At 72.7% G+C, this 224,920-nt stretch carries 208 protein-coding genes, 1 pseudogene and 1 riboswitch (2 of these 210 cut by a window edge); of the genes and pseudogenes, 115 read left to right on the forward strand and 94 right to left on the reverse strand.

All coding sequences use genetic code 11. The features are described 5' to 3' along the window. On the reverse strand, window positions 1-38 hold the 5' end (the start) of the coding sequence (aroQ, locus tag ACZ6YG_RS13990; RefSeq protein ID WP_466018195.1) for a type II 3-dehydroquinate dehydratase. Its footprint begins 418 nt before the window's first position; the window shows 38 of its 456 coding nt (coding positions 1-38); it begins with the start codon at window positions 36-38; its stop codon lies beyond the left edge, outside the window. 14 nt (window positions 39-52) lie between these two features. Continuing rightward, window positions 53-1,207, reverse strand: coding sequence for an RtcB family protein (locus ACZ6YG_RS13995; protein WP_148031371.1), 1,155 nt, complete (start codon window positions 1,205-1,207; stop codon window positions 53-55). A 159-nt stretch (window positions 1,208-1,366) separates the two neighbouring features. On the opposite strand from ACZ6YG_RS13995, the gene ACZ6YG_RS14000 reads away from it, so the two are divergent. From ACZ6YG_RS14000 to ACZ6YG_RS14020, 5 genes are all read left to right on the forward strand, one after another. Further along, entirely contained in the window at window positions 1,367-2,164 is a 798-nt protein-coding gene (locus ACZ6YG_RS14000; protein WP_466018196.1) for a phosphotransferase enzyme family protein, read from the forward strand. Between the two features lie 70 nt (window positions 2,165-2,234). After that, a complete protein-coding gene (gene moaA, locus ACZ6YG_RS14005) occupies window positions 2,235-3,224 on the forward strand; it encodes a GTP 3',8-cyclase MoaA (protein WP_397199049.1) in 990 nt (329 codons plus the stop codon). Beyond that, entirely contained in the window at window positions 3,224-4,234 is a 1,011-nt protein-coding gene (locus ACZ6YG_RS14010; RefSeq protein ID WP_466018197.1) for a P1 family peptidase, read from the forward strand. Before moaA ends, ACZ6YG_RS14010 begins: the two co-directional genes overlap by 1 nt. Beyond that, the gene (gene mobA / locus ACZ6YG_RS14015; RefSeq protein ID WP_271278399.1) at window positions 4,231-4,800 is read left to right on the forward strand and encodes a molybdenum cofactor guanylyltransferase; all 570 of its coding nucleotides are present in this window, start codon (window positions 4,231-4,233) and stop codon (window positions 4,798-4,800) included. The genes ACZ6YG_RS14010 and mobA overlap by 4 nt, the downstream gene beginning before the upstream one ends. Then, window positions 4,784-5,041, forward strand: coding sequence for a DUF6457 domain-containing protein (locus ACZ6YG_RS14020; protein ID WP_148031375.1), 258 nt, complete (start codon window positions 4,784-4,786; stop codon window positions 5,039-5,041). The genes mobA and ACZ6YG_RS14020 overlap by 17 nt, the downstream gene beginning before the upstream one ends. Window positions 5,042-5,356: 315 nt before the next feature. Here ACZ6YG_RS14020 and ACZ6YG_RS14025 read toward each other — a convergent pair whose 3' ends face one another. Continuing rightward, window positions 5,357-5,671: a DUF3099 domain-containing protein gene (locus ACZ6YG_RS14025; protein ID WP_148031376.1), complete on the reverse strand. Its 315-nt coding sequence runs from the start codon at window positions 5,669-5,671 to the stop codon at window positions 5,357-5,359. A 99-nt stretch (window positions 5,672-5,770) separates the two neighbouring features. Here ACZ6YG_RS14025 and ACZ6YG_RS14030 point away from each other — a divergent pair, with 99 nt between their 5' ends. Further along, window positions 5,771-5,983 (forward strand): dodecin, encoded by a 213-nt coding sequence (locus ACZ6YG_RS14030; protein ID WP_148031377.1) that lies wholly within the window; start codon window positions 5,771-5,773, stop codon window positions 5,981-5,983. A 380-nt stretch (window positions 5,984-6,363) separates the two neighbouring features. Here the strand turns inward: ACZ6YG_RS14030 and ACZ6YG_RS14035 are convergent, their stop codons facing one another. Further along, complete coding sequence (locus ACZ6YG_RS14035) at window positions 6,364-7,167, reverse strand: nucleotidyltransferase domain-containing protein (protein WP_397199047.1); 804 nt, start codon at window positions 7,165-7,167, stop codon at window positions 6,364-6,366. 763 nt (window positions 7,168-7,930) lie between these two features. Here ACZ6YG_RS14035 and ACZ6YG_RS14040 point away from each other — a divergent pair. Then, a complete protein-coding gene (locus ACZ6YG_RS14040) occupies window positions 7,931-8,932 on the forward strand; it encodes a linear amide C-N hydrolase (protein ID WP_466018198.1) in 1,002 nt (333 codons plus the stop codon). Here the strand turns inward: ACZ6YG_RS14040 and ACZ6YG_RS14045 are convergent. Both ACZ6YG_RS14045 and ACZ6YG_RS14050 read right to left on the reverse strand, forming a co-directional pair. Next, on the reverse strand, window positions 8,916-10,286 hold the full coding sequence (locus ACZ6YG_RS14045; RefSeq protein ID WP_466018199.1) for a metallopeptidase TldD-related protein: 1,371 nt from the start codon (window positions 10,284-10,286) through the stop codon (window positions 8,916-8,918). The two genes, ACZ6YG_RS14040 and ACZ6YG_RS14045, sit on opposite strands and share 17 nt — an antisense overlap. Further along, window positions 10,283-11,776 (reverse strand): TldD/PmbA family protein, encoded by a 1,494-nt coding sequence (locus ACZ6YG_RS14050; protein ID WP_466018200.1) that lies wholly within the window; start codon window positions 11,774-11,776, stop codon window positions 10,283-10,285. Before ACZ6YG_RS14050 ends, ACZ6YG_RS14045 begins: the two co-directional genes overlap by 4 nt. A gap of 77 nt (window positions 11,777-11,853) precedes the next feature. Between ACZ6YG_RS14050 and fabG the strand changes: the two genes are divergently transcribed. Beyond that, window positions 11,854-12,549, forward strand: a complete 696-nt coding sequence (fabG, locus tag ACZ6YG_RS14055) for a 3-oxoacyl-ACP reductase FabG (protein WP_466018201.1) — start codon at window positions 11,854-11,856, stop codon at window positions 12,547-12,549. Between the two features lies 1 nt (window position 12,550). Continuing rightward, window positions 12,551-13,315, forward strand: coding sequence for an enoyl-ACP reductase FabI (gene fabI / locus ACZ6YG_RS14060; protein WP_466018202.1), 765 nt, complete (start codon window positions 12,551-12,553; stop codon window positions 13,313-13,315). A gap of 3 nt (window positions 13,316-13,318) precedes the next feature. Here the strand turns inward: fabI and ACZ6YG_RS14065 are convergent, their stop codons facing one another. After that, complete coding sequence (locus tag ACZ6YG_RS14065; RefSeq protein WP_466018203.1) at window positions 13,319-14,200, reverse strand: hypothetical protein; 882 nt, start codon at window positions 14,198-14,200, stop codon at window positions 13,319-13,321. A gap of 124 nt (window positions 14,201-14,324) precedes the next feature. Continuing rightward, a complete protein-coding gene (locus tag ACZ6YG_RS14070) occupies window positions 14,325-15,272 on the reverse strand; it encodes an aldo/keto reductase (protein ID WP_148031384.1) in 948 nt (315 codons plus the stop codon). A 65-nt stretch (window positions 15,273-15,337) separates the two neighbouring features. On the opposite strand from ACZ6YG_RS14070, the gene ACZ6YG_RS14075 reads away from it, so the two are divergent. From ACZ6YG_RS14075 to mshC, 5 genes are read left to right on the forward strand one after another with little or no spacing between them, the layout of a single operon-like run. Further along, on the forward strand, window positions 15,338-16,024 hold the full coding sequence (locus ACZ6YG_RS14075; protein WP_148031385.1) for a histidine phosphatase family protein: 687 nt from the start codon (window positions 15,338-15,340) through the stop codon (window positions 16,022-16,024). Window positions 16,025-16,033: 9 nt separating this feature from the next. Further along, complete coding sequence (locus tag ACZ6YG_RS14080) at window positions 16,034-16,582, forward strand: DUF3090 domain-containing protein (protein ID WP_219545751.1); 549 nt, start codon at window positions 16,034-16,036, stop codon at window positions 16,580-16,582. Further along, complete coding sequence (locus tag ACZ6YG_RS14085) at window positions 16,579-17,343, forward strand: SCO1664 family protein (protein WP_148031387.1); 765 nt, start codon at window positions 16,579-16,581, stop codon at window positions 17,341-17,343. Before ACZ6YG_RS14080 ends, ACZ6YG_RS14085 begins: the two co-directional genes overlap by 4 nt. A gap of 23 nt (window positions 17,344-17,366) precedes the next feature. Beyond that, window positions 17,367-18,017 (forward strand): NRDE family protein, encoded by a 651-nt coding sequence (locus ACZ6YG_RS14090; RefSeq protein ID WP_148031388.1) that lies wholly within the window; start codon window positions 17,367-17,369, stop codon window positions 18,015-18,017. 10 nt (window positions 18,018-18,027) lie between these two features. Next, a complete protein-coding gene (mshC, locus tag ACZ6YG_RS14095) occupies window positions 18,028-19,251 on the forward strand; it encodes a cysteine--1-D-myo-inosityl 2-amino-2-deoxy-alpha-D-glucopyranoside ligase (protein WP_466018204.1) in 1,224 nt (407 codons plus the stop codon). Here the strand turns inward: mshC and ACZ6YG_RS14100 are convergent. The 9 genes from ACZ6YG_RS14100 to ACZ6YG_RS14140 form a co-directional block, all read right to left on the reverse strand. Continuing rightward, the gene (locus ACZ6YG_RS14100) at window positions 19,248-20,207 is read right to left on the reverse strand and encodes a UDP-glucuronic acid decarboxylase family protein (protein WP_271278388.1); all 960 of its coding nucleotides are present in this window, start codon (window positions 20,205-20,207) and stop codon (window positions 19,248-19,250) included. The genes mshC and ACZ6YG_RS14100 overlap by 4 nt on opposite strands. Continuing rightward, window positions 20,204-21,079: a glycosyltransferase family 9 protein gene (locus tag ACZ6YG_RS14105; protein WP_466018205.1), complete on the reverse strand. Its 876-nt coding sequence runs from the start codon at window positions 21,077-21,079 to the stop codon at window positions 20,204-20,206. The genes ACZ6YG_RS14100 and ACZ6YG_RS14105 overlap by 4 nt, the downstream gene beginning before the upstream one ends. Beyond that, window positions 21,070-21,744, reverse strand: coding sequence for an SDR family oxidoreductase (locus ACZ6YG_RS14110; protein ID WP_271278386.1), 675 nt, complete (start codon window positions 21,742-21,744; stop codon window positions 21,070-21,072). Before ACZ6YG_RS14110 ends, ACZ6YG_RS14105 begins: the two co-directional genes overlap by 10 nt. Continuing rightward, entirely contained in the window at window positions 21,741-22,697 is a 957-nt protein-coding gene (locus tag ACZ6YG_RS14115) for a PfkB family carbohydrate kinase (RefSeq protein WP_466018206.1), read from the reverse strand. Before ACZ6YG_RS14115 ends, ACZ6YG_RS14110 begins: the two co-directional genes overlap by 4 nt. A 1,154-nt stretch (window positions 22,698-23,851) precedes the next feature. After that, entirely contained in the window at window positions 23,852-24,400 is a 549-nt protein-coding gene (locus tag ACZ6YG_RS14120; RefSeq protein ID WP_148031393.1) for a D-sedoheptulose-7-phosphate isomerase, read from the reverse strand. A gap of 2 nt (window positions 24,401-24,402) precedes the next feature. Next, window positions 24,403-25,590 carry a glycosyltransferase gene (locus ACZ6YG_RS14125; RefSeq protein WP_466018207.1) on the reverse strand — a complete coding sequence of 396 codons (1,188 nt, stop codon included), beginning with the start codon at window positions 25,588-25,590 and terminating at the stop codon, window positions 24,403-24,405. Further along, a complete protein-coding gene (locus ACZ6YG_RS14130) occupies window positions 25,587-26,621 on the reverse strand; it encodes a glycosyltransferase family 9 protein (RefSeq protein WP_466018208.1) in 1,035 nt (344 codons plus the stop codon). Before ACZ6YG_RS14130 ends, ACZ6YG_RS14125 begins: the two co-directional genes overlap by 4 nt. Continuing rightward, window positions 26,618-27,589, reverse strand: coding sequence for a glycosyltransferase family 2 protein (locus tag ACZ6YG_RS14135; protein ID WP_466018209.1), 972 nt, complete (start codon window positions 27,587-27,589; stop codon window positions 26,618-26,620). The genes ACZ6YG_RS14130 and ACZ6YG_RS14135 overlap by 4 nt, the downstream gene beginning before the upstream one ends. Beyond that, entirely contained in the window at window positions 27,586-29,217 is a 1,632-nt protein-coding gene (locus ACZ6YG_RS14140; protein ID WP_364230674.1) for a carbamoyltransferase family protein, read from the reverse strand. The genes ACZ6YG_RS14135 and ACZ6YG_RS14140 overlap by 4 nt, the downstream gene beginning before the upstream one ends. Before the next feature lie 170 nt (window positions 29,218-29,387). On the opposite strand from ACZ6YG_RS14140, the gene ACZ6YG_RS14145 reads away from it, so the two are divergent. The 3 genes from ACZ6YG_RS14145 to ACZ6YG_RS14155 are packed head-to-tail and all read left to right on the forward strand — an operon-like array spanning window position 29,388 to window position 31,222. Continuing rightward, entirely contained in the window at window positions 29,388-29,990 is a 603-nt protein-coding gene (locus tag ACZ6YG_RS14145) for a D-glycero-alpha-D-manno-heptose-1,7-bisphosphate 7-phosphatase (protein WP_246640123.1), read from the forward strand. After that, the gene (locus ACZ6YG_RS14150) at window positions 29,987-30,907 is read left to right on the forward strand and encodes a glycosyltransferase (protein WP_364230677.1); all 921 of its coding nucleotides are present in this window, start codon (window positions 29,987-29,989) and stop codon (window positions 30,905-30,907) included. Before ACZ6YG_RS14145 ends, ACZ6YG_RS14150 begins: the two co-directional genes overlap by 4 nt. A gap of 36 nt (window positions 30,908-30,943) precedes the next feature. Beyond that, a complete protein-coding gene (locus ACZ6YG_RS14155) occupies window positions 30,944-31,222 on the forward strand; it encodes a WhiB family transcriptional regulator (RefSeq protein ID WP_378524897.1) in 279 nt (92 codons plus the stop codon). On the opposite strand, the gene def is transcribed toward ACZ6YG_RS14155, so the two are convergent. After that, a complete protein-coding gene (def, locus tag ACZ6YG_RS14160) occupies window positions 31,158-31,643 on the reverse strand; it encodes a peptide deformylase (protein WP_219545739.1) in 486 nt (161 codons plus the stop codon). The two genes, ACZ6YG_RS14155 and def, sit on opposite strands and share 65 nt — an antisense overlap. A gap of 229 nt (window positions 31,644-31,872) precedes the next feature. On the opposite strand from def, the gene ACZ6YG_RS14165 reads away from it, so the two are divergent. Then, window positions 31,873-33,042, forward strand: coding sequence for a uroporphyrinogen-III synthase (locus ACZ6YG_RS14165; protein WP_219545738.1), 1,170 nt, complete (start codon window positions 31,873-31,875; stop codon window positions 33,040-33,042). Next, a complete protein-coding gene (locus tag ACZ6YG_RS14170; RefSeq protein WP_466018210.1) occupies window positions 33,039-33,740 on the forward strand; it encodes a sirohydrochlorin chelatase in 702 nt (233 codons plus the stop codon). Before ACZ6YG_RS14165 ends, ACZ6YG_RS14170 begins: the two co-directional genes overlap by 4 nt. A gap of 199 nt (window positions 33,741-33,939) precedes the next feature. Here ACZ6YG_RS14170 and ACZ6YG_RS14175 read toward each other — a convergent pair whose 3' ends face one another. Both ACZ6YG_RS14175 and ACZ6YG_RS14180 read right to left on the reverse strand, forming a co-directional pair. Continuing rightward, on the reverse strand, window positions 33,940-34,488 hold the full coding sequence (locus ACZ6YG_RS14175) for a hypothetical protein (protein ID WP_271278801.1): 549 nt from the start codon (window positions 34,486-34,488) through the stop codon (window positions 33,940-33,942). A 149-nt stretch (window positions 34,489-34,637) separates the two neighbouring features. Next, entirely contained in the window at window positions 34,638-35,492 is an 855-nt protein-coding gene (locus ACZ6YG_RS14180) for a PAC2 family protein (protein WP_148031403.1), read from the reverse strand. A gap of 308 nt (window positions 35,493-35,800) precedes the next feature. Here ACZ6YG_RS14180 and metH point away from each other — a divergent pair, with 308 nt between their 5' ends. The 8 genes from metH to ACZ6YG_RS14220 all read left to right on the forward strand — a co-directional run bounded on the left by metH (window position 35,801) and on the right by ACZ6YG_RS14220 (window position 46,794). Beyond that, complete coding sequence (gene metH / locus ACZ6YG_RS14185) at window positions 35,801-39,265, forward strand: methionine synthase (RefSeq protein ID WP_148031404.1); 3,465 nt, start codon at window positions 35,801-35,803, stop codon at window positions 39,263-39,265. A gap of 26 nt (window positions 39,266-39,291) precedes the next feature. Then, a complete protein-coding gene (locus tag ACZ6YG_RS14190; protein ID WP_148031405.1) occupies window positions 39,292-39,936 on the forward strand; it encodes an HAD family hydrolase in 645 nt (214 codons plus the stop codon). A gap of 182 nt (window positions 39,937-40,118) precedes the next feature. Further along, window positions 40,119-40,616 (forward strand): cellulose synthase, encoded by a 498-nt coding sequence (locus ACZ6YG_RS14195; protein WP_466018211.1) that lies wholly within the window; start codon window positions 40,119-40,121, stop codon window positions 40,614-40,616. A 228-nt stretch (window positions 40,617-40,844) separates the two neighbouring features. Next, window positions 40,845-41,837 carry an ABC transporter permease gene (locus ACZ6YG_RS14200; protein ID WP_219545732.1) on the forward strand — a complete coding sequence of 331 codons (993 nt, stop codon included), beginning with the start codon at window positions 40,845-40,847 and terminating at the stop codon, window positions 41,835-41,837. Between the two features lie 45 nt (window positions 41,838-41,882). Continuing rightward, window positions 41,883-43,646 carry an ABC transporter substrate-binding protein gene (locus ACZ6YG_RS14205; RefSeq protein ID WP_219545731.1) on the forward strand — a complete coding sequence of 588 codons (1,764 nt, stop codon included), beginning with the start codon at window positions 41,883-41,885 and terminating at the stop codon, window positions 43,644-43,646. An 84-nt stretch (window positions 43,647-43,730) separates the two neighbouring features. After that, a complete protein-coding gene (locus ACZ6YG_RS14210; RefSeq protein ID WP_219545730.1) occupies window positions 43,731-44,744 on the forward strand; it encodes an ABC transporter permease in 1,014 nt (337 codons plus the stop codon). After that, on the forward strand, window positions 44,741-45,766 hold the full coding sequence (locus ACZ6YG_RS14215; RefSeq protein ID WP_219545729.1) for an ABC transporter ATP-binding protein: 1,026 nt from the start codon (window positions 44,741-44,743) through the stop codon (window positions 45,764-45,766). The genes ACZ6YG_RS14210 and ACZ6YG_RS14215 overlap by 4 nt, the downstream gene beginning before the upstream one ends. A gap of 32 nt (window positions 45,767-45,798) precedes the next feature. Beyond that, window positions 45,799-46,794 carry an ABC transporter ATP-binding protein gene (locus ACZ6YG_RS14220; RefSeq protein WP_148034541.1) on the forward strand — a complete coding sequence of 332 codons (996 nt, stop codon included), beginning with the start codon at window positions 45,799-45,801 and terminating at the stop codon, window positions 46,792-46,794. 27 nt (window positions 46,795-46,821) lie between these two features. Here the strand turns inward: ACZ6YG_RS14220 and ACZ6YG_RS14225 are convergent, their stop codons facing one another. The 3 genes from ACZ6YG_RS14225 to ACZ6YG_RS14235 are packed head-to-tail and all read right to left on the reverse strand — an operon-like array spanning window position 46,822 to window position 49,605. Then, complete coding sequence (locus tag ACZ6YG_RS14225; protein ID WP_148031410.1) at window positions 46,822-47,514, reverse strand: response regulator; 693 nt, start codon at window positions 47,512-47,514, stop codon at window positions 46,822-46,824. Further along, a complete protein-coding gene (locus ACZ6YG_RS14230) occupies window positions 47,511-48,686 on the reverse strand; it encodes a sensor histidine kinase (protein ID WP_466018212.1) in 1,176 nt (391 codons plus the stop codon). Before ACZ6YG_RS14230 ends, ACZ6YG_RS14225 begins: the two co-directional genes overlap by 4 nt. A 58-nt stretch (window positions 48,687-48,744) precedes the next feature. Beyond that, entirely contained in the window at window positions 48,745-49,605 is an 861-nt protein-coding gene (locus ACZ6YG_RS14235) for a RecB family exonuclease (protein ID WP_364230695.1), read from the reverse strand. A gap of 225 nt (window positions 49,606-49,830) precedes the next feature. Here ACZ6YG_RS14235 and ACZ6YG_RS14240 point away from each other — a divergent pair, with 225 nt between their 5' ends. After that, window positions 49,831-50,925 (forward strand): site-2 protease family protein, encoded by a 1,095-nt coding sequence (locus tag ACZ6YG_RS14240; RefSeq protein WP_187281139.1) that lies wholly within the window; start codon window positions 49,831-49,833, stop codon window positions 50,923-50,925. A gap of 294 nt (window positions 50,926-51,219) precedes the next feature. Then, window positions 51,220-52,665 (forward strand): FHA domain-containing protein, encoded by a 1,446-nt coding sequence (locus ACZ6YG_RS14245; protein ID WP_148031414.1) that lies wholly within the window; start codon window positions 51,220-51,222, stop codon window positions 52,663-52,665. 1,077 nt (window positions 52,666-53,742) lie between these two features. Here the strand turns inward: ACZ6YG_RS14245 and ACZ6YG_RS14250 are convergent. Together ACZ6YG_RS14250 and ACZ6YG_RS14255 are read right to left on the reverse strand one after the other, a co-directional pair. Next, window positions 53,743-54,294, reverse strand: a complete 552-nt coding sequence (locus ACZ6YG_RS14250; RefSeq protein ID WP_466018213.1) for a hypothetical protein — start codon at window positions 54,292-54,294, stop codon at window positions 53,743-53,745. Between the two features lie 96 nt (window positions 54,295-54,390). Next, the gene (locus ACZ6YG_RS14255) at window positions 54,391-55,497 is read right to left on the reverse strand and encodes a GNAT family N-acetyltransferase (RefSeq protein WP_466018214.1); all 1,107 of its coding nucleotides are present in this window, start codon (window positions 55,495-55,497) and stop codon (window positions 54,391-54,393) included. Window positions 55,498-55,552: 55 nt separating this feature from the next. Here ACZ6YG_RS14255 and ACZ6YG_RS14260 point away from each other — a divergent pair, with 55 nt between their 5' ends. After that, a complete protein-coding gene (locus ACZ6YG_RS14260; RefSeq protein ID WP_271278806.1) occupies window positions 55,553-56,404 on the forward strand; it encodes a tRNA (adenine-N1)-methyltransferase in 852 nt (283 codons plus the stop codon). 204 nt (window positions 56,405-56,608) lie between these two features. Then, the gene (gene arc / locus ACZ6YG_RS14265) at window positions 56,609-58,372 is read left to right on the forward strand and encodes a proteasome ATPase (RefSeq protein ID WP_148031418.1); all 1,764 of its coding nucleotides are present in this window, start codon (window positions 56,609-56,611) and stop codon (window positions 58,370-58,372) included. A 57-nt stretch (window positions 58,373-58,429) separates the two neighbouring features. Here arc and ACZ6YG_RS14270 read toward each other — a convergent pair whose 3' ends face one another. Continuing rightward, complete coding sequence (locus ACZ6YG_RS14270) at window positions 58,430-59,656, reverse strand: serine hydrolase (protein WP_466018215.1); 1,227 nt, start codon at window positions 59,654-59,656, stop codon at window positions 58,430-58,432. A 504-nt stretch (window positions 59,657-60,160) separates the two neighbouring features. Here ACZ6YG_RS14270 and ACZ6YG_RS14275 point away from each other — a divergent pair. Together ACZ6YG_RS14275 and dop are read left to right on the forward strand one after the other, a co-directional pair. After that, window positions 60,161-61,240: an acyltransferase family protein gene (locus tag ACZ6YG_RS14275; RefSeq protein ID WP_271278153.1), complete on the forward strand. Its 1,080-nt coding sequence runs from the start codon at window positions 60,161-60,163 to the stop codon at window positions 61,238-61,240. An 85-nt stretch (window positions 61,241-61,325) separates the two neighbouring features. After that, complete coding sequence (gene dop, locus ACZ6YG_RS14280) at window positions 61,326-62,840, forward strand: depupylase/deamidase Dop (RefSeq protein WP_148031420.1); 1,515 nt, start codon at window positions 61,326-61,328, stop codon at window positions 62,838-62,840. A 12-nt stretch (window positions 62,841-62,852) separates the two neighbouring features. Here dop and ACZ6YG_RS14285 read toward each other — a convergent pair whose 3' ends face one another. Then, the gene (locus ACZ6YG_RS14285) at window positions 62,853-63,257 is read right to left on the reverse strand and encodes a hypothetical protein (protein ID WP_148031421.1); all 405 of its coding nucleotides are present in this window, start codon (window positions 63,255-63,257) and stop codon (window positions 62,853-62,855) included. 152 nt (window positions 63,258-63,409) lie between these two features. Here ACZ6YG_RS14285 and ACZ6YG_RS14290 point away from each other — a divergent pair, with 152 nt between their 5' ends. Beyond that, on the forward strand, window positions 63,410-63,619 hold the full coding sequence (locus tag ACZ6YG_RS14290; RefSeq protein WP_148031422.1) for a ubiquitin-like protein Pup: 210 nt from the start codon (window positions 63,410-63,412) through the stop codon (window positions 63,617-63,619). 389 nt (window positions 63,620-64,008) lie between these two features. On the opposite strand, the gene ACZ6YG_RS14295 is transcribed toward ACZ6YG_RS14290, so the two are convergent. After that, window positions 64,009-65,061: a DNA polymerase IV gene (locus ACZ6YG_RS14295; RefSeq protein ID WP_466018216.1), complete on the reverse strand. Its 1,053-nt coding sequence runs from the start codon at window positions 65,059-65,061 to the stop codon at window positions 64,009-64,011. Window positions 65,062-65,079: 18 nt separating this feature from the next. Continuing rightward, complete coding sequence (locus ACZ6YG_RS14300; protein WP_466018217.1) at window positions 65,080-66,444, reverse strand: extracellular solute-binding protein; 1,365 nt, start codon at window positions 66,442-66,444, stop codon at window positions 65,080-65,082. Between the two features lie 171 nt (window positions 66,445-66,615). Between ACZ6YG_RS14300 and prcB the strand changes: the two genes are divergently transcribed. The 8 genes from prcB (at window position 66,616) to ACZ6YG_RS14340 (ending at window position 74,317) form a co-directional block, all read left to right on the forward strand. Further along, complete coding sequence (gene prcB / locus ACZ6YG_RS14305; RefSeq protein WP_148031424.1) at window positions 66,616-67,461, forward strand: proteasome subunit beta; 846 nt, start codon at window positions 66,616-66,618, stop codon at window positions 67,459-67,461. 21 nt (window positions 67,462-67,482) lie between these two features. After that, window positions 67,483-68,262 (forward strand): proteasome subunit alpha, encoded by a 780-nt coding sequence (gene prcA, locus ACZ6YG_RS14310; protein ID WP_187281424.1) that lies wholly within the window; start codon window positions 67,483-67,485, stop codon window positions 68,260-68,262. A gap of 88 nt (window positions 68,263-68,350) precedes the next feature. Further along, a complete protein-coding gene (locus tag ACZ6YG_RS14315; protein ID WP_466018218.1) occupies window positions 68,351-68,872 on the forward strand; it encodes a hypothetical protein in 522 nt (173 codons plus the stop codon). Window positions 68,873-68,934: 62 nt separating this feature from the next. Beyond that, on the forward strand, window positions 68,935-70,293 hold the full coding sequence (gene pafA, locus ACZ6YG_RS14320) for a Pup--protein ligase (RefSeq protein WP_148031426.1): 1,359 nt from the start codon (window positions 68,935-68,937) through the stop codon (window positions 70,291-70,293). 79 nt (window positions 70,294-70,372) lie between these two features. Further along, on the forward strand, window positions 70,373-71,302 hold the full coding sequence (locus tag ACZ6YG_RS14325) for an FKBP-type peptidyl-prolyl cis-trans isomerase (protein WP_148031427.1): 930 nt from the start codon (window positions 70,373-70,375) through the stop codon (window positions 71,300-71,302). A gap of 516 nt (window positions 71,303-71,818) precedes the next feature. Beyond that, window positions 71,819-72,973: an FKBP-type peptidyl-prolyl cis-trans isomerase gene (locus ACZ6YG_RS14330; RefSeq protein WP_466018219.1), complete on the forward strand. Its 1,155-nt coding sequence runs from the start codon at window positions 71,819-71,821 to the stop codon at window positions 72,971-72,973. Window positions 72,974-73,159: 186 nt separating this feature from the next. Then, entirely contained in the window at window positions 73,160-73,804 is a 645-nt protein-coding gene (locus ACZ6YG_RS14335; RefSeq protein WP_219545719.1) for a helix-turn-helix transcriptional regulator, read from the forward strand. A 33-nt stretch (window positions 73,805-73,837) separates the two neighbouring features. Continuing rightward, window positions 73,838-74,317, forward strand: a complete 480-nt coding sequence (locus ACZ6YG_RS14340) for a DUF3291 domain-containing protein (RefSeq protein ID WP_219545718.1) — start codon at window positions 73,838-73,840, stop codon at window positions 74,315-74,317. On the opposite strand, the gene ACZ6YG_RS14345 is transcribed toward ACZ6YG_RS14340, so the two are convergent. Then, window positions 74,263-75,363, reverse strand: coding sequence for a DUF3866 family protein (locus ACZ6YG_RS14345; protein WP_466018220.1), 1,101 nt, complete (start codon window positions 75,361-75,363; stop codon window positions 74,263-74,265). The two genes, ACZ6YG_RS14340 and ACZ6YG_RS14345, sit on opposite strands and share 55 nt — an antisense overlap. 37 nt (window positions 75,364-75,400) lie before the next feature. Here ACZ6YG_RS14345 and ACZ6YG_RS14350 point away from each other — a divergent pair, with 37 nt between their 5' ends. The 7 genes from ACZ6YG_RS14350 (at window position 75,401) to ACZ6YG_RS14380 (ending at window position 82,499) form a co-directional block, all read left to right on the forward strand. Next, entirely contained in the window at window positions 75,401-76,375 is a 975-nt protein-coding gene (locus ACZ6YG_RS14350; protein WP_148031431.1) for a helix-turn-helix transcriptional regulator, read from the forward strand. Then, window positions 76,372-77,337, forward strand: coding sequence for a helix-turn-helix transcriptional regulator (locus ACZ6YG_RS14355; RefSeq protein ID WP_148031432.1), 966 nt, complete (start codon window positions 76,372-76,374; stop codon window positions 77,335-77,337). The genes ACZ6YG_RS14350 and ACZ6YG_RS14355 overlap by 4 nt, the downstream gene beginning before the upstream one ends. Beyond that, entirely contained in the window at window positions 77,334-77,489 is a 156-nt protein-coding gene (locus tag ACZ6YG_RS14360) for a hypothetical protein (RefSeq protein ID WP_187281141.1), read from the forward strand. The genes ACZ6YG_RS14355 and ACZ6YG_RS14360 overlap by 4 nt, the downstream gene beginning before the upstream one ends. Window positions 77,490-77,556: 67 nt before the next feature. Further along, the gene (gene tatA / locus ACZ6YG_RS14365) at window positions 77,557-77,877 is read left to right on the forward strand and encodes a Sec-independent protein translocase subunit TatA (protein WP_148031433.1); all 321 of its coding nucleotides are present in this window, start codon (window positions 77,557-77,559) and stop codon (window positions 77,875-77,877) included. A gap of 30 nt (window positions 77,878-77,907) precedes the next feature. Continuing rightward, complete coding sequence (gene tatC, locus ACZ6YG_RS14370) at window positions 77,908-78,783, forward strand: twin-arginine translocase subunit TatC (protein ID WP_261808522.1); 876 nt, start codon at window positions 77,908-77,910, stop codon at window positions 78,781-78,783. A gap of 17 nt (window positions 78,784-78,800) precedes the next feature. After that, window positions 78,801-79,688: a diacylglycerol/lipid kinase family protein gene (locus tag ACZ6YG_RS14375; protein WP_219545716.1), complete on the forward strand. Its 888-nt coding sequence runs from the start codon at window positions 78,801-78,803 to the stop codon at window positions 79,686-79,688. A 75-nt stretch (window positions 79,689-79,763) separates the two neighbouring features. Continuing rightward, window positions 79,764-82,499 carry a DEAD/DEAH box helicase gene (locus ACZ6YG_RS14380; RefSeq protein WP_466018221.1) on the forward strand — a complete coding sequence of 912 codons (2,736 nt, stop codon included), beginning with the start codon at window positions 79,764-79,766 and terminating at the stop codon, window positions 82,497-82,499. A 72-nt stretch (window positions 82,500-82,571) separates the two neighbouring features. On the opposite strand, the gene ACZ6YG_RS14385 is transcribed toward ACZ6YG_RS14380, so the two are convergent. The 3 genes from ACZ6YG_RS14385 to ACZ6YG_RS14395 all read right to left on the reverse strand — a co-directional run bounded on the left by ACZ6YG_RS14385 (window position 82,572) and on the right by ACZ6YG_RS14395 (window position 86,126). Continuing rightward, window positions 82,572-83,996 (reverse strand): RNB domain-containing ribonuclease, encoded by a 1,425-nt coding sequence (locus ACZ6YG_RS14385; protein ID WP_466018222.1) that lies wholly within the window; start codon window positions 83,994-83,996, stop codon window positions 82,572-82,574. Between the two features lie 64 nt (window positions 83,997-84,060). Then, window positions 84,061-84,954 carry a 5'-3' exonuclease gene (locus ACZ6YG_RS14390; RefSeq protein ID WP_148034548.1) on the reverse strand — a complete coding sequence of 298 codons (894 nt, stop codon included), beginning with the start codon at window positions 84,952-84,954 and terminating at the stop codon, window positions 84,061-84,063. Next, window positions 84,954-86,126, reverse strand: coding sequence for a PP2C family protein-serine/threonine phosphatase (locus tag ACZ6YG_RS14395; protein WP_397199027.1), 1,173 nt, complete (start codon window positions 86,124-86,126; stop codon window positions 84,954-84,956). The genes ACZ6YG_RS14390 and ACZ6YG_RS14395 overlap by 1 nt, the downstream gene beginning before the upstream one ends. Before the next feature lie 130 nt (window positions 86,127-86,256). Between ACZ6YG_RS14395 and ACZ6YG_RS14400 the strand changes: the two genes are divergently transcribed. The 4 genes from ACZ6YG_RS14400 to ACZ6YG_RS14415 all read left to right on the forward strand — a co-directional run bounded on the left by ACZ6YG_RS14400 (window position 86,257) and on the right by ACZ6YG_RS14415 (window position 93,807). Beyond that, entirely contained in the window at window positions 86,257-87,366 is a 1,110-nt protein-coding gene (locus ACZ6YG_RS14400; protein ID WP_466018223.1) for a M24 family metallopeptidase, read from the forward strand. A gap of 201 nt (window positions 87,367-87,567) precedes the next feature. Beyond that, on the forward strand, window positions 87,568-90,654 hold the full coding sequence (locus ACZ6YG_RS14405) for a DUF7824 domain-containing protein (protein WP_466018224.1): 3,087 nt from the start codon (window positions 87,568-87,570) through the stop codon (window positions 90,652-90,654). A 75-nt stretch (window positions 90,655-90,729) separates the two neighbouring features. Beyond that, a complete protein-coding gene (locus tag ACZ6YG_RS14410; RefSeq protein ID WP_466018225.1) occupies window positions 90,730-90,909 on the forward strand; it encodes a hypothetical protein in 180 nt (59 codons plus the stop codon). Window positions 90,910-90,987: 78 nt separating this feature from the next. Further along, entirely contained in the window at window positions 90,988-93,807 is a 2,820-nt protein-coding gene (locus ACZ6YG_RS14415; protein ID WP_466018226.1) for an AAA family ATPase, read from the forward strand. Between the two features lie 229 nt (window positions 93,808-94,036). Here ACZ6YG_RS14415 and ACZ6YG_RS14420 read toward each other — a convergent pair whose 3' ends face one another. The 3 genes from ACZ6YG_RS14420 to ACZ6YG_RS14430 all read right to left on the reverse strand — a co-directional run bounded on the left by ACZ6YG_RS14420 (window position 94,037) and on the right by ACZ6YG_RS14430 (window position 96,503). Continuing rightward, the gene (locus ACZ6YG_RS14420; protein WP_187281145.1) at window positions 94,037-94,483 is read right to left on the reverse strand and encodes a hypothetical protein; all 447 of its coding nucleotides are present in this window, start codon (window positions 94,481-94,483) and stop codon (window positions 94,037-94,039) included. Beyond that, complete coding sequence (locus ACZ6YG_RS14425; RefSeq protein ID WP_219545710.1) at window positions 94,480-95,088, reverse strand: RNA polymerase sigma factor; 609 nt, start codon at window positions 95,086-95,088, stop codon at window positions 94,480-94,482. The genes ACZ6YG_RS14420 and ACZ6YG_RS14425 overlap by 4 nt, the downstream gene beginning before the upstream one ends. A 71-nt stretch (window positions 95,089-95,159) precedes the next feature. Then, on the reverse strand, window positions 95,160-96,503 hold the full coding sequence (locus ACZ6YG_RS14430) for a S8/S53 family peptidase (protein ID WP_148031438.1): 1,344 nt from the start codon (window positions 96,501-96,503) through the stop codon (window positions 95,160-95,162). Between the two features lie 137 nt (window positions 96,504-96,640). On the opposite strand from ACZ6YG_RS14430, the gene ACZ6YG_RS14435 reads away from it, so the two are divergent. The 6 genes from ACZ6YG_RS14435 (at window position 96,641) to ACZ6YG_RS14460 (ending at window position 103,455) form a co-directional block, all read left to right on the forward strand. Next, a complete protein-coding gene (locus ACZ6YG_RS14435) occupies window positions 96,641-99,223 on the forward strand; it encodes a CHAT domain-containing protein (RefSeq protein ID WP_364230735.1) in 2,583 nt (860 codons plus the stop codon). A gap of 110 nt (window positions 99,224-99,333) precedes the next feature. Then, window positions 99,334-100,206, forward strand: a complete 873-nt coding sequence (locus ACZ6YG_RS14440) for an isoprenoid biosynthesis enzyme family protein (protein WP_148031440.1) — start codon at window positions 99,334-99,336, stop codon at window positions 100,204-100,206. Between the two features lie 249 nt (window positions 100,207-100,455). Further along, complete coding sequence (locus tag ACZ6YG_RS14445) at window positions 100,456-101,049, forward strand: GTP-binding protein (protein ID WP_148031441.1); 594 nt, start codon at window positions 100,456-100,458, stop codon at window positions 101,047-101,049. Window positions 101,050-101,072: 23 nt separating this feature from the next. Then, entirely contained in the window at window positions 101,073-101,558 is a 486-nt protein-coding gene (locus tag ACZ6YG_RS14450) for an Lrp/AsnC family transcriptional regulator (protein WP_466018227.1), read from the forward strand. 34 nt (window positions 101,559-101,592) lie between these two features. Then, window positions 101,593-103,155, forward strand: coding sequence for a glycerol-3-phosphate dehydrogenase/oxidase (locus tag ACZ6YG_RS14455; protein ID WP_466018228.1), 1,563 nt, complete (start codon window positions 101,593-101,595; stop codon window positions 103,153-103,155). A 117-nt stretch (window positions 103,156-103,272) separates the two neighbouring features. Next, a complete protein-coding gene (locus tag ACZ6YG_RS14460) occupies window positions 103,273-103,455 on the forward strand; it encodes a hypothetical protein (RefSeq protein WP_148031444.1) in 183 nt (60 codons plus the stop codon). A 7-nt stretch (window positions 103,456-103,462) separates the two neighbouring features. Here ACZ6YG_RS14460 and ACZ6YG_RS14465 read toward each other — a convergent pair whose 3' ends face one another. Both ACZ6YG_RS14465 and ACZ6YG_RS14470 read right to left on the reverse strand, forming a co-directional pair. Continuing rightward, the gene (locus tag ACZ6YG_RS14465; RefSeq protein WP_466018229.1) at window positions 103,463-105,679 is read right to left on the reverse strand and encodes a hypothetical protein; all 2,217 of its coding nucleotides are present in this window, start codon (window positions 105,677-105,679) and stop codon (window positions 103,463-103,465) included. 144 nt (window positions 105,680-105,823) lie between these two features. Next, complete coding sequence (locus ACZ6YG_RS14470; protein WP_466018230.1) at window positions 105,824-107,083, reverse strand: ROK family transcriptional regulator; 1,260 nt, start codon at window positions 107,081-107,083, stop codon at window positions 105,824-105,826. 361 nt (window positions 107,084-107,444) lie between these two features. Here ACZ6YG_RS14470 and ACZ6YG_RS14475 point away from each other — a divergent pair, with 361 nt between their 5' ends. From ACZ6YG_RS14475 to ACZ6YG_RS14490, 4 genes are all read left to right on the forward strand, one after another. Next, on the forward strand, window positions 107,445-109,682 hold the full coding sequence (locus ACZ6YG_RS14475) for a HelD family protein (protein WP_466018478.1): 2,238 nt from the start codon (window positions 107,445-107,447) through the stop codon (window positions 109,680-109,682). A 655-nt stretch (window positions 109,683-110,337) separates the two neighbouring features. Next, entirely contained in the window at window positions 110,338-111,858 is a 1,521-nt protein-coding gene (gene lnt, locus ACZ6YG_RS14480; protein ID WP_466018231.1) for an apolipoprotein N-acyltransferase, read from the forward strand. Window positions 111,859-111,860: 2 nt separating this feature from the next. Continuing rightward, window positions 111,861-112,604: a polyprenol monophosphomannose synthase gene (locus ACZ6YG_RS14485; protein ID WP_219545704.1), complete on the forward strand. Its 744-nt coding sequence runs from the start codon at window positions 111,861-111,863 to the stop codon at window positions 112,602-112,604. Between the two features lie 75 nt (window positions 112,605-112,679). Next, window positions 112,680-113,192, forward strand: coding sequence for an FxsA family protein (locus ACZ6YG_RS14490; protein ID WP_148031449.1), 513 nt, complete (start codon window positions 112,680-112,682; stop codon window positions 113,190-113,192). 72 nt (window positions 113,193-113,264) lie between these two features. Here ACZ6YG_RS14490 and ACZ6YG_RS14495 read toward each other — a convergent pair whose 3' ends face one another. From ACZ6YG_RS14495 to ACZ6YG_RS14530, 8 genes are all read right to left on the reverse strand, one after another. Continuing rightward, window positions 113,265-113,609 carry an RNA polymerase-binding protein RbpA gene (locus ACZ6YG_RS14495; RefSeq protein ID WP_043625492.1) on the reverse strand — a complete coding sequence of 115 codons (345 nt, stop codon included), beginning with the start codon at window positions 113,607-113,609 and terminating at the stop codon, window positions 113,265-113,267. 141 nt (window positions 113,610-113,750) lie between these two features. Then, a complete protein-coding gene (locus ACZ6YG_RS14500; protein WP_466018232.1) occupies window positions 113,751-115,193 on the reverse strand; it encodes an MFS transporter in 1,443 nt (480 codons plus the stop codon). Between the two features lie 15 nt (window positions 115,194-115,208). Further along, entirely contained in the window at window positions 115,209-116,009 is an 801-nt protein-coding gene (locus ACZ6YG_RS14505) for a glycerophosphodiester phosphodiesterase family protein (RefSeq protein ID WP_148031451.1), read from the reverse strand. Window positions 116,010-116,045: 36 nt separating this feature from the next. Further along, entirely contained in the window at window positions 116,046-116,585 is a 540-nt protein-coding gene (locus tag ACZ6YG_RS14510) for a TrmH family RNA methyltransferase (RefSeq protein ID WP_148031452.1), read from the reverse strand. Continuing rightward, complete coding sequence (locus ACZ6YG_RS14515; protein WP_148031453.1) at window positions 116,582-117,172, reverse strand: class I SAM-dependent methyltransferase; 591 nt, start codon at window positions 117,170-117,172, stop codon at window positions 116,582-116,584. Before ACZ6YG_RS14515 ends, ACZ6YG_RS14510 begins: the two co-directional genes overlap by 4 nt. Before the next feature lie 11 nt (window positions 117,173-117,183). Beyond that, the gene (locus ACZ6YG_RS14520; protein ID WP_466018233.1) at window positions 117,184-118,131 is read right to left on the reverse strand and encodes a VWA domain-containing protein; all 948 of its coding nucleotides are present in this window, start codon (window positions 118,129-118,131) and stop codon (window positions 117,184-117,186) included. Continuing rightward, window positions 118,128-119,063 (reverse strand): DUF58 domain-containing protein, encoded by a 936-nt coding sequence (locus ACZ6YG_RS14525; protein ID WP_148031455.1) that lies wholly within the window; start codon window positions 119,061-119,063, stop codon window positions 118,128-118,130. The genes ACZ6YG_RS14520 and ACZ6YG_RS14525 overlap by 4 nt, the downstream gene beginning before the upstream one ends. Window positions 119,064-119,090: 27 nt before the next feature. After that, window positions 119,091-120,092: an AAA family ATPase gene (locus ACZ6YG_RS14530; protein ID WP_148031456.1), complete on the reverse strand. Its 1,002-nt coding sequence runs from the start codon at window positions 120,090-120,092 to the stop codon at window positions 119,091-119,093. A gap of 55 nt (window positions 120,093-120,147) precedes the next feature. Between ACZ6YG_RS14530 and ACZ6YG_RS14535 the strand changes: the two genes are divergently transcribed. Both ACZ6YG_RS14535 and ACZ6YG_RS14540 read left to right on the forward strand, forming a co-directional pair. Further along, window positions 120,148-120,924, forward strand: coding sequence for a hypothetical protein (locus tag ACZ6YG_RS14535; RefSeq protein ID WP_187281146.1), 777 nt, complete (start codon window positions 120,148-120,150; stop codon window positions 120,922-120,924). A 34-nt stretch (window positions 120,925-120,958) separates the two neighbouring features. Further along, complete coding sequence (locus ACZ6YG_RS14540; protein WP_466018234.1) at window positions 120,959-121,855, forward strand: DUF2268 domain-containing putative Zn-dependent protease; 897 nt, start codon at window positions 120,959-120,961, stop codon at window positions 121,853-121,855. Here ACZ6YG_RS14540 and ACZ6YG_RS14545 read toward each other — a convergent pair. Beyond that, on the reverse strand, window positions 121,825-122,463 hold the full coding sequence (locus ACZ6YG_RS14545; RefSeq protein ID WP_466018235.1) for a response regulator transcription factor: 639 nt from the start codon (window positions 122,461-122,463) through the stop codon (window positions 121,825-121,827). The two genes, ACZ6YG_RS14540 and ACZ6YG_RS14545, sit on opposite strands and share 31 nt — an antisense overlap. Then, the gene (locus tag ACZ6YG_RS14550) at window positions 122,460-123,659 is read right to left on the reverse strand and encodes a sensor histidine kinase (protein ID WP_466018236.1); all 1,200 of its coding nucleotides are present in this window, start codon (window positions 123,657-123,659) and stop codon (window positions 122,460-122,462) included. Before ACZ6YG_RS14550 ends, ACZ6YG_RS14545 begins: the two co-directional genes overlap by 4 nt. 146 nt (window positions 123,660-123,805) lie before the next feature. Between ACZ6YG_RS14550 and ACZ6YG_RS14555 the strand changes: the two genes are divergently transcribed. The 3 genes from ACZ6YG_RS14555 (at window position 123,806) to ACZ6YG_RS14565 (ending at window position 125,876) form a co-directional block, all read left to right on the forward strand. After that, a complete protein-coding gene (locus tag ACZ6YG_RS14555; protein ID WP_148031459.1) occupies window positions 123,806-124,369 on the forward strand; it encodes a ClpP family protease in 564 nt (187 codons plus the stop codon). A gap of 1 nt (window position 124,370) precedes the next feature. Next, entirely contained in the window at window positions 124,371-124,988 is a 618-nt protein-coding gene (locus tag ACZ6YG_RS14560) for an ATP-dependent Clp protease proteolytic subunit (protein WP_148031460.1), read from the forward strand. A 126-nt stretch (window positions 124,989-125,114) separates the two neighbouring features. After that, window positions 125,115-125,876, forward strand: a complete 762-nt coding sequence (locus ACZ6YG_RS14565; protein ID WP_148031461.1) for a TSUP family transporter — start codon at window positions 125,115-125,117, stop codon at window positions 125,874-125,876. A gap of 30 nt (window positions 125,877-125,906) precedes the next feature. On the opposite strand, the gene ACZ6YG_RS14570 is transcribed toward ACZ6YG_RS14565, so the two are convergent. Beyond that, complete coding sequence (locus tag ACZ6YG_RS14570; RefSeq protein ID WP_466018237.1) at window positions 125,907-127,178, reverse strand: MFS transporter; 1,272 nt, start codon at window positions 127,176-127,178, stop codon at window positions 125,907-125,909. Next, entirely contained in the window at window positions 127,175-127,936 is a 762-nt protein-coding gene (locus ACZ6YG_RS14575; protein WP_219545697.1) for a DeoR/GlpR family DNA-binding transcription regulator, read from the reverse strand. The genes ACZ6YG_RS14570 and ACZ6YG_RS14575 overlap by 4 nt, the downstream gene beginning before the upstream one ends. Window positions 127,937-127,979: 43 nt before the next feature. Here ACZ6YG_RS14575 and ACZ6YG_RS14580 point away from each other — a divergent pair, with 43 nt between their 5' ends. Genes ACZ6YG_RS14580 through ACZ6YG_RS14595 form a run of 4 tightly spaced genes read left to right on the forward strand, consistent with a single transcriptional unit; the run spans window position 127,980 to window position 130,537 of the window. Then, entirely contained in the window at window positions 127,980-128,951 is a 972-nt protein-coding gene (locus ACZ6YG_RS14580; RefSeq protein ID WP_466018238.1) for a helix-turn-helix transcriptional regulator, read from the forward strand. A 30-nt stretch (window positions 128,952-128,981) separates the two neighbouring features. Further along, window positions 128,982-129,596, forward strand: a complete 615-nt coding sequence (locus ACZ6YG_RS14585; RefSeq protein ID WP_148031465.1) for a LysE family translocator — start codon at window positions 128,982-128,984, stop codon at window positions 129,594-129,596. After that, the gene (locus ACZ6YG_RS14590; RefSeq protein WP_466018239.1) at window positions 129,593-130,321 is read left to right on the forward strand and encodes an alpha/beta fold hydrolase; all 729 of its coding nucleotides are present in this window, start codon (window positions 129,593-129,595) and stop codon (window positions 130,319-130,321) included. Before ACZ6YG_RS14585 ends, ACZ6YG_RS14590 begins: the two co-directional genes overlap by 4 nt. A gap of 3 nt (window positions 130,322-130,324) precedes the next feature. Beyond that, window positions 130,325-130,537 (forward strand): hypothetical protein, encoded by a 213-nt coding sequence (locus ACZ6YG_RS14595; protein WP_148031467.1) that lies wholly within the window; start codon window positions 130,325-130,327, stop codon window positions 130,535-130,537. Here ACZ6YG_RS14595 and ACZ6YG_RS14600 read toward each other — a convergent pair. Beyond that, entirely contained in the window at window positions 130,534-130,953 is a 420-nt protein-coding gene (locus tag ACZ6YG_RS14600; RefSeq protein ID WP_271277729.1) for an SRPBCC domain-containing protein, read from the reverse strand. The two genes, ACZ6YG_RS14595 and ACZ6YG_RS14600, sit on opposite strands and share 4 nt — an antisense overlap. After that, window positions 130,950-131,264, reverse strand: coding sequence for an ArsR/SmtB family transcription factor (locus ACZ6YG_RS14605; protein ID WP_246640116.1), 315 nt, complete (start codon window positions 131,262-131,264; stop codon window positions 130,950-130,952). Before ACZ6YG_RS14605 ends, ACZ6YG_RS14600 begins: the two co-directional genes overlap by 4 nt. An 86-nt stretch (window positions 131,265-131,350) precedes the next feature. Here ACZ6YG_RS14605 and ACZ6YG_RS14610 point away from each other — a divergent pair, with 86 nt between their 5' ends. Together ACZ6YG_RS14610 and ACZ6YG_RS14615 are read left to right on the forward strand one after the other, a co-directional pair. Then, window positions 131,351-131,689, forward strand: coding sequence for a VOC family protein (locus tag ACZ6YG_RS14610; RefSeq protein ID WP_148031470.1), 339 nt, complete (start codon window positions 131,351-131,353; stop codon window positions 131,687-131,689). A gap of 135 nt (window positions 131,690-131,824) precedes the next feature. Then, entirely contained in the window at window positions 131,825-132,646 is an 822-nt protein-coding gene (locus tag ACZ6YG_RS14615) for an NmrA family NAD(P)-binding protein (RefSeq protein WP_466018240.1), read from the forward strand. Here ACZ6YG_RS14615 and ACZ6YG_RS14620 read toward each other — a convergent pair whose 3' ends face one another. Together ACZ6YG_RS14620 and ACZ6YG_RS14625 are read right to left on the reverse strand one after the other, a co-directional pair. After that, the gene (locus ACZ6YG_RS14620) at window positions 132,647-133,438 is read right to left on the reverse strand and encodes an SAM-dependent methyltransferase (protein WP_219545693.1); all 792 of its coding nucleotides are present in this window, start codon (window positions 133,436-133,438) and stop codon (window positions 132,647-132,649) included. It lies immediately after the preceding gene. A gap of 172 nt (window positions 133,439-133,610) precedes the next feature. Beyond that, window positions 133,611-134,390, reverse strand: coding sequence for a sigma 54 modulation/S30EA ribosomal C-terminal domain-containing protein (locus tag ACZ6YG_RS14625; protein WP_466018241.1), 780 nt, complete (start codon window positions 134,388-134,390; stop codon window positions 133,611-133,613). Between the two features lie 227 nt (window positions 134,391-134,617). Here ACZ6YG_RS14625 and ACZ6YG_RS14630 point away from each other — a divergent pair, with 227 nt between their 5' ends. From ACZ6YG_RS14630 to ACZ6YG_RS14640, 3 genes are read left to right on the forward strand one after another with little or no spacing between them, the layout of a single operon-like run. Continuing rightward, the gene (locus ACZ6YG_RS14630) at window positions 134,618-135,760 is read left to right on the forward strand and encodes an ABC transporter permease (protein WP_364230768.1); all 1,143 of its coding nucleotides are present in this window, start codon (window positions 134,618-134,620) and stop codon (window positions 135,758-135,760) included. Continuing rightward, the gene (locus tag ACZ6YG_RS14635) at window positions 135,757-136,482 is read left to right on the forward strand and encodes an ABC transporter ATP-binding protein (RefSeq protein WP_466018242.1); all 726 of its coding nucleotides are present in this window, start codon (window positions 135,757-135,759) and stop codon (window positions 136,480-136,482) included. Before ACZ6YG_RS14630 ends, ACZ6YG_RS14635 begins: the two co-directional genes overlap by 4 nt. 24 nt (window positions 136,483-136,506) lie before the next feature. Further along, a complete protein-coding gene (locus ACZ6YG_RS14640; protein WP_466018243.1) occupies window positions 136,507-137,112 on the forward strand; it encodes a TetR/AcrR family transcriptional regulator in 606 nt (201 codons plus the stop codon). A gap of 39 nt (window positions 137,113-137,151) precedes the next feature. Here ACZ6YG_RS14640 and ACZ6YG_RS14645 read toward each other — a convergent pair whose 3' ends face one another. The 5 genes from ACZ6YG_RS14645 to ACZ6YG_RS14665 all read right to left on the reverse strand — a co-directional run bounded on the left by ACZ6YG_RS14645 (window position 137,152) and on the right by ACZ6YG_RS14665 (window position 142,761). Further along, entirely contained in the window at window positions 137,152-137,922 is a 771-nt protein-coding gene (locus ACZ6YG_RS14645) for an ABC transporter ATP-binding protein (protein WP_148031476.1), read from the reverse strand. Continuing rightward, window positions 137,919-138,719: an ABC transporter permease gene (locus ACZ6YG_RS14650; RefSeq protein ID WP_148031477.1), complete on the reverse strand. Its 801-nt coding sequence runs from the start codon at window positions 138,717-138,719 to the stop codon at window positions 137,919-137,921. The genes ACZ6YG_RS14645 and ACZ6YG_RS14650 overlap by 4 nt, the downstream gene beginning before the upstream one ends. A 90-nt stretch (window positions 138,720-138,809) precedes the next feature. Beyond that, complete coding sequence (locus ACZ6YG_RS14655; protein WP_466018244.1) at window positions 138,810-140,177, reverse strand: ROK family protein; 1,368 nt, start codon at window positions 140,175-140,177, stop codon at window positions 138,810-138,812. Between the two features lie 48 nt (window positions 140,178-140,225). Continuing rightward, the gene (locus tag ACZ6YG_RS14660) at window positions 140,226-141,230 is read right to left on the reverse strand and encodes an aliphatic sulfonate ABC transporter substrate-binding protein (protein ID WP_148031478.1); all 1,005 of its coding nucleotides are present in this window, start codon (window positions 141,228-141,230) and stop codon (window positions 140,226-140,228) included. Window positions 141,231-141,273: 43 nt separating this feature from the next. Continuing rightward, a complete protein-coding gene (locus ACZ6YG_RS14665; protein ID WP_261808527.1) occupies window positions 141,274-142,761 on the reverse strand; it encodes a sulfatase family protein in 1,488 nt (495 codons plus the stop codon). A 168-nt stretch (window positions 142,762-142,929) separates the two neighbouring features. On the opposite strand from ACZ6YG_RS14665, the gene ACZ6YG_RS14670 reads away from it, so the two are divergent. Next, window positions 142,930-145,296 carry a family 20 glycosylhydrolase gene (locus ACZ6YG_RS14670; protein ID WP_466018245.1) on the forward strand — a complete coding sequence of 789 codons (2,367 nt, stop codon included), beginning with the start codon at window positions 142,930-142,932 and terminating at the stop codon, window positions 145,294-145,296. Here ACZ6YG_RS14670 and ACZ6YG_RS14675 read toward each other — a convergent pair. Next, window positions 145,286-145,786 carry a class I SAM-dependent methyltransferase gene (locus ACZ6YG_RS14675; protein WP_466018246.1) on the reverse strand — a complete coding sequence of 167 codons (501 nt, stop codon included), beginning with the start codon at window positions 145,784-145,786 and terminating at the stop codon, window positions 145,286-145,288. The genes ACZ6YG_RS14670 and ACZ6YG_RS14675 overlap by 11 nt on opposite strands. Before the next feature lie 115 nt (window positions 145,787-145,901). On the opposite strand from ACZ6YG_RS14675, the gene ACZ6YG_RS14680 reads away from it, so the two are divergent. After that, entirely contained in the window at window positions 145,902-146,282 is a 381-nt protein-coding gene (locus ACZ6YG_RS14680) for a cupin domain-containing protein (protein WP_466018247.1), read from the forward strand. Here ACZ6YG_RS14680 and ACZ6YG_RS14685 read toward each other — a convergent pair. After that, window positions 146,279-146,656 carry a MerR family transcriptional regulator gene (locus tag ACZ6YG_RS14685; RefSeq protein WP_148031482.1) on the reverse strand — a complete coding sequence of 126 codons (378 nt, stop codon included), beginning with the start codon at window positions 146,654-146,656 and terminating at the stop codon, window positions 146,279-146,281. The genes ACZ6YG_RS14680 and ACZ6YG_RS14685 overlap by 4 nt on opposite strands. Before the next feature lie 71 nt (window positions 146,657-146,727). Between ACZ6YG_RS14685 and ACZ6YG_RS14690 the strand changes: the two genes are divergently transcribed. Beyond that, window positions 146,728-147,105, forward strand: coding sequence for a hypothetical protein (locus ACZ6YG_RS14690; RefSeq protein ID WP_148031483.1), 378 nt, complete (start codon window positions 146,728-146,730; stop codon window positions 147,103-147,105). Between the two features lie 43 nt (window positions 147,106-147,148). Here the strand turns inward: ACZ6YG_RS14690 and ACZ6YG_RS14695 are convergent, their stop codons facing one another. The 4 genes from ACZ6YG_RS14695 to ACZ6YG_RS14710 all read right to left on the reverse strand — a co-directional run bounded on the left by ACZ6YG_RS14695 (window position 147,149) and on the right by ACZ6YG_RS14710 (window position 151,479). Further along, window positions 147,149-147,919 carry a glycoside hydrolase family 25 protein gene (locus tag ACZ6YG_RS14695; protein ID WP_466018248.1) on the reverse strand — a complete coding sequence of 257 codons (771 nt, stop codon included), beginning with the start codon at window positions 147,917-147,919 and terminating at the stop codon, window positions 147,149-147,151. 11 nt (window positions 147,920-147,930) lie between these two features. Further along, window positions 147,931-148,064: riboswitch (cyclic di-AMP (ydaO/yuaA leader) on the reverse strand. A gap of 223 nt (window positions 148,065-148,287) precedes the next feature. After that, window positions 148,288-150,381, reverse strand: coding sequence for a bifunctional polysaccharide deacetylase/glycosyltransferase family 2 protein (locus tag ACZ6YG_RS14700; protein ID WP_466018249.1), 2,094 nt, complete (start codon window positions 150,379-150,381; stop codon window positions 148,288-148,290). A gap of 173 nt (window positions 150,382-150,554) precedes the next feature. Next, a complete protein-coding gene (locus ACZ6YG_RS14705; RefSeq protein WP_397199005.1) occupies window positions 150,555-151,151 on the reverse strand; it encodes a hypothetical protein in 597 nt (198 codons plus the stop codon). Between the two features lie 52 nt (window positions 151,152-151,203). Further along, window positions 151,204-151,479 carry a hypothetical protein gene (locus ACZ6YG_RS14710; protein WP_466018250.1) on the reverse strand — a complete coding sequence of 92 codons (276 nt, stop codon included), beginning with the start codon at window positions 151,477-151,479 and terminating at the stop codon, window positions 151,204-151,206. Window positions 151,480-151,522: 43 nt separating this feature from the next. Here ACZ6YG_RS14710 and ACZ6YG_RS14715 point away from each other — a divergent pair, with 43 nt between their 5' ends. The 4 genes from ACZ6YG_RS14715 (at window position 151,523) to ACZ6YG_RS14730 (ending at window position 153,684) form a co-directional block, all read left to right on the forward strand. Further along, window positions 151,523-151,702 (forward strand): hypothetical protein, encoded by a 180-nt coding sequence (locus ACZ6YG_RS14715; protein WP_466018251.1) that lies wholly within the window; start codon window positions 151,523-151,525, stop codon window positions 151,700-151,702. Between the two features lie 135 nt (window positions 151,703-151,837). Beyond that, window positions 151,838-151,963, forward strand: a complete 126-nt coding sequence (locus ACZ6YG_RS14720) for a hypothetical protein (protein ID WP_466018252.1) — start codon at window positions 151,838-151,840, stop codon at window positions 151,961-151,963. A gap of 32 nt (window positions 151,964-151,995) precedes the next feature. After that, a complete protein-coding gene (locus ACZ6YG_RS14725; RefSeq protein ID WP_148031486.1) occupies window positions 151,996-152,664 on the forward strand; it encodes a nitroreductase family protein in 669 nt (222 codons plus the stop codon). Between the two features lie 111 nt (window positions 152,665-152,775). After that, window positions 152,776-153,684 (forward strand): hypothetical protein, encoded by a 909-nt coding sequence (locus tag ACZ6YG_RS14730; protein ID WP_466018253.1) that lies wholly within the window; start codon window positions 152,776-152,778, stop codon window positions 153,682-153,684. Window positions 153,685-153,706: 22 nt separating this feature from the next. On the opposite strand, the gene ACZ6YG_RS14735 is transcribed toward ACZ6YG_RS14730, so the two are convergent. Continuing rightward, window positions 153,707-154,702 carry a sulfotransferase family protein gene (locus ACZ6YG_RS14735; RefSeq protein WP_261808530.1) on the reverse strand — a complete coding sequence of 332 codons (996 nt, stop codon included), beginning with the start codon at window positions 154,700-154,702 and terminating at the stop codon, window positions 153,707-153,709. Between the two features lie 54 nt (window positions 154,703-154,756). Between ACZ6YG_RS14735 and ACZ6YG_RS14740 the strand changes: the two genes are divergently transcribed. The 14 genes from ACZ6YG_RS14740 (at window position 154,757) to ACZ6YG_RS14805 (ending at window position 166,721) form a co-directional block, all read left to right on the forward strand. After that, on the forward strand, window positions 154,757-156,073 hold the full coding sequence (locus ACZ6YG_RS14740; RefSeq protein ID WP_397199002.1) for a lanthionine synthetase LanC family protein: 1,317 nt from the start codon (window positions 154,757-154,759) through the stop codon (window positions 156,071-156,073). 34 nt (window positions 156,074-156,107) lie between these two features. Next, on the forward strand, window positions 156,108-156,233 hold the full coding sequence (locus tag ACZ6YG_RS14745) for a hypothetical protein (protein WP_397199001.1): 126 nt from the start codon (window positions 156,108-156,110) through the stop codon (window positions 156,231-156,233). Continuing rightward, window positions 156,230-156,748, forward strand: a complete 519-nt coding sequence (locus ACZ6YG_RS14750; RefSeq protein ID WP_466018254.1) for an NADPH-dependent FMN reductase — start codon at window positions 156,230-156,232, stop codon at window positions 156,746-156,748. The genes ACZ6YG_RS14745 and ACZ6YG_RS14750 overlap by 4 nt, the downstream gene beginning before the upstream one ends. A 74-nt stretch (window positions 156,749-156,822) precedes the next feature. Next, window positions 156,823-157,752, forward strand: coding sequence for a sulfite exporter TauE/SafE family protein (locus ACZ6YG_RS14755; RefSeq protein WP_148031489.1), 930 nt, complete (start codon window positions 156,823-156,825; stop codon window positions 157,750-157,752). Between the two features lie 72 nt (window positions 157,753-157,824). Continuing rightward, window positions 157,825-158,211: an RrF2 family transcriptional regulator gene (locus tag ACZ6YG_RS14760; protein ID WP_148031490.1), complete on the forward strand. Its 387-nt coding sequence runs from the start codon at window positions 157,825-157,827 to the stop codon at window positions 158,209-158,211. A gap of 108 nt (window positions 158,212-158,319) precedes the next feature. Further along, a complete protein-coding gene (locus tag ACZ6YG_RS14765; RefSeq protein WP_466018255.1) occupies window positions 158,320-159,945 on the forward strand; it encodes a TIGR04028 family ABC transporter substrate-binding protein in 1,626 nt (541 codons plus the stop codon). Next, window positions 159,946-160,878 (forward strand): ABC transporter permease, encoded by a 933-nt coding sequence (locus ACZ6YG_RS14770; RefSeq protein WP_466018256.1) that lies wholly within the window; start codon window positions 159,946-159,948, stop codon window positions 160,876-160,878. Further along, complete coding sequence (locus ACZ6YG_RS14775; RefSeq protein WP_466018257.1) at window positions 160,875-161,672, forward strand: ABC transporter permease; 798 nt, start codon at window positions 160,875-160,877, stop codon at window positions 161,670-161,672. Before ACZ6YG_RS14770 ends, ACZ6YG_RS14775 begins: the two co-directional genes overlap by 4 nt. Continuing rightward, a complete protein-coding gene (locus tag ACZ6YG_RS14780; RefSeq protein WP_466018258.1) occupies window positions 161,669-163,222 on the forward strand; it encodes a dipeptide ABC transporter ATP-binding protein in 1,554 nt (517 codons plus the stop codon). The genes ACZ6YG_RS14775 and ACZ6YG_RS14780 overlap by 4 nt, the downstream gene beginning before the upstream one ends. After that, window positions 163,219-164,211 carry a putative FMN-dependent luciferase-like monooxygenase gene (locus tag ACZ6YG_RS14785; RefSeq protein WP_466018259.1) on the forward strand — a complete coding sequence of 331 codons (993 nt, stop codon included), beginning with the start codon at window positions 163,219-163,221 and terminating at the stop codon, window positions 164,209-164,211. The genes ACZ6YG_RS14780 and ACZ6YG_RS14785 overlap by 4 nt, the downstream gene beginning before the upstream one ends. 122 nt (window positions 164,212-164,333) lie before the next feature. Then, window positions 164,334-164,918, forward strand: a complete 585-nt coding sequence (locus ACZ6YG_RS14790; RefSeq protein ID WP_466018260.1) for a CMD domain protein — start codon at window positions 164,334-164,336, stop codon at window positions 164,916-164,918. Between the two features lie 91 nt (window positions 164,919-165,009). Continuing rightward, window positions 165,010-165,576 carry an alkylhydroperoxidase domain protein gene (locus tag ACZ6YG_RS14795; protein ID WP_397198995.1) on the forward strand — a complete coding sequence of 189 codons (567 nt, stop codon included), beginning with the start codon at window positions 165,010-165,012 and terminating at the stop codon, window positions 165,574-165,576. Beyond that, entirely contained in the window at window positions 165,573-166,187 is a 615-nt protein-coding gene (locus ACZ6YG_RS14800; protein WP_466018261.1) for a VOC family protein, read from the forward strand. The genes ACZ6YG_RS14795 and ACZ6YG_RS14800 overlap by 4 nt, the downstream gene beginning before the upstream one ends. Before the next feature lie 15 nt (window positions 166,188-166,202). Next, window positions 166,203-166,721, forward strand: coding sequence for an OsmC family protein (locus ACZ6YG_RS14805; protein ID WP_466018262.1), 519 nt, complete (start codon window positions 166,203-166,205; stop codon window positions 166,719-166,721). Window positions 166,722-167,387: 666 nt separating this feature from the next. Here the strand turns inward: ACZ6YG_RS14805 and ACZ6YG_RS14810 are convergent. From ACZ6YG_RS14810 to ACZ6YG_RS14825, 4 genes are read right to left on the reverse strand one after another with little or no spacing between them, the layout of a single operon-like run. Further along, complete coding sequence (locus ACZ6YG_RS14810; protein WP_466018263.1) at window positions 167,388-169,832, reverse strand: hypothetical protein; 2,445 nt, start codon at window positions 169,830-169,832, stop codon at window positions 167,388-167,390. Beyond that, window positions 169,829-171,526, reverse strand: coding sequence for an ABC transporter permease subunit (locus ACZ6YG_RS14815; protein ID WP_466018264.1), 1,698 nt, complete (start codon window positions 171,524-171,526; stop codon window positions 169,829-169,831). The genes ACZ6YG_RS14810 and ACZ6YG_RS14815 overlap by 4 nt, the downstream gene beginning before the upstream one ends. Beyond that, window positions 171,523-172,734: a hypothetical protein gene (locus tag ACZ6YG_RS14820; protein ID WP_466018265.1), complete on the reverse strand. Its 1,212-nt coding sequence runs from the start codon at window positions 172,732-172,734 to the stop codon at window positions 171,523-171,525. Before ACZ6YG_RS14820 ends, ACZ6YG_RS14815 begins: the two co-directional genes overlap by 4 nt. Then, window positions 172,721-173,410: an ATP-binding cassette domain-containing protein gene (locus ACZ6YG_RS14825; protein WP_148031502.1), complete on the reverse strand. Its 690-nt coding sequence runs from the start codon at window positions 173,408-173,410 to the stop codon at window positions 172,721-172,723. Before ACZ6YG_RS14825 ends, ACZ6YG_RS14820 begins: the two co-directional genes overlap by 14 nt. 118 nt (window positions 173,411-173,528) lie before the next feature. Here ACZ6YG_RS14825 and ACZ6YG_RS14830 point away from each other — a divergent pair, with 118 nt between their 5' ends. Further along, complete coding sequence (locus ACZ6YG_RS14830; protein WP_466018266.1) at window positions 173,529-175,856, forward strand: rhamnogalacturonan lyase; 2,328 nt, start codon at window positions 173,529-173,531, stop codon at window positions 175,854-175,856. 51 nt (window positions 175,857-175,907) lie between these two features. Here the strand turns inward: ACZ6YG_RS14830 and ACZ6YG_RS14835 are convergent, their stop codons facing one another. The 7 genes from ACZ6YG_RS14835 to ACZ6YG_RS14865 form a co-directional block, all read right to left on the reverse strand. Then, window positions 175,908-178,052 carry a hypothetical protein gene (locus ACZ6YG_RS14835; RefSeq protein ID WP_466018267.1) on the reverse strand — a complete coding sequence of 715 codons (2,145 nt, stop codon included), beginning with the start codon at window positions 178,050-178,052 and terminating at the stop codon, window positions 175,908-175,910. A gap of 565 nt (window positions 178,053-178,617) precedes the next feature. Beyond that, window positions 178,618-179,418, reverse strand: coding sequence for a thioesterase family protein (locus tag ACZ6YG_RS14840; RefSeq protein WP_466018479.1), 801 nt, complete (start codon window positions 179,416-179,418; stop codon window positions 178,618-178,620). A 168-nt stretch (window positions 179,419-179,586) separates the two neighbouring features. Further along, entirely contained in the window at window positions 179,587-180,378 is a 792-nt protein-coding gene (locus tag ACZ6YG_RS14845) for a carboxypeptidase-like regulatory domain-containing protein (RefSeq protein ID WP_466018268.1), read from the reverse strand. An 11-nt stretch (window positions 180,379-180,389) separates the two neighbouring features. Beyond that, entirely contained in the window at window positions 180,390-182,768 is a 2,379-nt protein-coding gene (locus ACZ6YG_RS14850) for an aminotransferase class V-fold PLP-dependent enzyme (RefSeq protein WP_466018269.1), read from the reverse strand. Window positions 182,769-182,820: 52 nt separating this feature from the next. Beyond that, complete coding sequence (locus ACZ6YG_RS14855; protein ID WP_466018270.1) at window positions 182,821-183,834, reverse strand: NAD(P)/FAD-dependent oxidoreductase; 1,014 nt, start codon at window positions 183,832-183,834, stop codon at window positions 182,821-182,823. After that, window positions 183,831-184,358: an isoprenylcysteine carboxyl methyltransferase family protein gene (locus ACZ6YG_RS14860; RefSeq protein ID WP_148031506.1), complete on the reverse strand. Its 528-nt coding sequence runs from the start codon at window positions 184,356-184,358 to the stop codon at window positions 183,831-183,833. Before ACZ6YG_RS14860 ends, ACZ6YG_RS14855 begins: the two co-directional genes overlap by 4 nt. 4 nt (window positions 184,359-184,362) lie before the next feature. Continuing rightward, entirely contained in the window at window positions 184,363-185,436 is a 1,074-nt protein-coding gene (locus ACZ6YG_RS14865; RefSeq protein ID WP_466018271.1) for a type III polyketide synthase, read from the reverse strand. Window positions 185,437-185,609: 173 nt separating this feature from the next. Here ACZ6YG_RS14865 and ACZ6YG_RS14870 point away from each other — a divergent pair, with 173 nt between their 5' ends. After that, on the forward strand, window positions 185,610-186,587 hold the full coding sequence (locus tag ACZ6YG_RS14870; protein ID WP_466018272.1) for a UbiA family prenyltransferase: 978 nt from the start codon (window positions 185,610-185,612) through the stop codon (window positions 186,585-186,587). A 19-nt stretch (window positions 186,588-186,606) separates the two neighbouring features. Here the strand turns inward: ACZ6YG_RS14870 and ACZ6YG_RS14875 are convergent, their stop codons facing one another. Genes ACZ6YG_RS14875 through ACZ6YG_RS14890 form a run of 4 tightly spaced genes read right to left on the reverse strand, consistent with a single transcriptional unit; the run spans window position 186,607 to window position 190,967 of the window. Then, window positions 186,607-187,767, reverse strand: coding sequence for an NAD(P)/FAD-dependent oxidoreductase (locus ACZ6YG_RS14875; protein ID WP_466018273.1), 1,161 nt, complete (start codon window positions 187,765-187,767; stop codon window positions 186,607-186,609). A 32-nt stretch (window positions 187,768-187,799) separates the two neighbouring features. Continuing rightward, window positions 187,800-188,696, reverse strand: a complete 897-nt coding sequence (locus tag ACZ6YG_RS14880) for a carbohydrate ABC transporter permease (RefSeq protein WP_466018274.1) — start codon at window positions 188,694-188,696, stop codon at window positions 187,800-187,802. A 1-nt stretch (window position 188,697) separates the two neighbouring features. After that, window positions 188,698-189,627 (reverse strand): carbohydrate ABC transporter permease, encoded by a 930-nt coding sequence (locus ACZ6YG_RS14885; protein WP_466018275.1) that lies wholly within the window; start codon window positions 189,625-189,627, stop codon window positions 188,698-188,700. After that, complete coding sequence (locus tag ACZ6YG_RS14890) at window positions 189,624-190,967, reverse strand: extracellular solute-binding protein (protein WP_466018276.1); 1,344 nt, start codon at window positions 190,965-190,967, stop codon at window positions 189,624-189,626. The genes ACZ6YG_RS14885 and ACZ6YG_RS14890 overlap by 4 nt, the downstream gene beginning before the upstream one ends. Window positions 190,968-191,253: 286 nt before the next feature. Between ACZ6YG_RS14890 and ACZ6YG_RS14895 the strand changes: the two genes are divergently transcribed. Beyond that, complete coding sequence (locus ACZ6YG_RS14895) at window positions 191,254-193,668, forward strand: beta-xylosidase/alpha-l-arabinosidase (protein WP_466018277.1); 2,415 nt, start codon at window positions 191,254-191,256, stop codon at window positions 193,666-193,668. 2 nt (window positions 193,669-193,670) lie between these two features. Beyond that, window positions 193,671-194,684 (forward strand): LacI family DNA-binding transcriptional regulator, encoded by a 1,014-nt coding sequence (locus ACZ6YG_RS14900; RefSeq protein WP_219546636.1) that lies wholly within the window; start codon window positions 193,671-193,673, stop codon window positions 194,682-194,684. A gap of 3 nt (window positions 194,685-194,687) precedes the next feature. Here ACZ6YG_RS14900 and ACZ6YG_RS14905 read toward each other — a convergent pair whose 3' ends face one another. Beyond that, on the reverse strand, window positions 194,688-197,198 hold the full coding sequence (locus ACZ6YG_RS14905) for an NACHT domain-containing protein (protein ID WP_466018278.1): 2,511 nt from the start codon (window positions 197,196-197,198) through the stop codon (window positions 194,688-194,690). Then, window positions 197,135-197,736 (reverse strand): annotated as a pseudogene (locus tag ACZ6YG_RS14910) (NACHT N-terminal helical domain 7-containing protein). The gene ACZ6YG_RS14905 and the pseudogene ACZ6YG_RS14910 overlap by 64 nt, the downstream one beginning before the upstream one ends. Window positions 197,737-198,075: 339 nt before the next feature. Here ACZ6YG_RS14910 and fxsT point away from each other — a divergent pair. Then, a complete protein-coding gene (gene fxsT, locus ACZ6YG_RS14915; protein WP_466018279.1) occupies window positions 198,076-200,583 on the forward strand; it encodes an FxSxx-COOH system tetratricopeptide repeat protein in 2,508 nt (835 codons plus the stop codon). Window positions 200,584-200,588: 5 nt separating this feature from the next. Here fxsT and ACZ6YG_RS14920 read toward each other — a convergent pair whose 3' ends face one another. After that, window positions 200,589-201,827, reverse strand: a complete 1,239-nt coding sequence (locus tag ACZ6YG_RS14920; RefSeq protein WP_466018280.1) for an FxsB family cyclophane-forming radical SAM/SPASM peptide maturase — start codon at window positions 201,825-201,827, stop codon at window positions 200,589-200,591. 131 nt (window positions 201,828-201,958) lie between these two features. Continuing rightward, complete coding sequence (locus tag ACZ6YG_RS14925; RefSeq protein WP_466018281.1) at window positions 201,959-202,450, reverse strand: GNAT family N-acetyltransferase; 492 nt, start codon at window positions 202,448-202,450, stop codon at window positions 201,959-201,961. Between the two features lie 121 nt (window positions 202,451-202,571). Between ACZ6YG_RS14925 and ACZ6YG_RS14930 the strand changes: the two genes are divergently transcribed. From ACZ6YG_RS14930 to ACZ6YG_RS14950, 5 genes are all read left to right on the forward strand, one after another. Beyond that, window positions 202,572-204,605, forward strand: coding sequence for a M14 family zinc carboxypeptidase (locus ACZ6YG_RS14930; protein WP_466018282.1), 2,034 nt, complete (start codon window positions 202,572-202,574; stop codon window positions 204,603-204,605). A 93-nt stretch (window positions 204,606-204,698) separates the two neighbouring features. Beyond that, window positions 204,699-205,220: a snapalysin family zinc-dependent metalloprotease gene (locus ACZ6YG_RS14935; protein ID WP_466018283.1), complete on the forward strand. Its 522-nt coding sequence runs from the start codon at window positions 204,699-204,701 to the stop codon at window positions 205,218-205,220. 106 nt (window positions 205,221-205,326) lie between these two features. Further along, entirely contained in the window at window positions 205,327-206,484 is a 1,158-nt protein-coding gene (gene manA, locus ACZ6YG_RS14940) for a mannose-6-phosphate isomerase, class I (RefSeq protein ID WP_271278583.1), read from the forward strand. A gap of 87 nt (window positions 206,485-206,571) precedes the next feature. Beyond that, window positions 206,572-207,003, forward strand: coding sequence for an Hsp20/alpha crystallin family protein (locus tag ACZ6YG_RS14945; protein ID WP_148031517.1), 432 nt, complete (start codon window positions 206,572-206,574; stop codon window positions 207,001-207,003). A 50-nt stretch (window positions 207,004-207,053) separates the two neighbouring features. After that, window positions 207,054-207,368 (forward strand): MerR family transcriptional regulator, encoded by a 315-nt coding sequence (locus tag ACZ6YG_RS14950; RefSeq protein ID WP_219546639.1) that lies wholly within the window; start codon window positions 207,054-207,056, stop codon window positions 207,366-207,368. Window positions 207,369-207,382: 14 nt separating this feature from the next. Here ACZ6YG_RS14950 and ACZ6YG_RS14955 read toward each other — a convergent pair whose 3' ends face one another. Then, window positions 207,383-209,509: an alpha-galactosidase gene (locus ACZ6YG_RS14955; RefSeq protein WP_466018284.1), complete on the reverse strand. Its 2,127-nt coding sequence runs from the start codon at window positions 209,507-209,509 to the stop codon at window positions 207,383-207,385. Window positions 209,510-209,630: 121 nt separating this feature from the next. On the opposite strand from ACZ6YG_RS14955, the gene ACZ6YG_RS14960 reads away from it, so the two are divergent. After that, window positions 209,631-210,404 (forward strand): hypothetical protein, encoded by a 774-nt coding sequence (locus ACZ6YG_RS14960; RefSeq protein WP_148031520.1) that lies wholly within the window; start codon window positions 209,631-209,633, stop codon window positions 210,402-210,404. Here ACZ6YG_RS14960 and ACZ6YG_RS14965 read toward each other — a convergent pair. The 7 genes from ACZ6YG_RS14965 to ACZ6YG_RS14995 all read right to left on the reverse strand — a co-directional run bounded on the left by ACZ6YG_RS14965 (window position 210,361) and on the right by ACZ6YG_RS14995 (window position 215,523). Then, complete coding sequence (locus ACZ6YG_RS14965) at window positions 210,361-211,587, reverse strand: FAD-dependent oxidoreductase (protein ID WP_148031521.1); 1,227 nt, start codon at window positions 211,585-211,587, stop codon at window positions 210,361-210,363. The genes ACZ6YG_RS14960 and ACZ6YG_RS14965 overlap by 44 nt on opposite strands. Beyond that, on the reverse strand, window positions 211,584-212,141 hold the full coding sequence (locus ACZ6YG_RS14970; protein ID WP_466018285.1) for a TetR/AcrR family transcriptional regulator: 558 nt from the start codon (window positions 212,139-212,141) through the stop codon (window positions 211,584-211,586). The genes ACZ6YG_RS14965 and ACZ6YG_RS14970 overlap by 4 nt, the downstream gene beginning before the upstream one ends. Window positions 212,142-212,226: 85 nt before the next feature. Further along, window positions 212,227-213,267, reverse strand: a complete 1,041-nt coding sequence (locus tag ACZ6YG_RS14975) for a PP2C family protein-serine/threonine phosphatase (protein WP_466018286.1) — start codon at window positions 213,265-213,267, stop codon at window positions 212,227-212,229. 211 nt (window positions 213,268-213,478) lie between these two features. Continuing rightward, window positions 213,479-213,823 (reverse strand): TraR/DksA family transcriptional regulator, encoded by a 345-nt coding sequence (locus ACZ6YG_RS14980; RefSeq protein ID WP_271278579.1) that lies wholly within the window; start codon window positions 213,821-213,823, stop codon window positions 213,479-213,481. 57 nt (window positions 213,824-213,880) lie between these two features. Next, on the reverse strand, window positions 213,881-214,645 hold the full coding sequence (locus ACZ6YG_RS14985; protein ID WP_466018287.1) for a rod shape-determining protein: 765 nt from the start codon (window positions 214,643-214,645) through the stop codon (window positions 213,881-213,883). Continuing rightward, window positions 214,642-215,082 carry a TraR/DksA family transcriptional regulator gene (locus tag ACZ6YG_RS14990; protein WP_466018288.1) on the reverse strand — a complete coding sequence of 147 codons (441 nt, stop codon included), beginning with the start codon at window positions 215,080-215,082 and terminating at the stop codon, window positions 214,642-214,644. The genes ACZ6YG_RS14985 and ACZ6YG_RS14990 overlap by 4 nt, the downstream gene beginning before the upstream one ends. An 81-nt stretch (window positions 215,083-215,163) precedes the next feature. Next, window positions 215,164-215,523, reverse strand: a complete 360-nt coding sequence (locus tag ACZ6YG_RS14995) for a hypothetical protein (protein WP_148031526.1) — start codon at window positions 215,521-215,523, stop codon at window positions 215,164-215,166. 392 nt (window positions 215,524-215,915) lie between these two features. Here ACZ6YG_RS14995 and ACZ6YG_RS15000 point away from each other — a divergent pair, with 392 nt between their 5' ends. The 4 genes from ACZ6YG_RS15000 (at window position 215,916) to ACZ6YG_RS15015 (ending at window position 220,910) form a co-directional block, all read left to right on the forward strand. Then, complete coding sequence (locus ACZ6YG_RS15000; protein WP_466018289.1) at window positions 215,916-216,263, forward strand: hypothetical protein; 348 nt, start codon at window positions 215,916-215,918, stop codon at window positions 216,261-216,263. 45 nt (window positions 216,264-216,308) lie between these two features. Further along, on the forward strand, window positions 216,309-218,567 hold the full coding sequence (gene secD, locus ACZ6YG_RS15005) for a protein translocase subunit SecD (RefSeq protein ID WP_345483119.1): 2,259 nt from the start codon (window positions 216,309-216,311) through the stop codon (window positions 218,565-218,567). 199 nt (window positions 218,568-218,766) lie between these two features. After that, window positions 218,767-220,002, forward strand: coding sequence for a PP2C family protein-serine/threonine phosphatase (locus tag ACZ6YG_RS15010; protein ID WP_271279755.1), 1,236 nt, complete (start codon window positions 218,767-218,769; stop codon window positions 220,000-220,002). Between the two features lie 50 nt (window positions 220,003-220,052). Continuing rightward, the gene (locus ACZ6YG_RS15015; RefSeq protein ID WP_466018290.1) at window positions 220,053-220,910 is read left to right on the forward strand and encodes an FRG domain-containing protein; all 858 of its coding nucleotides are present in this window, start codon (window positions 220,053-220,055) and stop codon (window positions 220,908-220,910) included. On the opposite strand, the gene ACZ6YG_RS15020 is transcribed toward ACZ6YG_RS15015, so the two are convergent. Then, window positions 220,814-221,641, reverse strand: coding sequence for an alpha/beta fold hydrolase (locus ACZ6YG_RS15020; RefSeq protein ID WP_466018291.1), 828 nt, complete (start codon window positions 221,639-221,641; stop codon window positions 220,814-220,816). The two genes, ACZ6YG_RS15015 and ACZ6YG_RS15020, sit on opposite strands and share 97 nt — an antisense overlap. Before the next feature lie 887 nt (window positions 221,642-222,528). Here ACZ6YG_RS15020 and ACZ6YG_RS15025 point away from each other — a divergent pair. Both ACZ6YG_RS15025 and ACZ6YG_RS15030 read left to right on the forward strand, forming a co-directional pair. After that, window positions 222,529-223,800, forward strand: coding sequence for a thioesterase II family protein (locus ACZ6YG_RS15025; RefSeq protein ID WP_466018292.1), 1,272 nt, complete (start codon window positions 222,529-222,531; stop codon window positions 223,798-223,800). A gap of 4 nt (window positions 223,801-223,804) precedes the next feature. Next, window positions 223,805-224,920, forward strand: partial view of an amino acid adenylation domain-containing protein gene (locus tag ACZ6YG_RS15030; RefSeq protein ID WP_466018293.1) — the start only. It continues 4,566 nt past the right edge of the window; only the first 1,116 of its 5,682 coding nucleotides appear in the window; the start codon lies at window positions 223,805-223,807; its stop codon lies beyond the right edge, outside the window.

Genomic DNA, 224,920 nt, shown 5'->3' on the forward strand with positions numbered 1-224,920 from the left:
TTGAGGTTCGGGCCGTTGAACACGTAGACGGATGTCATCCGACTGATCGTACTCAGCCCTTGTAGTTGAAGACCTGCCGCAGCGTGTGCTGCACGGTGACCAGGTCCTTCTGGTCGTCCATCACCCGGTCGATCGGCTTGTAGGCCTCCGGGTGCTCGTCGACCAGCGCGGCGGCCCGGTCGGCGTTCCAGGTACGGCCGCCCATCGCCGCCTTCAGCGACCTCGCCGACAGCTCGCGCTTGGCCTGGGTGCGCGACATCCGCCGCCCCGCCCCGTGCGCGCACGAGTGGTAGGAGTCGGCGTTCCCGCGCCCGCGCACGATGTACGACTGCGCGCCCATCGAGCCCGGGATGACGCCCTCGTCGCCGGTGTCCGCCTTGATCGCACCCTTCCTGGTGATCCACAGCCGCTTGCCGTGGTGCGTCTCCAGCTGGGTGAAGTTGTGGTGGCAGTTGATGGTCCGCACCCTCCGGCCCGTGCCGACGACCTGGAACAGGGCGTTGACCAGCACCTTGTCCATGCGGGCCCGCGAGGCCATGGCGTAGTGCTGCGACCAGAGCATGTCCTCGATGTAGGCGTCGAACTCCGGCGTGTTCTGCACCAGGTAGGCCAGCGCCGGGTCCTCCAGGCCGATCGCCTGGCGCTTCATCAGGTTCTTCGCGCCGGTGATGTGCATGGTGGCGAGCTGGTTGCCGATGCCGCGCGAACCCGAGTGGAGCACGGTCCACACGCGGTCGCGCTCGTCCAGGCAGACCTCGACGAAGTGGTTGCCCGAGCCGAGGGTGCCGAACTGGCGGGCGACCTTGGTCTCCTGCTCCCGCGTCAGGCTCGTGTGCGGGTGGCCGAGCTCGCTGAGCGCCCGGTCGACCGACGGGTCCTGGTGTCCCTGGCCGACGCCGGCCGGGATGCGGCGCTCGACCAGCGACATCAGAGCGGCGAGCGTGTCGGGCAGGTCGGCGGCGGTCAGCGTGGTCTCCGTGGCGACCATCCCGCAGCCGATGTCGACGCCGACGGCGGCCGGGATGATCGCGCCCTCGGTGGGGATGACCGAGCCGACCGTCGCGCCGATGCCGACGTGCGCGTCGGGCATGAGCGCGACGTGACCGGACACGATCGGCATCCGGGCGGCGCGGGCCGCCTGCTCGATCGTGCGGTCGTCGATCTCGCTGGCCCAGGACAGCAGGTTCGGGGCGGGCTGGTTCGGCATGACGGGAAACTCCTTGATCGTCCTTGATCCAGTCTGCCCTGGAACCGCCGCTCCAGCCCACTCATTTACGCTGGCACGGAATATGGGACGGTTAATTGAGCTTGTTACGATCATCCTGTTACGGCCCTTTGCGGGTGGAGCGTGGGTGGAGCGTGAGCTGTGCTGCCTGACCCGACCGGATCCACGACCGAGGAGATCCTCGCGGGCGGTGGCGTCAACGTGGTCGTCCGCGTCGGCGACACCGTGCGCAGGCCGGCCGGTCCGTGGACGCCCGCCGTGCACGCGCTGCTCGGCCACCTCGCCGCGCGCGGCTTCACGGGCGCGCCCCGCGCCCACGGCCTCGACGGGCGGGGCCGCGAGATCCTCGACTTCGTCCCCGGCACGGCCGCCTGCGACCCGGTGCCCCCGTACGTGCGCGACGACGCCACCCTGCGGGCCGTGGCCGGCCTGCTGCGCGCCTACCACGACGCGACCACCGGCTTCACGCCGCCCGGCGACGCCGCGTGGTACTTCCCGCCGCGCGAGCCCGCCGAGGTCGTCTGCCACGCCGACATCGCCCCGTACAACTGCGTCTTCCGCGACGGCGCGCCCGTCGCGTTCATCGACTTCGACACCGCGCACCCCGGGCCGAGGCTCTGGGACGTCGCGTACGCGGCCTACCGGTTCGTCCCCCTGACCGCCCAGGGCCACGGGGAGGCGCCCACGCCCGTGCCCGAGCAGGCGCGGCGGCTGGGGCTGTTCTGCGACGCGTACGGGCTCGCCGCCGCCGACCGCGCGGCCCTGACGGACGTCGTGGGGGAGCGCCTGCACGGCATGGCGCGGCTGATCCGCGAGAAGGCGGCGGCGGGCGATGCCGCCTTCGCCGCCCACCTGGCCGGCGGCCACGACGCGCTGTATCTCGCCGACGCGGCCCACGTGGCACGCCACGCGCTCGTCCTCCAGGAGGCCGTACGGTGATGCGCCGTTTTGAGACCGGACACAAGGCGGACGTAGGCTGTCCTTTTGGCGACCACGGGAGGTGACGCCCATGCTGCGTGACTCGTTCGGGCGGGTGGCTACCGATCTTCGGGTGTCCCTCACGGACAAATGCAACCTGCGCTGCACCTACTGCATGCCGCCGGAAGGGCTCGACTGGCTGCCCAACGCCCAGCTCCTGACCGCCGACGAGGTGGTCAGGCTCGTCACCATCGGCGTCGAGCGCCTCGGCGTCACCGAGGTCCGCTACACCGGAGGCGAGCCGCTGCTGCGCCGCGAGCTCGCCGACATCGTGGCCCGCACCACCGCGCTGCGGCCCCGGCCGCAGGTGTCGCTCACCACCAACGGTATCGGCCTGGCCCGCATGGCGGACGCGCTCGCCGGCGCCGGGCTGGACCGGGTCAACGTCTCCCTCGACACGCTCGACCGCGACACGTTCAAGCGGCTCGCCCACCGCGACCGGCTGCCCGACGTGCTCGACGGCCTGGCCGCCGCGCACCGCGCCGGGCTGCGCCCGGTCAAGGTCAACGCCGTGCTCATGCGCGACGTCAACCAGCACGAGGCGGTGCCGCTGCTGCGCTGGTGCCTGGAGCAGGGCTACGAGCTGCGCTTCATCGAGCAGATGCCGCTCGACGCGCAACACGGCTGGAGCCGCGCGAACATGGTCACCGCCGACGAGATCCTCGCCCTGCTGTCCGGCTCCTTCGAGCTCACCCCCGACGACGTGGAGGAGCGCGGCAGCGCGCCCGCAGAGCGGTTCCTGATCGGCGGCGGGCCCGCGCGGGTCGGCGTGATCGGGTCGGTCACCAGGCCGTTCTGCGGCGCCTGCGACCGCGTGCGGCTCACCGCCGACGGCCAGATCCGCAACTGCCTGTTCGCCCGCGAGGAGTCCGACCTGAAGTCCGCCATGCGGGCGGGAGCCACCGACGACGAGCTGGCCGAGCGGTGGATCGCCGCCGTCGCGGGCAAGCGCGCCGGCCACGGCATCGACGACCCCTCCTTCCTCCAGCCGGCCCGCCCCATGTCGGCGATCGGCGGCTAGTGCGGGCCCGCGACCTGGGTCTCGCCACCGGTGACAGCGGCCGGCACAACGCGATCACCGACGTGCCCGGCGTGGGCGTCGGGCACGTCACCCTCGTCCGCGACCCCGCCGTCCGCACCGGCGTCACCGCCGTCGTGCCCGGCGGGATCGGCCCGCACGCGCCGCTCCCCGCCGGGTTGTTCACCGGTAACGGCCACGGCAAGCTGGTCGGCGCCACCCAGCTGTCCGAGCTCGGCCTGCTGGAGTCGCCGGTCGTGCTCACGGCGACCCTGTCGGCGTTCCGCGCCGCCGACGCGCTGGTGACCTGGATGCTCGCGCAGCCGGGCTGCGCCGGCGTACGGACCTTCAACCCGGTGGTCGGCGAGTGCAACGACGGCCACCTGTCCGACATCCGCGCCCGCCCCGTCACCGAGGCCCACGTCCTGCGGGCCGTCGCCACGGCCGCCGGCGGTCCCGTCGCCGAGGGCTGCGCCGGCGCCGGCACGGGCACCACCGCCCTGGGCTTCAAGGCCGGCATCGGCACCGCCTCCCGCCTGCTGCATGCCGCGGGCGAGCAGGTCACGCTGGGCGCCCTCGTCCAGGCCAACTTCGGCGGCACCCTCCGCCTCCACGGCCGCCCGATCACCCCCTCCTCCCTGGGGCTCCCCGGCGAGTGCCTCCCTCCAGCCGGGCCGGAGGAGGCGGGCTCCTGCATGATCGTCATCGCCACCGACGCGCCCGTGGACGCCCGGCAGCTCACCCGGCTGGCCAGGCGGGCCGTCTTCGCGCTCGGCCGGGTGGGCGCCGACTACAGCCACGGGAGCGGCGACTACGCCATCGCCTTCACCACCCGCACCGGGCACGCCCCGATGCCCGACCACGAGCTGAACCCGCTGTTCGGCGCGGCCATGGACGCCGTCGAGGAGTCCGTACTGAACTCCCTGCTCGCGGCCGGGACCACCACCGGCGCCGAGGGCCGCACCGCCCACGCGCTCCCCGGGCCGCGTCTTCTGGAGCTCCTGAGGACATGACCGCGTACGGTGGAGACGTGTTCGACGCGGTGATCCTGGCGGGCGGCAGGGCGGAACGGCTGGGCGGGGTGGACAAACCCGGCCTGGAGGTGGGCGGCACGCCGATGGTCGGCAACGTCGCCGCCGCCGCCCGTGAGGCCGGGCGCGTCGTCATCGTGGGACCTGCCAGGGCCATCCCGGGCGCCGTCTTCGTCCGCGAGGACCCGCCGGGCGCCGGGCCGGTGCCCGCGCTCCGGGCGGGGCTCGCCGAGGTCACCGCCCCCTGGGTGGTCCTCCTCGCCGGCGACCTCCCGTTCCTGGCCCCCTCCCACCTCTCCACCCTCCTGGCGCATACCGGCGCAGGGCGTGGGGCGGTCGCCGTGGACGGGGAAGGACGCGAACAGTGGCTGCTCGGCGTCTGGGAGGCCGCCGGGCTGCGGGAGGCGCTGGCGGCCTACGAGGGGCGGTCGCTGCGCGGGCTGCTGGCGCCGCTCGTGGGGCGGCGGGTGCCGCTGCCCCGGCAAGCCTGGTTCGACTGCGACACCAGGGACGACCTGGAGGAGGCTCGGAATGAACGTGCTGGCTGAGTGGACCGCGCTGGCCTGCGAGGAACTGGGCATCGATCCGGCCAGGGTGGACCGCGACCAGATCCTGGAGCTGACGAAGGAGGTCGCGCACGGGGTGGCCAGGCCGGCCGCGCCGCTGACCGCCTACCTGCTGGGGCTGGCCCAGGGCGCCGGGACCGCGCCGGAGGAGGCGGTGGAGCGGCTGACCGCGCTCGCCAGGAATTGGGGCCAGACCACAACCGAGACGCTGACCGACCGCTGACACTGGAACGAACTCGTGCAGTCAAGCCCCGCCCGACCCTGAAGATTCCCTGTGAATTGTGGGGCCGGCGGGGTGTAAACGATTTCGGGAAAGCGGCCCTATCCGACTGCGAAGCCGGCTCGTGAACAGATCATCAGCTTCGAAAGTTTTGCCGGGAAAAGGGCGACGCCGGGTGGTTACGGGGGCAAACCACCCGGCGTCGCTTCATCGGCGTTCCGACGGGGGCCCGGAACGCCGGCACCAGCACTCCGACGGGGGACCGGAGCGCTTGGCTAAAGCGTACACCTACAACCCGTGGGATGCGTCAAGACTTAGTCACGACCCGATCTCGCGTCGGTGCATCGGTATCTCGCTTTGGTTAGCTTCCGGGGTCTGAAAGGTGGGAGGTGGGGCGTCCTTGCCACGCTCATTGGCCCCGATAACCGCTATGTACGGCAAAAAGACCGCACCGGCGATGAACAGCAGCTTGTACGGCCACGGCAGCGGCACCACCACCGCCAGGATCAGGCAGATCGTGCGAATGCCCATCTTGATGAGGTAGCTCCGCTCCCGGCGCCGGATGTCGGTGCTCAGCGAAGGCCTGGCGTCCGTGACCGTGTGGACCGCCTGCTTCCTGCGCCAACTCCTCATACCCCCCACGTTAGACCTCGGACGGGCCGGCGGCGACAGCGCCCCTGGACGGCACTATGGGTCATGCGATCATGGCCTTGGAGTAAGGAGGATTCGGAGATGACGGATCGTACGTACCGCGTGACCGAGATCGTCGGCACCTCGCATGAGAGCGTCGACCAGGCCATCCGCAACGGCATCAGGCGGGCCTCGCAGACCCTGCGCCACCTCGACTGGTTCGAGGTGACCGAGGTGCGCGGCCACATCGACGCGGGGGAGGTGGCCCACTTCCAGGTCGGCATGAAGGTCGGCTTCCGCCTGGAGGACAGCTAACACCGTTAAGCCCCCGCGGCTCGACGGCCGCGGGCGATGCGACGAGACGGCGGACGCCACCCGGCCGGGTAGGACGGGCGAGCCCTCGCGGCTCGACGGCCGAGGGCGATCAGCGACGAGACGGCGGACGCCACCCGCCCGCGGAACCGCTCGTCCTGACTGGCTTACAGATCGAGCGCGCCCCGGGCCTCCACCGCCGGCTCACCGGCGGAGCGCGTCCCGGGTTTCCCGTCAGCTCACCAGCCGAACGCGCCCCGGGTCTCCGCCATCGGCTCACCGGCAGAGCTTGCCCTAGGGTTCCGCCGCCGGCTCATGGAGCGCGTCTGGGGTTCCCGCCGCCGGCTCATGGGCGGAGCGCGTCCTGGGTTTCCGCTATCGACTCACCGGTGGAGCGCGTCCCGCGTCTCCGCCACCAGTTCACGCGCCGCGTCCACCGCCGTGGCCAGCGACTCCGGGGTCTCGCCCAGGCCGCCGAGCAGCGCGCGGGCCCGGCGGCCGAACCCGGCGGGGGCGCCCGGCAGTGTCTCCGCGACCGCCAGTGCGCCCTTCTCGTTGAGGCACCACCGCCGTTCGGCCGCGAACAGCGCCTGCACCAGCACGCCGACCGCCCGCGACAGGCAGAGCGCGACGTAGAGGGTGTCCGCCCTGCCCACGCCCTTGCCCGCCACCTCCACCAGGAACCCGGCCTCCTCGGCCGCCCCCATCAGCGACTCCCGCAACCGCTCCGGGTACACGGCGGCCTCCCGCCGCAGCCGTCCCAGCTCCCCGTGCGGATCGGCGAGGATCGCGCCGAGCGCCACCTCACCCGCGTAACACGGCGACCAGAACCCCAGCGGATGCCCCACCTGGACGCCCACCTCGTAGCGGCCCTCCCGGCAGTCCTCCCACACCCGCCGCACCCGGTCGACGTCGCGCAGGATCCAGTCCACCGCCACGCCGCCGACCTCCAGCCACGCCCCGCCGTCCACCCACGGCCCCCACCCGCCCGGCCCGGCCACCTCGACCCCGGGCCCCGCGAGCTTCCGCAGCCCCTCCACGTCGAGCGGCGCCCGATAGTAGACGCCCAGATCCCAGTCGGACTCCGGCCGGTGCTCCCCACGCGCCCGGCTCCCGCCCAGCAGCACCCCCACCACCCCCGGCACCTCGACCAGCCGCTCCGCCATCTCCGCCACAACGGTCCGCACCGCCCACCCTCCCCATCCGGCATGGTCATCCAAGATCAAATAGTGCCCATCCTACTTCCGCACTGACACCGACCGGCCTTCGACGCCCGCCACCCGCAGGCCGCAATGGAGACCCCACCGTCCCAACCCCGGCGACTACCGCTCTGCCGCCACCGGCAATGGCGGCGATCGGTTTCGGATCCCCGTAGGGACGCGTCGAGGCGGGACGGCGGCGGTCGCCCCTCCGGCGGAAAGGGCGGGCATAAGGTCGGTGACCATCGGGCGTAGCCGGCCGTCGTACCGATGGCGCTGCCTCGGCGGCCACCACCGCGCGGCGGCGCCCAGGCAACCGCGGTGCCGGCGGACACGCCGGTCCCGCGCCACCGGTCTGCCCGCGTGGGCGCTCGACGCGCTGGCGGGTCGGCCGACAGCCACCTCCGTCGGGCGCACCTCCGTCGGCTGTCCGGCCGCCGCGGCACCGGCCGCATCGCGTGCCGACCCGCTACGCGATCGAGGGACCTCGTCGGGCCGGGGGCGGCCCCTCGTCCGCGGTGGGCGTCAGGGGGGGCGGAAGCGGCCTCTCCTCATTCACGGTGGGCGGTCAGGGGGCGGAAGCGGCCTCTCATCCACGGCGGGCGTCGGGGTGGGGATTCACGCGCCTCCACGACCGGGGGCGTCAGGGGGCGGATCCGGTCGCTCCAGCCATGCCTCTCCTCGGCGGCGGGCGATCACCAGAGGCTCGTAGGGGGTGACAGATGGGGGGAGCGGACGGCACACTTCGGTCATGCGCAGCCGTACCGCGGGGGTGTTGACGGCACTGCTCCTCGTCGCTTCCACAGTGGCGTGCGCGGGGGAGCCGGCGGCGCGGCGGCCCGCGGGGGAGAGCCCGGTGTTACGGCAGAACCAGGACCAGGTCGAGCGGACCGCGGGCAGCCTGCGGCGGCTGGACGACCTGCCGATGTACGAGATGACCTACCACGGCGGCTACGACGCCGAGGCGCCGCTCACCGACGAGGAGCTGGCCCGCCCCGACAGCGCCTGGGCGTGCTCGCTGTTCGCCCGCGGCCCCGAGTCGGCAGGCGGCCCGGAGTTCGCCCGCAACTTCGACTGGGACCCGAACGCCGCCATGGTGGTGCACGCCAAGGCCCCCGGCGCGTACGCCTCGATCTCCGTCTCCGACGTCTCGTACGTGCTCGACGGCGGCGGGCCGGACCTGACGGACCCGGGGCACCGGCGGCGGCTCGGCCACGCGGTACTGCTGCCGTTCGACGGCATGAACGAGAAGGGCCTGGCCGTAGGCCTGGCCCAGACGCCCGACGCCGAGCTGCCCGAACGGACGCCGGGCCGCGCGCTGGTGGGCACCACGCGCATCATCCGGCTGATGCTCGACCGCGCCGCCACCGTGGACGAGGCGATCGCGCTGATGCGCCGCTACGACGTCGAGTTCACCGGCGGGCCGCAGGTGCACTACCTGATCGCCGACCGGACCGGCCGCGCCGTCGTCGCCGAGTACGGCGGCGGCGAACTGCACGTCGTCGACGACCGGATCCTCACCAACATCACCATGGCCGGCACCAGCCCGGCCGACCGGCTGTCGGACGCCCGCTACGGCGCCCTGGCCAAGGGCGCAGGCACCGGCGCCGACGCCCTGGACCTGCTGCGCCGGGTGGCGCAGCCGCACACCCGCTGGTCGATCGTCTACGACCTGGACGACCTCACCGCCCGGCTGGTCACCGGGCAGCGGTGGAGCAGGGTGCACGAGCTGGCGATCAGCTCGCCTGGCTGACCGTCGACATGTTGAAGTCCGGCACCCGCACGGCGGGCATGACGGTGCGGGTGAAGTAGTCGCCCCACTCACGCGCCAGCGTCTGCCGGGCGCCGCCCACCTCGCTCAGCCGGCCCAGCAGGTCGACCGGGCTCTCGTTGAACCGGAAGTTGTTGACCTCGCCCACCACCTCGCCGTGCTCGACCAGGTAGACGCCGTCGCGGGTGAGCCCGGTCAGCAGCAGCGTCTGCGGGTCGACCTCGCGGATGTACCACAGGCAGGTCAGCAGCAGCCCGTGCTTGGTGGAGGCGATCATGTCGTCCAGCGAGCGGCCCTCTCCGGGGCCCTTCATGATCAGGTTGTCGATGGCGGGCGTCACCGGCAGCCCGCTCAGCTCGGCCGAGTAGCGGGTCTGCAGCAGCGCCTCCAGCCGCCCCTCACGGATCCAGTCGGTGGACGACAGCGGCAGCCCGTTGTCGAACACCGAGCTCTGCCGGCCGGAGGAGTGCGCCGTCACGAACGGCGAGCAGGCGATGCCAGCGGCCGCGGGGTCGCTGGAGAGCGTCACGGGCACCGTGGCGAGCTGCTCGCCCACCCTGGTGCCGCCGCCCGGCCTGGCGAACACCGAGCGGCCGTCCACGGCGTCCCTGGCGCCCGCGGACCAGAAGAGGTAGACCATCAGGTCGGCCACCGCCGTCGGCGGCAGCAGCGTCTCGTAGCGGCCCGCGGGCAGGTCGACCCGCGTCTTGGCCCAGTCGAGCCGCCGCGCCAGCCCGGAGTCGAGGGCGGCGACGTCCACGTCGGTGAAGTCGCGGGTGGCCACGCCGGTCCACGCCGAGCGCTTGAGGTCCTCGGACTTGGCGTTGAGCTCCAGCCTGCCGGTCGGCTGGTCGTGGCGCAGCCGCAGCCCAGCGGAGCTGCCGAGGAAGGTCGAGGTGAGCGTGTGCTCGGCGAACCCGTACAGCTTCCTGCCGCCCGACGCGGCGGCCGAGAACGCCTCGCCGAGCGCGGGCGCGAAGTCCGCGAACACGTCGATGCCGGTCGGCGGCACCGGCTCGTCCCAGGACGGGCTGGCGGGCACCCCGGACACCAGCTCGCGGGCGTCCTCGGCGGGCCGCGCGTCGCGCGCCGCCGCGTCGGCGGCGGCCACCACGTCGGCGAGCTGGTCAGGGCGGACGGCGGCGCGCGACACCACGCCGACGCCCTGCCCGGCCACCGAGATCACCGTGAGCCGGCTGGAGCGCGCCACCCCGTTGGTGGTCAGCGTGTTGCCGGCGAAACGCAGGTTGGCCGTGGACTGCTCGTCGGCCAGCACCACGCACCCGTCGGCCGTGGAGAGCTCCAGCGCCTTCTCCACCATCTGCTGGGGAGTCACTTTCCGCCCTCCTGAACGGTGTTGAGTATCCGGACGTTCCTGAACAGCGCCGACGGGCAGCCGTGGCTCACCGGCGCGACCTGCCCCGGCTGCCCCTTGCCGCAGTTGAACGCGCCGCCCAGCACGTAGGTCCGGGGCCCGCCGACGGCCTCCATCGACTGCCAGAAGTCGGTCGTGGTGGCCTGGTAGGCGAAGTCGCGGACCTGCCCGGCCAGCTTCCCGTGGGAGATCCGGTACGCGCGCTGACCAGTGAACTGGAAGTTGTAGCGCTGCATGTCGATCGACCAGCTCTTGTCGCCGACGATGAACAGCCCGCGCTCGACGCCGGCGATCAGCTCCTCGGTGTCGGGGCCGTCGGGCGCGGGCTGGAGCGACACGTTGGCCATCCGCTGGATCGGGGTGTGGCCGGGCGAGTCGGCGAACGCGCACCCGTTGGACCGGCCGAGCCCCTTCATCAGCGCCATCCGCCGGTCGAGCTGGTAACCGACCAGGACGCCGTCGCGGACGATGTCGAAGCTCTGCCCCAGCACGCCCTCGTCGTCGTAGCCGACGGTGGCCAGCCCGTGCTCGACCGTGCGGTCGCCGGTGACGTTCATCGACGGCGACCCGTACACCAGCTCGCCGAGCTGGTCGAAGGTGGCGAAGCTGGTGCCGGCGTAGGCGGCCTCGTAGCCGAGCGCCCGGTCGAGCTCGGTGGCGTGGCCGATCGACTCGTGGATGGTCAGCCACAGGTTGGACGGGTCGACCACCAGGTCGTAGTCGCCGGCCTCGACCGACGGCGCCGCCAGCTTCTCCGCCAGGTGCAGCGGCAGCGCCTCCAGCTCCGTCCGCCAGTCCCACCCCGTGCCGGTGAGGTACTCGTAGCCGCGGCCCACCGGGGGCGCGATCGTGGACATGTCGTCGAAGCCGGACTCCGACGCCTTCATCGCGTTCAGGCTCGGATGGATCCGCACCCGCTGCTGCGTGGTCGTGGTGCCGGCCGTGTCGGCGTAGAACTTCTGCTCCTTGACCTGCAGCAGCCGGGCCGAGACGTGGTCGGCGCCCTTGAGCAGCCCCGCCGACCAGTCGGCCAGCAGCGCCACCTTGTCGGCCTGCGGCACCTCGAACGGGTCGACCTCGTAGGACGACACCCACGTGGCGTCGGCGTGCACCGGCTCGGGCGCGAGCTCGATCGGCTCGCGGTTGATCGGCGCGCTCACCTGCGCCACCCGGACCGCCTGCTCGGCCACCAGCGCCGCGGCCTCCGGCGTCAGCTCGATCCCGGCGGCGAAGCCCCAGGTGCCGCCCTTCACCACGCGGACGGCGTAGCCCAGGTCGTCCGCGTCGGAGGCGCCTTCGAGGCGGGCGTCGTAGAGGCTGAGCGTCTCGGCGCGGACGCGTTCCAGCCGGAAGTCGGCGTGTTCGGCGCCCAGGTCGCGGGCGCGCTGCAGGGCGGCGTCCGCGAGCCGCCGCAGCGGCAGCGCGAGGAAATCGGAGTCGATCTGGCGCATGTCCACGATCCTAACCCCGTGATCTTGTGTCCCCCGGATAAGCGGGTACCGGCGGGTAGCCGATAGCGTCTGGTGTCATGGCACGCTCTGTACTCGTCACCGGAGGCAATCGCGGCATAGGCCTCGCGATCGCCCGTGAACTCGCCGCCGCCGGCGACGCCGTCGCCGTCACCTACCGCTCGGGGGAGCCGCCGGAAGGGCTGTTCGGGGTCCGGTGCGACGTGACCAGCATGGCCGAGGTCGAGGCCGCCTTCGACAAGGTCGAGGCGGAGCAGGGCCCGGTCGAGGTCCTCGTCTCCAACGCCGGCATCACCAAGGACACCCTGCTGGCGATGATGAAGGAGGAGACCTTCACCGACGTCATCGACGCCAACCTCACCGGCGCCTACCGCGTCGCCAAGCGGGCCATCCGGCCCATGATGCGGCTCAAGCGCGGCCGCGTCATCCTCGTCTCCTCCGTGATCGGCCTGCTCGGCCAGGCCGGCCAGACCAACTACGCCGCCTCCAAGGCCGGTCTGATCGGCTTCGCCCGCTCCATGGCCCGCGAGTACGGCTCGCGCGGCATCAGGGTCAACGTGGTCTCGCCCGGGTTCGTGGCCACCGACATGACGGCCGAGCTCGACACCGAGGCGATCGTCAAGAACATCCCCCTCGGGCGCCAGGCGTCTCCCGAGGAGGTCGCGCGCGTCGTCCGCTTCGTGGCGAGCGACGACGCCTCCTACATCACCGGGGCCGTGATCCCCGTCGACGGCGGTCTGGGAATGGGGCACTGACGTGGGCATACTCGAAGGCAAGCGGATCCTCGTGACGGGCGTGCTGACCGACGCGTCCATCGCGTTCTCGGTCGCCAAGCTGGCGCAGGAGGAGGGCGCGACCGTCGTCCTCACCGGGTTCGGCCGGCTGAGCCTGGTCGAGCGGATCGCCAAGCGGCTGCCCGATCCCGCTCCGGTCCTGGAGCTCGACGTGCAGGACACCGACCACCTCGACACGCTCGCCGCCCGGGTGGGCGAGCACGTCGAGGGCCTCGACGGGGTGGTCCACTCCATCGGCTTCGCCCCGCAGACGGCGCTCGGCGGCAACTTCCTCAACACCTCGTGGGAGGACGTCGCCACCGCCCTGCACGTGTCGACCTACTCCTACAAGGCGCTCGCGGTGGCCTGCCTGCCGCTGATGAAGGACGGCGGCGCGGTCGTCGGCCTCGACTTCGACGCTTCCAAGGCCTGGCCGGTCTACGACTGGATGGGCGTGGCCAAGGCCGGCCTCGAGTCGTGCAACCGCTACCTCGCCCGCGACCTCGGCAAGCACGGCATCCGCGTCAACCTCGTGGCCGCCGGGCCGCTCCGCACCATGGCCGCCAAGTCGATCCCGGGCTTCAAGGAGTTCGAGGACAGCTGGCCCGACAGGGCCCCGCTCGGCTGGGACCTCGCCGACACGGTGCCGGCCGCCCGCGCCTGCGTGGCGCTGATGTCCGACTGGTTCCCGGCCACCACCGGCGAGATCGTGCACGTCGACGGCGGCGTCCACGCGATCGGCGGCTGACCCTCAGGCGAGCCGGTGCCGCCCCGCCGGCTCGAACGGGATCGACTCGTGCTGCTCGCTCCGGCGCCTGCGCTGCTGCACCACGCGGCTGGCCAGGACCGCCGTGGCGAGCAGCACCACGGTCAGCGTGGTGCCCACCACGTCGGAGGCCTTCGCCGCCGGCCGCACCACGGGCTCCCTGCCCACCTGAAGGGGCAGCTTGTCGGTGAACGGGTCCGGCCACAGCAGGTCGATGCGCAGGTCTTCGGGGTCGGCCGCCGGGTCGTCGGTGACCGGCTCCTCGCTGCCGTCGACGGAGTGCGTCTCGCGCGCGGGCGGCTGCGTCGGCCAGGTGGTGGGCGCCGCGTCCGCCTCCTCCCGGTCGTCCTCGCGGTCCCGGTCGTCCGGGTCGCGGCGGCGCTCCTCGCGCTCCCGCTCGGGCTCGGGCTCGGCAGTCGTACGGCCGGTGGTCTCGGGCGTGGGGCGGAGCGTCTCCTCCAGCAGGCCCTCGCCCTCGCAGGCGAGGCCCGGCAGGCAGACGTCGCTGAGCGGCTCGGGCAGCAGGGTCTTCTTGGGCTTGGCGGAGGGCTTGGCGTCGGAGGAAGGCTCGGCCGACGAACGCGGCGCGGCGGTCGGCACGGCCTCGCCGACGGTGCCGAGCACCTTGTCGGTGGTCTTGCCGAGTCCTTCGGTGAGAGGTTCGGTGAGCCCGCCGGTCAGCTTGTCGACCGTGCCGGTCACGGCGCCCACGGTGTCGCACAGGCCGTCGGTCAGGCCCGAGAGCAGGCCGCCCCCGCCGTGCTCGCAGTCGAGGACCTGGGCCCCCGCCGGGGCGGCGGCGACGACGGGAAGCGTCACCATCGACACCGCGAGGATCCCAGCCGAGATCGCGGTTCTGCTCCCCATCCGTCCCCTCCCGCGTCGCTTCCGAGGAAAATCCTTATGGACACAGGCCAGACGACGCAGGGTTTTTCGGGGTAAAGTTGCGATTCGGTATCGACTAGTAACACGCGAGCGAGGCTCTCGTTCGTCATTCGGGGGACGAGACGTCATCAAGGGCCTCTCGAATCTCGATCGGGAGCTCCAGGTCTTCTGCGAGCAGCGTGCCTTTGAGCTGCGCGAGCGTGCGGGCGCCGACGATCGCCGAGGCGACCCCCGGCTGGTCGCGGACCCACGACAGCGCCACCGCCGTCGCCGAGACGCCCAGCCCCTCGGCCGCCGTCACGACGGACTCGACCACGCTGCGGCTCCTGTCGTCGAGGTACGGGCGGACGAAGTCGGCGAAGTGAGGGGTGGCGGCCCGCGAGTCGGCGGGGATGCCGGTGCGGTACTTGCCGGTCAGCACCCCGCGGCCCAGCGGCGACCAGGCCAGCACGCCCACGCCCATGTGGTGGGCGGCGGGCAGCAGCTCGCGCTCGGCGTCGCGGGCCAGCAGGGAGTATTCGGTCTGCACCGAGGTGATCGGCGCCCGGCCCGGGATCACCCGCTGCGTCACCGAGGCCGCGGCGAGCTGCCAGCCGGTGTAGTCGCACACGCCCGCGTAGAGCGCCCGGCCGGAGGAGACGATGGTGTCGACCGCGGCCAGCGTCTCGTCGAGCGGGACCTCCGCGTCGTAGGTGTGCAGTTGCCACAGGTCGACGTAGTCGACGCCGAGCCGGCTCAGCGAGGCGTCGACCGCGGCGATCAGGTGGCGCCGGGAGGCGTCGCGCTGCCGGTGGCCCATCGGCGTCACCACGGCCTTGGTGGAGATCACCAGCTCCTCGCGCGGCACCTGGTCGCGCAGCAGGCGGCCGAGCACCCGCTCGGCGTCGCCGCCGGTGTAGACGTCGGCCGTGTCGACGAGGGTGCCGCCCGCGTCGAGGAACATCCCGAGCTGGGCCGCCGCGTCGTCGGCGTCGGTGTCACGCCCCCACGTCATCGTGCCGAGGCCCAGCCGGGACACCGACAGGCCGCTGCGGCCGACATAACGCTGCTCCATGATCCCGCCAGATTACCGCTCGGGGCCGTGAAACACCGCGACAGACGCCTGCGACACTTGGGTGGATGACGACGCTGCTATTGGCCCGTCACGGGCTGACCGATCTGACGGGGCCGGTCCTGGCCGGCCGCACACCTGGAGTTCACCTCAGCGACGCCGGCCGGGCGCAGGCCGCCGCGCTGGCCGAGCGGATCGCCGGCGTCCGCCTCGACGCCATCGTCTCCAGCCCGCTGGAGCGCTGCCGCGAGACCGCCGAGGCCGTCGCCGCGGGCCGCGGCCTGCCCGTCGAGACCGACGAGCGGCTGCTGGAGTGCGACTACGGCGACTGGACCGGGCGCGAGCTCAAGGAGCTGGCCAAGGATCCGCTCTGGCCGGTGGTGCAGGCCCACCCGAGCGCGGCGGTCTTCCCCGGCGGGGAGGCGATGACCGCCATGCAACACCGCGCCGTCGCCGCCATCCGGGGCTGGAATCGACGTCTGGGGGAGAAGGCTGTCTACCTGGCGTGCAGTCACGGAGACGTGATCAAGGCGATCGTCGCGGACGCTCTGGGGCTCCACCTCGATCAGTTTCAGCGGATAACCGCTGATCCGGCCGCTCTCACCGTTATTCGCTATGCCCCCTTGCGTCCCTTTGTTCTCAAACTTAACGATATGGGGGAATTGAAGCTTTCTGAGGATTCGGAGGAGAAAGACGGGGGAGAAAACTCCACCGGGAGCGATGCCGCCGTCGGCGGCGGGCCCGGGACCACGTAAGGTCAGGCTATGCCGGTCTTCGACTACGACCCGCCGGAGAGGTTCGTGGCGGGCGCCCTCGGCCAGCCGGGCGCGCGCGCCTTCTTCCTCCAGGCCAGGGCCGAGGGCAGACTGACCACGGTCGCGCTGGAGAAACTGCAGGTGGCCGCGCTCGCGGGCAGGCTCGAAGAGCTGCTCGACGAGGTGCTGCGGCGCAGCGGAGGCACCGCCCAGGTGCCCGCCATCGCTCCCGCCGAGCTGGCCGACGAGGGCCCGCTCGACGTCCCGGTCGCCGAGGACTTCCGGGTCGGCACGATGGCGCTGGCGTGGGACCCCGAGAGGTCGCAGGTGGTCATCGAGGCCCAGGAGATGGTCGACGAGGAAGACCTCGGGGCGCCCGAGCCCGCGGTGCTGCGGGTCCGCATCAGCGCCGGCGCCGCCAGGGCCTTCACCCGGCGGGCGCTGGACATCGTCGCGGCGGGCCGCCCGCCTTGCCCGCTCTGCGGGCAGCCGCTCGACGCCGAGGGGCACGTGTGCGTACGTCTCAACGGCTACCGCGGAGGTGAGGCGGCTTCATGACCGCTCCGGAGAGCGAGCCCGCCGTCAGGCCTGCCCTCCCCTCGGCCATGGACGAGGAGGAGACGCTCAAGCTGCTCCGTGACGGCCGCCTGGAGATGGCCGGGCGCCTCGTCGAAGCCACCAACATGACCCTCTACTGCACGGTCAGGCTGGGCGAGCGCGCGGTCGCGTGCGTCTACAAGCCGGTACGCGGCGAGCGCCCGCTGTGGGACTTCCCCGACGGCACCCTCGCCGCCCGCGAGGTCGCCGCCTACGAGGTCTCCCAGGCGACCGGCTGGCACATCGTGCCGCCCACGGTCTACCGCGAGGGGCCGTTCGGGCCCGGCATGTGCCAGCTGTGGATCGACACCGAGCGCGAGATCGACCTGATGCGGCTGGTGCGCAGCCGCAACCCGGTGGTGCGCCGGATGGCGATCTTCGACGCGGTGGTCAACAACGCCGACCGCAAGGGTGGCCACCTGCTGCCGCTGCCGACCGGCCACGTCTACGGGGTCGACCACGGCGTCTGCTTCGCGGTGGAGGACAAGCTCCGCACGGTCCTGTGGCAGTGGCGGGGCAAGCCGCTGTCGCGCGAGGCGGTGGGCGTGCTGGCCAAGCTGGAGCGCGACCTCGACTCCGGTTCGCTGGGCCGCAAGCTGCGCGACCTGCTGACGACGGCCGAGGTCGAGGCGACCTGGAAGCGGGTGCGGCGGCTGCTCGACACCGGCGTGCACCCGTACCCCTTCGAGGGCTGGCCTGCCATCCCCTGGCCGCCCATCTAGAGCAGTTTTGTACGCTTTGCCGCATGTGCACGGTGATCGTGAGAACGGGTCGGCCCCTGACCCTGATGGGCATCAGGGACGAGTTCGCCGACCGCCCGTGGGAAGGCCCGGCCGAACACTGGCCCGACCATCCCGGTGTCGTCGGCGGGCGCGACCTCAAGGCGGGCGGCACCTGGCTCGCGGTCGACCGGCAGGCCCGCCGCGCCGCCGCCCTGCTGAACGGCCGCGGGCTGCCCGCCCCCGAGATCAGCAAGCTCTCCCGCGGCGACCTGCCGCTGCTCGCGGTCTCCTCCGGCGAGATGCCGGACGTCGACCTGACCCGCTACGACCCGTTCCACCTGGTGCTCGCCGGCCTGTCCGGGGCCCGCGTCTTCAGCTGGGACGGGCACCGGCTGGAAGCCGCCGAGCTGCCCGACGGCACCAGCGTGATCGTCAACACCGGGCTCGACCCCGGCCACGAGCGCGTCACCACCAACCTGCCGAGATTCGCCGGCGACGCCGACTGGCACGAGCCGCTCCGCGACCCGCCCTCCGACGCCCCCGACGCGCTGATCGTCCGGCACGAGCTGCCCGACGGCCGCGTCTTCGCCTCCCTCAGCGTCACCCTCCTGACGCTGGCGCCGGACGGCGTGACGTACGAGTTCACCGACATGACCGCTGATCAGCACGGATAGGCTCGAAGACATGAAATCGTGGTCCGCCCCCAACGTTCCCAGGCTCCCCGGCGCGAGCGTCCCCCTGCGGCTCTACGACACCGCGTCCCGGCAGGTCCGGCAGACCGATCCCGGGCCGACCGCGAGGATGTACGTCTGCGGCATCACCCCCTACGACGCCACCCACCTCGGCCACGCCAACACCTACCTCGCCTTCGACCTGGTCGGCCGGATGTGGCGCGACGCCGGCCACACCGTGCACTACACGCAGAACGCCACCGACGTCGACGATCCGCTGCTGGAGCGGGCCGAGCAGACCGGCGTCGACTGGCAGAGCCTGGCCGAGCGCGAGATCGACCTGTTCCGCGCCGACATGGAGGCGCTGCGCATCCTGCCGCCCCGCGAGTACGTCGCCGTCACCGAGGTCGTCGGCCGGGTGGCGGAGCTGATCGGCGAGCTGGCCGAGCGCGGCGTCACCTACACCCTCGACGGCGACGTCTACTTCGACGCGTCCGCCGCCCCCCGCTACGGCGAGGTCTCCGGCTACTCGCGGGAGCGGATGCTGGAGCTGTCCGCCGAGCGGGGCGGCGACCCGCAGCGGCCCGGCAAGCGAGACCCGCTCGACTGGCTGCTGTGGCGGGCCGAGCGGCCCGGCGAGCCCGCCTGGGACTCGCGGCTGGGCCGCGGCAGGCCCGGCTGGCACGTCGAGTGCACCGCGATCGCCCTCGACAACCTCGGCCCCGGCTTCGACGTGGCCGGCGGCGGCTCCGACCTGATCTTCCCGCACCACGAGTGCGGCGCCTCCGAGGGGTACGCGGCCGCCGGCGAGTGGCCGTTCGCCCGCTTCTACACGCACGCCGGCATGGTCGGCCTCGACGGCGAGAAGATGTCCAAGTCGCGGGGCAACCTGGTGTTCGTCTCCAAGCTGCGGGCCGAGCACGACCCGATGGCGGTCCGGCTCGTCCTGCTGTGCAGGCACTACCGCGCCGACTGGGACTACACCCCTGACCTGCTCGCCGACGCCGAGGCCAGGCTGGAGCGCTGGCGCTCCGCCGTGGCCGTGACCGCCGGGCCGCCCGCGGAGGCGTTGCTGGCCGAGGTGCGCGACCGGCTCGCCGACGACCTCGACGCCCCCGGCGCCGTGGCCGCCGTCGACCGGTGGGCCGGCGAGGCCCTCGACGGCGGCGGGAGCGACCGGGCGGCGCCGGCCCTGGTCCGCGACCTGGCCGACGCCCTGCTCGGCGTGGCGCTCTAGACCGTCATCCGGGCCGGCCGGTGACCGTCCAGCTCGCGGGCGAACCACTCGATGGTGCGCCGCAGCCCTTCACCGGCCGGCACCTTCGCCGTCCATCCGAGCCGCTCGGCGGCCAGCGTGGTGTCCGGCCGGCGCACCTTCGGGTCGTCCTCCGGCCGCTCGACGAACTCGATCGGCGACGCCGACCCGGTCAGCTCCTTGATCATGGTGGCCAGGTCGAGCATGGTCAGCTCGTCCGGGTTGCCGAGGTTCACCGGGCCGTCGAAGTCGCTCTCGGCCATGGCCAGCACACCCGACACCGTGTCGTCCACGTAGCAGATCGACCGGGTCTGCGAGCCGTCGCCGGTGACGGTGATCGGCTCGCCGGTCAGCGCCTGCCGGATGAACGTCGGGATGGCACGGCCGTCGAACGGCCGCATGCGCGGACCGTACGTGTTGAAGATCCGCACGATGCCGGTGTCGGTGCCGCGCGAGTCGCGGTAGGCCGTGGTCAGCGACTCGGCGAAGCGCTTGGCCTCGTCGTAGACGCTGCGCGGCCCCACCGGGTTGACGTTCCCCCAGTACGTCTCGCGCTGCGGGTGCTCCAGCGGGTCGCCGTACACCTCGCTGGTGGACGCCAGCACGAACCTGGCCCCCTTCTCCCTGGCCAGCCCGAGCGCGTGCAGCGTGCCGACGCTGCCGACGCGCAGCGTCTCGATCGGGTAGCGCAGGTAGTCGGCCGGCGAGGCGGCCGAGGCGAAGTGCAGCACCAGATCCACGTGACCGGCGACGTGCACGTAGCCGGTCAGGTCGCACTCGATGATGCGGAACGACGGACGGTCGACCAGGTGTTCCACGTTGCGCGGCCCGCCGGTGAGGAAGCTGTCCATGCACACCACGTCAGCCCCCCGGTCCAGCAGCCGCTCACACAGGTGGGAGCCGAGGAACCCGGCTCCTCCGGTGACCAGCGCCCTCATGACGTGACCTCCATCGCGGCGTCGACGACCTCGGATACCTCGATCTTCAGCAGGCCCGGGTCCGGCTGGTCGCCGTGCGGGTCCCCCCGGCTGCCCGCCCACAGCGCCACGTGCCGCCACCCGGGCGGCGGCCCCCACTGCGCCGGGGAGACCGGCCCGAACAGCACCACCGACGGCACGCAGAACGCGGTCGCCAGATGGCCCACGCCGGTGTCGCCGCACACCACCAGGCGCGCCCTGCTCACCAGCTCGATCAGCTCGGCCAGGTCGGTGCTGCCGGCGAGCACCCGATCCGCCGGCAGCCCGGCCAGCTCGGCCACCCTCCTGGCCAGCCCGGCCTCCTCGGCGCTGCCGGTGACGACCACGTCGTCGTCCAGCAGCGCCGCCACCTTCGCGAACCGCTCCGGCGGCCAGCGCCTGGCCGGGTAGGCGGCGCCGGGATGCACGATCGCCGGCCCCGTACGGTCGGAGACGCCGAGCGTGAGGTCCTGCGGGTCGGCCGGGATGCCGTACCACCTCAGCAGGTCGCACCAGCGCCGCACCTCGTGCACGCCGTCCTGCCACGGCGGGCCGGTCTCGTAGCTGATCAGCCGTCCCGGCTCGGTACGGCGCAGCGCCTCGATGCTCTGCGGGCCCCGGCCGTGCAGGTTGACCGCCAGGTCCGGCCGCTCGAACGGCACCGGGCCGGGCCCGGACACGTCGATCTGCTCGTCCACCGCGCCGGTGAGCGGCAGCAGCGGGCCGAGATAGGCCGGGGTGGCGAGCGTGATCCGGTGCTCCGGATGCGCCTGGCGCAGCGCGCGCAGCGCGGGCACGGCGGTGAGCAGGTCGCCCAGCCCCAGCCCGCGCAGCACCAGGAGTTCTAGGGCCATGATGTCTCCGTGTCCGGGCAGACGACGAGTTCCCTGATCTCGCAGCCGACCGGCCTGCCCAGCGCGAACACGATCGCCTGGGCGACGTCCGCGGGGTCGTTCAGCCCTGCCTCCGGGCCGGGCTTGTACTGCTCGGGCCGGCCGTCGAAGAAGCCCGTCCGCATGCCGCCCGGCACCAGCAGGGTGACCCCCACCTCGCCGCGCAGCTCGACCGCCAGCGCCCGGGTCAGCCCGACCACGCCGAACTTCGACGCGCTGTAGGCCGAGGCGTCGCTCAGCGGGCGCAGCCCGAGCGTGGACGCGCAGGTGACGATCCGGCCGCGCGACCTCTTCAGGTACGGGAGCGCGGCCCGCACGACGGAGGCCGTGCCGAGCAGGTTGACCTTGACCACCTGCTCCCAGTCGTCGGCGGGCACGTCCTCCAGCCGCCCGCACCGGTCGATGCCGGCCGCGGTGACGACCGCGTCCAGCCCGCCGGCCCGCTCGGCCAGCTCGCGGACGGCGCGCTCGGCCTGCTCCCGATCGGCCAGGTCCGCGGTGGCGTGCTCGAAGCGCTGGCTCGGCTCGCGGACGTCGACGACGAACGATCGCCAGCCCTCCTTCTCGACCGCTTCCGCGGTGGCCAGGCCGAGGCCCGAGGCGCCCCCCGTGATCAGTACGTTCATCGGATCTCCTTGATCAGATTGGTTGTCGAACGTCCCGGCAGCAGGTCCAGCACCACCGTCTCGGCGCCGATGCCGGCCAGGACCTCGGATTCGGGCAGCGTGCCGCCCTCGTAGTCGCCGCCCTTCACCCACACGTCGGGGCGGAGCAGCTCGATCGCGCGGACCGGGGTGCCCTCGTCGAACACCAGCACCGCGTCCACGCAGCTCAGCGCGCGCAGGACCTCGACCCGGTCGGTCACGTCCACGATCGGGCGCGACGGGCCCTTGAGCCTGCGCACGGACTCGTCGGAGTTGACGCACACGACCAGCGCGTCGCCGAGCGCGCGGGCCCGCCGCAGCAGGCTGACGTGCCCGGCGTGCAGCAGGTCGAAGCAGCCGCCGGTGGCGATCAGCCGGCCGCCGGACGCCCGGATCAGCTCGGCCACCTCGACGGCGGTGCGGGGCCTGTCGCCCAGCTCCTGCTCCTGGACGCGGACGGCGGCCGCGCCGCCGCCGGCGACGAACCGCGAGGCCTCGCCGACGCCCGTGATCACCGCCTCCGCCACGCCGGCCCCGGCCCGCATCGCGAGCGCCGCGGCGCCGGCCAGCCGGTCGCCCGCGCCGCACGGGTCCTGGCCGCTCGCCCGGACCGGCGCCGGGATCTTGAGCATCGTGCCGTCGGCCAGCGCCAGGGACGCGCCCCCGGCGCCCCGGGTGACCACGACCGCGCCGGCGTCCAGCTCCTCCCGGATGGCGCGTGCCGCCCGGTCGGCGCCCGGGAACTCGCCCGGGCACAGCAACCTGGCCTCGGCCTCGCTCGGCGTGATCAGCGCGCATCCCCGGGGCGGCCGGACGCCTCTCGGGTGCGGATCCCACACCACAGGCGCCGCACAGCCGCGCAACAACTCCCGCGCCACCGCCGTCACCCCCCGTCCGTAATCCGCCACCAGCACCGCCCCCGCTGCGGCAACCACCTCAACCGCCCGCGCATACCCATCCCCAGCGGCCAGATGTCCCCCCACGACGGCCGTATCCACGCCCTCGGCCGTCACGCCCTGGACGCCGGCATCCGGCCCCAACTCCCCCATGTGTCGCTTAGCACCACTGACGCTTCCGCCTGCGGCGGTCACGTCCGTGTCGCGCGTGTTTCCCCTAGCGGCGGTTGGGTCCGATTCCGGCGTGTGTGGGTTGGCGGCACTCCCGCTTCCGCTTGCGGCGGTCATGTCCGCGTTGGGCGTGTTTCCGTTCGCGAGGGTTGGGTCTGGTCCCGGCGTGTGTGGGTTGGCGGCACTCGCGCTTCCGCTTGCGGCGGTCAGTTCGGTGTCGCGCACGCTTCTGTTGGTGGCGGTTGGGCCCCCTTCCCGGGTGTGCCGGTCGGCGATCGTGTTTCCGCCTGTGACGATCACGTCTGCGTCGCGGGCGTTTCCCTTCGCGAGAATTGGGTCCGGCTCCGGGGTGTGTGGGTCGGTGGTTGTGTTTCCGCCTGCGGCGGTTGGATTCGGTTCCAGCGTGTGTGGGTTGGAGGCGGTCACGTTCGCGTGCTGCGGATTTTCGCCTGCGGCGATGGTGTGGCTGTCTGTGTCTTGTGGGGTTTGATCTGTGGCGGGTGTGTGGTCGTCGGCGGGTCGGGCGTGGTGGTCGAAGGGGTCAGAGTGCGCGTCTCTGGTCTCGGGGGCTTCTCGCGGTGGGACTTCGTCCTGGTGGGCGGGTCCGGTCGTGGGCGCGTCTGGGAAGGGTGGGGCGGTTCCGTCGCCGGTGTCCAGGCGCAGGAGTGTCTGGCCTCCGGCTCGTACGCGGGTCTTGCGTACGGTCTCGCCCCGCAGCGGGAGTCGTACCAGCTCCAGTTCGGCCGACAGCAGCCCGCACAGGCGGCGCCCAGCCGGGTCGTCGCCGATCGCGGTGATCAGCACCACGTCGGCGCCGTCACGGGCGGCGAGCAGCGCCGCCAGCCCCGCCCCGCCGGGACGGGCGTGCTCGGCCGTCACGTCGACCACCGGCACCGGCGCGTCCGGGCAGAGCCGCACGGCTTCGCCGTCGACGTCCACGTCCAGCAGCGTGTCGCCGATCACGACCAGCGGACCCGGCGGCGGGGGACCGCGATGGACGTCCCGGCCCCGCCGTGGATCCGTCACAGGGCCTCCTCGGCCGCGTCGCAGAGCATGTGGATCATGGCGAGGTGCACCTCCTGCACCGTGGCCGTCTCGTCGGCGGGCACGGCGACCGCGTCGTCGCACAGGTCGGCGAGCGGGTTCGGCGCGGGCCCGGTCAGCGCCCACGACAGGATTCCGCGCTCCTGGGCGGCCCGCGCCGCGGCCAGCACGTTGGCGCTGCGGCCGCTTGTCGACAGGCAGATCAGCACGTCGCCCGGACGGCCGTGCGCGTGCACCTGGCGGGCGTAGATCTCGTCCGCGCCGAAGTCGTTGGCGATCGCGGTGAGCGACGAGGTGTCGGCGTGCAGCGGGATCGCCGCGTACGGCGACCGGTCGGCGCGGAACCGCCCGACCAGCTCGGCCGTCAGGTGCTGGGCCTCGGCCGCCGACCCGCCGTTGCCGCAGGCCAGCAGCCTGCCCCCGGCCGCGAGCACGCCCCCGAGCTTGCCGCCCCAGGCGCGGATCGTGGTGGCGTGGTCGTCGACCCTGGTCAGGGCCGTGCGGAGCTTCTCCAGATGCGTGTCCATGATTACCCCCCCAGCGCGGCGAGACGGCGCGGCTGTCCGTCGATCACCTGCGTGTACACGGCCTCGGTCTGCTCGGCGATGCGCGGCCAGCCGTACCGTTCCCGGGCCCGGCGTGCGCCGGCCCCGCCGATCTCCCGGCGCATGTCCGGTCTGCCGAGCACCTCCTTCAGCGCCCTGGCGAGCGCCCTCGGCCTTCGCGGCGGCACCAGCAGCCCGCAGCCGGCCACGGTGTCCAGGTGGCCGCCGACCGCCGAGGCCACGACCGGCACGCCGCACGCCATCGCCTCCACAGGCACCAGGCCGAACGGCTCGTACCACGGCACGGTGACCAGCACGTCGGCCGCGCGCATGAGCGCCGGGACGTGCTCGCGCGGCACGCTGCCGATCACGTGCACCCGGTCCGCCAGCCCGTAGCCCTCGGCCAGCTCGCGTAGCCGCACCGCCTCCTCGTCGTCGGTCCGCCCGCCCGCGATGACCAGCTCGGCGCCGGGCAGCCGGCGCAACGCGGCGATCACCGTGTCGACGCCCTTGCGCGGCACCAGCCGGCCGATGCTGAGCACCATGGGCCCCTCCGTGCGCGGCGCCACCGGCCCGTCCGGGCAGAACGTCTCCAGGTCGACACCGCACGGCACGACCGTGATCCGCCGTTCGGGCACGCCAATCGCGACGAGCTCCGTGACCTCGTCGCCGCAGGTCGCCAGCACCGCGTCGGCGCGCCGGCCGATGGCCCGCTCGGTGGCCACGCGGTGCGCGGGGCTGGTGTCGGCGCCGCCCTGCCAGCGCCGCTTCACCGTGCCGAGCGCGTGGAACGTCTGCACCACCGGGAACCCGTCCGCCGCCTGCAGCGCCGCCTGCCCGCTCATCCAGAAGTGCGCGTGCGCCACGTCGGGGGCGCGCAGCGCCCAGCGGTCGGCCAGCCGGTCGGTGAACTCCGGCATGTACGGGGGAAGCTCGTCCTTCGGCACCGGGGCCGCCGGGCCCGCCGGCACGTACTCGACGGCGATGCGGGGGGAGAGCCGCACCGACGAGGGCTGGGCGGCGTGGGAGCGACGGGTGTGCACGACGATCGAGTGGCCGCGCGCGGCCAGCGCGGTGGCCAGCGCGGCCACGTACACGTTCTGACCGCCGGAGTCCACGCCGCCGATCGCGGCGAGCGGGTCGGCGTGCTCCGAGATGAGATCGATCTTCACTGCGTCAGCTCCCTCACTGCCTTGACCACCTGCTCACTCGTCACCTGCGACAGGCACGGGTGCCCGGGGACCAGGCAGACGCGCGCCCTGCTCGCCCGGCAGGGCGCGTGCTGGTCACCGAGCAGCACCGTGGGCACGCCGTACGGGGCCCACCGCTCGGCGGGGACGACAGGGGCGAACAGGCTGACCACCGGCGTGCCGACCGCCGCCGCCAGGTGTGCCGGGCCGGTGTTGCCCGCCACGAGCACCCCGGCACGCTGGAGGACGGCCGCGAGTTCGGCGAACGAAGTCCGCCCGCCGAGGTCCACGGCGTCCTCGCCGGCGACGAAGGCGGTGAGATCGCGTTCCTTGCCGGTGACCACGACCTGGTGCCCGTCGTGGACCAGCTCTCGTACGGTCTGGCGATGCCTCTCTGCGGGCCAGGTCCGGGCGGGAGCGGAGGTCCCAGGGTGCACCACGACATACGCGCCTTTGTCGGCAACGCCGCCGACATTGAGCAATTGCCCTGTTTCTCGGCTGATATCCGGAAGTGGCTGTCGAACTGCGAGTCTGCCGTCGTCGCCGGGCGGCAGCTCGAACCCGGCGGCGCGGGCCAGCGCCAGCATCCGCTCCGCCTCCGGCACGTCGACGCTCTCGTCGACCCGGTGGCGCACGTCGAGCAGCGAGCCCGGGTAGTCGTCGCTGATGGCGGCGATCCGCCGTACCCCTGCCAGCCTCAGCAGCAGGGCCAGCGGCAGCGCCGACTGGTGGAACGAGGTCAGGATCAGCGCCTCTTCGCAGCCTCGTACCTCCCGGACGAGCGCGTCCACCTCGGACCGCGTCACGGGCGGCGGCTCGCTCATGATCCACGGCGCCCGCCACTCCACCACCCGGTCCACCCCGGGCAGCAGCCCGGCGGCCGCGCTGCCATGGGGGCCGGCCAGGAAGACGACCTCGCCCGCCCGCCCGCGCACGGCCCGCACGGCGGGGCCGGCCAGCAGCACGTCCCCGGCGTCGTCGAGCCGCGCCACGAGCACCCGCGGAGCGCTCATCGCCGCACCTCCCATTCCCCCCTGAGCCGGTGCCAGCAGGCCACCGGTGGGATCAGCACGCCGGTGACGGCCATCCGCGCCACCTCGCCGGGGTTCCGCGGCCCCGGCCGCACCCGGGCCCACACGAACTCCCCGGTCATGAGCACCCACCCCGCCCCCGCCAGCCAGGCCCCGGCCTCGACCGGCCCTCTGACGCGCCTCCAACGAGAGAAGGCGGCCTTGTGAGCGGTCAGGCTGTAGGCGGTGCCAAGGGCGAGGCTGGCGGCGGCGAAGGCCGTCGTGAGGGCGTGGCGGCGCAGGCGGCCCCGGACGCCGATCGCCGCGCGCCAGGCCGGCCCGTGCAGGCGGCGCATCAGGGCGTCGTCGGCGTTGCCGCGCTGGAACCTGACGCTGGCCCAGAAACCGTCGTCGCGCACCGGGTGCACCGTCACCCGCGCACCCTTGACCAGCCGGTAACCGGCCCGCCGCACGCGCAGGGCCAGGTCGGCGTCCTCCCGGTAGGCGCGCGGGAACCGCTCGTCGAAACCGCCCACCCGCTCCAGCGCCGAGCGCCGGTAGGCCATGTCGGCCGTCGGCCAGTCGGCGTCCACCAGCCCGGCGGTGTGCCGCTCGCCGTCGGTGGGCCGTCGCCCGGACGGCAGCGGCACCATGATCCGCCCCTGGCTGCCCCCCACGTCCTCCGGCAGGTCCGCCAGGTCCTTCCATGCCGCGCGCGCCCAGCCGGGCGACGGCACCACGTCGTCGTCCAGGAACGCCACCCACGGCGTGTCCGCCGCCCGCCAGCCGGCGTTGCGCGCCGCCGCGGGCCCGCGCCCGCCCGAGCGCACGACCCGTACGCCGCCGGGAACCTCCAGCGGCTCGGCGGCGCCCGGCCGGTCGTCGGCCACCACGACCGGGACGTCCGCCAGCGCGGCCAGCGTGGCGCGCAGGCTCGGCCGCCCGATCGTGGGGATCACCACCGTGATCACGACGCGAACACCTCCCCCCGCCGTATCAGGTAGGGCCCCAGGGCCAGCACCTCCACCGGCGAGGACCCGAAGCACTCCAGCGCGTCACGCGGGTCGTCCACCATGGGCCGCCCGGCGGTGTTGAGGCTCGTGTTGACCACGACGGGCAGCCCCGTCCGCGCCTCGAACTCGGCAAGCACCCGCGCCATCAGCGGATCGGCGGCGGGGGAGACGGTCTGGACCCGGGCGGTCCCGTCCACGTGCACCACGGCGGGGACCCGCTCACGCCAGCCGGGGAGCACGTCGTGCACGAACAGCATGTACGGCGACGGCACCGGCCCCCGGCCGAAGACGGCGGCGGCCCGGTCCTCCAGCACCATGGGCGCGATCGGCCGGAACTGCTCGCGCCCCTTGACGTCGTTGAGCCGCTCGGTGTTGGCCGCGTGCCCCGGGTGGGCCAGCAGCGAGCGGTGGCCGAGCGCCCGCGGCCCGTACTCCGACCGCCCCTGGAACCAGGCGACGAGCCGGTCGGCGGCCAGCTCGTCCGCCACCGCCGCCGCCAGGTCGGCGGGCCGCGTGTACGGGACGCGGGCCACGTCCAGCCACGCCCCGAGCTCCTCGTCGGTGAAGCCGCGGCCGAGGGCCGCGGTGCTCATCGGGGCGGCCGGCTCCCCGTGCACCTGGGCCAGGTGCAGCGCCCCGCCCAGCGCGGTGCCGGAGTCGCCGGCGGCCGGCTGCACCCACACCTCGTCGAACGGCCCCTCGGCCAGCAGCCGGGTGTTGGCCACGCAGTTCAGCGCGACCCCGCCGGCCAGGGCCAGCCGCCGCTCGCCGGTCCGCTCGTGCAGCCAGCGGGCCAGGTCCAGCAGCACCTCTTCGAGCCGGGCCTGCACGCTGGCCGCCAGGTCGGCGTGGTCGTCCGTCCACTGCTCGCCCTTGCGCAGCGCCTTGGCGTACCCGCCCCACTCGATCGGCGTCACGTGGAAACCGCCGTCACCCGTCGCGTAGACGAGCTCGCGCAGTTCCTCCAGGAACCGCGGCCGCCCGTACGAGGCGAGCGCCATCACTTTGTACTCGTCGCAGGAGCGCAGGAATCCCAGGTGCTCGGTCACGTCCTCGTACATCAGCCCGAGCGAGTGCGGCAGCGGCTGGGCGGCCAGCACCTCCAGCTCGCCGCCGGTGTAGCGGCCGGCCAGGTGGGAGACGTTCTCGCCGCGGCCGTCGCACACCAGCACCGCGCAGTCGCGCCAGGGCGAGGCCAGCCCCGCCGAGGCGGCGTGCGCGATGTGGTGCGGCACGAACCGCACCCGCGCCGCGTCCAGCCCCGGCAGCGCCGTGGACAGGAACAGCGGAGCGCGTACCGCGTAGCGGGTGCGCAGGTCCTCCCAGTCGCCGTCCGGGCGCTGCTCGACCAGGGCGGGATCGTAGGAGTAGGCCACCGCGTCGACGTCCTCGGGGCCGATGCCCGCCTCCCGCAGGCACCAGGCGGCCGCCTGCTCCGGCAGCTCCCACGCGGAGAACGGAAGCGGGCGCTTGCCGTGCTTGCGCCGGCTGAACCGCTCCTCCTCCGCGGCGGCGACCACCCTCCCGTCCACGACCAGGGCCGCCGCGGGGTCATGGAAGATCGCGTTGATGCCGAGAAATCTCATCGGTTCCCTTCCTGCGAAGATTAGGAGAACGGCTACCGAGAGGAGCGCTCCTCAAACGCACCCCCCTCGCTGAAATGGGCAAACACTCCCGAACTCTGGCGTCTGGTCACCCTAAGTAGTTGTTTGCCCGATATGGCGCCGGGTAGCTGTGGGCCACGCGACGGAGGTGGATGGTGTTCGAACAACGACGTCCCGGGGCGGTGCTCTTCGACAGGGATGGAACCCTGATCAGGGATGTCCCGTACAACGGCGACCCGGCCCGGGTCCGGCCCATGCCGGGCGCGCTGGAGGCGCTGAGCAGGCTGCGCCGCGCCGACCTGCCGGTGGCGGTGGTGACCAACCAGTCGGGCGTGGCCAAGGGCCTGATCACCGCGGACGAGATGGAACAGGTGAACGCCCGGGTCGAGGAGCTGCTCGGGCCGTTCGACGCGTGGGCGATCTGCGTGCACGACGACGGCGACGGCTGCACCTGCCGCAAACCCGCGCCCGGCCTGCTCATCAGGGCCGCCGCGGTGCTGGACGTGAGCCCGCGCGAGTGTGTCATGGTCGGCGACATCGGCCGCGACATGGAGGCGGCCAGGGCCGCCGGGGCGCGCGGCATCCTGGTGCCGACCGTGGAGACGCGGCGCGAGGAGATCGAGCACGCTCCCGAGGTCGCCGACGACCTCACCGACGTGGCCGAACGGCTGCTGCGCGAGGCGGACGCCGCGCCGGCCCCCGTCGCCGCCGGCGGCTCCGCCTGGTCGCGGGCGCTCGGCTGGAGCCGCTGGTGAGGATCCTCCTCTGGCACGTCCACGGCTCGTGGACCACCTCGTTCGTGCACGGCCGCCACGAGTACGTCCTGCCGCTCGTCCCCGGCCGCGGCCCCGACGGCAGGGGACGGGCCGACACCTATCCGTGGCCCGGGAGCGCCCGGGAAGTGCCGTGGGACCGGCTCCGCGACGAGCCGGTCGACGTGGTCGTCTACCAGCGCCCGCACGAGCTCGACCTGGCCCGCGAGTGGCTCGGCCGCGACCTGCCCGGCGTCTACGTCGAGCACAACACGCCGGTCGGCGACGTGCCCCGCACCCGCCACCCGCTGGCGGACCGCTCCGACATCACGCTCGTGCACGTCACCCACTTCAACGAGCTGTTCTGGGACAACGGCCGGGCTCCCACCAGGGTCGTCGAGCACGGCGTCGTGGACCCCGGCCACCTCTACACCGGCGAGCTGCCCAGGGCGGGCGTCGTGGTCAACGAGCCCGTCCGGCGCACCCGGGTGGCCGGCACCGACCTGCTGCCGCGCTTCGCCGCCGAGGTGCCGCTCGACCTGTTCGGCATGAAGGTGGAAGGTCTCCCGTACGGGACGTACGAGGACCTGCCGCAGGCCCGCATGCACGCCGAGCTCGCCAGACGGCGGGTCTACCTGCACCCCTACCGGTGGACCTCGCTCGGGCTCGCCCTCATCGAGGCGATGACCCTGGGCATGCCCGTGGTCGCGCTGGCCGCCACCGAGGCCGTCGAGGCGGTGCCGCCCGAGGCGGGCGTCGTCTCCACCCGGGTGGACGTGCTGGCCCAGGCGCTCAGGGAGTTCGCCGCGGACCCGGAGCGGGCCGCCCAGGCAGGCAAGGCCGCGCGGACGGCCGCGCTGGCGCGCTACGGGCTCGACAGGTTCCTGCTCGACTGGGACCGCCTGCTCGAAGAGGTATGACCCCTAAGGCGCTGGGTAGGCGCGATGAGCATGATGATGCTCGACTGGTCACGCAGGGCCGCCTGCTCTGACCTGGACCCTGAGCTGTTCTTCCCGATCTCGCTCCAGGGTCCGGGCCAGTCGCAGGTGGAACGCGCCAAGACGATCTGCCACACGTGCCCCGTACGGGAGCCGTGCCTCGACTACGCGATCAGCAGCGGCCAGACGCACGGCGTCTGGGGCGGCCTGGATCCGGAACAGCGCCGCGCGCTCATCCCGAGGGCAGCGCCGCGGCCAGAAAGCGTTCGCGCTCGTCCGCTGACAGGTGGTCGCTGAACAGCACCCCGTCCAGATGATCGGACTCGTGCTGCAGCACCCTCGCCAGCACGCCCAGCGCCCGCACCGTGACGGGCTTGCCGAACATGTCGCGGCCACGCGCGACGACCATGAAAGCGCGCCGCAGCGGCCACCACACGCCCGGGGCCGACAGACACGCCTCGTCCGCCGTGATCCGCCGCTCCGACAGCTCCAGCCGCGGATTGACGAGATGGCCTGACGCGCCCTCGTAGGCGTAGACGAGCACCCGCAGCGGCACCCCCACCTGAGGAGCGGCCAGCCCGGCCCGGCCGGCGCCCGCCCGCAACGTCGCCGTCATGGACTTGACCAGCCCGCGCAGCTCCTTGTCGTAGTCCTTGACCGGCTCCGCGACCGAGCGGAGCGCCGGATCGTCGAAAGCCAGGATCGGCCGCACCGTCACCCGCGCCTCCCCGAATAGCCGCGTCGCACACCGACGGGTTTCCCTCCCCGGTCCGCCGCCAACCGCGCGGGCTGTCGCTTGTAGCACAGCGGTAACAGAAGAGACCCAGCGCGGAAACCCTCCGAATCCACGATGAAGGCGTGATCTCACTTCCGGTTCACGTACGTGTGATGCCCGGCCGGGTGCTCGGGGCCCGGCCGGGTGTCCCGATCCACGACGAGGTTCTCGCATGAGCGGGTCATCCATCGGGGACGCCGTCCTTTCGCCCGAGACGGCGCCCGACGCGCTGGCGGGCTTCACCGTCGGCGTCACGGCCACCCGCCGGCGCGAGGAGTTCGGGGCGCTGCTCGAACGGCGCGGCGCCCGGGTGCTGAGCGCCCCCGCCATCAGGCTCGTCCCGCTCGCCGAGGACGCCGACCTGCTCGCCGCCACCCGGCGGAGCCTGGAGAGGCCCGTCGACGACGTGGTCGTCACCACCGGCGTCGGCTTCCGCGGCTGGATGGCCGCGGCGGAGGGCTGGGGCCTCTCCTCCGACCTGGGCGACCACCTCGCCGGGGCACGCCTGCTCACCCGCGGGCCCAAGGCCAGAGGCGCGGTCCGCGCCGCCGGGCTCAACGACCACTGGACCCCCGCCACCGAATCCTGCGCCGAGGTCAAGGACTACCTGCTCGCCCAGGACCTGCGCGGCCGCCGCATCGCCGTCCAGCAGCACGGCGAGCCGCTGACCGACTTCGTCGCCGACCTGCGCGGGGCCGGCGCCGAGGTGATCGTGATCCCCGTCTACCGGTGGCTGCCGTACCGCGACCCGTCGCCGCTGCGGCGCCTGATCACCCAGACGGTCTCGGGCTCCGTCGACGCCGTCGCCTTCACCAGCGCGCCCGCCGTGCACGCCATGCTCAACGCCGCCCGCGCGGAGGGGGCCGAGGACGCCCTGCTGGCCGCGTTCGCCGGCCCCGTCGTGGCCGCCTGCGTCGGCCCGGTCACCGCGGGCCCGCTCGCCGACCGCGGCGTGCCCACCCTGCAGCCCGACCGGGCCCGGCTCGGCGCGCTCGCCCGCGTCCTGGCCCGCCACCTGCCCGCCCAGTCCGTCACCCGGCTCGAAGCGGGCGGGCACCGCCTGGAGATCCGCGGCCACGCCGTGGTCGTCGACGGCGAACTGCGGCCGCTGCCGCCCGCCCCGATGGCCGTGCTCAAGCGCCTGGCCGACAAGCCCGGCCACGTCGTCTCCCGCGCCGACCTGCGCACCGTCCTGCCCGGCAGCGCCGTCAGGGACTCGGCCGAGCACGCGGTCGAGATGGCCGTCACCCGCCTGCGCCGCGCGCTCGGGCCGGCCGGGATCGTCGAGACCGTGGTCAAGCGCGGCTACCGGCTCGCCTGCCGGTACGAGGGCGCGCGGTGACCCCGACGCTCGTCCTGGCCGCTCACGGCACCCGCAGCGAGGAGGGGGAGCGCACCCTGTCCGCGCTGGCCGGAGCCGTCCGCGCGGCCCGGCCCCGCCGCCGCGTCGAGCTCGCCTACCTGGAGATCAGCGCGCCGCTGCTGCGTGACGTGCTGCCGGCCGTCCCCGGGCCGGTGGTCGTGGTCCCGCTGCTGCTCGCCGGCGGTTACCACGTGCACGTCGACCTGCCTGCGGTGCTCGCCGAGCACCGGCCAGGCGCTCTCGTCGCCCCGCCGCTCGGCCCGCACCGGCTGCTGACAGCCACGCTCGCCCGTCGCCTCAACAGGGCCGGGCTGCGCGCCACGGACGCGGTCGTGCTGGGCGCGGCCGGGTCCTCCGACCCGTCCGCGCTGGCCGGCGTGCGCGCCGCCGCCCACCAGCTCGCCGTCCGCCTGTCCCGCCCGGTCACCGCCGCCTTCGTCTCCTCCGGCTCGCCGGGGCTGGCGGAGACGATGGAACGGCTCCGCTCCGGCCCGGCGGCCCGGGTGGCGCTCGCCTCCTACCTGCTGGCGCCCGGCTTCTTCCACGCCCGCCTGGCGGCCGCCGGCGCCGACCTCGTCACCCCGCCGCTGGGCGCCGACCCCGACCTGGCCGCCCTGGTCTGGCACCGCCACGACCAGGCCCTGCGCCACCACACGGCCACCTCGGCAGCCGGCTGACACCCCACCGCCGTGCGGCCTCCCCGCATCCCCGTGCGGCCTTCGTGCATCCCCGTGCGGCCTTCGTGCATCCCCGTGCGGCCTTCGTGCACCGCCGGGCGGTCTCCCCGCACCGCCGGGCGGCCTCCGCGCGTCAGCCTGTGGCTCTGGCCGCGTCCGGAGGACGGCCCCGGGGGTCCGCTCAGCCCGTTTTCCAGTCTCACCGGGGTTCCAGCCGTAGTTCGCGGACGATCTCCTCGGCGGCGGTTTCGCGTGACGGTCCGGCGTCGGCGCCGACGAAGAGCTCGACGAAGGCGTGGCGGAGGCAGCCGGCGAGCAGGAGCCGGGCGCTGGCCTCCGGGTCGACCTCCCCGGCCACCCGGCCGAGCAGTCGTTCCTCCCGCAGGTACGAGGCGAGCGGGGTCACCTCGGCGGGCGGTCCCAGCCCGTTCGCCTTGAGCGCGTGCCGGAAGCGCACGGTGACCGCGGGGGAGGAGAACACCGGCAGCGCGGCCGACTGCACGTCCGCGTAGTAGCCGATGCCGGCCCGCGCCACCACGACGAGGTTGTCGCGCACCTGACCCCGGCCCGCGCGGTGCTCCAGGTCGCGCAGGACGCCCAGCCAGAGGGGGAGACGGTCCTGGAGCAGGGCCAGGAAGTGGGTCACCTGACCGCCGGGACCGTCCTCACGCAGGGGCGCGGCCATCTGCAGGACCAGACGCCTGGTGTCCTGGCTGGTCAGGTGCGGGCTTCCGGACGGAATCGCCATGATCGGCCTCACGTGGACGGTCAGCGGAAACCCGATTATGAACCGGCGTACGGAAAAAGTCCGGCGTTTAGGTTTTTAGTCGCAAATGTCCGCCGGCGTCCAAGGCGCCCATGGCCGCGGCCGCTCGGCGGGAGAGTGAACGCCGGACGTCAGCCGTCGGTGTCGCGGTCGCGGCGCCTCAGGTAGCGCTCGAACTCGGCCGCGATCGCGTCGCCGCTCGCCTCGGGCAGCTCCGCCGCGTCCTTGCGCTCCTCCAGCTCCTTGACGTATTCGGCCACCTCGCTGTCCTGCGAGGCCAGCTCGTCGACGCCGTGCTCCCACGCCCGGGCCTCCTCGTCGAGGTCGCCCAGCGGCATCGGGATCTCCAGCACGTCCTCCAACCGGCGCAGCAGCGCCAGCGTGGCCTTCGGGTTGGGCGGCTGGGCCACGTAGTGAGGCACCGACGCCCACAGCGTGACGGCGCTCAGGCCGGCGCGGCCGAACGCGTGCTGCAGGACGCCGACGATGCCCGTCGGGCCCTCGTAGCGGCTCAGCTCCAGGTTGATCGAGCGCGCCAGGCCGTCGTCGGTGGCCGAGCCGAGGACCGGCACCGGACGGGTGTGCGGCGAGTCGTTGAGCAGCGCGCCCAGCATGACAGCCATGTCGACGCCCAGCTCCCGGCAGACGTCGATGATGTCGGCGCAGAACGACCGCCAGCGCATGTTGGGCTCGATGCCGCGCAGCAGCACCACGTCGCGCTCGCTGCCCGGCGGCCGGGCCCGCAGCAGCCTCGTCGTCGGCCAGATGATCGACCGGGTCAGCCCGTCGCCCATCTCCACGACGGGGCGGGTGACCTGGAAGTCGTAGTAGTCGTCAGGGTCCAGCTCGGCCAGCGGCTCGGCCTTCCAGGCGGACTCGAGATGGGCGATCACACCGCTCGAGGCCTCGCCCGCGTCGTTCCACCCTTCGAACGCGGCAATGAGCACCGGGTCGACGAGCTCGGGGAGCCCTTCGAGCTCGATCACGTGTCGCCTCCTGTCTGCACCATCGCGCTAAGCCTATGCGGTGAGGAGGTACTCCTGTCACGTGGTAAGCGCGATCAGTGGCTCCCGCCGTACAGCCTGTGATGGAACGCCAGGTCAGGCGAGGGACGGGGCGGAGCGGCGTACGCTGCGAGCTGAGCCCGCGGGCCCTGCCGGAGGACGGTTCTTCGCCGCCTTGTCCTGGTGTGTCCCCTTCCGGAGGGGAGGGCGTCGCACCAGGCGCTGGACGTGCGAGGCGGGGCCCGGCGGGCGGGGGATCCCGGTGTGGCGCAGCCGATAAGCTGGAGCGCATGAGCATCGCCCGGTCATTTCGAGAAGTGCTGTCCCAGCGAGTCGTCGTCGCCGACGGCGCCATGGGAACGATGCTCCAGGCCCACGACCCGACCCTCGACGACTTCCAGGGCCACGAGGGCTGCAACGAGGTGCTCAACGTCACCCGCCCCGACATCGTCGCGGGCGTCCACGACGCCTACTTCGCCGTCGGCGTCGACTGCGTGGAGACCAACACCTTCGGCGCCAACCTCGCCGCGCTCGGCGAGTACGACATCGGCGACCGCGTCTACGAATACTCCGAGGCCGGCGCCAGGATCGCCAGGGAGCGCGCCGACCACTGGTCCACGCCCGACCGGCCGCGTTTCGTGCTCGGCTCGATGGGTCCCGGCACGAAGCTGCCCACGCTCGGCCACCTGCCGTTCGCCGTCCTGCGCGACGCCTACCGCGACAACGCGGCCGGCCTGATCGCCGGCGGCGCCGACGCGCTCATCGTCGAGACCTCCCAGGACCTGCTGCAGGTCAAGGCCGCCGTGCTCGGCGCGAAGCGGGCGATCGACGCGGCCGGGCGCGACGTGCCGATCATCGCCCAGGTGACGATCGAGACCAACGGCGCCATGCTGCTCGGCTCCGAGATCGGCGCCGCCCTCACCGCGATCGAGCCGCTCGGCGTCGACGTGATCGGCCTCAACTGCGCCACCGGCCCCGCCGAGATGAGCGAGCACCTGCGCTACCTCGCCCGCCACTCGCGGCTGCGGCTGTCGTGCATGCCCAACGCCGGCCTGCCCGTGCTCACCTCCGACGGCGCCTACTACCCGCTGAGCGCCGAGGAGCTGACGACCGCCCACGAGACCTTCGTCCGCGACTACGGCCTGTCCATCGTCGGCGGCTGCTGCGGCACCACCCCGGAGCACCTGCGCCAGGTGGTCGAGCGGGTGCACGGCCGGGAGGTCGTCCGCCGCCGCCCGCACCCCGAGCCCGGCGTCTCCTCCCTCTACCAGACGATCCCGTTCCGCCAGGACACCTCCTTCCTGGCCATCGGCGAGCGGTGCAACACCAACGGCTCCAGGGCCTTCCGCGAGGCCATGCTGGAAGGCCGCTGGGACGACTGCGTGGAGACGGCCCGCGACCAGGCGCGCGGCGGCGCCCACATGCTCGACCTGTGCGTCGACTACGTGGGCCGCGACGGCGTGGCCGACATGAAGGAGCTGGCGTTCCGGCTGGCCACCGCCTCCACCCTGCCGATCATGCTCGACTCCACCGAGCCGGAGGTGCTGCGCGCCGGGCTGGAGATGCTCGGCGGACGCGCCGCGGTCAACTCCGTCAACTACGAGGACGGCACCGGCCCCGACTCCCGCTTCCAGCGGATCATGCGGCTGGTGCGCGAGCACGGCGCCGCCGTGGTGGCGCTCACCATCGACGAGGAGGGCCAGGCCCGCACCGCCGACCACAAGGTGCGCGTGGCCAGCCGCCTCGTCGACGACCTGACGGGCAACTGGGGCATGCGGGTCGACGACATCATCGTCGACTGCCTCACCTTCCCCATCGCCACCGGCCAGGAGGAGACCAGGCGCGACGGCCTGGAGACCATCGAGGCCATCCGCGAGCTCAAGCGCCGCTACCCCGGCGTGCAGACCACGCTCGGCGTCTCCAACATCAGCTTCGGCCTCAACCCGGCCGCCCGCATGGTGCTCAACTCGGTCTTCCTCAACGAGTGCGTCAACGCCGGCCTCGACTCCGCCATCGTCCACGCGTCCAAGATCGTGCCGATGGCGCGCATCCCCGACGAGCAGCGCCAGGTCGCCCTCGACATGGTCTACGACCGGCGGCGCGAGGGCTACGACCCGCTGCAGCGGTTCATGGACCTGTTCGAGGGCGTCGACGCGGCGGCCCTGCGCGCAGGCAAGGCCGAGGAACTGGCCGCGCTGCCGCTGTGGGAGCGGCTCAAGCGGCGCATCATCGACGGCGAGCGCAAGGGCCTGGAGACCGACCTCGACGACGCGCTGACCCAGCGGCCCGCCCTGGAGATCATCAACGACGTGCTGCTCGACGGCATGAAGACGGTCGGCGAGCTGTTCGGCTCCGGCCAGATGCAGCTGCCGTTCGTGCTGCAGTCGGCCGAGGTGATGAAGGCCGCCGTCGCCCAGCTGGAGCCGCACATGGAGCGGGTCGAGGGCGAGACGAAGGGCCGCATCGTGCTGGCCACCGTCAAGGGCGACGTGCACGACATCGGCAAGAACCTCGTCGACATCATCCTGTCCAACAACGGCTACGAGGTCGTCAACCTCGGCATCAAGCAGCCCGTCTCGGCCATCCTGGAGGCCGCCGACGAGCAGAAGGCCGACGTCATCGGCATGTCCGGCCTGCTGGTCAAGTCGACCGTGGTCATGAAGGAGAACCTCGAGGAGCTCAACTCCAGGGGCCTGGCCGAGAAGTACCCCGTGCTGCTCGGCGGCGCCGCGCTCACCCGCGCCTACGTCGAGCAGGACCTCGCCGAGCTGTTCGCGGGCGAGGTCCGCTACGCCCGCGACGCCTTCGAGGGCCTGCGCCTGATGGACGCCATCATGGCGGTCAAGCGCGGCGTGGCCGGCGCCCAGCTGCCGCCGCTGCGCCAGCGGCGGGTCAAGACCGGCGCCAAGCTCGACCGCACCCCCGTCGAGGAGCTGCCGTCCCGCTCCGACGTGGCCGCCGACAACCCGGTGCCGAAGCCGCCGTTCCACGGCGACCGCATCGTCAAGGGCATCCCGCTGGCCGACTACGCGGCCTTCCTCGACGAGCGGGCGCTGTTCCTCGGCCAGTGGGGGCTCAAGCCGACCAGGGGCGGCGACGGCCCCGGCTACGAAGAGCTGGTCGAGGCCGAGGGCCGGCCGAGGCTGCGCATGTGGCTGGAGCGGCTGCAGACCGAGGGCCTGCTGGAGGCGGCCGTCGTCTACGGCTACTTCCCGTGCGTCAGCGACGGCGACTCGCTGATCATCCTCGACGAGTCGGGCGGCGAGCGCACCCGCTTCACGTTCCCGCGCCAGCGCCGCGACCGCCACCTGTGCCTGTCCGACTTCTTCCGGGGCAAGGACTCGGGGGAGACCGACGTGGTCGGCCTGCAGGTCGTCACCATGGGCAGCAAGATCTCCCAGGCCACGGCCGAGCTGTTCGCCAAGGACGCCTACCGCGACTACCTGGAGCTCCACGGCCTGTCGGTGCAGCTCACCGAGGCGCTGGCCGAATACTGGCACGCCCGCACCCGGTCGGAGTGGGGCATCGGCGGCGACGAGTCGCTCGACGACATGCTCAAGGTCAACATCCAGGGCTGCCGCTACTCGTTCGGCTACCCCGCCTGCCCCAACCTCGAGGACCAGGTGCAGCTGTTCCAGCTGCTCGACCCGGAGCGCATCGGGGTCACGCTGTCGGAGGAGTTCCAGCTCCACCCGGAGCAGGCCACCTCCGCCCTCGTCGCGCACCATCCCGAGGCCAAATACTTCAACGTCTGACGGTCCGTCGGTCCCAGGGAGCACGGGTGGAAGCGGTTTTCTTCGACATGGACGGCCTCCTGGTCGACACGGAGACGGTGTGGCTGGAGGTCGAGACCGAGGTGATGGAGCAGCTCGGCGCCCAGTGGACCCCCGGGCACCAGGCCCACCTCGTCGGCGGCTCCATGGAGCGCACCGTCGACTACATGCTGGCCGTGTCGGAGTCGACGGTGCCCGCGTGGACGGTCCGGGAGTGGATGGCGACCGGCATGGTGGCCCGCCTGGCGGGCGGCGTGCGGGTCATGCCGGGCGCCTCCGAGCTGCTCGACGCGCTGCGTGACGAAGGGGTGCCGGTGGCGCTGGTGACCGCCTCGCTCAAGGAGATCGCGGACGCGGTGCTGAAGGAAGTGGGGCGCGACCGGTTCGACGCCGTCGTCACCGCCGACGACGTCCTCCGCACCAAACCCGACCCGGAGCCCTATCTGACGGCGGCCCAGCTGCTGGGCGTCGAGCCGGTGCGCTGCGTGGTGCTGGAGGACTCGCCCAACGGGGTGGCCGCGGCGACTGCCGCGGGCTGCGCGGTGGTCGCGGTGCCCAGCCTGCTGCCGGTGGAGCCGGCGCCGGGCCGCTTGGTGGTCTCGTCTCTCGCGGAGGTCGGCCCCTCCGACCTGCGCGCCCTCCTGGCCGCCTGACGCCCTCACGCTCCCGTACGGGCGCGAGAAGGCGCACGGGTGAGCCCTCGGGGGCGAACCCGGAGATCCTGTAGGTCGGGAGCCGGGTCCCCCTAAGGGATCGGTGGTTCTCCCGGAGGAGGGGCAGACGCCGGATCGCGTGCCAGGATGGAGAGAAACGCGCATACCGAGGGGTGTCCCGAATGGGTTTCGAACAGATCGCATGGTTCCCGCTCTGCATCGGCCTGACCGCCGCGGGGCTGGTGCTGAGCTTCCTGGCGTTCCGGCGCAGGGGAGCGGCCTCGGGGCTGCGGATGCTCGCCTGGGCGCTGCTGCCGCTGGCCGCCTACCTGACCGACGCCCTGCGCGCGATCTGGACCATCGGCTCCACCGCCGTGGGGTTCGTGGCCAACCTGGTGTTCAACCCGGTGGTGTGGTCGGGCGTGGCCGTGGCCGGGCTCTCGGTGGTGCTGTTCGTCGTCTCCGGCGTGCTGCGCGGCCGTAAGCTCCGCAAGGCCGAGTCCGGGGCGCCCGCCGCCGAGGCCCCGGCGAAGCCCTCCGCGAAGCCCTCCGCTCAGGCGCCCGCCGCAGGCCGGCCGCAGGCGGCCGCCAAGCCCGCCGTCGAGAACAAGAAGGCCTCGAAGGGCGATGACGATTTCTCGGACATCGAGGATCTTCTCCGGCGACGTGGCATCAGCTAGATCCGCGTATGTCACGGATCTGAGACGCAACCAGGACTGGCCGTGGACAATCCCACCAAGATCGATACGAATGCGTTTCGCGTCAATCACAGTTGAGCCACATAGCGGTCTGAGGGGCTAGTCAGCGCAGCTCAGGCCATACATTCTGCCTCCTGAAGGTCGCGACGAAGCGGTCTGAAAGACGAAACTCCAGACAACGTCGTCTGAGAATTCAGGGGGCTATCCGGCATGACCGCACCGCTCGACGTTTCCGGTGCTTCGGCGCAGGTGCCGCCGGAGCCCACGCTTTCCGGAGCGGACAGAGCCGTCCAGGGCCGGTCCCTCACCCGGATCGCCTGGATGCGGCTGCGGCGCGACAAGATCGCGCTCGCCGGCGGCATCACCGTGCTCCTGCTGATCCTCATGGCGATCTTCGCCACGCCCATCATCAACCTGTTCGGTCAGGACCCCCTGGAGTTCAACCAGGACGCGATCGACCCGAACACCCTGCTGCCCCTGGGCGCCTACGGCGGCATGGGCGCCGAGCACCTGCTCGGCGTCGAGCCGGTCAACGGCCGCGACATCTTCAGCCGGATCGTCGCCGGGGCCGGCATCTCGCTGCTGATCGGCTTCCTGGCCACGATCGTGTCGGTGCTGATCGGCACCGTCATGGGCGTCGTCGCCGGCTACTTCGGCGGCTGGGTCGACCAGATCATCGGCCGCATCATGGACGTGTTCCTGGCCTTCCCGCTGCTCGTCTTCGCGATCGCGCTGGTCGGCGTGATGCCGAACGAGGGGTTCGGGCTGGAGGGCAACGGGCTGCGGATCGCCATGCTGATCTTCATCATCGGCTTCTTCAGCTGGCCCAGCATCGGGCGCATCGTCCGCGGCCAGACGCTGTCGCTGCGTGAGCGCGAGTTCGTCGACGCCGCCAGGAGCCTGGGCGCACGCAACGGCTACATCCTGTTCCGGGAGATCCTGCCCAACCTGATGGCGCCGATCCTGGTCTACGCGACCCTGCTCATCCCGGCCAACATCCTGTTCGAGGCCGCGCTGTCCTTCCTCGGCGTCGGCATCAACCCGCCCACCCCCACGTGGGGCGGCATGCTCTCGGAAGCGGTGCGGTTCTACACGCTGCCGCACTTCGTGATCTTCCCCGGTCTGGCGATCTTCATCACCGTGCTGGCCTTCAACCTGTTCGGCGACGGGTTGAGGGACGCCTTCGACCCCCGGGCTCACTGACATTCGCCAACGCTCCATCCCCATCTCCACTAACAAGGGGTATCAATGAGAAGGAAATCCGCACTGGCAGGGGCCGCGACAGCGGCGCTCGCCCTGGTGCTCTCCGCCTGCGGCGGCGGAGGGGGCGGTACGCAGCAGCCGGCGCAGTCGGCTTCGGGCGCGGCCGCGCAACCCGCGGCCGATGCCGCCCTCACCCAGGTCTACAACCCTTCCACCAAGAAGGGCGGGACCCTCAAGGCCGCGCACTCCTCCGACTGGGACAGCCTCGACCCCGGCGACACCTACTACGGCTACTCGTTCAACTTCGGCCGGTTCTACTGGCGGACGCTGACGATGTACAAGCCCGGACCGGGCGCCGAGGGCAACACCGTCATCCCGGACCTCGCCGAGTCCCTCGGTGAGCCGAGCGCCGACGGCAAGACCTGGACGTACAAGATCAAGTCGGGTCTCAAGTTCGAGGACGGCACCCCGATCACCTCGAAGGACGTCGCCTACGCGGTGGCCCGCTCCTTCGACAAGGAGACCTTCCCGCACGGCCCGTCGTACCTCAACGAGCTGCTCGACTGGCCGAAGGACTTCAAGGGCGTCTACAAGACCCCGGACGCCGACTACAGCTCCGCCATCGAGACCCCTGACGACCAGACCATCGTCTTCCACCTGAAGAACCCGTTCGCGTCGATGGACTACGTGGTCCAGATGCCGATGACGGCTCCGGTGCCGAAGGACAAGGACACCGGTGCGAAGTACCGGGAGAAGGTCGTCTCGTCCGGTCCGTACAAGTTCGAGACCAACGAGATCGGCAAGCGCTTCACCCTGGTCCGCAACGACCAGTGGGACCCGGCGACGGACCCGAACCGTCCCGCGCTGCCCGACCGCATCGAGGTCCAGCTCAACGTCAACGCCGACGACCTCGACAACCAGCTCATCGCCGGTGACATCCACCTGGACATCCCCGGCACCGGTCTCCAGCCGGCCGCGCTCGGCAAGGTGCTCCCTGACCCGGCGATGAAGGCCCGCACGGACAACCCGGTGATCCCGAGGCTCTGGTACATCTCGGTGATCCCGGACAACCCGCCGCTGGACAACGTCGAGTGCCGCAAGGCCGTCATGTTCGCCGCCGACCGCGTGGCCAACCAGACCGCCTACGGAGGCCCGGTCGCCGGTGGCGACATCGCGACCAACGTCATGCCGCCGCCCATCGTCGGCCAGGAGAAGTTCGACCTCTACCAGACGCCGGAGAACAAGGGCGACGTCGAGAAGGCCAAGCAGGCCCTCACCGCCTGCGGCCAGGCTGACGGCTTCGAGACCACGATGGTCTACCGGGCCGACCGCCCGCGCGAGAAGGCGCTGGCCGAGGCCATGCAGCAGGCGCTGGCCAAGGCCAACATCAAGCTCAACCTCAAGGGCTTCCCGGCCTCCAGCTACTTCTCCGACTACGCCGGCAACGTCGAGTACGTCAAGAAGAACAACATCGGCCTGGCCGGTCACGGCTGGGGCTCCGACTGGCCCGACGGCTACGGCTTCATGCAGGCCATCGTCGACAGCCGCACCATCCGCGACGCCGGCAACTACAACCTGAGCGTCAAGAGCGACAAGGTCGACGGTCTGATCGACCAGGCTTCGGCCGAGCTCGACGCGACGGCCCGCGCCAAGCTGTGGGTGGAAGTCGACAAGGCGGTCATGGAGGACGCCTCCCTGCTGCCCGTGGTCTGGGCCAAGGCCCTGCTCATGCGCGGCCAGGGCGTCACCAACATCGCCTACAACGAAGGCCAGAGCATGTACGACTACATCTTGCTCGGCGTCGAATAGCAGGCGAGGTACGGGGATCTAGCGAAGGCAGGTGAAGGCAGGGATGGCCTGCCCGGCGACGGGCAGGCCATCCGGCCGGTAGCGGTGCTCACATACATCATCAGACGATTCATCGGCGCGATCGCCATGTTGATCGTGATCAGCATGGTCACCTTCGGCATCTTCTTCGTCGTGCCGCAGTGGGCCGGGTCCACCCCCGAGTCCCTCGCCTCGCGGTACGTCGGCCGCGCGGCCACGGAGGAGACGGTGGCCCTGGTCGCCGAGCGGCTGGGATTCAACGATCCCGTGATCGTGCAGTACGGCCGGTTCCTCAAAGGCATCTTCCTCGGTGCCGAGTACGACTACGGCGCGGGTGTGGAGCACTGCCCGGCGCCCTGCCTCGGCTACTCCTTCATCAGCGGCCAGCCCGTCTGGCCTGACCTGATCGACCGCATGCCGGTGACGTTCTCCCTCGCCATCGGCGCCGCGATCCTCTGGGTGGTCGCCGGCGTCTCCGTAGGAGTCATCTCCGCGCTGCGGCGCGGCAGCTTCTTCGACCGCCTGTCGATGGGCACCGCCCTGGCCGGCGTGTCGCTGCCCATCTTCTTCACCGGCATGGTCTCGCTCGTCGTCTTCTCCTACGGACTCGGCTGGACACCGCCGGGCGGCTCGTGGACGGACTTCACAGAGAATCCGGCGCAGTGGGCCTACAACCTGCTGCTGCCATGGATCACGCTCGCGTTCCTGTTCGCCGCCACCTATGCGCGGCTCACCCGCGCGGGCATGCTGGACACCATGGGGGAGGACTACATCCGCACCGCCAGAGCCAAGGGCCTGCGAGAACGGGATGTGGTGGTCAAACACGGCCTGCGGGCCGCGCTCACCCCCATCCTGACCCTCTTCGGCATCGACTTCGGCCTGCTGATCGGTGGCGCCATCCTCACCGAGACCACCTATACTCTGCCCGGCCTCGGTCAGTTCGCCATCCTGGCCATCAGAAACCAGGATCTGCCGCAGGTCATGGGAGTGGTCCTGTTCGCCGCGAGCTTCGTGGTCGTCGCGAGCCTGATCGTCGACCTGCTCTACGCCTGGGTCGACCCGAGGGTGAGGTTGTCGTGAGCTTTCTTGACGTCAAGGACCTGAAGATCCATTTCCCCACCGACGACGGCCTCGTCAGGTCGGTCGACGGTCTCACCTTCTCCCTCGAACGCGGCCGTACCCTCGGCATCGTGGGCGAGTCCGGCTCCGGCAAGAGCGTGACCAGCCTCGGCATCCTCGGCCTGCACAAGGGCGGCCGGGCCCAGATCTCCGGCGAGATCTGGCTCGACGACGAGGAGCTCGTCGCCATGTCCGCCGAGCAGGTACGCCGCCTGCGGGGCAAGAAGATGGCGATGATCTTCCAGGACCCGCTCTCGTCGATGCACCCGTACTACAGCGTCGGCCACCAGATCATCGAGGCCTACCGGATCCACCACGACGTCAGCAAGCAGGTCGCCCGCAAGCACGCCATCGACCTGCTCGGCCGCGTCGGCATCCCGGAGCCGGCCAGGCGCGTCGACAGCTACCCGCACGAGTTCTCCGGCGGCATGCGCCAGCGCGCGATGATCGCCATGGCGCTCTCCTGCGACCCCGAGCTGCTCATCGCCGACGAGCCGACCACCGCGCTCGACGTGACCGTGCAGGCGCAGATCCTCGACCTGATGCGCGACCTGCAGCGCGAGTTCAACTCCGCGCTCATCATCATCACGCACGACCTCGGCGTGGTGGCCGAGCTGTCCGACGACATCCTCGTCATGTACGCGGGCAAATGCGTCGAGTACGGCAAGGCCGACGACATCTTCTACCAGCCCGAGCACCCCTACACCTGGGGGCTGCTCGGCTCGATGCCCCGGCTCGACCGCGAGCCGACCGAACGGCTGCTGCCGATCAAGGGCTCCCCGCCGTCCCTCATCAACGTGCCGCCGGGCTGCGCCTTCCACCCCCGCTGCCCGTACGCCGAGCGCACCGAGGGGCGCGCGTCCACCGAGGTCCCCGACCTGGCCCCGACCGAGCGCGGCCACCTGGTGCGCTGTCACATGCCCAGGACGGAACGGCGGGCGCTGTGGGAGAACGAGATCAAGCCAGTCCTGGAGACCCAGTGAGCGAGAACGAGCCGCTTCTTTCCGTGCACAACATGGAGAAGCACTTCCCTGTGACCGCGGGCCTGTTCAGAAGGCAGGTCGGCGCCGTCAAGGCGGTCGACGGGATCAGTTTCGAGGTGTTCAAGGGCGAGACCCTCGGCCTGGTGGGCGAGTCCGGCTGCGGCAAGTCCACCACCGGGCGGCTGGTCACCCGCCTCCTGGAGCCCACCGGCGGCAAGGTGGTCTTCGAGGGCCAGGACATCACCCACCTGAGCCAGGGCAAGCTCCGGCCGCTCCGCCGCGACATGCAGATGATCTTCCAGGATCCGTACTCGTCGCTCAACCCCCGGCACACGGTCGGCGCCATCGTCGGCGCGCCCTTCCGCATCCAGGGCATCAAGACCGAGCAGGGCACCAAGAAGGCCGTCCAGGACATCCTGGAGCTGGTCGGGCTCAACCCCGAGCACTACAACCGCTACCCGCACGAGTTCTCCGGCGGCCAGCGCCAGCGCATCGGCATCGCCCGCACGCTCGCGCTCAAGCCCAAGCTGATCATCGCCGACGAGCCCGTCTCCGCCCTCGACGTGTCCATCCAGGCCCAGGTGGTCAACCTGCTGGAGGACCTGCAGAGCGAGCTCGACCTCACCTACGTGGTCATCGCCCACGACCTGTCGGTGGTGCGGCACATCAGCGACCGGGTCGCGGTCATGTACCTCGGCAAGATCGTCGAGATCGCCGACCGCAAGAGCCTGTACGCGACGCCCATGCACCCCTACACCAACGCGCTGCTGTCGGCGGTGCCGGTGCCCGACCCGAAGGCGCGCAGGGACCGCGAGCGCATCCGCCTCACCGGCGACGTGCCCAGCCCGCTCAACCCGCCGCCCGCCTGCCGCTTCCACACCCGCTGCTGGAAGGCGCAGGAGATCTGCAAGAAGGTCGAGCCGCCGCTGGAGAAGCTGGCCGACGGCCACCAGGTGGCCTGCCACTTCCCGGAGAACGCCCCGGTCGCCACCGCGGGAGCCGCCGCGGACGACACCGCCCAGGCCTGATCGCCTGATCGCCGCCCCGGGCGTCCGCTACGACAGGGCGCCCGGGGTGATCAGCCCCGTCTCGTAGGCCAGCACCACCGCCTGGACGCGGTCGCGCAGCCCCAGCTTCGTCAGCACGTTGCCGACGTGGGTCTTGACCGTCGTCTCGCTGACCACCAGCTTGGCCGCGATCTCCGCGTTGGACATGCCTTTGGCGATCAGCCGCAGCACCTCCAGCTCCCGCTCGGTCAGCCGGTCGAGCCGCGCGGGCGCGGGCTGCTCGTGAGCCGCCGGCAGCCGGGCCGCGAACCGGTCGAGCAGCCTGCGCGTGACGCTCGGCGCCACGATCGCGTCGCCCGCCGCCACCACCCGGATCGCCTGCACCAGCTCGTCCGGCGGCACGTCCTTCAGCAGGAACCCCGACGCCCCCGACCGCAGCGCCTCCACGATGTACTCGTCCAGGTCGAAGGTCGTCAGCACCAGCACCTTCGGCACGTGCGCCGACGGCACCGCCCGGGGCGCGTCGCGGACGATCCGGCGGGTCGCCTCGATCCCGTCGACCCCCGGCATGCGGATGTCCATCAGCACCACGTCCGGCAGCAGCGCCCTCGTCTGCTCCTGCGCGGCCTTGCCGTCGCCCGCCTGACCGACCACCGTGATGTCGGGCTCTGCCTCGAGGATCAGGCGGAAACCGGTGCGCAGCAGCGGCTGGTCGTCCACCAGCAGCACCCTGATCGTCATGATCCGTCCTTCAACGGGAACCTCGCCCGCACCTCGAAACCGCCCCCCGATTTCGGGCCGATGTTCAGAATTCCACCACAGAGGGCCACCCGCTCGCGAATTCCGACCAGACCGTGACCCGCCTCCTCCGGCCGCGCCGCCTCGCCGCGCCCGTCGTCCACCACCCGCACGTCCAGCTCGCACCGGCCGTGACGCACGGTCACCACCGCCTTCGCGCCCGGCCCCGCGTGGCGCAGGCTGTTGGTCAGCGCCTCCTGGACCGTGCGGTAGGCGGCCAGGTCGACGCCCGCCGGCAGCGGGACCGCCTCGCCCTCGACCGACAGCCGCGCCGGCAGGCCCGCCTCCGTCATCTGCTCCACCAGCGCGGGCAGATCGCGCACCCCCGGCTGCGGCCCGAGCTCCACGCCCGCGTCGGTGCGCAGCACGCCCACGATGTCGCGCATCTCGGACATCGCCAGCCGGCCGGTGTGCTCGATCGCGGTCAGCGCCTCCCGCGCCACGTCGGGATCCGACGCCAGCACCTTGCGCGCCGCGGCCGCCTGCACCGTCATCACCGACACGTGATGCGCCACCACGTCGTGCAGCTCCCTCGCGATCCTGGAGCGCTCCTCCGCCCGCGCCGCCCGCGTGTCGGCCGCGTGCGCCCGCTCCAGCCGCGCCGCCCGGTCCTTCAGCTCCTCCAGGTACGCCCTGCGCAGCCGCATGCTCCGGCCCGTGCCCCAGACCGCCACCAGCACCACGGCCATCATCAGATGGTCGCTCCAGTGGGCCGTGCGGACCGGCCCGGCCGCCGCCCCCACCGAGTAGACCGCCAGCGACACCAGCAGCCCGCCCAGCGCCGCGGCCAGCCCCCGGTTGGCGGCCACCGAATAGAGCATCACCAGCGCCCCCACCCCGGCGAGGCCGTAGCCATAGCCGAAGGCCGCCAGCAGGGTCTCGGGCACCAGGCTCGCGCACAGCCCCGCCAGCGGCCAGCGCCTGCGCGCCGCCACCGGAGCGCAGCTCGACAGCACCAGGAAGGCGCCCAGGGAGTCGGGGCCGCGCAGCCCGTCGACCACCAGCCCCTGCGCCTCCAGCCGGCCGACGTTCTCGGTCAGGAACAGCGACAGCGACACCACGGCCGCCAGCACCACCAGGACCGAGTCATGGAACGTCGTTCGGTCTGCGCGCACCGCTTCACTGTAAGCCCAGGTGAGCCGGGGCTCCTCCTCCTGCAGGAGGAGAAGGCGACTACAGCTCGTCGGTGGCGGCGCGGCGGCTGCCGCGCACCGTGTCGCCCGGCTGCCGGTCGGGCACCGGCGGGGGAGTGCCGCCGAACTCGGGGCACAACGCCTGGTGATCGCACCAGTCGCACAGCCGGCTGCGCCGCGCCCGCCACTCGCCGGTGTCGAGCGCCCGCGCGATCGCCTTCCACAGCGCCTTGACCTTGCGCTCGGTGGCCAGCAGATCGGCCTCGTCGGGCGCGTACCGCAGCACCTCGCCCCGGCCGCCCAGATAGACCAGCTGCAGCAGCCGCGGCACCTCGCGGCGCAGGCGCCACAGCACCAGCGCGTAGAACTTCATCTGGAACAGCGCCTTGGCCTCGAACTCCGGCCCCGGGGCGCTGCCCGTCTTGTAGTCGACCACCCGGACCTCGCCGGTCGGCGCGACGTCCAGCCGGTCGACGTAGCCCCGCAGCATCAGCCCGCCGTCGAGCACCGCCTCCACGTAGAGCTCGCGCTCGGCCGGCTCCAGCCGGGTGGGATCCTCCAGCGTGAAGTAGCGCTCCAGCATCTCGCGCGCCTGGGCCAGCCACGCCGCCTGCTCGCCTTCGCCGGTGAACATCTCCGCCAGCTGCGGGTCCTCCTCCAGCAGCCGCAGCCACTGCGGCTCCAGCAGCTCCAGGGCGGCGCGTACCGACCGCTCCGGCGCCGGCAGGTCGTAGAGCCGCTCCAGCACCGCGTGCACGACCGTGCCGCGCACCGCCGCCTGCGACGGCTTCTCCGGCAACTGGTCGACCACCCGGAAGCGATAGAGCAGCGGGCAGGTCATGAAGTCGCCCGCCCGGGACGGGGAGAGGGCTCCGATGATCTCCGGCTCGGTCAACGTCATGACCCGCACTCTAGGCCACCCCTCCGACACAATGCCCCGGCACAAAAGGGACACGCGCGTCCTGGATCACCCTGCGCGGCGCGTAGCATCAAGGCAGGCACAGCCCGTGGCCGAGGGCGCTTTCGACGGCGCGTTCGACGGCTCCGACGGCATGTGGACGGCGCTTGGACGGCAAGGAGTGCGGTGAGCGAGCAGAGCCCGCGACAGGAATCCTCCGGAATTCTGATGGGAAAGCCGTTCGGCATCCCGGTCTACGTGTCGTGGACGTGGTTCATCGTCGCGGCCTTCATCACCTGGCTCTTCGGTGACACCTTCCGCTACATGATCCCCGGCGTGAGCGCCGCCGGGGCCTACGGCGTCGCGTTCGCCTTCGCGGTGCTGCTGTACGTGTCGGTGCTGCTGCACGAGCTGGCCCACAGCGTCCTGGCCAAGTGGTACGGCCTGCCCGTCCGCCGCATCACCCTCTACCTGCTCGGCGGCGTCTCCGAGATCGAGAAGGAGCCGCCGACCCCCGGCAAGGAGTTCATGGTCGCCGCCGCCGGGCCCGCGCTCTCCCTCGGTCTGGCCGGCGTCGGCTGGCTGGCCGACGTCTTCCTGGTCGAAGGCGACGGGATCCCGCAGGTGCTCATCTGGCAGCTGTGGGTGGCCAACCTCATCGTCGGCGTCTTCAACCTGCTGCCCGGCCTGCCGCTCGACGGCGGCCGCATGCTCCGCGCGGGGATCTGGAAGATCGCCCGCGATCCCGGCACCGGCACCGTCGCCGCGGCCTGGGGCGGCCGGATCCTCGCCGCGCTGCTCGTCGCCGCACCCTTCGCGCTGGCGACGGCCACCGGGCAGGAGATCGACTTCCGCGACCTCATCTGGCCGCTCGTGCTGGCCTCCTTCATCTGGATGGGCGCCTCCCAGTCGCTGCGCGCGGCCCGCATCCGCGCCCGCATCCCCCAGGTCAACGCCCGCACCCTGGCCCGCAGGGCGATCCCCGTCACGGCCGAGACGCCGCTCGCCGAGGCGCTGCGCCGGGCCTCGGAGGAGCACGCCGGCGCGCTCGTCGTGGTCGACCACGACGGCCGCCCGCTCGCCATCGTCAACGAGTCGGCCGTGCAGGCGACGCCCGAGCACCGGCGCCCCTGGGTGAACGTCGGCTCCATGGCCAAGTCCCTGGAGCCGTCCCTGGTCCTCGCCGCCGACCTGGTGGGTGAGCCGCTCATCGAAGCCATGCGCGAAACCCCCGCGGGCGAGTACCTCCTCGTCGAGCGGGGCGGCGAGATCTACGGCGTGCTGTCCACCGCCGACGTCAACCGGGTCTTCACCGGCGTCTGATTTGTCCCACTCGAATAAGCGGCCGGCCACGACTAGTGTCTTTCCCGGTGATCTAGCCGGCCCTGCGATTCGAAGGCACGACGTCTGGCCCGATAGTGTGCTGTTTGGCCAAACTTGCACAGTTGACGGGTTCACCGCGTCCCACGGTTCACCGAATCGAGACGCGACGCGGCCCTGTTGCCTGGGTATGCGTATGGCTGGTGGCCAGCACGGTGATGCGCGCACCACGGCATCGCCTGCTTCCGGGAAGGACAGTTGAGTGACCGAGCGCAGCACGGTCATGTGGGAGGACTCATGACGGACCAGGGCTTCGGGACGGTGCGGCCGCTTCCCGGCAACGGGCTCGTCGCGTACGAGAGCGGCCTGCTCCTGGTGTGCGACGTCGACGAGGACTCCGGCACCCGCCTGATCGACGCGCTGCGCCAGACGGCCGCATCCGGGGGCGACGGCAGGGCGCTCGCGCGGCGCGCAGCCCAGGTGCTCGCCGCCACCATGACCAGCGACCCCGGCACCTGCGCGGTCGCCGGCCGCGTCGGCGACGGCGTGGCCGTCCTGGTCAGCGGCGCCGCCTCCGCCCACGTCACCGGCCCGGCCGGCGAGACGCGCCTGTCCGGCAGCGACTCGCTCACCTGGGCCGACCGGCTCATCGGCGGCCCCGTCGAACGCGTCGAGCTGGTCCTGCCCGGCGCCGGCCGCCCCCACCCCGCCGTCCGCTTCGAGAGCGGCGTCGTCCACGGCGGCGGCATCGTCGGCGAGCTCACCGCCCAGAGCCCGGCTCCCTCCAGGCCGCTCACCAGCGAGATGCCCAACACGGCGCTCCACTTCGAGCCCGACCTGATGCCGCGACAGGAGCCGCCCGCGCCCGCCCAGGCGCCGCCCTACCCCATGTCGGGCACCGACCAGCCGCCGCCGCTCCCTCCCCAGCCGCCCTCCGGCCCGCAGCCGCAGCCCCACTCCCAGCCGCAGATGGGCCCGCCGGTCATCGACCAGCCGCCCGCCAGGCCCGAGCCGGCGCCGTTCCCCTCCTACGACGAGCCCGCGCCCGCCGCGCCGTCCTCCGGCAACGGCACCATGCCGGAGTACGAACAGCAGCCCGCCCCCATGGGCCCGCCCCCGCAGGACCACTACGACCCGGGCCCGCCCCTCATGGGCCCGCCCCAGGACCTGCAGCCGCCGATGGGCCCGCCCCACGACCTGCACCCGCCCATGGGCCCGCCGTCGCAGGAGCAGCAGGCCGCGCCCGTCCAGGAGCAGGACCACGGCGACCGGCCGCTCGTCTACGGCGTCGACTGCAAGAACGACCACTTCAACGACCCGCGCGCGCCCTACTGCGCGGTGTGCGGCATCGCGCTCGTGCAGCGCGCGCTCGTCCCCTACAAGGGCCCGCGCCCCGCGCTGGGCGTCCTCGTCCTCGACGACGGCACCGCCCTGCCGCTGGAGACCGACTACCTGCTGGGCCGCGATCCCGAGCGGGCGCCCGAGGTCGCCGGCGGCAGCGCCCGCCCGGCCAAGGTGACCAGCCCCGACGGATCGGTCTCCCGCCGCCACCTGCGCGTGGCGCTCGACGGCTGGGACGTCAACCTGGTCGACCTCGGCTCGGTCAACGGCACCCAGATCCAGCCGCCCGGCGACCCCAACTTCTACGACATCCCGCCGAACGAGCCCGTCACCATCGCCCCCGGCACCACCGTCCGCGTCGGCGTCTCCCGCACCCTCCGCTTCGAACCCCACCGCGGCTGACACCCCACCCCCGCGCCTTCCCCGAAGGCGCGGGCATCCATCGACGCCCAGCCCCTCTCAGGCTGGACCACGTCGACGTCCTCCCCGTACACAACCCCTTCACCGTACGGACCTAGTCACCGTACGGACGCAGACCGCGGATAGCCTCAGCCTCCCGCCCGACCCTCGCCGTCCCCATCGGCCCTGGGGTCCCACCGGACTTGGCGCCCCGTACGACGGTGTGTACGGCCCTCACGCCCCGTACACACCGTTGGCTGACGAGCCGCAGATCGCCGGGATCGGGCCGACCGCTCCCGCCGCGACTTGCCCTTCAAGCCCCAACCAGCCCTATCGCCCTGCGGTCTCAGCCTCTCGAACGAACCTCTCCGTCCTAGTCCGCCCTTGTGTCCCACTCTGCGGCCCGTACACGCCGTGCTGACGGGCAGCTGGTCGCCGGGATCGGGCCGACAGCCTTCGCCCCGACTGCCCCTTGAGTCCCAAGCGGCCCTATCGCCTTAGTGGGCTCACCACCCCGAACCGGCCCCTGCCCCAAAGGGCTTTGCCGCCGTAGTCGTCCTGCCGCAAGGAGTCCTGGCGCGCAATCGACCCTCCGATCCACCAGGCGCCGCACTTGTCCTGCCCTAAGGGCCCTTGCCGCCGCACTCGTCCTGCCCCAAGGGGCCTCTCTCGCCGCAATCGGCCCTCCGACCCCAAACGGCCCTCATGCCGCAGCCGGCCCTGGGTCCGAAATCCAGCCCTTTCCGCTTCCTCTCGTACGGTGCGACTGCGCTCCGTGCCGTGCATATGCGTGCCGTGCCATGCCGTGCCGCAGGCTCCGTGCTGAGCCTTTTCTCTATCCACCTGTCATCGCACGGGGGAGGCGGATGTTCCCGCCGACGCTGGGGACTTCCGGGGTGCCGGTCTTCCCGCGTATCCAACTGCCTGTCTGCGAAGGGCGCGGGTCCGTACGGGGAGCCGTTCCCCCACGTTGGCAGGACGGGCGGGGGCGCTCGGGCGGCTGCGACTGGAGGGCCGGTGTTCCGTCCGAAGCTGGATGCGTACGGGGGATTCCGCTGGGTGACGCCAGACCCCGTACGGTCAGCGGGGGTCAGGGTGGGGGGAGAGGCGGCGGGGGGCCGGGAGGCAGGGTTTGGGGGAGAGAGGGAGGGACTGGACGCCACGGAGCAGGCGCGCCGCGGCCTCCAGCCCGTTGGACGCCTCCAGCGCCCGCCCGGCCGCGATCGCGAAGCGGCCGAGGAGGTGCTCGTCGCGGTCGTCGAAGGCCCGCCCCGCCGCCCACAGGAACGCGTGGTCGCAGGTGACCGTGGCCAGCGGCGTCGCCAGGAACCCCGGTGTCCCCACCGACCTGTCGCAGGCCAGCAGCACCGGCCCGCGCGACACCGCCAGCTCCTTCAGCACCCCGCACTCCGCGAGCCAGAGCCGGACCCGCAGCGGGTCTCCCGGCGGCACGTGGGTGACCACGGCACACGCCTCCTCCCGGAGCGGGTCCACCCGCACGAAACCGGCATAACCCACCCGGACGACGGCGGCGGCGGCCCGGGCCAGGCTGTCCATCAGCCGGGACGACTCCAGGCAGGTGAAGGAGGAGACCAGCTCACGCATGGCGACTTCGGCACGGTCGAGCGGCATCGCGGCACTCCCTCGACAGGGTCGCGCAGCCCGATCACGCGACACTCAGGGGCGGTGACCCGGAGTATCACCCCGCACGGGCCCCTTGGCCATACCTCAAGAGGAAATCTGTCTTCCCGGGCGCAGCCGCAGCCACGAGACCTCGTCCGTACGGCTCCCGTCAGGCTGCGGGAAGAACTCCGGCCGCACCCCCTCACGCACGAACCCGGCACGTTCGAGCACCGCCTGCGACTCCAGGTTGGCCGCGTCGGTCCCGGCCACGAGCCGGTGCAGCGACGTGTGCGCGAACGCCCAGTCGGACAGCAGCCGCACCGCCCGCGTCATCAGCCCCCTGCCCCGGAACTCCGGCAGCAGCGAGTAGCCGATCATGCTCTCCCCGAACGCCGGCATGCTGTGCAGGAGCTGGATGTGACCGGCGAACGCCCCGCTGACGGCGTCCCTGACCGCCAGCTCGATCCGCTGCCCCGACAGCCACAGGTAGCCCGTGGCCCGGCAGCGCCGCTCGTCCTCCTCCAGCGAGCTGCCCGGCCCCATGTTGTATTTGGACACGCTCGGGTCGCCCAGCATCCGGTGGAAGTCGGCGGCGTCCTCCACCACCATCCGCGTCAGCCGCACCACCCCGTCGCCCAGCTCGCCGCCCTCGAAGAACGGCAGCGCCTGCTCAACCGGCTCGCCGCGGTCGCGGGCGATCCGGGCGAACGACACCAGGTCCACCCGCCGGCCGTCGCGCAGCGCCTTCGCGTCGCGCCGCCGTCCCTCCTCGGTGAACCCGGCGCGGTAGGCGGCCCGCAGGGACGGGAGGTTCTCCACCTCGGTCTCCAGCTCGACCCGCTCCACCCCGTGGTCGAGCAGCCACTCCGTCAGCCCGCGCGCCACCGCCCCGGCCACGCCCCGCCCGCGCGCCCACGGCGCCACCACGAGCTCCACCGTCGCCGACCCGTACGGGGTGAGCGGCGTCACCCCCGCCGAGCCGACGTAACGCCCCTCCTCGGTGATCGAGAACTCCGCTCCGCCCGACTCCCACACGGTCTTGGCCCGGCGCACGTGCTCGTGCGCGTCCTCCATCGTGTACGGGGACGAGATCAGCGGCAGATAGCGGGCCGTCAGCGAATCGTCGCAGGTGGCACGTATCGCCGCCGCGTCCTCGTCCACCGGGGCGCGCAGCACCAGGGGGCCGACGGCGATCACTTCACGCGGGAGCATCCCTCATAGATATCGCGCGTCAGGAGCCCGCCGAAAGCCCTATAACCTTGCCGCCATGGGTTTCCGCAGGCATGGGCCGTTCCGGCCCGGGGATCAGGTGCAGCTCACCGACCCCAAGAACAAGCGCCACACCATCACGCTCAAGGAGGACGGCGTCTTCCACACCCACAAGGGCGCCATCCCGCACAGTGAGCTGATCGGGCAGCCCGAGGGCTCCGTGGTGCGCTCCTCCGGCGGCACCCAGTATCTCGCCTTCCGCCACCTGCTGCAGGACTACACGCTCGCCATGCCGCGCGGCGCCGCCGTCATCTACCCCAAGGACGCCTCCATGATCGTCGGCATGGCCGACGTCTTCCCGGGCGCGCGGGTGGTCGAGGCGGGCGTCGGCTCCGGCGCCCTGACCTGCTTCCTGCTCCGCGCGGTCGGCCCGGAAGGGCACGTGACCTCGTACGAGCGCCGCCAGGAGTTCGCCGACGTGGCCGCCAAGAACGTGGAGAAGTTCTACGGCGGCCCGATGGACGACAACTGGCGGCTCGTCGTCGGCGACCTCGTCTCGTCCATCGACGAGTCCGACGTCGACCGGGTGATCCTGGACATGCTCGCCCCCTGGGAGTGCGTCGACGCCGCCGCCAAGGCGCTCACCCCCGGAGGCGTCATCTGCTGTTACGTGGCCACCACCACCCAGATGTCCAAGACGGTCGAGGCCATTCGCGATCACGGGAGTTTCACCGAGCCCCACGCGTGGGAGACCCTGGTTCGCGACTGGCATGTCGAAGGACTCGCCGTGCGGCCCGATCACCGGATGATCGGCCACACCGGGTTCCTCGTCTCCGCCAGGCGCATGGCCGACGGCGTGACCCCGCCGCCGCGCCGCCGGAGACCGAAGGGAACCACCGAAGAACTATGACAATTTGGCCACGAGGCTGCGCCGATGCGTGACACGGGAACAGATCACCGTGTTCATATGCTGGGAGTATTAAACACCCCATTGGGGATTATTCACCGAATACAGATAGTCACTGTACGAACACTGCCCGGCCAGGTTACGGAGGGGCCCGAGATAGGTAAGGTCCTTAGTAGTCGCCCTCGACTGGGAAGGAGGTGACGGGGCGTGGCAGCTCGCGATGATGCTGAGGCTCGAGCCGCGCAGCGCGAACGGGAGGTCGCTGATCTTTCAACACAGGTCTCCTTCCTCCAAGAGGAGATCACCGCGCTGAGGCGGAAGCTGGCCGAGTCACCCCGTCAGGCCAGGGTCCTCGAAGAGCGTCTCCATGAGGCACAGGCGAACCTCGCGGCCGTTACCGGCCAGAACGAACGCCTGGTGGCAACCCTCAAGGAGGCCCGGGACCAGATCGTCGCCCTCAAGGAGGAGGTCGACCGGCTGGCGCAGCCGCCATCCGGCTTCGGCACCTTCCTGGAGGCCAGAGACGACGGGACGATCGAGGTGTTCACCGGCGGCCGCAAGCTGCGGGTGAACGTCAGCCCGTCCGTCGACGTCGACTCGCTCAAGCGTGGCCAGGAGGTCATGCTCAACGAGGCGCTCAACGTGGTCGAGGCGCTCGGCTACGAAGAGGTCGGCGAGATCGTGATGCTCAAGGAGCTCCTCGACGAGGGCAAGCGCGCCCTGGTCATCTCACACGCCGACGAGGAGCGCGTCGTCCGCCTGGCCGACTCGCTGCTCGGCCAGCCCATCAGGGCCGGCGACTCGCTCCTGCTCGAAGCCCGCTCCGGCTACGTGTACGAGCGCATCCCGAAGTCCGAAGTCGAAGAGCTCGTCCTGGAAGAAGTGCCCGACATCTCCTACCACGAGATCGGCGGCCTCTCCCGGCAGATCGAGCAGATCAGGGACGCCATCGAGCTGCCCTACCTGCACTCCGACCTGTTCCGCGAGCACCAGCTCCGTCCGCCCAAAGGCGTGCTGCTCTACGGCCCGCCCGGTTGCGGCAAGACGCTCATCGCCAAGGCCGTCGCCAACTCCCTGGCCAAGCAGGTGGCCGAGCGCACCGGCCAGGAAGGCAAGAGCTTCTTCCTCAACATCAAGGGTCCGGAGCTGCTCAACAAGTACGTCGGCGAGACCGAGCGGCACATCCGCCTGGTCTTCCAGCGCGCCCGTGAGAAGGCCTCCGAGGGCACCCCGGTGATCGTGTTCTTCGACGAGATGGACTCGATCTTCCGCACCCGCGGGTCCGGCGTGTCGTCCGACGTCGAGAACACCATCGTGCCCCAGCTGCTGTCGGAGATCGACGGAGTCGAGGGCCTGGAGAACGTCATCGTCATCGGCGCCTCCAACCGCGAGGACATGATCGACCCGGCGATCCTGCGGCCCGGCCGCCTGGACGTCAAGATCAAGATCGAGCGGCCGGACGCCGAGGCGGCCAAGGACATCTTCTCCAAGTACCTGGTCACCGACCTCCCGCTCCACCCCGACGACCTGACCGAGCACGGCGGCTCCCGAGAAGCCACCATCCAGGGCATGATCCAGAGCGTCGTCGAGCGCATGTACACCGAGAGCGAAGAGAACCGCTTCCTCGAGGTCACCTACGCCAACGGCGACAAGGAAGTGCTCTACTTCAAGGACTTCAACTCCGGCGCGATGATCCAGAACATCGTCGACCGGGGCAAGAAGATGGCCATCAAGCAGTTCCTGGAGACCAAGCAGAAGGGCCTGCGGGTGCAACACCTCCTCACGGCCTGCGTGGACGAGTTCTCCGAGAACGAAGACCTGCCCAACACCACCAACCCCGACGACTGGGCCCGCATCTCCGGCAAGAAGGGCGAGCGGATCGTCTACATCCGCACGCTCGTCTCCGGCAAGCAGGGCGCCGAGGCCGGCCGTTCGATCGACACGGTCGCCAACACCGGTCAGTACCTCTAGATCACGACCAGGAGCCGCCGCCGCGTCGAAACGCCGGTCGGCGGCTCCTGTCGTGGGCTAGCCCCTTTCCGGACCGGCGGGCCAGGGGAGCGTACGGGACGCCGCGGTGATGAGGGCGCCCGCCTGGCGGACGGCCCGCACGAGGCCGTGGTCGGAGCCCGGCGGGCCGGATGCCAGGACCGCGTAGGCGACAGGGCCCAGGATGCCCACGTCGGCGCGGACGCCGTCGTCGGTGCCCGTCTTGTTGGCCAGCCGGCCGCCCTCCGGGTCATGCCCCATGAAGGCGGGCACCAGGCCGTGGTCGGTGTTGGCCAGCATCCACCCGCGCATCAGCACCTGCCACCCCTCCGGGCCGGACAGCAGCGCCGCCAGGCCCGCCAGCTCACCGGCGGTGCCCAGGGCGAAGGCCGGCGGATGCTCGGGGCCGCGAGGCTCCCGGATCCGGTCCAGCAGGCGGGTGCGGGTCAGCCCGAGCGCCGCGGCGGTGGCGTTCACCCGGTCCAGGCCGATGCGGCGCAGCAGCGCGTTCGTCGCTGTGTTGTCGCTCACCGACGCCGTGAGCAGGGCCAGGTCGCCGACCGTCCACGTCCGCGCGGACAGGCCGGGCAGCAGCCCCGACCCGCCGCAGTAGTCGTCGTCATGCAGGGACACCGGCTCGTCCGGGTCCAGGACGCCACCGTCGATGCCCATCGCCACCTCGGCCAGCAGCAGCACCTTGCCCACACTGGCCAGCGGCAGCTCCACGTCCTCACACCAGGCCAACGCCGAGAGCCCCGCGTCCACCCGGCTCCCCGGCCCCATACCGGAGACCTCGGCGTGCACCCTGCCTGAAACGGAGAGTTCGGCCTGAGCCGACGACGCGAGAGAGGGGCCGGTGCGGGCCGCACCTACGGCGGTGGATCCGGTGTGTGCAGAGCCTGCGGGGGAGAGGCCGGGGTGTGCTGAGCCCGTGACGAAGGTGTCGGCGTGGGCTGCGGCCGCGGCGGAGAGGTCGGTGTGTGCTGGGGTTGTGAAGGTGGGGGCGGTTCGTCCTGGGCTGGGGGGCGATCCGGAGGGCGGGAGCGTGGTGATGGCGCGGACGGAGACGGCGAGCGTGCCGGGGCAGGCGGCCGCTATGCGCTCCAGGGCCGCGGCGAGCGCGGTGGTGTCGCCGCGCGCCGCGGCCGCCACGGTGAGATCGGCGCCGTCCGCTGCCTCCACGGCGGAGGCGGCCGTCCGGAGAACCTCGGCGGCCTCCTCCCACGATGGGACGGGCGTGCGGACGGGGTGGTCGCGGGGAGTCATGGTGCTGATCCTTCCGGGGCGGGCGGGGTGACCACATTGTCCCGGACGGCCACCTCGCCGGCCGTCACCACCAGGCGCGGGCCCGCAGCAGGTGGCGCCGTCCGCAACCCCGGTGACGGCCAGGCGAAACCACCTGGTCCACCGCGATGGCGGCGACAGCGGATCTCCGGAACTGCGCGCCGGAGGCATGGAGTCCGTACGGGCGATCAGTGACGGGGTGCCCGGCTGGGAGAACACGGCGGGCCACGGCGGCCGAGCCGCGTGCACGCCGCCGGACCCCGGCACGAAGGCCGCACGATCACGTCTCAGCGGACCTGGCGGGCTCAGAGCGCAGGGTGACCAGGTACGCGCCCGACCCCGGCGATCGCGACCGCTTACCGCGACTTGGGCACAGAAAACATCTGTGTGACGGATGTGAAAGGAGGGAACCGGAATGATCACTGGGACGTCCAAGTCCCCATGCACCAACAGAACCGGCCGAAGCATGCTCGTGGGGACGGCCGGTTGGCCGAGCTCGACCTCCTGCGCTTCATCGCCGCCCTGGCCGTGCTGGCCTTCCACTACCTCGTGGCCTACGCGTCCGTCTGGGGCGACCGGCCCGCCGAGCTGTTCCCCGCCCTCGCCCCCATCGCCGGGTTAGGCATCCTCGGCGTCGAGCTGTTCTTCATCATCAGCGGTTTCGTCATCCTCATGACCATCTGGGGGCGCGGCCTCGGCTCGTTCGCCCGCTCCCGCCTCGTCAGGCTCTACCCCGCCTACTGGCTCAGCCTCCTCGCCGTCGCCGGCGTCTACGGCCTCACCAGCACCAAGGCGCTCGACCCCAAGCTCTCCACCGGCGAGTATCTGGTCAACGCCACCATGTTCCAGCGGCTGTTCAAGATCGGCGACGCCTCCGGCGTCTACTGGTCGCTCTGGGCCGAGCTCCGCTTCTACCTGCTCATCACCATCCTGGTCGTGGCCGGCGTCACCTACGGCCGGGTGCTCGTCTTCTGCGGCGTCTGGCTCGTCGCCGCGCTCGGCGCCGAACTCCTCGGCAACCCGGTGCTCAACGAGATCCTCATGCCCCGGTACGCGCCCTACTTCGTGGCGGGCATGGCCCTCTACCTCATCCACAAGCAGGGCAGCGCCTGGCTGCCCTGGATCTACGTCGCGGCCTCGTACGGCATGTCCCTGCACGCGGCGCTGGAACGCGTGCACGGCCGGATCGAGCTCGCGGGTTTCAAGAACATGCCCGTCACCGACGTCAGCGTCGTCATCACCATGACGCTGATCTACCTGGTCATGGCGCTCGTCGCCCTCGGCCTGCTGCGCCTGCGCGCCCGTCCCGCGCTCACCGCGCTCGGCGCGACCACGTACCCGCTCTATCTGTTCCACTCCGTGATCGCCGCCGCGCTCGTGCCGCTCCTCGTCGGCGACCTGCCGCCGTGGGCCACCGCGGTCATCACCACCGTCGTGGCCATCGTCGTGTCGTACGCGGTCTACGCGTTCGCCGAACGTCCCATCCAGCGCATACTCAAGCCCCGCCGGGCATCCGTGAGCACGGCCGCGCCCGTGGTAGAGGTGGAAAAGACGTCGGTGCCATAACTCTGTGACCCTGGGGCACTGTGAAGGGCATAGGCTCGGGCATATAAACGGCGGATAGACAGATCCGGACGAACAGAGGGTGCGCATGACGGTGCGTCGGGTGATGGGCATCGAGACCGAGTACGGCATCTCCGTACCCGGTCAGCCAGGCGCCAACGCGATGGTGACCTCCTCGCAGGTGGTCAACGCGTACCTGGCCGCCTCCGCGGCCAAGGCGCGCAGGGCGCGGTGGGACTTCGAGGAGGAGAACCCGCTGCGCGACGCCAGAGGGTTCGACCTCGCCAGAGAGGTCGCCGACCCCAGCCAGCTGACCGACGAGGACCTCGGCCTCGCCAACGTCATCCTCACCAACGGGGCCAGGCTCTACGTCGACCACGCGCACCCTGAATACTCGACGCCGGAGTGCACCAACCCACGCGCCGCCGTCATCTGGGACAAGGCCGGCGAACGCGTCATGTACGACGCCGCGCAGCGGGCCGGCGCCATCCCCTCCAACGCCCCCATCCAGCTCTACAAGAACAACACCGACGCCAAGGGCGCCAGCTACGGCTGTCACGAGAACTACCTCATGCGGCGGGCGACGCCGTTCGCCGACATCGTCCGCCACCTGACCCCGTTCTTCGTCTCCCGTCAGGTCGTGGTCGGCGCCGGCAAGGTCGGCATCGGCCAGGACTCACGCGGCGAAGGCTTCCAGATCAGCCAGCGGGCCGACTTCTTCGAGGTCGAGGTGGGCCTGGAGACCACGCTCAAGCGGCCGATCATCAACACGCGCGACGAGCCGCACGCCGACCCGGAGAAGTACCGGCGGCTGCACGTCATCATCGGCGACGCCAACATGTCGGAGATTTCCACTTACCTGAAGCTGGGCTCGACCGCGCTCGTCCTCGCCATGATCGAAGACGGCTTCCTCACCCGCGACCTCACCGTCGAGAACCCCGTCCAGGCCCTGCGCGCCGTCTCCCACGACCCGTCCTGCCGCTACGAGATCGCCATGCGCGACGGCCGCAAGCTCACCGCCGTCCAACTGCAGATGGAGTACCTCGAACAGGCGCGCAAGTACGTCGAGGAACGCGAGACCGCGCAGGACGAGATGAACAAGGACATCCTCGACCGCTGGGAGTCCGTGCTCACCCGCCTCGCCGAGGACCCCATGCAGCTGTCCAGGGAGCTCGACTGGGTCGCCAAACTCGAGCTCCTCGAGGGCTACCGCAGCCGCGACGGCCTGGCCTGGTCGCACCCCCGGCTCCAGCTCGTCGACCTGCAATACTCCGACATCCGGCCCGACCGGGGCCTCTACAACCGGCTCGTCGCCCGCGGCCGCATCCAACGGCTGATCACCGAGGACGAGGTCCAGCGGGCCGTCGAGCATCCGCCCAGCGACACCCGCGCCTACTTCCGCGGCCGCTGCCTGCGGCAGTACAGCGAGGCCGTCGCCGCCGCCTCCTGGGACTCCGTCATCTTCGACATCCCGGGCAGGGAGTCCCTCCAGCGCGTTCCCACCCTGGAGCCCCTGCGCGGCACCAAGGCCCACGTCGGAGAGCTCTTCGACCGCTGCCGCACCGCGGCCGACCTCGTCGCCGCCCTCACCGGCGGTGAGTAGCGGGGCGTCGGGCTACACCAGCCCGACGCCCAGCGTCAGCGTCCCCGCCGCGAGCGACGCGCCGCCCAGGAACGTCAGGTAGATCAGCTTGTTCGGCTTGGTGTCGCCGGGCCGCACCACCGACAGGAAGAACCCCAGCGGCATCAGGATCGGCGCCGCCACGATCGCCAGGCGCACCAGCCCCTTCACCGGGTCCGACAGCGCCGCCTGGTCCACGTACAGCATCGCCACCAGGCTGAAGAGCACCAGCACGCCCGCATGCGCGTGCCCGGCCCGCCACAGACCGCGCCGCACCGGGTTGTCGAGATAGCCGGGAACGTTCCGCATCAGGAACCGCAGCAGCGTCACACCGCCGAAGGCGATGGTCGGCACCGTGATGAGCAGCACGCCTGCCGTGCTGAGTGAAGCGGGGGACATCTCAGAACCTCCTGTGTCATCGGGGGTCCCAGTATTGGATAGCAGCGCTATCCAGTCAAGCGGGTAAGGTCAGGGGACGATCGGCGCGAAATGTCGGGCCGTTCGGGGAAGATATGGACTGAGAGGCAGTCCCCCGCACATGGAGGTAGGGCATGGCTACGAAGGACACCGGCGGGCAGAAGCAGACCGGCCGGCGCGAGTCCGAGGTCGAGGAGACCGAGGCCTCCGCGGCGCCGGACGTCCAGGAGCGCCAGGAGAAGCTCACGGACGACGTCGACGCGATTCTGGACGAGATCGACGAGGTCCTCGAAGAGAACGCGGAGGAATTCGTGCGGAGCTACGTCCAGAAGGGCGGAGAGTAGGCCCAGGCGGACATCGACAAGGAGTGCGAACGGGTGGAACCACCGGAAGGATGTAAGCGCTGCTCCGACTGCGGAGAGGCCCCTGGCCTCTCCGCAGTCGGGCTGAACAAGCGCGTGCCCGACGGGCGGGCGCGCCACCCCAAGGTCTGCTTCCGGAAACGGTCCACCCAGAGCTGTCGCGAGCGCAGAGGGTCTGCTGCCCGCCTCGCCCTACCGAAGCGATGCGCGAGATCAAGGATCATGACAGCCGGCACGACCACCTGCTGAAACACCGCTACGGCAACCCGAGCGCACGCTCCGCCGTCGACCACTGCCACCGGACGGGCCGGGTCCGGGGCAGTCGGGGTGCCGGGTCCGGCCCCGGCTCAGGAGACGGCGAGGCCGGCGTTCTACGGGGACGCGGTGCGGGTCCGGGCGGGCATCTGGTAGGCGGCGCCGACGCCGAGGAGGCGTACGGGGCGGTTCAGGTCGAAGCGGGCGAGGGCGTCGAGGGCGGCGCCGGTGACGGTCCCGGGGTCCGTGGTGGGGGAGGGGAGCGTCGTCTGGCGGGTCCGGGTGAGGAACGGGGCGAAACGGACCTTGACGGTGACGCGGATGATGGCGCGGCCCGCTCCGGCGGCGTCGGCGGTGACCTGGCGGGCGAGTCCGGAGACCTGGGCGGCGATCTCGGCGGGGTCGGTGAGGTCCTCCCGATAGGTGGTCTCGCGGCTGTGGCCACGCGGGATCCACGGGGTGGTGACGACCTCGGCCTCGCCCTTGCCGAGGGCGAGATAGCGCAGCCAGGGGCCGTTGGTGGGGCCGAAGCGGCCGGCGAGGCCCTTTGGATCGGCGGCGGCCAGCTCGGCGACGGTGCGCAGGCCGAGCTCGGCGAGTTTCCCGGCGGTCTTGGCGCCGATGCCCCACAGGGCGTTGGTGGGCCGGTGGTTCATCTGCTCGGCCCAGGTGTCGCCGGTGAGCCGGTGCACTCCGGCGGGCTTGGCGAAGCCGGAGGCGAGTTTGGCCTGGTGCTTGTTGTCGCCGATGCCGACGGAGCACGAAAGCTCGGTGCGTTCGCGTACGGCTCGCTGGATGTCGCGGGCGAGGGCTTCCGGGTCGTCGGTGCGGACGCCTAGGAAGGCCTCGTCCCAGCCCCAGACCTCGACGTCGGCGGGGAAGTCGCGCAGGACGGCCATGACGCGGGCGGAGGCGGCCTCGTAGGCGGGCGGGTCGCTGGGCAGGAAGACGGCGTCGGGGCAGCGGCGCAGCGCGGTGCGCAGGGGCGTGCCGGAGTGGACTCCGCGGGCGCGGGCCTCGTAGGTGGCGGTCGCGGCGACCGTGCGGGGCCGGGTGGGGTCGCCGTCGCCGCCCACGACCACGGGCCGGCCGCGCAGCTCGGGGTGGCGCAGCAGCTCGACGGCGGCGATGAACTGGTCGAGGTCGACGTGCAGGACCCAGGTCCTCATGGGTCCAGTATCGGCGGGTCAGCCGCTGACGTTGGCGGCGCCCCCGGCGAGTTCTTCCAGTTTCGCCTGGTAGGCGGCGGCGGCCTCGTCGGCGCTCCGGCCGGAGACGATGTCGGCGGTGGCCTCCTGCAGCGCGACCGACACCTGCGGGTAGACGGCGAGGCCGGGCCGGTAGGCGGTGATGGGCAGCACCTCGTCGGCGATGTACCCGAGCATCGGGTCCCCGGCGAGCACCTCGTCGTTGACGTCGGTGCGGGAGCTGATGCGCACCTGGCCGGCGAGCTGCGACTCGGTGGCGGCCGCGGAGTGCATGAACGCGAGCAGTTCCCAGGCGAGCCGCGGGGCGGCGGAGCGGGGGTTGAGCACGCGGACGGCGCCGCCCGACATGCTGGCGTGGTCCTGGCCGCGGATGCCGGCGCCGGGCTCCTTGGCGGGGATCCTCGCGTAGCCGACGACCTTGTCGCGGTCCTTCATGGGGGCGACGCCGGCGTTGGGCTCGATGACGGAACGCCAGAAGTAGTCGCCTTCGAGCAGGATGGCGATCTTGCCGTCGGCGAACTGGGTGAAGGACTTGTCGCGGCCCTTGGCCTCCTGCTGCAGCTTGGGGTCGCCGAGGCCGCTGCCGCCGTAGATCCGCTCGTAGAAGCCGAGCACGTCCTTCATCGCCCGGGAGGCGCCGGTCCACTTGCCCTGGCTGTAGATCTCCGCGCCCGCGCCGGCGAGCAGGGGGAGGACGCCCTGCATGGTGGTGGCCTCGCCCATGGCGGTGCCGGCGTTGATCTGGATGGGGGTGGGCACGCCCGCCGCCTTCAGCTTCTCGCCGGCGTCGATGATGTCCTGCCAGCTCGCCGGCTGCCAGTCGGCGGGCAGGCCGGCCTTGCCGAACAAGGTCTTGTTGTAGAACAGGACGCGGCCGTCGGTGCCCTGCGGCAGCCCGTACTTCTTGCCGTCGAAGATGCCCAGCCCCTGCACCGCCTGCGGGATCTGGGACCAGCCCTCCCAGGAGTCGACCGCGGCCCCGCCGACCTCGGCGAGCGGCTTGATGTAGCCGGCCTGGGCGAACTCGCCGACCCAGATGCCGTCGACGTCGATGACGTCCGCCCCGGCGCCGGACTTGAGGTCCAGGGCGAGCTTCGTCTTGTACTGCTCGTCGTCGACGCCGCTGGGCTGGAAGAGCACCTTGACGTTCTGGTGGGTCTTCTCGAACTCGGGGATGACCCAGTTCTTGATCCAGTCGGCGGATTCCGAGTTCTTGCCGCCGGAGATCGAGTTGGCGGCGATGGTGAGGGTGACGGTGCCGCCCTCGGCGGGGGCGCCGGTGCCGCAGGAGGCGAGCGCCAGGCCGGCGACGGCGATGAGCACGGGCAGGCGGGGCATGCGCATGGCGTCCTCCTGTTCAGGACGTGCGGACATACCGACAATCGCACGGGCGATGCGGGGCGTAAAGAAACGATCTGATGAACGGTTCGCCCTGAGCTGATCGTGGGAAGTGCAGACAGCGACGCAACAACAGTAGGGTCGGCACAGGAACACTGAATGTTGGGAGGGAGTCGCGTGGCGAAGAGGGATCTGCCCACCGGCTTGGTGAGCCAGCTTTTCCAGAACACCGGAAGTTCCTCGTTCACCGATTTCGTGAGCGCGTACGCGCCGGAGTTGCTGCCCCGCAGAGACGAGGTGCTGGCTACGCCGATCGGCGACCAGGTTCCGCACGCGACCACGATCGTGGCGGCGACGTTCGCCGGCGGGGTGGTGATGGCCGGCGACCGGCGCGCCACGTCCGGCAACATCATTTCCCAGCGCGACGTGGAGAAGGTCTTCCGGACCGACGACTACTCGTGCATGGGCATCGCCGGCACGGCCTCGACCGGCATCGAGATGGCCCGGCTCTACCGCGTGGAGCTGGAGCACTACGAGAAGCTCGAAGGCCGCACGATGTCGGTGAAGGGCAAGGCCAACAGGCTGGCCACGATGATCCGCGGCAACCTGGCGATGGCGATGCAGGGGCTGGTGGTGGTGCCGCTGTTCGCCGCCTACGACCCCGACCGCGACGAGGGGCGGATCTTCAGTTACGACGTGGCGGGTGGTCCTTACGAGCGGGAGCGGTTCGACGCGATCGGCTCCGGTTCGATCTTCGCGCGCGGCGCGCTCAAGAAGCTCTACCGCGAGGGGGCGTCGGCCGACGACATCACGATGGTGCTCATCCAGGCCCTGTACGACGCCGCCGACGACGACTCGGCGACCGGCGGGCCCGACATGACGCGGAAGATCTTCCCGATCGTGTCGCTGATCGACGCCGACGGTTTCCGCCGGCTGACCGATGAGCAGGTGTCCGGCTACGTGCGGCAGATGCTCGACGAGCGCCTGATCTCCCCCGACGGCCCCATCGCCCCGCTGCGCTAGAAAGGACCCTCAGTCGTGTCCATGCCTTTCGGATATGCGTCCCCTGAGCAGATCATGCGGGACAAGGCGGACTACGCGCGCAAGGGCATCGCGCGGGGCCGTTCCGTGGTCGTGCTGCAGTACGTCGACGGCATCCTGTTCGTGGCGCCCAACCCGTCACGCGCCCTCCACAAGATCAGCGAGATCTACGACCGCATCGGGTTCGCCGCCGTCGGCCGCTACAACGAGTTCGAGGAGCTGCGGCTGGGCGGCATCCGCTACGCCGACATCAACGGCTACTCCTACGACCGCTCCGACGTGACCGGCCGCGGCCTGGCCAACCTGTACGCCTCCAACCTGGGCCGCATCTTCACCGAGTCGATCAAGTCGCTGGAGGTGGAGGTCGTGGTCGCCGAGGTGGGCGACGGGCCCGAGGGCGACGCGATCTACCGGCTGACGTTCGACGGTTCGGTCTTCGACGAGCACGGCTTCGCCGCGATGGGCGGCCAGGCCGACGCGGTGCTCGGCCGGCTCAAGGAGCACTACCGCGAGTCGATGTCGCTGTCCGACGCGCTGGAGGTGGCGCTGAAGGCGCTGACCGAGCCTGGCGGCGAGCGGCCGCCGGTGGAGCAGCTGGAGGTCGCGGTGCTCGACCGCAACCGCGAGCACCGCAAGTTCAAGCGCCTGGCGGGCGCCCAGCTCGACCGGCTGCTGGCGTCGGCCCCGCCCCCTGCCGAAGAGCCTCCGGCGGCGGAGTCCGACGAGAAGCCGCCGCCGACGGGCCCCGACGGCCCGGTCGACGACGGCTCGTCCCCGCTGTAGCGGCCGATTTCGTACGACAATCCCCGGTGTGAGGTGGATCACGCCGGGGGCGTCGAACCGCGGCGCGCGATCGGTCATCCTATGGTCCGTGAACACGACGATCCGCAGCCTGCTCGCCGGCGGCGCCGCCGCGGCCATCCTCCTGACGTCCTCCGCGGCGGCCGAGGCCGCCGCCGCCCCGCGCTACAGAGCGCCCAAGATCTTCGGCACTTCCTTCCAGGCCGACCCGAAGCACGACTTCACCAGGTCGCCGCGGCCGCGCCACAACGGCATCCTGCGCGGCTGGATCACCCACGTGAGCGGCGGCGTGGCCGAGTACGAACCCATCAGGTGGAAGAAGGGCAAGGTCACCGAGGGCCGGTTCGTGGGCCCGCCGGAAGGCGACGTGCGCGTCTACGCCTCGCCCATCTCCCGGAAGGTGGTCTTCCTGTCCGCGCTGGGCTGCGGCCAGAAGATGACCGGCCTGACCGTCGACCGCCGGACCGGTCTGGGGAGCAAGCGCTGCTCGCGCGCCGACCTCATCAAGCGGGCCCAGCGAGGCGAGCGACCGGCCCTCATCACCGTCCACAAGGGCCAGATCGTGAAGGTCCAGGAGATCTTCACGCCCTGACGCCGGAAAACACCAGGCGGAGATCTCTCCCGCTTCCCCATCCGTGGGCATAGTGTGAGGTGATGGATCGTCGCATCTTCGGGCTGGAGAACGAGTACGGCGTGACCTGCACGTTCAGGGGGCAGCGCAGGCTGTCCCCCGACGAGGTCGCGCGCTACCTGTTCCGGCGGGTCGTGTCCTGGGGCCGATCGAGCAACGTCTTCCTCCGCAACGGCGCACGCCTCTACCTCGACGTAGGCAGCCATCCTGAATACGCAACCCCCGAGTGTGACAACGTCATCGAGCTGGTCACCCACGACAAGGCGGGTGAGCGGATTCTGGAGGGCCTTCTGGTCGACGCCGAGAAGCGGCTGCGCGAAGAAGGCATCGCCGGGGACATCTATCTGTTCAAGAACAACACCGACTCGGCGGGCAACTCCTACGGCTGCCACGAGAACTACCTCGTGGGCAGACATGGCGAGTTCGGGCGGCTGGCCGACGTCCTCATCCCGTTCCTGGTGACCCGGCAGATCATCTGCGGCGCCGGCAAGGTGCTGCAGACGCCGCGCGGCGCCGTCTACTGCGTCTCGCAGCGGGCCGAGCACATCTGGGAGGGCGTCTCGTCGGCCACCACCCGGTCGCGGCCGATCATCAACACCCGCGACGAGCCGCACGCCGACGCCGAGCGGTTCCGCCGCCTGCACGTCATCGTCGGCGACTCGAACATGAGCGAGACCACCATGCTGCTCAAGGTGGGCGCGACCGACCTGGTGCTGCGCATGATCGAGGCCGGCACGGTGATGCGCGACCTGACGCTGGAGAACCCGATCAGGGCCATCCGGGAGGTGTCGCACGACATGACCGGCCGGCGGCGGGTGCGGCTGGCCAACGGGCGCGAGGCGTCCAGCCTGGAGATCCAGCAGGAATACCTGTCCAAGGCGCAGGACTTCGTCGACCGGCGCGGCGGCGACGCCATCGCGCACCGCGTGCTGGAGCTGTGGGAGCGCACGCTGCGCGCCGTCGAGACCGGCGACCTCGACCTGGTGTCGCGGGAGATCGACTGGGTGACGAAATACCAGCTGATCGAGCGCTACCGCAAGAAGTACGACCTGCCGCTGTCGTCGCCCCGGGTGGCGCAGCTCGACCTGGCCTACCACGACGTGCACCGCAAGCGCGGCCTCTACTACCTGCTGCAGAAGCGCGGCTCGGTGGAGCGGGTGGCGTCCGACCTGAAGATCTTCGAGGCCAAGTCGGTGCCGCCGCAGACGACCAGGGCGCGGCTGCGCGGCGAGTTCATCCGCAAGGCGCAGGAGAAGCGGCGCGACTTCACCGTCGACTGGGTTCACCTCAAGCTGAACGACCAGGCGCAGCGGACCGTGCTGTGCAAGGACCCGTTCCGCAGCGTGGACGAGAGAGTTGACAAGCTGATCGCCGGCATGTGAGCGGCGCCGGTTTACCTCGGGCCTACCAGGCTTCGGGTAGGGTGACGCGAATCTGACCGTCGTTCCCCGAGGGAAATCCATGCGCCGCGCTCTGGCCGCTCTGGCCGCCGTGCCTATGCTCTTCTTCGCCGCCGCGTGCGGCTCCGATACGGCCTCGACCGCGTCCGGAGACGGGTCCGCGGGGGTGAAGGTCACCGGCGAGGTGGGCGCCAAGCCTACGGTGACCTTCCCCTCCGGCGACCCCGCCACCACGTCGTCGTACAAGGTCCTGGAGACCGGCGACGGCCCCGCGGTCAAGGCGGGCGACCAGCTCATCGTCAACCTTTCCGTCTGGAACTGGGACGGAAAGGACAACGCCGCGCAGGGTTCCACGTACGACACCAAGACGCCGGAGACCCTGCCGGTGAACGAGCAGCTCCCGCAGCTGCTGCGTGACGGTTTCACGAAGATGAAGCACGGCGGGCGGCTGCTGGCGGTCATGGCCAACGACCTCGTCACCCCGGCGGCGGGGCAGTCGCCGTCCACGGAGGCGACGAAGGTGTTCGTGATGGACGTGGTCGGCACGCCGCCCAAGCCGCTCGCGGCCGCCACCGGCAAGGAGACCGGCGAGACCCTCAAGGGCGTCAAGGTGGAGAGCCCCGGCGGCGACAAGGCGCCGACGCTGACCACGAAGACGAAGGACAAGCCGTCCAAGGAGCTCGTCGTCAAGACCCTCATCAAGGGCGAGGGCGAGCCGGTCAAGGCCGGGGCCACGCTGAGCGTCCACTACACCGGCAAGATCTGGGGCACCGACAAGGAGTTCGACTCCAGCTGGGGCCGGGGCGAGCCGGCCTCGTTCCCGCTGGCGCAGGTCATCCAGGGCTGGCAGAAGGGCCTGGAGGGCGTGCCGGTGGGCAGCCGCGTGGTGATGAGCATCCCGCCGGACCTCGGCTACGGCGCCCAGGAGCAGCAGGGCATCCCGGCCAACAGCACGCTGGTGTTCGTGGTGGACGTCCTGTCGGCCTACTGACCGTCCTGACGACGGGCGTGTCTCCTTCGGTACGGGGGCGCGTCCGTCGTGTGGTTTCCGGAGACGCCTTGTCCGTTTCGTCGCGTTCGCTGACGGGTGACCCGGCGGGGCGGTAGCATCGCGGGGCTCGTGCCCGGTGCGAGCCCTCATGCGTGTCTTTCGGGAGGCGCGCACGCCCGCGCAGGAAGGTCATCCCGTTGCCCACCCCTCACTCGGTCCCCGCACCGGCGACCGGAGCGCCCCGATGACGAGGTTCGTCCACCGCCCATCCCGCCTCCAGCGTGGGCACGCCTCGCGGGTGAGTCTCCGGTGCGCGAGGAGGTCACGGCGGTGACCTCCGGGTGGTCGGGCCCGCGGGGGCGAGGATCCTCCAGGGTCGGGGATCTGCCCGGGACCCGGGAGTCCCGACGGCGGCAGGAGGGCCCTCCACGGGGTCACCGGCGACGGCGGGGCCGGGCTGTCGCGCTCGCGTTCCTGCTCGTGGCGCTCGCCGCGTGTACGGGGGCGGGACCGGAAGTGACCGAGCCCCGGGTCGCGGGCTCGTTCGGAGCCCGGCCCACGATCACCTTCCCGACCGGCCCGCCGCCCGCCGAACCGCGCGTGGGAGAGCCGGCCACCGGTCACGGGGCGCCGCTGGAGCCGGGCGGTGTGGCCGTCGTCCAGTACACCGCCCACCTGTGGGACGGCCGGGAGAACCGGCTCGTCGAATCCACGTTCAACCGCGGCACGCCCGCCGCGCTCCCGCTGGGCGCGCTCCCGGCGGGCCTCGACGCCGCCCTCCGCGGCCGCAGGGCAGGCAGCCGGGTGACCGCCGCCATCCCGTTGCGGGACGGAACCCCTGGGCCCACCATCACCGGGACGAAAGGTCGCCCGGAGACCAGCGGACCCGCCTTCACGGCAGGCCCCGGCGGCCCGCAGGACGTCAGGCCTCGCGGGCCACAGGACGTCAGGCCTTGCGGGCTACGAGACGTCAGGCCCTGCGGGCCACAGGACGTCACCTTCCTGTCTGAGGCGGCACAGGCGGCTCATCGGGCTGGGGAGCACGCGCCCGGGAACGGCCCGATGGCTGCGGGTCAGTGGGCCGGTTCGCCGCCGGCGGCTCACGCCGCCGCCAGCGTCATGGAGGGCCCCGCCACGGCCGTCCGTCAGGGCGGCGGGGACCCTGCGGCGGTGGAGGACCGTCCGGGGGACGGCGGGCGGGTGGATCTGTTCTATGTGGTCGACATTCTGGGCGCGCATGCCGGGGACGCCGCCGTGGAGGCCGACGCGGGGGCGGTGGCCGGGGTGAGCGTAGGCGGTGGGGCGGCGCCGGGGGTGACGATCCCGGACGTGGCGCCGCCGGGCGGGTTCGCCGCCGCCGTGCTGGGCCGCGGCGCCGGGCCCGCGGTCGAGGCCGGGCGGCTGCTCGTCGTCCAGTACGTGGCCGCGGCCTGGAGCGACCGCCGGATCGTGACGTCCACCTGGGAACGCGGCCGTCCCGAGGCGTTCACGGTCGGCGACGGGAGCGTGATCAGGGGCTGGAACCGGGCGCTGACCGGGGTCTCCGCCGGGAGCCGGGTGGCCATGGTGGTGCCGCCCGACGACGGCTACGGCGCCACCGGCCACCGGGGACTCGGGATCGGGCCGGAGGAGACGCTCGTGTACGTGGTGGACGTGCTCGCCGCTTACTGACGGCGACCCGGGGCACGGCCTGCGAACCCGGTTCTCACGCGTACATGATCAGAGCCTTGGTCCTCCTCGCCCGCGCTGCGCCACGACGCCGAGGCCGCGCGAGCAGTAGGGGGCCTGAAGTCCGGCAGTGCCCGCACGCTGGAGCGGGTCCGCGAGAAGCCGCGCACCGGCCCTAGACTCCGGGCTGTGAGCGACGACGACCTCGATGCCCTGGCCCTGCTGCACGATCCCGTACGGCGCAGTCTGTACGAGGCGGTGGCCGGCCGCGGCGGCGAGGTGGGCAGGCAGGAGGCGGCGGAGGCCGCCGGCGTCTCCCGCACGCTCGCCGGTCACCACCTCGACAAGCTCGTCGAGGCGGGGCTGCTGGAGAGCGGCTTTCGCCGGCCGGAGCGCGGGGGGCCGGGCAGCGGACGGCCCGCGAAGGTCTACCGCAGGGCGGCGGGGGAGCGGTCGGTGAGCCTGCCGCCGCGCGACTACGTCACCCTCGCCTCCGTGCTCGCCGGAGTGGTCGACGAGCTCGGCGCCGAGGAGCGGGCGGAGCGGGCGGCCCGCCTGGCCGGTGAGCGGCTGGGCAGGAGCCGCGGCGGCCGGCCCGTCGAGGAGGTGCTGCGCGAGCGCGGCTACGAGCCGTACGCCGACGCCGGCGGCCTGCGCATGCGTAACTGCCCGTTCCACGTCCTGTCGCACGAGCAGCCGCTGCTCGTCTGCTCCATGAACCTGGCGCTGTGCCAGGGCCTGCTCGACGGGCTGGGCGACGACCCGGGGAGGGCCAGGCTGGATCCGCGGCCCGGGGAGTGCTGCGTCGCCCTTTCTAAAACAAATGGAGATTGACATAGAAGTGCGGAAAGTGGTTCGCTGAGCGTCATGCATCTTGCGGAGCTCAACATCGCGCACCTGCGCGGGCCCGTCGACTCGGCCGAACTCGCCGACTTCGTCGCCCTGCTCGAACCGATCAACGCGCTCGCCGACGAGGCCCCCGGGTTCGTGTGGCGGCTGAAGGAGAGCGAGGCGGACCCCACCGCGACCGTGGTGCACGACTACGGCGACCACCTGCTGGTCAACTTCTCGGTGTGGGAGGACCTCGACTCGCTGTGGAACTACGTCTACCGCAGCGGCCACCTGGAGGTGCTGCGCCGCCGCCGGGAGTGGTTCCACCGGGTGGCGGAGCCGTACATGGTCATGTGGTGGGTCCCCGAGGGCGTCATCCCGACGCTCGCCGAGGCGATGGCACGGCTGGAACGCCTCAGGACCGAGGGCCCCGGCCCCGAGGCGTTCACGTTCAAGGACTCCTACACCAGCAGCGAGGCCGCCAGCCTGCCCGCCGCGGCCGAGGCCAGGAAGTAGGGCAGGTCCTCCTCCAGCCCCCGGCCCATCGTCGACAGCCGCACCGGCGAGCCGCGCAGCGCCTCGTGCAGACCGTCCACCTCGACCGGCACCAGCTCGTGGCGGACGGCCAGCAGCTCGGCCTGGTCGCGCACCCGCTCGCCGAACGCGCCCGGCAGGATCGGCACCGGCACCCTGGCGCGGGCCAGCGCCACCCGGCCGTAGGCGGTCAGCGAGTGGTGGGAGATCCCGTAGTGGCGCTCGCGCCGGTCGCCGTCGCTCACCCGCAGCGCCGCGACCGGCCGCCCGAGCAGCACCGACGCGGCGTTGACCGCCTCGCCGGCCGACACCCCGGAGAACCCCCAGCGGGTGCCCGAGCCCAGGTTGCCCGGCCCTTGCGCGACGATCGCCACGTCCGCCCCCAGCACGTGGCGGGCCGCCAGCAGGCCCGTGTGGGTGGTGACCGCCTCCACGTCGCCGCCGAACGCCTGGCCCACCGTGACCGTCCCGGCCAGCCAGCCCTGCTCCCGCAGCGCCGCCGCCGACATCGAGAACCACGCGGGCAGCGCCCCGCCGTCGAGCATCACGTACGCGACCCGTACCGACGGCCCCGCGTCCGCGTACAGCCCGCACAGGATCGGCGCCAGCGCCGAGTGCAGGTCGGCCACCACCACCGGCATCCCGTCGACCGAGTCCGCCTCGCGCAGCGCCTCGTGGTGCGGGGAGTCCTGCTCGTCCGCGCCCAGCACCGTGGCCTGCAACGGCGTGTAGCGGGCCTTCACCAGGTGCCCGGGCCCCTGCGGATCTTCCGGCAAACGGTTCGGCACGGCCACCACCATGGCGTAACCTCCCGTACCGAGACCCATCGCGAGTGCCGTCGTGTTGAGCAGCACCTCGTCGCCGGGTTCGGGGCGGCCCACCAGTGACGGGTAGGCCAGCGCCCGGCACGGCGCGCCAGGCTCTGAGCCGGGCGGGCCGTCCTCCCCGGGGACGGCGACATCCAGTTCCATCGCTCCCGGCCACTCGCGCCGGATCCGTACGACCTCGCCCTTGCGCCATCTGATCACGGGGGCAGGGTAGCGTCGTTGAAGGAGGAGTGAGCAGATGTCGCGCCGTAAGACAGAGCGGTTGCTGAATCTGGTGATCTGTCTGCTCGCCACCCGGCGCCCGCTGTCGGCCGAGCAGATCAGGCACGCCGTGCCCGGCTACGACCGCGACAGCGACGAGGCGTTCCAGCGGATGTTCGAGCGGGACAAGAACGAGCTGCGCGAGATCGGCATCCCCATCGACGTGGTGCGCGATCCCTGGGAGGACGAGCCCGGCTACCGCATCGAGCGGCAGTCGTACGAGCTGCCCGAGATCACGCTCGAACCCGACGAGGCCGCCGTGCTGGGCCTGGCCGCCCAGGTGTGGCAGCGGGCCAGCCTGGCCGAGGCGGCCTCGGGGGCGCTGCTGAAGCTGCGCGCGGGCGGCGTCCACACCGACGACGCGCTCGGCGGCGGGCCCGGCGGCGGCATCGGGGGAGGGGTGCTGGAGCTGCGCGTCGACACCCGCGACCCGGCCTTCCCCGCGCTGTGGCAGGCGGTGCGCGACCGCAAGGTGGTCAGGTTCGACTACCGCGGCGCCGGCAGCGAGAACGTGCACACCCGCACCGTCGAGCCATGGGGCGTGGTGAGCCGCCGCGGCCGGTGGTACCTCGCCGGCTACGACCGGGGCCGCGAGGCGCCGCGCGCGTTCCGGCTCAGCCGCATCACCGGCCCGGTGACCACCACCGGCAAGGCCGGCGCCGTCCAGGTGCCGCAGGGCGTCGACCTGCGGGCCATGGTGGCCTTCCCCGACGAGCCCGCCCAGGAGCGGATCGCGGTGGTGCGCGTCCGCCGGGGCGCCTGCGAGGGGCTGCGCCAGCTGGCCAGGGCCGTCACCCCGGGCGGCGACGGCTGGGACGAGGCCGAGCTGCCCTTCACCGACCCCGAACGGCTGGCCGGATGGATGGCCAGCCTCGGCTCCGACGTCGAGGTGGCCGGGCCGCCCGACGCCCGCGAGGCCGTCATCCGCCGACTGAAGGGGGCGCTCGCGTGAGCGGATCCGCCGACCGGCTGCCGAGGCTGCTCGCCCTCGTGCCCTACCTGATGTCCCATCCGGGCGCGCAGGTCGGCGAGGTGGCCGAGGTGTTCGGGCTGACCGAGAAACAGCTCATCGACGACCTGCAGCTGGTGTGGATGTGCGGGCTGCCCGGCCACACCCCCGGCGACCTCATCGACGTGTCCTGGGACGGCGGCGAGATCCTCATCGACAACGCCGACACCATCGCCAGGCCGCTGCGGCTCGGCATCGACGAGGCCAGCGCGCTGCTGGTGGCGCTGCGCATGCTCGCCGCCACCCCTGAGCTGGCCGAGCTGCCGGGAGACGCGCTGCCCCGGGTCGTCGCCAAGCTGGAGCGGGCCGCCGGCGAGGGCGCCGCCGCCGTCAGCAGCCAGGTCGCCGTCGACGTGGACGCCGCCCCCGACGCGCTGCCCCGGGTGCGCGAGGGGCTGACCAGGAAACGGCGGCTGTCGCTGCGCTACTACGTGCCGGGCCGCGACGAGGTCACCCCGCGCGAGGTCGACCCGATGCGGCTCGTCGTCGCCGACGGCCGCACCTACCTGGAGTGCTGGTGCTACCGCGCCGAGGCGATGCGGCTGTTCAGGCTCGACCGGATGCTCGGCGTCGAGGTGCTCGACGAGCCCGCCGACCCGCCGGCCGAGGCCGAGCCGATCGACGTCGCCCAGGGGGTGTTCCGGCCGTCGCCCACCGACGAGCTGGTGGAGCTGGAGGTGACCGCCGCCGGGCGGTGGGTCGCCGAGTACTACCCGTGCGAGCAGGTCGCCGAGCTGGGCGAAGGGCGGCTGCGGATCGCGCTGCGGGCCCGCGACGACGACTGGATTCTCAAGCTGGCGCTGCGGCTCGGCGACACCGGCCGGGTCGTCTCGCCGCCCGGGACGGCCGAGCGGGTGCGCGAGGAGGCCGAGCGGGCGCTGGGGCTGTACGCTCACCGGCCATGACGTGGATCCTGGTGTCGATCGGGCTCGGTGTGGCCGGGCTGGCCGTCCTGGCGGTCGCGGCCGTCCGGGTCGGCGCCGCCGCGTCCAAGCTGAACAGGGCAATTGTCCATGTTCACCATCAATTCGATCGCAAAGAGGACGCCAGGGGATGAGGCAGAGGCTCCGGCAGCGTACGATCGGGGGGAAACCGCACCTCGCTCTCATCATGAAGGGGGTCACATGAGCCTGGGAGCTCCGGAGATCATTCTGATCCTGGTGGCCTTGGTCCTGCTCTTCGGAGCCAAGAAGCTGCCGGATCTCGCCCGTGGCGTCGGCCGGTCCCTGCGCATCTTCAAGGCGGAGACCAGCGGGCTGACCGATGACGAGAAGCCCACCGTGGTGCAGGCCCAGCCACAACCACAGCCCCAGTCCCAGCCGGCGCCCCCGCCGCAGCTCCAGGCCACGCCAGTGGTGGAGCTGTCGGCCGAGGAGCAGGCGCGCCAGCTGGAGGAGCAGGCCGCGCGGCTGCGTGCCGCGGCCCAGACCGAGAAGCGTTCCTGACCTCGTCCACCTCGTCCCGAGGACTCATCGATGGCGCTGCTGAAACGGTCGGAGCCCAAGGCACCGCGTGACGCCGAAGGCCGGATGCCGCTCATGGACCACCTCCGCGAGCTGCGCAACCGGCTGCTGATCGCGATCGCCGCCGTGACGGTGGGCGTGATCGCCGGCTGGATCGTGTCGGGGCCGGTGTGGGAGGTGCTCAAGGACCCCTACTGCTCCACGACCCAGTCACACCAGCTCACCGGCGAGTGCAGCCTCACCTACAACGGCATCTTCTCGTCGTTCTTCATCACGCTGAAGATCTCGCTGATGGTGGGCCTGGTGCTGGCGTCGCCGGTCTGGCTCTACCAGATCTGGGCGTTCGTCACCCCCGCTCTCTACCGCACCGAGAAGCGCTTCACGATGGGGTTCATGGCGCTGGCCATCCCGCTGTTCGTGGCGGGCGCGGCGCTGTCCTACCTCATCATGGACGTCGCCCTGGGGTTCCTGCTCGGCTTCAGCCTCGACGGCACGGTCGCCACCATCGCGATCGACCAGTACCTCGACTACGTCCTGATCATGCTGTTGATCTTCGGGGTGTCGTTCGAGCTGCCGCTGCTGCTGGTGTTCCTCAACGTCATCGGGGTGCTGCAGCACGCGACGGTGGCCAAGCACCGGCGGCTGGTCATCTTCCTGATGTTCGTCTTCGGCGCGATCGTCACCCCTGGCGGTGACCCGATCACCATGATGGCGCTGGCCACGCCGATGATCGTGCTGTTCCTGGGCGCCGAGCTGTTCATGTACCTGCGGGAGAAGCGGCGTCCCGCCGGCGAGTTCGACCACCTGTCCGACGACGAGATCTCGCCGCTCGACCTCGGCTCCGATCCGGACGGCAAGCTGGAAGAGGATTCCGGTTCCGCGCGGTAGGGGGTAAGTTCCGGGGCGTGGCCCCCCATCTCGCCCTGCTCGTCAACCCTGCCGCCCGCGGCGGCCGGACGCTGCGCCTGCTCGAACCCGTCGCCCGCAGACTGCGCGCGGGCGGCGCCGAGCTGTCCGTGATCGTCGGCGACGACGCCGCCGACGCGCTCGACCGGGCCTGCCTCGCGGTCGCCGAGCGGCCCGACGCGCTCGTCGCCTTCGGCGGCGACGGCCTGGTCCACCTGGCCGTGCAGGCCGTGGCCGGCACCGACGTGCCCCTCGGCATCATCCCCGCCGGCACCGGCAACGACATCGCGGCCGCGCTCGGCCTCGCGCACAAGGACCCGATCGCCGCGGCCGGGACCGTCCTGCGGATGCGGCCCCGGGCGGTCGACGCCGCCCGCATCGGCACCGGTGACGGCGAGGAGCTGTTCGCCGGGGTGGTGTGCTGCGGGTTCGACTCGCGGGTGAACGAGCGCGCCAACCGGCTCACCTGGCCGCCCGGCATGGCCCGCTACCTGCTGGCCACCGCGCAGGAGCTGCGCTCCTTCGAGCCCATCCCGTTCCGGGTCACGCTCGACGACGGCGAGCCGTACGAGCGGGAGGCCATGCTCGTGGCCGTGGGCAACACCTCCTCCTACGGCGCCGGGATGCGGGTGTGCCCCGACGCGCTGCCCGACGACGGGCTGCTGGACGTGATGATGGTGGAGGCGCTGGGCAAGGCCGAGTTCCTGCGCGTGTTCCCCAGCGTCTACCGGGGCACCCACGTGACCCACCGGGCCGTCACCGTGCGGCGCGCCAGGAGCGTGCGGCTGGAGGCGCCCGGCGTGGTGGCCTACGCCGACGGGGAGCGGATCGGGCCGGGCCCGGTGACCTGCGAGATCCGGCCGGGAGCGCTGACCGTACTGACCTGACTTTGTAAAGGCGGCCGGCCCGGAGACGATCACCTTGGGACCGACCGGAATGGCGGTTTCGATAGGCTTGCCGGTATGACAACGCCAGCGGAACGCTACGCGGCCTTCCGTCAGAAGTACTCCGGTGACGAGGCCGCTCTCCGGTCGTTCCGGGGCCTGTACGAGTTCGAGCTCGACGACTTCCAGATCGACGCCTGCCGGGCGCTGGAGGCGGGCGACGGCGTGCTGGTGGCGGCCCCGACCGGATCGGGCAAGACGGTCGTCGGCGAGTTCGCCGTCCACCTCGCCCTGGAGCAGGGCCGCAAGTGCTTCTACACGACCCCGATCAAAGCGCTGTCCAACCAGAAGTACAACGACCTGGTCAAGCGGTACGGCACCGCCAAGGTCGGCCTGCTGACCGGAGACAACAGCGTCAACGGCGAGGCGCCCATCGTCGTCATGACGACCGAGGTGCTGCGCAACATGCTCTACGCCGGCTCGGCCACGCTGGCCGGGCTCGGCTTCGCCGTCATGGACGAGGTCCACTACCTCGCCGACCGGTTCCGCGGCGCGGTCTGGGAAGAGGTCATCATCCACCTGCCGGAGTCGGTCCGGCTGGTCGCGCTGTCGGCCACGGTCAGCAACGCCGAGGAGTTCGGCGAGTGGCTCGGCGAGGTGCGCGGCGACACCACGGTCATCGTCGACGAGCACCGCCCGGTGCCGCTGTGGCAGCACATGATGGTCGGCAACCGCATCTACGACCTGTTCCTGCCCGATGACGACGTGCCGCGCATCAACCCGACGCTGATGCGGGTCACGCGCGACGCCGAGCGGCTGATGGCCGGCCGCCGCGGGCGCGGCTACAACCGGCCGTCGCGGTCCAGGCCGCCCGACCGGGCGCAGGTGATCGAGAAGCTCGACGCCGAGGGGCTGCTGCCCGCGATCACGTTCATCTTCTCCCGCGCGGGCTGCCAGGCGGCCGTCCAGCAGTGCCTGTACGCCGGGATCCGGCTGACGACCGAGCGGGAGCGCCACGAGATCCGCCAGCTGGTCGACGAGCGCACCGCCCACCTGCCCGACGAGGACCTGGCCGTGCTGGGCTACCTGGAGTGGCGCGACTGCCTGGAGCGCGGGCTGGCGGCCCACCACGCGGGCATGCTGCCGGCCTTCAAGGAGGTCGTGGAGGAGCTGTTCACCCGCGGCCTGGTCAAAGCGGTGTTCGCGACCGAGACGCTGGCCCTGGGCATCAACATGCCGGCCCGCAGCGTGGTCATCGAGAAGCTCGACAAGTGGAACGGCGAGACCCACGCCGACCTCACCCCCGGCGAATACACCCAGCTCACCGGGCGGGCCGGCCGGCGCGGCATCGACGTCGAGGGCCACGCGGTGGTGCTGTGGCAGCCCGCCATGGACCCGCTGTCGGTGGCCGGCCTGGCCGGCACCCGCACCTACCCGCTGCGTTCCAGCTTCCAGCCCTCCTACAACATGGCGGTCAACCTCGTCGGCCAGTTCGGGCGGGAGCGGGCCAGGGCGCTGCTGGAGGAGTCGTTCGCGCAGTTCCAGGCCGACCGGGCGGTCGTCGGGCTGGCCAAGCAGCTGCGCAAGCAGGAGGAGGCGCTGGAGGGCTACCAGGAGGCGATGACCTGCCACCTGGGCGACTTCGGCGCGTACGCGACGCTGCGCAGGCGGCTGTCCGACCGGGAGGCGGAGATGTCCCGCCAGCGCGGCGCGGCCCGGCGCGCGGCGGCGGTGCGCTCGCTGGAGGCGCTGGAGCCCGGCGACGTCATCCGGGTGCCCGGCGGCCGGCGGGCCGGGCTGGCGATCGTGCTCGACCCCGGCCGCAACCCGCGCAACAGGTCGGCGGCGACGGGGCCGACGCCGCTGGTGCTGACCATCGGCAAGCAGGTCAAGAAGCTCGACCCGGCCGACTTCCCGGTGCCGGTCGAGCCGCTGGAGAAGATCCGCATCCCGAAGAACTTCAACGGCCGCTCGCCGAAGGAACGCGCCGACCTGGTCTCCACCCTGCTGGCCAAGATCGGCGACCGCGCCCTGGGCAAGCCGCCCAGGGCGCGCGACCACGCGGTGGAGGACGAGGAGATCAACGACCTGCGCCGGCAGATCAGGCAGCATCCCTGCCACGGCTGCGACGAGCGCGAGGACCACGCCCGCTGGGCCGAGCGCTACCACAAGCTGCTGCGCGAGACGCAAGGGCTGCGCCGCAGGGTGGAGGGCCGCTCCCACGTCATCTCGCGCACCTTCGACCGCATCTGCTCGGTGCTGGAGCAGCTGGGCTACCTCCACGGCGAGCACGTCACCGACGAGGGCCGCCGCCTGGGCCGCCTCTACACCGAGCTCGACCTGCTGACCGCCGAGTGCCTGCGCAGCGGCCTGTGGGAGGAGCTCGACCCGGCCGAGCTGGCGGCGTGCGTGTCGGCGCTGGTGTTCGAGTCGCGCCAGTCCGACGACGCCCGCAGGCCGAAGATCCCCGCCGGGCGGGCGCAGGACGCGCTGACGGCCATGATCCGGCTGTGGGGCGAGCTGGAGGGCATCGAGGCCGACCACGGCCTGTCCACCATCCGTGAGCCCGACCTGGCCTTCGCCTGGGCGGCGTTCCGGTGGACCAAGGGCCACAGCCTCGACGCGGTGCTGATGGACGGCGTCAACGGCAGCGAGCTGGCGGCCGGCGACTTCGTTCGCTGGATCAAGCAGCTGATGGACCTGCTCGGCCAGATCAGCAGCGCGGCCCCGCCCGGCAGCGCGATCAGGCAGACCGCGACGAAGGCCGTCGACGGGATGCGGCGCGGCGTGGTGGCGTACTCGTCGCTGGTGTGACCGCCCGCGCGCAGCGGAGCGTCCCCGCGACCGTGCTCAGGACCGTGCTCAGGACCGTGCCCGGGGACCTGCTCAGGGGAGGGCGAAGCGGACCTCGCGGGTGGCCGGCTCGGCCCTGATGAGCCGTACGGTCACCTGCTCGCCCAGCGGCAGGTCGCCGTCGCAGCGCGCGATCACGGCCGGGTCGGCCAGCTGCACCAGCCCGCCGCCGCGCTCGTGCACGTCGACCACCATCGCGGTGAACTCCTGCCCGATCAGGTCGCGCAGCAGGTAGGCCTCGACCAGGTCGACGCAGGCCCGCTCGGCCGCGCCCGCCCGCCGGCCGGAGACCGCCATCAGCTCCGGCAGCTCGGCCAGCGCCCGGCGCACGTCCGACGGCACCGGCTCGCCCGCGGCGATCGCCAGGCACACCTCGCTCGCGTAGCGGTCCACCAGCCGCCGCAGCGGCGCCGTCACATGCGCGTACGGGGCCGCCACCGCGGCGTGCTCGGCCAGTTTCGGCGGCGTACCGTCGAAGGCCGCGTACCCGGCGCCGCGCAGCAGCACCCGCGCCTCGTGCAGGAACGCCGCGTGCCGGGGCAGCTTGGCGTCCAGGCCGTGCACCACCGCGCCGTAGGCGGCGCCCTCGGGCCACGGCACCTCCAGGGCCAGCGCCACCCGGCGCACCCGGTCGAGGTCGGCCGGGCGGGGCGCGGGCAGCACCCGGAGGACGCCGATCTCCGCCTCCAGCATCAGCTGCGCCGCCGCCGTCCCCGCCAGCAGCGACAGCTGGGCGTTCCACGCCTCGGCGGGCAGCGGCAGCCGGTACTCCAGCCGGTAGCCGCCGTCGGACGGCACCAGCTGCTGCTCCGGCGTCGGCAGCGTCACCCCGCCGCGGTCGCGCTCCAGCGCCAGCCGCAGCCCGCCGATCTCGGCCAGCAGGCCGATCGTGCCGTCGGCGGTGCCGGTCTCGACCGCCGCCTGCACGTACTCGTAGTCGAGCCGCTCGCGGCTGCGCACCAGCGCCCGCAGCACGTCCACGCCGACCGTGCGGCCGTCGCCGTCGAGGTCGATCCGCCAGACCACGGCGGGACGCTCCGCGCCCGGCAGCAGGCTGGCCGCGCCCTCCGACAGCACCGGCGGGTGCAGCGGCACGTTGCCGCCGGGCAGGTAGACGGTCGCGCCCCTGGCCCGGGCCTCGGCGTCGATCACGCCGCCGGGGCGGACGAACGCGCCCACGTCGGCGATCGCGTACCAGACCCGGTAGCCGCCGCGCAGCCGCTCCAGGTGGAACGCCTGGTCCAGGTCCATCGAGCCGGGCGGGTCGACGGTGACGAACGGCAGCCCGGTCAGGTCCTCGCCGCCCGGTCTGGGCACCCGGGCCACCCAGGAGGCCTCCTCGGCCACTCTGGCCGGGAAGGCGTCCGGCAGCTTCAGCTCGCGCCGGATCCGGCCGAACCCGTCTTCGAGGCGGGCGGGGACCCCGGCCGGGACCCGGATGCTGGTCGTCTTCGACACGGGGTCAACCTATCGGGCCGGGCGACTCGCGGCATTAAACCCATATGTCGGATTCTCGTGCGCCCTAGCGGTTCAGCACGTCCAGCAACCTGTTGAGCGGCCCGTCGAGCCCGTAACGGTCGGCCAGCGCCACCAGCGCCTCCGGGTCGCGCGGCTTGACCGGCAGCGTCAGGTCGGCGTCGGGCAGCGGCGCGTCGTGCGCGACCTTGACCACGACCGGCGCGGCCTCCAGATAGTCGCGCGCGGCGGCCAGCTTGTTGCGCGCGCCCGCGGGGAACCCCTCGGCGCCGCCCCCGTCGAGCGCCTCCAGCATCGCCGCCAGCGAGCCGAACCGGGTGACCAGCGCCGCCGCCGTCTTCTCGCCCACACCCGGGACACCCGGCAGGCCGTCGCTCGGGTCGCCGCGGAGCGTCGCGAAATCGGCGTAGCCGCGGCCCGGGATGCCGTACTTGGCGCTCACCCACGCCTCGTCCACCAGCTGCAGGTTGCGCACCCCGCGCGCGGTGTAGAGGACCCGCACCGGGCGGGCGTCGTCGACGAGCTGGAACAGGTCGCGGTCGCCGGTCACGATGTCCACCGCGCCGGGCGCCCGGTACGTGAGCGTGCCGATGACGTCGTCGGCCTCGTAACCCGGCGACTGCGGCCGGGGGATGCCGAGCGCGTCCAGCACCTGCTCGATCACCGCGATCTGCGGCACCAGCGCCTCCGGCACCTCCTCGACGTCGCCGTGGGCGACCCTGTGGGCCTTGTACGAGGGCAGCGCCGCCACCCGGAAGGCGGGCCGCCAGTCGGCGTCCATGGTGGCCGCCAGCCCGGTGGGGGAGTGGCCGCGCACCAGCGTGGCCATCATGTCGATCAGCCCACGCACCGCGTTCACCGGCATGCCGTCGGGCGCGGTGATCGTCTCAGGGATGCCGTAGAAGGCGCGGAAGTAGAGCGAGGGAGTGTCCAGAAGCATCAGCACGTGCCCAGTATGCCCACCGCCAGCAGACACGCGTCGTCTTCCGGGTTCGGGCCGCCGATGTCCTCCAGCAGCCGGTCCAGGCCTTCGTCCAGGTCGCGGCCCGGCAGCTTGCACGCCGCCGTCATCACCAGGTCCAGGCCCTCGTCGATGTCGCGGGTGCGCCGCTCCACCAGCCCGTCGGTGAACATCAGCACCAGGTCGCCGCCCCGCAGCCGGGTCGTGGCGAGCTGGTAGGGCACCTCGCCGGTGGCGCCCAGCAGGATGCCGCGCGGCGGGGCGAGCCTGCTGGCCACGCCGTCGCGCACCAGCACCGGCGCCAGGTTGCCCGCCTGCCCCCAGGTGAACACCCGGGTGGCCGCGTCGAGATGCCCGATGATCGCCGTCGCGGTGGTGTCGGCCAGACGGTGCAGCACCAGGTCGTTCAGCCAGGTCAGCAGCTGGTTCGGCGGCTCGCCCGTCATCGTCAGCCCGACCAGGGCGTGGCGGAGCTGGGCCATGTGCGCGATCGCCGGCAGGCCGTGGCCGGACACGTCGCCGATGGCCAGCAGCGCCCGCCCGTCGGGCAGGGCCGCCGCCTCGAACCAGTCGCCGCCCAGGCTCGCCGTCTTCTCCGCGGGCACGTACCGTACCGCGATCCTGGTGTGCGGCAGGTCCAGGCAGCCGACCGGCTCCGGCAGGATCGCCTCGCGCAGCGCCAGCATCACGTGCCGCTCCTCGGCGGCCTGCACCCGCGCCTCCAGCAGCTGGCGGCGCGACTCCGACATGATGCGTTCGGCGCGGCGGCGGCCCGTGATGTCCTGGATCACCCCGTGCACGCCGGTCGGCCCGCCGGGCGCCATCAGCGGCTCCAGGACCATGCGCAGATTGCGCACGTCACCGTCGGCACGGCGGACGCGGAACTCGGCCTGGACCGGCTCCACGCCCTGCGTCACCGTCCACAGCAGCTCGTCCAGTGCGGCCAGGTCGGCGGGCTCGACGTAGGCGGCCAGGTTCGCCAGAGGCAGCGGGCCCTGCGCCGGGTCCCTGCCGAAGATCGCGTACACCTGCTCGGACCAGACGATGCCGCCGGTGCGCAGATTCCACTCCGCCCAGCCCATGTTGCCCAGCCGCTGGGCATGCGCCAGGCGGGCGGCGAGCAGCTCGATGTCGCCGTCGAGCATGCTCATCGGGACCTCCGGCCGGTGTGGGAACGGGACATTTGACATCACAGTACGTGATGATGCACGTGCGCTGTGTGTCTGGGGAATGGGGTGTGGTGAGAGCTTTTCGCGGATTTTAGGCGAGTACATTAAGCCTGTGACGTCCTCAGACTTGTATCCCGTGTCCCGCCTGGCCGCCGTGCGGGAGGCCACCGCCAAGGCCGGTGTCGACGCCCTGCTGCTCACGCCGGGCCCCGACCTGCGCTACGTCAGCGGCTACGACGCCAAGCCGCTGGAGCGGCTGACCTGCCTGGTGGTGCCCGCCGCGGCCGACCCGTACATGATGGTGCCGAGGCTGGAGCTGCCGGCCGCGCAGGCGTCGCCCGCCTCCCGGCTCGGCCTGGAGTTCGTGGCCTGGGACGAGACGGACGATCCCTACCGGATCGCCGCCGACCGGCTCGGGCCGGTCGGCAAGGTCGGCCTCGCCGACCGCATGTGGGCGATGGCGTCGCTGCGCTTCCGCGACGTGCTGCCCGACACCGAGCAGGTGCTCGCCGGGAGCGTGCTGCGCGAGCTGCGCATGCGCAAGTCGCCCGCCGAGGTGGCGGCGCTGCGCGAGGCCGGCGAGGCGATCGACGCCGTGCACCGGCAGGTGCCCGGCTTCCTGCGGGCCGGCCGCACCGAGCGTGAGGTGGCGCGCGACATCGCCGAGGCCATCCTCGCCACCGGCCACGCCACCGTCGACTTCACCATCGTCGCCTCCGGGCCCAACGGGGCCAGCCCGCACCACGACGTGTCCGACCGGGTCATCCAGGCCGGCGAGCCGGTCGTGGTCGACATCGGCGGCCAGATGCCCAGCGGCTACTGCTCCGACTCCACCCGCACCTACTGCGTCGGCGAGCCGCCGGCCGACTTCGCCGCCTACTACGAGGTGCTGCGCCGCGCCCAGGACGCGGCCTGCGCGGCCGTCCGCCCCGGGGTGTCGTGCGAGTCGATCGACGCGGCCGCCCGCGACATCATCGCCGAGGCCGGTTACGGCGACCACTTCATCCACCGCACCGGCCACGGCATCGGCGTCGAGGGCCACGAGGACCCGTACATCGTCGCCGGCAACGGCGAGCCGCTGGAGCCCGGCTTCGCCTTCTCCATCGAGCCCGGCATCTACCTGCAGGGGTCACACGGGGCGCGGATCGAGGACATCGTCGTCTGCACCGAATCAGGCGCCGACCGTCTCAACGTCACCACCCGGGAGCTCGTCGTCGTGTGATCGTGTGCCGCCCCGGTGTCGTCAACGTCGTGATGCCGGGGCGCGCGAACCGGCCCGTCGTGGCGTACGGGCGGGTGGTGGGCGGCGTGGGGCGGAATGTCGGGGGTGATCGCTAGCGTCCGTGCCATGCCCGTCGCCGTTCCGGCGCATCGTGCGCCTGGGACGCCCCCTGCGCGGGCGTGACCAGGCGGAGGTGCTCAGGTGAACCCGTGGCGGGAGGTCGTCGACCGGATCGAGGACGGGACGCTCGACGAGCTGGTGACGTTCCTGCACTCGCTCAACGACCTCGGCAGGCGAGCCGTCGCCGCGCACCTGCCCTCGTACGTGGCCGAGGTGCGGCGCGAGGGCATGGAGGGCCGCTGGTGGCTGCAGGACCGGGCCCCCAGGTTGCGCGCCGCCGGGGCCGCGTGCCTGAGCGGGGCGGCGCAGGTCGCCGACTGGCTCGACCGCCAGGACCTGCGCCAGGTGCGCGACCCGCGGACCGACGCCGCCCGCATCGTGTCCCTGCTCTCCCCCCGTACGGACGAGTGGCGTGCCGACCTCGCCGTGCGCCTGGTGGAAGGGTTGCGGCCGGTGCGGCGGCGCGGGTTCGACGAACGGGTGCCCAACTGGGAGCCGGCCGCCGCGCTGGTCGAGGCCACCGGCGTCGAGCCACCCGGCAACGACGCCTTCGCCGAGGGCTGGGCGTGGCGGCTGGCGATGGCGGTCTGGATGACACAGGACGTGCCGCCGCTGCTCGACGTCGTGGCGCCCCGCCTGTTCGAGGCGGCCGGGGTGGCCGCCGCGCTCAACTGGAGCGAGGCCCGCAACCACGGCGTCTCCGCGGCGGCACGCCTGGCGGGCATGGCCGCGGACGGGCTGGTCAAGCGGGAGACGATGGTCGACGGCTGTGCCGGCCGGTTCATGGCCGGGGGAGCGCCCGAGGAGGTCGCGCCGTTCGTGACGCTCTGGAGCTGTCTGGCCGTGGACGTCACCGAGATCCCGGTGCTCGACTTCGTCCGCCTGCTGCCGTCGGCGTCCCCGGCGCTGGCGGGGCTGCTGGCCGGGGAGCTGCGCCGGGCCGACGCGGCCGGGCTGCTGGACGACGAGCTGTTCGGCGAGGCCGTGCGGTCGCTGGCCTTCCGCCCGGAGAAGAAGAACGTCGCCGCGGCCCTCTCCTGGATCGCCGACCGAACCACGCCCTCCCGGGCCCCCGCCGCCCTGCACGCCCTCGCCACCGTGTTCTCCGAGGAGTCCCCCGCACTCCGCGACCGTGCCGCCCGCCTCGCCACCACCCTCGCCCACCAGGCCCTCACCCCCTCCACCCCGGAGTCCCCCGCCGCTCCTCGTCGGAAGCCCGCGAAGGGCCGCGCGCACACACCGGCCACCGAGCACCCGCAGAAACCGGCGGTTGTCGCAAACGGCGAGAACTTCACGGGGGAGGTGGGCGCCGTCGAGATCCTTTCGAGGGAAGCGAGGGCCGCCAAGAACCTCGTGAGGGATGCGGGGCCCTTCGAGACGTTCGTGGGGGAGGTAGGAGACGGCGGGACCCTTACACGCGGGGCGGGAAGAGATGGCCTCGCCAGGAAGGCGCAGGCCACCGAGAACCTTGCGCGCGAAGCGGGAGACGGCCTCGGCAGGAAGGCGCAAGCCACCGAGAACCTGATGAGGGATGCGGGGGCCGCTGAGAACCTCGTGAGGGATGGGCGGGCCGCCGAGAGCCTCGCGGGGGAGGTGGGAGACATCGAGAACGTCGCCGGGGGCGGTGCGTTGGAGGCGGTGGAGGTGGTGCGGGAGGCGGCGGGCGGGCTGCCGGTGCGGTGGCGGGAGCGGCTGGGCGCTGTCATCGGGCCGATCCCGGAGCGGGAGGAGGTGGGGCCGGTTCCGCCCGCGCCGGTGCCCGGCGGGCTCGCGCCGCTGCCTCCTCCGATCACGACCCCCGGCGAGGTCGCGTACGAGCTGGGCGCCATGAGCTGGCAGATGGAGCTGCAGCGGGCCGAACGGATCCTCGCCGCGCTCGTGACGCTGGCCCACCGCGACCGCGACGCCCTGGCCGAGGCCCTGCGGCCGTGGCGCCGGACGGCGGCCGAGCGGCAGCCGTACCTGCTGACCGGGCCCCAGCAGGACCTGCAGCGCTTGCTGGCCCGGTGCGCGCTGGCGGTGGCCGCGCCCGGCGAGAGCGGGGTGCCCGACGACCTGGTCGCCCAGGACGTGCACTGGAACTACCCGCACCCGCTCCAGCGGTTCCTGGCCCGGCGGCTGAACGAGGTGATCGAGCTGTTCGAGTCGGGCGGGAGCGCGCCCGTGCTGCTGGCCACCCCCACCGAGCCCACCGGCCACGTCGACCCGGTGACGCTGCTGGAGCGCATGGAGTCGCCGGGCGGCGCCGAGCCGCTCGAAGCCGACTTCCACCAGGCCCTGCTGCGCCTGCCGCGGCGGCTCGACCCCGCACTCGCCGAGCGCGCCGACCGGCTCGGGTCCGCGCCCGGGCGGGCGCTGGCCCACTGGCTGCGCCGTGGCGGCCTGCCCGATCCCGACGTGACGTGCCAGGTGCGGACGAGGGCGAATCAGTACGGCTCCGCGTCCGTCGAGGTGGACGGCCGGATCGCGGCGCCGCGGGAGATCCCGCCGCCGATCGCCGAGCTGTGGACGCCGTTCGAGGGGACGCGCTACCTGTCGTACCCGCACACCATGGCGGCGTGGCCCGCGATCATGCCGTCGCACCGGGAGGTCGTCGCCGCCCATCTGGCCCGCTTCCTCCCTCAGGGCTTCAGCCGCAGCGACGGGGTTCAGGCGATCGTGGCGGCGCTCGCGCACGCTGACGGGCCCGCAGGCGACGCGGTGGCGGCCGTCGTCACCTTCGGCCTCGGCCACCGCCGGCCTGAGCGGCGCGGCCACGCCGTCGACGCGCTCGTCACGCTGACCACCCGGGGCGAGCTGCCCGCCGCCGCCGTGGGCCGGACCGTCGTGCGGCTCCTCGGCGCGGACGCGGTCAGGCTGGGCGCACTGACCGAGGCGCTGCAGCAGGCCACGACCTCTGGCGCGTACACGGGGGTGTGGGGCGTCCTCGCCGAAGCTCTGCCCGCGCTGCTGCCCGCGCCGGGCGAGCGGCCCCGCGCCGGTCTGGCGGGCCTGCTGGTGGTCGCCGCCGAGACCGCGGCGTACGCGCGGACGGCAGGCCCCCTGGCGCCCTTGGCCCCGGTGCGGGGACGGCCCGGGATCGAACGGCTGGCCGAGGTGGCCGCCCGCCGGGGAGGCAGCAGGATGGCCGAGGAAGCGCGCCGTCTCCTGGAGCTCGTCAGCGGCTGACGGCCGGGCGATCGTGGGGCCGAAGCCGGGGCGGGCAGCCGCGGCTACGCGGCGGGGATCACGCCGGCCGGGGCGGTGCTGGTGCTGTCCGCGGTGCCGCCGTGGCCGGGCGGCGGTTCACGGCCGGCCGCTTCCACACGGCAGCGGGTGGACGACGAGCGCGGCGACGGCCATGACGCCCAGGACGAGCGGCCGGCGCAGCTCGGGCAGGCGGCCTCGTCGCCCAAACGGCAGCCGATGCCCGCGCGAGTGTGACCGCTGCCACACCGTGATTCAAAGGTGTATCAAATCCGCTCCAACCACCTCTGGGAAAGGCGAGGGAGGGAGGAAGCGATGTTCGTGGGGAGAGAAGCCGAGCTCGACCTGCTACGAGCCGAGCTGCGCCTGTCGGCCGCCGGGCCTGCCCGCAGGGCGGTGGTCGAAGGGCCGGAAGGCATCGGCAAGACCGCTCTCATCCGGCAAGCGCTCGGCGACGCTTCCAAGGTCCGGACGCTCGCCGCCTGCGGCGACGCCGGCGAACGGCACCTGCGGTACGGGATCGTCCGCCAGTTGCTGCCCGACGTGGCGGGGGACGATCCGTGGACCGTCGGCCAGGCCATGTGTGAGGCGATCCGCCGCTCGCAGGCCGACGGGCCCGTGGTCGTGCTGGTGGACGACGCGCAGTGGGCCGACCGGCCGTCGCTGCGCGCGCTCTGCTACACCGTCCGGAGGCTCGGCGGCGAGCGGGTGCTGGTGCTGGTCGCCTGCCGCGACGCCGACGATCCGTGGCTGCCGGTGGGTCTGCGGCGGCTGCTGACCGGCGACGGCGCCTGCCGGATCTCCCTCCAGGGACTCTCGGTCGCGGAACTGGCCAGGCTGCCCGAACGGGCGCCTGAGGGCGCGACCGGGGGACGGCCGCCGAAGGACATGGGGAGTCCTGGAAAGGCGGCCGGTACGAGGCGGCGGCTCCCGGGGGGAGAGAAGAACGGGGAGCCGCCGCCCGGGGAGGAGAGCGGGCGCGCCGGGCCGGCGCTCATGGTGCTGAGCAGGGGACCCGGCGCCACAGGGGCGAGCACGGGCCAGGCGTCCGCCAGGGAGACGCTGCCCCTGCGGGCGGCGGCGCGGCTGCACGCGCACACCCTGGGCAACCCGCTGCACGCCCGCGCGATGCTCGCCGCCTTCCCGGCGTCGGTGCTCGCCGACCCAGGAGTGCGGCTGCCCGCCCCCGTCACGTACGCGGCCACGTTCACGCGGTGGCTGCGATCCTGCGCGCCGAGGGCGCGGGCGCTCATCGCGGCGTGCGCGGTGCTGGGGGACGGCTGCACCCTGTACGAGGCCGCCACGGTGGCCAGGGCGATGACCGGCACAGCGGCGAGGGCTGGAGCCGACCACTCCCCGGAGACCGGAGCGCGTACGGAGGGAGCGACCGGCGCCCGGACACCGGAGCTGGACGCGCTGGAGAACGCGGTGGAGGCCGGGGTCCTGGTCGAGGAGGCCGGGCGGGCGATCCGGTTCCGGGAACCGCTGGGGAGGGCCGCCGCCTACGACGCTCTCGGAGCCGGGACGCGGGCGCGGCTCCACCTGGCCGCCGCCCGGATCGCCGGCGACACCGGCGCCGAGCTGCGCCACCGGGCCGCCGCCGCGTCCGGCCCCGACGAAGGGCTGGCCGAGGAACTGGCCTGGTACGCGGCCAAGGAGGCGCAGCACGGGCTGTGGCACGAGGCCGCCACCCACCTGGAGCTGGCCGCCGGGCTCACCCACTCCGCCGGAAGGCGCGACGAGCTGCGCACCGCGGCCCTGGAGCACGTGCTGGTCGGCGGCGACGTCGTCCGCGCCGCCCAGCTGGCCGCGTCGCCGAACGCCGACCCGCGCCCCGTGCGCCGCTACGTGCTCGGCAGGCTCGCCCTGGCCGAGGGCCGCCTGGAGGACGCCGGGAGGCTGCTGGAGGAGGCGTGGTCGCACCGGGAGACGCCGTACGCGGCCGACGTCGCCGAGCGGCTCGCGTGGCTGCGCCTGCTCGGCGACGACCGGCCGGAGGCGGCCCGGTGGGCGAGGCTGGCGCTCGACCAGCCGATCCAGAGCCCCGCCGCGCGACCGTACGACGTGCTGGCCCTGGCCGGGGACCCGTGCCCGCAGGCGCCTCCGGGGAGCCTGGCCGAGGCGGTGCGGCTGCTGCGCGAGGACGAGGTCGGCCCGGCCCGCGAGGTGCTCGACCGGGCGGCGGGCGAGCTGGCCGAGGCCGGGCTGCCCTGCCACCGGCTGCTCGCGCTCGCCCTGCTGGCCGTGGCCGAGTACCGCGACGGTCGCTGGGACGACGCGGTCGAGCGGGCCGAGCGGGCCGTGGCCGAGGCCGCAGGGCTGGGGCAGCGGTGGCTGCTGCCGTGCCTGGAGGTGGTGTGCGTGGCGCCGCTGGCCGCCAGGGGCGAGCACGACCGGGCGCTGGCGCACGTCACGGCGGCGCGGGAGGAGGCCGGGCGCCAGCGCAGCGTGCTCGGCGAGACGCAGGCTGATCTGGCCATGGCCGTGCTCGGGGCCGGGGCGGCGCCGCCCACCGCCGGGGACGCGTTCGTGCCCGACCCGCGGCCGCAGCTCGTGGAGACGTTCGTGGCGGAGGGCGCGCTGCAGGAGGCGCAGGTCGTGCTCGACGGCCTGGCCGACGCCGGTGACGGGCCCCGGGCGCGGGCCCAGCGGGCCAGGCTCGAAGGCCTGCTGTTCGCCGCGCGGAACGTTCCAGCCGCCGCCGAGGAACGCTTCACCGCCGCGCTCGAACTCGCGGGCGACGCCGGATGCCGCATGGAGGAGGCACGTGTGCTGCTCGACCTGGGCCGGCTGCTGCGCCGTACCGGAAGGAGGAGGCTGGCGGCCGAGCGGTTGCAGGCCGCGCGGGCGGACTTCGCGGGGCTGGGGGCCAGGCCCATGGTCGCGCGGTGCGCGCAGGAGCTGGAGGCGTGCGGGCTGGAGCCGGCGGTGACGGCGCGGCTGGGTCTGACGCCGCAGGAGTTCAGCACCGCGACGCTGGTGGCCGACGGGCTGACCAACCGGCAGATCGCCCGCGAGCTGCTCATCAGCGTCAAGACCGTCGAATACCACATCGGGAAGATCTACACCAAGCTCGGCATCGGCTCCAGGGTGGCGCTGGCCGCCCGGTTGGCCGCCTACGGGGAGAACCCCTAGCCGGGTCCTGAGGCGGGAGCCTGCCCGGCTCCCGCACGGTGACGGCCGCGCCGGGAGGAGGGGACCGGCGCGGCCGGCCACGAAGCCGCGTGGCGGCGGGAACGGCGATGCTCATCCAAGGGTCCTGGCGGCATCGCCGGGAACGCCCGCCACGCACGGCCGGGTGCGCGCACACAGCGCGCACCCGGTCATCCCCACCGCATGGGGAATCCGCCACCCGATGGGCCTGTCAGACGCGGATCCAGGAGGTGACGACGGGCCCGCCCCCGCGCGGGACCACCCGGAGCCGGAGCGGGCCGGGTGCGAGGGCGTCGGCGGTGAAGCGGCCCAGCGCGTCGGAACGCACCCGCTGCTCACCGTCGCGGCGCTGCACGCGGATGTCCGTCTCCTCGGCCGGGACCAGCCGCCCCATCAGGCGCGGCCCCGACACCTCCATCTCCACCTCCACCGTCGCCGTGCGGAACGTCAGCAGCCGGGGCGCGCCCGATCCGCGGACCCGCGTCGCGGCCTGCTCGTCCCACGAGTCGAAGGCGAGCAGGGCCAGCTCGGCGTCGAGCGTCCGGAGCGTGAACGCCTGCATGGCGTCCTCCATCAGCTGCGGCGGCACCGGATCCAGCAGGCGCGCGATCACGCGCAGCTCGTTCTCCAGAGCGAGGTCGTCATCCATGTCGTTCACTCGGAACTCCCGGATACTCCGCGTCGTTCCACCAGCGTTCCGAGCCGCTTCAGGCAGCGTCCCCGCATGGGACCGACGCTGCCCACCGCGATGCCCAGGCCGGTGGCGACTTCCTGGTAGGTGGGCTTCGGCGAGGCTATGAGGACGCGCAGCAGGAGCCGGCAGCGCTCCGACAGCTCCTGGAAGGCCGCCCAGACCTCCTGGGCGCGCTCGGCCTCCGCGACCTCCTCCTCGGCTTCCAGCAGCAGCAGCTCGGGCGAGCGCTCGTCCACGTCGAACCCGATCAGCGCGACGTCGCTGACCGGGATGGCCCGGCCGCTGGTGCGGATCACGCGCAGCGCCTCGTTCCTGGCCGTGGCGGCCAGCCAGGCTCCGGCCCGTTCAGGGTCGCGGATCCTGGTGAGATTCTCGGCGAACCGGAACCAGGTGGTCTGCGCGACGTCCTGGGCGTCGGCCGCAACCGGCAGGTAGGCGCGGGAAACCGCCCACACCAGGCCGCTGAAGCGCTGGTAGAGCTCCCTCCAGGCGTCGGCCTCCCCGCCGGCGGCTGCTTTGACGAGGGCTGCGGTGTCGTCCAGCGCGGTGTCTTCCACGGTGTCGTCCAACGTCCTTTTCGGTCCAGGGGCGGAAAGCTCATGATATTTCGTGAGCCGCTCCAGGACAGGAGAACGTCCCGTCACCGCAGGTAACCGCTGAGATCCGGTACGGACAGCCGGCCCGCCACGAGCTGGCGCGCGGCCTGCCGCGACGAGATGCCGGCCTCGGACATCCGGGCCGCGATCAGCCCGGCCACGATCGGGGTGGCGAAGGACGTGCCGCTCCACTGCGCGAGCCCGGTAAAGGTGGCCGTGTCGCCCGCCTTCATCACCCCCACGCAGGTGCAGCCGGAGTAGAGAGGGGTGTCGGAGTGGCGGCAGGACGCGCTGTGCGGGTAGCCGTAGGTGTACTGGCCGGAGGCGAACGCGTTCACCAGCCGCTCGCCCTGCGCGTACACGGTCACCCAGTCGCCGTGGTTGCTGAAACACGCCCTGCCCAGGCCGTCCTCGCGCAGCGCGCCCACCGACACCACCAGGTCGCCGGAGGCGTTGACCGGCTGCCCGGCGTAGGCGGCGGGCCAGAACGGGTCGGTGCCGCCGTCGTTGCCCGCCGCCGCCACCAGCACCGTCTCCGGGTGCAGCGTCAGCTCGGCCATGAAGTCGGCCAGGCCGAGCAGCGCCGCCGCGTCGCGCGTGCGGGTGCCGGCCGACAGCGACACGATGTCGGGCCAGCCATGGGCGCCGAGCGTGTCACGGACGGCCAGCCCCAGCTCGTCCTCCGGCACCGCGCCCGCGTACGGGAACGTCCGGTGGACGCGCACGTCGGCGGCCGGCGCGGTGCAGCGCACCACCCCCGCGACGAACGTGCCGTGCCCGGTGTACGGGCCGATCACGCCGCCGGTGACCTCGTCGGTGACGTCGCCGTCGACGGCCGGGATCGCGGGGTCGCCGGAACCCGCCGCCAGCCACGGGTGGTCGAGGTAGCCGGGCACCAGCCCGGTGTCGAGCACGGTCACCCGCACCCCGGCGCCGGCGTCGCGGGCGCCGGGCGGCGGGCGCAGCGGCCCGGAGGCCGGCACGGGCTCGTCGCCCGGGCACAGGTTGACCCCCGCCACCGAGACCAGGTGGACCGGCGTGGCCCGCATCCGGCGCGCGGTGAGCGTGTCGGCGACCAGCCGGGCGCTGCGGTCGCCCACGTACAGGCGGCGCACCGACACCCGGCCCGCGTCGTGCTCGGGCGGCCACACCACCCGCGGGTCGGCCTCGCCCGGCACCAGGTCCTGGACCATGTTGCCCGCCCGCTCCAGGTCCTGCGCGGGCACCAGGACGTGCCCGTCGAGCTCGGCGTATCCGGGCGCGACCGAGGAGCCGGGCGTGGCGCCCTCCGGCCCGGCGACCGCGCGCAGGCCGTCGGGCAGGGCGGCGTTCACCATCTCCAGCTGAGTCCAGAAGCGGGCGTCGCCACCCGGATCCGGTGTCGTCATCGTCGGTTCCTCCCGGGGAGTGTCGCCTTGGCCGGCGGGAGGCCAGTCCATCAGGCCGCCCCGACACTTATGAGCGCCCGTGCCGACGGTTGATACACCACGTGGACGCGGGCCTGGGGCGGCTCTACCATCTATGCGTGTCTGGGCCCCGCGAACCCGGCGATTCACACGACGTGCTCGCCATGGTGTTCGCGCGCCCCAAAGAGGCGCTCCAGGCCGCCAGGGCCATCCTCGCGGGGCGGCGCGGCCCGTACGACTCCTCGATCGCGCGGCAGGCGATCGGCATCCTGCACCGCGAGTTCGGCGACATCGAGGCCGCGATCGGCGAGCTGCGGCAGGCCGTGCGGCTGGCGCGCAGGTCCGGCTCGCCGGACCGGGAGGCCGACGTGCTCGCCACCCTCGGCATCGCGCTCGTGCACCACGGCCGCACCCGTTCCGGGCTGTCGGCGCTCGACTCCGCCGCCGGCCGGGCCACCGGCACCACCCGCGCCCGCGTGCTCTTCCGGCGGGCCGGGGCCCGCTGGATCCTCGGACGGCACGGCGACGCGCTCGACGACCTCGGGGTGGCCGCGCCCGCGCTGCGCCGGGCCGGCGACACCGTCTGGGCCGCCCGCGCGCTCAGCCTGCGCGGCCACGTGCAGCTCGCGCTCGGCGGCGTGCGGGCCGCCGACGCCGACTTCCGCACCGCGCAGCGCATGTTCGCCACCACCAGGCAGGAGCACGACTCGGTCGTCGCCGTGCAGAACCGGGGCGTCGCCGCCTTCGTGGCCGGCGACCTGCCCACCGCGCTGGCCCTGCTCGACGAGGCCGACCAGGGGTTCCAGCGGCTCGGCACCCCGATGCCCGACCTGGTCGCCGACCGGTGCGCGGTCATGCTCGCCGCCGGACTCGCCCGCGAGGCGCTGGAGCAGGCCGACGCCGGGCTGAGACTGATCGCCCGGCTGCGCGGCCAGGCCACCCGGCGGGCCGAGCTGCTGCTGCTCGCCGCCAGGGCCGCGCTGCTGGCCGCCGACCCGGCTACCGCCCGCGAGCGCGCCGCCGAGGCGCGTGCGCTGTTCGCGAGGCAGCGGCGCGCCTGGTGGGCCGAGCACGCCCGGCTCATCCTCGTCCAGGCCGGGCTGGCGGAGGGGGCCACGCCGCGGCTGCTCGCCGACGCCCGCCGCCTCGCCGGCCGGCTCGGCGAGCTCGGCTCTCCCGACGCGTGGCAGGCTCACCTGCTGGCCGGCCGGATCGCGCTGAAGCTCGGCCGGGCCGCCGAGGCCGACCGCCACCTGACCGCCGCGGCGCGGGCCAGGCACGGCGGGTCTGCCACCGCGCGGGCCGGCGGGTGGCTGGCCGAGGCGCTGCTGGCCGAGGCGGCCGGGCAGCCGCGCCGGCTGCTGCGCGCCTGCCGGGCCGGGCTTGAGCTGATCGAGGAGCACCGGCTCACGTTCGGCTCGTCGGAGCTGCGCGCGCTCGTCACCGCCCAGGGCGCCGAACTGGTCGAGCTCGCGCTGCGCCACCTGCGCCGCGCCGGCCGCAGCCGCGAGCTGCTCGGCTGGACCGAGCGCTGGCGCGCCACCGCGATCGCCGTGCCGCCCGCGCCGCCGGCGGACGATCAGGAGCTGCTCGGCCGGCTCGCCGCGCTGCGCCGGGTCGACCAGTTGCTGGCCGCCGCGCGTTCCGGCGGCGCCGCCTCCGCCCCTCGCCTCGAACGCGAGCGCGCCGCGCTGGAGGCCCGGGTACGGGCCGGGACGCTGCGCCTGCGCGGGCCCGGCTGGCGAGAGGAACGCGGCTTCGACTGCCGCCGGGTGCTGGACGCGCTCGGCCCCGGCGGGCGGCTCGCCGAGCTGGTGCTCATCGACGGCACCTTGCACGTGCTGCTGTGCGGCGACGGGCGGGTGCGCTCCTACGCCGTCGGGCCGGCCGAGCGGGCGGTCGCCGAGACGGAGTTCGCCCGGTCCCGGCTGCGCCGCCTCGCCTACCAGCTCCGGCCCGACCCGGGGGAGCTGGCCGCGCTGGGACGGCGGCTGGAGGAGGCCGTGCTCGGGCCGGTCGCCCCCCTGCTGGCCGGCGGGCCGTGCGTGGTGGTGCCGCCCAGCGTGCTGCACGCCGCGCCGTGGGGGCTGCTCCCGTCGCTGCGGGAGACCGCCTTCAGCGTGGCGCCGTCCGCCGCCGCCTGGCTGCGCGCCCGCGCGTCGGCGCCGCCACCCGGCGGCGGCGTCGTCCTCGTCGGCGGGCCTGACGTGCCCAACGCCAAGGCCGAGATCCAGGCCATCGAGGAGCTGTACGAGGACCCGGGGCCCACCGTGCTGGAAGGAGGCACGGCCACGGCGCAGGCGGTGCTGGAAGCCATGGACGGCTGCCGGCTCGCGCACGTGGCCGCCCACGGCACCTTCCGCGCCGACAGCCCGATGTTCTCCTCGCTCCATCTCGACGACGGCCCGCTCACCGGCTACGACCTCGAACGCCTGCGCCGCGCCCCCTACCGGCTCGTCCTGTCCAGCTGCGACTCCGCCCAGATGGCCGCCGTGGGCGCCGACGAGCTGCTCGGCCTGGCCACCGCGCTGCTCCATCTCGGCACCGCGGGCATCGTCGCCAGCGTGGTGCCGGTCAACGACGAGAACGCGGTCCCGCTCATGGTCCGGCTGCACGCCGGGCTCAGCAGCGGGCTGGGCCTGGCCGAGGCGCTGAGGCGGGCGAGGGGCGACGACGTCTCGTTCATCGCCATCGGGGCCTGACGCCACGCTGCTGTACCTTGATCGGATGATGCTGATCATGTGACAATTCGCTACACAGCGATATCAGCCGGTTATTGGGGGGAGTCGCCGATGTTCCCGACCGAGCGGCCGTGAGGACCCCCGGCGAGCTTGACGAGGCCTTCGAACTCGGCCGCACCTGCGCGCTGGCGGCCGAGTGCGACAGGGACCTGCGGCGCTGTGCCCAGATGTACGGAGGCCTTTTCCCAGGGGCGGCGTTCGGCCCGGAAATTTACTCGGCTCTGACCCTGACGAGCGCGTTCGGGGCGCCGTGGGCCACGGCGGAGCGGCTCAAGGTGGTCAACCGCGCCGCGCTGTGGGTGCTCGCCCTGGACCGGCTCGTCGACCACACGGCCACCACCCGCGAGCAGGTGAACGAGCTGATCGGCGACTGCCTGGCGGTCGCCGACGGCGCCGCGCCCAGGGCGGCCGTCACCCGCTTCCTGGCCGACCTGCGCGACGAGCTGGCCACCGTCCAGGAGTTCGCCGACCTGCACTGGCTCTGGCGCGAGCAGCTCGGCAGGACCCTGGCGGGCATGGGGAGGGCCTGGGTGTGGCGCGACACCGCGGCCGAGGTCTCGCTCGACCGCTACGTCGGCAACGCCGACAGCCGCGGCACCTGCTTCGTCGACCTGTCCCACCTCATCTACGCCGGCGACGCGTGGGTCAGGGATCACCTGGAGGACCTGCGCCCGGCCAGCGAGCAGGTGCAGCGCTACCTCCACCTGCTCGGCGACCTCGCCTCGTACCGCAGGGACCTGAGCTGGGGCGGGCTCAACGTGCTGCTGCTCGGGGTGGCGAGGGCCGACGTGAACGAGGCCATGACCGGCCTCGCCCGCGACGCGGGCGAGCTGATCCACGGGGTACGGGAGCGCAGCCCGCGCACGGCCACCTACTTGTGGCGACAAATCGGCTTTAGTGCTGGTTATCACAATATTTCGGGCTATGACCATCAGAAGTGGTGAAGCGGTTCGATGACCTGACAACCGGGTTTACTCGGTGGAGAAATCCGCCCCACCTGAAGGTGCTCTAGGCGACAAAAGTTACATATTGATTTTTAAGAGGCATGGGTGCTTGAGTGGGGTTTACGGCATTGCTAGGGTGACTCGATGCCAGGCAGATGGATCTCCCTGACTCGCCTTGACAAGCACCGTTGATCGGGCCGAGGCGTGCGGGCGCGGCACGGCCGCGGAGGGACGTACAGGCGGTGCTGGATGGACTTCGGGCGCTCTGATCACTGGCGGCTGCCCGTCCCGATCAAGATCTTGATCGCCGGCGGCTTCGGCGCGGGCAAGACCACCATGGTCGGCGCGGTGTCGGAGACCAGGACCGTGCGCACCGAGGAGATGCTCACCCACGCCGGCGTCACCGTCGACGACCTGACCGGGGTGGAGACCAAGCCCACCACCACCGTGGCCATGGACTTCGGCCGCATCACGATCCGCGGCGACTACACCCTCTACCTGTTCGGCACCCCCGGCCAGGAACGGTTCTTCTTCGTCTGGGACGAACTGGCGCTGGGCGCGCTCGGCGCCGTCGTGCTGGCCGACACCCGCCGCCTGGCCGACTGCTTCCCGGCCATCGACTACTTCGAGAAGCGCGGCCAGCCCTTCGTGGTGGCGCTGAACTGCTTCGACGGCGCCCGCCCCTTCACCATCGGCGAGGTGCGCCAGGCGCTCGGCCTCGACCCCGGCGTGCCGATCGTGCGCTGCGACGCCCGCCGCCGCGAGTCCGGCAGGGACGTGCTCGTCACCCTCGTCGAGCACGCGATGCGCATGGGCGCCTCTCCCGTCGGGTCCATGTCGTGAACGCGACCGGCTACCTTTGACCGATGGAGGAGATCGATCGCCGGATCGTCGCGCTGCTGGCCCGCGACGGCCGGATGAGCTTTACCGACCTGGCCAGGGAGACCGGGCTCTCGGTCTCGGCGGTCCACCAGCGGGTGCGCCGCCTGGAGAAGCGCGGCGTGGTGCGCGGCTACGCCGCGGTCATCGACCATGACGCGATCGGGCTGCCGCTGACCGCGTTCATCTCGATCAAGCCGATCGACCCGGCCGCCCCCGACGACGCCCCCGACCGGCTGGCCCACCTGAGCGCGATCGAGGCGTGCCACAGCGTCGCGGGCGACGAGAGTTACATCCTCAAGGTCCGCGTGGGGTCCCCCGTGGCGCTGGAGGAGCTCCTGCAGCAGATCAGGGCCGCCGCCAACGTGTCCACCCGCACCACCGTGGTGCTGAGCACCCCGTACGAGCACCGCGCCCCCGACGTGACCCGGGGCGGCGAGAGCGCCGGGCCCGATCGACCGCCGGCCGCGTGAGATCATAGAGGCGCCGCCTCGACTGGAGCACCACATGATCGCCAAGAGCACCGCCGCGATGACCACCCGCGCCGAGACGCGCGAGGAGCTGAGCCGGGTCTCCTACGACCTGCTCGTCATCGGCGGCGGCATCCTGGGCACGTCCGTCACCTGGATGGCCGCCCAGGCGGGGCTGCGCGTCGCCATGGTCGACGCCGGCGACTTCGCCGGGGCCACCTCCAGCGCCTCGTCCAAACTCGTCCACGGCGGCCTGCGCTACCTCCAGACCGGCAACGTCAAGCTCGTCGCGGAGAACCACCGCGAGCGCCGGGCGCTGGCCGGCGACATCGCCCCCCATCTGGTCAAACCGCTCACCTTCGTGGTCCCGATCTACCGCGGCGGCCCCCACGGCGCGGCCAAGCTCGGCGCGGGCGTGTTCCTCTACTCCGCGCTGTCGGTGTTCGGCGACGGCGTCGGCAAGGTGATCACGCCGCAGCAGGCGCAGGCCAGGGTGCCCGCGCTCAAGATGGACGGGCTGCGCTCCGCCGCCGTCTACGGCGACCACCAGATGAACGACAGCCGGGTCGCGGTCATGACCGTGCGCGCCGCCGTCGACGCGGGCGCGACCGTGCTCAACCACGCCGAGGTCGTCGGGCTGCGCAAGACCGGCGCCACCGTCACCGGCGCCGAGCTGCGCGACCGGCTCGACGGCGGCGAGTTCGGCGTGTCGGCCCGGCTGGTGCTCAACGCGACCGGCCCGTGGATCGACCACCTGCGCCGCATGGAAGACCCCGGCGCCGAGCCCAGCATCCGCCTGTCCAAGGGCGCCCACCTGGTGCTGCGCCGCCACGAGCCCTGGAAGGCCGCGCTGACCATCCCGATCGACAAGTACCGCGTGTCGTTCGCCATCCCGTGGGAGGACCACCTCCTGCTCGGCACCACCGACGAGCCCTACGAGGGCGACCCGGGCGAGGTGCGCCCCACCGAGGCCGACATCACGCAGATCCTCGACGAGGCCGGCCACGCCGTGCTCGGCTCCCAGCTGGGCCGCGACGACATCACCTACTCCTTCGCCGGCCTGCGCGTGCTCCCCGGCGGCCCGGGCCAGGTGACCGCGGCCAAGCGCGAGACCGTGCTCACCCGCGGCACGGGCGGCATGCTGTCGGTCGCCGGCGGCAAGTGGACCACCTACCGCCACATCGGCCGGGTGGTCCTCGACACGCTCGCCCACCTGCCCGGCCACCCGCTCGGCGACGACCTGGCCGACATCCTGCCGGCCGTGCCGCTGCCGGGGCTGGCGAGCCCCGACGCGGTGGCCATGCGGCTGTGGACCGAGCGCGACCCCGACGCCCGCATGGATCCCCTGGTGGCCCGCCACCTCGCCTCCCACTACGGCTCGATCGCCTTCGACCTGGCCCGGCTCATCCGCGACGACCCCGGCCTGGGCGAGCGCATCCACCCCGACGGCCCCGACATCTGGGCTCAGGCGGTCTACGCCCGCGACCACGAGTGGGCGGTCACGGTCGACGACGTGGTCCGCCGCCGCACCACGCTGACCGTCCGCGGCCTCGACACCCCGTCCGTACGCGAGCGCGTGGCCGCCATCCTGGCCCGCTGACCCGCCTTTCGGTCAAGTGTGGCCGAAGACGCGGTCCGGGCGAGTCCTTCGACCCGGACGGCGACGCTCCGGCGAGAGAGAGTGAGCGCAGCCGAACACGCAGCGAAGGTGACCGACATGGCCGTTCTCCTCGGTACGAAGCCCGCTCACGACGACCCGCTGGGCGAGACCTGCTTCGCCAGGGCGGCCGGCGCGCTGGACGCCCACCGGGCCGGAGCCGCGCACGCCTGCGCCTCCTGCGGCGCCGCCTGGCCGTGCGCGCCCGCGCTGGCCGCCGCCTTCATCCTCGAACTCCACTAGCGGCGGCTCACCCGCCGCGCAGGGTCGCCGTGGTGAGCCTGCGCAGCGCCTCCGCGTACGGCGGATCGAACCAGTAGCCGGCGTGCCAGCGGGTCTCCGGCAGCGGATCGCCCGGCTCCGGCCTGGCCGGGTCCCAGCAGAACAGGTCCACCGCCGACAGCGACTCGCGCGGCCCGAACGGGTCCACCCGCCCCAGGACGGGCCCGCCGATCGGGTCGCTCAGCCGGTAAAGGTTGAACCAGGGCACCGCGTCCCGTACCGCACCCAGCGCGGCGGGCCCGAAGTAGGCGGGGAAGAACGCCGCGTACAGCCGCCGCAGCGGCGAGCCGTGCGTGAGCAGCCGCACCCGCCCGCGCGCCGCCGGGTCGAGCTGCAGCACCACCGAGGCGGCGATCACGCTGCCCTGGCTGTGTCCGGAAAGCAGCACCAGATCGGCGTCATCCCTGGCCAGCCGGCGCACCCGGGAGATCAGCTCGGGCACCACCCGCTCGGTGTAGCAGGGCGGGGCGAGCGGGTGGGTGGCGCGCGGCCAGAACGTGGACACGTCCCACAGGATCCCGATCGTCCGGCGCAGCCCCGGATCGCTGTACGCGCGCCGGCCCAGCAGCACCAGCCCGACGAGGAACGCGGCCATCGCCCAGCTGCCGATCGTGGCGAACAGCCCGGCCAGCCCGTCCACCGGGCTCAGCAGCCGGAACTGGTAGAACACGGTCACCAGGGCGAACCCCGCCAGCCCGATCCCGGTCAGCAGCCCCAGCACCTGCCCGGCCCGGTCGGTCAGCCCGGCCAGCGCCCAGCAGCCGGCCACCTCCTCGCTGTGCCGCCCGTAGTGCGGCTCCAGCCCGGGATTCAGCCGGGCCGCCTCGGACCTGCGCGCGTTCCACAGCACGAGCCCGACCACCACCAGGCCCGCGACCAGGACCGGCACCAGCGCGGCCGTCCACCACACCGGCTCGTCCAGGAACAGCCTGTGGCCCACCGGCCCGCCCGCGCCCGGGGAGGCCGGCACGCCGAAGAACGAGGCCGTCCAGAACATCACGCCCAGGCCCAGCGCGTTCGCCACGGCCGCGGCCACCAGCAGCGCGAACCAGCTCGCCAGCCCGCCCAGTGCCCGCGGCCCCGTCCCCCGGTCGCGCCGGGCCAGCCACCAGGTGCCCGCCAGCGTGAACGCCACCAGCCCCAGCGTCAGCACGAACTGCACCGTCCCCGCCCCGACCCCCGGCAACTGGCGCGAGCCGGACGCGCCGGGCAGCCCGGCCGCCGCCGCGACCAGCGTCACGGCCAGCACCGTCGCGCCCGCCGCCTCCAGCGCCGCGCAGACCCGGCTCAGCACCGCCCCGCCGGGATCGTCGGCGCCCGGATCCACCCGCCGCGCCACCCCCGGCGCCACCACCGCCAGGACCGCGGCCACCAGCACCACGGCGTTCGCCACCGCCAGCACCAGCCCGAGGCCCGAGCGGGTGAACGGGGCCGCCACGGCCAGCCCGATCCACCCGAGGGCGAACGCCACGTGCACCGCTCGCAGCCGCCGCACCGGCTCGTCGCCGTGCCACAGCCGCGGCCGGGCCAGCAGCACGCCCGGCCGCTCGAACCCGTCGGGCGGCATGGCGGTCCGCTCGTCCCGCTGCCACGTCCGCCGCCCGACCACCCACAGCACCACCACCACGGCGAGCGGCACCAGCGCGGTCACGGCCAGCCGCCGCGAGTGCTCGGCGCCCCACAGCTCCGCCATCCACCGCACCCAGCCGGGCGCGGTCGCGTACGCGCACGCCCGCCCGGCGGCGGTGCACTGCCAGCCGATCAGGTCCACGCTGGCCCGCGTGACGGCCGCCACCAGCGTGCCCGTCAGCAGCAGCGCGAACAGCCGCTGAGCCGCCTCCAGGGCCCGCCGCACCGGCCGCCCGCCCTCCGGCCTGGGCAGCATGAAGTACGCCAGGTTGGCCAGCGCGAACGGCAGGAGCAGCAGCCACAGCGCGATGGTCCGGCCGCCGGAGGTGAGCCCGGCCCACGCGTACGCCTCGCGGTGACGCTCGCCCGGCACGTCCGCGTCCTCGGTCTCCGGCCGGCCCGCCGGCCACCAGCGCCGGTAGAACCCCGTCGTCCCGTCGCCCGCGACCAGCAGGGGATGCGGATGGTTGAGCATCTCCCCGGGCGGCGTGCCGGACACGCCGTGCACCCGCAACTCGGTCATGCCGCTCGTGCTGGTGTCCAGGAACCCGTCCATGACCGCAGCATGATGAGGGCACGCGTGACACGCCAGGGACAGGCCTACTCTGTCACGCCCACGACAGTGTCAAAGGTGGACGAAGCGGGCAGGCAGCCGGGCTTTCGCGGCCTCGGCGGCGGCGAAGCGGTCGAGGGCGTGACGTCAACCCGTCACGCCCGTGGAGTCGAGCACCTCGTCCCGCACCGTGGCCAGCGCCAGGTCGAGCGCTCCCACCAGCACGGGGTTGCCCGCCACCTGCGACAGCCGCACCCGCGGGCGGGCGATGGTCAGCGCGTGCAGCTCCTCCTCGATCAGCCGCCGCAGCGGCTCCCCGCCCGCCAGCGGCACCGCGCCGGTCAGCACGATCAGCGCCGGATCCATCACCGAGGTGATCGCGGCCAGCCCCACCGCCAGCCGCCCCGCCACCTCCCGCAACGCCGCCTCACCCGAACCCGCGGGCACCGCGTCCACCGCGCCGGCCATGCGGGTTTCCGGCGGGTTCGCCGCCGTGTTCTCTTGCGGTGGGCCCGCCGGCGGGTCCTCGGCGGCTCGGGCCGCGTTCCTGACCATCTCGCACAGGTCCGCGCCCGGGATGCCGTGCCGGCGGAGGACCCGCAGCACCGCCGCGCCGCCGGACAACGCCTGGAAGCCGTGGTCGGCGTACGGGCCGCTCTCGCGTGCCGTGGGCGCGCCCGGCGCGGGCATGTAGCCGACCTCGCCCGCACCGCCCGTCGCGCCACGGTGGAGCCGGCCGCCGAGGACGATCGCCGAGCCGATGCCCGCGTCGGCCCACAGCAGGACGAAGTCCGGTGTGCCCGCGGCCGCCCCGTGCGCCCGCTCCGCCAGGGCCACCAGGTTGACGTTGTTCTCCACCGACACCGGCACGCCCAGCCCCATGGACAGCCGGTCCACCAGGTCGTCGACGTGCCAGCCGGGCATGTCCTCGGCGGTCGCGTACCCCAGCCGCCCCGTCGTCGGGTCGACCGCCGCCTGCACCCCGATCACCAGGTGGCGCGGCGGCGCGGGAGGCCGCGCCCCGGCCAGCGCGGCGCGCAGCCCGCCGATCAGGTCGCCGCCGGGCGGCTCCAGCACGTGCTCGCCGACCACCGCCCCCGTCAGGTCCGCCACCCGCGCCTCGATCCTGCCCGAGGTGACGTCCAGCGCGGCCGCGTACGCCGCCGCCGCGTTGACCCGGTACACCTCGGCGGTACGGCCCGGCAAGCCCTCCCGCACCCCGTCCAGCACCACGAGCCCCGCCTCGCGCAGGCGGAGCAGCAACTGCGACGCCGTCGGCTTCGACAGCCCCGTCAGCGCGCCCAGCTCGGGACGGGTGAGCGGCCCGCGCTCCAGAAGCAGGCGCAGGGCCGCGCGATCGTTGATCGCGCGTAGCAGACTGGGAGTGCCCGGTACGGAACCGCTCACTGTCACCTCTTCCCCCGGAGGTTAGGAAACTTTCCTAACCGAAGGTGACCGTAAAGAGCGCCGGGGCGTCCGGTCAAGAGGTGCGGCGAACCCGTGACCGTACCGCAGAGAGGGTCGCGCAGAATGAAGGGGCCGCACGGGAGAGGGGAGAGAGTGAAACGCGGGAGAGCGCCGCGGCAGGCATGCTAATCTCGTCGTTTGTCGTAACAACAAGCAGAATGGCCCGGAGTGTCCCATTAACCACAATAATGGTCTGGCGGCAACCCGTCAATCGGAACTCGCCAGGGAGCAGGCGTACGTCACCCGCCTCTACGAGCGGCTGGACGAGCTGCGCGAGCGCACCCAGCACCAGTTGAAGGAGGTGCTGGCGTCCGGCGCCGTCGGAACGATGCAGAACCGGTCGGAGCGCGACACGTTCGCCGACATGTACGCCTCCCGGCTGGCCCGGCTGTGGGCGGTGGAGCGCGGCCTGGTCTTCGGCCGGCTCGACCACGTCGACGAGGGCCGGCTCTACATCGGCAAGCTCGGCCTGACCGACGACGAGCAGGAGCGCCTGCTCATCGACTGGCGGGCACCGGTCGCGCAGCCGTTCTACCGCGCGACCCCGGCGGCTCCCATGGGCCTCACCCGGCGTCGCCACCTGCAGACCCGGGGCCGCACGGTCGTCGCGGTCGACGACGACCTGCTCGACCTCGACGCGCTCACCGAGGACGACCGGGCCACGCTCAACGGCGAGGCCGCCCTGCTGGCGGCGCTGGACGAGCGGCGCACCGGCCGGATGCGCGACATCGTGGCCACCATCCAGGCCGAGCAGGACAAGGTGATCAGGTCCGACCTCAACGGGGTGCTCGTCGTCCAGGGCGGCCCCGGCACCGGCAAGACCGTCGTCGCGCTCCACCGCGCCGCCTACCTGCTCTACACGCACCGGGAGCGGCTGGAACGCCGTGGCGTGCTCATCCTCGGCCCCAACCTGACCTTCCTGCGCTACATCGAGCAGGTGCTGCCCTCGCTCGGCGAGACCGACGTGCTGCTGTCGGCGGTCGGCGAGCTCTATCCCGGGCTGACCGCGACCGCCAGGGACAAGCCCGAGGTGGCCGCGGTCAAGGGCGACCTGCGCATGGCCGAGGTGATCGCCAGGGCGGTGCGCGACCGCCAGCGCGTCCCGCGCAAGCCCGTCGAGCTGCGGCTCGGCCGCTACACCCTGACCATGGACCGCAAGATGCTGGAGTCGGCCGCCAACAAGGCCGCCCGCTCCCGCCGCCCGCACAACCAGGCCCGCGCCGTGTTCGTCCGCTCCCTGCTCAACGCGCTGGCCCGGCAGGCCGCCCGACAGATCGGCAAGGGCCTGATCGACGACGACGAGCTGGCCGACCTGCGCGAGGAGCTGCGCACCGAGCCGGTCGTCAGGTCCGCGCTCAACCGGCTCTGGCCCTATCTCACGCCGCAGCGGCTGCTGCTCGGCCTGTACGGGTCGCCGGACCGGCTGGGTTACGCCGCCGCCGGCCTGACGCCCGAGGAGCGGGCCCTGCTGCGGCGCGACGGGGCCCGGGGCGGCGAGTGGACCGAGTCCGACGTGCCGCTGCTGGACGAGGCCGCCGAGCTGCTCGGCGAGATCGACGAGCAGGTGCTGCGGGCCAGCGCGATGGCGGCGGAGGAGGAGCTGGCCGCGGCCCGTCAGGCCGAGGAGCACGAGCGCGAGGCCGAGCTCGCCTACGCCCGCGAGGTGCTGGAGCTGACCGGTCTGTCCGACGTCATGGAGGCCGAACGGCTGGCCGAGCGTCAGCGCGGCGAGGGGCCGCACCTCACCACCGCCGAACGCGCCGCCGCCGACCGCACCTGGGCCTACGGTCACGTCATCGTGGACGAGGCGCAGGAGCTGTCGCCGATGGCCTGGCGGGCCGTCATGCGGCGCATCCCGACCCGGTCCATGACGATCGTCGGCGACATCGCCCAGACCGGTTCGGCGGCTGGGGCGCGCTCCTGGGCCGAGGTGCTCGACCCGTACGTGGCGGGGCGGTGGCGCCAGGAGCGGCTGACCGTCAACTACCGCACGCCCGTCGAGCTCATGGAGGTCGCCGCCCGCGTGCTCGCCACCATCGACCCCGGCCTGGAGGCGCCGCGGTCGGTCCGCGAGATCGGGGCGAGCCCGTGGGCCGCGCCGCTGGCCGAGCTGCCCGCGATCGTCGCGGACGAGGTGGCGGGCGGGGGCAAGGTCGCGGTCGTGGCGCCCGACGAGCTGCTCGCCTCGCTGGGGGAGTCGGTGGAGGGCGCCGTGGTCGTCACCCCCGGCGCCGGGCGCTCCCGCGGCGCGGAGGCGCTCGACGCGCCCGTCGCCGTGCTCGGCGTGGCCGACGCCAAGGGGCTGGAGTTCGACTCGGTGATCGTGGCCGAGCCGGACCTGATCGCGGCCCAGTCGCCGCGCGGCACCAGCGATCTGTACGTGGCGCTCACCCGTGCCACGCAGCGGCTGGGCGTGGTCCACGATCGCCCGCTCTCAGATGCTTTGCGCGGCTTGACGAGGCGGCCCGATGGAGACTCCCGCAGTGCCGGTGGGGTGCCTGCCGTGCCGGGTAGTGGCCGCCCACCTGGGAAAACTTGATGTTTCTGCTGATCGGGACACGGTTGACATCTGAGGCTGAGTCGGTAGTTTGCTGCCCAGTCCAGCACGGGACTTGGCCGGTTGGCCGTCTCTGACATCGCCGGATCCTGCGTCCGTGACGGAGCGTGGCTTCGTCCACACAGCCAGGTGCAGGGCCGTCGGTCCGTCGAGTCGGGGCACCCCAACCGGGCGGGGGGTTGGACCCGGGACGGGCCCGGGAGCCCAGTAGACAACGGAATTCCGCGCTCGCCGCCGACGAGACGGGTCCGGTCCGAAGGGTTTCCGGGCCCTCTTCCCGTTCCCGTGCGCCGGGCTCGTCAGTGCGCCGGGTGGTCCCGTTCCTCGCGGGATCACCCTGTCGCCGCGTCCGGCATGACCGGAGAGCGCCTCCGGGGCGGTAGCGTTTTCGCATAGCAAGGCGTGCGGATCGCGAGGAGACCCCGCAGTGGTGCAGGAGAAGACGGGCCGACCGGCCACCCCCGGAGACGGGAGCGGCCCGCCCACGCCCTCATCCGGCGCCCCGGCCGTTGAAAGTTTCACCGGCTCTGCCGCCCCCACGGACGGCGAACGGCCGCCTCCGGCCGAGCATGCGGGCTCTCGTCCCAGTGGTGATGGGCCGTCGGAAGGGCGGAAGCGGAAGCGGCGGGGGCGGACGGTGGGGGAGTCGCCGCGGGTGCTGGCCGCCCGGCTGGGCGCCGCCGTGGCCGGTGGGGTGCTGCTCTATCTGGCGTTCCCGCCGCTCGGGTGGTGGCTGTGCGCGCCGCCCGGGCTGGCGCTGATCGTCGCCTCCCTGTACGGGGCGTGGCCCAGGAGGGCGGCGTGGATCGGCTACGTGGCCGCGGCCGTGTTCCTGACGCCCGCGCTGGCCTGGGTCAGCACGATCGGCGTCGACGTGTGGATCATGCTGGTGGCGGTCGAGAGCCTGTTCTACGCGGCCATGGCCGCCGCGGCGGCGCTGGTTCTCCGGCTGCGGCTGTGGCCGGTGTGGTTCGCGGCGCTCTGGGTGGCGATGGAGTGGGCGCGCGGGCTCGTCCCGATCGGCGGGTTCCCGTGGGCGCGGGTGGCCTTCAGCCAGGGCGAGTCGCTGTTCACCCCGTACGCCGCGCTGGGCGGCGCTCCGCTGGTCTCGTTCGCCGTGGTGGTGTGCGGCGCCCTGATCGCCCACGCGGTGCTCGTACGGCCGCGTACGGGCCTGCTGCGCGGGGTGCCGGTCGCGCTGGCCGTGGCCGTCCCCGTCGTCGCCCTGGCCGTGCCCAGGCCGCCGGACGAGGGCCGCACGGTCAACGTCGGCATCGTCCAGGGCAGCGTGCCGGGCCGCGGCATGCACATCTTCGGCGACGAGCCCGCCGTCGTGCTGAGGAACCACGCCGAGGAGACCAAGCGGCTGGCCGGGCGGGTCCGCGCCGGCGAGTTGCCCGCGCCCGACCTGGTGGTGCTGCCGGAGAACTCCACCGACATCGACCCCTACACCGACGCGTTCGCCTACGGCACGATCCACGACTCGGTGCGCGACATCGGCGTGCCCACCCTGGTCGGCGCGGTCGTGGCGATCGGCGACGAGCATCGCGCGACCCGCAGCCTGGTGTGGGATCCCGCCACCGGTCCCGGCGACTACTACGACAAGCAGAACCTGGTGCCGTTCGGCGAGTACACCCCGTTCAAGGAGCTCGTGCTCGCCCTGTACGAGCGCGCCAACCTGGTCGGCAGGCAGTCCGTCCCCGGCACCGGACCCGGCGACCTGAAGATGGGCCCGGTCACCGTCGGCGCCGTCAACTGCTACGAGGTGGCCTACGACGGCACCGTGCGGGCCACCGTGCGGGCCGGCGGCACGCCGCTGGTGGTGCAGACCAACAACGCCTCCTACGCCCTGTCCAATCTGCCCGCCCAGCAGTTGGCGATGTCCCAGCTGCGGGCGGTCGAGCACAACAGGGCGGTCGTGACGGCGGCCACGACAGGCATCTCCGCGTTCGTCACGCCGGACGGTAAGGTCTCGTGGCAAACCAGGGAGCTGGTTGCCGACAGCACCGTTGTAACCGTGCCGATACGCACCGAACAGACGATCGCCACGAGGGTCGGCGCGGCTCCCGAGTGGGCATTGATGATGTTGGGAGCGGCGGCCACCGTCGTCGCCGCCCGGCGCGGGCGCCGGGCCGACCGGATGATGGGGGACGACTGACGATGGAGACGCTCGGCCGGGTGCTGGTCATCGTCCCGACCTACAACGAGCGCGAGAACCTGCCGTCGATCACCGAGCGGCTGCGGGCCGCGCTGCCCGAGGCCCACCTGCTGGTGGCCGACGACAACAGTCCCGACGGCACCGGCAAGATCGCCGACGAGCTCGCCTCGGAAGACGACCACGTGCACGTCCTGCACCGGCCGGCCAAGCAGGGGCTCGGCGCCGCCTACATCGCGGGGTTCCGGTGGGGGCTGGGCGAGGGCTACGACGTGCTGGTGGAGATGGACGCCGACGGCTCGCACCAGCCGGAGGAGCTGCACAAGCTGCTGACGTCGCTGTCCGAAGGGGCCGACCTGGCGATCGGGTCGCGTTACGTGCCGGGCGGCAAGGTGAGGAACTGGCCGGCCACGCGTGAGCTCCTGTCCCGGGGCGCCAACCTCTACACGCGGATCATGCTCGGCCTGCCCGTCCGCGACGCCACCGCGGGGTTCCGCGCCTACCGGGCGGCCGTCCTGGAGAAGGTCGGGCTGGCCGACGTGGAGTCGCAGGGCTACTGCTTCCAGGTCGACCTGACCCTGCGCACCTGCCGTCACGGGCTGCGGGTCGCGGAGGTGCCGATCACGTTCGTCGAGCGGACGGTCGGCACCAGCAAGATGAGCGGCCGGGTGATGGCCGAGGCGTTCTGGCGGATCTTCCAGTGGGGGCTCGTCGGGCTGCCCGCGCGACTGCGCGGCCGGCGCTCCTGACCGCAGGAACGCGAGGACGGTTCCGGGCGTTGTTCTACCTAGACGTGTCCTTGATGTGCACAGAACGAGGCGACGATGCGGCTTCTGCTTTTCCTGGCCTTCCTGGCGATCCCCATCCTGGAGGTGTGGCTGCTGATCCAGGTCGGGTCGGTGATCGGCGGCTGGCCGACCGTGGGCCTGCTGGCGGCGGCGGCGCTGCTCGGCTCATGGCTGGTGCGGCGTGAGGGACGCCGCGCCTGGCACAGGCTGCAGGAGTCGATGCGCACCGGCGTGATGCCCGAGCGCGAGCTGGCCGACGGGGCGCTCGTGCTGGTGGGCGGCGTGCTCCTGGTGATGCCGGGATTCCTCAGCGACGTGGTCGGCCTCGCGTGCGTCCTGCCGTTCACCCGGCCGGGGATGCGGCGGCTCGGCGGGTGGTTCTTCGACCGGCGGGTCAAGCGGATGGCGGCGGCTTCCCCGTACGCGAACATGTTCCCGCCCCAGTCCGCGGGGCCGGTGCGCGCGGACGTCCCGCAGGCCGGTCCCCACGGCGGCGCGCCGCGCGGGAAGGTCGTGCACGGCGAGGTCATCCGCGAGGACCGCGACTAGCGACGCCGCCGGTCACGCGCGCAGCAGAAAACCCCCGGGCCGCCGGCCCGGGGGTTCACCGTGAGAGTGATGTCAGGCGCTCTTGCGGCGCTGGGCCCTCAGGACCGCCAGCCGCTCGTTGAGCACCTCTTCCAGATCTTCGATGGACCGCCGCTCGAGGAGCATGTCCCAGTGAGTCCGCGGCGGCTTGGTCTTCTTCGACTCCGGCTGCTCGCCGTCGACCCGCACCGCGGTCGCGCCGCACATGCGGCACTCCCAGGTCGCGGGAATCTCAGCCTCGGCGGCAAGCGGAACCTCGAAGCGATGCCCCTTGGGGCAGGTGTAAGACACCTCCTGGCGCGGGGCCAGATCCGTGTTACGGTCGTTCTCGTAGCTGGTTGCCCCGAGCCGGGTGCCACGAAGCGCGCGCTCGCCCATGTTTGAATGCCTCCTACAGGGCCCCCATGCGTGGGGGGTCTGTCTCCCACGGTGTGTAACGCTTGGTACCGTGATGGGATTCCCACCCGCGGGGAGATCCAATCGCTATACCGCCGAGGAGTTCGGGGCCGCGCCCGCTCGTCAGAGGTTCCTCGGCACCTCGTTGCCCGCCGCGCGGATCGCCTTCGGCAGGTTGACCAGCGCCAGCAGCACGAACCCGAGCACGAAGAAGACGACCATCGACATGATGGCGATGCGGTAGCTGTTGGTGAGCTGCAGGGCGATCGTCACCGTCAGCGCGCCGATGAACGCCGAGCCCTTGTCGCTGATCTGCAGCAGGCTGAAGTACTCGGCTTCCCGGCCCTTCGGGATCACCTGGGAGAAGAGCGAGCGCGACAGCGCCTGGGTGCCGCCGAGCACGATCGCGATGGCGAAGGCCATGAGGTAGAACTGCACCGCCTGCCCTTCGCGGACGAACAGCGCCATCATCACGATCACCGTCCACACCACGATGCTGGCCAGCACCGTGCGCTTGGTGCCGAACCGCTCCGCCAGCCTGCCCAGCAACAGCGCCCCGAAGAACGCCACGAACTGCACCATCAGGATCGCGGTGATCTGCACCGTGCGGTCCAGCTTGAGCGCCTCGGAGGCGAAGGCCGCGCTGTTGCCGATCACCGTCTGGATGCCGTCGTTGTAGACCAGGTAGGCCACCAGGAACAGCAGCGTCAGCGGGTAGCGGCGCAGCTCCTTCAGCGTCCGCCAGAGCTGGCGGAAGCTGCCGCCCACCGACGCGAGCGCGGTGTGCTCGTGCGCCGGCGCCGGCCGGTTGCGCAGCCGCAGCAGCGGCACGATCGTGAAGGTGGCCCACCACAGCCCGGCCGACATCATCGCGATGCGCACCGACTCGCCCTGGGTCAGCCCCAGGCTCTCGTGGCTCAGGAAGAGCACCAGGTTGAGCGCCAGCAGCAGCCCGCCGCCGAGATAGCCGATCGCCCAGCCCCGCGAGGACACGCGGTCGCGCTCGTCGGGGGTGGAGATCTGCGGCAGCCACGAGTCGTAGACGACGACCGAGGCCCCGTAGGCGACGTTCGCGATGACGAACAGCCAGCCGCCGAGCATGTAGCGGTCGCCCTCGACGAAGAACAGTCCCATCGCGGCGAGCGCGCCGACGTAGGCGAAGACGCCGAGCATCTCCCGCTTGCGGCCGGTGTGGTCGGCCAGCGCGCCCACCATCGGCAGGGCCACGATCTGCAGCAGCACCGCCACGGTCGTGATCAGGCCGAAGAACGCGACCGGCCGGATGTCCATGCCGAGCACGTCCACGTAGCCCAGGCCCGGGTTCTGCACGGCGAGCCGGTCGAAGCCGGCCGCGCAGGTGGCGGCGTCGACCTGGGCGAAGTCCTTGGCGCACGAGGCGGTCTTGGCGACCTCGATGATGTACGGGCCGAGGAAGACGGAGATGATCGTGGTGTAGAAGGCGGAGTTGGCCCAGTCGTAGACGTACCAGCCGCGCTGTTCGCGCCGGCGTACGGCGGGTGACTCGGAGGCGGGGTCGGAGGCCGCGGGGGGTGCGGGTACGGACATGGTGTGGAGTCGCTCCTAGGCGGCCATGCGGCCGGGATGCCACTGGCCGCGCCGCTCCAGGACGTCGCGCAGCCCGGTGATGTTGTCGGTCATGATGCCGTCGACGCCCAGATCGAGCAGGCGCTCCATCCGGGGGGTGTCGTTGATGGTCCAGACGTGCACCTGCATGCCGAGCGCGTGGGCCGTCCGCACCAGGTGGCGGGTGGCGACCCGCAGCCCGCGGAAGCCGACCGGCACCTGCGCGCACGGGATCGCCGCGCGTTTCAGCCGGGCCAGCAGGCGGCCGTAGCCGGAGGTGGCGGCGGCGGCCCGGAGCGCGGCCACGCCGCGCGGCCCGAGCGCCGAGCACACCTCCCGCCCGAGCGCCGCCCTGGCCAGCACCAGCCGCTCGTCGGAGAACGAGGTGAGGCAGATCCGGTCGTAGGAGTTCGTCCGGCGGATCGCCTCGGCCAGCGGCGCGATCGCCCCCGGCTCCTTCACGTCGATGTTGAACCGGATCTCCGGCCAGGTGCCCAGCAGGTCCTCAAGCAGCGGGATCTCGTGGACGCCGCCGATGCGGGCCCGCTTGACCTCCTGGTAGGGCAGCTCCGAGACGCGGCCCCGCCGGTCGGTCACCCGGTCCAGCGTGTGGTCGTGGAAGGCGAGCAGCACGCCGTCGGAGGTGGCGTGCGCGTCGGTCTCCAGATGGGTGTAGCCGAGCCGCACGGCCCGATCGAACGCCTCGAAGGAGTTCTCCGCCCCCTCCAGCGCCCCGCCCCGGTGGGCGAAGGCCAGCGGGCCCGGATGGTCGAGAAAGGCGAATCGGCGGCTGAGCACGGTCTGAAGTATGCCTTCCACGGGTGAACAAAAAGATTACGAATCGGGTAGATTCTGCCACTCCTGGCGGCGGGCCTCGGCCAGCGCGATGGCGGCCGCCACCGCCACGTTGACCGAGCCGACCCGACCCACCTGCGGGATGTAGCAGACGCCGTCGGCGGCGTCCAGCAGCGCGGGGGAGCAGCCGTGGTCCTCGCTGCCGACGACCAGGCACACGTCGCGGCCCAGCGCGGCCCGGTGCAGCGGCACCGCCTCGGCGGTCAGCTCGACCGCCATCACGGTGAAGCCGTCCTCCCTGGCCGCCTTGACGGCCTCCAGCGCGGGCACCGGGTCGTGCCACTTCACCAGCCGGTCGGTGCCGAGCGCGGTCTTGCCCGCCTTCGGGTTGGTGGGCGGGGTGGCGTTGCCGGCCAGCCAGATCTGCTCCACGCCGAACGCCGCGGCGGTACGGAAGATCGACCCGACGTTGAACGGGCCGGTGACCGACTCCAGGATCAGCGCCAGGCGGTTGGCGGTGTTCCTGCGCCAGGTGCGGTTGAGCCGCTTGACGTCGGTGGGGCGCAGCTGCCTTCTCATCTTTCGACCTTCAGTACGCGGTAGGAGGCCCTGGAGGCCTCGCGGGAGGCCCGCCAGCCCTGCTCGCCGAGCCAGCGCTGCAGGGAGTCGGAGCCGAGGTGTTTCTGGACGACCAGGTGGGCGGCGCCGCCGGGGGCCAGCCGCGTCAGCCACCTGGTGAGCATGTCGTGCAGGGCCGCCTTGCCGATGCGGATCGCGGGGTTGGACCAGATCGCCTGGAACGTCACGTCGTCGGGGACCTCGTCGACATGCATCGACCTTACTTTGTCAAGGCCCGCGGCCCGGGCGTTGCGCGCCGTCAGCTCGACGGCCCGCCGGTTCACGTCGACGGCCCACACGGTCGCCTCGGGCGCCCGGGAGGCCATCGTCAGCGCGATCGGGCCGTAGCCGCAGCCGAGGTCGAGCAGGTCGCCGTGCGGCGGCGGCGGCGGGACCGTCTCCAGCAGGATCTTCGTGCCGAGATCGACCCGCTCGGGCGAGAACACGCCGCTGTCGGTCTCCAGCCGCAGATGAAGGTCGGGCAGGACGAGGTCGGCCTGACCCGGCCTGCTCTCGGCCCCCGGCCGTTCGGAGAAGTAGTGCCCCACAGCGGAGAACGTTACGGGATCCGGCTGCCGAACAAGACCGCCGCGCCCCCGACCAGCAGCCCGGCGAAGAGCGCGGCCAGGATGAACTGCTGGGTGATCTCCTGTTCGACCACCTTGTAGCCGAGCGAGGTGCCGATCTGCTCGTAGACCTCGCGCAGCTCGCTGCCGGACTCGGCGGTGTAGGCGCGGCCGCTGGTGCCGTCGGACAGCGCCTGCAGGGTCTGCTTGTTGACCGGGACGTTCACCGGGCGGCCGTCGATGGAGACGGTGCCGTCGGGGGTGCCGTAGGCGATCGTGGAGACCGGCACGTGGGCCTGCTGCGCGGCGTCGGTGGCCTCGCGGACCGAGCGGCCGGAGGTGTTGTCGCCGTCGGACAGCAGCACGATCGCCGAGGGCGGCGGGTCGCTGGTGGCGTCCTGGTCGAAGGAGCGGACCGCGTCGAGCGAGTTGAAGACCGCTTCGCCGATGGCGGTGCCTGGCCGGGTGCTCAGGTTGCCGATGGCGGTCGCCACGGCCTGGTGGTCGGTGGTGGGGGAGATGACCACGTTGGCGGCGCGGGCGAAGGCCACGACGCCGACGTTGAACCGGTCGGGCAGCTCCTGGACGAACGCCTGGGCGGCGGTCTTGGCCGCGGAGATGCGGTCGGGCTCGACGTCGCCGGCGTCCATGGACAGCGAGACGTCGAGCGCGATCATGATGGTGGCGCGGTCGCGCGGCACCCGTACCTCGCCGGCGGGCCGGGCGGCGCCGACGACCAGCAGCGACATCATGACCAGGAACAGCATGGGGGGCACGTGGCGGCGCCAGCCGGGGCCGCTCGGCGCGACGAGGTTGAGCAGGGCCAGGTTGGTGAAGCGCACGGTGTAGCGGCGCCGGGCGAACTGCGCGGCCACGTAACCGGCGATGAGGAGCACCACCAGCACGAACAGCCACAGCCAGGCGGGCGACAGGAACGTCAAGGGTTCACCTTCCGGTGTGCCAGGTGGCTCATGCGCCGCTGGCGCAGGACGAACTGGGCGACGTCGAACACCCAGTCGCGGTCGGTGCGCAGCACCAGGTGTCCGACGCCCGCACGGCGCAGCGCGAGGCGGGTGCCCTCCCGCTGGAGGGCGGCGGCCTCCGCGTAGTCGCGGCGGATTTTCGGGGAAAGGTGCACTTCGCGTACCTTCCCGGTCTCCGGGTCGGCGAACGCGACGCGGCCCACGTCGGGCAGTTCGAGTTCGCGCGGGTCGATGACCTCGACGGCCAGCGTCTGGTGGCGGGCCGACAGGCGGCGCAGCGGGCGCTCCCAGGGGCGTTCCGCGTCGGGGTCCAGGGTGGGTGCGGCATCCAGGAAGTCGGAGACGATCACGCGCATGCCGCGCCGCCTGCGGGTGGCGGCCAGGACGTCGATGCCCTCGGCGAGGTCGGGCGGGTCGGCGACCACCTGGCCGCGCGGGGCGTCCATGAGCGCGCTGAGCAGCCCGTACAGGGCGGGCCTGCCGGTGCGGGCGGGCATGCGGTGGATGTGCTCGTCGTGGATGACGAGCGCCCCGAACCGGTCGGCCATCCGGCTGGACAGGAACCCGATGGCGCCGACGGCGGCGACGACCAGGTCGCGCTTGTCGGTGTCGGCGGTGCCGAAGTCCATGCTGGGGGACAGGTCGGCCAGCGCCCAGGTCTCCAGCTCGCGGTCGGCGACCAGGTCCCGCACGTGCGGGACGGTCGTGCGGGCGGTGACGTTCCAGTCCATGCGCCGCACGTCGTCCTCGCCGGGCACGTAGACGCGGCTGTCGCCGGCCTCGCTGCCGGTGCCGGGCAGCAGGCCCTGGTGGGCGCCGTGCAGCAGCCCGTCGAGCCGCCGGGTCACGGTGAGCTCCAGGCGGCGCAGGGCCTGTTCGGCTGTGCTCATTCGGTGCTCATTCGGTGCTCATTCGGCTCAACGGTTCTGGTTCCAGACGACGAGGGGCGGGGGGACGGCGTGCAGGATCTGGCGTACGACCTCTTCGGGGTCGACGCCGTCGGCGAGGGCGTCGAAGGTGAGCATGAGCCGGTGGGACATGACGTCCACGGCCACGTCGCGTACGTCGTCGGGCAGCAGGTAGTCGCGGCCGCGCAGCACGGCCAGCGCCCGCCCGGCGGAGACGAGGCCGAGCGTGGCGCGCGGGCTGACGCCGACCTCGATGGTGTCGACCAGGTCGGGCAGGCCGTACTCGGCGGGGGAGCGGGTGGCCATGACCAACCGGACGACGTAGTCGGCGACGAGCTGGTGGACCGATACGTTCTCGGCCGTCTCCTGCAGCGCGGTCAGCCGTTCGGGGTCGAGCACCCGGGAGGGCGCGGGCGGGGTGACGCTCATGCGCTGGAGGATCTGCAGCTCCTCGTGCGCGCTCGGGTGCGGCACCCGCACCCGGAACAGGAAGCGGTCACGCTGCACCTCGGGCAGCGGGTAGACGCCTTCGGACTCGATCGGGTTCTGGGTGGCCAGCACGATGAACGGCCTGGGCAGCGGATGGGTGACGCCCGCGAGCGTGACCTGCCGCTCGGCCATGACCTCCAGCAGCGCCGACTGGACCTTCGCGGGGGCGCGGTTGATCTCGTCGGCGAGCAGGAAGTTGACGAACACCGGGCCCAGCTCGACGTCGAACTTCTCGGTGGACGGATGGTAGACGCGGGTGCCGACGATATCGCTCGGCACCAGGTCGGGCGTGAACTGGATGCGGGCGAACGTGCCGCCCACGACGGTGGACAGGGTCGAGGCGGCGAGGGTCTTGGCGACGCCGGGGACGCCTTCCAGCAGGCAGTGACCACGCGCCAGCAGCGCGACGATCAGCCTCTCGACCATGTGATCCTGCCCGACGATGACCCGCCGGACCTCGTCGAGGGTCTGACGCAGCACGTCCGCGTCCGTTCCGCCTGGCAACTCTTCGGCGACGCTCATGACGCTATTCCACCAAAGGTGTCGCAAACGTGCACGACGCCACGTCTGTGCTTTCATGGCAGATGTGGCCAGTCCGCTTCAGTACGGCGATCCACCACGGCTCGGGCCGTACGTGGTGCAGGCGCGCCTGCACACCGCCCCGGCCGGTTTCGTCTACCTGGGCCAGGGGCCCGACGGCCGCGCGGTCTCCCTGGCCCTGCTGACGAGAGGCGCGGCGTTCGACCCCGCGGCGCGCGACCGGTTCGTCACCGCGATCAGGCAGGCGGCGCCGGAGCAGGAGCGGCCGGGCGTGCGCGGCTGGTTCGGGCGCGGCGGCAGGTCGCGGACCGCGGTGCTGGACGAGACGCCGCCGGTGCTGGCGATCAACACCGGCCGGGCGCCGTGGGTGGCGGTCCCGTACGCGCCGGGCCGCCCGGGGGCCGAGCGGTTCCTGGACCCGGTGATGGTGGGCGGCACGCTCATCGGGCAGGCGCACGGCCCGGACTTCGTCCCGTACTGGCTGACCGACCGGGCGCCGGCGCTGGCGCCGCCGGTCAGGCGGCGGCCGCTCACCGAGACGCGCAAGCGGGTGCTGATGGCGGCCCTGGCCCTGGTGCTGCTGCTGTTGCTGGTGACGGTGTTCCTGCTGCTGATGCTGCTGGGACGCTCCGGCGGCGACCCGATGCCGCAGCCGCTGCCGCCGACGCAGTTCCTGCCGACCCCGCCGCCGACGCCGACCTCGCCGGAGCCGCAGGAGCCGACCCCGTCGCCGTCGCCCTCGCCGTCGCAGAGCGGTGAGCAGACGCCCGGCCGCTCGCCCGGTGACGACTCCTCGCAGGATCCGCAGCTTTGACTCTCCCGTAACGGGAGGCTTTAGCCTCGCCGTCATGGAGTTCATCGTTCACGACACCGTTTCCGCCATGGCCGCGACGCTCGGGGAGCCGCTGGAGCGGCGGCCGGACGCGCTGCGGGAGATGCTGGCCCCGATGCGCGAGGTGATCCCGATGCCCGGCGACATCGTCGACATCCACCACCAGGGCGGCGGTTTCCGTGTCGACGGCGAGGACCCCCGCTACCTGGAGGCGCTCGACCGGCTCGCCGCGGCGGACGTGCTGGGCCAGGTGGAGCGCGAGCTGGAGCGCGCCTCCGCGGCGCTGGGGCACCTGAAGCAGGCCGAGACGCTGCAGGTGATGTTCGTGCTCGGCAACCCGGACAACGCCCATCTGATGGGCACCGCGGGCGGCTACTACGGCATGGGCGGCGCCCCCGGCTGGCTCTACCTGCTGGCCTGGCCGGACGAGCGGGTCATCGGGCGGATCGCGCACTGCGCCGTGCACGAGTTCCACCACAACGTGCGGTACACGAACGTGGAGTGGGACCCGGAGAACGTCACCGTCGGGGAGCACGTGATCTCCGAAGGGCTGGCGGAGGCGTTCGTGCGCGAGCTTTCGGGGCCGGAGGCGATGGGGCCGTGGTCGTCGATGGTGACCGGCGCGGACTTCGACCTGGCGTACGAGCGGATCATGGCGGACTTCGGGCTGCGGGGCATGTGGAACACGCCCGCGTACGTGCTCGGCGACGACGCGACCCGGGCGTTCGGGCAGGAGCCCAAGGGGATCCCCAACATGGCCGGGTACGCGGTGGGGCTGCGGCTGGTGGACCGGGCGCTGGCGGGGACGGGCAGGACGGTGGCGGAGCTGTCGGGGCTGCCGGTCGCCGAGATCGTCCGTACGGCCGGGCAGGGGCGCGCCGGTCAGCCGGGGGAGACGAAGCCGGACTCGTAGGCGGCGATGACCGCCTGCGTGCGGTCGCGCGCGCCGAGCTTGGTGAGCACGTTGCCGACGTGGGTCTTGACGGTCTCGGGGCTCACCACCAGCTCGGCGGCGATCTCGCCGTTGGACAGCCCTCTGGTCATGAGCCGCAGCACGTCGCCCTCGCGCCCGGTCAGCCGGTCGACGCCGGGCACGCGGACGGCGGGCCGTCGCGCGGCGAGCGCGCGGATGGCGGCGGGGAACAGCAGCGACTCGCCGGACGCCACCAGCTTCACCGCCCGCACCAGCTCCTCCGGCCTGGCCCGCTTGAGCAGGAACCCGTCGGCGCCGGCGCGCAGCGCGTCGTACACGTAGTCGTCGTTCTCGAACGTGGTCACCACCAGGACCTTGGGCGGCTCCTCCAGGGCGGTCAGGCGGCGGGTGGCCTCGATGCCGTCGAGCGCGGGCATGCGCACGTCCATGAGCACCACGTCGGGCCGCTCGCGCCGCACCACCGGCAGCACCGCGGCGCCGTCGGCGGCCTCGCCGACCACGGCCAGGCCCGGCTCGGTGTCGATGATGATCCGCAGCCCGGCCCGGATGAGGTCCTCGTCGTCGGCCAGCACGACCCTGATCGTCATGGCTCCGACCGTAGCGGCAGCCGGGCCGAGACCCGCCAGCCGCCCCCGTCAGGCCCCGCCGTGATCTCGCCGCCGAGGAGCCTGGCCCGCTCCCGCATCCCCTCCAGCCCTCTGCCCCCGCCCCGCGTGCCGTGGTTCGCGCCGGTGCGGTTGCCGATCCTCAGGCAGAGGTCCCCGTCGCGGACGTGGGCCGACAGGCTGATCGGGCCGCGGCCGTGTCTGATGGCGTTGGTGAGCGCCTCCTGGACGATCCGGTAGGCCTCGCGGGAGACCACGGCGGGCACGGACGACAGGTCGCCGACCTCCTGCCGCACCTCGGCCCCGGTGGAGCGCACCAGCGCGTCCAGGTCCGCCAGGGTGGCCCGCGGCGCCCGGTCGCGGTCGTCGCCGGCGCGCAGCACGCCGAGCACGTGGTCCAGGTCCTCCAGGGCGGCGCGGGCCGACTGCTCGATCGCCGCCAGCGCCGTCCGGGCGGTGCCGGGGTCGCGGTCGAGGACCCGGCCCGCGGCGGCGGCCTGGAGCGTGACGACGCTGAGCGCGTGCCCCACCGAGTCGTGCAGCTCGCGGGCCAGCCGGTTGCGCTGGGCCAGCACGCGGGCCCGCGACTCGGCCGAGGCCAGCCGCTCGGCCGGGGTGGGGCCGAGCAGCGCCGGGGCGAGCCTGGCCAGCAGCCCGCCGGACGCGGACACGAGCAGGACGAGCAGCGCCAGCATGGCCAGCCCCGCGGCGGGCCAGCCGATCGCCGACCAGCCGGGCTGCACGCGCACGCCGAGCACGTCGGCCGGGTCGCCGGTGAACGGCAGCGCCATCGTCACCGCCGTGAACGGCACGATCGCGAGCGTGCAGCCGCTGGCCAAGCCGCCGATCGCCAGGTGCAGGGTGTACCAGGCGGCGGTGCGCCGGCGTTCCTGCCAGGAGCGCCGGCCCTCCTGCGGGGCGGTCTCGACCGCGACGCCGAGCAGGCTCTGCGCCGCGTTCACCTCCAGCGCGCGCACCGGCAGGAACAGCCCGGTGAGCGCCACCACCGGCAGCGCCGCGGCGAACACGCCGAGCTGCAGGGGCAGCAACAGCTGGGTCGTCGACTCCCGCTGCGCCCATCCGGCGATCAGCACCCCGGCCATCATGTACGGCATCAGCAGCGCGCCGCCGAGGATCAGGCACGCCCACCGCCGCGCCAGGCGCCGATTCCATCTCACACCGGTGATTCTATGTCGAGCTTTATTCGCTCTCGGTGGAATGCGCTTTTGGAGAAATGCGCCCAAGGCGAAAAGATTCCTTAGTCGAGGGTGCGCGGGTCTAGCGTCGACCATGCAATTGGTTCGAGTCGGAAAGGGCGACGTCCATGACGGAGAACGCGCGCACGCAATGGCCTGACCAGCTCAGCCAGCGCCTTCTGAAGGAACGCATCCTCGTTCTCGGCCAGGAAGTCGACGACGACATATGCAACCGGCTGTGCGGCGAGCTGCTTTTGCTGGCGGCCGAGGATCCCAAGCGCGACATCACGCTTTACATCAATTCGCCGGGCGGTTCCGTGCAGGCCGGCATGGCGCTGTACGACATGATGCAGTTCGTGCCGTGCGACGTGGCGACGGTCGCGATGGGGTTCGCCGCCTCGATGGGGCAGCTGCTGTTGTGCGCGGGCGCGCCCGGCAAGCGCTACGCCCTGCCCAACGCCCGCGTCGTGATGCACCAGCCGCTCGGCGGCATCGGCGGCTCGGCCACCGACATCCAGATCCAGGCCGAGAACATGATCTACACCAAGCGGCGGATGGCCGAGATCATCGCCCACCACACCGGCCAGCCGCTGGAGCGCATCCAGGCCGACTCCGACCGCGATCGGTGGTACACCGCGCAGGAGGCTCTGGAGTACGGGTTCGTCGACCACATCGCCGAAGGGATGAACTGACATGAGCGGGCGATACGTCCTGCCGTCCTTCACCGAGCGCACCTCGTACGGCATCAAGGAGATGAACCCGTACAACAAGCTCTTCGAGGACCGGGTGATCTTCCTCGGCACCCCCATCGACGACACCGCGGCCAACGACGTGATGGCCCAGTTGCTCACGCTCGAGTCGATCGACCCCGACCGGGACATCAACCTCTACATCAACTCGCCGGGCGGTTCGTTCACCGCGATGACCGCCATCTACGACACGATGCAGTTCGTCCGGCCGGAGATCCACACCGTCTGCGTCGGCGAGGCGTCCTCGGCGGCGGCGGTGCTGCTGGCGGCGGGCACGCCGGGCAAGCGGGCCGCGCTGCCGCACGCCCGGATCCTGCTCCACCAGCCGGCCACCGAGGGCGGCCGGGGCCAGTCGAGCGACCTGGAGATCCACGCCAGGGAGATCCTGCGGATGCGCGACCAGCAGGAGGAGATCCTGGCCCGCCACACCGGGCGCACCGCGCAGGAGATCAGGCGCGACATCGAGCGTGACCGCGTCTTCACCGCCGAGCAGGCGCGCACCTACCGGCTGATCGACGACATCTACGCCTCCCGCAAGCGGTCCCTGGTGACCGCCCGCTGAGCCGCGGGCGCCCGGAAGATGGGCTCCGGGCGCCCGCTTCGCCTCTCCCCAGGACCGTGCCCTTCGGCGCTGGATGAAGGTCGCTACGCTTGCGGGGATTTGTCGGGGTCTCGGGGGAGAAGTGGCGTGCCGCTGGAGCAGGTCCTGATGTTGCTGGTGGCCGCCGCCGGAGCGGGCTGGGTGGACGCCGTCGTGGGCGGCGGCGGGCTGCTGCAACTGCCCGCGCTGATGATGGCCGGGGTGGCGCCGGTCGAGGCGATGGCGACGAACAAGTTCTCCTCCGTGTTCGGCACCGCGTCCGCCGCCGTCACGTACACCCGCACCACCAAGGTGGACCGGCCGGTCGCGCTGCCCGCGGCCGGGCTGGCCGTGCTCAGCGCGGCGCTCGGCGCGTCGGCCGCGGCGGCGATCTCGGCGGAGGTGCTGCGGCCCCTGGTCATGGTGATCCTGCTCGGCGTGGCGGCGTTCGTCACCCTGCGCCCGGCCATGGGCGCGGTCGCCCGCCCGCAGCTCCGCACCCGGGCCCGCGTGACGGTGGCGGTGCTGACGGCGGGCGTGGCCATCGCCTTCTACGACGGCATCATGGGCCCCGGCACGGGCACGTTCCTGATCATCGCGTTCACCGCCCTGCTCGGCCTCGACTTCGTCTCCGCCTCCGCCTCGGCGAAGATCATCAACACCGGCACGAACATCGGCGCCCTGCTGTTCTTCGGCTGGCACGGCCACGTGCTGTGGGTGCTCGGCCTCGGCATGGCCGCCTGCAACATCGCCGGCGCCCAGGCCGGCGCCCGCATGGCGATCCGGCGAGGCACGGGTTTCGTCCGGATCGTGTTGCTCTGCGTCGTGGCGGCCATGGTGTCCCGGCTCGCCTGGCAGCAGTTCGGCTGACGATCAGGTGACGCGTTCGTACGGACACCGTCAGCGGGCGCGCAGGGCGGCGGCGGCGAGGGCGACGAAGGCGGCCAGGATCGCGGGGATGGCCAGGGCCTGGGGCAGGCCGGTCAGCTCGGCGGCGGCGCCGATGAGCACCGGGCCCGACAGGAAGCCCAGGTAGCCGATGCTCGCCGTCCTGGCCAGCGCCCGGCCCGCGAAGGCCGGGTCGCGGTGCCCGGCCGCCGAGAAAACCTGCGGCACGATGCACGACAGCCCGGCCCCGAACAGGCCGAACCCCGCCACGCCCGCCACCGGGTGGCCGACGAGCAGCGCCATCCCGAGCCCGGCCGCCGCCAGCAGGCCGCACGCCCGGACCAGCGGCACCGGGCCGAACCTGGCCGCCAGCCGGTCGCCCGCCAGGCGGCCCGCCGTCATCATGATGGAGAAGGCGGCGTAACCGGCGGCGGCGAAGCCGGCCGCGGCCCCCATGTGCTCGCGCAGGTAGACCGCGCTCCAGTCGGCCGCCGCGCCCTCGCCGACCAGGCAGCAGAACGCCAGCACGCCCAGGAACACGATCCCCTTCGGCCGGCTCCCCGGCCCGGCGGGCTCCCTGACCGGCGGCGGGCGCAGCGCCCACAGCGACGCCCACAGCGCGAGCGCGGTGATCGCCGCGCCTGCCGACCAGAACGTGACCGCGGGGGAGAGGCCGGCCTGCGCGAACACCCCGCCGGCGGCGGCGCCCGCGAACCCGCCGAGGCTGAAGACGGCGTGGAAGGAGGACATGACGCGCCGCCCCCACGCCCGCTCCACCACCACCGCGTTGGCGTTCATGGACACGTCCAGCACGCCGTGCACCGCGCCGAAGGCCAGCAGGGCCAGCGCCAGCGTCGCCAGGTTCACCGCGTACGCGGGGGCTACCAGGGCGGGGCCGTGCAGCAGCGCGGCGGGGATCATCACACGGGCGCTGCCGAACCGGTCCACCAGCCGGCCGACCGCCTGCATGCCCGCCATCGCGCCGGCCGCCAGCCCCAGCAGCGCGAGGCTCAGCTCGCCCTCGCCGAGCCCGAGGTCCTGCTTGATGGCCGGGATCCGGGCCGTCCAGGTGCCTATCGCGGCCCCCGCCAGCAGGAACAGCAGGTAGACGGCGACCCTGGCGCGCCGGACGTCGCCCGGGTCGAGGCCCGTGTCCCCGCCTCCCGCACCGCCACTTCCCACCGGATCGGTCGCGGGGTCCTGGGGAGATCGGGGGTTGTGGCCGGGTGCGGCGGTCTCGGGGTTTTCCGGGGGCCGGGGGGCGCGGCCGGGTGTGGCGGTCACGAGGGTTCCTGGACGACGCGGACCGTGACCCCTGCCGCGAGGAGGGCATCGTGCTCCTCGCGGGGGATCCCGTCGTCCGTCACGACCACGTCCAGCCGCGAGATCGGGCACACCGCGCCGAACGCCGTGCGCGCGAACTTGCCCGAGTCGCACACCGCGATCACCCGCCGGGCCGACGCGATCGCCGCCCGCTTGATCGCCACCTCCGGCAGGTCGTGCGCGGTCAGCCCCTGCGCGGCCGACAGCCCGCAGCAGCCGACCACCGCCGTGTCGAACCGCAGCGCCCCGATGGACGTCTCGGCCAGCGGGCCCATGAAGTTCAGCTCGCCCGGCCGCACCTCGCCGCCGGGCAGCACCAGCCGCACCCGCGGCGCCGCCGACAGCAACGACACCACCTGCAGCGCCAGCGGCACCACGGTCAGCCGGCGGTCCACCAGCGCCCGCCCCACCTCGGCCGCCGTGGTGCCGCCGTCGAGCACCACCGCCTCCCCGTCGGCGATCAGCGAGGCCGCCTCGGCACCGATGCGCCGCTTGGCCTCCACCGCCTCCCGCTCCCTGAGCGCGTACGGCGGCTCCTCGCCGCGCAGCAGCAGCGACAGCGCGCCGCCCCTGATCCGCCGCACCACCCCCTGCTGGGACAGCTCCTCCAGGTCGCGCCTGATCGTCATCTCCGACACCCCGTGCTCCTCGGCCAGCTCGGCGACGGAGACGGTGTCGTTCGTCCGCAGGGCGTTGAGTATGCGATGTAAACGATCCATATGTTCATATAAACATGGACAATGTGCGCTCTACAATAGGTGCATGCGCGCCAGCCGTCTGCTCTCCCTCCTCCTGCTGCTGCAGACGCGCGGCCGGATGACCGCGCCCGAGCTGGCCGAGGAGCTCGAGGTGTCGATCCGTACGATCTACCGCGACGTGGAGGCCCTGTCGGCCGCCGGCGTGCCGGTCTACGCCGACCGCGGCCCCGCCGGCGGCTACCAGCTGCTCGACGGCTACCGCACCCGGCTCAACGGGCTGACCGCCGAGGAGGCGTCGTCGCTGTTCCTGGCCGGGCTGCCGGGCCCCGCCGCCGAGCTGGGCATGGCCGAGCTCGCCGCCAACGCCGAGCTGAAGCTGCTGGCCGCGCTGCCGCCGGAGCCGCGCTCGCAGGCCGCGAGGATGCGCGAGCGGTTCCTGCTGGACGTGCCGGGCTGGTACCGCGGGCCCGACGACGTGCCCCACCTGAGCGAGGTGGCCGAGGCGGTGTGGGCGCAGCGGCCGCTGCGGATGACCTACCGGCGCTGGGGACGGCAGGTCGTCGAGCGGCTCGTCCACCCGTACGGGCTCGTGCTCAAGGGCGGGTCGTGGTACTTGGTCGCCGCCCCGCCCGGCGAGAGCCCGCGCACCTACCGGGTGGCGCGCGTCCTCACCCTCGCCGCCGAGCCCGGCCGCTTCGACCGGCCGGAGGGCTTCGACCTGGCCGGGTTCTGGAAGACGTACGCGGTCGAGTTCCGCGAACGGATGTACACCGCGACCGCCGAGATCAGGCTCGCCCCCGGCATGGAGGAGCTGCTCGCCTACACGATGGGCCAGGACGTGGTGGCGGGCGCCCTGGCCGGGGCCGCCGAGCCCGACGCCGAGGGCTGGCGGACGCTCACCCTGCCGGTCGAGTCGATCACCCACGCCCGCTGGCTGCTGCTGCGCATGGGCGCGGGCGTGGAGGTGCTCGGCCCGCCCGAACTGCGCGCTCTCATGGTGGAGGCGGTGGCGGAGCTGCGGAAAATGTATGAGTAAGTCGGGCCCGTTCCTGGCACGATGCCCGGTATGTATCTCCTAGCGTTCATCGGCGCGTGTGTCCTGGTGGCGATGGCCCCAGGCGTCAGCACCGCCGTCATCCTGCGCCAGACGCTCCGCTCCGGCCGCGGCTCCGGCATGGCGGCCACGCTCGGCAACGAGACCGGCATCCTGCTGTGGGGGCTGGCCGCCGCCTTCGGACTGTCGGCGCTGCTGCTCGCCTCACAGCTCGCCTACGACGTCATGCGGGTCACCGGCGCGGTCGTCCTGGTGGTGATGGGCGCGCAGGCGCTGTGGCAGGCCCGCAAGGGCGGGGCCGCCGCCGTCGAGGTCGCGCCGGTGGACGGGCGCCGCCGCGCCTACCTGGCCGGGCTCGGCACGTGCGTGGCCAACCCGAAGGCGGCGGTGTTCGCGATGTCGTTCCTGCCGCAGTTCGTGCCGCAGGGCGCTGACGTGCCGCTCACCCTGGTCACGCTCGCCGTCGTCTGGGTGCTGGTCGACATGCTCTGGTACGGGCTGCTGGTGTGGGCGGTGACCCGGGCCAAGGACCTGCTCGGGCGGCCCGCGGTCAAGCGGCGGCTGGAGCAGGTGTCCGGCGCCGTCCTCGTCGGGCTGGGTGTGCGACTGGCGCTGGAGGGCCGATGACGATCTGGTACGAGCGGGCGGGCGAGGGCGAGCCGGTGGTGCTGCTGCCGTCGAGCGCCGCCGACGCCGGCATGTGGGACGGCCAGTGGGACGCGCTCGCCGCGCGGTTCCAGGTGATCAGGGTCGACTACCGGGGGTACGGCCACACTCCCTACCAGGCCGACCGGCCCTACAGCGACGCCGGCGACGTGGCCGAGGTGCTCGCCGAGCTCGGCGTCGAGCGGGCGGCGCTGGTCGCCTCCTCGTACGGGTGCCGGGTCGCGCTGCAGCTGGCCGGCCTGGCCACCCGGCTGGTGCTCATGAACCCCGGCTCCGGCCTGCCCGAGACCGAGGACGTGGTGGCGTTCGGCGAGGAGGAGGACCGGCTGCTGGAGGCCGGCGACGTCGAGGGCGCCGCCGAGCTGAACGCCCGCACCTGGCTCGGGCCGGAGGCGGACGAGGCCACCCGGCGGCGGGTGGTGGAGATGCAGCGGCACGCGTTCGCGGGGCAGCTGGCCGCCGACCCCGAGCCTTCGCAGTTCTCGCCGGAGTACGACCTCGACGCGATCACGGTGCCCGCCCTGATCGTCACCGGCCCGTACGACCTGCCGTACTTCCGCGTCGGCGCCCGCCACCTGGCCGGCCGGCTGGCGGACGCCGAGCTGGTCGAACTGGAGTGGGCCGGCCATCTGCCCGCTCTGGAGCGGCCGGAGGAGGTCACCCGGCTGTTGCTGGACTACCTTTAGACCATGGCGGACGATCTGGCCGAGCTGGTGCGGCAGGCCCAGGACGAAGACCCGCTGCGCGCGCTGCAGGCCACCGCCGCGCTGCGCCGCGAGATCGAGCGGGTGGAGGCCGTCCAGGTGCGGCGGGCCCGGGTGGCCGGCCTGCCCTGGGCGCAGATCGCGCACGCGATCGGCGTCACCAAGCAGGCCGTGCACAAGAAGTACGGCAAACGCTAGGCCCACCGGCGGGCGAACCAGCCCAGCACGATGTTCCACGAGTAGCCGCGCCGGATCCGCCCGGCCACGTCGGGCGGCAGCGTGTCGAGGCCCCGGTGCTCCAGCGTCACCTCGGTGCCGCCGTCGACCTCGGTGAACGCGACCTCGATCTCCATCCGGCCGGTCGGGTTGATCAGGTCGGCCCAGACCAGGCGGTGCGGCGGATCCCAGGTGAGGATCCGGCCGGTGTCGACGTGGCCGCCGTCGGACCACAGCTCGCGCAGGTAGCCGTGCTGGAACCGGATGCCGACGGCCCGCTCCGGGTCGACCCAGCTGTGCCGGCCGCGCACGTACCAGGCGTCGATCTCGTCGGTGAAGACCCGGAAGGCGGTCGCGGGGTCCACCGGCACGGTGACGCCGGCCCTGACGGTGTTCACCGGCCGCGCTCCACGTGGTCCTTGAAGGAGCCGAGCTGCTCGGCCCAGAACGCCTGCACCTGGTCGAGCCAGGCCTGCAACGCGGTGAACGGCTCGGGCCGCAGGGTGTAGACGCGCAGCCGGGCGTCGTCGCCGCCGGCCTCGGCGCGTACCAGACCGCCCGCGCGCAGCACCCGCAGGTGCCTGCTCAGCGCGGGCGCGCTCATGCTGACCGCCTCCGCCAGCTCCCCGGCCGGCCGGGGACCGTCGCGCAGCAGGTCGATCACCTTGCGCCGGGTCGGGTCGGCGAGCGCGGCCAGCGTCGCGTCCAAGTCGTTAACGTGTTGGTTAATCGTTGCCTTCTCGGTTAGATTAGTGCTTAACGTTGTCGTTGAATATTATCGCGGAGGTTTCGCGTATGCCTACCGAGCTCGGCTACTACACCCTGTCGGTGAAGGACCTGGACCGGGCGGCGGCCTTCTACGGGCCGCTGTTCGGCTGGGAGTTCACGCGCGAGCACGAGACGTACCTGCACGTCACCAACAGCACCCTGCCCATGGGCCTGAACGCCGGCGGCCCGTCGTCCCAGCCGAACCTCTACTACAAGGTCGACGACCTCGACGCCGCCATCGCCCGGGTCCACGAGCTGGGCGGCACCACGGACGAGCCGTACGAGAGCAAGTCAGGCCGCGGCTGCGCCTGCACCGACGACCAGGGCACGGTCATCAGCCTCTGGCAGCCCGCGCCCGGCCTCTAGCCTCCTTCCAGGCCCCGGCCGCCCGGCCCGGCCGGGCGGCCGTACGGTGCGCCCGCGGCGAAAGGCCCCGTTCGCGGACAGAAACTGACCGCGAGATCTCCTACCGTTCGGGCGTCACCGACCGAAGGAGATCGCATGACCATCCTCGTCACCGGCGCCACCGGCAACGTGGGCCGCCCGCTCGTGGAGCGGCTGCTGGCCGCCGGCCACCGGGTGCGCGCGCTCACCCGCGACCCGGCGCGCGCGAACCTGCCGGAAGGCGCGCGGGCCGTCGCCGGCAACCTGGCCGACGCCGGATCCCTGGCCGCCGCCTTCGAAGGCGTCACCGCCGCCCATCTGATCACCTTCGACGGGGCCGACTACTCGCCCCTGGCGAACGGCCCCGCCATCGTGGCCGCCGCCGTCGAGGCCGGGGTGCGCAGGGTGACGGTGCTCCAGGGCGGGCTGTCCAGGAGCCCGCTGGAGGAGGCGGTCGCGGCGAGCGACCTGGAGTGGACCTTCGTGGGACCGGTGGAGTTCATGTCGAACGTCCTCGAGTGGGCCGGCTCCGTCAAGGAGGAGGGCGTGGTCCGCGACGGGTTCCCCGAGGCCAGGAGCGCCATGGTGCACGACGCGGACATCGCCGCCGTGGCCGCCGCCGCGCTCACCTCCGGCGGGCACGCCGGGCGGGAGTACGTGGTGACGGGCCCGGAGGTGTTCACCACGGCGGACAAGGTACGGGTGCTGGGCGAGGTCCTCGGCAGGGAGATCCGCTTCGTCGAGCTGAGCCGCGAGCAGATCACCGCCGAGTGGCGGCGGCAGGGCTACTCCGAGGAGGACGTCGCGTTCTTCCTCACCGTGCGCGCCGACACCCCGGAGGTGGGCCGCACGGTGCGGCCCACCGTCGAACAGGTCACCGGACGGCCGCCCCGCACCTTCCGCCAGTGGATCGAGGAGAACGCCGCCGCGTTCTCCTGACTACGGCTTGCGGCCCACGCCCGCGTAGTAGACGGCCTCCCGGTCGGCGTAGAGCGTCTCGGGCGTGGGGCGCCAGCGCGGCAGCGCCACCACGCCCGGCTCCAGCAGCTCCAGCCCGTCGAAGAAGCCGGTCAGCTGCTCGTGCGTGCGCAGCGTGATCGGTACGGCGCCGCTCTCGTTCCAGCTGCGCACCCCGTCCTCCAGCTGCTTGCCGACCAGGCCGTGGGAGATGGCCAGGTGGCTGCCCGGGGCCATGGGGGCCATCAGCCGCTGGATGATCTCCTTGGGCCGGTCGCTGTCGGGCAGGAACTCCACCACGCCCAGCAGCACCAGCCCGACCGGCTGCGAGAAGTCCAGGTACTCGGCCGCCGCGGCCACGATCTCGGCGGGCTCGCGCAGGTCGCTGTCGATGAACCAGGTGTCGCCCTGCCCCGGCCCGCGCAGCAGCGCCCGCGCGTGGGCCAGCACCACCGGGTCGTTGTCGACGTACACGACCTTGCAGTCGGGCGAGACCGACTGGGCGACCTGGTGGGTGTTGTCGGCCGTGGGGATCCCGGTGCCGATGTCGAGGAACTGGCGGACGCCCGCCTCCCCGGCCATGTAGCGCACCGCCCGGCCGAGGAACTCGCGGTTCGTCTTGGCCAGGATCGGCAGCTCGGGGACCGCCTGGAGGATCTGCTCGCTGACGACGCGGTCGACCTCGTAGTTGTCCTTGCCGCCCAGCCACAGGTCGTAGATCCGGGCCGGGCTCGGGATCTCGGTGTTCACACGGCTGAGCGGATCGTCGGTCATCGTCGTGCCTTCCGGGAAGGGGCTGTACGCGACTGAGCCTAACGCGAGGAAGATCCCAAGTCTCGATCTTGCCCCGAGAGCTCCCGTTCCGCAGGACTTCGTGCCCTCCCGGAGATGCGGGCGCCGGGACCTCAGGGGGCTGAGGTCCCGGCGCCGGTCGGTGGACGGCCGGTCAGTCGATGGTGATCAGCCCGTAGCCGCCGTCGTAACGGTGGTAGATCAGCCGGCCGCGGCCGGTGTCGGCGTCGGCGTAGAACTCGAACGCCCGCCCGCTGACCTCCAGCCGGTCCACCGCCTCGGCGGTGGTCAGCCGGGGCGCCGGGCCCGGATCGATCGCGAGCGGCACCGCCACCTCGCCGAGCGCTTCCAGCCACGGCTCCACCTGGGCCATCCGGTAGCCCTCCTCGGCCCGGTACAGGACGCTGTCCTGACCGCTGCCGGCCTCGGTGAACAGGTAGAAGCCGAAGTCGAGCTGCTCCATGTCGAAGGCGGCCTCGTCCGGAGTGGCCCGGTAGGCGGCCAGCGTCTTGCGGCGGACGATCTCCCGCTCGGCGTCCGCCGGGCGCGGCAGGACCGGCAGCGAGGACTCCCGCCGCTCCGGCGAGTAGCGTCCGCGCGTCTCCTCCCAGTGCCTGGCGGTGCGCCGCAACCGGGTACGCGCCCGGTCCTCCAGCAGGTCGAGTGCCTGGTACATGGACGGGCCGGCGGCCTGGGCGCGGATCAGGCGCCCGTTGACGTCGAGGTTGGCCTGCGCGGTGTACGGCCGCTTCGCGTCGGGAGCGTCCGGGGCGGTCAGCTTGACCCGCGCGAACAGCACGGGCTCGCCGGCCAGTCGGGTGAGCGCGGCGACGGCCTCCCTGGCGTGCTCGACGGCTCCCTGGCGGACCGGGCCACGTGTCTCGACCCGAACGTCGGCGGGGTCGATGGCGACCGGCGCGTTCCGGCGTCTCATGTCGTGCCTCCTTCTGCCGTTCCTTGCGGGCTCAGCCAATCGCGGAACGCCAGGACGCCGGTAGAGGAGAAAGACCATCGGAAAGGGACCTTCAGCCCTACGCGTCTCATCGGCCGTGACCTCGGCGGTTGCGTCTTTCCGACGCAGTGTTGGTATCTTGCCAACGGCGCGTCGGGAAGTCGGGGCGCTCGTCCGTCCCGTGAAATCCCTTCCTGTGAAGGAGTGCCATGTTCCTGGCCTGGCGCGAGCTGGTCTTCGCCCGCGCACGTTTCGGCCTGATGGGCGGAGTCGTCGCCCTCATAGCGATCCTCGTCGTCCTGCTGTCCGGTCTCTCCTCCGGGCTCGTCAACGACGGTGTCTCCGGGCTCCAGCGGTTGCCCGTCACCGCGTTCGCCTTCGCCGAGGGGACCAAGACCGACTCCGCCTTCTCCCGCAGCACCGTCAATGTGAACCAGGCCGAGACGTGGAAGGGCCGCGACGACGTCGGCGACGCCGTCCCGTTCGGCAACATGCTGGTCAACGCCAAGGTCACGACCGCCGCGGGCGCCCAGACGCCGATCGACCTGGCCCTGTTCGGCGTCGACCCCGGCTCGTTCCTCGCACCCGCCGTCTCCGACGGCGCCGGACTCGGCGACCCCGACGGGATCGTGGTCAGCCAGACCGTCCTGGACGACGGCGTGGCCATCGGCGACACCGTCGTCATCGACCGCCTGGGCACCCGGCTCAAGGTCATCGGCACCACCGGCGACCAGCGCACCTTCGGCCATGTCGACGTGGCGTACCTGCCGTTGCGCGCCTGGCAGCAGGTGCACGCGGGCGCCGGGCCGGGTGACGAGGCGCGCGAGGGAGCGTACGAGGAGGCCACGGCCATCGCCCTGCGCGCCCGGGACGGTAACGAGATCGACCTGTCCGGCGGCGACGCCGCGGCGGGCACCACGAGCATGACGCTGGAGGACTCCTTCGGCGCCTCCCCCGGCTACACCGCCGAGATCTCCACGCTCACGCTCATCCAGGTCTTCCTGTACGCCATCTCCGCGCTCGTCGTCGGGACGTTCTTCACCGTGTGGACGATCCAGCGCAAACACGAACTCGCCGTCGTACGGGCCATGGGCGCCTCGACCGGCTACCTCATGCGCGACACGATGATCCAGGCGACCGTCATCCTGACCGTGTCCACCGCCGTCGGCTTCCTGATGGGAGTGGGCGGCGGCGCGCTGCTCACCACCACCCCCATGCCGTTCGCCCTGGAGGCGGGCCCGCTCGTCGTCGCAGCCCTGCTGCTCGTCGGCCTCGGCCTCGCCGGCGCCGCGGCGGCCGTGGGCCGCATCGTCCGAGTCGACCCGCTCGCAGCCCTGGGAGGGCAGAGATGACCACCAGCCACACGTCCCCGCGCCCGGACTCCCGCCGGACCGGCGCCGAGGAACGCGGCGGCCTGCGGGTGGAGGGCGTCACCCTGGCCCTCGGCGACGGCGACGCCACCGTCACCGCGCTCGACGACGTCCACCTCCACGTGGCGTCCGGCGAGTTCGTCGCCGTCGTCGGGCCCTCCGGTTCCGGCAAGTCGAGCCTGCTCGCGGTCGCCGGCGCGCTCACCACGCCCGACACCGGCAGGGTCCTGCTCGACGGCGTCGACATCTCCCGGGCGAGCTCCCGGGAGAAGGCACGCCACCGCCGCGAACGGATCGGGTTCGTCTTTCAGTCCGGCAACCTCATCCCGGCCCTCACCGCGCTGGACCAGCTCCGCTTCGCGCTCGACGTGGCGGGCAGGCGCGCGGGTGACGGTCACGACCCGCGAGAGCTGCTCGACCGGGTCGGCATGGGCCACCGCGCTGGACACCGGCCCCATCAGCTGTCCGGCGGCGAGCGGCAGCGCGTGGGCATCGCCCGCGCACTCGTCACCCGCCCGGCGGTGTTGCTGGTGGACGAGCCGACCGCCGCACTCGACCGCGCCCGCAGCGACGACATCGTCACGTTGCTCGCGCACAAGACGCACGAATCCGCCGTCGCGACGATCATGGTCACCCACGATCACGATGTGCTCGGCCACTGCGACCGCGTCCTGTCGATGGTCGATGGGAGACTGTCGGAGTAGGCCGACCATGGTGGAGGAGGGCACGTGCCGCGCATCCGGGCGTCGACCGTCGCCGAGCATCGGGCCGCCCAGCACCGGGCGCTGCTCGACGCGGCCAGGGAGATCCTCGCGGAGACCGGCCGGCCTCCCACGCTGAGCCGGGTCGCGGCGCGCGCCGGGCTGGCCCGGCCCAGCCTCTACCAGTACTTCCGGTCGTCGGAGGACCTGCTCAACGCGGTGGTGGAGGACGTCTTCCCCCGCTGGTCGGCCCGGGTCGCCGCCGCGATGGACGCCGCCGCGACCCCGGCCGACCGCGTGCTCGCGTACGTGCTGACCAACTTCGAGCTCATCACCGAGGGCGAGCACGCGCTGGCCACCGTCCTCGCGGAGGTCGCACCGGGCGACACGGTCGCCGAACAGAGCCGCACCATGCACCAGCAGCTCCTGGAGCCGCTCGTGGAGACGCTGCACAGCCTCGGCGTCCCCGCGGTCCCCGAGACGGCGGAGATGATCAACGCCATCGTGTTCGCCGGGTCCCGGCTGATCGAGTCCGGCACCGACCTGCGGACCGTCTGGGAGTCGGCCAGGGCCCTGATGGAGCCGTTCCTGCGCGCGACCGGCACGGGCGCGGCCCCTCCCGAGGCGACGTGACCGCCGGCCGGCCGGGGGCGCCCGCCCCCGGCGTACGGGTCAGGCCGCGGGGGCCTGGTGGTAGACCGAGTGCCACACCTCGTTGCGGATGCGGGAGAACTCCGGTGACAGCCGCACCTCCTCGGTGCGCGGGTACGGCAGGTCCACGTCGATGATCCGGTGGATGCGGCCCGGCCGCGCCGCCATGACCACGACCCGGTTGGCCAGATAGACGGCCTCGTCCACGTCGTGCGTGATGAACATGACCGTGCGCCGCTCCCGGCTCCACGTGTCCAGCAGCTGATCCTGCAACTGCACGCGGGTGAGCGCGTCCAGCGCGCCGAACGGCTCGTCCATGAGCAGCACCTGCGGCCCGACCGCGTAGGCGCGGGCGATCGCGCAGCGCTGCTTCATCCCGCCCGACAGCGTCTTGGGCAGCGCGTCGGCGAAGTCCGTCAGCCCCACCAGGTCGATCGCGTGCTGGGCGCGGCGGTGCCGCTCCTCGGCGGAGATCGGCTGGAGCCTGAGCCCGAACTCGACGTTCTTGCGCACGGTCAGCCACGGGAACAGCGCGTACTGCTGGAAGATCACCCCGCGGTCCGGCCCCGGTCCGGTGACCGGCGCGCCGTCCAGCAGGATCCGGCCCGTCCCGGGTTCGACCAGCCCGGCCGCCATGCCCATCAGCGTGCTCTTGCCGCACCCCGACGGGCCCACGACGGTGACGAACTCACGGTCGGCGATGTCCAGGTCCACCCGGTCGAGAGCGAGGAACCGGCCGCCCTTGAGCTCGAACGTCTTCGACACGCCCTGGAAGGAGATCTTGGTGTTCATCGGCGTTCCTGCCATCCGGTGAATCGGCGCTCGGCCAGCAGCAGCAGCCGGTCCATGATCAGGCCGAGCACGCCGATGCTGATCAGACCCACGAAGATCGTGGGCAGGTCGTAGTAGAGCTGCGCCTGCTGCATCCGGTAGCCCAGCCCTTCCTGGGCGGCGATCAGCTCGGCCGCCACCAGCGTCCCCCAGGCCGCGCCCAGCCCGATCCGCATGCCGACGATGATGAACGGCGTCGAGGCCGGCACCACGACCTTCAGGAAGATGGTCCGGTCCGAGGCGCCCAGCACCCGGGCGGCGTTGATGAGCGTCTTGTCCACGTCGAGCACGCCCTGGAACGTCGAGACCACGCTCGACAGGAACGCCGCCAGGAAGATGACGAACACCTTCGGCGTCTCGCCGATGCCCATCAGCAGGATGGCCAGCGGGATGATCGCCAGGGGCGGGATCGTACGGAAGAACTGCACGTACGGCTCGATCAGGGCACGCGCGGTGGCGTACCAGCCCATCAGGAAGCCGACAGGGATGGCGAGCAGGGTGCCCAGCGCGAAGCCGGTGAACACGCGGCGCAGGCTGGCCAGCATGTCGTTGGTCAGGGTGCCGTCGGCGACCAGCTCGACGCCGCGAGCGGCCACCTCGACGGGGCCGGTCAGGCCCGTGATGCCGGACATCGACAGCGCCGTCCACGCGCCCAGGCCCGCCAGGACGGCGACCACGTTCAGGACGAGGGTGCGGCCCGGCCGCCGGAGCCGGCGGCCGGGGGAGGGCGGAGGGTCGGTCACGCTCACGGCGGTCATGTTCTGGGACTCTTCATGGCTCAGTGGAGATCCTCTTCGGTGGCGCAATAGCCCACATGGTCCTGAAATATTGGGCTTTTTTCGGACAAATCACGGTAGTGCGGGACGGAGGTGGGCGGGGATCGACGGCTCCTCGTGCAGCAGGAGCGCGATCGCGCCCATCGCCGAGGCGTTCACGCCGAGGTCGGCCTGGGTGACCTCGATCTGGCGGGGCGACCGGGGCAGCGCCTGACGGGAGATCGCGTCCCGGATGGGGTCGAGGACCAGGCTGCCCAGCGCGGCCAGCTCGCCGCCCACCACGACCAGGGCGGGGTCGAGCTGGGTGACCGTGCCCGCCAGCACCCGGCCCAGGTCGGCCGCCGCCGAGGCGACCACCTCGCACACCGCGGGCACCCGGTCCTGCGCGGCGGTGACCAGCTCGTCCAGGCCCGCCAGCGGCACCCCGCGCGCGGCGCAGGCGTCCAGCAGGCGCTGACCGCCGATGCGGCCCTCCAGGCAGCCCCGGCCGCCGCAGTGGCAGGGCGGGCCCCCGGGGTCGAGCGAGACGTGGCCCACCTCGCCGCCCGCGCCGTGCGCGCCGCGCAGAAGCCTGCCGCCGGCCAGGAACCCGCCGCCCACGCCGACGGACCAGCGCACGTACACCATGTCCCGGACCGGCCTGGCCACCCCCCAGGTCGCCTCGGCCAGCGCCGCCAGCCTGGCGTTGTTGTCCACCGCCACCCGCACGCCGAACTCCTCGGCGACCCGCAGGGCGAGCGGCAGGTAGCGCGCGGGCACCCCTTCCGGCAGCCCTGCACGCTCGCCGGAACCAGCGCGAGATCCCAAGGGTCCGGCCACGCCCGCCGGTCCGGCATTGCCGGACCGCGCGTGGGGTCCCGGAGGTCCGGCCGCGTCCGCGGATTCCGAGGGGCTGGACGGTGCGTGCGTGGGTTCCGGGAGGGCGGGTGTGGCCGGTGCCGGGGTGGCGGTGGGGAGGTGGTCGTCGAGCACCCCGACGAGGCCGAGGCCGACCGCCTCCAGCGCGCCCAGGCTGATCCCGCGCTCCGCGGCGACCTCGCGGACGAGCCGCACCGCCGCCTCCGCCTGCTCCGCCGGGGCGGCGTCCTCGCGCAGGGCGGCCGAGGCGGTGGCGACGACCTGGTGCGCGGCGTTGGCCACGGCCAGCCGTACCCGGCCCCGCCCCAGGTCGAGGCCCAGGAGCAGGCCGGCTGCCGGGTTGAGCGAGACCAGCGCGGCGGGTCTGCCCCGGCCGCGCGGCTCGGCAGGCACCGCCTCGGTCTCGATCACCGCATCCCTTTCCATCAGGTCGGAGATGATGGCGAACAAGGTCGTACGCGACAGGCCGGTGCGCTCGGTGAGCTGGGCGCGGCTCAGCGCGCCCGCCGAGCGCAGCGCGGACAGCACGGCGTCCTCGTGCACCCGCCGCAGCCGCTGCAGCGCGTCAGTGGGGGTCGACATGGCACCATGATGGTGGGCGACGGATTTCTGTCATCTTCTCGCGAAAAATCAGCCCGCGGCCGCCGACGCGTACAGGTCGGCGGTGAAGTACGTGGCGGGGTCGGGTGACTCGGTCAGCTTGCCCATGGTGACGAAGATGTCGGCCAGGCCCTTGTACCATCCGGCCACCGAGCCGTCCTCGGCCATCTTCCGCAGCTCCGCCGTCGGCACGATCTTCGTCACCGCCGAGGCGCCCTTGAACTGCTCCCCGGGCGCCTTCAGGAACGTGGCCGTCAGCGTCTCGGCCTCGGCCGTGTTGGCCGCCACCCAGTCGTTGCCCTCCTGCAGCACCTTGAGCACCTTGGTGACGGTCGCGGCGTCCTCGGCGACCAGCTCGTTGCGGGCCACGAAGGAGCTGGGGAAGCTGAGCGCGGGATAGTAGTCCTCGCTCTTGGTCAGCTCCACCAGGTCGGGCACGTTCTTCTTGATGGTGTCGATCAGCGGGTACCAGATGGCCGCCGCGTCGATCTGCTTGCCGCTGAAGGCGGTCACGACCGTGCTGGGGTCCATGTTGACCTTCTCGACGTCCTTGCCCGTCAGCCCGGCCTCCTTCAGCGCCAGTTCGAGGATCATGTCGCCGGAGGTGCCCTCGGGCACGCCGATCTTCTTGCCCTTGAGGCCGGCGATCGAGGAGATGCCGGAGCCCGGGTGGACGATCACGCGGTCGGCCATGCCCAGCATGTTCGGGGCGATGATCTTGGCCTTGCCGCTGGCGGGCAGCCAGGTGGCGCCGGAGCCGATGTAGCCGAAGTCGATGTCGCCCGAGCCGAGCGCCTGGATCTGCAGCGGGCCGTTGGTGAACACCTTCAGCTCCGGCTCCAGCCCGTGCTTGGCCCACAGGCCCTGCTTGTCGGCGGCGGCGAGCACCGCCGCGCCGGCGAAGTCGGCGATGTAGCCGAAGCGCACCTTCGCGGGCTCGGCGCCGCCCTCCTCGGAGGAGGAGCCGCACGCGGTGACGGGCAGCAGGATGGCCAGGGCCGCGAGGGCGGCGGCCAGTATGCGAGGACGCCTCATCGGGAGGTCCTTTCTGGGTTCACGGGTGGGGTGACGGGCGGCATCAGGCCACCTCGTCAGCGACGCCGTCCACGTCGGGGGCTCGGCCCTCGCCGATGTCGGCCATGTAGCTCATCCAGCTGTACGCGGGATCGCCGCGGCGCAGCAGCTCCTGGTAGAGCCGCGCGGTCATGTCACGCCGGACCGCCGCGTAGGCGGGCACGGCGTAGACGTTGCGCAGCTCGTGCGGGTCGCTGTCCAGGTCGTACAGCTCGTGCACGCCTTCGGGGTTGAACACCAGCTTGTGGCGGTGGTCCCGGATCATGCGCTGGGAGTAGGGGAAGTGGTGGCCGTGGAACTCGGTGACCACCGAGTCGCGGCCCTCGGGCGGCTCGCCGCCGATCAGCGGGAGCAGGCTCGCGCCGTCGCACGGATCCTGCGGCGGCAGCCCGGCGAGGTCGAGGATCGTGGGGTTGAGGTCGATCAGCGTGGCGAAGGCGTCCACGGTCCGCGCCGGGGCGCCCGGCACCCGGACGATGCCCGGGATGCGGTAGATGTCCTCGTACATGGCGGGGCCCTTGTCGTTGAGCCGGTGCGCGCCCGTGAACTCGCCGTGGTCGGCCGTGAAGATCACCGCCGTGTCGTCCCACAGACCCAGCTCGCGCAGGGCGGAGAGCAGGCGCCCCACCTGCGCGTCGATCAGCGACACGTAGCCCCAGTAGGCGGCGATCAGCCCGCGCCAGGCGTCGGCGTCGAAGTGGTCGGCCGACCAGTACTCGGAGTAGCGGCGCTGCACCTCGGGTTTGCCGTCGAAGGTCTCGGCCATGGACTCCGGCAGCGGCACCCGCGCAGGGTCGTACATGTCGTAGAACTCGTCCGGGATCAGGTACGGCAGGTGCGGCCCGTACCAGTGGCAGGACAGCACGAACGGCCTGTCGCCGCGGTGGAAGTCGCCGGCGTAGCGCTCCAGCAGCTCCAGCGTGCGGTCGGCGAGGAAGGTCTCCACCGTGGCCGCCGCTGGCTGCTTGAGGCGGCCGGCGATCAGGTGGCCGCGGCCGGTGCCGTTCTGGGCCGTGCCGAAGACGGGCCGCTCCACCGCGAACGGGGGATGGCCGTGCTCCTTCAGCCAGCTCTGGTAGGAGGGGTGGTGGAACGGGTTCAGCGCGCCCGGCAGGTGCTCGCCGTCCATGCCGTAGAACTCGGGGCCCCGTTCGCGGCCGATGTGCCACTTGCCGACGTGGCCCATGTTGTAGCCCGCGGCCAGCAGGGGCTCGGACATGACCGGCTGGCCGGCGGCGACCTCGTCGCGTCCGCCGCCGTTGCGCTCCGGGTTGACGAGCATGCCGTGCCGGAACGGGTGCAGGCCGGTGAAGAGCGAGGCCCGCGCCGGGGTGCAGATGGCGGTCGGCGTGTAGAACCGGTCGAAGCGCGTGCCCTCCGCCGCCAGGCCGTCCAGCGCGGGCGTGCGGACCTCCGGGTTGCCGTAGCAGCCGAGAGTGTCCACCCGATGCTGGTCGGTCATCAGGAACAGGACGTTGCGTGGACTGGTCACCCGTACTCCGATCGCTCATTTTTTCCTGGGCGTTTACGTTAAAGGTGACCAGCGCTGACCGCAAGAGGGGCGACCTGGGCGTTACCGCTACTTTATTTCCGCTCTCTTGACGTTAATCGGCAAGAGTGATCACACTGTGCGAACCACCGCGCATCGATAAGGAGTCCCATGCGCCGCTCCCTCGTGGCCCTAGCGACCGCCGCGCTCTTAACTCCCGCACTCACCATCCCCGCACCGGCCCAGGCCGCCGCCGGGCCCGTCAACCTCGCGCTCGCCGGCGCCGCCACCGCCTCCAGCGTCGAGCTGGACCGCGCCGACTTCGTGGCCGCGCACGTCAACGACGGCGACACCGCCACCCGCTGGTCCTCGAAGTACCAGGACGACAACTGGGTCCAGGTCCAGCTCGCCGCACCCGCCAAGGTCGACCACGTGACACTCCACTGGCCGAACGCCTGCGCGCGCGACTTCGTCCTGCAGACCTCGGCCGACGGTCAGACCTGGACCGACGTCGCCTCGCCGCGGCGCGACACCTGCCCGCGCACCGACGTGATCGACGTGCGCTCCGCCGAGCCGGTCTCGTACGTGCGCGTGCACGGGAAGCAGCGCTGGGCCGCGTACGGTTACTCGATCTCCGAGTTCGAGATCTGGGACGGTCCGCCCGCCGCCCCCGAGCCCACGCTCGGCCTGCTGCCCAAGCCGGTGTCGCTCACCGAGACCGGCGGCGCCCCGTACACGCTGCACCGCAACACCCGCGTCCTGGCACTCGGCGACGGCGCCCAGGCGCCCGCGAACCACCTGGCCCGCCTGCTGCGCCGGGCCACCGGCCACAAGCTGACGGTCGCCGCCGCCGGCCGCGGCCCGGCGCCCATCGTCATCGAGGTCGGCGCCGGCAAGGCGCCCGAGGGCCACGAGGCCGAGGGTTACACGCTGTCGGTGACCGCCGCCGAGGTGCGTATCCGTGCCGCCACCCCGAACGGCGCGCTCCACGGCGTCCAGACGCTCCGCCAGCTCTTCCCGCAGTGGGCCGAGTCGGGCGAGGTCGTCGGCGCCGAATGGACGGTGCCCGCCGTGGAGATCACCGACTACCCGCGCTTCGCGCACCGCGGCATGATGCTCGACGTCGCCCGCAGCTTCTACCCGGTGGACGAGGTCAAGACCTACATCGACGCCGCCGCCCAGTTCAAGGTCAACCGCCTGCACCTGCACCTGACCGACGACCAGGGCTGGCGCATCGCCCTCGACGACCCGGCGAGCAACCCGTCCGGCATCGACTACGGCGCCCTCACCGAGGTCGGCGGCGCCACCGCGATGACCGAGCGGGGCACCGAGCCCGGCATCACCGGCTTCTACACCAAGGCCGACTACGCCGAGATCGTCCGCTACGCCGGCGAGCACGGGATGACCGTCATCCCCGAGGTCGACCTGCCCGGCCACGTCAACTCGGCGCTGCACTCCATCCCGCAGCTCAACACCCCGGGCGCGCGGCCGGCACTCAAGCCGGGCGAGACCACCGTCCCGCACAACGGCACCGGCGCCGTCGGCTACTCCTCCCTGGACGCGCACAGCTCGGTCACGTACGAGTTCGCCGAGCACGTGCTCACCGAGATCGCCGCCATGACCCCGGGCCCCTACCTGCACATCGGCGGCGACGAGGCGTTCTCGACCAGCCACGCGGACTACGTCAAGATGGTCGACGCCTTCACCGGCAACGTGCGCGCCCTCGGCAAGACCGTCGTGGGCTGGAACGAGTACGCCGGCACCGCGCTGCCGCGGGACAACGCGGTGGTGCAGTTCTGGAACGGCAACCGGAACGCCGTGGCCGCCGCCGTGAACGACCGCGGCGCCCAGGTCGTGCTCTCCCCGGCCGCGCACGCGTACGTGCCGCAGAAGCAGGATTCGCGCCAGCCCGAGGGCGGCACCTGGGCGTGCGGCGGGCCGTGCGGCCTGGACCGCCACTACAACTGGGACCCCGGCACGTACATCCCCGGCATCCAGGAGAGCAGCGTGCTCGGCGTGGAGTCGGCGGTGTGGGGCGAGTTCATCCGCCGCGTCGAGCAGGCGCAGTACTACGCCTACCCGCGCCTGATCGCCACCGCCGAGGTCGGCTGGACACCCCAGGACCAGCGGGACTACGCCGACTTCAAGAACCGCCTGGCGAAGATGGGCGGCAGGCTGACCGTGCAGGGCACGAACTTCTTCCCGACCGCCGACGTGCCTTGGCGGCTGGAGATCCTCGGCGGATCGGTGAGCACCCGCACCGGCCGGCCCACCGGCGCCTCCTGGACCCTCACCGCGCCCGGCCACACCGCCGCCGGCCTGGAGGCGGCCGTCACCTGGAGCGACGGCGTCCAGGAGCCCGTGACCCCGGCCACCACCAGGGAGGGAAGCATCCCCGGCATGCGGATCAACGCCGCCTTCACCGTGACCTCGGCCAGGACCTTCAGCCGGCCCGGCACCTACACCGGCACGCTGACGGTCCGCACGCCGGGCGGCGCGCCCGTCACGGGGGACCTGACGGTCACCGTCACGGGGTGAGCTCACCCTTCAGGCACAGCAGGAGACCGCGCGTCAGGGTGGTGGACGTGAAGCCGGACCCGGCGAGCGCGGCCTGGACCTTGACCGCGATCTCCTGCGCCTTGGCGGCGCCCGGCGGCTCGTAGAACAGGTGGAGCGAGCCGCCGGGCGCGAGCGCGTGCTTGACCGCCGCCAGCTCGGCGGCGGGGGAGCGGGTCCAGAAGACGTTCACGTTGACGGCGAACACCTTGTCGTACGGGCCGCCGGGCAGCCCGCCGCCGTCGAGCTCGGCCTGCTCGATCACCGCGGCGCCCGCCTCGACGTGGCGGGCGTTGCGCTCGCGTGCGGCCTCGACCGCCGTCGCCGACCGGTCGATCGCGGTGACGGAGGCGGAGCGCTCGCAGAGCAGTCCGACGGCGACGCCGCGGCCGCAGCCGATCTCCAGAACCCGCTCGCCCGGCCGCGTCTCCAGGGTCTCGACGGCCCACAGCAGCCTCTCCGGCACCTTCATGACGGCGAAACTAGCACCGCGCCCGGTGTCCACCTGCCGGACATTACGTTTATGTCAGCTTTTGTCCTGGCAAGAGTCATACGCCAGCTTGAACCGCGAGACACAGGAGCCGACCGTGCACCATTTCGCGATCGCCACCGTCGCCGAAGAGAGCACCGACTTCCGCCGGGTCCTGTGGACCGGGGAGAAGGTCCAGGTCGTCACCATGACCATCCCGCCGGGCGGTGAGATCGGCGAGGAGGTGCACGAGGACACCGACCAGATCCTCACCTTCGTCTCCGGGACCGGAGAGGCCCGTGTCGGCGGTGAGGTCCGTCCGGTGAAGGCGGGCGACCTGGTCGCCGTCCCGGCGGGCACCCCGCACAACTTCGTCAACACCGGCGCCGCACCGCTCGTGCTCCACACGGCGTACGGGCCGCCCGAGCACGCCGACGGCACCGTGCACAAGACCAAGGAGGAGGCCGACCTGGCCGAGGCCGGCGAGGGCTCGCGCTAGAAGGACAGGCCGGTCGGGAAGCGGCAGTCGCCGGAACGGCAGTCGGCGAGGCTCCGGGCGGCGAGGTCGCGGGCCCGGGCCAGCTCGGCGATCCTGGCGTCGATGCGCTCCACCACCGCTTCCAGCCGCCACCGCTCGCTCGCGCAGGTCGCGCCGCCCGCGTCGTGGGAGCGCAGGGCGCCGGCCACCTCGTCCAGCGTGAAACCCAGCTCCTGCAGGGCCTTGGCGGCGCGGATCCTGGACACCGCCGACGCGTCGAACACCCGGTAGCCCGACGGTCTGCGCCCCGCCGCCGGCAGCACGCCGCGGCGCTCGTAGAAGCGGACCGTGTCCACGCTGACCCCGGCCTCGCGGGCCACCTCGCCGATCTTCACACCGCTCTCCTCTTGACTCTGGACCTAGGTCCAGACTCTACGCTCCGGAAGTGACGGAAGGAGAGCACATCATGGACACCCCACCGATCGTCTGCGACATGACCACCGCCCGCGACACCCCCGAGGAACGGCTGGCCGAGTACCGGCGGCTGTTCGGCGAGGCGCTCACCGGACGCGAGCGGACCGCCGGGGGCATCCGGTTCCGGTTCCGCGCCGGTGACGGGGTCGAGGAGTGGGTACGGGATCTCGCCGCGCGGGAGAAGGCGTGCTGCGCGTTCTTCGCCTTCGAGGTCACGGCGCCGGGTGACGAGGTGATCTGGGACGCCGCCGCACCCGATGACGCGGGGCCGATCCTGGAGGAGTTCTACCTGCTGCCGGAGACGGCGGTGGGCCCGGCCGAGCTGCTGCGGCGCATGGAGGAGCGTGGGCTCAGGATCCACCAGGGCTGAGACGACTGTGACGCCTCCCTCGCGGGAGGCGTCACAGAGCGGGTCAGGCCGGACGGCCCAGGCTGCGGAGCTGGTCGGGGGTCAGGGCCGAGACGTTGTGGTCGATGGGCTTGTCGGAGTACTGGTGGATGGTCCACGACTTCCAGTCCGCCGGCGGGGTGATCTCGCCCTTGGGCTTGCTGTAGTGGGCCACCCAGAGCGGGTACTCCGACAGTCCCGCGCCGTAGGTGTCGGCGAAGTGCCAGCCGCTGTAGAACAGCGGCGTGACGCCGGTCTTGGCCTTGACGTGCGACAGCCAGGCCTTGGCCCAGGCGTTCACCTCGGAGACGGACCTGCCGTTGGTCGTCTCCAGGTCCAGCACCAGCAGGTCGCCGGGCTTGGCGGGCTGGGAGTTCACCACCGAGAGGAAGTGCTCGGCCTCGGCGATCGGGTTGTTGCGCGGGTGCGCGTAGTGGTAAGCGCCGCGCACGATGCCCTTCTTGTCCAGCTCCTGCCAGTGCCGGGCGAAGGTCTTGTCGGTGAAGCCGGTGCCCTCGGTGGCCTTGATGATGCCGAACTCGGCCGGGCTGGCCTCCCAGTCGTGGTCGGGCTGGTAGTTCGACACGTCCTGCCCGTACGTGAGCTGGGCCGCCTGCTGTTGGGCGATGGCCGGGTTCGGCTCGACGGGGGCGGCGGCGCCGCCGGTGGCGGCGATGGCGGTGCCGGTCACGCTGGCGACGGCGGTGGTCCCCGCCAGCAGCGCGCCGGCGAAGGCGTACTTGAGACGGTTGCTGGGACGGTACTTCAGCGCAGCGGCAAGCTGAGGCTTGGGCATGAGGAAATGACTCCTTGCTTCCATGCCGCCTACCGGGTTAGCTGACGGGTTCGGAGTTGGAAGTCCCCTACGGACGCTGGCGTCCGATTCACCCCAGGAAGTGGGTCCCCGGCTCCGCGAGACGCGGATTCGGCGGCCGTGCGCTGCCCTGGCGTGAGGGGGACACCGTCAGGACAGCGCACGGTCCGGTCAATCGATGCGGCAACAGAGTTGGGGTATCACCGCGAATACGCAAAAGGTATATATGCAGACAAAAATATTGCAAGTATGACATATCCGGTTTGGCGGTTCGGGCCCGGGGTACAGCCCCCGAAACCCCTTGTACGTAAGGGAATCCGGCCTCCGGGTAAAATCTCCCGGCGGTGCCGTCACGGCGCCGCGAAAGTGCCCTGCCTGCGCACCGTGTGCCAGCGCAGCCGCACCCCGAGCAGCGCGGTCGCCACCGACTGGAACACCACCAGATACATCAGCTGCCGGTACACCAGCTGCTGCAGCGGCAGCACCCACAGCGCCGACACCCGCTCCCGGTCCAGCCGCAGCGCGTACCAGCCCGCCGCGGCCTGCACCACCACGAACCCGGCCCACACCGCCACCGCCGGCAACGGGTCGCCGACCGCCGTGTGGTAGACGGCCATCAGGTCCACCACCGGCGCCAGCAGCGGCAGCAGCACGTGGAACAGCGCCAGGTAACCCAGGCAGCGGCGGCCGAACGGACCCGGCTCGGCCAGCGCGCGGCGGTGCTTCCACATCGCCTGCATCGTGCCGTAGCACCAGCGGTAGCGCTGCCGCCACAGCTGCCCCAGGGTCGCGGGCGCCTCCGTCCACGCCAGCGCCCGCTCCTCGTACACCACCCGCCAGCCCGCCCGGCACAGCGCCATCGTCAGGTCGGTGTCCTCGGCCAGCGTGTCGGTGCTCACCCCGCCGAGCCCGACCAGCGCGCCGCGCCGGAACGCGCCGATCGCCCCCGGCACCGTCGGCATGCAGTCGAGCAGCTCGAACGCGCGCCGGTCCAGGTTGAAGCCGATCACGTACTCGACGTGCTGCCAGCGGCCGATGAGCCCGCGCCGGTTGCCGACCTTGGTGTTGCCGCTCACCGCGCCCACGCGGGGGTCGGCGAGCCGGCGCACGAGATGCCCGATCGTGTCCGGCTCGAACACCGTGTCACCGTCGACCATGACGAGGAACTCGTGGCGCGCGTGCCGGATGCCGGTGTTCAGCGCGGCGGCCTTGCCGGCGTTGTCCTGCCTGATCACCCGTACTCCCGGCAGCCGCGGCCCGGCGGCGGCCTCGGCGGTGCGGTCGGTGGAACCGTCGTCCACCACCAGCACCTCCACCGGCCCGGGGTACGCGGTCGCGACGAGCGAGCGCACGGTCGCGGCGATCCCCGCCTCTTCGTTGTACGCGGGCACGATCACGCTCACCCCCGGCGGGCGTTCCCAGGTCAGGGCCGGTCCCGGACCCCGGGAGCGCCGGGCGTGCACCCGGGCCAGCACCACCAGGAGCAGCAGCCGGGCCAGCGTCAGCACGCCGGTGGCGAAAAGCACCCACCACAGCGCGTCCGTGAACGCGTTCGCCGCGCGCTGCGCCAGGCCGAGCGCGGCGCCGGCGATCCGCTCCGGCTGCGCGGCCGGCCGGTGCGCCGACGGCATGCCGAGCGCGGAGGTCAGCGTCTCGGCGCGGTAGCCGGCCCGGTCCAGCCGGTCGAGCAGGCGGCCGACGGCCTCGACCGTCTGGGCGCGGTCGCCGCCGGAGTCGTGCATCATCACCACCGCCCCGCGCCCGCCCCGCGGGAACGCGGCCCTGGCGATACCGGCCGCGCCCGGCCTGCTCCAGTCCTCGGTGTCGAGGTCGGCCAGCGCGATCAGGTAGCCCTCGCGGCCGAGCATCGCCAGGGTGTCCCACTGCTCGCCGGTGATGGCGTCAGGGGTCGAGGAGTACGGGGGGCGGGCCAGCATCGTGTGCAGCCCCGTCGCCCCGGCCAGCGCCTTCTGGGTGAGGTTCAGCTCCAGCTCGGCCCGCCAGGCGGGGACGGCGGACAGGTCGGGATGGGTGTAGGTGTGGTTGCCGATCTCGTGTCCCTCGGCGACGATCCGGCGGGTCAGCTCCGGATGGGCGGCGATCTTCGAGCCGACCGTGAAGAACGTCGCCTTCGCCCCGTGCTTCTTCAGCGCGTCCAGCACGAGCGGCGTCCACTCCGGGTCGGGCCCGTCGTCGAACGTCAGCGCCACCGTGCGGGCCTTCGGGCGGGCGCCGGCCGGCTTCTCCCCGGTCAGGTCGAGCACCGGGCCGCTGCGGCGCACCGGCTCCAGCCACGACGCCGGGTCCCCGCCGCCTCGCTGGGGCCCGGTCTCGCCGACCACGTTCTTGACGAACCCGTCGAGCGTCAGCGCGCACCCCGCCAGCGCCACCCCGGCCAGCAACATCAGCCAGTGCCCCGAAGGCTCCACACCCCGCCCGGCCACCCGCCTCCTGCCCCGCCGCCGCCCACCCCGACGGACGTCACGCCCGTACGCCGGACCGGGCACCCGATCCGCCGCCTGCCCGATCGTCCCGCCGAGACCCGGGTCATGTGCCTGCCCCCATCCGGGCGCGGGAGCGCTGTCCGGTTGTGGGACGGGGCGTCTGCGGCGGGGGGTCATGAGGGGGTTCCGGGGGTGGTGGGGTTCCGGGTCTGGGAGGGCTCGCCGGTGGGGTCCGGGGAGGGGGTCGCGGCGGGTTCCGGTTGCTGGGTGGGGGTGGTCTCGCCGGGGGGTGCGGTGTCGCGGGCCGTCTCGGGTTCCACGGCCGCGCCCGTGTCCGGGGGCTCGGACGTACGGGACGGCCGCGCGGACGGTGAGGTGGGGCGGGCGGACGGGCTCTTGGCTCGCGTACGGGAGGGCGCGGCGGTGGTGCGCCGGCCGGAGGCGCGCGTGGGCGCTGACCGGGTCGGCGCCCGCCGGGACCTGGACCGGGAAAGGGACGGCTCAGGCTCGGCCTGCTCGCTGCCGGGACCGGCGTCTTCGGAGGGCGTGCCGCCGGGCGGCGGGCTCGCGTGCCGGCTCGGCCAGCCGCCGGCCGGCAGCGGAGTGTCCGCGAGCACCGCGCCCACGAGCGTCACCGTCGCCGCCAGAGTGAGCGTGCTGACCAGGACCGCGCCCATCGTGAACCACCTCCTCCGCCGGCCGCTGTGGTCGACGAAGACCGCGCCGCTGGGCGGCGAGGGTTGCTCTCGGGCGGGGGTGAGGGGCGACATGGCCTGCTTCTGGGAAACCGGGGGGTGGGGACAGCTGATCATGTATAGACGATCATGCTGACGTCAAGTTGATGCTCGAACACAAGTTCGTAAAAATCAATCTATGTATAACCAGAAGAAATAGTTGACCGACGCCGTCGTGGGCGACCGCGTGCGCGGCCTGTACGCCGACCCTGGCAAGATCCACCAGGTCGAGGGCGAGCACTTCGCGGTCCGCGGCCCGCTCAACGCGCCGCGCCCGCCCCAGGGCCACCCGCTGCTGGTGCAGGCCGGCTCGTCGGAGGACGGCAAGGAGTTCGCCGCCCGGCCACGCCGAGGCCGTCTTCACCGCGCAGCAGACGCTGGAGGAGGCGCGCGCGTTCTACGCCGACGTGAAGGGCAGGCTGGCCCGTCACGGCAGGCGGCCGGACGAGCTCCTCGTGCTGCCGGAAATCTCGCCGATCATCGGGTCCACCGAGCGGGAGGCGCTGCGCCTGGAGAAGGAGCTGGAGGACCTCGTCATCCCCGCGTACGGGCTCACCCAGCTCTCCCCCATGACCGGCATCGACTGACCGAGGACGACCTGGACGGCCCGCTGCCCGACGTGCCGGCCGGCACCGAGGGCGCGCGGAGCCGGCGGCGGCTCGTCGTCGACCTGGCCAGGCGCGAGCGCCTCACGGTCCGCGGGCTCCTCCTTCGTCGACCACGTGGTGCCCGAGCCGCGGGCCAGAGGGCTGTTCCGGCACGAGTACGAGGGGCGCACGCTGCGCGGGCACCACGGCCTCGACCGGCCCGCCTCCCGTTACACGGCCGGGCAGGAGGCGCTCGCATGACCTGCGGACGTCGTTTTTGACAGGATGAGATCATGACGATCCTGCCGCTGAGCCCCGACGAGCTGCTCACCACCACCCGCAGCGTCCGCAAGCGTCTCGACCTGCGCCGGCCCGTGCCGGCGGAGCTCGTACGCGAATGCCTGGAGATCGCCCTGCAGGCGCCGAGCGGCGGCAACCGCCAGGGCTGGCACTGGATCGTGGTGACCGATCCCGGCCTGCGCGCCCGGATCGGCGACTACTACGGGCGTTCCGTACGCGCCTACCACGCGTCGGGGTCGTCCGCAGGGAAGCTGTTCCAGGACGACCCGGACCGGGCGGCGACGCAGCGGCGCATCTCCGACAGCTCCGCCTACCTGGGTGAGCACATGGGGGAGGTGCCGGTGCTGGTCATCCCGTGCATCGAGGTGCCCGGCGGCGGGTTCCCCGAGGGAAACCAGGCGGGGCTGTGGGGGTCGCTGCTCCCCGCCGCGTGGAGCTACATGCTCGCGGCGCGGGCGCGCGGCCTCGGCACCGCCTGGACCACCCTGCACCTGGCGTACGAGAGCGAGATCGCCGAGCTGCTCGGCCTGCCGGCGGAGGTCCGGCAGGGCGCCCTCATCCCGACCGCCTACTACACCGGCGACACCTTCAAGCCCGCCCCCCGGGTCCCGCTCGACCAGGTGCTCCATCTGGACGGCTGGTCGCGTCCCGGGCCGTCCTGATCCCGCGCTCCGCGGCCGGTTCTATGGCAAAGTAATCGGAAATACATAGATTGGCCAAGGAGAGGGTGGATCCACATGAGCGCCTCCGGTACGGGGCCTAGTCTCGGGCGCATGCCGATCGATGAGAACGCCGCCGCAGCCTGGCTTCCCGATCCCGCCCGCTCGGTGGTCGCGGTCGTCCCGCCGGGCGCCGGCGACGGCCACTGGGCGGGCGCGCCCTGCGCGGTGGCCGCCGACGGGTTCGTCTACCTCGCCTACCGGCTGCGCAGGCCGGTCGGGGAAGGGCGCGGCCACGCCGTCGTGGTGGCGCGCTCCGCAGGCGGCGAGCGGTTCGAGACCCTGCTGACCATCACCAGGGACGAGATGGACGCCGAGTCCCTGGAGCGCCCGTGGCTGACGACGACGGAGGACGGGCGCTGGCGGCTCTACCTGAGCTGTGCCACCTACGGGAGCAAGCACTGGCGGGTGGAGGTGCTGGAGGCCGCGGCCCCGGCGGCCTTCGACCCCCGGCTGCGCGCCACGGTGCTGCCCGGCGACCCGAAGACCGGGGTCAAGGACCCGGTGATCGTCCGCCGGGGCGGCACCTGGCACCTGTGGGCCTCCTGTCACCCGCTGACCGGGCCGGGGGAGGAGGACCGGATGGTCACCGACTACGCCACCAGTGCCGACGGCCTGGCCTGGACCTGGCACGGCACCGCGCTGACCGGCCGTCCCGGCTGCTGGGACGCGCGCGGCGTCCGGGTGAGCGCGGTCCGTTTCACCGATGACGGCGTGCTCGCCTTCTACGACGGGAGGGCGAGCGCGGCGGAGAACTACGAGGAGCGCACCGGCGTCGCGGCCGGGACGGACCCGGCGGCGCTCACCCCGCTCGGGTCCGCGCCGTTCGCCGCCTCGCCGTACGCGGGCGGCGGGCTCCGCTACCTGGACGTGGTCGACCTGCCGGACGGCGGCGTCCGCCTCTACTACGAGTACACCCGCTCCGACGGGGCGCACGAGCTGCGCACCGAGCTGCGGCGCTGACCGGCGCGGCACCGGCCCATGATCAGCCGATCACCGGGCGGCCGTTGCGGGCCTGGCGCTGGCCGTCCGGCCGCACGCCGACCTGCCCGCCCGAACGCTCCCTGGGCCGCACCCAGTCGCCGAAGTCCTCGCCGGTGACGCGCTGCAGCAGCTCGATGTCGTCGGCGAAGCGCGGGATGAGCTGCTGCCGCTGCTCCCAGGTCAGCGGGCGGCGGGCGGCGGACCGCCGTTGCAGCAGGTGCTCCACCGGCTCCGTCAGCGCCCGCGCCAGCCCGTAGGGGAGCGCGCGGCCGGTGCGGGCCAGCGCCCGCAGGGCCGCGGAGAGCAGCAGGTGCCTGCCGCCCGCGTCCGGGTGCGCGGTCACGTTCTCCCTCGGCGCCTCGGTCAGCAGGCCCTGCTCCACGCCGAGGAAGGCGCAGATGCGGTCCAGCGTGTGCGCCGGCCGGTCGACCAGGTCGCGGTAGCGGAAGACCAGCACCTGCTCGCGTGGGAACAGGGTGAACAGGTGGGCGAGCTGCTCGCCGTACCTGCCCAGCCGGACGTAGTGCCAGAAGTGCGCCCAGCCGTCCGCGACGCGCCGCTCCTCGGCGGCGCACGCGCGCACCACGTCGCCGATCGGCTCCAGCCCCGCCGACCACAGGTGGGTCCAGTTGGAGTGCGCCCGCTCCACCGGGTCGCGCAGGATCGCGATGAGCCGCGCGTGCGGGATCGCCGCGTGGATGCGGCGCTGCGCGTCCAGGTCGTAGAGGTAGAAGGGGGTGGCCTCGCCGCGCGCCGCGCCCGGCGGCGCGGCGGCGAACAGCGCCTCGTAGTCGGCTCTGCGCCACACGTGCTCCCGGTAGGTCTGCTGGTCGCCGGGCCCGCCGCGGTCCGGCGGCGGGCCGTCCGTGAGGAAGAACTTGGGTTCCTTCACGGGCGGCAGGTAGAGCCCGGGGTGCTCGCGGAGCGCGGCGTGCAGGGCGGTGGTCCCGGCCTTCGGAGCGCCGATCACCAGGAAGTCCGGCAGGGGCATCGTCATCGTCCTTCCGTCGGTAACCTTATTTTCCTACCAAAAGTATGGGATAATCTAGCCGTGAGCCTGGATGAGATGCGCCCGCAGAGAACCAGGGCCGACTCCCCGCTGACCGCCGCCATCTCGGCGGGCCGGTGGATCCGTTCCGCCGCCGTCGACGACGACCACGGCAGGCACTGGCTGGCCAACCCCGACGCGCGCGGCAGATCGGCCGTCACCCCGGAGCCGTCCTCCCTCTATTCGGGAGCGGCCGGCATCGTGCTGTTCTTCCTGGAGCTGGCCGCCGCCACCGGGCACGAGGCGTACCTGGAGGACGCCCGGGCCGGCGCCCGCAGGCTCGCCGCCACCTGGCGCGAGCAGCGCGACCCCACCCTGTACCACGGGCTGACCGGCACCATGGTCGCGCTCATGGAGGCCGGGTGGGCGCTCGGTGACGACCTGTTCGAGGTGGAGGCGGCGGCCATCGCCGACGAACTCGTCCGCAGAGGGCGCGAAGGCGGCGACGGCGTCGGCTGGTCCCGCGAGCCGGCCCAGCGCGGCGACGGCGGCATCGTCCTCGGCCTGCTGCGCGCCGCCGCCCACTTCGGCGCGCCCGCGTACGAGGAGGCGGCCGTCGAGGCCGGGCTGCGCATCGCCGCGCTGCCCGTGCCGGGCCACCGCTTCGGCGACTGCGCCGACCTGCCGCTGGACGCGGTCACGCCGGGCTTCCTGGCCGGCACCGCGGGCACCGCCTTCCTGCTCGCCCGCCTGTACGGGGTGACGGGGGAGGAGGTCTTCCTGCGGGCCGCGCGGCGGGGCGCGAGTTTCGTCCGCGAGCTCAGCGTCGTGACCGGTCAGTGCGCGGTCGTCCCGCACCACGTGCCGCAGGCCAGGCAGCTGCACTACCTCGGCTTCTGCTCGGGGTCGGCCGGCGTGGCGCGGATGTTCTACGAGCTGCACCGGGTGGACGGCGACCCGGGCGACCTGGAGTGGGTGGAGCGGCTCGCGAACGGCGTGGTGCGGAGCGGAGTGCCGCGCCGCCGCACCGACGGGTACTGGAACGTGGCCTGCCAGTGCTGCGGCACGGCGGGCCTGGTCGAGCTCTTCGTCGGCCTGTGGGCGGCGACCGGGCGGCGCGCGCATCTGACCTTCGCCCGCTCGCTGGCCGACGACCTGATCAGCCGGGCCACCGACCACGACGGGCGGGGTTACCGCTGGTATCAGGCCTACCGGCGGCTGCGGCCCGCCGAGGTGACGGCCGACACCGGTTACCTGGTCGGCGGGGCCGGCATCGGGGCCGCGCTGCTCCATCTGGACGCCGTCGAGCACGCGCGGCGCGTCATCCTCCTCCCCGACAACCCGTTCCCCGCCATCCCGGTGCCGTCCGCGGCCCTATAGCGTCTATTTCATGTATTTCAGATAGGAATAACTCATGCCAGAGCACGACTACCCCGGCGACGTCCACTGGTACGACCTGCCGGACGACGAAGTGGAGCTCGACGAGGCCCCCGTGCCGCAGAGCCGGCTGAGCCGTCTCATCCCCTGGAGGGCCGCATGAGCCTCGTCGTCCTGGTCGGCAACCCCCGGGAGGGCTCCCGTACGCGCGGCGTGGCCGTCGAGGCCGCGCTGGCGGTCGGGGAGCGGGTCGGGCTGCCGGCGCCGCACGACGTCATCGACCTGGCGGGACTAGGTCCGCACCTGCTGTCGCCGATCCCGTCGGCCGACGTGGAGGTGGCGCTGGAACTGGTCGCCGAGGCGAGCGTGCTGGTGGTCGCCAGTCCCACCTACAAGGGCACCTACACCGGCCTGCTCAAGGCGTTCCTGGACCGGCTCCCGCCCCGGGCCCTGGCCGGCACGGTCGTGCTGCCGCTGCTGGTCATGGGGGATCCGGCCCACTCGCTGGCGGTGGAGGTCCACCTGCGGCCCCTGCTGGTGGAGCTGGGCGCCACCGTGCCGACCCCCGGCCTGGCCGTGCTGGAGTCCCGGCTGCCGGACCTGCCGGAGATCCTCGCGGGCTGGGCGGAGCGGGTCGCCCCCCAAGCCAGTATCCAGTCCAAGAAAGTAGGGATTTAGGGCTTGACCGAGCCCCGCCCCTGCTTCAGGATTAACCCTACAAGTTAAGTAGGATTTATCGGAAAGGGTCGATCGTGCGAGCACTCCTCCTGCTCGGGCTGGTCGGTTTCGCGGCCCAGCTCGTCGACGGAAGCCTGGGCATGGCCTATGGCGTCACCTCCACCACACTGCTTCTGGCGATCGGCACCAACCCCGCCGCGGCCTCGGCGACCGTCCACCTGGCCGAGATCGGCACCACGCTGGCCTCGGGCATCTCCCACTGGCGCTTCGGCAACATCGACTGGAAGGTCGTCGGCAAGATCGGCGTACCGGGCGCGATCGGCGCGTTCGCCGGCGCGACGTTCCTGTCCAGCCTCTCGACCGAGGTGGCGGCCCCGGTCATGTCGCTCATCCTGCTGACCCTGGGCGTCTACATCCTGGTCCGCTTCACCGCCTACGGGCTGCCTCGGGGCAACCTGGGCAAGCCGCTGCGCAAGCGGTTCCTGGCCCCGCTCGGACTGGTCGCCGGGTTCGTGGACTCGACCGGTGGCGGCGGCTGGGGCCCGGTGGGCACCCCTGCCATCCTGGCCAGCGGCCGGCTGGCGCCGCGCAAGGTGATCGGGTCGATCGACGCCTCGGAGTTCCTGGTGGCGATCGCGGCCAGCGTGGGCTTTCTCGTCGGCATCGGCTCGGAGAACATCGACTTCGCCTGGGTGGCCGTGCTGCTGGCCGGCGGCGTGATCGCCGCGCCGATCGCCGCGTGGCTGGTCCGCCACATCCCGCCGCGCATCCTCGGCTCGGCGGTGGGCGGCCTCATCATCCTGACCAACGTGCGCACGCTGCTGCGCAGCGACTGGATCGACGCCTCCGGCGGCGTGCAGACCGTCGCCTACCTGGCCATCGCCATCCTCTGGGCCGGCGCGATCACCTACTCGGTGCGCGAGTACCGCAAGGACAAGGCCAACGAGTCGGTCGACGCGTACGAGGCGGAGCTCCGCAAGGAGGAGCCCACCGCCTCCGCCTGACCCACCGGACCGCCCGCAGGGCCCGGCCCCCGCCTCCGGGAGCCGGGCCCTTTCCGACCAGCACGGGAATCCATGAGAATCTCCGCACGCACCCAGTACGCCCTCGCCGCCATGATCGCCCTCGCGGAGGCCGGCGGCCCGGTGCACGCCGAGCGGGTCGCCGACTCGCAGGAGATCCCCCGCAGGTTCTGCGACAACATCCTGCTCCAGCTGCGCCGCGCCGGCCTGCTGCACAGCCAGCGCGGGCCCGACGGCGGCTACTGGCTCGCCCGGCCCGCCGCCGAGATCTCCCTGGCCGACGTCATTCGCGTGACCGAGGGGGTCGAGCAGGCCACCCGGCAGTTCCCCCGGGCGGCCGCGCCCCTGGACGCGATCTGGGCCCGCCTGCGCGACCACGAGAACTCCCTGCTCAGCGAGGTCACCCTGGCGGACGTCATGTCCCAGTCCGCGCCCTCCTAGAGCGTCCATGCCCACTTACCGGGGGGCACCCCCATGGTTATTCCATGGTTTTCCAGTAGGTTATACTTGGTTCTATCCCGTTCCGTTCCCTCGAAGGGCGATTTCCCCATGTCACGATCCAGACTGCGATCCACAGCCGTGGCCGGCGCCGCCATGCTCGCCGTCGTGGGGCTGCTCGGCGCCTGTGGCGGTGCGGGCCCCGCCGGGGCGGCCAGGGCGGCGGGCGAGCCGGCCTACGGCGGCACCCTCACCTACCTGGAGCACCAGCCGCCGACCTGCCTCTACCTGCCGGCCGCGGGCTTCTATCCCAACGGCGGCATCCTCAACCAGATCACCGACAAGCTCACCTGGCAGAACCCGGAAACCCTCGAGATCGAGCCGTGGATCGCCACCAGATGGGAGGTCAGCGAGGACGCCACCTCCTACACCTTCCACCTGCGCGACGGCGTGACGTTCAGCGACGGCACCCCGCTCGACGCGGAGGCCGTCGCGGCCAACTTCGACGTGTACGGCCTCGGCGACGAGAAGCTGAAGCTCCCGGTGGCCGAGTTCGTCAACAACTACGAGCGCAGCGAGGTCGTCGACCGGCTGACCGTGCGATTCCACTTCGCCAAGCCCTCGCCCGGCTTCCTGCAGGGCACCTCCGTCATCGGCGCGGGCCTGGTCTCCAAGAAGACCATCTCGCTGCCCTACGAGGAGCAGTGCCAGCTCAAGAACATCGCCGGCTCCGGCCCCTTCACCGTCAAGCGCCAGGTCGTCGACAAGGAGGTGCACCTGGCCGCCCGCGAGGACTACGACTGGGCGCCGCCCTCCTCCGAGCACCAGGGCCGGGCGTACCTGGACGAGATCAAGATAATCGTGACGCCGGAGGACAACGTACGCGTCGGCGCCCTCACCTCCGGGCAGGCCGACTTCGTGCGATACGTCCAGGCGTACGACGAGGAGACCGTCAAGAGCGCCGGCTTCACCATCTACGCCGAGCCCACCAGAGGCGTCAACAACGGCCTCTACCTGCGGCCGGGCAACAGCATCCTGAAGGACCCCGACGTCCGCCAGGCCCTGCTGGCGGGCACCGACGCCCGCGAGGTCGTCGACACCCTGTTCACGCCGAGCTACCCGGTCGCCACCTCGGTGCTCAGCCACCTCGCCCAGGGCTACGTGGACCTGTCGCCGCGGCTCGCCCACGACCCGGACAAGGCCAACGCGCTGCTCGACAAGGCCGGCTGGGCCCGCGGCGCCGACGGCGTCCGCGAGAAGGACGGCAGGAAGCTGCGGCTCGGCGTCTTCGTCGCCGGCCCGCAGCCGCTGTCGAAGCAGACGCTGGAGCTGATCGGCCAGCAGTGGGCCGAGCTCGGGGTCAAGCTGGAGATCCGCCCCGCCGACGCCGGAACCCAGGCCGTCGACATCAAGGACGCCGAGAAGACGCCCCTGCAGCACTCCATGGTGGGCCGCGCCGACCAGGACGTCATCAAGAGCCACTTCCACAGCGAGAACCGCGACGCCATCCTGTCCGACGACGAGAAGCTCGACCGGCTGCTGGCCGAACAGTCCGCCGAGCCCGACGTCGCCGCGCGCAACGCCAAGGTCGGCGAGATCCAGCGTTACGTGATCGACCAGGCCTACGCCATCCCCCTGTTCGAGGAGCCGCAGGTCTACGGCGGCGCCCCGCACGTGCACGGGATCGCCTTCGAGGCCGTGGCCAGGCCCTGGTTCTACGCGACCTGGAAAAGCTAGATGACCAGATACGTCCTGTTCAGGGCAGGTCAGGCGGTCCTCGTGCTGTGGGCGGCCTTCACCGCCGCGTACGTCCTGCTGCGGCTGCTGCCCGGCGACTCCATCCTGATCAAGTTCCAGAACCCCGAACTGGGGCTGTCGCCGCAGCAGATCGCGGAGATCCGCGCCCACTACGACGGCGGCGCCTCCGCCCTGGCGACCTACCTCGACACCCTGTCCGGCTTCCTGCGCGGCAGCCTCGGCTACTCGATCGACACCGGCACGCCGGTGACCGAGCGGCTGGCCGAGGCACTGCCGGAGACGGCCAGACTCGCCTCGGCCGGATTCGGGCTGGCGGTGCTCATCGCGGTCGCCATCGCCTTCGGGGCCGCCTCCAGCAGGTCCTCGTGGATCAGGGGCGCGCTGCTGTCGGTGCCGTCGCTGTTCGTGTCCGTGCCGGTGTTCTGGCTGGGCATCCTGCTCATCCAGGTGTTCTCGTTCCGGCTGGGCCTGGTGCCCGTCATCGGCGGCAGCGCGGCCCAGCAGCTCATCCTGCCGGTGCTGACCCTCGCGGTGCCCATCTCGGCGCCGATCGCCCAGGTCCTCGCCCGCGCCGTCGACCAGGTCAGGGCCCAGCCGTTCGTCCCCGTGGTGGCGGCCAAGGGCGCCTCGCGGCAGTGGATCCTGTGGCGGCACGTCGCACGCAACGCGACGCTGCCCGCCCTCACCATGGCGGGGCTCGTCTTCGGCGAGCTCATCGCCGGCTCCGTCGTCACCGAGACGGTGTTCGGCCGCAACGGCATCGGCCGGCTCACCGAGCAGGCCGTCAACGCGCAGGACACGCCGGTGATGCTCGCCGTCGTGGTGCTCGCCGCCGTCGTGTTCGTGCTCGTCAACCTGGTCGTCGACCTGCTCTACCCGGTGCTCGACCCGCGGCTGAAGGCGGCGCCGTGAACCGCGTCGGCCTCGGGCTCGCCGCCGCCTGGCTGGTGATCGCCGTCGCGCTGCTCTGGGCCGTCGTCCCAGGGCTGTTCACCGGCTACGACCCGATCGCGGGCGTGCCGGCCGAGAAGCTGCGGCCGCCGGGCGGACCGCACCTGTTCGGCACCGACCCGGTGGGCCGTGACCTGTTCGCCCGCGTGGTGCACGGCTCGGCGCACTCGCTGTCGGGGGCGTTCACCGCCGTCGCCGTCGGCCTCCTGCTCGGCACCCTGCTCGGGGTGCTGGCCGGCTCGGCCGGCGGGCTGGCCGACGACGCCGTCATGCGGCTGGTAGACGTCTTGCTGTCGGTGCCGGGCCTGCTCCTGGCGCTCACGGTGATCATCCTGCTCGGTCCCGGCACGGTCAACGTGGCCATCGCGGTCGGCGTCGGATCGGTCGCGGCCTTCGCCCGCCTCACCCGGTCCGAGGTGGTACGGGTGCGCCGCACCGACTACGTGGAGGCCGCGTTCGGCAGCGGCGGACGCTACCCGGCCGTGCTCTGGCGGCACGTGCTGCCCAACTCGCTCGGGCCGGTCGTCGCCCTGGCCGCGCTGCAGTTCGGCCTGGCCATCCTCGCCATCTCCACGCTCGGCTTCCTCGGCTACGGCGCCGAGCCGCCCACCCCCGAATGGGGGCTGCTCATCGCGGAAGGACGCAACTACCTGGCGACGTCGTGGTGGCTGACCACGCTGCCGGGCGCCGTCGTGGTAGCCGTCGTGCTCGCGGCCGGCCGGATCAGCCGCTCGATCGGAAAGGACACCCCATGAGCCTGCTCGACGTACGCGATCTCGCCGTCTCCTACGACGGGCGGCGCGCGGTGGAGGGCATCTCGTTCACTGTCGATCCGGGCGAGGTCGTGGCCCTCGTCGGCGAGTCGGGCTCCGGCAAGTCGACCACCGCGCACGCCGTCATCGGCCTGCTGCCCGGCAACGCCACCGTCGACCGGGGGCGGATCCTGCTCGGCGACGCCGACCTGGCGACCTGGTCCGCGCGGCGGATGGAGGCGCTGCGCGGCGCCCAGATCGGCCTGGTGCCGCAGGACCCGGCCAACTCGCTGAACCCCGTCAAGACCATCGGCGCCCAGGTCGGCGAGGTCATGCGCATCCACGGACGGGGCGACCGGCGGGAGATCCGGCGGCAGGTCATCGAGCTGCTCACCCGCGTCGGGTTGTCCGACCCCGAGACGCGGGCCCGCCAGTACCCGCACGAGCTGTCCGGCGGCATGCGCCAGCGGGTGCTCATCGCCATCGCGATCGCCCTGCGGCCCAGGCTCGTCATCGCCGACGAGCCGACCAGCGCGCTGGACGCCACCGTGCAGCGGCGCATCCTGGACCTCATCGACGACCTGCGCGCCGAGTTCGGCACGGCCGTGCTGCTGGTGACGCACGACCTCGGCGTGGCCGCCTCCCGCTCCGACCGGCTCGTCGTGATGAGGGCCGGCCGCGTCGAGGAGCAGGGTCCCACGGCCGCCGTCCTCGCCGCCCCCGAGGCCGCGTACACGGCGAAGCTCTTGCGGGACGCGCCCGCCCTGTCCGTACGCGAGTACCGCGAGGCGGAGCCGGCCCCCCGCGAGCCCGCGATCGTGCTCCACGACCTGGTCAAGGAGTTCCGGCTCGGCCGGCGGCCGTTCCGAGCCGTGGACCGGGTCTCCTTCGAGGTGCCGCGCGGCACCACCCACGCGCTGGTGGGGGAGTCCGGTTCCGGCAAGACCACCACGGCGCGCATGGTGGTGCGCTTCACCGAGCCCACCTCCGGCACCGTGACGATCCCCACAGCCGGCGAGGGCCGCCGGTTCCGCCGCCACGTGCAGCTCGTCCACCAGAACCCGTACGGCTCGCTCGACCCGCGCCAGTCCGTGGCCGAGATCGTCGCCGAGCCGCTGCGCAACTTCCGGCTCGGCGACCGCGCGGCCCGCGCTGCCCGGGTCGCCGAGCTGCTGGACCGGGTGGCGCTGCCGCGCGACCTGGCCGGGCGCAGGCCCAGGGAACTCTCGGGCGGCCAGCGCCAGCGGGTCGCCATCGCCCGCGCGCTGGCCGTCGAACCCGGCGTGCTCGTCCTCGACGAGGCCGTCTCCGCCCTCGACGTCACCGTGCAGGCCCAGATCCTCGACCTGCTCGAACAGCTCCAGCGGGACCTGGGGCTGACCTACCTGTTCATCTCGCACGACCTCGCCGTCGTACGGCAGATCTCGCACACCGTCTCCGTCATGAGCGAAGGACGAATCGTGGAATCAGGCACCACCCGGCAGGTCTTCACCGAGCCCGGCGACCCCTACACCCGTGAGCTGCTCGCCGCGATCCCGGAGCCGGTGCGATGAGGCTCGGATTCTTCACCCGGCTGCTCGACGACGTGCCGCCGGGTGAGCGCTACCGGCTCGCCGCCGAGCAGATCCGGCACGCCGAGGCCGCCGGCTTCGACACCGCCTGGGTCGCCCAGCACCACTTCGACGGCGACGAGGGCGGCCTGCCCGCGCCCCTGGTCTTCCTCGGCCACGTGGCCGCCGCTACTAGCCGCATCCGGCTCGGCACCGGCATCATCACGCTGCCGCTCGAACACCCGGTGCGGGTGGCCGAGGACACCGCCGTGCTCGACCAGCTGACCGGCGGCCGGCTCGAGGTCGGGGTGGGCAGCGGCGGCACGCCCGCGTCGTTCGCCCCGTTCGGCCACGACAGCGCCGACCGGGCCGCCCTCTACGCCGAGCACCTCGCCGTGCTCATCGCCGCCTGGTCGGGCGCGGACCTGGGCGGCGGCAACCGGCTCTACCCGCCGGCGCCGCGACTGCCCGGCGCGGTCTGGGAGGCGACGTTCTCCGCCGCCGGCGGCGCCCGCGCGGGCCGGGCGGGGCACGGGCTCATGCTGTCGCGCACCCAGCCCAGGCCCGCCGACCGGCCGCAGGCGACCCTCGCGGAGATCCAGCGGCCCATCGTCGACGCGTACCACGACAACCTGCCGCCCGGCGCCGTCCCGCGGATCATGGCGTCACGGACCGCGTTCGTGGCCGACAGCAGGGCCGAGGCGCTGCGCTGGGCCGAACGCGGGCTCGGCCGCGGCAGGCTGCCGTTCGAGCTGCCGGACGGCGGCCTCGACACCCGGATCGCCGCCTTCGACGTGCACGTCGGCACCCCGCAGGACGTCATCGAAAGCCTGCGGGCCGACCCGACCCTCGACCGGGCGACCGACCTGGTCCTCCAGGTCCACTCGGTCGACCCGCCGCACCCTCTCATCCTCCGCTCCATCGAGCTCCTCGCGACCGAGGTCGCCCCGGCGCTCGGCTGGACCCCCGCCCAGGAAGCGAGCCGCACATGACCGCCGAACCACCCTTGAGCCCGCAGCCGCAGGTGAACACCGGGCCAAGCTTGAGCTTGGAACCGCAGGTGACCATCGAGCCGCGCCTGAGCGGGGAGCCGCGCTTCGGCACAGAGCCACACATGATCACCGACGTCATCGACCATCTGGCCGGGGTCGCGCCCGGGTCGCCGCTCGACGGGCTGCGTCGCCGGCGGCCCGCCGCTCGCGAGCACGCTCAGCGCTCCTTCGACGCGCTGTTCGCGCCCGGCTCGGAGACCGAGGTCACGCTCGTCGAACGGGACGCGGTCGCGGCCTTCGTGGCCGGGCTGCACCGTGACGACCCCGCCGTCCGCTTCTACGCCGACCGGCTGGCCGAGCTGGCGCCTCGCCTGGCGGACACCGTACGGGCCGAGACCGCGGCCGGACTCACCACCGGACCGTACGGGATCGACCCCGCCGTGCCCGCCGACGGCGCCGAGGGACTCCGCTACCGCGTACGGAATCCCGGCGCGCTGGGTGTCCGCCTCACCGCTGCGTTCGAGCACACCCACCTGCTCGTGTTCCGGCCGCGCGAGGCGAGCCGGGAAGCGCTCGGCGCGCTGGAGAAGGCGGGCTGGAGCACCACCGGCATCGTGACACTCTCGCAGCTCGTCGCCTTCCTCAGCTTCCAGATCCGGGTAGCGGCCGGGCTGCGGCTGCTCGGCCGTACGGAGGTGGCGGCGTGAGTGTCGTAACGAAGAACCGGGTCGATCGTGCGGGGGTGGCGGGCGTGGATGTCGTGACGCTGGAGCGGCTCGATCGTACGGAGGTGGCGGTATGAGCGGTTTCACGCTGGAGCGGCTCGGGTGGGCGCCGTGGCTGGAGCCGCTGAGCGCGGAGGAGCTGACCGACGAGCACCATGAGGCGCTGGTCGACCGGGCGCGCGCCGCGTCGCCGTACTTCCTGCTGCTCGCACGTGACCCGCACGTGCTGCAGGCGCGGACGCACACCGACAACGACATCTTCCACAACACCGACGGCGGGTTGCCGCGCGCCGAGCGCGAGTTGGCGGCCACCGCCACGTCGCGCCGCAACGGGTGCGTGTTCTGCGCGTCGGTGCACGCTCGGTTCGCCGCCCACTACGCCAAGCGGCCGGACGACGTGCGGCGGCTGCTCGACGAGGGCGTGCAAGCGCCGCAGGACGGCAGATGGCGGGCGATCATCGACGCCTCGGTGGCGGTCGCGGCCACCCCGGGCGAGCTCGGCGCGGCCCACGTCGAGGCGCTGCGCGCGGCCGGCCTCGACGACCTGGCCATCAGCGACGTCATCCACGCCGCCGCGTTCTTCAACTGGGCCAACAGGCTCATGCTCTCGCTCGGCGAACCCGTCAAGGAGGACCAGTGACCATCGACCACCTCGTCTACGCGGTGCCCGACCTGAAGGAGGGCGTCGCCGCCTTCGCCGCGCTGACCGGCGTCGAACCGGTGGCGGGCGGCAGCCATCCCGGCGGCACGGCCAACCACCTCGTCGGCCTCGGCTCCGGCCGCTACCTGGAGATCATCGGCCCCGACCCGGACCGGCCGGGCGCCCGGCCGCGCGCGTTCGGCCTGGAGAACCTGCGCGAACCCCGCCTGGCCGCCTGGGCGATCAGGCCGGACGACCTCGACGAGGCCGTCCGGAGGGCGCGCGAGAAGGGTTACGACCCCGGCGAGGTCCAGCCGCTGTCCCGGCGCACCCCCGGCGGCGTCCTGCTGGAGTGGCGGCTCACCAGGCGGGACGATCCGGCGGCGGTCAGGCCGGTGCCGTTCCTCATCGACTGGGGCGGCACCCCGCACCCGGCGGACTCCGGGCTGCCACAGCTGGAGCTGGAATCCCTGACCGCCTCCCACCCCGACCCGGACGCCCTCCGCCGCGACCTGGCCGGCGTCGGCGCCCCGCTCGACGTCACACAAGGTCCCGAGCCCGCGCTCCGCGCCGTCCTCACCACCCCGCTCGGCCCCATCACCCTGCACTGAACCGGAAACGAGAGCATGAGCACCCTTCGCGAGTACCTGTCCCAGAAGCGCGCCGCCCTGCTGGCCCGCCGCGCCGCCCCGGTGCCCCTCCACGCGCACGTCACGGCCGAGGGCCGGAGCGGTGTGCGGCGCATCCGCATCCGCGACCACCGGATCCTCAGCGACAGCGGCCCCGACTTCGCCGGCTACGACCTCGGCCCCGGGTCACCGGAGCTGCAGGCGGGCGTGCTGGGCAGTTGCGTCACGCACATCTTCCTGATCAAGGCGGCCGAGCTGGAAGTGCCTCTGGACGCCCTGGAAGTGGACGTACGGGCCTCGTACGATCCCAGAGCCCAGCAACCGGGCGAGAGCGGCGTCCCGGTCCACCCGTACGGCTTCCGCTACGAGGTGCTGATCGACTCGCCCGCCTCCGACGAGGAACTGGACCGGCTGCACGCCGAGGTGGAGCGAGTGTGCCCGATACTCAACCTGCTCCGCGCCCCACAGCAGATCACCGGCACGATCGTACGATCACACCCCACCGCGGCGGCATGACCATCTCTACGCCGCCTCACCCGGGCGGCCCACGACCGTGAGATCGGCACCCGCGCCCCCCAAGCGCCGACCACGCCCCCGGAGCACCTGCCGGTCCAGAGGACCAGACGCGCTCCCGAACGCGACCGCGCCTGCTGATCCCGAGGATCAGGCGCGCGCTCCCGAGCGCGACCGCGCCTCCAGTCGCGCCTGCTGATCTCCAGGCTAAGGCGCGTTTCCGAGCATCACCGCGCCTGCGGAAGCGCCTGCCGGCCGCGAGGGGCAGGCGCGTCCGGCCTGGGGTGAGCGCCCGCAAGCGCTCGCGGACGTCGCCCGCTCGATCTGCCTCGCCTGCGGGGAGAGCCTGCTTGTCACAAGGACCAGGCGTGCTCCTGAGTGCCACCACGCCTCCAGGCGCCTGCTGATCCAGAGGATCAGGCGCGTCCGGCCTGGGCCGAGCCCTCACAGGTGCTCGCGGACGCCGCCCGCTCGGTCTGCCTCCTCAGATCTCCTGTGCCAGTTGTGGCTGTCGTGGGGCACGAGCGAGGTTCCGGCGTGTGCGGGTGTTTGTGGCTGTGGTGGGGCTGGCTTGGTCTGTCCTCTCAGGTTTCCGGTGTCTGCAGGTGGTTGTGGCTGTGGTGGGGGTCGCTCGAACTGTCCCCGCAGATATCCGGCGACGGTAGGGGGTCACGATGGGGCTGGCGGATGGGGTTCGGGTGGTTGGAGGCGGTTGCGGATCTCGGTCACCTGCCGGGGTTCGGCGATCCCGTCCCAGGGCGCGAGCGCCGCCAGGCCCGCCGCGCGGTGCTGGGCCGCCTCGGCGCGGCAGAGGGCGGCCAGTTGCAGGTGGGCGAGTGCCGTGGTGAGGCCTTCCGGTGGTAGCCGCGGCTCGGCCTCCCGCAGGAGCGCGACCGCCTCCCGTTCCAGCGCGGCCGCGTGGGCCGGCAGGGCGGACGCCTCCTCCAGCACCGCCACGGCCTCACGTTCCAGCCGCGCCGCCCGGTCCGGGTGCGCCGCCGCCTCCCGTCTGAGCCGCGCCGCCTCCCCGGCCAGCGCCGCGGCCCGGTCCGGGAGGGCGGCCGCTTCCGCCGCACAGGCGGTCGCCCGCTGCACCCGGCAGCGGGCCCGGCCGATGTCGTCCGCCGTCCGCTCGTACAGCCGCTCGGACTCCTTCCAGTGCTTCATGGCGTCCCGAGCGTGGTCCAGCTGCCAGTGGGCGAGCCCCAGCAGCTCGTGGGCGTGCGCCCGGGTGCGCTCGTCGGCGCTCTGCTCGGCCTGGTGCAGCGCCTCGAACAGGACGGCCCGCGCGTCCGCGTACAGGCGCCGCGCCTCACCGCCGTCCAGCGGCTGGGCGCGGCGCATGAGCAGCGCGGCCACGTTGACCAGCCTGTTCGCGTGGCCGGCCGTGTCACCGTGGGCGAGCGCCTGGCCGTACTGGACCAGGGCCGACTCCACGGCGGTGAACTCGTCGCCGGAGGCGAGCAGGATCGTCGCGTGCGTCAGGTGCAGCTCGGGCGGCCACGCCTCGACCGCGCCCCACGCCGCCGCGGCCCGGTTGAAGTGCTGGCGGGCCTTCTCCGGATTGCCGAGCGTGATCAGCGCCTTCGCCTGACGCAGCTCGGCCGCCGCCCGTACGCGCTCGTCGCCCAGCTCCCACGCCGCCCAGGCGAGCAGGGCGGCCGCCCGCAGCCGGTCCTCGTGCCGCTGCTCCAGCGCGAACCAGGCCTCCAGCGCCGCGCCGATGCGGCCGAGCGCGCGTGCGGTCTTGCGTACGGGCTGCTCGCGGGCCAGCACCTGCAGCAGCACCCGGTCCTCGGCGGCGAACCAGGCGCCCGCGCCCGGATCGTCGGGCAGCAGGGAGGCGTACGCCTCGGCCTGGGCGGCGAAGTGCTCGACCAGCCGCCGCCAGGCCGCGTCGTCGGCCGAGCCGCTGTCGTGGAACGCGCCGATCACCCGGACGCGCGTCATGCGCACGTTCTCCACCAGGCCGCGCCCGGCCAGCTCGGCGATGGCGTCGTCCGCGGACGGCACGCCGAGCAGGGCCGCCGCCGCCCGATGGTCGACCTCGGCCACCGGCAGGCCAGCCAGCAGCACGAACAGCCGCTTGGCGGCGGGGCCCACCCCCTGCATGCTGCGCTGGAGCACGAACCCCAGCCTCTCGTCCACCGGCAGCCGGCTCAGGTCGTCGACCAGGGCGGCGAGCGTCACGCCCGGGTTCCGCGCGAGCCACCGGCCGAGCTTGACGATCTCGGCGGGGCTGCGCACGCACGCCTCCACCAGTGACCGCAGCGCCAGGGGGTCGCCGGTCACCCGGTCGTCGCGGACCTGCGCGGCCAGCAGCGCCTCCCCGTCCTCCGCAGAGAGCGGGCCCACCTGGACCGGTTTGATGTGCTGGGGCAGCTCTCCGGCCAGCTCGCCCGCGATCACGATGTGCGCGTCCGGCACCCGGGGCGGCAGCCACGCGACCTGGCTCCAGGTGCTCACGTTGTCGAGCAGCAGCACCCGGTCCCTGCCGGAGAGCGCCTCCTTGATCAGCGGCGCGGCGTCGTGCGGCTCCTGGATCAGGCCGGGCTGGCTGCCGAGCGCGCGCAGCACCCGCTGGGCCACGCTCAGCTCGGTCTCCGGCCGGTCCCGGTCGGGGCCACGCACGTCCACGTACCGCTGCCGGCTCTCCTCCGGGGCCAGCTCCCAGGCGGCGTGCACGGCCAGCGTGGACGTGCCCGTGCCGGTCCCGCCCTGCACCACCACGACGCCGCTGTCATGCGACCGGTCCACCACCTCGCGCACCTTGTCCCCCCGCCCGAGCAGCGGCTCCACCCGGTCCGGGAAGGACATCTGCCCGCCGACGGGCAGCGGCGGCGGCGTCTCGCGGGCGCGCAGGCGCCGGGTGAGGTGCGTGCCGAGCCCCGCCACGACGGGCGCGACGATCGCGAGCGGGATGAGCAGCGGCGCGGGGAGCACCGCCACCACGGCGTCGATCGCCTTCCCGCGTAACTCGTCCTGCAGGAGCAGCACCAGCTCACCGGCCGTCACCAGCCCGGACAGGCCGAGCTCGGGCAGGTGCGCCCGCGCCTGCCGGGAGGTGCGGTCCAGCCAGAAGCGCAGCCGCTCCTTGCGCGACATCCCGGTCATGCGCGCACCCCGCCCGTCAGCCCGCGGTACAGCAGGCGCCTGGTGACGATCACCAGGGCCACCGGCACGGCGGTCGCGATCACCGACTGGGCCGCCAGCGTCCCGGCCGTGCTCATGAAGTGGCGATTCTGCTCCAGCAGGATCAGCGGCAGATGGTCGCCGGCCGGCCAGTTGAGCAGCAGCCCGACCAGCGTGTCGTTCCACACCAGCACGAACGCCAGCACCCCGGCCAGCACCACCGACGGAGACCCCTCGCGCACCGCGTGCACGAGCGCCCACCGGTGCCGGGCCATCACCGGCGCCCGCACCCGCGCGAACCCCCGGTGCAGCACCAGCACGGCCAGCGGGATGACCAGCGCCGCGTGCACGGTGACCAGCGCCAGGGTGGAGCCGACCAGCCGGCTGAGGGACTCCTGCAGCGGCACCGCGAACGCCTGCGGCGGCAGCGCCGCCAGCGCCACCGCCACCAGGAGCACCGGGTGCCAGGCCCTGCGGGGCACCAGGTGCTCCTGCGCGAGCACGTACGCGGCCGGGACCGCGGCCAGCAGCACCAGCGCGACCACCACCACGGTGCGCACCAGCGTCGTCAGCAGCGCGCCGGTGAACCCGCTGTCGGCGAGCGCGTCCCCGTACGAGCGGAGGTCGGCCTGGATGTGCCACCATCCCGACACGGCCGCCGTCTCCGGAGCGCGCAGCGAGGTGAGCACGAGCACGACGAACGGCAGCAGCCAGAGCGCCGCCAGCGGCCCCATCAGCAGCCGCCGGCGCGAGCGCCGCCCGTGCGGGGCGGCCCGCTGTTCCGGCCAGGTCACCTGCCGGCGCAGCCCGGCCAGCGCGGGCAGCGCGAGCAGCCCGACCAGCACCGACAGCAGCACGGCGAGCGCGGCGGCGGGCCCGGTGCCCAGGTCGCTGTGGTGCCGCCACCAGAACTGGCCGCCGGGCTCCACCCACGGCTGCATCGAGCCCGGCGCCCCCATCAGCACCAGGTCGAACACCCGGGCCGCGGCCACCACCGCCAGCAGGTACGCCAGCGACGCCGCCCCGGCCAGCGACGGCAGCACGATCGACCAGATCTGGCGGCGCCGCTCCAGCCCGAACGCCTGCGCCATCCGCAGCAGGCTCGCCGGCATCCTGGCCAGCGCCTCGTGGAAGACCAGGAACGCCACCCCCGACCACTGCCACAAGAACGCCAGCCCCAGCACCAGCCAGATCCAGCCGAGCCCGAGGAAGGCCACGTCGGCGCCGAACGCCGCCAGCACCGCGTTGACCGCGCCGCGCTGCGGGTTGGTGTCGAACAGCAGGCGGAAGATCGCGCCGGTGGTGAGCGGGGAGACCACCGCCGGCAGCACCAGGACGACGCGGAGCACGCCGCCGAGCCGTGGGCCGACGTCGCGTGCCAGCCAGGCGAGCCCGAACCCGGCGGCGCACACGAGCACGGCCAGCCCCAGCCACACCAGCGAGTTGCCGAGCGCCCGCAGCACGTCGGGGTCGGTGAGCACCCGGTAGTGGCCGAGCCCGTCCGACAGGCTGATCAGCACCGTGGCGGCCAGCGGCGCGAGCAGCACCCCCGCCGCGAGCAGGACCGCCAGGAGCAGGTAGCGGGCCGCCCGCCAGCGGCCGATCCCGTGCTGGGCGGCCGGGGCCCGGGTGTCGTGGTGCGGCGCCACCTCGTACAGGAACGCGTCCTCGCTCACGCCGCCCCCTTGCGGGCCGTCGCCACCAGCCGGGCGGCCGCCGCGGCGGCGGCCGCCGCCGGACGCTCCCGCGTCACGGTCGCCGCGGTGAACAGGTCGGTGAGTATCAGCCACAGCCCCCGCCCGTCGCCCCCGGCGAGCGGGCCGGTCAGCCGGTCGGACAGGTCGTACCGCGCGTTCCGCGCCTGGACGAGCTCGCTCGCGGGTCCCCGGAGCCCCGGCGGGGACACCTCCGGCGGGATGTGCGGAGCCAGGAACCCGCCCTCGCCGGCCCACGCCTCCAGCGGAGCGGGCCGGTCGGGGCCCGTCAGCCAGGTGACGAACGCGGCCGCGTCCGGGTCGCCCGCGTTCAGCGCGAGCGCCACGTCCCCGCCCACCACCAGCGGCGGCCCGGCGGCGGCCGAGGCGGCGGGGAAGCGGAAGTGCGCGGCCGTCACGCCCGCCGCGCCGTAGCGGGCGATGACGGGCCAGGCGAAGTCGGGCGCGGCCACCAGATCGGCGGTGCGGTAGGTGAACACGTCCAGGATCGAGTCGTGGAACTGCAGGGTCAGCGCCCGGCGGCCCTGCTCCGCGGTCATGCCGGCCTGCCAGACGGCCGCCAGCAGCTCCAGCGCCTCCGCCACCTCGGCGGACCCCCACAGCTCCGACTGGGAGCCGAGCCCGGGGTACGTGCTGGGGCTGCGGGCCAGCAGCACGTTCTCGAACCAGTCGCTGAGCATCCACCCGTCGGCCGCGCCGATCGACAGCGTGCCCCGGGGCCGCGTCCACGCGTCGAGCGTCTCGGGAAGCGGGAGACCATGGTCGTCGCGGTGCCACACCAGCGACTTGTGAGCGATCTTGAACCAGGCGCCGAGCACCCGGCCGGGCACCGGCGACACCAGCCGCCGCCAGAACTCCGGCTGGGGCGGCGGGTCCTCCAAGGGCCTGATCCCGGCCCGGATCCCGGGCTCGTACAGCATGCCGAGCCGGGGGATGACGGCCACGTCCGGCGCGACCTCCGTCGACGGCCCGCGCAGCAGGGCGGCGATGTTGTCGCCCGCCGAGTAGACGGTGACCGTCCGGTGCGGGTAGTCGCGCGCCACGGTGAGGAACCGGCGTAACTCGTCGCCGCTCCACACCACCGCGACCCGCAGCGGCCTGGTCCCGGCGCACCCGGCGGCCAGCCCGGCGGCGGGGATCGCCGCGAGGAACCGTCTACGGCTGAGCACCCGCCACCTCCTCGTCGGTCACGTCCCAGTCGGTGACATCCCAGAACAGCGTGGGAGGCGCGAGGCTCGCCACGCGGGTGCGGTCGTCGGTGATCACCAGCACCGCCAGCCCGGGGTCGGCGCTCAGCGCGGCGCTCACCGCCGCGTGGCACGGCCCGAACCCGGTACGGTCCTCGATCACCACCACCTTGACCGGGCGGTGCCGGCACAGCACCCGGGTCAGCGCTACGGCCAGCCGCTCGTCGTGCGCCAGCTCGTGCGGCCGGGCGTGCAGGAACCCCTCGATCTGCGTCCGCCTGGCCATGTACGCGACCCGGCCCTGGACCCGGGCGCTGGCCCGCTCGTCGAAGGAGGTGAGCACGAGGTTCTTCTCGACGGTCAGGTGGGGGAGCAGCCCCGCGCCGGCGGGCACCAGCCCGATCTCGCGCTCCCACGTCGCCTGCGTGACCTGCTCGCCGCCGATGGTGATCACGCCGTCGTGGCCCCAGGACAGGCCGAGCAGGAAGTCGGCGACCAGGTCGGCCTCCTCGGCGTCGTGCGCGACGAGCACCGCCGTCTGCCCGGACCGCACGGCCAGCGGGTCGGGCGTCAGGCCGCGCGGCCGGCCGTCGGCCTCCCAGTGAAGGCCTTTCACCCGTACGAGCGGCTCCCGGGCACTGCTCTCTGTCCCGTCCACCAATTGACATTTACCCGAACGAAATCCAATGGAGAAGCCGAACGGCGATTCCTGCGGAAATGTCGCCGCGAGGAATCCCGCTCTTGACAAACGGTTGTTATATCGATTCAATCCGGGCATGTCTCCCCCCAGCAGCGCCCGCCGGTTCCTGGCGGCCGCCTCCGCCGCCCTGCTCTCGCTGACCCTCGCCGCCCAGCCCGCCGAGGCGGGCCGCGACGGTCATGGCCGCCACGGCGGCGTCCAGCTCGAACGCCTCGACCGCGGCCTGGTCGCGGTCCCGACAGGTCAGGGCGTGTTCCTGAGCTGGCGGTTGCTCGGTGACGAGGTCACCGGGCACGGCCGGTGGGGCATGACCGGCACCGACTTCCGCGTCTACCGCGACGGCCGGCCGATCGCCACCGTCACCGACAGCACCAACTATCTCGACAGCGCGGGCACCGCCGCGTCCTCCTACCGGATCGCCCCGATCGTCAAGGGACGGGAGGGGCCACGCGGCCCTGCCGTGACGCCGTGGGTTGAATCGTTTCACGATCTTCCCTTGAAGAAGCCCGCCGACGGCGTCACCCCGGCCGGCGAGGCGTACACGTACTCCGCCAACGACCTGAGCGTCGGCGACGTCGACGGGGACGGCCAGTACGAGTACGTCGTCAAGTGGGACCCGTCCAACTCCAAGGACGTCTCGCAGCGCGGCTACACCGGCAACGCCTACATCGACGCCTACGAGCTCGACGGCACCCTGCTCTGGCGGCTCGACCTGGGCGTCAACATCCGCGCGGGGGCCCACTACACCCAGTTCCTGGTCTACGACTTCGACGGCGACGGCCGCTCGGAGGCCATGCTCAAGACCGCGCCCGGCACGAAGGTCACCCGCTACGGCCAAGACGGCCGCGTGCTGTCCGAGCGCCACATCACGATGCCCAAGAAGGACGTCAGGGCCGGGTACTCGCACGCCGACGACTACCGCAAGAGCGCCGCCGGCTACTTCGACCACCTCGTCGAGATGTTCCAGGGCTGGCACGAGCACCCCGAGGTGGTGGCCGGACGCTGGCCCGCCACGCTGGAGCAGGCGTTCGGCATCGAGCCCCGGCACGCCTACCCGCTCTCCCGCGAGTCGGCCGCCGACCTGGCGACCTACTTCGTGGACGTGTACGCGCCCGCCCGCAGTGGCAACAACCGGTTGCGGGAATTCGAGGGCTTCATTCTCACCGGCCCCGAATACCTCTCCGTCTTCGACGGCGCCACCGGCAGGGAACTGCAGACCATTCCCTACAAGCCCGGCCGCGGCGACGACGGCCTCCTGTGGGGCGACTACGCCATGGCCAGGGTCGAGCCGGGCAACCGCGTCGACCGCTTCCTGTCCGCCGTCGCCTACCTCGACGGCGAGCGCCCGTCGGCGGTCTTCGCCCGCGGCTACTACACCCGCTCCACGCTGGTCGCCTACGACTGGGACGGCAGGCGGCTCAAGGAGGCCTGGTACGTCGACAGCGGCCACGTGCCGATGGACAACCCGTTCAACGCCTCCCCGCACGGCGTCGACGGCACCGACCCCGAGTACGCCACCCTCACCACCCAGGGCTTCCACTCGCTGAGCGCCGCCGACGTGGACGGCGACGGCAAGCAGGAGATCGTGTACGGGGCCGCGACCATCGACCACGACGGCGGCCTGCTGTACTCCTCGTTCGCCGAGGGCCCGCCCGGCAGCGCCGTCCCCGGCCAGAACGTGCGGCTCGGCCACGGCGACGCCATGCACGTCGCCGACCTCGACCCGGACCGCGAGGGCCTGGAGATCTGGACGGTGCACGAGGGCGGCCGGTGGGCCCCGTACGGCTGGGCCATGCGCGCCGCCGCCACCGGCGAGGTGCTGTTCGGCGGCTACAGCGGCGTCGACACCGGCCGCGGCATGGCCGGCGACATCGACCCCGCCGTCCGCGGCCTGGAGGCGTGGTCCTCGATGCCGCCGGACCAGGCCATCGACGCCGGCCTCTGGTCGGCCCGCGGCGACCACCTGGGCAGGAACGTGCCCGGCACCAACATGAGCATCCGCTGGGCTGCCGACATGACCACCCAGGTCGTCAACGGCACCGCCACCACCGTGCTGCAGACGCCGACCATCGACGACTGGAAGCGCGGCACCCTGCTCACCGCCGAGGGCACGCTCACCAACAACTGGACCAAGGGCAACCCCGGCCTGGTCGCCGACGTGCTCGGCGACTGGCGCGAGGAACTGCTGGTGCGCACCGCCGACAGCACCGCCGTACGGATCTACCTGAGCACGGAGGTCACCGACCGCAAGCTGTACACGCTGATGCACGACCCGCAGTACCGCGCCGAGGTCGCGCGCCAGCAGACCACCTACAACCAGCCCGCCTACCCGAGCTTCTACCTCGCCTCGGACATGGACTGGTCGAAGGTGCCGATCCCGCGCATCCGCACCCCGCGCAAGTAGGGGAAGCGACACCCCTCCGCCGGCCTGGCGACGGCCGGCTGGGGGGTGACATCAGCGGCCGGCCTCCTGCTCCGCCTCGCCCGCCCGGCTCCGGTACGCGATACCGGGCCGTGCCGGGACCAGGCGCAGGGTGCCGGCACGCCGGGCCGACCGGATCCACACGGTTCCGGCGGGCAGGAGGTCTTCGAGGGCGGCGCGGTCGCGCAGCGGCGCGAACCGGACCACGGCGGTGGGCGCCGAACCGAGGTCCAGCAGGGGCAGGTCCTCGGCCGCGCAGAGCTGCCACATGGTCGCGTGCGCGTCGGCCCCGGCGGCCGCTATCAGCTCGGGCAGTTCCTCCTCGGGTAGGGCGGCCGCCTCCCCGTCCCGTTCGCGGGCGAACGGCGGTGGAGCGTACACCCCGTGCTCGGACGCGTGCGCGTGCCAGACGGCGAGCAGCTCGGTGGTCACGACGCGGGCGCACTCGGCATGCTCGGCGGTCGAACCCGCCGCCAGGGCTCGCACCCGCGGCGCCATCGCCCGCTCCACCAGGTCGGCGAGACAGCGCTCGATCCGGGGGTCCGGCCGGGGCATGACCTGCGCCGAGGAGACGTGGTTCCGGATCACCGCGGAGACCTGTTCGAGCGCCGCGCCCATCCGGGCCGCCGCGTCGGCGGTGGCGGCCCGCGCCCCCGCCCGCGCCCAGTCCCCGGCGGCGGCGGTGGCGACGGCGAGCAGGCCGCCGACCGCCCGCTCCGCCGAATCCAGCCCGCGATCCCGGGCCCAGGCGCCGGCTCTGGACCGCCATGAGGCGCGCGCGGCCCCGAGCGCCAGGGTCAGCGCCGCGACGAGCAGCGGCGCCCAGACCGCCGGCGGCAGGGGCGCGGGAATCGCCCTGATGGTGATCACGGTCCCGCACACCACCCCGGCCGCCCCCGCCGTCGCGTTCGCGACGAGCGCGCCGGCCCGGGCGCCGAGCCGTCCGCCAGGACCACGCGTCACGGTGAGCGCCACCAGCAGGGTCCAGAGCGCCGCCATCAGCACCCCGCCGGCCGGGCCGAAGGGGGCGAACGTCGCGAGCGCGGCCGTCACCAGCCCGATGACCGGCAGCCACCTCTGCGGCTCCGGCATCGGCAGAGGATGGAGCAGCCGGGTCAGGAGCTCGTCGGGGCAGGCCCGGCGCAGGTCGGGGAGACGGGCTCCGCTGCCCGCCGGCGTCAGCCTCTCCTGCCACCCGTCCAGGCCGCCGATGAGCACGGGCAGGGACGCTCCCGCCCGCAGCCCGCGGGTCAGGTAGCCGCTGATGGTGTCACGCGCCACCGCGGGCTCGAACTCCTCGAAGCCGGGGAGGACGACGCCGGCCCGCTCGATCGCCTCCTGCTGACGGCTGGTGAGGCCCGTGGTGGTGTGCGCGGCGGAGAGAAGGTCTTCGAGCCGCGCCCGCAGCGCTTTCAGGCGGCGGCCGGCGCCGGCCGCGACCGCCTCGGCTCCGGGGGCGCCGGTGAACAAGGAGGCGCCGTCGATCAGCTCGCCGGCCACCGCGGTGGCCTCGGCGACGGCGGTCCTGGCCTCGTCGGCGGCGACCGCCAGCGGCCCGCCGGAACGGAGCCGGATCGGCCGGCTCTGCCCGTGCTCCTCGCCGCAGGGGAGCTCCGGCGCCCGTCCTCTGCCCGGCGCCAGGATGCGGGCGGCGGCCGAGGCCATGGCCGGCTGGAGATCGCCCGCGTCGCCGCTCGGTCCCGCCAGCCGCAGGCCGGGGTTGGCGATCAGGTCCGGCGTCCGCCGGACGCGGCTGAGGGTCCCGTGGAAGACCTCCGGCTGGGACAGGACGTCGAGCAGCCGGAGCAACTCGGTCTCCGGCCCGTGACTCCGCTCCCTGCGCGTGGCGGGAGCCGCGGCGGCGAGCTCCCAGTCGATCCCGCACGGGTCCGGCACCCAGATGATCCCCGCGCCCTGCGCCAGGCTGCCCGGCACCTCCAGTCTCGGGGGGTTGCCGTCGATCGGCCCGACCGCGACGCACAGCAGTTCGTCCGTGTACCCCGAGGACATCAGCGTCTCGTACGCGCGCTGATGCGCCTTCAGCGCCCGGGCCTCGTCGACCAGCAGGAGCAGCAGGAGATCGGGCTGCTCCTCGTCCGACAGCAGCGCCCCGGCCCGCGCGACCGCCTCCTCGCCGGTGGTGGAGCGCAGGTCGAGCCGGATCACACAGCGGTTCACGAGCCTCCTCCCGGGCGCCGGCACGCCCCGTAGAGAAGATGGGCGATCGTCGGCGCCAGGGCCACGCGTCCGCGGGATGCGCGACAGGTCCTGTGTCGCACGCCTGCATTCATAGAGGAATTCCTCAGGTGAATCCCCGGCACGTGGAATGTCGGGGGATGGTCATCCGGCCGCGAGTAAGAGACGCCCTCGCCTCTGTACGGGTTCTCGCACTGGCCAGTTTCGGACACTTCCAGGCGGAAAGTTGTCGTTTTGTGACCATCCGATTTATCGTGATTGTGGCAAATGCTTGATATATCCGAATTATGTCAAGGCGGACGTGAAGGGCGCGCGCGAGATACAGCGCCCCACATCGCTGGATCTCCATCCAGGATGGGAAATAGCGGATATCGGCCAGATATGTGCCACGCCGCAGTGGTGACCGTCCCCGAATATGAGCGACGCCGACTCAGGTGACGCCATCCCCTGTATCGCCGCCGGCGGATCCGAGAGCGAGAGGGCTCGCGAAATTCGCCGACGGCGGGGCTGCCCCTGGAGAAGCACGCAGCAGCATGCGTGACACCGATTACGGGAGCATGGCGAGTTGCCGGCCCTGGGCGACGAGGACGCCTTTGGTGTCCCAGATCTCGAAGTCTTCTTCGTGGTATCCGTTGATCAGGTGACGCGTGGTGGCGCGACAGGCGAGCCAGCCAGGAGCGGGCCGGGCCCGTAGATGCGCGGTCAATTCGAGCGTGGCGGAAGCGAACTCGCCGACGGCCAGCACGGCCGGAGGTGCGGCATCCAGCAGCAACGGCAACGCGTCTGGATCGGCGTGGCGGCCGTCCCGGAAGCGCATCCAGAACTCTATTCCGGCATGCTCGGCGGGCTTCCCCTGCCACCAGCCGGGCACCTCGGCGAACCGGAACTCCACACGTTCGGTGATGCTGACACCGTCCAGCGACTTGCCGCCGAGCGGATCGACGCAGTCATCCGGGTCCGGGAGGACCGGCGGCTCGCCGGTGACGAGCGTACGCCCGTCGGCCTGGTCGAGGGTGCCGAAGGTGGCCGTCGCCCGCAGTCGTTCCTTACCTTCCTGCGACAGCACGACCTGGCCCGTGGCGACACGCCGCCCGGTCCGGATGATCTCGGTGCGCAACTCTGCCGGTCCGATGACCGCGGGGCGCAGGAAAAAGGCGGAGCCGACGAGCACATCGGGGAACGGCATCTCCTGCTTCAGCGCACGCAGACACATCGCCATCAGGTAACCACCGTTCGGACCACCGCCAAGCGCATGCCAGCGATCAGTGACGATGCCCGCATATCGGTTGGCGGCCACGAAATCGGTGCGGGAATCGACATCGAACGCGGACAGGGATGGTGCTGTCATCGTCTCCTCCGGGGTCATGCGGTGCTCCGGGTCATCGCGAGCGGTAGTGATCGCTCCCTCGGCCATTTTCTTGCGCACTCCCCGCACGGTCGATGACCTGGCAGGTAAAGCGCCCCTCAGGTGAAATGACGCCCGACCCCGGCATGGGCGGAGTCCGGAAGTGACAGGTCAGAGCTTCAGTTCGAGCTGGATCCAGTAGACGCTGGAGATGTACTGGGAGAAGTCCGCGACGATCTCGGGCGCGTACGCGTCCTGACCGCGGAGCCGCACCTGGAGCGGGCGTCCCTCGTAGGACGCCGAGACGCGGTAACGGGCGATGGGGACGTCCACCAGGCCCGAGCCGTCAGGGGTGCGGACCGCCCTGCGGGTGATGACCTGACCCTGCGAGCCGTCCAGCAGCGTGCTCTCGGGCGTGAGCGTGAGCTCGACCTTCTCGTCCTCCAGGAACGCTTCCGGGTTCCGCGGGTCGGTCATGTCCAGGTGGAACAGGACCGACCCGCCGTAGTGGCCCAGGCCGTCGGCCTTCTCGCCGGTGAGCTTCCAGGTGAAGTCCCTGATCGCGCCGGTCGGGCCGGCGAACGAGGAGTCGTCGTCCGGTGACAGGTCGACCTGGTACGAGGCGCCGTTGTGCTCGACCGTCATCGAGGCCGTCACGTGGAACGTGGCCGCGATGTCGGTCTCGACCCGGTAGCGGCCGTCGGCGTCGGTCGACACGATGAGGTTGCTGTTGTAGAGCAACTGGTTGTCGGCCACGACTTTGGCCCCCTGGACCGGCCTGCCGTCGGCGCCCACGACCCTGCCCTTGAGCACCCCCGGCTCGACGCCCATGCGATCCCCCTCTTCCCGCGCGGTCTCGGCCGGCTCTCCCGCCCGCGTGTCCGTGGTCATCGGGGCCATGGGTGTGATCACGCAGCCGCTCAGGCACACCAGCAGAGCGCCCGCCGGCACCAGTCTCCTCATGGCGGGCCAACCTAGATCATCTGACTTGCAACCGACTTGGAACTCACCTCCGGAGCCACGCACCCGGCGGGCAGCGCGAACCAGCGCAGCCGCTCCGCGTCTCCGGGCAGCCGCGCCTGGCTCGCGTCCGGCTCGTCCGGAAGGGCCGCGAGCAGCTCGCGCGCCCGCGCCAGGTAGCCGGCCAGCGCGTCCTCCCCGGCCCGCGCACCCGGGACCGGCCGCTCGCCGGAGTGGAACACCAGGTCGGACAGGCTGACGGCGGGTTCGGCCGCCTCGCGGTGCCGCCACAGCCCGGTACGGAGGTCGAACCGGTAGCAGGGGAGCAGGCGCCGGCCCCGGGAGGCGACCAGGTCGACGGCGTCGACGACGTAGTCCGCCACGGTGTCGGACATGAAATAGGCGAAGGTGACCCGCGCCCAGCCGGGCTTGACCCCTTCGTACCCGTACCCGATCTGGTCGCGCAGCTCCGCCGACCGGCCGGCGCCGATGCCCAGCAGCCGGTGCCCGTACGGGCCCGCGCAGGAGCAGCCGCCGCGCGCCTGGACGCCGAACAGGTCGTTCAGCACGGCGACCACGAAGTTGTGGTGCAGGTAGAGCCCGTCTCCCGCGCGGACGCGCAGCGAGAAGATCGGCAGCCTCCGCGCGGGCCCGTCGCCGAGGATCTCGATGTCCGGGTTGCGCCGCCACCGCTCCAGCGCCCGCTCCCGGAGGCGCTCCTCGCGCTCCTGGATGAGGCCGGTGCCCACGGCCTCCTTGAGCGCGAAGACCAGCCCGGCGCGGATCGACTCGACGATCCCCGGCGTGCCGCCCTCCTCCCTGGCGACCGGATCGTCCAGGTAACGGTGCTCGCCGGGGCTCACGTAGCGCACGGTGCCGCCGCCCGGCGTGGTCGGCACCCGGTTGCGCACCAGGTCCCGCCGGACGACCAGCACCCCCGGCGTCTGCGGGCCGCCGGGGAACTTGTGCGGCGACAGGAAGATCGCGTCCTTGTGGTCGGCCCGCCCCGGCGCGCTCGCCGCCATCCGGATCGGCACGTACGGCCCGGCCGCGGCGTAGTCCCAGAACGACAGCGCGCCGAACTCGTGCAGCAGCGCGGAGACCGGTTCGGTGTCGGACAGGATGCCGGTCACGTTGGAGGCGGCCGAGAAGCTGCCGATGAGCAGCGGCCGGTCCGCGTGCCGCACCAGCTGGGCGCGGAGCTCGCCGAGGTCGATGCGGCCGTCGCGGTCCTGGCCGATGGCGACGGTGTCGGCCCCGGACTCGCGCCAGGGCAGCTCGTTGGAGTGGTGCTCGTACGGCCCGACGAACACCACCGGCCGGCCGCCCGCGCGGGTGGCGCGGTCGCGCAGCTCCAGGATGGCGACGAGCTTGTTGGCGGCCCCGGTCGCGCCGGATCCGCAGAACAGGACCACGTCGTCCGGGCCGGCGCCCACGGCGTCGTGGATGATCCGCCGGGCCTCCTCCCGCAGCCGGGTGGTCTGCAGGCCGGTGCCGGAGCTCTCGGTGTGCGTGTTGGCGTAACGCGGCAGCACCCGGGCCCTGATGAAGTCCTCGATGAAGTCCAGGGACCGCCCGGAGGCGGTGTAGTCGGCGTAGGTGATGCGGCGCGGCCCGTACGGGCCGTCGAGGACCTCGTCCTCGCCGATGACGCCGCCGCGGATGCGCTCCAGCAGTCCCGGGTCCACGGCGGTTCCCGTGGCCGGGCTCCCGGCGTGGGCCGCCCGGGTCTCGACCCACGTCGTGCGGCAGGCGGCCACCAGAGTGCCGTCCGGCTCGTACAGCCCGGCGGAGGCGAACAGCTTGCGGCGCTCCCTGCCGTCGCGGCGGGCGACGACCACGTACGTGACGCCGGCCCTGACCGGGCGGCGCAGCCGCGCGGTCATCCTGCCGAGCAGCGCGGCGCCGCCCGGCGCGAGATGCGTCCAGCCGGTGGGGCAGTCGAGCGCCGCCCACACCGACGCGGGCGGCAGGACCTCCTGCCCGCCGGTCAGCTCCGGGTCGGCGAACCAGGTCGCGGCGAAGACCTCCGGGTCGGCCGTCGGGCCCGGATGGACGCGCAGCCCGTCCTCGCGCGGGCCGCATACGAAGCAGCCGGGGAACGGGTGGCTCCGATGGCCGGGGAAGCGCCGCTCGGCCTCCGCCGCGGCGCGCAGGGACACGGCGGGCGGCGGCACCGGGTCCCCGGCGGCGGGTCTGGCTTCGGCCAGCAGCCGATCTCCCGCGAACAGCCCGAGCCCGTCCGGCGCGTGCGCCACCCGTAACGGCGTGTCGACCGGCGCCGGGGCGCGCAGCGTCACCTCCACCGGCCCCGTCGCGCCCAGCTCGCCCGCCAGCAGGCCTGAGAGCCATCCGCCGTTCACCACCTCCGGAGGACCACAGAACCGGCTCATAACGCTAAAAGTGCATATATCAGCCATATGGGCAGAATGGACCGACCCGGTTTCAGGCCAATAGCCGGACGATTGACGTGAATACCCCGGGCAGCCCCCGCGCCGCCGGGACCACCAGCCGCGCCGTGCCCGGCCGCCGCGCGACCTGCACCAGCGCGCCCGTCAGCAGCCGGTGGGTGCGCGACAACCGCCGCCACGCGCCCTCGTACTCCTCGGGCCGGTCCTCCGCCAGACAGCGGGCCAGGATCTCCGCCGAACGCACGGCCAGCGACACCCCCTCACCGGTGAGCGCGTCCACGTACCCGGCCGCGTCGCCCACCAGCAGGACGCGCCCGGCGCGCCGCGCCCGCGCCCGCTGGCGGAACGGCCCCGCGCCGCGCACCGGCGTCACGGCGGGCCCCCGCAGCCGCTCGGCCAGAGCGCCGAACCCCGCCAGGTGCTCGTCGTACGTGCGCCGCACGGAGCTGAGGATCGCCACGCCCACCAGCTCGTCGCCCACCGGGGTGACGTACGCCTCGCCGCGGCCCGACCAGTGCACCTCCACGAAGTCGGTCCACGGCGCCACCCGGTAGTGCCTGCGCAGTCCGTACCGCCGCACGCCGCCGGACGGCGCGTCCAGCCCGAGCGACCGGCGCAGCGGCGAGTGCAGCCCGTCGGCGGCCACCAGCCAGCGCGCCCGCAGCCCGGCGGCCTCGACCCCGTCGCCGTCCTGGACGGCGTGCGCGATCCGGCCGGTGACGGTCTTCACGCCGAGGTCGGCGGCCCGCCGGGCGAGCGCGGCGTGCAGGGCGACGCGCCGCGCGCCCAGCCCCATGGCGGGGCCGAACGTCGCGCGGACCCCGCGCCGGTCGTCCAGGTAGTGGATGCCGCGCAGCGGGCGCCCCGGCACCGTCACCCCCATCGCGGCCAGCGCCGCCACGCCGCCGGGCATGACACCCTCCCCGCACGCCTTGTCGACCGGGCCGGCGCGCGGCTCGACGACGACCGCCTCCATGCCGAGCAGCGCCGCGTGGATGGCCGTCGCCAGCCCCGCCGGGCCGCCACCGGCGACCAGCACGTCGATCACGTGGCGGGCCGCCCGGCCGGCAGGAGCGCCGCGTTCTCGGTGCGGATGCGCACCGTCAGCAGCGCCGCGTTCAGCACGGTGAACACCAGCGCCGTCACCCACGCCGTGTGCACCAGCGGCAGCGCGAACCCCTCCACGACCACCGCCACGTAGTTCGGGTGGCGCAACCAGGTCAGCCGGTACGGGCCGCGCGTCACCAGCGGCAGCCCCGGCACCACGATCACCTTGGTGTTCCAGCGCGGCCCGAGCGCGGTGATGCACCACCAGCGCAGCCCTTGCGCGGCCACCACCAGGACGAGCATCGGCCAGCCGAGCTCCGGCAGGAACGGCCGCCCGGCCAGCCACACCTCCAGCGGCGCCCCGGCCAGCAGCGCCGTGTGCAGGAGCACCATCCACGGGTAGTGGCCGCGGCCGGTCTCGACGCCGCCGCGCGCCATGCTCCAGGCGGCGTTGCGCTTGGAGACGACCAGTTCGGCCAGCCGCTCCAGGCCGACCAGCAGGATGAGGACGAGATACCAGGTCATGGGGTCACCAGCGCAGCAGGACGAGTTCGGAACAGAAACCGGGGCCCATCGCGATGAGCACCCCCCACGTGCCGGGTTCCGGCCGCCGCGTGGCGAGCGTCTCGCCCAGCACGTGCAGCACCGAGGACGACGACAGGTTGCCGTGGGCCGCCAGCGAGCGCCAGGTGACGTCGAGCGCGCCCGGCGGCAGGTCGAGCACGTCCGACACGGCCTCCAGGACCTTCGGGCCGCCCGGATGGCACACCCAGGCCGTCACCTCGCCGGCCGTCACCCCGTGATCGCCGAGAAACGCGTGCACGTCGTCGGCCAGGTAGCGGCGCACCACCTCCGGCACGCCCGCGTCCAGCACCACCCGCAGACCGTCGCCGCCCACCTGCCAGCCCATGACATGCTCCGAGTCCGGATACAGATGACTGCGAGTCGCCACCACGACAGGCCCGGCCGCCGGGTCGTCTGTCTCGTCCGGAGCGCGGCCGTCGCCGCAGGCCACGACGGCGGCGGCGCCGTCACCGAACAGGGCGCTGGCGACCAGGCCGGCGGGGGAGCCGTCGCCGCGCTGCACGGTGAGCGAGCACAGCTCCACCGACAGCAGCACGGCCACGTGGCCGGGCCAGCCGCGCAGGTAGTCGTGCAGCCTGGCGATCCCGGCCGCGCCCGCGACGCAGCCCAGCCCGAAGACCGGCAGCCGCTTGACGTCGGGCCGCAGACCCAGCGCGCCCACCAGCCGGGCGTCGATCGACGGCACGGCGATGCCGGTCACCGACGTGAACATGATCATGTCGACGTCGGACGGGACCAGCCCGGCGCCGTCCAGCGCCGCGCGGACGCTCTCCAGCCCCAGCTCGACCGCGGCGGTCACGTACGCGTCGTTGGCCGCGCCGAAGCCGTCGAGCTTCTCGTAGTCCTCGATCGGCAGGGCCAGGTTGCGGTACTCGACGCGGGCGCTGCGGTGCAGCCGGTCGAGCAGGCGGCGGTCGGCGTCCGGAGGCAGGCAGACACGGGCCGCCATGTCGGTCAACTCGGCCTGTGCGTATCGATTCGGGGGAAAGGCGCAGCGAACTGCGGCGATATGGGTCATGGAGGGCTCCCCTGGGCGGGCGGCCGAAAACACTCGTCGATGCCACGGTTCCCCCCAGGTTGATCTGCTAAGCCCAGCGGGCGGTCTTCCCTGTAGATCGGCCGGTCAGGCCCGGTCAATTCGTCACCCGTCGCGAGCGCCTGCCGAAGGGATCTTCCGAGTAGCATCGGCCTGTGACGGACGACGGGCGCCGGATGATCGCCGGGCTGGCGCGCGGCTGCCACCCCGGGCCCACCGTGGCGGTCACGGCACTGGTCACCGCGCTCGCCGCCGCGGCCGGGCACGGCGCGGCCGGATGCCTGCTCGTGGGCCTGGCGGTGCTGTCGGGCCAGCTGTCCATCGGCTGGTGCAACGACGCGGCCGACGCCGGGCGCGACGTGGCGGCGGGGCGCGCGGACAAGCCGGCGGTCGACGGCACGATCACGCCGCGTGCCCTCGGGATCGCGGCGGCGGTGGCGCTGGCGTGCTGCGTGCCGCTCTCGTTCGCCTCGGGGGTGCTCGCCGGCTCCGCGCACCTCGCCGGGGTGCTCGCGGCGTGGGCGTACGACCTGGGGGTGAAGGCGACCCTGCTGTCGTGGGCGCCGTACGCGGTGGGGTTCGGGGTGCTGCCCGCGTTCGTGACGCTGGGGCTGCCGGGGGAGCCGTGGCCCGCCTGGTGGGCGACGGCGGCGGCGGCCCTGCTCGGGGTGGGGGCTCACCTGGCCAACGTGCTGCCGGACCTGGCGGACGACCTGGCGACCGGCGTGCGCGGCTGGCCGCAGCGGCTCGGCGCCGCCCGCCTGCGCGCCCTGCTCCCGCTCCCGCTCCTCGCCGCCACCTGCCTGCTCGCCTTCGGCCCATCCACCACGACCCCTCCCACCGCCGAACCTCCGGCTGCCACGGGCCACTCCGCCGCGCTCCTGGACGGCTCATCCCCATCGGCCCCGGCCGGTACGGATACGTCCGCCGACGAAGGGGACGGTCCTGCCTTTCCCGGCCTCGCCCGTACGAGCTTGATGGGCTGGATCGCGCTGGCCACGGCCGTCGTCCTGACGGCTGCCGGGCTTCTGTTGGCCCGCAACCACCCCCGGGTGCCGTTCGCGGCGGCCGTCGCGGTGGCGGGCGTGGACGTGGCGCTGCTGCTGACCGGCGGTGCCTCCCTCACCGGCTGATGGCGGGCGGATACAACGGTCAACGGCCGCGTCGGTGGTGGCGGACGGTGTCGCGCAGCCAGCGGGAGGCCACCGCGTACGCCAGCGGGACGGGCACCGTCCCCGACCCCAGCCCCACCTCCACCAGCAGGTCGAACACCTCCTTGCGGTGGGCGGCGGTGGCGATGGCGGCGTCGATGAACCCCGGCGACTGCGCCAGCCGGGCCAGCACGTCCGTGGTCCGCAGGTGTCGCCCCAGCGCCGCGCGCAGGCCGCGCCGGTAGACGGGCAGCGGGTCGCCGGACGCGTCCGCGGCCGCCTCGCCGGCCAGCCGCCCCGACAGCAGCGCGTAGTAGATCCCCTCGCCGGTCAGCGGGTTGATCAGGCTCGCCGCGTCCCCGGCGAGCAGCACCCGCCCGGCACCGGGAGCCGGCCGGCCGGTGGACAGCGGCAGGTGGTGGGCGCGCAGGTCGCGGGCGGGCCGGTCGGGCAGCAGCTCGGCGAGCCTGCCGTGCAGCACCTGCCGCCCGGGCAGCCCGGTGGCGTGCAGCCGGGGCAGCAGCATCCCGAACCCGACGTTCGCGGTGCCGTCGCCGATGGGGAACGACCACGCGTAGGCGGGCCAGCCCGCCCGCTGCATGGCGATGAGCTGCACGTCGTCCTCGTCGGGGACGTCCGCGTACCCGCGCACGGCGATGGCGGTGTGCCGCTCCGGCGTGACCGGGAGCCCGATCAGCCGCCGCACCGCCGAGTTGGCCCCGTCGGCCGCGACCACGACCCGCGCCCGGATCCGGCCGTCGATCACCACCACCGGCCCGGCTTCGGCCAGCTCCCTGACCCGGTGGCGCCGCACCTCGGCCCCGGCCGCCCGGACCGCCTCGACCAGCCGGGCGTCGAAGACCCGGCGCGGCACCACGTGGTTGGGCCGCGCCGCGGTCGCCGACACCCGCGTGCCGCCGGGGGAGACCACGGTCAGGCGGGGCGTGGGCCGGTAGTCGTCGATCAGCCCCGGCACGCCCAGCCTGGCCAGCTCGTCACGCCCGTGGGCCGCGATGCCGTCGCCGCACGCCTTGTCACGAGGGAAGTCCGCCTTGTCGAGCACCAGCACCCGCGCGCCGGGCCGCCGCCGCAGCGCGCCGAGCGCCGCCGCGGAACCGGCGGGCCCGGCGCCCACGACCACGAGATCCCACACATCCTCCATGGGAGGACTCCTGCCCCGGCGCGGGACTCAGATCACTTGCCGAACCCCGCCGTCAGGCCGCTCAGCAACTGGCGGCGGCCCACCACGTACAGGATCAGGATCGGCAGCGTGGTCAGCACGACCGAGGCGAGCACCGCGGGCACGTTGACGCTGTACTCCCCCTGGAACGACCAGAGCGCGAGCGGCAGCGTCCGCTTGTCGGGACTCTGCGTCAGGATCACCGGCAGCAGGAACCCGTTCCAGATCTGCAGCGCGTTGTAGATCGACACCGTCACCACGGCCGGCCGGGTCAGCGGGAAGGCCAGGCGCCAGAGCGTGGTCTGCTCGCTCGCGCCGTCGAGCCGCATCGACTCGAACAGCTCCTTCGGCACGTCCCGGATGAAGTTGGCCAGGACCAGCACCGACAGCGGGATCGCGAACGCGATCGACGGCAGGATGAGCGCCAGCAGGCTGTCGTAGAGATGCAGCCTGATGATGATCAGGTAGATCGGGATGATCGTCGCCTGCAGGGGGATGGCCAGGCCCATGAGGAAGAGCCAGTTCACCGACCTCAGGAAGCGGTTGGTGCTCGCCCGCACGATCGCGTACGCGGCCATGAACGAGAACAGCACCGCCGGGACCACCGAGCCGACGGCGACGATGAGGCTGTTGAGGAAGTACAGCGGGAAGTCGGACTCGATGACCAGCTGGTAGTTGTCCAGCGTCGGCGCGGTGGGCGGCGCCATCGGGTTCGACAGGTAGTAGTCGCTCTGGGCCTTGAAGCTGGTGATGACCACCCAGTAGATCGGGATGATCACGATCGCCAGCCAGAGCCACGAGATCGTCCCGCCGATCCAGTTCTTGGTCTCGCGCAGCCTGGGCCTGCGGCGGCGGCGACCGGACGGCCGCATCACCGTCCGCCCCGGCTTGTCGGACAGCGTGGTCGCCATGTCAGGCCCCTTCCAACTGGCTCGCACTGCCGTCGCGCCCGCCGAGCCTGCGCAGCACGAGCGCCAGGGCCAGGCCCACCAGGACGAGGATGACGGCGATGGCGCTGGCCGGGCCCATCAGGTTGGCCTGGTATCCCCGCTTGTACATGTCGAGCGCGAGCACCCTGGTCGCGTCGCCGGGCCCGCCCGCCGTCAGCACGAAGATCAGATCGAAGAGCGTCAGCGAGCCGACCACCATGAGGGTCGAGGACGTGATGATCGTGTACTTCAGCTGAGGCAGGGTGATGCTGAAGAACTTGCGCACCCGCCCGGCTCCGTCGAGCTCCGCGGCCTCGTACATCGAGCGCGGGATCTGCCGCACCCCGCCCTGGTAGAGCAGCGAGTGGAACGGGATGAACTGCCAGGACACCACGAAGATCACCACGCCGACGGCGAGGGGGCCCTCGCCGAGCCAGTCCTGCGCCAGGAAGTCCAGGCCCAGGCCGGCGCCGAGCCCGAAGTTCGGGTCGAGCAGCGCCTTGTACGTGATCGCGATGGCGGCCGAGCTGAGCAGCAGCGGGATGAAGTACAGCACGGCGATCAGCGTGCGGTAACGCTGATGGCCCGCCAGGAACACCCCGATGAGGATGCTGGCCGGCGTCTGCACCAGCCACGACAGGGCCATGATGAGGAACGTCACCCACAGGGCGTGCGGCAGCCCGGGATCGCTCAGCACCGCGCTCCAGCTCGCGAGCCCGCTGAAGGAGATGTCCTGGCTGAGCCCGTCCCACGTGGTGAAGCTCAGCGCGAGCACCCCGAGCAGGGGGATCACGCCGAAGGCGAGGAAGACCAGCAGGGCGGGGACGGCCAGCCACACCAGGGAGCCGCTGCCGCGCACACGGGTGGCGGCGGGCGGTCTCCCCCGGGGTGGAACGGTGACGATCGTGCTCACTTGCCGATGACCGCGTTCATGTTGGTGGCGAACTCCTGCGGCCCGATCGACAGCTGGAACAGCTTGGCGATGTTGTCGAGCAGCACCTCGGCGGCGGTCGGGCTGAGCGCCTGGTCCCACGACTGCTGGAAGACCTTGGCGTTGTTGGCGATGCCGACGACGAAGTTGAGGAAGTCGGCGTCCTCGGAGCCGGTGAAGAACTTCTCCGAGCCCTTGATCACGGGAACCGCGCCGGTGCCCACCCACTCCTCGGCCGACTTGTCGCTGACGACCTCGGTGGCGAAGAACTTCTTGGCGATCTCCTTCTGTTCGGGCGTGGCCTTGGCGGAGATCGACATGTACTGGCCGGGGTTGCCGACGGTGTTGCCGGGGTCGCCCTTGCCGCCGTCGATCGGCGGGAAGTTCATGTAGCCGAGGTTACCGCCGGAGACGAAGTCGCCGCCGTCCTGCTTCATGCTGCCGTACGTCCAGCCGCCGTGCACCATCATCGCGGCCTTGCCGGTGTAGAGCAGCGCCTGGTCGGCGTTGGAGTCGGCGGTGATGGAGGAGAAGCCCTTGATGAAGCCGTCGGCCTTGATCAGGTCCTGCATCTTGGTCAGCGCGTCGATGGCGACGGGGTTGGACCAGGCGTCCTTCTCCGCGTCGAACACGGCCTGGAACACCTCGGGGCCGCCCATGCGGTCGAAGAGGAACTCCAGCCACATCATGTTGGTCCAGCGCGACTGCCCGCCCAGCGAGAACGGCGCGATGCCCTTGGCGTTGAACTTGGGCACCAGGTCCATGATGTCGCCCCAGCTCTGGGGCGGCTCGGCGCCGATCTTCTCGAAGGCGCGCTTGTCGTAGTACAGGACGATCGGCTGCATCGTCTCGCAGGGGATCGCGTAGATCTTGCCGTCGACGGTCGCCGCGCCGAAGGACGAGGGGAACAGCTTGTCCTTGACGGCCGCGTTCTCGTCGAACCACGAGGTGAGGTCCTCGACCTGGCCGGCCTGCACGTAGCTGCGCAGACCGCCGCCGCCCCAGCCCCAGATGATCGTGGGCGCCTCGCCCGCGCCGATCGCCGTCTTGATCTTCGTCTTGAAGGCGTCGTTCTGGAAGGTCGTCCCCACGATCTTCCCGTTGGGGTTGGCCTGGTTGAACCGCTCCATGGTCCGCCTGCGGACGCCTTCCTGCGGCTCCGTCGACAGGTACCAGTAGCTGGCGGTGGCGCCACCACCGCCACCGCCGCTGGTGCTCGTGCTGCCGGGGCCGGAGGTGCCGCAGGCGGCGAGCGCGGCTCCCAGGGGCAGGCCCATGGACAGGGCGAGGAAGTTGCGGCGAGACGTTGTCCTGGATTCCACGCTGATCTCCGTACTCGAACGCCGGGGGATGGTGCCGCGGCTCCACAGTGTCGAAACATTTTCGAAACGACCGCGTGGCACGCCAATCTAGATTTCGGCCGAAGGGGTGTCAACCTCTCCCCGCACGAAACTCCCTCTCGGCAAGAGCGAGACGAGTGGGATACGCTCGCACGGGCGCCACGCTGGGTGATCTGGAGCCGAGAGCGCTCCCACGCCACCCCCGCGCAGCGCGTCCGAAATGTTTCGAAACTTTGCGGCAAAGAGCCGCCTCTAAGGAGAGCGATCAATGACGGCTCTAGATCGGCCGGCGGCGGGCCAAGCCCTCCGTCCCTGGCAGGATCCCGCGCTTCCGGTGGGGGAGCGGGTGGACGCCCTGCTGGCGGAGATGACGGTGGAGGAGAAGGTCGCGCAGCTCGGCAGCCGGTGGGAGGGCAACACCATGGGTGAGCCCGTCTCCGCCCCCGATCCGGGCGACGGCGGCACCGGCAACGTGGCCCCTTTGCAGGACGCGTTCGCCGCGTCGAACACCTCCCCGTTCCAGGAGGCGGTCCGCCACGGCATCGGCCATCTGACGCGGGTGCACGGCAGCCGCCCGGTGAGCCCCGCCGAGGGCGCCGCCGAGGTGGTCCGGTTGCAGCGTGAGGTGATCGCGCAGTCCAGGCTGGGCATCCCGGCGCTGGTCCACGAGGAGTGCCTGACCGGTTTCACCACGTACGGCGCGACGGTCTACCCGGCGGCGATCGCCTGGGCCGCCACGTTCGACCCCGAGCTGGTGGCCCGGATGGGCGCCGCGATCGGGCGCGACATGCGCGCCGTCGGCGTGCACCAGGGCCTGGCGCCCGTGCTGGACGTGGTCCGCGACTACCGGTGGGGCCGGGTCGAGGAGACGATGGGCGAGGACCCGTACCTCGTCTCGATGATCGGCTCCGCGTACGTGCGCGGGCTGGAGGGCGCGGGCGTCATCGCCACGCTCAAGCACTTCGCCGGCTACTCCGCCTCGCGGGCGGCACGCAACCACGGCCCGGTGCCGATGGGCCGGCGCGAGCTGATGGACATGATCCTGCCGCCCTTCGAGTCGGCCATCGAGCTGGGCGGCGCCCGCTCGGTGATGAACTCCTACTCCGACGTCGACGGCGTCCCCGCCGCCATCGACCCGTGGCTGCTGACCGAGGTGCTCCGCGACGACTGGGGGTTCACCGGGACCGTCGTCTCCGACTACTGGTCGATCCCGTTCCTGGCCACCATGCACCTCGTGGCCGCCGACGCCGGCGAGGCCGGGGTCCAGGCGCTCACCGCCGGCCTCGACGTCGAGCTGCCCGACACCCTCGGCTTCGGCCAGCACCTGGCCGAGCGGGTGCGCCGCGGCGAGCTGCCCGAGGAGCTGATCGACCGGGCGGTGCGCCGCCTGCTCACCCAGAAGGCGCAGCTCGGGCTGCTCGACCCGGACTGGACACCGCAGTCCTCGGTGACCGGCGCCGAGACCGTCGAGCTGGACTCGCAGGCCAATCGGGAGCTGGCCCGCGAACTGGCCGAGAGGTCCGTCGTCCTGCTCGACGCGGGCAGCGCGCTGCCCCTGCTCGGCGAGGGCCGCACCGCCCCGCGCCGGATCGCCGTCGTCGGGCCGTGCGCCGACGACCTGCGCACGTTCATGGGCTGCTACGCCTTCCCCAACCACGTGCTGCCCCGCTACCCCGGACTCGGTCTCGGCATCGACGCGCCGAGCGTGCTCGACGCGCTCCGCGCCGAGCTGCCCGGCGCCGAGATCGCCTACGAGCGCGGCTGCGACGTGCGCGACGGGGACCGCTCCGGGTTCGCCGCCGCGGCCGCCGCGGCCCGCGACGCCGACCTGTGCGTGGTCGTCGTCGGCGACCTGGCCGGCATGTTCGGGCAGGGCACCTCGGGCGAGGGCTGCGACGCCGACGACCTGCGCCTGCCCGGCGTCCAGGAGGACCTGGTGACCGAGCTGGCCGCCACCGGCACGCCGGTCGTCGTGGTCGTCGTCTCCGGCCGCCCGTACGCGCTCGGCGAGATCCACCCCAGGGCGGCCGGGCTCGTCCAGGCGTTCATGCCCGGCGAGGAGGGCGGCGCGGCCATCGCGGGCGTGCTGTCCGGCCGCGTCCAGCCCGGCGGCAGGCTGCCGGTGCAGATCCCGCGCACCCCCGGCGGCCAGCCGCACACCTACCTGCAGCCGCCGCTCGGCGCCGACAGCGACGGCATCAGCAACCTCGACCCGACCCCGCTCTTCCCCTTCGGGTACGGGACCTCCTACACCTCCTTCGAGCTCGGCGAGTTCCGGATCAGCGACACCGAGGTGCCAACCGACGGCGAGTTCACCGTCTCCGTCCGGGTCCGCAACACCGGCGCCCGCGCCGGAGACGAGGTCGTCCAGCTCTACCTGCACGACATGCTCGCCCAGGTCACCCGGCCGGTGCGGCAGCTCGCCGGGTTCGCCAGGGTCCGGCTCGAACCGGGCGCCGCCGCCGACGTGCGCTTCCGCGTGCACGCCGACCGCACCGCCTTCACCGGCCGTGACCTGCAGCGGATCGTCGAGCCCGGCGACATCGAGGTGCTCGCCGGCACCTCGGCCCGCGACCTGCCGTGCGCCGGCACCGTCCGGCTCACCGGGCCGCTGCGGGCCGTCGGCCACGACAGGCGGCTGTTCACACCGGTGGACGTGCACCCGGCGGGGGATCGGGACTAGCCGTGCCGGCCAAGCGCGCCACGCTCGCCACGATCGCGGCCGCCGCCGGCGTGTCGGTCGCGACCGTCTCGAAGGTGCTCAACGGCCGCAGCGACGTCGCGCCGGCGACCCGCTCGCTGGTGCTGTCGGCGCTGCGGCAGCACGACTACGTGGCCCCGCCGCCCCGGCGCGACGAGACCGCGGGCACCGTCGAGCTGCAGTTCGACTCCGACCTGAACGCCTACTCCAACGAGATCATCCAGGGGGCGGTGCGGGCCGGCGGCGAACTCGGCGTGTCCGTCGTGATCAGCATCCGCAAGGGCTCCGAGCGCACCAGCAGGTGGGCCAGGGAACTGGCGGCGACCGGCCGGCGCGCGCTGGTCGCCGTCACCAGCGAGCTGACCGCCGCCCAGCTCGCCGCCCTGGCCGAGGCCGGCCTGCCCCTGGTGGTGATCGACCCGCTCAACCTGCCGCGCACCCGCGTGACCAGCGTCGGGTCGACCAACTTCGCCGGCGGGCTGGCCGCCACCCAGCACCTGCTCTCCCTCGGCCACCGGCGCATCGCCTACCTGGGCGGCCCCGCCACGGCGGCGTGCAACCAGGCGCGGCTTCACGGCTACCGCGCCGCCATGGAGGCCGAGGGCGTGGCGGTGCGCCAGGAGTACATCCAGCACCGCAGGTTCCGCTACGGCGACGGCGTCGAGGCCGGCGCCTGCTTCCTCGCCCTCCCCGAACCGCCGACCGCGATCTTCGCAGGCTGCGACGAGACCGCGTTCGGCGTGATGGAGGCCGCGCGGGCGCGCGGCCTGCGCGTCCCCGACGACCTCAGCGTCGTCGGTTTCGACGACACCCAGATAGCCCGCATGGCCTCACCACCGCTGACCACCGTCCGCCAGCCGCTCCGCGAGATGGGCGGCGTCGCCCTCCGGCGGGCCCTGCGCCTGGCCGCCGGCGAACGGATCGACTCCCACCACATCGAGCTCGCCACCGAACTCGTGGTACGCGGCTCGACCGCCCCCGCCGCACCCCGGCAGTAGCCCTCATGCCAGACCGAGCTCGGCGACGGCCGTGCGCATCCTCGACTCGATCGACGGCTTGTTGTGGTGCAGATGGAGGCGGTCGAGGGTGAGCACGCCCCGCAACCGCGCCGCGTCCAGCGCCAGGTGGCCGAGGACGACGTCGCGGTACGCGAGAGCGTCCGTCTCGGCGAAGGGCGCGAACGCCTGGCTCATCCGCAGGCACTCGGCGTACGCGTCCGCGAGGTCGGCGGCGGCGCACGCCCTGCTGGACAGCATCCACATGCGGAGCAGGGCGTGCGCCGGCGACTTCGCCTGGTCCTCCCAGTAGCCGGCGACCGTCGTCAGGGATCTGCTCAGCTCGGGCGCCAGCGGGGCCACCGCGTGCAGCAGCAGTTCCTCCTCGTACCCGCAGAGGAAGTGGAGGCTCCTGGCCGCCATCTGGAAGTCCTCGTACATCCAGGAGACGTGCCCGCGGTCGGCGTCCTCCGGCGCCTTGTCGTAGGTCCAGTAGAGGTCGCCGTCCGGCGGGGACGAGGTGTCCCGCCCCGCCCAGCGGATCAGCACCGTGCGCTCGCCGTCCCTCCAGGTGCGTTCCACGTCGAGCACCCGGGCCAGGTTCACCCAGGCGTTGTAGGGGACCTGCGACCTCCAGAAGCGGGTGAGGCTCCGCCACCTGCTGACCACCTGCATCGGCTCGGGGAAGAGCTCCTTGCCGCTGACGGTGCCGCCGCAGATGGCGAGCAGGATGAGCAGGTTCAGGCTGTAGACGGCCAGGCGCAGGGGCAGCGTGCGCAGCTCCTTGACGCGGCCGGGCCGGTAGGAGCCGTACTGGGAGGACGTCCGGGCGTAGAGCGCGTCGCGGAAGATCTCCAGCAGGGTGGTCTTCAGCAGTTCCCGCGTGTCCGGGGGCAGATCGGCCAGGAGGTCCTGGAGGAATTCGAGAACGGACTCCCGGGCCGAGAGCGGGGCATGGGATAACAGGGCGTGCAGGAAGTCGTCGTCGTGCCGGACGGGCCGCGCGTGGCTCCGATGCCCGCGCGCCACCTCGGCCAGGTCCAGGATCTCCAGCACCGTCAGCCGGGCCACCAGGTATTCGCCGAAGGTGGAATGCAGGAACTCGTAACTCTTGCGTTTCTTGGTGTCCTGTATCGCCTGGGACTCGTGCACGAAGAAGAACTTGCCCACGACGAGCTCGCCGGGATCGAGAGGCGCCTGGAACTGGTTCGTCTTCCGTGCCGCCGTCTCGGACAGGAGTATGACGAGATCGCTGGACAGCTCGTCGCCGGTGACCCACTGGCTGTTGCGGTTGAACATGGCGAACGCGACCACGGACAACCGGGTGAGCTCCCGTCTGACGGCCCAGTTGACGTCCCGGTCGGGCAGGCCCCGCCCGCTCTTCAGCGCTTCCCGCTCGGCGAACCGGACGAGGAGCCTCTCGTAGAGTTCGGCGCGGCCCAGACGCACTCCCACGAGCCGGAGCGCGTTGCCGTCCATGTCGTACAGCCCCAGCATCATCAGCAGCAGGGGCTGCGCGGCGAGTTCCCTGAGCCCGCGCACCGTGTCCAGGTCGAGCGGTTCCAGCCGGCGGCTGCGGAAGTAGCCGGTGTGGCGGGCGTTCCACATGCCGACCCACTGCGCGATCTGGCGGTCCCCGAAAGGCTCCAGGTGGATCACCACGGTCTCGCTGGGCAGGCGGGCCCGATCGGCGACCACCGTCCGGCTGGTGACCATCACCGCGGTCGGTCGTGACTGCTCCGCCTCCCGCGCCTGGAACGCGGCCACCTTCTCCAGATAGTCCGAACTGCTGACGCCCGTCACCTGCAGAAGCTCGTCGAAGCCGTCGAGGATGATCACGGCGACGGTGTTCGTGTCCGGACGGTGCAGCATGGGCCAGTGGATGGACTCCCCGGTGGCCTGCCGTACCGCGCTCTCGATCTGCGTCTGCAGGTCGTGCTCGGCCTGCACTTCGCGCAGCGGCACGCGGACCACGAGGAACTCCTCGGGCGGGAGCTGAGCCGCCACGATCTTGGTGAGCAGGGACTTGCCGGCTCCCGGCTGCCCCAGGACGAGCAGGGGCGACTGGGTGGCGGCGGGGTGGGTGAGATAGCCGAACAGGAACCCGCGGAGATCGTCCCGCACCGGGAAGGCCTGCCACCAGCGTTGTTCGGCGGGCCGGGCGGCGCTGTCCGTCACCGCCTGCCGGAAGGACGGGACGATGTACGCCTCGGCCAGGGGCGGCATCCGCACCTCAGGGGGAAGATCGGCCACCGAGACGATGGGCTTGTCCAGCAGGGCCTGGTAGGAGCGGGACAGCGCGGCCCGGACTCCCTCCGCACGCGGGCCGGTCGCCACCGACAGGAGGTCCCGGCGCAGGTCGGTCAGACCGGCACCGAGGTCGCCGATGAGGGCCCGCGTCGCCTGGTGGTCGGTGCGGTTCACCCAGGACCCGACCTCCGGCACCTCGGTGCTCAAGCGGTGGAAGAGCTCCTGATATGTCTCCAGGGCGGCGGTGGGCACCTCGTCGAGGACCACCGCTCCGCCCGCTCGCGCTCGGCCTCACGGAGTTCCTCCCAGAGCCGCAGGCCCCGCAGGAAGTCCAGCAGCCGCTCCGCGAGGCCCTCGTAGTACGCGCCCAGGAAGACCAGGACCCGTTCGTGGGTTGCGTGGGACCCGGGCAGGGGAGCTTGGCGCGCAGGAGGTGTTCCGCGAGGTCGCCCAGCCGGTTGGACGAGGCGTCGGGAGCGCCGGCCAGGCGTGCCTGCTCCGCCTTGAACAGGCTCAGGCCCGGACCGAGGAACCGGCCGCCCTGCCTGACCGTGTCGAAGAACCCGGTGAGGACGATGACGGCGTGCGCGGCGGCGACCCGTTGCGTCCGCCGATACCGGCCCAGCCCGAGCCGTCTGTCTTGCAGGGCTGCACTCGCGTCCCGGCTCAGCCGGGCGAACTCGGCCTTGGCGTCGAACAGCCCGAGGAAGAACTCCGGCTCGACCCCGGTGAAAGCCAGCAGGAAGCCACCGGTCAGCCGATCGAGCCGGCTGACCACCTCGCTCGGCTGACCGAGGAGTTTCATGGCGTCGGTGTAGCTGAACCAGCCTGCGGTTACGGGTCAAGCTTCACCACAAAGGGTGATCGGTCGTCCACGCTTTCGACTTTGATGTGACTCCCGGGTTATACAGCGGAAGTCCCCGGCGCCGTATTAAGTGCTGTCGGTAGCGCGAGAAAAGGTGTTTCCCTTTTTCAGCAGTCTTCGCACGGGGTGCCTTTGTCGAACCGCGCGTAGTCTTCGGCGAAGGCCTGTCTTGACGGCATCTATCGTTCGTATGCTGCCCCTTATTCGAGCAGTGCAATCGTCCGATCGACGCATGAGGCGGGGAGGGCGGCGCGGGTGACCGACGGACCGAGTGTCACGATGACAGGTGCCGGTGACCATCCCGAGGTGTGGAAGGTCCCGCCCCGCAACAAGAACTTCACCGGGCGCGAGGAGCTGCTCAACCGGCTGCGCAGCGACATCGCCGGCAAGGTCACCGCCGTGGTCCCGCACGCCCTGTACGGTCTCGCCGGTGTCGGCAAGACACAGGCGGCGGTCGAGTACGCGCACCGCTTCCGGCAGCACTACGACCTCGTCTGGTGGGTGCCCGCCGACCAGCCGGGCCTGGTCCGTACGACGTTGGCGCAACTCGCCCCTCGCCTCGGCCTGCCCGAGCCGTCCGCGATGGGCATCGAGGAGGCCGCGGCCGCCGTGCTCGACGCGCTCCGCCGCGGCGTTCCGTACTCCGCGTGGCTGCTGATCTTCGACAACGCGGACGAGCCCGCGGACTTCACCGACGTCATCCCGTCCGAAGGTCCCGGGCACGTTCTCGTCACATCCCGCAACCATCGCTGGGAGAACGTGGTCGACACCGTCGCCATCGACGTCTTCCAGCGGGAGGAGAGCGTCCAGTTCTTCAAACGGCGGATGCGCCGCGCGATCACCGACGAGGACGCCAACCGGCTCGCGGACGCTCTCGGCGACCTCCCCCTGGCGCTCGAACAGGCGGCCGCTCTGCAGACCGAGACCGGCATGCCGACCGACGAGTACCTCAGGCTCCTGGAGGAGCGGACGAGCCGGCTGCTCAGCGAGGGCAAGCCTATCGAGTACCGGCACTCCATGACGGCCGCCTGGGAGCTGTCCATGGCGCAGCTCAAGAAGCAGTCGCCCGAGGCGATGGAGCTCCTCCGCTGCTGCGCGTTCTTCGGGCCCGAGCCCATCCCGCGGGCGGTCTTCGCCCCGGTCGAGGGACCGGTCCGCGCGCAGACGGCCGAACTCGTGGCGGACCCGATCCGCCTGGGCAGGGCCATCGGCAAGCTCAACAAGTACGCCCTGGTCCGCATCGACAACGAGAGCCGCCTGCGCACGCTTCAGGTGCACCGCCTCATCCAGGCGCTCGTGCGCGAGGAGCTGCGTCCGGAGGAGCACCAGTCCATCCGCTCGGAGGTCCACTCGCTGCTCGTGGGATGGGCCCCGAGCGACCCGGACGTGCCGGCCGCCTGGGCCCGGTACGACGCCCTGCTCCCGCACATCGCGCCCGCGAAGGTGGCGGAGAGCCTGCGGCCGGGCGTGCGCGACTTCGCGCTCAACGTCGTCAACTACCTCAGCGCCTCCGGCAACCACGTCTCCATGCGCGAACACGTGCGGGTGTTCAGGGAGCAGTGGACCAGGGACTCGGGCCCGGAGGACGTGTACGTGCTCAAGGCGACCAAGGCCGAAGGCGACCTGCTGCGCTACCTCGGGAAGTACAACGAGGCGTTCGAGCTGAACACCAGGACGCTCGCCTCGCTGCGTCAGGCGGTCGGCAACGAGAATCCCGAGACCCTGGCCCTGCTCAACGGGATCGGGGCCGATCTCCGTGCCAAGGGGCTCTTCCGCGAGGCGCGTGAGCATGACACCAACTCCGTGAACCTCCACAAGAAGGTCCTGGGGCCCGGACACGTGCGCACGCTGCGGGCGATGAACAACCTGGCGATCGACCACGGGCTCCTGAGCGACTACTGGAAGGCCCGGGAGATCCTGGAGGAAGCGCTCCGGACCCAGCAGGGCGAACGCCAGGACCAGACGGGAACCGTCCTGAACCTGTGGAACAGCCTGAGCCGGGCGGTGCGCGGCTGCGGCGAGTACGAAGAGGCGTGCGATATCGGCCACGACGCCCTGGCCTACGGGCAGGAGCAGCTCGACGCGGATCACTACCGCATCCTGCTGGCCAAGAAGGACCTGGCCATCTCGCTGCTACGGGCGGGCGACAGGGCGGAGGCGCTCGAGATGGCCCGGGAGGTGCACGCGCGGTACGTCCGGCTCTACGGTCTGGAACATCCCGGCACTCTCGCCGCCGCGGCCTGCCTGTCCAACTCCCTGCGCGTCAACGACGAGGCGGAGAAGGCCTTCAAGCTCGCCGTCGACACGATGGAGCGCTTCCCCAAGCTGTACGGCGCCGAGCACCCCTACACCTGCGGCTGCGTCAGCAACGTCGCCCTGCTGCACCGGGTGAGAGGCCGGCCGGAAGAGGCCCGCAGGCTCAACCAGCAGGCGTTGGAGGGCATCGAGAAGAGGCTCGGACGCGACCACCACTACTCCCTCATCATCGCCATCAACCTCGCCAGCGACCTGGCGGAGCTGGGCGACCTGGAGGCCGCGTGCCGGCTCGGCGAGGACAACCATCTGCGGTTGACCGCCCTGCTGGGCGAACGGCACCCCACGACCCTGGCCGCGGCGTCTAACCTGTCGGCGGACCTTCGCGCGTCGGGACGTGAGGAGGAGGCCGAGATCCTCTTCGAGCGGACCATGGAGCACTACGCCGCCACCCTGGGCAGGGAACACGCGGACGTCAAGGTGGCGGCCAACCAGCGCCATCTCGACCTGGACATCGACCCGCCACCGATCTGACGCCGTCAGCCGCCGGGACCGGCCGAAGCCTGGCGGGCCTTCCGGTCGGCGTCGAACCGGCGCCGGACATGGGTGATGAGCCGGTAGAGGTCCAAGCAGTAGACCGACGGGTTGCGGAAACCCGCGCCCGGACGGTAGCGGTGGGAGTAGAGCCCCGCGCCGCAGATCTGGTGGATGTCACACGCCGCGCACGTGTCGGACAGCGCCCTGGCTCCGATCTGGCGGGCGGCCACGGCGGGCAGGAGCAACGCCCGGTCGAACGGGTCGCGCAGCACGTGCAGAGGTGTCGCGGCGGCGCCGGGATACGCCGCCTTGAGGGTGTCCACCTGCTCGATGCCGCCGTTGGTCTCCACCACGACGTGCGCGGCGGGAGACAGCCCCACGGACTCGCTGCGAGAGGCCCTCCCCGCCGCCAGCAGCATGATCTGGTGGAAGAGCCTGATGTGCGTCTCTCTGCGCGGCGCCTCGTACCACCTGTCGAAGATCCGGATGAGCCACTCACCGTAGTGCGGGTGCTCGGGCGACCAACCCGGCGGGGGCGTGTTCCAGTTGCCGTGGGGGAGGAGGAAGTCGACGAAGGGCGGGCCGACCTCCAGGAGCGCCTCGTAGGTGGCCACGGGGTCGTTGGCGAGGTCGATCGTGCAGAGCAGCCCTCCGAAGAGGTGGCGGTACTTCTCCGTGGTGAGCAGGTCGAGCCGGGCCCAGACCTCCTCGTAGCTGCCCTCGCCCATGGGCCGGCGGCGGTGCCGGTCGTGCTCCTCGCGACCGCCGTCCAGGCTGACGCCGACGCGCACGCCCAGGTCGGCGAACAGGTCCAGGAACGGCCCGTCCAGCAGGGTGCCGTTGGTCTGCACCTGCGCCGTGAGCCGGACGCCGGGAGGCATCGCCTGGCGCAGCGCGGACACCGCGTAGCGGAGGTGATCGACGCCGGCGAGCAGCGGCTCGCCGCCATGCAGGACGACCTCGACCAGGTCCAGGCCGTGCGAGCGGGCGTGCTCGGCGATCCGCGCGGCCGCGCTGTCGATGATCGGCCGGGACATCCTGCGCGGCTGGAGACGCCAGCCCTGATCGGCCATCTCGTACATGTAGCAGTAGTCGCACGCGAGATTGCACCAGCTGTGCAGCTTGAGGACGAACTGGTGGAACGCGGTGGGCCGCCAGCCGCCCTCCAGAAGCCGCTGGACATCGAGATCCGCAGGCCACTCGACGCCGGGAGCGGCGTCGGCGCCCCCGTCGTCCAGCACGCTGATCAGCTCCCCGGCCGAGGACGAGCGGCCCCAGGTACGGCAACGAGAGTTCCCGAGCCGCGAGGTCGCTAAACGCGCTGCCGCGTCACTGTCCCGTCGGCCCGACGCAGCATGCCGGACGTGATGAATCACCGTTCGTGGTCGCGCCACAGCCCGCCGACGTGGATGCGGGTCACGGTCGCACGATCACGCTGGAATCCCACCTCGGCGGCCAGCTTCAGGCACGCCTCGTTGCCGTGCTGGATGTCGGCCTCGACGCGGTCCAGCGCGAGCAGGGTGAACGCGTAGCCGAGGCCCAGTCGCACGCCGTCGCGCATGTAGCCCCGGCCCGCCGTGGCGGCGAAACCGCCGAAGCCGATGGTGGCCCGGTGCTCGTCGCCCCGGACGATGCCGCGGAGGTTGACGAACCCGGCCAGCCGGCGCGTGTCGCTCACGCACACCACCAGGCCGACCGCCGTGACACCGTCGAAGCGTCCCACGTAGTCCTCGAACGCCTCGGCGGACGTCGGCGGACTGACCCAGCCGTGATGGAGGCTCCGGCTCGCGCCGGACAGCGCGACGAACTCCTCGGCGTCGTCCGCCCTGACGCGCCGCACGGTGACGCGGGAATGTCCAGACACCCGCCCATTGTGCTGGGGCGAGATCGATCAGCGCAGTACCCTCGCGACGGAACCTTGGGTCTTGCCGGAGTCGCCGGTTCGGCCTTCAATGACGGCCATACGGCGATCACCGGAGGAACCGATGCGTGGCTCACGGGCGTCCGCAGTTGTCCTGGCGATGGTGCTCACGACGTTCGTGGCCGCCGAGCCGTCGCTCCCGGCGGTCGCCGGCCCCGCCGATCCGGAGCCCGCCTCGCTGGTGACGCTCACGGTGCCCGACCGGGCCGCGCTGGAGCGGCTGGTGGGCTCGGGCGCCGACCTCACCGGCCGGGTGCGGCCGCAGCCCGACGGCAGCATCCGCGTCGACGCCGTGGTCACCCCCAGCCGGCTGGCCGAGCTGCGCCCGCTCGGCGCCACCCTGGCCACCGGCACCCCGGCGCCCGCCCCCGAGCACCGCGGCGGCACGAAGGACCGCATCGTGGTCGAGCGGGCGGTGTGGTTTCAGTCCCGCGACGGCTACTTCCTGTCGGTCGAGGCGTCCAGCAGCGCCGGCGCCGACGCCGCGCTCACCGTGACCTGGAAGGGCAAGGGCGGCGCGACCGGCCAGGTCGAGATGGTCCCGTACGTGGACGCCGGCGCCTATCTGGGCCACCAGTTCAGCGTCCCGGTGCCCGCCGGCGTCAGGCCGGACCGCGTCACCATCACCTCCGCCGCGGGTGGCAAGGCGGAGGCGCGGGTCGGGGAGTGGCCCGACGGCGAGCGGCCCGACCGCGACCGGCCGGGCTACCAGAAGGACTTCATCACCCAGTACATGCCGCCCGCGCAGCTCAACGCCCGGATCAAGGACCTGCACCGCCGCTTCCCCGCCCTCACCGAGATCATCGAGCTGCCCCACCTGACCAACGGCTACCGGCGCCACGCCCAGGCCCTCATCGGCACCCCGCCGAGCGCCGCCGTCGTGGTCACCTCGCGCGCGTACGGGTCGGAAGGCGGCAACGACCTGGCCGTGGAGCTGTCCGACCCGGGCGCGGCCGACCGGCCGCTGGAGGTGGTCGTGGACGGCAAGCAGGTCAGGGTCAGCCTGGCCACCGACGGCTCCGGCACTCCGGTGAGCACCGCCGCCGAAGTCGCCGCCGCGATCACCGGCGCGCCGGGCAGCCCGGTGACCGCCGCCACGTACCGGACCGACCCGGGCGCGGGCGTCCTGGCGCCCGCGCCGCTCACCCAGCTCAGCGACTTCCTCGGCGCGCCCGCGGACGTGTCGCGGGAGCCGTGGCGGGTGCTGGCGCTGCGCATCGGCACGCACCGGGACGGCTCGCGCACCGGCGTGCTCGCCTACGCCCAGGAGCACGCCAGGGAGTGGGTGACGCCGCTGGTCACCATCGAGGCGGCCGAGCGGCTGCTGCGCAACTACCCGCGCGACCCGGCCACCAGGAAGCTGCTGCGGCGCGCCGACATCTTCATCGTCCCGACCGTGAACCCCGACGGCGCCAACTACTCCTTCTACGACTTCAACGCCCAGCGCAAGAACATGACCAACCACTGCCCGGCAGCCCAGTCCGACCCGGCGCTGCGGAACACCTGGGGCGTGGACGTCAACCGCAACTACGCGGTCGGTTCGCTGTTCGACGGCTACTTCGGCGCCTCGGCCAACTGTCAGAGCGGCACCTACGCCGGGCCCGGCGAGCACTCCGAGCCGGAGAGCCGCAACGTGATCTGGCTGGCGGAGACGTACCCGAACATCCGGTTCGCGCTCAACGTGCACAGCTACGGCGGCTACTTCATGTGGCCGCCCGGCGCCTACCGGCTCGACGGCCGCGTCACCCTGCCCAGGCCCAGCCGTCAGCAGGAGGCGTACTTCCTGCGCTCGGCCCGCACCATCCTGGAGGCCATCGCCGCCGAGCGCGGCACCGTCACCTGGCCGCAGCAGACCGGGCCGGTCACCGACGTGCTCTACTCGGCCGCGGGCAACTCCGCCGACGAGCTCTGGTACGACCACGGCGTCTACGGGTGGGACTTCGAGGTCGGCAGCGACCTGTGGAACCCGCGGACCGGGGCCTGGGAGGGCGTCGGCTTCCAGCCGCCGTTCGCCGAGGGCCACGCCGAGGCCATGGAGTTCGCCGCCGGCCTCATCTCCCTCATCGGCGTCGCCGCCGACTACCGAGAGGACCGGTGAACCCATACCGCGGTGATAGGGGCAAAGTGCCTTGTCCCCGGACGATGCCGTCGCGTCTACCGTGACAGCACCCCCACTGTCCGAGGAGACACGATGCCAAGACCCCTCCGTCTCGCGCTCTCTCTCATCCTCACCCTGGCCTTCCTGCTGGCCACCACACCCGCGCAGGCCACCGCCCTGGTCAGGGTGCTCCGCTACGACGCCAGCCGGGCGGCGGAGTTCCGCGGCGCGGTCGACCAGGCCGCGCAGATCTGGAACGCCAGCGTCGTGAACGTCCGGCTCGTCGCGGGCACGCCCGCCGACTTCGTCGTCGTCGCCGACAACGGCTGGCCCCGCGCCCAGCCGACCAGCCTGGGCCGGGGCCGGATCTGGATGGGCCGCCAGGCCACCGACCAGGGCTACCACCCGGTCCGCATCGCCGCCCACGAGATCGGCCACATCCTGGGCCTGCCCGACCGGCGCACCGGCCGTTGCACCGACCTGATGTCCGGCTCCAGCGCCCCCGTGAGCTGCACGAACGCCAACCCGAGCGCCGCCGAGCGGGCCGAGGTGGACCGCAACTTCGCCGGCAGCACCCCGCAGGCCGAGTTCGGCAGGCTGTACGTGGACCGCTGAGCCCGGCCGTGACCGGGGCGTACGACCGGCCCGGCGACGCGGCCCGCTGATCGATCGTCCCTAGACTGGTGCCGTCCCGCAGCCCCGTCCCAGAGGAGCAGACGACGTGACGGCACCGATGCGGCTGGCGCCGGTGATCCAGCCCTACGCGTGGGGGTCGCCGACCGCCTTCCCCGAGTTGTTCGGCACCCCCGCGACCGGCGAACCGCAAGCGGAGATGTGGATGGGCGCCCACCCGGCCGCCCCGTCCACCGTGGGCGGGGTCCCGCTCACCGAGCTGATCGCCCGTGACCCGCTGGGCATGGCCGGGGCGTCCGGCCCCGGCCTGCCCTACCTGCTCAAGGTGCTGGCGGTGGCGGGCCCGCTGTCGCTGCAGGTGCACCCGACGGCCGAGCAGGCGCGGGCCGGGTTCGCCCGCGAGGAGGCCGCCGGGGTGCCGATCGGCGACCCGGCGCGCACCTACCGCGACCCGTTCCCGAAGCCGGAGATGGTGTGCGCGCTCACGCCGTTCCACGGGCTCTGCGGCTTCCGCGCGCCGGACGAGGCGGCGGACCTGCTGGAGAGCCTGGACATCCCCGAGACGGGCCGCTGGGTGGAGACCCTGCGCGCCCGCCCCGCCGGTGAAGCGCTCCGCGAGGTCTTCCAGGACATGCTCGGCGACGCCTCCAAGGACGCCCGCGAAGCGGTGGAGCACGCCCTGACGGGCGCGCCCTCCCGCGGCGGCTCCGGTCCCGCGGGCGGACTCGCCGTGTACGCGGAGCTGGCGCGTGCCTATCCGGGGGATCCGGGTGTGGCCGCCGCGCTGCTGCTCAACCACGTACGGCTCCAGCCCGGCGAGGCGATCTTCCTCGGCGCCGGGGTGCCGCACGCCTACCTGGGCGGCGTCGGGGTCGAGATCATGGCCAACTCCGACAACGTGCTGCGCTGCGGCCTGACCGGCAAGCACCGCGACGTGCCCGAGCTCATGCGGATCGTCGACTTCACGCCCGCGCCGCCGCACCGGGTCCGGCCGTCCGCGGACGACGGGCGGCACGGCTACCACCCGCCGGCCACCCAGTTCGCGCTCGTCCGCCACGACCTCACCGAGGGGGCCGCGCACACCGTGCCGGGCGGGGTCCCGCAGATCCTGCTGTGCACCGGTGGCCACGCCGTCGTAGGCGGGCTCACATTGGGGCCCGGCGAGTCGGCGTTCGTCCCGGCGAACGCCCCGGAGCTGCCGCTGACGGGGGAGGGGACCGTGTTCCGCGCCCTGCCCGGCGGCTGACGCGGAGGCAGTTGCCTTCTCGTGGAGTCTGACGTAACCTGCAAGTGTAGTTGGAGGTTAGCACCTAGCCAGCGAGGAGGTTCAGACATGCTCCTGACGACCGTCGACCCGTTCCTGCAGGAGTTCGAGCGCCAGTTCGACCGGCTCACCCGTCAGGCCTTCGGCGCCGGCGGAGCCGTCATGCCGATGGACGGCCTGCGCCGCGACGACGACGTGGTGCTCCGCTTCGACCTGCCGGGCATCGACCCCGGCTCGATCGAGGTCACCATCGACCGGGGTGTCCTCAGCGTCAGCGCCCACCGTGAGGAAGAGACCGGAGCCGACGAGCGTCTCTTCGTCCGCGAGCGTCCCATGGGCGCGTTCACCCGCCGGATCTACCTGTCGGAGCACCTCGACAGCGACAAGATCGACGCCGCCTACGCGGACGGCGTCCTGACCGTGCGGATCCCCGTCCTCGAGCGCGCCAAGCCGCGCAAGGTCGAGATCCAGCGCGCGGACGTCAAGGCCATCAGGCGCTGACGCCGCACCGCGCGGGGGGCGGCTCCCCGCCCCCCGCCCCGGAGGAGGCCATGATGTCCCAGCTGCCGATCGACGACGATCACGCGCCGCTCTACACGCTCGGGCAGGTGGCCGACATGCTCCGGGTCCAGCAGGCGTTCCTGCGCCGCCTCGACCAGCACGACGTGATCAGCCCCCGGCGCTCCCCGGGCGGCCAGCGGCGCTACTCGCGCCGCGACATCCTGGTCGTGCGCCACGTCATCGGGATGACCGACCAGGGGATGACGCTGGTCGCCGTCCGCCGCATCCTCGAACTGGAGGCCGAGCTCGATCGGCTCCGCGAGGAGCTGGCGGAGGAGCGGCGGCGGCAGAGCCGGCCGGACTGACCGCCGGTCGCCCGTCACACCGCCGTGAGGTGGATCAGCACCGCGTCGTCCGGAGACAGCGACGGGATCCCGATGCCGGAGACGCCCAGCGCCCGCCCGGTGAGCACGTGCTCGCCCGTGACCCAGACCGGGTCGCCGTTCCGCGGCCGGGAGCGCACCGGCGTCAGCGGGCGGACGCGGTAGGCGGTGCCGGGGTCGAGTCCCGGCAGCCGCAGCAGGCCCGGTGGCCAGGTGACGGGCAGCGCCAGCATGGCGACGGCGAAGATCGCCTCGGAGCCGTCACCGGCCACCACCCCGTGCGCCTGGAAGCCCTCAGGCGCCTCGTCCAGCCGCACCGCCGTCCCGGTGTGCAGCAGCTCCCGGTGCCGCTTGTGCAGCTCGATCCAGGCGGCCACCTCGGCCAGCTCGGTCTCGGTCAGCGTGGTGAGGTCCCACTCCAGCCCGAAGTGTCCGAAGAACGCGGTCACCGCGCGGAACGGCAGCGCGTGGACGCGGCCGGTGGTGTGCGAGCGGGGCGCGCCGACGTGGCTGCCGATCAGCTCCGGCGGCAGCAGCTGCGCGGTCCAGCGCATGATCTGCTGCCGTTCGGTCGAGTCGATGCAGTCGCTGGCCCAGACCCGGTCGGTGTGCTCCAGGACGCCCAGGTCCACCCGGGCGCCCCCGGACGAGCAGGACTCGATCTCCAGCCCCGGACGGGCCGCGCGGATCTCGGCCAGCAGCCGGTAAAGGGCGAGCGTCTGCTCGTGCACCGCGGGCCTGCCGGTCTCCGCCCAGCCCGCGTCGACCAGGTCGCGGTTGTGGTCCCACTTGACGTAGTCGATGTCGTACTCGCCGATCAGGGCCAGCAGCCGTTCCTTGACGTAGGCGTACGCGTCCGGGTGCGCGATGTTGAGCACCTGCTGGTGACGGGCGGTGGGCGGCAGCCGGTCACCGGCCCCCATGATCCACTCGGGATGGGCGCGGGCCAGGTCGGAGTCCGGGTTGACCATCTCCGGCTCGAACCACAGCCCGAACTCCATGCCGTGCGCCCGCACCCGCTCCACCAGAGGCTTGAGCCCACCGGGCCACACCTCAGGGTCGACGTACCAGTCGCCGAGCCCGGCCCGGTCGTCGCGCCGGCCCCTGAACCAGCCGTCGTCCAGCACGAACCGCTCCACGCCGATCCGGGCCGCCCGGTCGGCCAGCTCGGTCAGCCGGTCCAGGTCGTGGTCGAAGTAGACGGCCTCCCACGTGTTGAGCACCACCGGCCGCGGCGCCGGCGGATGGGACGGGCGGGCGCGCAGGAAGCCGTGGAAGCGGTGCGCGGCCTCGTCGAGCCCGCGCCCGTACGCCGCGTACATCCACGGCCCCGGGTACGACTCGCCCTCGGCGAGCACGACCTCGCCCGGCAGCAGCAGCTCGCCGCCGCCGAGGTGGGTGCGGCCGGTGTGGACGCGTTCGGCGTAGGAGAGGTGGTTGCCGCTGAACGCGACGTGCACCCCCCACACCTCGCCGCGCCGGAAGCCCGCGTCCGGGGTGGTGGCGAACAGCACGGTCGCGGCGTCGGCGCCGGTCCGGCCGTGGCGGCCCTCGCGCAGGTGGGTGCCGACGGTGATCGGCCGCCGCTGCGGGACCCGTTCCTTGGACCAGCGGCCGGCCTGGTCGAGCAGGTCGGTGGCGACGGCGGGCACCGGCAGCGCCAGGTGCAGCGCCTCCAGCGTGTACGGGTCCGCGTGGTCGTTGCGCAGCCCGGCCCTGGCCCGCAGCAGCCCCGAAGAATGCAGCTCGACGGTGAGCGACAGCGTGAGCCGGGCGCGCGGGTCGGCGGCCTCCGCGGTGAGCGCCCGCACCCCGCCGCCCTCTTCGAGCCCGTACGTGACGGCGGTGAAGGCGGGCGACCAGTCGCGGCCCGCGCGGTGACCCCGCAGGCCGGGCATGCCGGTCCAGCCGGTGCGCGCCTCGGGGACCAGGCCGGTGCGTACGGGGACGTCGGAGGTCAGGTCGAGGCGGGGGCGCAGCGAGGAGGCCAGCGCGGCCAGCGCCCGGTCGTCGAGCGGGCCCAGGTCGGGCCCCCAGTGCAGGATGGCGGGCAGGGCGTCGGAGGGGCATTCGATCACCACGGAGACCCCGGAGGCCCTGAAGTGGTGGATGACAGGCTCCATGCGCGTCTTTCTGGGTGAGGGGACAACGCTCGGCTCGATCGTTTCACACGGCCCCGAGACGTCCCCGTGATGATCGTCTGCGAGGATGCCCCGATCCCGTACTGATCATGAAGGACATCCGATGAAGCGTGCCATAGCCGCGCTGGCGGGCGCCGCCGCCCTCCTCGCCGCCGCCCCCGCCCATGCGACCGCCCCGGCCGACCCCGTGAAGGTCCTGCAGAAGCGGCTGGCCAAGGGCACGGGGCTGAAGTTCACCGACACCGTCTCGTACATCGACCTGGAGGGGACGACGGCGGCGCTGCGCCGCACCGGGAAGCTGACGCTGGACCGGAAGGGCGCCGCCGCCGTCGAGGTGCGTGCCCGCACCGTGAAAAACGACGCGGACCACCTCGGAGGCATCGTGGACGACGAGCGGGTGATCGCCGTCGGCAAGCGGACCTACGTCAAGGGGGGCATCCTGTCCCGCAGCGCGCCGGAGGGCAAGACCTGGGTCAAGCTCCCCCGCGCCTCTCTCGGCCTGGGCGGCCGGTACAGCCAGACGATCAACCCGGCCGAGCCCGCCACGCTGAAGGCGCTGATCACCTCCGGCGAGAAGTCCGGGCGCACGTACACCGGCAAGATCAGCGAAGGAGAGCTGTGGAAGATCTCTTCCTGGTTCCGGCTCTCCAAGGTGATCAAACCCACGGATCCGGAAGTGCTGGAGTACCGGCTCACGCTGAGCGCGGGCGAGCTTCCCGCGAGGCTCGTCACCACCTTCCCCGCCGCGTCCGGACCGTGGCGGCGCAGCCACAACGGCGGCGAGACGATCAGCGTCGACACCCGCTACACCGGCTGGGGGAGCAAGGTGCGCATCAGCGCTCCGGCCAGGAGCCAGGTGCATGAGGTGAAGCGCTGAACAGCTCGTGACCTCCGGGGCCGAGCCTGCCCGCCAGCAGCCGCCCCGCGCCCGGCAGCGCGGCCAGCCGCAGCAGCCAGTCGCGGGCCGCGATCCGGCCCCGGCTCGGCGGCGCCATCCACTTGACGAACCGGCGGCCGAACCGCTGCACCCGCGCCACGGGCCCGCGCATCCGCGCCTCGTAACGCGCCGCCGCGGCGGGCACGTCCGCCAAGAGCCCTCCGCCGGGCGCCGCCGCGGCGGGCACGTCAGGTCCGCCACCGGTCAGTTCCTCCGCGAGCACCCGGGCCGCCGCCATCGCCAGCGACGCCCCGTGCCCGGCGAACAGCGACACCGCCTGGCAGGCGTCGCCCAGCAGCACCACCCGGCCCCGGCTCCACGCGTCCATCTCCACCTGGCTCACCTGGTCGTAGTACAGCTCCGGCGGGTCCGGGCAGTGCGGCAGCACCCGGGGCAGGATCCAGCCCAGGTGCCCGTACCGCTCACGCAGCGCGGCAGCGGGGGCGGCGGGCCAGGCCGGATCGGGCTCGCGGTGCAGGAACAGCATCGCGAGCCGGCCGCCGCGCAGCGCGTACGCGCCGGCCATCATCCCGGGAACGGTCAGCATGCGGTAGCGCACGCCCACCCGCCGGCTCAGCTCCTCGTCGTCGAGCGAGTACGCGGCCACGTGGTGGCCCAGGTAGCGCACGAACCGCTCCCGCGGCCCGAAGACCAGCTCCCGCACCCGCGAGTGCACGCCGTCGGCGCCCACCAGCAGGTCGGCGTCCCGCCACGTCCCGTCGGAGAGCAGGACGCGCACGCCGCCTGAGCCCTGCTCCACCGCGTCCACGGTGAGCCCGTACCGCACGGGCGAGCGCACCCGGTCGGCGACGGCCCGCGCCAGATCGCCGCGGAGCAGGCTGGTCACCCCGTACGCGCCGGGCGGCAGCGTCAGCCGGCTGGTGGTGCGCCCGTCCCCGTCCACGTAGCCGAGCTCGTTCACCTCGTAACGCAGCTCGCGCAGCCTCTCGCTCAGCCCCATCCGCGCGGCCACCTCGGCACCCGGGCCGTAGAAGTCGATCATGTAGCCGCCGTCGCGGAACGACCCGGCCCGCTCCACCAGCTCCACGTCCCACCCGGCCCGCTCCAGATGCCAGGCCAGCGTCAGCCCCGCGATGCCGGCGCCGCACACCACCGCTCTCATCGCGTCCCCTCCCGCACCAGGGCCAGCAGCGGCGCGGCCAGCCGGTCCGGATCGAGGGCGGGGTCGAGCGCGCGATGCAGCACGATGCCGTCCATCGCCGCCGCCAGCACGGCCGCCACCGCGTCCGCGTCGCCCTGGTGCCCCCGCTCGCGCAGCCACGCCGCCACGACCGTCCGGAACCCGCCGACCTGCCCGCGCAGCCGCTCCCGCAGCTCCGGGATCCGGGTGGCGGCCAGGTAGAGCTCCGCGACCAGCAGCGACGCGGGGTCGGTGCCCGGATAGCGGCCCAGCTCGGCCATCATCCAGCGCACCCCGTCGCCGAGGTCGGCGTGCCGCGCCAGGCCGCCCGCGAACTCCTCCAGCAGCCGCCCCGTCACCTCCGTGCCCGCCTCGGCCAGCAGGTCCGTCACCGACGAGAAGTGGTAGTGCACCACCCCCGGCGCGACCCCCGCCCGCTCGGCCACCATCCGCGTGGACACCCCGCCCCAGCCCGCCTCCACGATCAGTGGCACGGCCGCGTCGAGCAGCCGCCGCCGTGTCGGAACCGCTGTCATACACCCTCCTTTTGGACGAACGCCTTGGACGACTGTCCAACACACTACGCGCGAAGGCCCGGAAAGGTCCAGCGGAGGGATCTACTCAGGAGAGATGGCGGCGCAGCAGCAGCATCGCGGCGTCGTCCGGCAGCGGGCCGCCGACGTGCTGGATCAGGTCGGCGCGCAGCGCGTCGAGGGCTTCCTGCGGCTCACCGGCCAGCAGGAGCCCGGTGCGGTCGGTCAGCGGGTAGAAGTCGCCGGCGCGGTTGCGCGCCTCGATCACCCCGTCGGTGAACAGCAGGATCTGGTCGCCCACGCCGAACGCCACCCGGTGCGGCTTGGGCCGGTCGGTCGCGAGCGCTCCGAGCCCCAGCGGCAGGCTCTCCTCCGGCGGATCCACCGTGATGATCTTCCCCTCGCCGCGGATCAGCAGCGGCGCGGGATGCCCGAAGTTCAGCAGCGAGATCTCCTCGTCGTGCACCTCGGCCAGGATCGCCGTCACGAACGTCTCCGCGCTCAGGTGGCGGCCCAGGCTGGCCTCCAGCCGCTCGCCCACCTCGGTCAGCTCGCTCATGTCGTACGCGGCCTCGCGGAAGGCGCCGAGCACCCACGCGGCGGTCTCCACCGCGGTCAGCCCTTTGCCCTGCACGTCGCCGATCAGCAGCCGCACCCCGTGCGGTGTCGTGACCACCTCGTACAGGTCACCGCCGATCTGCGCCTCCGCCGCCGCCGACGTGTACGACAGCGCGATCCGCAGGTCGGCGGCCCGGCGCGGCACCGGCCGCAGCAGCACCCGCTGGGCGGCCTCGGCGACCAGGCGCACGTTGGCCAGCTCGCGCTCGCGGCGCAGCCGCAGCCGGCTGACGATCATGCTGGCCGCGGTGACGCCCGCGACCGTGGCGATGGTGATGTTGTTCTGCCGGGTCAGCAGCGTGCCCTGGTATTGCGCCAGGGGCACGCACAGCGCCAGCGCGGCCACGCCCACGAAAGCGGTCCTGCGCACGCTCCCGTACACGGAGGCGAACGTCGGGCCCAGCGTCAGCAGCGGGAGGAAACCCAGATCGCGGCCGGCCATCAGGTCGGTCACCGCCACCGCGAGCAGCACGGCGAACGGCAGGTAGCGCAGCACGACCTGCGATCTCACCGGAGCCCCTCGCCCCGTCGCCGCCCAGTCCCGACCCGCGCTCCCAGCACTTTCCTCCCCGAGCGTGCACGAACTCCCGGCCGTGAGACGTCAACGGCGCGCCGAGACAATCATGGCCGATCAAGGCGGTTTCGTTACCGACCGTTTCCCAATCGTAAGTCTTACCTGCCGCGCGCCCCGGGAAAGACGCGCGGCTATCTGGACCGGATGCTCAGCGGGCTTCGTGCCGCTGACGGCAGGGCACGCAGTGCCGGGTCAGCGGCCTGATCTTCAACCGCTCGAACGGGATGCTGGTGCCGCAGTCGGCGCAGCGGCTGTAGCTGCCGTCCGCCAGCCGCTCCAGGGCGTCGCGGATCTCGGTGATGGTCCGCTCGGTGGAGGCCAGGTCGGCCAGCACGCCCTGCTTGGAGCCGTCGTCCGTGCCACCGCCTCCCTCCACCAGTGCCCGGAGCTCGTCCAGCCTGGAGGCGCGCCACATGAGCTGGCTCTGCAGGTTCTCGCTGATGGTCTGGACCTGGACTTCGCTGAGCATGACGTGCTCGTCGTGCTGGGTCATGGAATGCGTCCTTACGTGAGAGAGAGGTGTTCGTAGCTGCGGAAGAGGGGACGGCGCTCAGGCCGTGGGAAGGGCGAGCAGTGCCGCCATGGGAGGCAGGCACAGCCGCGCCAGCCCGCGCACGGTGGCGTGCGCGGGTTCGGGGGCGCTGCTCACCGTCATGCGCAGCCTGGAGCACAGGCGCCCCGCCAGCCCGGCTTCCGCCGCGCCGCCGCCGGTGAGCATCAGCCCGCCCTCGCGCGCCGCCGGGCGCAGCCGGGCCGGCAGGCGGGCCAGGAGTTCGGCCGCCATCTCGGTGACGCGGTCCTGGACGTGCGCGGGCAGCGACCCGTCGCCATCGGTGGGCAGCTGGACGGCGACGGCGTCGGTGACGGCGGCGTCCCTGATGACCACCGCCTCGATGATGCCCGCGCCGACGTCCATCAGAAGCCGGGGGCGCGGGCCGGTGATGTCCAGGCCGCTGCCGAGCGCGGCGGCCAGCGGCTCCTCCACCACGGTCGCCGGACAGCCTGCGGCCCGCTCGACGATGCCGGTGACCGTGGCCCGCTCGGCGGGCGAGGCGGTCACCGGCACGCCCACCAGCACCCGGCCGGGCGTCCGCGCGCCCTCGGGCAGCGCGGTGCGCAGCACCTGGTCGACCAGCCGCGCGCAGGCGGCGACGTCGGCGACCAGGCCGTGCCTGACCGGCCGGGCGGAGCCGGGCACGCCGGACGGCTCGTCGACGATCGAAGGGTGGCCGAAACCGATCAGGCGGATCCGCGCGGTGCCGAGATCGACCGCGGCCCTGTCGTCCAGCCAGGAAACGCGGCCGTTCCCGGTCACGTCCCGTTCCCCGCCTCGTCTCCGGCTCCAGGTCCCGGCGGGACGGCCGCCTCGGGCCGGCTCCGCTCCGGGACTCCCGCGGGGGCCGGGCGCGGCGCCGGGATCTCGGTGGCGCCGGAGGGCCCCTGCCGCTCCCTGGTGCCGGCGCAAGCGAGGCAGAGCTGCTCGTGCGGGATGCGGCGCAGCACACCGTACGGAATGAAGGCGCCGCAACGCACACAGGTGCCGTACAGGCCGCGGTCCATCCGGGCGAGCGCCGACTCGATCGCGTCGCTCTCCCGGCGGGCGAGCCCGGCCAGCGCCGCGGAACCCGCCGTCACGGCGGCCGACAGGTCGGCGCGAGCGGCGGCGAGCCGCTCCTCCAGCAGGTCGCGCAGCTCCTCAAGCCGCGCACGGTGCTGGTCGTAGTCCTGCATGAGTGTCTGCAATGAAGCCATGAGGCATCGCTCCTAGCCTGAGAGATCCGGCGCGTACGCCGAGGAGGCCCCGCGCCGCGACAGCACGGGGAGGGAGGATCTCTAGACGGGCGGCGGGCTCCGGGAGCCGGCCGCGCGATGACCCGGCTGCTGGGGGCCGCGGATGGCGGCCGAGCCCGCTTCCGGCCAGGACGGGGCGTGCCTGACGGACACCGTCTCGGCACGCTGGCGCGCCGGCCACAGGCGGGGCAGGTGCTCCGCCCTGACCTGCTGGTGCGGCAGCGTCGACACCGCCGTCACCTCCGACCCGGGCGTCATCACCCCCGCGGTCTGGACGCGCTGCTGCACCGGGTGGACCCCGGCCCAGCGAGGCGTGGAGGCGACCATGACCAGGGCAAGCAGCAGCAGGCCCACCACCGCGAGAAACGGGGTGGAGCCACGTGTGATGCTCCGGGTCGCCATGAGGCCGACCATAGCTCACTTTCCTGGTGGAAGCACCGGTCAAAGTCGCCTGATCAGGGTGGCGTCCGCACTCTGGAACGGGCCCGGGAAAGCACCCCTGAAAGGCGCCGATACCGGCGAGGCGTCCGGTGCTGGGGCGGGCACGCCGTAGGGTGGAGGCTTACGCGCGTGAGTGCCTTCGCGGCGCGCGTGTGCCAGCATGGAGATCGGATCCAGCCGTCCGGTCGCGTACCGCCGGTGGACGGGACGATCCCGCTGATCGTCCCGGTAAGATCATCGTCACCGATGGCGGCGGCTGCGCAGCGGGGAAGCCGCGTTCCGCGCGGCCCGGCCGGATCTCCGGCGTCCACACCGCAAGCACGTCAAGATCAAGGCAGCGACGAGGAGGGACCGTGCGCACCAGGGTGCCCGCAGTGCTCCTCCTCATGCTGTCGTGGTTCCTGCCCGCCCCCGCCCACGGACAGGTCGTCCAGGTCGTCACCGCGCAGGGGGTGACCCAGCAGGCCCAGCAGGGCAGTCACCACCCGGGCGCGCGCAAGTCGCCGCTCCCGCCGTCCACCGCCCAGGCCCGGACGATCTCGTACGAGATGAGCGGCGGCGCCGCCCTGCTCCCGCCGGGCCCGCCGCGTCCGTCGCTGCACGCCGCAGCCGCCGAGCGGCCGCACGCCTGCGCGGGGTTCACCGCCGCCTGCCAGGAGACCACCCCCGCTCGCGCGCCCCCTTCCTCCACGGCGCTCTGAGAACACCTGGTCCCTTCTTTCCTCTCAAGCCCGTGGAGGCTTCCCATGTCACGTGCGCCGCTCTGGCGCGCACTGGCGGCTTTCGCCGTCATCGCGACCTCATTGGTCCTCGCCCTCACCATGGCGCCGCGGCTCGGCCTCGACCTGCGCGGCGGCACCCAGCTCGTGTTCGAGACGCGCGACTCGCCCACGATGAAGGCCGACTCCGAGGCCACCGACCGCGCCCTCGACGTGCTCCGCCGGCGGGCCGACGCGCTCGGCGTCGTCGACCCCACCCTGGTCCGCTCCGGCGAGCAGCGCATCATCGTCGAGCTGCCCGGCGTGCTCGACCCGGAGCAGGCGGCCGAGGTCATCGGCAAGACCGCCCAGCTGTCCTTCCACGCCGTTAAGGGAGTGGCCCAGGAGGGCGAGAAGGCGGAGAACGGCGAGATCGTGGTCGCCGACGAGAGCGGGCAGCGTCTCAGGCTCGGCCCGCCGGTCATCAGCGGTGACGGCGTCAGCGACGCCAACGAGCGCAGCGACCCCCAGCAGGGGCCGGGCTGGTGGGTGAGCGTCCAGTTCCGCGACGCCGCCGCCTGGCAGAAGCTCACCGGCGAGGTCGCCTGCTTCGAGGCGGGCGACCCGCGCCGGCGGCTCGCGATCCTGCTCGACAACGAGATCATCTCCTCCCCGCAGCTCGACCCGTCCATCGCGTGCCGGGCCGGCATCCCCGGCGGCGGCACCGACATCACCGGTGACTTCACCCTTGAGGAAGCCCGCGAGCTGGGCGTGCTGATCAAGGGCGGTGCGCTGCCCGTTCCGATGGAGCTGGTCGAGCAGCGCACGGTCGGCCCCACGCTGGGCGCCGACGCCATCGAGGCCAGTGCCAAGGCCGGCGTGGTGGGTCTGCTTCTCACCACGCTGTTCATCGTCGTCATCTACCGGATGGTCGGCCTCGCCGCCGCCCTCGCGCTGGCCTGTTACGGGCTGATCTCGTACGCGGCGCTGGTGGCGATGGGCGCCACGCTGACCTTGCCGGGCCTGGCCGGTTTCGTGCTCGCGATCGGCATGGCCGTGGACGCCAACGTGCTGGTGTTCGAACGCGCCAGGGAGGAGTACGCGGGAGCGCCCAAGCGGGGCCTGCGCCATGCGCTCGACCGCGGGTTCAAGATGGCCTGGAGCGCCATCGCCGACTCCAACATCACCACCCTGATCGCCGCCGGGCTGCTGTTCTGGCTGGCCTCCGGGCCGGTCAAGGGCTTCGGTGTGACCCTCGGCATCGGTGTGCTGGCCTCGCTCGTGTCGGCCATGCTCATCACCCGCGTGTTCACCTCGCTGATCATCGACCGGATGGGCCCGCGCGTGTCCGGCCTCGGCTCGGTCGGGCGGGTCAGGACCTGGCTGACCAAGCGCGACCCGCAGGTCATGGCCCGCAAGACGCTCTGGCTGGGCATGGCGGTGGTGGTGACCGTGGTCTCGCTCGCCGGGCTGTTCGCCCGCGGGCTCAACTTCGGCGTCGAGTTCACCGGCGGCCGGCTGGTCGAGTTCTCCACCTCCACCCCCATCACGGCCGACACGGCCAGGCAGGCGGTCGCGGACGCCGGCTTCCCGAACGCGGTGGTGCAGGCTTCCGGCCCGGACGTCTCCGTACGGGCGGGCGAGCTGGAGATCGCCGAGGTCAACCGGATCCAGGAGGCGCTGGGCGAGGTCGGCGGTGAGGTGAACAAGAGCCGCGACGAGTTCATCGGCCCGAGCCTCGGCGAGGAGCTGCGCCGCAACGCGCTGATCGCGCTCGGCGTGGCGATCGCCGCCCAGCTCGCCTACCTGGCGTACCGGTTCCGCTGGACGTTCGGCACCGCCGCGGTCTCCGCGCTGGTGGTGGACGTGTCGGTGGTGATCGGGCTGTTCGCCTGGCTGGGCAAGCCGATCGACGGCGTGTTCCTGGCCGCGATGCTCACCGTCGTGGGTTACTCGGTCAACGACAAGGTGGTGGTCTTCGACCGGGTCCGGGAGCTGTGGGCGCTCAACCGCAAGGAGCCCCTGGCCAAGTCGGTGAACGGGGCGATCCTGCAGACGCTGCCCCGGACGATCAACACCGGTCTGGGCGCGCTGTTCATCCTGATGGCGCTGGCGGTGTTCGGCGGCGACTCGCTGCGCGACTTCGCCATCGCCCTGGTGACGGGCATCATCGTCGGCACGCTGTCGTCGTCGTTCGTGGCCGGGCCGCTGGCCATCACGCTGGGCCGGTTCGACAAGCAGCCGCCGCCGGAGCCGCCGCAGCCGCGTGTCAAACGAGCCCGCGAGGGCTCGGGCGCGGTGCTGTGACGAGCCCGTGAGGACAAGAGACGCGCCGGCGGTTCGCCGGCGCGTCTCTTGCTTTCCGGGGTGATGACGCAGGTCAGAGCCCGGCCACGCCCTCCATGCGACGCGTTTGCGGATGTTTGCCGCCGCCTTTGACCGGTGGGACACGGCAACCGCGAATAATGGCCAGCAACCATAAAGGCGAAATGGGGGGCGAAATCCGATGAGCGGCCCTCGTGATGTCCGGAATGCGCTGAGCGGCCTGCTGCGGGACGGGCAGCAGGCCACGCTGGAGGACCTGCCGAACCTGGCCGCCCGCCACGCTCCGCAGGTGGGTGTCCGGCAGTGCCTGATCTACCTGGCCGACCTGCAGCAGAGCACGTTGCGGCTGCTCGCCGAGCGGGACGGGCCGTACGGCCACCCCGGCGCGCCGGACGACGTCACCGAGGACAAGCCGCCCGACGACCTGCGCATCGACGCCACCTACGGCGGCCGGGCCTTCCAGGAGGTGCGCATCCTGCGCAAGCCCGCCGAGCGCGGCATGGAATGCTGGTGGGTGCCGCTGCTGAACGGCGCCGAGCGCCTCGGCGCGCTCCGCGTCCTCGTCGAGCGGCCGGACGACGTGGCCGAGGAGGACGTGCTCGACCTGGCCCAGTTGCTGGCTCTCCTGGTCGCCGGCCGGCGCTCCTTCAGCGACTCGTACACGCGCCTGGTGCGCTCGCGGCGGATGAACGTCGCCGCCGAGATGCTCTGGCATCTGATGCCGCCGCTCACCTTCGCCAACGCCGAGGTGACCATCGCGGGAGTGCTGGAGCCCGCCTACGAGATCGGCGGGGACGCCTTCGACTACGCGCTCGGCGACGAGATCGTCCACCTGGCCATCTTCGACGCGATGGGCCACGACGTGGCCGCCGGGCTGGCCGCCAACCTGGTCATGGCCGCCAGCCGCAACCTGCGGCGCGACGGCGCCTGCCTGGCCGCGACCAGCGAGGGCATCGAGAACATGCTGCTGCGCGAGTTCGGGGAGACGGCCCGGTTCGTCACCGCGATCATGGCCGACTTCGACCTGCGCACCGGCATGCTGTCGTGGGTGAACCGCGGCCACCACCCGCCGGTGCTCATCAGGGCCGGCCGATGGGTCACCACGCTGGACTGCCCGCCGACGGCCCCGTTCGGGCTCGGCCTGGAGCTTCCCGCGCAGGTCTGCCACGAGCAGCTCGAACCCGGCGACCGGCTGCTCATGTACACCGACGGGATCGTCGAGGCGGGACGCCACCGCGGCGAGCAGTTCGGGATGGAGCGGTTCGTCGACTTCATCCTGCGGCACTCCTGCGCCCGGCTGCCGGTGCCGGAGACGCTCCGCCGGCTCATCAAGGACGTCATGGACCACCACGAGGGCCGGCTCCAGGACGACGCCACGGTCCTGCTCACCGAGTGGCACGGCCGCGCCGGGGCGTAACGTCGCAGGTCATCGGTGTCAACCGGCTGCCTCGGGGCAGCGGTGCGGGGATGAGGTCGCACGAGGTGTCGTCGTGGCGGGAGCTGGACGACGCGATCTGCGAGGCCAGCAGGCCGCGCGGCAGCGCCCACGTGCATCCGACGCTGGTCTTCCGCGGGCTGGCCCGGAGCACGGACGCGCACGTGTCCAGCCTGTCGCGGCTGCGCGGCGACTACGCCGCCCTGGAGCGGCACCTGGTGCGCAACTTCCGCAAGTACGCCCACCGCGCCACGCCGGGGGAGACCGTGTGGGACTGGCTGGCGCTCGGCCAGCACCACGGGCTGCCGACCCGGCTGCTGGACTGGACGTTCTCGCCGCTGGTGGCCCTGCACTTCGCGACCGCGTCCTGGCCCGAGGAGGACGGGGCGCTGCTGGCCGTCGACTGCGAGCGCGCGCACCGGCTGCTGCCCGGGCCGCTGCGCGAGGAACTGGAGCGGGAGGGGGCGCTGGTGTTCACCACCGAGATGCTCGCCCGGGTGGCGGGCGACCTGGACGGGTTCGGCCGGCTGGCCGGCGACCGGCCGTTCCTGACGTTCTTCGAGCCGCCGTCGCTGGACGAGCGGGTCGTCAACCAATCGTCAGTGCTGTCGGCGACCTCTTCCCCCGCCTACCAGGTGCAGGAATGGCTGGCCGGGCATCCGGACCTGTGGCGGGGCTGGCTGCTCCCCGCCCGGGTCAAACTGGAGATCAGGAACCGGCTGGACCAGGCGGGCATCACCGAGCGGGTGCTGCTGCCCGGCCTGGACGGGCTGGCCGCCTGGCTGCGCCGCTACTACACGCCCGGCGAGGCCGACCGGGGCTCCTCCGAAGACGGCAGCACCACGGCCGGCGGTTCCGCCCACCGGGAGGAAGGCCGCATGGGCGCGTAGGAGTCGGCGAGGGCGGCCGCCTCCGCGATCAGCGAGGCCGTCATCCCGCCATGCTGGAACGGGAACACGTGCGCCCCCGGCACCGTCACCGACCGCCCCAGCGGGGCCGTGATGGCCAGGCCGTCGGCCCAGGCCTTCGGGCACATGTGGTCGCGCGCGCCCCGGACGACCAGCACCGGGCAGGAGATCTTGCCGATCAGGTACTCGGGGAAGTCGGACTGCGCCGAGCGGACGCACCGCAGCACCTCGGCCGGCCCGCCCCGCAGGTAGTACGGCACCGTGACGGGCAGCACGCTCAGCGGCTCGCGCACCACCGTGCGCAGGAAGGGCCGCGCCATCCGCCGCAGCGTCCGCTGGCGCGGCGGGAACGTCGGCCCGAGCAGCACCAGCGACCTCACCCGCGCCGGGTGCGCGGCCGCGACCCGCAGCGCGACCTGGGCGCCGCTGGAGTGCCCCGCGAGCACCACCGGCCCGTCGGGCACCGCCTCCAGCCAGTCGCCCACGGCCTCCGCCACGGCCGGCACCTCGGCCGCGCACGGCCTCGGCGGCCGGTGCCCGAACCCCGGCACGTCCAGCAGGAACGCGTGCGCCCACGAGGCGCAGCCGGCCAGCGTGTCCTTCATGTAGCCGACGGCGCCCAGGCCGGGCAGCAGCACGACCGTCTCGCCGCGGCGCCCCACCTCCAGGCTCCGCATCCGGCGGCCACCCACGTCGTCCCAGCGCTCGCGCATCCGCAATCCACCCACACGCGACGCCCTACCGGAATCGAGCCCGTTCAAACGTGGGCGAATTGTTTTCCGGCGGCTCCGAGGCCGAGCGCATTCATATTGATAGGGATTTTTCTCGGGGAAATGCGGGGGAGGGATTTCGAGGCTTTCTTACTGGATGTGTTGCAACCAAAGGCCATCCTTGTCATGATGTCGTGCCCCGTCGCGGTTCCCCGTGTTTCCGGTCCCCGGGGAACGGTGCCGTCGGCCTGCTCGTAGCGACTACGGCCGATATTGCTCGAACAGCTTTCTCGCCTTGACAAGCTCCTATTCATGTGGGCCGGAAAGTGGTGTGAAATCGCGCCGATGGTGGTGGCCGGATCGCCGGACCGTGGTCGCCGGGGCCGGGATCTGACGAAAAAACGCGCGAGCCGGGAATTCTTGTCACGGGGCCGGCCGCCCTGAGGCTCGGGGGCGCCTGCGGCTCGCCGTGCGGAAGCTCACCGACGGCTGGGCGCAGCAGTGAATCACCCTATAAGGACAGATTTGGAGATAAAGGCGGACATAGCGGACAGTAAGGCCCGGAATCGGTCCGCCGTATTTGGTTTCGGTCGCATTCGGCCGCCTCGCACGCGCGCCTATCATCCCAGGGCTGCCTGGGCAATATTTCCCCGGGTCTGATTTTTGTCGCGTCGTATGGCGGAAGAGCGTTAATCGCGGCGTTGACTCCTCCTCTCAACCTGGATATAAGAGTTCTTGTCGCACTACCGCGTTACATCGCACGAAATGTAGTGACCCTTCGTAGTAATTCCCCATTTGCTTAGTTGTTCCGAGGCATTTGTCGAGGAGCGCCGTAACATGGCGATTGACGGCCTGTACATCGAGCGACGAATCCATCACACTCCGACAACTTGCGCCGCTCCCCGCCGGGGAGGTGCTGGACGATCGCCGGCTTCTTGACGGCGGCGCAGCGGACCCCCCATCCCACGGTGCCCGCTCCCGCCCGCACGCTGTTCTGCCTGCCCTACGCCGGAGGAGGCGCGAGCGCTTACGGAGGTCTCCTCCGCGAGCTCGCCGGCCTCACGGTGACCCCCATCCAGCTCCCCGGCCGCGAGAACCGCATCGCCGAGCCGCCGGCCTTCACCGTGGGCGAGATCGCCGACGAGATCGAGCCCGCCACCGGCGCCCCGTACGCGCTGTACGGGCACAGCATGGGCGCGCGGCTCGCCTTCGAGGTGGTGCGCGAGCTGCGCCGGCGCGGCCTGCCGCCGCCCTCGCGCCTGTACGTGGGCGGCGCCCACCCGCCGCACCGCAAGGTCCCGCTCGCCGCCACCGCCGACCTGCCCGACGAGGCGTTCATCGACCAGCTCGTCCGCCGCTCGGGCGCGCTGCCCGAGCTCAAGCACGTGCCCGAGCTGCGCGAGCTGCTGCTGCCCGTGCTCCGCGCCGACTTCGCCTGGATCAAGAGCTACCGGTACGAGCCGGAGCCGCCCGTCGACACCCCGATCGTCGCCTTCACCGGCCTGGACGACGGCGAGGTGGGCGCGGCGGACATGCTCGGCTGGGCCCGCCACACGACGGCCGGCTTCCGCCTGCGCACCCTCGCGGGCGGCCACCTGTTCGTCAAGGACCGGCCCGGCGACCTGGCGGCCCTCATCGCCGCCGACCTCGCCGGCGTCCACCCCCTCCCTGACCTGGGCGAGGTCCACCTCTGGCTGGGCGGCGGACCGCTTCCGTACGGCGAACACGGAGACGCCGGGCTGACCGTCGCCACCTGCCAGGCGGCCGGCCTCGTCCTGACAGCGGCAACCCGCGCCCCGACCGTGGGCGTGGCCCTCACGCACCCGGCCGGGCCGGTCGACGCGGCGAGGTGGCTGAGCGCCGGGGAGCGGGAGCAGGTCGAAGGGGCCGCGGAAGAGGACCGGCGGTGGCTCGAACTGCGGGCCGTCACCGCGAAGCGGGCGCTCGCCGCCGCGGCGGGTCCCGGCGCCGACCCGACGGCCGCCGGGTTCCCCGATCTGGCCGATCCGGCGCCGTGGCGGGCCTCGGAAGGCCGGCTGTCCGGCTGGTGGGTCGTCCACCTGCCGGTGCCCACCGCCCGGGGCGAGGCGCCGGCCGCCGTGGCCGTGCCGTACGACCGGGTGCGGCTGAGATTCGACACGCTGCCCGACCGGGCCGGATGACGGGGTGAACGTGACCACCGCGACGCTGCTCCACGAACTCGTCACCGCCCAGGCCGCCCGCACTCCTGACGCGCCCGCGGTGCGGCAGTGGGACACGAGCCTGACCTACCGCGGGCTCACCGCCGCGGCGGGAGCGCTGGCACACCGGCTGCGCGAGCTGGGCGCAGGTCCGGAGACGCGGATCGGCGTGTGCGGGCGGCGCACGCCCGAACTGCTGGTGTCGGTGCTGGGAGTCCTGATGTCCGGCGCCGCGTACGTCCCCCTCGACCCGTCGCACCCGCGCAAGCGGCTGGAGACCGTCATCGGCGACGCCGGGATCACCCTGGTGGTCGCCGACCAGGCGGGCCGCGGCGTCCTGCGCGACCTCCCCCTCCGCCTCGTCGCCCCCGCCCAGGGCGAGCTCCCGCCCCCGGAACCGGCCGCCGCCGCGGAGGGCTCCGCGGCGTACGTGCTCTACACCTCCGGATCCACCGGGCGGCCCAAGGGGGTCGTGGTGAGCCACGCGTCGGCGGTGGCGTTCGTGACCATGGCGGGCGCGTACTTCGGCCTGGACGCGTCGTGCCGCTCCATCGGGTTCGCGGCGCTCGGGTTCGACGTGTCCGTGCTCGACATCTTCGCGCCGCTCGCGCGGGGCGGGTGCGTCATGCTCACCGCCGACGAGGACCGGGTCGATCCCGTACGGCTGCAGCGGTTCCTGGAACGGCACCGGGTCACCTGGGGCACGATCCCGCCCGCGCTGCTGCCGCTGCTCGACCCCGACCGGCTGCCGGCGCTGCGCGACCTGCTCACCGCGGGGGAGCCGGCCGGGCCCGAGCAGGTGGCGCGGTGGTCGCGGCCGGGCCGCAGGCGGTTCCACAACTGGTACGGGCCGACCGAGACGACCGTGTGCGTGGTCGGCACCGAGCTCGACGGCGACTGGGACCGGCCGTTGCCGATCGGGCACCCGCTGCCGGGCTGCACCGCGTACATCCTCGACGACCTGCTCCGGCCGGTCCCGCCGGGCACGCCCGGCGAGCTGTGCGTCGGCGGGCCGCAGCTCGCCCGCGGCTACCTGCACCGGCCTGGGCTGACGGCCGAGAGGTTCGTGCCGGACCCGTACGGCGAGCCCGGCGCGCGGCTG

Source organism: Nonomuraea sp. NPDC054003, from assembly GCF_055585125.1.

Excerpts from the sequence above, each read along its gene's own strand:
- ACZ6YG_RS13995 (WP_148031371.1), bottom strand. The coding sequence starts at position 1,207 with ATGCCGAACCAGCCCGCCCCGAACCTGCTGTCCTGGGCCAGCGAGATC.
- moaA (WP_397199049.1), top strand. The coding sequence starts at position 2,235 with ATGCTGCGTGACTCGTTCGGGCGGGTGGCTACCGATCTTCGGGTGTCC.
- mobA (WP_271278399.1), top strand. The coding sequence starts at position 4,231 with ATGACCGCGTACGGTGGAGACGTGTTCGACGCGGTGATCCTGGCGGGC.
- ACZ6YG_RS14020 (WP_148031375.1), top strand. The coding sequence starts at position 4,784 with ATGAACGTGCTGGCTGAGTGGACCGCGCTGGCCTGCGAGGAACTGGGC.
- ACZ6YG_RS14025 (WP_148031376.1), bottom strand. The coding sequence starts at position 5,671 with ATGAGGAGTTGGCGCAGGAAGCAGGCGGTCCACACGGTCACGGACGCC.
- ACZ6YG_RS14030 (WP_148031377.1), top strand. The coding sequence starts at position 5,771 with ATGACGGATCGTACGTACCGCGTGACCGAGATCGTCGGCACCTCGCAT.
- ACZ6YG_RS14040 (WP_466018198.1), top strand. The coding sequence starts at position 7,931 with ATGCGCAGCCGTACCGCGGGGGTGTTGACGGCACTGCTCCTCGTCGCT.
- ACZ6YG_RS14050 (WP_466018200.1), bottom strand. The coding sequence starts at position 11,776 with ATGCGCCAGATCGACTCCGATTTCCTCGCGCTGCCGCTGCGGCGGCTC.
- fabG (WP_466018201.1), top strand. The coding sequence starts at position 11,854 with ATGGCACGCTCTGTACTCGTCACCGGAGGCAATCGCGGCATAGGCCTC.
- ACZ6YG_RS14065 (WP_466018203.1), bottom strand. The coding sequence starts at position 14,200 with ATGGGGAGCAGAACCGCGATCTCGGCTGGGATCCTCGCGGTGTCGATG.
- ACZ6YG_RS14070 (WP_148031384.1), bottom strand. The coding sequence starts at position 15,272 with ATGGAGCAGCGTTATGTCGGCCGCAGCGGCCTGTCGGTGTCCCGGCTG.
- ACZ6YG_RS14075 (WP_148031385.1), top strand. The coding sequence starts at position 15,338 with ATGACGACGCTGCTATTGGCCCGTCACGGGCTGACCGATCTGACGGGG.
- ACZ6YG_RS14080 (WP_219545751.1), top strand. The coding sequence starts at position 16,034 with ATGCCGGTCTTCGACTACGACCCGCCGGAGAGGTTCGTGGCGGGCGCC.
- ACZ6YG_RS14085 (WP_148031387.1), top strand. The coding sequence starts at position 16,579 with ATGACCGCTCCGGAGAGCGAGCCCGCCGTCAGGCCTGCCCTCCCCTCG.
- ACZ6YG_RS14090 (WP_148031388.1), top strand. The coding sequence starts at position 17,367 with ATGTGCACGGTGATCGTGAGAACGGGTCGGCCCCTGACCCTGATGGGC.
- mshC (WP_466018204.1), top strand. The coding sequence starts at position 18,028 with ATGAAATCGTGGTCCGCCCCCAACGTTCCCAGGCTCCCCGGCGCGAGC.
- ACZ6YG_RS14100 (WP_271278388.1), bottom strand. The coding sequence starts at position 20,207 with ATGAGGGCGCTGGTCACCGGAGGAGCCGGGTTCCTCGGCTCCCACCTG.
- ACZ6YG_RS14105 (WP_466018205.1), bottom strand. The coding sequence starts at position 21,079 with ATGGCCCTAGAACTCCTGGTGCTGCGCGGGCTGGGGCTGGGCGACCTG.
- ACZ6YG_RS14110 (WP_271278386.1), bottom strand. The coding sequence starts at position 21,744 with ATGAACGTACTGATCACGGGGGGCGCCTCGGGCCTCGGCCTGGCCACC.
- ACZ6YG_RS14120 (WP_148031393.1), bottom strand. The coding sequence starts at position 24,400 with ATGGACACGCATCTGGAGAAGCTCCGCACGGCCCTGACCAGGGTCGAC.
- ACZ6YG_RS14130 (WP_466018208.1), bottom strand. The coding sequence starts at position 26,621 with ATGAGCGCTCCGCGGGTGCTCGTGGCGCGGCTCGACGACGCCGGGGAC.
- ACZ6YG_RS14140 (WP_364230674.1), bottom strand. The coding sequence starts at position 29,217 with ATGAGATTTCTCGGCATCAACGCGATCTTCCATGACCCCGCGGCGGCC.
- ACZ6YG_RS14145 (WP_246640123.1), top strand. The coding sequence starts at position 29,388 with ATGGTGTTCGAACAACGACGTCCCGGGGCGGTGCTCTTCGACAGGGAT.
- ACZ6YG_RS14155 (WP_378524897.1), top strand. The coding sequence starts at position 30,944 with ATGCTCGACTGGTCACGCAGGGCCGCCTGCTCTGACCTGGACCCTGAG.
- ACZ6YG_RS14165 (WP_219545738.1), top strand. The coding sequence starts at position 31,873 with ATGAGCGGGTCATCCATCGGGGACGCCGTCCTTTCGCCCGAGACGGCG.
- ACZ6YG_RS14175 (WP_271278801.1), bottom strand. The coding sequence starts at position 34,488 with ATGGCGATTCCGTCCGGAAGCCCGCACCTGACCAGCCAGGACACCAGG.
- metH (WP_148031404.1), top strand. The coding sequence starts at position 35,801 with ATGAGCATCGCCCGGTCATTTCGAGAAGTGCTGTCCCAGCGAGTCGTC.
- ACZ6YG_RS14195 (WP_466018211.1), top strand. The coding sequence starts at position 40,119 with ATGGGTTTCGAACAGATCGCATGGTTCCCGCTCTGCATCGGCCTGACC.
- ACZ6YG_RS14200 (WP_219545732.1), top strand. The coding sequence starts at position 40,845 with ATGACCGCACCGCTCGACGTTTCCGGTGCTTCGGCGCAGGTGCCGCCG.
- ACZ6YG_RS14205 (WP_219545731.1), top strand. The coding sequence starts at position 41,883 with ATGAGAAGGAAATCCGCACTGGCAGGGGCCGCGACAGCGGCGCTCGCC.
- ACZ6YG_RS14220 (WP_148034541.1), top strand. The coding sequence starts at position 45,799 with ATGGAGAAGCACTTCCCTGTGACCGCGGGCCTGTTCAGAAGGCAGGTC.
- ACZ6YG_RS14225 (WP_148031410.1), bottom strand. The coding sequence starts at position 47,514 with ATGACGATCAGGGTGCTGCTGGTGGACGACCAGCCGCTGCTGCGCACC.
- ACZ6YG_RS14235 (WP_364230695.1), bottom strand. The coding sequence starts at position 49,605 with ATGACGTTGACCGAGCCGGAGATCATCGGAGCCCTCTCCCCGTCCCGG.
- ACZ6YG_RS14240 (WP_187281139.1), top strand. The coding sequence starts at position 49,831 with ATGGGAAAGCCGTTCGGCATCCCGGTCTACGTGTCGTGGACGTGGTTC.
- ACZ6YG_RS14245 (WP_148031414.1), top strand. The coding sequence starts at position 51,220 with ATGACGGACCAGGGCTTCGGGACGGTGCGGCCGCTTCCCGGCAACGGG.
- ACZ6YG_RS14250 (WP_466018213.1), bottom strand. The coding sequence starts at position 54,294 with ATGCCGCTCGACCGTGCCGAAGTCGCCATGCGTGAGCTGGTCTCCTCC.
- ACZ6YG_RS14255 (WP_466018214.1), bottom strand. The coding sequence starts at position 55,497 with ATGCTCCCGCGTGAAGTGATCGCCGTCGGCCCCCTGGTGCTGCGCGCC.
- ACZ6YG_RS14260 (WP_271278806.1), top strand. The coding sequence starts at position 55,553 with ATGGGTTTCCGCAGGCATGGGCCGTTCCGGCCCGGGGATCAGGTGCAG.
- ACZ6YG_RS14270 (WP_466018215.1), bottom strand. The coding sequence starts at position 59,656 with ATGACTCCCCGCGACCACCCCGTCCGCACGCCCGTCCCATCGTGGGAG.
- dop (WP_148031420.1), top strand. The coding sequence starts at position 61,326 with ATGACGGTGCGTCGGGTGATGGGCATCGAGACCGAGTACGGCATCTCC.
- ACZ6YG_RS14285 (WP_148031421.1), bottom strand. The coding sequence starts at position 63,257 with ATGTCCCCCGCTTCACTCAGCACGGCAGGCGTGCTGCTCATCACGGTG.
- ACZ6YG_RS14290 (WP_148031422.1), top strand. The coding sequence starts at position 63,410 with ATGGCTACGAAGGACACCGGCGGGCAGAAGCAGACCGGCCGGCGCGAG.
- ACZ6YG_RS14295 (WP_466018216.1), bottom strand. The coding sequence starts at position 65,061 with ATGAGGACCTGGGTCCTGCACGTCGACCTCGACCAGTTCATCGCCGCC.
- ACZ6YG_RS14300 (WP_466018217.1), bottom strand. The coding sequence starts at position 66,444 with ATGCGCATGCCCCGCCTGCCCGTGCTCATCGCCGTCGCCGGCCTGGCG.
- prcA (WP_187281424.1), top strand. The coding sequence starts at position 67,483 with ATGCCTTTCGGATATGCGTCCCCTGAGCAGATCATGCGGGACAAGGCG.
- pafA (WP_148031426.1), top strand. The coding sequence starts at position 68,935 with ATGGATCGTCGCATCTTCGGGCTGGAGAACGAGTACGGCGTGACCTGC.
- ACZ6YG_RS14325 (WP_148031427.1), top strand. The coding sequence starts at position 70,373 with ATGCGCCGCGCTCTGGCCGCTCTGGCCGCCGTGCCTATGCTCTTCTTC.
- ACZ6YG_RS14340 (WP_219545718.1), top strand. The coding sequence starts at position 73,838 with ATGCATCTTGCGGAGCTCAACATCGCGCACCTGCGCGGGCCCGTCGAC.
- ACZ6YG_RS14350 (WP_148031431.1), top strand. The coding sequence starts at position 75,401 with ATGTCGCGCCGTAAGACAGAGCGGTTGCTGAATCTGGTGATCTGTCTG.
- ACZ6YG_RS14360 (WP_187281141.1), top strand. The coding sequence starts at position 77,334 with ATGACGTGGATCCTGGTGTCGATCGGGCTCGGTGTGGCCGGGCTGGCC.
- tatA (WP_148031433.1), top strand. The coding sequence starts at position 77,557 with ATGAGCCTGGGAGCTCCGGAGATCATTCTGATCCTGGTGGCCTTGGTC.
- tatC (WP_261808522.1), top strand. The coding sequence starts at position 77,908 with ATGGCGCTGCTGAAACGGTCGGAGCCCAAGGCACCGCGTGACGCCGAA.
- ACZ6YG_RS14380 (WP_466018221.1), top strand. The coding sequence starts at position 79,764 with ATGACAACGCCAGCGGAACGCTACGCGGCCTTCCGTCAGAAGTACTCC.
- ACZ6YG_RS14390 (WP_148034548.1), bottom strand. The coding sequence starts at position 84,954 with ATGCTTCTGGACACTCCCTCGCTCTACTTCCGCGCCTTCTACGGCATC.
- ACZ6YG_RS14395 (WP_397199027.1), bottom strand. The coding sequence starts at position 86,126 with ATGAGCATGCTCGACGGCGACATCGAGCTGCTCGCCGCCCGCCTGGCG.
- ACZ6YG_RS14415 (WP_466018226.1), top strand. The coding sequence starts at position 90,988 with ATGTTCGTGGGGAGAGAAGCCGAGCTCGACCTGCTACGAGCCGAGCTG.
- ACZ6YG_RS14430 (WP_148031438.1), bottom strand. The coding sequence starts at position 96,503 with ATGACGACACCGGATCCGGGTGGCGACGCCCGCTTCTGGACTCAGCTG.
- ACZ6YG_RS14445 (WP_148031441.1), top strand. The coding sequence starts at position 100,456 with ATGGACTTCGGGCGCTCTGATCACTGGCGGCTGCCCGTCCCGATCAAG.
- ACZ6YG_RS14450 (WP_466018227.1), top strand. The coding sequence starts at position 101,073 with ATGGAGGAGATCGATCGCCGGATCGTCGCGCTGCTGGCCCGCGACGGC.
- ACZ6YG_RS14455 (WP_466018228.1), top strand. The coding sequence starts at position 101,593 with ATGATCGCCAAGAGCACCGCCGCGATGACCACCCGCGCCGAGACGCGC.
- ACZ6YG_RS14460 (WP_148031444.1), top strand. The coding sequence starts at position 103,273 with ATGGCCGTTCTCCTCGGTACGAAGCCCGCTCACGACGACCCGCTGGGC.
- ACZ6YG_RS14465 (WP_466018229.1), bottom strand. The coding sequence starts at position 105,679 with ATGGACGGGTTCCTGGACACCAGCACGAGCGGCATGACCGAGTTGCGG.
- ACZ6YG_RS14485 (WP_219545704.1), top strand. The coding sequence starts at position 111,861 with ATGGAGACGCTCGGCCGGGTGCTGGTCATCGTCCCGACCTACAACGAG.
- ACZ6YG_RS14490 (WP_148031449.1), top strand. The coding sequence starts at position 112,680 with ATGCGGCTTCTGCTTTTCCTGGCCTTCCTGGCGATCCCCATCCTGGAG.
- ACZ6YG_RS14495 (WP_043625492.1), bottom strand. The coding sequence starts at position 113,609 with ATGGGCGAGCGCGCGCTTCGTGGCACCCGGCTCGGGGCAACCAGCTAC.
- ACZ6YG_RS14500 (WP_466018232.1), bottom strand. The coding sequence starts at position 115,193 with ATGTCCGTACCCGCACCCCCCGCGGCCTCCGACCCCGCCTCCGAGTCA.
- ACZ6YG_RS14510 (WP_148031452.1), bottom strand. The coding sequence starts at position 116,585 with ATGAGAAGGCAGCTGCGCCCCACCGACGTCAAGCGGCTCAACCGCACC.
- ACZ6YG_RS14525 (WP_148031455.1), bottom strand. The coding sequence starts at position 119,063 with ATGAGCACAGCCGAACAGGCCCTGCGCCGCCTGGAGCTCACCGTGACC.
- ACZ6YG_RS14530 (WP_148031456.1), bottom strand. The coding sequence starts at position 120,092 with ATGAGCGTCGCCGAAGAGTTGCCAGGCGGAACGGACGCGGACGTGCTG.
- ACZ6YG_RS14535 (WP_187281146.1), top strand. The coding sequence starts at position 120,148 with ATGGCAGATGTGGCCAGTCCGCTTCAGTACGGCGATCCACCACGGCTC.
- ACZ6YG_RS14540 (WP_466018234.1), top strand. The coding sequence starts at position 120,959 with ATGGAGTTCATCGTTCACGACACCGTTTCCGCCATGGCCGCGACGCTC.
- ACZ6YG_RS14545 (WP_466018235.1), bottom strand. The coding sequence starts at position 122,463 with ATGACGATCAGGGTCGTGCTGGCCGACGACGAGGACCTCATCCGGGCC.
- ACZ6YG_RS14555 (WP_148031459.1), top strand. The coding sequence starts at position 123,806 with ATGACGGAGAACGCGCGCACGCAATGGCCTGACCAGCTCAGCCAGCGC.
- ACZ6YG_RS14560 (WP_148031460.1), top strand. The coding sequence starts at position 124,371 with ATGAGCGGGCGATACGTCCTGCCGTCCTTCACCGAGCGCACCTCGTAC.
- ACZ6YG_RS14575 (WP_219545697.1), bottom strand. The coding sequence starts at position 127,936 with ATGGATCGTTTACATCGCATACTCAACGCCCTGCGGACGAACGACACC.
- ACZ6YG_RS14580 (WP_466018238.1), top strand. The coding sequence starts at position 127,980 with ATGCGCGCCAGCCGTCTGCTCTCCCTCCTCCTGCTGCTGCAGACGCGC.
- ACZ6YG_RS14585 (WP_148031465.1), top strand. The coding sequence starts at position 128,982 with ATGTATCTCCTAGCGTTCATCGGCGCGTGTGTCCTGGTGGCGATGGCC.
- ACZ6YG_RS14590 (WP_466018239.1), top strand. The coding sequence starts at position 129,593 with ATGACGATCTGGTACGAGCGGGCGGGCGAGGGCGAGCCGGTGGTGCTG.
- ACZ6YG_RS14595 (WP_148031467.1), top strand. The coding sequence starts at position 130,325 with ATGGCGGACGATCTGGCCGAGCTGGTGCGGCAGGCCCAGGACGAAGAC.
- ACZ6YG_RS14610 (WP_148031470.1), top strand. The coding sequence starts at position 131,351 with ATGCCTACCGAGCTCGGCTACTACACCCTGTCGGTGAAGGACCTGGAC.
- ACZ6YG_RS14615 (WP_466018240.1), top strand. The coding sequence starts at position 131,825 with ATGACCATCCTCGTCACCGGCGCCACCGGCAACGTGGGCCGCCCGCTC.
- ACZ6YG_RS14620 (WP_219545693.1), bottom strand. The coding sequence starts at position 133,438 with ATGACCGACGATCCGCTCAGCCGTGTGAACACCGAGATCCCGAGCCCG.
- ACZ6YG_RS14625 (WP_466018241.1), bottom strand. The coding sequence starts at position 134,390 with ATGAGACGCCGGAACGCGCCGGTCGCCATCGACCCCGCCGACGTTCGG.
- ACZ6YG_RS14630 (WP_364230768.1), top strand. The coding sequence starts at position 134,618 with ATGTTCCTGGCCTGGCGCGAGCTGGTCTTCGCCCGCGCACGTTTCGGC.
- ACZ6YG_RS14635 (WP_466018242.1), top strand. The coding sequence starts at position 135,757 with ATGACCACCAGCCACACGTCCCCGCGCCCGGACTCCCGCCGGACCGGC.
- ACZ6YG_RS14645 (WP_148031476.1), bottom strand. The coding sequence starts at position 137,922 with ATGAACACCAAGATCTCCTTCCAGGGCGTGTCGAAGACGTTCGAGCTC.
- ACZ6YG_RS14650 (WP_148031477.1), bottom strand. The coding sequence starts at position 138,719 with ATGACCGCCGTGAGCGTGACCGACCCTCCGCCCTCCCCCGGCCGCCGG.
- ACZ6YG_RS14655 (WP_466018244.1), bottom strand. The coding sequence starts at position 140,177 with ATGTCGACCCCCACTGACGCGCTGCAGCGGCTGCGGCGGGTGCACGAG.
- ACZ6YG_RS14660 (WP_148031478.1), bottom strand. The coding sequence starts at position 141,230 with ATGAGGCGTCCTCGCATACTGGCCGCCGCCCTCGCGGCCCTGGCCATC.
- ACZ6YG_RS14670 (WP_466018245.1), top strand. The coding sequence starts at position 142,930 with ATGCGCCGCTCCCTCGTGGCCCTAGCGACCGCCGCGCTCTTAACTCCC.
- ACZ6YG_RS14675 (WP_466018246.1), bottom strand. The coding sequence starts at position 145,786 with ATGAAGGTGCCGGAGAGGCTGCTGTGGGCCGTCGAGACCCTGGAGACG.
- ACZ6YG_RS14690 (WP_148031483.1), top strand. The coding sequence starts at position 146,728 with ATGGACACCCCACCGATCGTCTGCGACATGACCACCGCCCGCGACACC.
- ACZ6YG_RS14695 (WP_466018248.1), bottom strand. The coding sequence starts at position 147,919 with ATGCCCAAGCCTCAGCTTGCCGCTGCGCTGAAGTACCGTCCCAGCAAC.
- ACZ6YG_RS14705 (WP_397199005.1), bottom strand. The coding sequence starts at position 151,151 with ATGTCGCCCCTCACCCCCGCCCGAGAGCAACCCTCGCCGCCCAGCGGC.
- ACZ6YG_RS14725 (WP_148031486.1), top strand. The coding sequence starts at position 151,996 with ATGACGATCCTGCCGCTGAGCCCCGACGAGCTGCTCACCACCACCCGC.
- ACZ6YG_RS14730 (WP_466018253.1), top strand. The coding sequence starts at position 152,776 with ATGCCGATCGATGAGAACGCCGCCGCAGCCTGGCTTCCCGATCCCGCC.
- ACZ6YG_RS14735 (WP_261808530.1), bottom strand. The coding sequence starts at position 154,702 with ATGACGATGCCCCTGCCGGACTTCCTGGTGATCGGCGCTCCGAAGGCC.
- ACZ6YG_RS14745 (WP_397199001.1), top strand. The coding sequence starts at position 156,108 with ATGCCAGAGCACGACTACCCCGGCGACGTCCACTGGTACGACCTGCCG.
- ACZ6YG_RS14750 (WP_466018254.1), top strand. The coding sequence starts at position 156,230 with ATGAGCCTCGTCGTCCTGGTCGGCAACCCCCGGGAGGGCTCCCGTACG.
- ACZ6YG_RS14760 (WP_148031490.1), top strand. The coding sequence starts at position 157,825 with ATGAGAATCTCCGCACGCACCCAGTACGCCCTCGCCGCCATGATCGCC.
- ACZ6YG_RS14765 (WP_466018255.1), top strand. The coding sequence starts at position 158,320 with ATGTCACGATCCAGACTGCGATCCACAGCCGTGGCCGGCGCCGCCATG.
- ACZ6YG_RS14770 (WP_466018256.1), top strand. The coding sequence starts at position 159,946 with ATGACCAGATACGTCCTGTTCAGGGCAGGTCAGGCGGTCCTCGTGCTG.
- ACZ6YG_RS14780 (WP_466018258.1), top strand. The coding sequence starts at position 161,669 with ATGAGCCTGCTCGACGTACGCGATCTCGCCGTCTCCTACGACGGGCGG.
- ACZ6YG_RS14785 (WP_466018259.1), top strand. The coding sequence starts at position 163,219 with ATGAGGCTCGGATTCTTCACCCGGCTGCTCGACGACGTGCCGCCGGGT.
- ACZ6YG_RS14790 (WP_466018260.1), top strand. The coding sequence starts at position 164,334 with ATGATCACCGACGTCATCGACCATCTGGCCGGGGTCGCGCCCGGGTCG.
- ACZ6YG_RS14795 (WP_397198995.1), top strand. The coding sequence starts at position 165,010 with ATGAGCGGTTTCACGCTGGAGCGGCTCGGGTGGGCGCCGTGGCTGGAG.
- ACZ6YG_RS14805 (WP_466018262.1), top strand. The coding sequence starts at position 166,203 with ATGAGCACCCTTCGCGAGTACCTGTCCCAGAAGCGCGCCGCCCTGCTG.
- ACZ6YG_RS14810 (WP_466018263.1), bottom strand. The coding sequence starts at position 169,832 with ATGACCGGGATGTCGCGCAAGGAGCGGCTGCGCTTCTGGCTGGACCGC.
- ACZ6YG_RS14830 (WP_466018266.1), top strand. The coding sequence starts at position 173,529 with ATGTCTCCCCCCAGCAGCGCCCGCCGGTTCCTGGCGGCCGCCTCCGCC.
- ACZ6YG_RS14840 (WP_466018479.1), bottom strand. The coding sequence starts at position 179,418 with ATGACAGCACCATCCCTGTCCGCGTTCGATGTCGATTCCCGCACCGAT.
- ACZ6YG_RS14845 (WP_466018268.1), bottom strand. The coding sequence starts at position 180,378 with ATGAGGAGACTGGTGCCGGCGGGCGCTCTGCTGGTGTGCCTGAGCGGC.
- ACZ6YG_RS14850 (WP_466018269.1), bottom strand. The coding sequence starts at position 182,768 with ATGAGCCGGTTCTGTGGTCCTCCGGAGGTGGTGAACGGCGGATGGCTC.
- ACZ6YG_RS14860 (WP_148031506.1), bottom strand. The coding sequence starts at position 184,358 with ATGACCTGGTATCTCGTCCTCATCCTGCTGGTCGGCCTGGAGCGGCTG.
- ACZ6YG_RS14865 (WP_466018271.1), bottom strand. The coding sequence starts at position 185,436 with ATGACCCATATCGCCGCAGTTCGCTGCGCCTTTCCCCCGAATCGATAC.
- ACZ6YG_RS14875 (WP_466018273.1), bottom strand. The coding sequence starts at position 187,767 with ATGGAGGATGTGTGGGATCTCGTGGTCGTGGGCGCCGGGCCCGCCGGT.
- ACZ6YG_RS14880 (WP_466018274.1), bottom strand. The coding sequence starts at position 188,696 with ATGGCGACCACGCTGTCCGACAAGCCGGGGCGGACGGTGATGCGGCCG.
- ACZ6YG_RS14895 (WP_466018277.1), top strand. The coding sequence starts at position 191,254 with ATGACGGCTCTAGATCGGCCGGCGGCGGGCCAAGCCCTCCGTCCCTGG.
- fxsT (WP_466018279.1), top strand. The coding sequence starts at position 198,076 with ATGACAGGTGCCGGTGACCATCCCGAGGTGTGGAAGGTCCCGCCCCGC.
- ACZ6YG_RS14930 (WP_466018282.1), top strand. The coding sequence starts at position 202,572 with ATGCGTGGCTCACGGGCGTCCGCAGTTGTCCTGGCGATGGTGCTCACG.
- ACZ6YG_RS14935 (WP_466018283.1), top strand. The coding sequence starts at position 204,699 with ATGCCAAGACCCCTCCGTCTCGCGCTCTCTCTCATCCTCACCCTGGCC.
- ACZ6YG_RS14945 (WP_148031517.1), top strand. The coding sequence starts at position 206,572 with ATGCTCCTGACGACCGTCGACCCGTTCCTGCAGGAGTTCGAGCGCCAG.
- ACZ6YG_RS14950 (WP_219546639.1), top strand. The coding sequence starts at position 207,054 with ATGATGTCCCAGCTGCCGATCGACGACGATCACGCGCCGCTCTACACG.
- ACZ6YG_RS14955 (WP_466018284.1), bottom strand. The coding sequence starts at position 209,509 with ATGGAGCCTGTCATCCACCACTTCAGGGCCTCCGGGGTCTCCGTGGTG.
- ACZ6YG_RS14960 (WP_148031520.1), top strand. The coding sequence starts at position 209,631 with ATGAAGCGTGCCATAGCCGCGCTGGCGGGCGCCGCCGCCCTCCTCGCC.
- ACZ6YG_RS14965 (WP_148031521.1), bottom strand. The coding sequence starts at position 211,587 with ATGAGAGCGGTGGTGTGCGGCGCCGGCATCGCGGGGCTGACGCTGGCC.
- ACZ6YG_RS14970 (WP_466018285.1), bottom strand. The coding sequence starts at position 212,141 with ATGACAGCGGTTCCGACACGGCGGCGGCTGCTCGACGCGGCCGTGCCA.
- ACZ6YG_RS14980 (WP_271278579.1), bottom strand. The coding sequence starts at position 213,823 with ATGACCCAGCACGACGAGCACGTCATGCTCAGCGAAGTCCAGGTCCAG.
- ACZ6YG_RS14990 (WP_466018288.1), bottom strand. The coding sequence starts at position 215,082 with ATGGCTTCATTGCAGACACTCATGCAGGACTACGACCAGCACCGTGCG.
- ACZ6YG_RS14995 (WP_148031526.1), bottom strand. The coding sequence starts at position 215,523 with ATGGCGACCCGGAGCATCACACGTGGCTCCACCCCGTTTCTCGCGGTG.
- secD (WP_345483119.1), top strand. The coding sequence starts at position 216,309 with ATGTCACGTGCGCCGCTCTGGCGCGCACTGGCGGCTTTCGCCGTCATC.
- ACZ6YG_RS15010 (WP_271279755.1), top strand. The coding sequence starts at position 218,767 with ATGAGCGGCCCTCGTGATGTCCGGAATGCGCTGAGCGGCCTGCTGCGG.
- ACZ6YG_RS15015 (WP_466018290.1), top strand. The coding sequence starts at position 220,053 with ATGAGGTCGCACGAGGTGTCGTCGTGGCGGGAGCTGGACGACGCGATC.
- ACZ6YG_RS15020 (WP_466018291.1), bottom strand. The coding sequence starts at position 221,641 with ATGCGCGAGCGCTGGGACGACGTGGGTGGCCGCCGGATGCGGAGCCTG.